The organism is Corallococcus sp. AS-1-6, assembly GCF_020037015.1.
Classification (GTDB): Bacteria; Myxococcota; Myxococcia; order Myxococcales; family Myxococcaceae; genus Corallococcus.
Map to the genome: position 1 here is coordinate 1 of NZ_JAIQDE010000022.1, position 163,646 is coordinate 163,646.

The window sequence follows — 163,646 nt, forward strand, 5'->3', positions numbered from 1 at the left end:
GCTCCTGTCCCCCTTGTCGCTTGGCAGCCGGCCAACTGGCCTCGCTATTCCGCGCAGACCTCCAGTCGGACAGGTTTGTGCGCGGCGCGGCTGGCAGGGCGGGCGGGCAGGGGGGCCGTCGCCCTCCTGGCTCTGCCTGACGTCGACTCGTGCGTGCTGTCCTCACGGGCGCTGGCTCGAACGAGGTTTCCTCCTGGTGGGACGCGGGGTCTGGGTGTGGTGCTGGGCGCTCGTGGCGCTGGCGCTCGCGGGGTGCGACCCGGGGGCGGAGCTGACGCCCTGTGCCGTGGATTGCGAGGGCGCGGCCTGCGCGGCCTGTGTCACGTCCCTGCCCGAGGAGACCGTCCGGCCCGCGCTCGCGTGTGATCAGCTCCCCGCGCCGTCACGGTGCCTGGGGCCTCGCGTGCTGGAGCGCTGCGTGGATGGGGCCGTGCACCGGGAGGACTGCGCGGAGGACACCACCTGCGTCGAATCGCCCGAGGTCGCCTGTGTCGCGGGCTCGGCGTGTGTCGACGGCGTCTCGCGGTGCACGGAGTCCAGGACCTTGCATGTGTGCACGAACGGCCGGTGGGCCGCGCGGGCCTGTGACGTGCCTTGCGAAGCCGCGCCCGGCCGGGGCTTCTGCGGCAGGCCCGGAGCCACGTTGAGCGGCACGGTGCGCTACGCGCGCCGCTTCCCGGACGCGGAGTTCCGCGCGTGGACGACGGACGTGGAGCCGGTGCCTGCTCGCGGGTTCCTCATCGTGTCGTTCCAGGGCACGAAGGTGCTCGACTCGCAGGTAACGGATGACGCCGGCCGCTTCACGCTGAAGGTGTCGGCCTCCCCGGGCGAGGACGACCGCGTCGTCGTGTACGCGGCCGGCCGGGGGCGGGACGGCGCGGTGGCCTACGCGGTGGCGGACCCCGGGCTGCCGGGCGCGCAGTCGGTGAAGACGGTGCCGGGGGACGCGGCCCGCATCTGGAGCTGGTCGCGCACGACGCGCGAGCTGTCGGAGCACCCTTCGTTCACCCTCGCCGAGTCCGAGGGCTCCGGCGCGGCGGCGGTGTTCGACGTGCTGGGCACGGCCTGGCGCCGGATGCGCGAGCGCTACGGCGGGCGCGACGGCCTGCCCGTGGTGGCGTGGCTCGGCTTCGGGACGACCTGGTCCTGCGGGGCGTGCTTCGCGCCGTGGCCGGTGACGGCGGCGGGCCGGAGCTGGGACGCGCAGGTGTGGCTGCCGGGGGACTCGGATGCGGCGTGGTGGTCGGACGCGATGGTGATGCACGAGCTGGGGCACTGGGTGATGGCCAGCCGGGGCACCAGCCCGGAGGAGGGTGGGCCGCACTACGTGGGCGTGCCCACCTTCCCGGGACAGGCGTGGAGCGAGGGCTGGGCCACGTGGTTCAGCACGGACGCGCGCCGCAGTCCCCGCTACTTCGACCGGCAGGGCGGGACGCTGTTCTGGGTGGACCTGTCCGCGCGAGCCTCGTCCGTGAGCCCCTGGGCCCGGCCCCGCGCGGAAGCCGGGCTGCTCCAGCCCGTGGACGAGAACGAGGTGGCCGCCATCCTCTACCGCGCGGCCACCGGGACACCGTCCAGCCAGCCCCTCTACGACGCGCTCGCCGCGCCCGCGATGAACCGTTCGCCCTGGGCGCGCGGCTACACGCGCCACACCTGGACGCGGGATGCGCAGGGCGCGCTCACGGCCGTGGTGGATACGGGCAGGCCCTCACCGTGCCTCGCGGACTTCCTGGACGCGCTGATGTGCCAGGGCTTCCCGAACACGCTGGTGGACGCGGCCACCGACCCCGCGACGGCCTTCCCGTATCCCAGCCACGAGCCCCTGTGCCCATGACGCTCCCGCGAAGCCGGAGGTCGTCGCAGGCCCAAGCCCCAGAAGCGCCCGCGAATCGCAGGTCGCGGTGACCCGTGCCCATGAAACTCCCAGGTTCAATGCAGCGACGCCGGCGGTTCCTCCCGCGCCCCTTGATGCGCAAGCGCGTGGCGGGGGCCGTGCTGGCACTGGCGCTCGTTGGCGCACTTTCGGCGGGCATGGCCTCCGGTGTGGACCGGGTGCGGCGCAAGAAGCCGCCAAGGCCTTCCGAACCCCCTCCTCGGGCACAGAAGAAGCCCATCCACGCGTCCTCACCGACGCTCCTCGCATCCGCGCGGTCGGTGGCGCTCCCCGCGTACGGAATGGATGCGGGGGACGTGAAGCCGCGCGAGCGTCAGGGCGCGCGGCCTGTCGTCCCGGTGAAGACGCACGCCACGGATGCGGTGACACCCGTGCTCACGCGAGGCCCGGTGGACGGCGCCACGGCCACGGACAGCCCCGCGCCACCTCCCACGGTGCTCCCCGCCACGGCGCGCATCCCCGCGCCCCTGCAGGTCTCCTGGCGGGTGGTGGACGTCAGCGCGGACACGGTGCGGCTCATCGCGCGGCTGGACCGGAGCCCGGGCTTCACCGCGCCCGTGGAGGTCTCCCTGCGCGTGCCGCCGCGAACGGTCCTCCGGGAGGGCCCCACGTCGCCCATCATCCTGGACGGCGACACCCGGGAAGTGCCCTGGACCCTGGGACTGCCCGAGGGCTCCCGCCCCGACGACGACCTCGTGCTGCTGGCGAGCGCCGGAGGTGAGTCCTTCGGCGTCCACGCGGAGGCGCGCTACCCCTTCGGACGGACGCTCCCGGAGTCACCGCGCCCCACGCCCACGGGGCCTCCGCTGCCGGACGCCCTCATGCGCTCGCGCGAATAGCCCCGGACTCAATCCAGGTTGAAGTACACCTCGTCCATGGCGCCGTGGAACTGGTCGTTGTTGTTCCCCGCGCTCTTGGCCCCGATGCCGACGGACTGGCCCGTGGGGTTGATGTCGTAGGTGCTGGCGAGCAGCGCGCTGCCCCGGGCCACGTTGTCGATGAGGATGGTCAACGTGGTGCTGGTGCGCTGACACGTCACCTTGTGCCAGACGCCATCCGCGATGCCCACGGACGACTTGACGATGACCGCGTCCGCGCCGCCGGTGGTGCGCACCACGCAGCTCGGCTTGCCCGTCACCGCGTCGTCCAACTGCAGCTTCCACTGGGGCGTGGAGGAGAGCCCCTTCTGCACCAGGTTGGAGCCGTGGTCCGTGCTCAGCTCCGCGAGCGTCACCCGCACGCGCGCCCCGAAGGAGAACAGCGCCGTGCCCGGGTTGAGCGACACGGAGTCCGCCGCGCTGATGAACGCCTTCGCGCACGTCGTCCCGACACAGACGGCGGGGAAGCGCACGCCCTGGCCCTCGTAGCCCGCGGCCTCCACCGTCACGGTGCCGCCGTTGGACGCCTGCACGGTGCCCGTGTGGCCCTTGCCGCTGTCGTCCACCACGGTGGTCACCGGGTCGGACACCGACTCGAACTTGTAACGCAGCTTCTGGCTCACCGCGCCCGCCGTCAGCGGGCCCAGCAGCAATACCGCGGCGAATCCCATCCGCACCTTCATGACGTACCTCCCCAGGGACTGCGTGAGCGTGCCACTCCAGCACGGACTCAACCCCTGGGGCAGCGGGAAGGCTTCCCCGCCGCGCACGTCACGGCACGTCGACGGCCAGCTTCTGCAGCGCGGACTTCGCGTCCGCATGGTCTGGCTGCAACTTCACCGCGGCTTCGTACTCCTTCTTCGCCTCGGGCTTGCGGTTGGTGGCCTCCAGGAGCTGCGCGAGCGCGAAGTGCGGCTCGCCGGCGCTCGCGTCCACCTGCGACGCGCCCCGGAACGCCTTCTCCGCCTCCGGCAGCTTGCCCTGCCGGTACAGCGTGTGCCCCAGGTACAGCAGGCCCAGCGAGTTGCGCGGCTCCACCGCCAGCACGTCGCTCAGCACCTGGAGCGCCTTGGTGTCGTCACCGCCGCGCAGGTACAGGAAGCCCAGCTCCGCGCGGGCCTCCAACTGCGCGGGGTCCTTCGCCACCACCGCCTCCAGCTCCGGCACCGCCAGGTCCGGCCGGCCGCGCCGCGAGTGCAGGATGCCCAGCCGCGCCAGCGCCGCCGTGTCCGCCTCTTCGCCCGCCGCGGGCGTGAGCAGCTTCTCCGCCGCCGCGTAGTCGCCCATCGCGAGCAGCAGGTCCGCCAGGCCCAGCTTCGCCGCGCGGTGCTTCGGGTCCTCCTGGAGCACGGCCTCGTAGAGGGGCCGCGCCTGGGCGCCCACGTGCTTCTTCGCGTACGCCTCCGCCAGCATCAGCCGGTTCTCCACCGTGGGCTGGAGCTTCACGCAGGCCGAGTACTGCGCGATGGCGCCGTCCAGGTCACCCTTGGCCTTGAGCGCGTCGCCGTAGCCCGCGCGCACGCCGGGCTCGTCCGGGAAGGTCTCCACCGCCGTCTTCAGCGTGGCCAGCGCGTCGTCCACCTTGCCCAGCTCCAGATATGCGCGCGCCAGGCCCTGGTAGGCCTCCGTCGTCTTCTTGCCGTCGTCGGCGCTCTTCTCGATGGCCTTCTGGAACGCGGACACCGCCTGCGTCTTCTTGCCCTGCGCCAGGTACAACTGGCCCAACTGCGTGTACGGGCCGCTCGCGCGGCGGGGCTCCAAGAGCAGCGCCTTCTCGAAGGACTTCGTCGCCCGGGCGTTCTCCCCCAACTGGAAGCACGCGAGCCCCAGGTTGAAGTGCGCCTCCGCGTACTTCGGATCCAACGTGATGGCCTTCTGGAACGCCTCCGCCGCCTTGCGCGCGTTGCCCTGGCCGTCCAGCACCACGCCCAGGTTGTTCTGCGCGCGCGCGTGCTTGGGGTCCGCCTTCAGCGCCGCCTGGTACTCCGCGAACGCGCCCGTGACGTCGTTCTCCCGCATCAGCACGACGCCCAGGTTGTAGTGCGCCTCCGCGTCGCTGTCCTTCTGACGGATGGCCTCGCGCAGCGTCTCCTTCGCCTCCGCGGCCAGCCCCTTCTCCGCCAGCGCCTTGCCCAGGTTCACCCGCGCCACCTGGAGCCCGCCGTCCAGCTTCAGCGCCTCGCGGTACGCCTCGATGGCGTCGTCCGTGCGGTTCGCGCGCTGGAGCACCTCGCCCAGGTTGAAGCGCAGCTCCGCGTCCCTGGGCGACAGCTCCGTCGCCACGGAGTACTGGGTGATGGCCTCGTCCGTGTCGTCCTGGATGCGCGCCAGCAGGCCGCGCTCCGAGCGCAGCGTGGCCTCCTCCGGGAAGGCCGCCAGCGCCGCGTCCAGCACCGCCTTGGCCTTGGGCACGTCCCCGGACAGCCGCAGCGCCCGCGCCAGCGCGACCTTCGCGGGGACGCCGTCCGGCGTGAGCCCCACCAGCTTCGTCAGCGGCGCCACCGCGCGGCGCGGCTGGTTCTGCGACAGGAAGGCCGTGCCCAGCTTGTAGAGCGCGTCCGGGTCGTCCGGGAGCTTGTCCGCGCGCGCGGCGGGCTTCTCCGGCGGAGGTGCCTCCGGAGCGGGAGCCTGGGCCGTCAACAACTGGAGGAGAAGGACTCCGGCTTTCGTCATCACAGGTTCTCCACGTACGGGCTGGCGCGCGCGTCGAAGGTCTTCTTGGCCAGGGCGGCCTTCTTCGCCTCCCACGCCTCCTTCGCCGCCTGCGCTTCCTTCGTGTCCCCCCCGAGGTTCGCGCGCTCTTCCTTCACGGCGGCCTCGCACTCGGACACCTGCTCCTCGAAATCCTTCGGCTCCAGGCGCTCACTGCCCTGGACCTTCGCCTTGCGCGCCGCCGTCAGCCGCGCCAGCTCGAAGCGGGCGAACGCGCAGCGCAGCGACAGTTGCTCCACCTCGCGCAGCCCCACGTTGAGGCGCTGGTGCGCGCGCAGGTACTCCACGCGGGCCTCGGACTCCGCGATGGCCAACTGCGCCACCTCGCGGGACGCCGCGTCCTGCGCGCGGTCCTCCTCGTCCTCGGCGGCCTCCTGGCGGGACTTCGCGCGGCGGATGTTGTCGCGCGCGCGGTTGATTTCGTTGTCCGCCTCGTCCACCCGGTCGATGGCCAGCGCCAGGTCGTTCTCCGCCTCCAGGAGCTCGATGCGCGTCTCGTACGGCAGCTTCTTCACCAGCGCGTCCGGCACGCGCATGCCGTAGCTCGGGCCGCAGGCGGCGGTCAGGAGGGACAGGCTGAGGAGCAGGTGGCGCTTCATGGAGCGATGGCCTCGAAACGGCTGAAGAGGGTCCGGCCGGAGTAGACGTCGGTGCCGTTGGTGAACGTGACGTTGAACTCGCCCGACACCCGGTCCCCGGTGTTTTTCGGAAGGGACTTCACGAAGAGGTTGCCGCGCACGAGCGGCGGGAAGGGACGCACCGGCTCATCCAGCACGCTGCGGTCCACGCTGCCCCGCTGCGAGCCGTCCTCCAGCGCCTCCGCCAGGTCGATGTCCAGCGAGCCCGCGTACTCGTTGTCCGGCAGCATGTCCGCCACCCGCGCGCTCACCTTCAACACCACGTCCTGCCCGCTGCCCTGCGTGCTGACGAAGCTCACCGCCAGCGTGCCCTCCGCCAGGGCCGCCTCCGTGCGCTGGTAGCGCAGGTCGATGAGCTCCGACACGCTGCCCTCCACCCGGCCGCCCTCCTCACCACACGCGGTGGCGACGAGCGCGAACAGCACCGGGGCGATGCGGCGGAGGGGCGCGCTCACTTGCATGCCTTCCACCCCGCGTCCACGTCCGGGCCGTTGAGCGTGCCCATGTCCTTGAGCACGGCCAGCTCGCGGCGCGCGCCGTCCGTGTCGCCGAAGCGGCAGCGCAGCGCGGCCAGGTTGAGGCGGGCCTTGTCGTAGGTGGGGTCCGCCTCCAGCGCCTTGGCGTACGCCGCGCGGGCGCCCATGGCATCCCCCAGGTTGAGCATGGCCCAGCCCAGCGCCGCGTGCGCGGACGCGCGCGTGTCCTGCAATTCCGTCACGCGCCCGAACGTCAGTTGCGCCATGCCGTACTGGTGCGCGTCCAGGTAGCCCATGCCCAGGGCCTCCAGCGCCTCCGCGGTGAGCACCTTCTCCGCCTTCTTGCGCAGGTCCTCCAGCGCCGCGGGCTGCGTGGGCGCGGCCGGCTGCGGCACCGGCAGCGCGGCCACGTCCGTGCGGTTGCGGCAACCCACCACCGCCGCGTTGAAGACCTCCAGCGACTCCGCGCGGGACAGGCAGGCCTTGAAGGCTTCGTCCGAGCGGGCCTTGAGCGGCCCCACCTGCTGCTTCACCGCGTCCTGGAACTGCTTCGTCTCCGCGGCGGACAGCCCGCCGGGCACCGGCGTCTGGTCCACCACGTCCGCGATGTGGCCGTACGCCAGGGCAATCTTCCACAGCGACGCCACCGCCCACTCCGGATACCCGAGCGACGCGGCCTGCGTGTACACGCCCTCCATGGCCTGGAGCGCGGCGACCTTCTCCTCCACCTTGTCCGCCGGCAGGTCCTTGTAGCCGCGGTAGAGGATCTCACCCAGGTACCAGAGCCCCTTGGCCGCTTCCTCCGTCTGGCCGTTGGGGCCCTGCACCGCGGCGGTGAGTGTGGAGATGAGCGCGTCCGGCGGAGCGGTGGGCGCGGTGGTGGCCTGCACCTCCGCGAGCACCGCCGCGGCGGCCACGTTGTTCTTGTCCAGCTTGAGCGCGGTCTCCGCCGCCGTCTTCGCGCGCGCGTAGTCCTTCTGCTTCAGGCGCGTCTCGGCGAGCAGCGCCAGCACCTCGCCCTTGCGCGCGCCCGCGGCCTCCGCCGCCGTCTCCAGGTTGCGGGACGCTTCCTTGTACTCACCCAGCGCGATGCGCAGGCGGGCGCCGGCCATCCAGCCGTCCACCGACGCCAGGTCGCCCGTCAGCTTCTGGCCCACCTGCTCGAACCAGCCGGCCGCCTCGTTGAAGGCCGCGGCCTCCGCCGCGTGCCGGCCCAGCGTCAGGAGCACGTCCGACAGGTACTGGCTCTTGGGGTAGGACTGCGCCAGCTTCGCGCCCAGCTCGCGCTCGCGCGGCAGGTCGCGCTTCTCGCGCGCGGCGGTGAACGCGCCGTAGAGCGCCTTCTCGCCGATGTCGCTGTTCTTGTTCTCGTCCGCGACCTTCATCAGGCCTTCGATGACGTCGCCCGTCTCCTGCGCGCTCTGCAGGGCCAGCTCGTCCAGGGCCTCGGCCTTGCTTTGCGTGAGGATCTTCTGCACCTCACCCCGGAAGCCGGACGGCAGCGCGGACGCGAGGAACTTGCGGCCCGTCTCGTCCAGCTTCTTGAAGTCGTTCACCTGCCGCAGGCTGTCCAGGGCCAGGTTGCCCGCCACCGGCGCGTCCTTGTACTGCGGGTGCGCCAGCGCGAACGCGGTGAACAGCTCCGCCGCCTTCGGGTACTCGCCGTCCTCGTAGTAGGCGCGCGCGATGTTGAACTTCACGTCCAGCACATGCGGGCTCTGCGGGAAGCGCGACACGTAGGAGGCGCCCAGCAGCTTCAGCGCCTGCCGCGCGTCCGCCACCTCGAAGGCGTTGCGCTTCTGCGCCTCCTCCGGCTTGAGCGTGGAGAAGTGGGCCAGGAGCGCGCCGTACATGGCGGTGTCCACGGCCTTGCCGTCCTTCGCCTTGTCCTCGTAGCGGGCCAGCTCCTCGAACTGGCGCGCGGCCTCCGGGAACTCCTTGGCGGCGAAGAGCGCGTCCGCGCGGTTCTTCATGATGGGCCGCACGTACTGCTCCGGCCGGAACAGCCCCAGGTACTCGCGGTAGGCGTCCGCGGCCTTCAGGTACAGCTCGCGCGAGTCCGCCTTCTGCGCGGCCAGGTGCACCTGCGTGGACAGGTCGCGCGCCATCTCCTCCGTCTCCGCGAGCTGCTTCTTGCGGTCGGACTCCGACATCTCCGGGTCCGTCTTGCTCTGCACCGCGGCGCGCACCAGGAAGCGGATGTCCTCCGGCTCCGGGCTCACCTTGCCCTTGGCGGCCTTGAGCGAGTCGTACAGCTTCTGGGCCCGCTCCAGGTCCATCTCCGGGTCGGGCTGCACTTCCATCAGCTTGCGCAGCGTGGGGATGGCCCACTCGTACTGCTGCTTGATGAAGTAGCGGTTGCCCAGCTTGTCCAGCGCGAGCGCGTACGTGGCGCGGCTGTCGCTGAGCTTCTCGAAGTAGTTGAGCGCGCCCTTGGGGGGCTTGGCCTCCGTGTAGCTGTAGACCAGGTCCAGCAGGGCCTCGCGCTTGACGTTGAGCGCCTTCTTCACGTCCACGCCGGGCAGGGGCGCGCTGGCGGCCGCCGCCTCGAAGAACGTGACGGCCTCCGCGTGCTTGGCCTGGTTCACGCGAATCCAACCCATCTTGTAGCGGGCCAGGTCGTGCACCGGCGACGGCGGCAGCTCCAGGATGGCCTGGTAGTGCTTCTCCGCTTCGACGAGGTCCGCCTTGTCGAAGAAGTGGTCGCCGAGAATCTGTTCGGCCTCCAGGCGCAGCGGGCTGTTGGGGTACTTGCGCGTCAGGTCCCCCAGCGTCTTGAGCATCTCGTCGAACTGGCCCAGCTCGCGCTGCTCGTGCGCCAGGTAGAACGTCACCTGGTCCCCGTCCTTGAAGTCCGGGTACTCGCGCAGCAGGCGGTAGTACATCTGCACCGCCTTCTGCTTCATCAGGCGCGTCTCCGGGGAGACGATGGCACCCGTGGCGCCCTCCGGCCGGGACTCCGCCTGGAGGTAGTACACGTAGCGGCTCTTCTCCACGTAGAGCTCCGCCAGCCGGAACTGCAGGTCCGGCAGGTACGGGGCGTTGCGGCTCTTGGAGATGAGCTTCTCCGTCTCTCCGATGGCGCGGTCCACCTTGAAGATGTCGCGCTTGAGCTTGGCGATGAGCTCCTCGCGCTCCTTCGCCTTGGACACGATGGGGTTGGTGTTGGGCCCTACGCGGCCAGGGCCGGGGGCCGCGGCCGCGAGCAGCGCGGCGGTGATGAGGCCGGTGAACGGGCCGGTCATGGGGTTTCCTCGATGCAACGGCTCTCGATGCGGACCCGGTAGGACTTGAGCTCGTCGTTCCAGTATTCGTTGTCGAACTTGAAGGCGACCTGCGCGGGCGACAGCAGCTCTTCCTCCTGCGCCGCCACCACCTGCGCGCCCTTCTTCACGCGCTCGTACAGCTTGAGGCCGACCTCGTACTCCATGAGGCGCACCTGCTCCGCGGCGCGCAGCAGCGTGTCCGCCTCCTGGCGCACGGCGTCCTGCAGCCGCGCGTCGTACACGCGCACGGCCTCCGCGTGGGACAAATCGTAGACGCGCGTCAGGTGCCCGAAGAGCCGGTCGCCGAAGCTGCCGGCGTAGCGGCCCAGGCGCTCGCCCTCCAGGTCCAGCAGGGCCACGAACTTCGCGGCGCGCTGGGTGCCGCCGTGCGCGTTGGCGGCGCGGCGCAGGCGCACGTCCTGGCTCAGGTCCTCGCGGTTGCGCACGGACTCCAGCGAGTCCGCGTACCGGCGCGTCAGCTCCTTCGCCGCGCGCTTGGCGGGCAGGTAGTGGCACAGGTCGCGGAAGATGAGCGCGCGCAAGAGGTACTTGTCCGGCATGAACTCATCGCGGAAGGACGGCGCGTCCAGCGTGGTGAGGATGCCCAGCGCCGCGCGCAGGTCGCCCAGCTTGTAGCGGGTCCACGCCTCCTCCAGGTAGAGGCTGGCGCGGCCGGGGTCCAGCTCCGGCAGCTTCACCTTGCTGTACGCGTCCAGCGCGCCGGTGAAGTCCTTCTTCTCGTAGCGCAGGCGGGCCACCGCGAGCGCCGCCTCGTTGCGCGCCTCGCGGGTGAGCTTCTCGTCCTGGGACAGGCCGAGGAAGTCCTTCACCATCTCCTCCGGCGGATCCTTCACCTGCTTGAGCCGGGTGACGAGCAGCGCGAACTTCGCGCGGCTCGCCTCCGCGCTGGTCTCCGGCAGCTTGGAGAAGTGCGTGTTGGCCCAGCGCTCGTTGCCCACGCGCAGGTCCACCAGGCCCTGCTGGTAGTGCGCGTAGGCGCCCGTCTCGTCCGGGAGGAAGCCCAGGTCGAGCGCGCCGAAGACCTGCTCGTCGATCATCACCTCGTCGTGCGGCCGGTCCGTCAGCCCCTTGAGCGCGTCCAGCGCGCGCGGCAGCACGTTGGGGTTGGAGCGCTCGCGCGCGATGCGCGCCAGGTACGTGGCGCCCGCGTGCGTGAGGCCCAGGTCGATGAGGCTCCGCGCGAGGAAGTACTGGCCCCACGCGTAGTTGTCATCCGTGCGGGGCGTGGCCTGGAGCCACGCGTACAGCGGGCCCGCGGCGTCGCGCGGCTTGCCGTCGAAGTAGGCCTTGAGCGCGTTGTCGAAGGTCTCCGGCGGCACCTTCTGCGGCGGGGGCGGAGGCGCCTCCGCGACGGCGGCCCTGGCGGGGGCGGGCGTGCCGGCGGCGGTGCCCGCGTCCGTGGGGCCGGGGGTGCCCGCGTCCGTGGGGGCGCCCGCGGCCTTCGCGGCGGCGGCCGGTGGGGGTGGCATGGGCAGCGTGCCCGCGTCCGGCGCCGCCCGGGCGACCGTCGGGGACACGAGGAGCGCGGCGCTGGCGAGCGCGGCGACGATGAGGGGGCGTGACGTCATTCCGTGGCGCCGAAGTTGAAGGCCGTCCCAATCTGCACGGTGGGCACGTTGATGATGCGCGACGCGCCCGCGAAGACGGTGTTGTTGGTCACGTCCAGCCGGAAGGACACGTTCTGGCTGGAGAACAGGCGCACGCCCAGGCCCAGGTTGACGGCGGGGCGGAAGCCGTCGCTGCGGTCCACCTTCACCACCGTGCCGCCGGCCAGCAGGAAGACCTCGAAGTGCAGGACGTTGGCGTTGAGGAAGGACGTCTTGCCGTACAGCGGGCTCCACATGAGGTCGCTGCCCACCATCCACTGCACCTGGTCCTCGAAGGCGGTGGCGGTGGGGGCCGCGTCGAAGTCGCGCTCCAACTGGCGGCGCAGGCTGGTCTGCACGTTGTAGCTGTACGTGCCGCGGCCCACCTGCCACGCGACGGTGTCGCTGAAGTGGTACGTGTATCCGACGGTGCCGATGAGCCCCTTGTAGAAGGCGTCCGCGGGCAGCACGCCCACGCCGAGCGAGAGCTCGTGGTGCATGCGGAAGAGACGGTCCTGCACCGCGGAGACGGTGCCGGGGTTCTCGAGTTCCTCGGCCTGGGCGCGCGCGAGGCCGGGCACCAGGCACAGGAGGGAGAGCAGGAGGAATCGCACGGGGACTTTTTCCTGTCAGGAGGCGGGGAACGACGTGGGGTGGGGGAGGCGTCCCCGCGTCAGTAGCCGACCGAGTTGAAGAGGAACGGATACGTGATGATGACCTGGCCGCCCTTGGGGGCTGGGAACTGCCAGCCCTTCAGGCTGCTGAGGATGCACGCCTCGACGGAGGCGTTGCGGAGGGTGGAGGACTTCGTCTTGGCGGAGGCGACGCGGCCGTTGAGCCCGATGGCCCACTCCAGCACCACCTTGCCGGCGAGGCCGGGGTCCTTGAGCAGCGCGCGTTCGTAGCAGCCGTGCACCTCATTGAGGTGGCTGTTGATGACCTTGGCCACGGCTTCGCGGTCCACGGTGCCCTGCGTGGAGGAGATGCTGCGCGCGGTGGCGCGCGTGACGGTGCCGCCCACCGCGCCCTTGCCCACGCCGCCCGCGCCCAGCGCGCCAATGCCGCCGCCGCCCTTGCCGCGCAGCAGCTCCGCGCCCAGGGTGGCGCCGCCGCCCTTGCCGCCGCCGCCCAGGCCGAAGGTGCCCAGGCCCGCGTTGGCGATGGGCGCCTTTCCGATGAGGCCCGCGAGCTTGTAGTTGGTCTGCTTGGCGTTCTTGCTGCCCGGGCCGCTGCCCAGCTTGTCCACGGCGGCCAGCAGGTCGTTGGCGGCGGGGCCCGCGGCGGACAGCTTCGCGAGCGCCTTGAGGGCCTTGCTCTCCGGCGCGGCAGCCACGGCCTTGGGGACCTGCACTTCCTTCACGGGCTTGGGCGGCGCCTTCTCCGCGACGACGGGCTTGTCCTTCGCGGGCTCCTTCTTCTTGAGCGTCTCGAGCTTCTTCTTCGCCTCTTCCTTCTTCTTGGGCTCGGGGGCGATGAGGCGCAGCGCGACGGGCGGGAGGTTCTTCTGGGTGAAGTCCGCGGTCGCGGGGCCCTGGGGGCGGGTGGCGATGAACCAGCCCAGGCCGCCGCCGAAGATGGCGAGGAAGAAGAGGGTCAGCCAGGGCAGGCCCTTGAGCGGGTTGACGAAGATGCGCTCGGGGGCGGGGGCCGCGTAGGCGACGAGCGACATCTTGCCCTGGGTGAGGCGGGCGGCGGCGCCGTCGCGCAGGGTGACGAAGCGGCGGCTGCCGTCGGACTCGAGCGCGGCGGTGGTGACGGGGGCGAAGCGGCCGTCCCCGTTCGCCTTCTCCACGTCGGTGCCGGGGGGCACGAAGAGGCGGTAGTTGCCGTTGACGGACTCGGCGAGGGTGAAGTCGTCACCTTCGGGGAGGGAGAAGCCCCACAGCGGCATGGGGGCCAGCTCGTCCACGGCGGCCTTCACGGGCTTCTTCGCGTCCGGGGTGAAGCGGCGCGCGTCGCGGCGCACGGCGCCCCAGTACAGCTCCAGGTAGAGCTGGGCCGCGCCCTTGCCCGGGCCGATCCTCGGCGCGTGCGTGGGGCGGCTGGCCGGGGCCGCGTCGAGGACGAGGGGGCCGGAGGTGGGCGCGGTGACGTCCGTGTCCACGTCCGCGAGCAGGTCGTCCGCGACGAGGAGGCTGGGCATGGCCTCCGAAGGAGGACGGCGCCGGGTGGAGGGGACGGTGCCCGCGGGAACGGCGGGAGCAGGAGCCGGCTTCGAGGCCGAGGGCTGCGCATGCGAGGCCTGTTGCCCGTGAGCCGCCTTCGCGGCCTGCTGCTGGGCATGGGCGGCCTGCTGCGCCAGTGCGGCCTGCTGGGCCTGCGGCTGCGCGTATGCGTTTTGCTGAGCCTGTTGCTGTGCGTATGCGGCCTGCGCCTGCTGCTGCGCGAGCGCGCCCTGCTGGGCCTGCTGCTGCGCGTGTGCGGCCTGCTGCTGGGCATAGGCGGCCTGCTGGGCCTGCTGCTGCGCATATGCGTTCTGCTGGGCCTGCTGCTGCGCGTATGCGGCCTGCTGAGCCTGTTGCTGTGCGAGCGCGGCTTGCTGAGCCTGTTGCTGTGCGAGCGCGGCTTGCTGAGCCTGTTGCTGTGCGAGCGCGGCTTGCTGGGCCTGCTGCTGTGCGAGTGCGGCCTGTTGAGCGTGCTGCTGCGCGAGCGCGGCTTGTTGCTGCGCGTGTGCGGCCTGCTGGGCCTGCGCGGTTCGCTGTGCCTGCTGCTGGGCGTAGGCGGCCTGCTGCGCCTGCTGTTGTGCCAGCGCGGCCTGCTGAGCCTGCTGCTGCGCGTAGGCGGCCTGCTGGGCCTGCTGTTGTGCCAGCGCGGCCTGTTGCGCGAGCGCGGCTTGCTGCGCGTGCGCGGCCTGCGCGCCGTGCTGGGGCGCGAAGCCATTCGCGGGCCCGAACGCGTGCGTCGCTCCGTTGCCACCATTCACGGGCGCGGCGGGCGGAGCCCCCGCACCTCCCAGGAGCGCGGCGACCTCTGGCGGCGGCTGCGGCTTGGTCTCGACGGGACGCTGGTTGAGGATCCGCGTCTTCAGGACGAACGGCCCGCACAGCACCTCGTCCACGGAGCGGATCTCACAGGCGGTGACCTGGTGCCCGTTGACGAAGACGCCGCTGGTGCCTCCGCCCGCGTCCTGGATCGCGGTGCGGCCATTCTGGAAGTACAGCAGCGCATGGCGCGGCGACACGGCCGCGTCGTCCAAGCGCAGATCCGACGACGCATCGGAGCCGAGCGCGTACGTGCCGGGGACGAAGACCTCCGTCCCCACCAGGAGGCCGTCGCGGAGGATGACGACTTGCAGGACGCTGGGCTGGCCGCTCAACGGTGACGCTCCCTTCGAGGGGTGATGGGCGGTACGGCCCTACTGATCGTAGACGGTGGCGAGCGTCTCCGAGCGGAAGCTGTCGCGCTCGCGAAGCATCGACCGCGTCTTCAATTCCTTGCGGTCATACAGATACACGGCGCCGGACTTGTTCGTCTGGCCCTGGATGAGGCGGTCGTCGAAGTCGATGCGCGACGGGCCGCGCTGCGGCGGCGCCGACGTCGCGGCGGCCGAGGCATCCCCCGTCACCGGATCCGTGACGGCCGTGCTCGACTTCGTCTCAATGCGAGGCGGCGCCTTGCTCGAGCCCTTCTTGGCCTTGGGTGCCTTCGCGGCCTTCGTCTTGGAGGCGCGTGCACGCCCCTGGGCCCAGGCATCGTTCGCGGGGGAGAGGGGACCGAAGCCGAGCACGCTGGCGACGGCACAGAAGAGAAGGAAACGTCGCATCATCAACAGGTTAAGCGATGCGAGCCCCGACCTGTCAACGCACACTCCAGCCCCATGGCGCGGGCCGTGGGGATCATGTGTGGGGGGCAGTCCACCTCACCTGGGGCGGACGCTCCACGACGCGTCCTGCTTCGTGCCGGGATGCTGGAAACGTCCCGTGGGACTCCCTCCGCGCGGCGCCTCCCGACCATGCGAGCAGACGTGGTGAGAAGTCATCGTGACACGGTGGGCGGATGGAGGATGCTCGCGCGCGGGAGGACTGCACACGCGTGATACCTGTCACTCGCCATCGGGGATGGATCGCGGCGGCGCTCGGAGCCCTGGTGCTCCTGGGCCTGGGGCTCTTCGCGTTGAAGCCCCAGCGCGCTCCAGCGCCCACACCGCCCACCGCGCCCGCCGGGCCGCGCCCCATCCTCCAGGCGGTGGGGCCGAAGCTGACCAGCAACCAGACCTCGCAGCCGCTCTCCGTCTACGGAGAGAACCTGGTGCCGGGCCTGCGGCTGGTGCTCGGGGCGCCCCTGTCACGGGAGGTGCCGCTCACGGTGGTGGACGCGCGCCATGGCTACGCGAGGCTCCCCCCCGACCTCAAGCTCCCCGAGGGCACCTTCCAGACGGACGTGCAGTTGTCGCTCGCCGCGACCGGCCCAAGGCCCACGGGCACCGCGCGGCTCACCCTGGTCAACGACGCGGCCTTCCCGGACTTGACGGCGACGGCGCTGTCCCCGGACGGGCGCACGCTCTTCGTCGCGTCGCCGCCCACGGACACGGTGTTCGCGCTGGACGTGGCGTCCGGGCGCGTGGAGGCGATGGCGGTGGGAGACGGGCCGTCGGCGCTCGCGACCTGGAAGGACGCCAGCGGCCGTCCCTGGCTGGGCGTGGCCCATCGGTATGGCGCGGAGCTCTGGCTGTACGCGCTGGACGCGCCGGAGCGGAAGGCCCGCGTCGTCCCCGCGCCCCGGGGCGTGTGGGGCCTGGAGGTGGACGGAGCGAAGGGCGTGGCCTTCGTCGCCGAGCACCTGCGCGACACGGTGCACGCGCTCGCGCTGGAGGATGGCCGCGAGCAGTGGCGCGCGGCCGTGGATCCGAACCCGCGCGCGATGGCGCGGTGGAACGGGCTGCTCGCGGTGGGCAGCCTCCAGACGGGGCAGGTGGTGCTGCTGCGCCAGGATGACGGCCGGGAGCTGGCGCCGGTGGTTCCGAAGCCCGGCGTCCCCATCATCGGGGGCGCCACGGAGGACTTCTCCGCGCAGGTGATGGGCGGCAAGGCGCCGCGCGCCCTGGTCGCGAGCGACCGCCTGAAGCGCCTCTTCATGTCGAGCCTGGGGCCGAACGTGGGCCCCAACGCCCAGCGCATGGAGGTGAGCGCGAACAGCGGCGTCGCGGTGCTGGACCTGGACCGGCAGCAGGTGGTGCGGCACCGGGGCTTCGGCGCGGGCGTGACGGAGGGGCTGGCGCTGGATGACCGCGCCGGGCTGCTCTACGCGGCGGACGTGGGCCTGGGCCAGGTGCGGGTGCTGGACGCGAAGGCGCTGGTGAAGAGCGACGCGGCGGCGCGCGAGGCGGTGCTCCAGACGCTGCCGGTGCCCGCGCCGGAGGGCACGCCGTGGATCCGCCCGGCGGAGGACCTGGGGACGAAGGGCAGGGCGGGGCTGGAGCTGCACTCCGGGCCGCGCTCGCTGGCGCTGTCCCCGGACGGGCGCACGCTCTACGTGCTCAACCGCTTCACGGGCACGGTGGCGGTGGTGGACGTGAGCGAGGCGCGCGCGGGCAGGGCGCGCGTGGCGCGGCAGTGGCCGGTGGTGGACGTGCGCTCGCGAGAGCAGCGCCGGCTGGGCCAGGTGCTCTACTTCACCGACGTGGGGCGCACGGGCATGAGCTGCGACGCGTGCCACATCGAAGGGCACACGGGCGGCGTCTTCTTTGAAAAGACGCGCCCCATGCGCATCTACCGGTCCACGACGGCCCTGGGTAGCCGGGACACGCCGCCCTACTTCACGCCCGCGAGCACGCGCAGCATCGCGGAGACGGCGGAGACGGTGGGGGGACGCAACCGCTACCACAACCCGGATCCGCTGCCGTCGGAGGTGGAGGCCCTGGCGCTCTACACCTCGCTCCTGCCCACACCGCCCAACCCCTACCGGGGAGAGGGCGGCGCGCCGCTGGAGACCGTCACGTTGCCGGACGGAAGGACCGGCCACCCGGTGAAGGGGCTGGCGCTCTTCGAAGGGAAGGCCCGGTGTCTGGCCTGCCACCCCGCGCCCCTCTTCACGCTGGACCAGGACCCCGCGACGCGGGGCCAGTACCAGGACGTGGGCACGCCCATCGCGTTGCCGCTGCGCCTGGAGCAGCAGCAACTGGTGACAGGCGCGGCGCCGCCCTCGCTGGTGGGCACCTGGGACGTGTGGCCCCTGCTGACGAGTGCCACGGCGGGCTACGCGGTGCAGGAGGACCGGCTCGTGGTGGGCTCCCGCTTCCCGCTGCGCACGCTGCTGGAGACCCCAGGCCTGAACCACGGCGCCGCGCAGGAACTCAGCGCCGAAGAGCGGGACGACCTGCTCGCGTACCTGCTCACGCTGTGAGTACAGTCGGTGCATGACGCGATGGCTGTCCCTGGCGGTCTTCATCAGCGCGGCAGCGCTGCATTGGGCGTGTGCCGCGGCTCAAGCTCCTGGCACGCCGATGCACTCGCCCTGTCGTGAGCTCCCGACCATCGAGGAGTGCCGAGCCGCCGCAAGGCGCATCACGGACGAATGCCTGCGGGAGTGCGTCAGCCTCCAGTGCGGTGGCGCGAAGATCAACTGTGGCGCGGATGTGAAGAAGGAGTGCGCGCTCCGGAAGGGCACCGGCGTCACCCCGCTGGGGTATGTGTGGAGGCCGCCGGATGCGGGCTGCCAGAACCCGGTCCACGAAGTGAACTGGTGCGAGGAGCCCTCCTCGCGCGAGTGCCGTGCCCAGGCGATGGTGCATGAACTGGCCCATGCCTGCGGCTGGAAGCATCGGCAGGGCCTTGGGGTTCCTGGCGATGATGGAGATCTCCGGTGCGAATGACCCGCTCGATGTTCCTGTCCCTCGGCCTCATGCTCCTGACCGCGTGTCAGGGGGGACTCTTTTCCAGTGCGCGGCCCGGTGCCGACACTCCACCCGCCACATGCCCCAAGCATGAAGCGGCGACCCCTCGGGTGGAGTTCCAGCACGCGGGCTTCGACGGACAGACCTTGTCGGGACGCCTGCTGCTGGGGACCTCGAGTGGAAGCCTGTGCCTGGACCGGCGGCTCATCGAGAGCCACACGCTGACCGTGGAGCGGGTCCTGGACTGTGCCAGCGGGCAGCCCCTGCCGCTCCTCGACGTCGATGTCCGGACGCCACCGCGCAGGGAAGAGGACCTCCTCCTCCTCAAGCCAGGCCAGTGGTACGGGCGGGATGTGTCCGTCCCGCTCTTCCCACAGTCCGCGACCGGGCAACCCGGACCTGCCTGTGTCGACGTGGAGCTGTCCGTCCATGCGCTGGATGCCGCCAACCTCGCGAAGCCGAGGCTGCGCGTGACGCGCGCCCCGGCTCCCGAGTCAGAGGCTCCTCCCGCGGACGGCGCTCCCCGGGAGCCGTCACCCTAACGCGCGGGATTCGAGTGGAAGGGGAGCAGCACCTCGGCGCGGACCCGGGTGGCCAGCGCCTGGGAGAGCAGCGGCCAGCCGAACGCCGCGAACGTGAGCATGGCCATCATGCCGCTGAACATCCACAGCCCCATCATCACCGCGATGCCCAGGTGCATGCCCACCGTCATCGCCACCCAGAGCCCCCGCGTCCGCCGGGGCCAGACGAACAGGGCATAGCCCACCTCCACCACCAGCGTGCCCCACGAGGTGAGCTTCACCGCCCACGGCACCGACGCGAGCCACGCGAAGTCGAACTGGCCATACTGGGGCTGCATCAGCACCTTCCATATCGCCGTGCCTTCTCTCCAGAGCGGCCCCAGCAGCTTCTCGATGCCCGTGGCGAAGTAGATGATGCACAGGTGCACCTGCAACACGCGCAGCGCGAGCGTCGCCATGGCGGAAGGGGCGCCGGAGGCCCGCCCCACGCGCACGTCCCACGAGAAGGCTTCGCCCACCGGCATCACCGCGCAGTAGAACAGGCTGATGTGCGCGAAGGTCTCCACGCCGTAGACCAGGAATGGGCTGCTGTTGAGGATCACCGTATGGGACGTCCACGCCACCACCGCGGACAGCCGCGTGCGCAGGCCCAGCAGCAGCCCGACCAGCGAGACGCAGTAGATGAGCAGGACGCCTCGGACCACGGCCTCGGAGGAGAGCCCCAGCGGTGCCATCGCGGCCACCAGCGCGGCGAACCGGGGCACGAATTCGGTCGCCAGGGACTCGGAGATGCTCCAGGGGACCAGCCCCCGGTCATCCACCAGGAGTTGCAGGCTGTCCGACATGCTCCACGCCTGCACGAGCAGCAGCAGCGCGACGCCGATGCGCAGGATGCCCAGCGGCCCGGGGGATGAGGGCTCGGCGATGAACGCGGCCAGGCGCTGGCCCGCGGTGGGACGCTGGCGCAGGGAGGCACTCATGGCGCCACCGCCTGCGCGGCGAGGGAAGGGGCGGAGGCGAGCCGGTGCTCGAAGACCGCCTTGTAGGTCTCCGTCCACACGAGCGGCGCGCCGTCCCGGTGCGCCTCCATGGTGGGGACCTCGAGCAGCTCCATGCGCACGGTGACCGCGCGAGCCTCCGGGTGCTGTCCGAACATCGTCGCGGCCCAGGCGCGGGCCATCGCGTCCTGGCCATTGTTCAGGTCGAAGCGCAGCAGCATCGCGTAGACGCGCACGTTCAACGCGTCGTTGTCGAACTGGAAGTCGTCCTGCTCGTGCTCGCCGTCTGGATGCTCCACGTCGAACGACACACGCACCGCCGGGCTCACCCCCGGCGCGAAGAAGCTGAAGCGGCTGGCCGCGCCCGTCCAATGCGCGTATCCCCGGACCCAGGCATTCGTGCCGGTCGGGGCCTGGAAGAGCCGGATGTGCAGTGCACCGCAGGTCACCAGCATCAGATGCAGCACGGCAAGGCCGGTGACGAGCCCGTGCCAGGGTGTCAGGGAGGGTGAGGCAGGTCGCATGGGGGCTCCGGAAAAGAGGGACGCCGGAGGCGGGAGTCCTCCGGCGTCACAGGGTGGCTTGGGCGCTGAGCGCTACGCGTTGGGGCGCGATGGGCCGGTCAGCGAGGACGCGTTACAGCAGCGTGCCGGTCGTGGAGCCCAGGAGGTCGCCGAGCACGGTGCCGAGGATGTCGCCGAGCACGGCGCCGGTCGTGGAGCCGGTCGTGGCGCCGGCGAGGTTGCCGGTGACGTTGCCCGTCGTGTTGCCCACCGTGTTGCCCGTCGTGTTGCCCGAGGTGTTGCCCGTCGTGTTGCCACCGGAGGTGCCCGAGGTGGAGCCCGAGGTGGAGCCCGAGGTGTTGCCGCAGTTCGGCCTGCTCCGCCCCGCGATGGACGTGCTCTTCGACACCAGGACCGCCTCCTCCAGCGGAACCGCCGGCCGCGGGTTGTTGGCCATCGCGCCCGTCGCACCCAGCGCCAGCACGAACATCGCCACGGTCCCGCCCAGCTTCACGTGCGTCTTCTTCATGGTCTTGCTCCTTGGGGATTGAACTGCATGGGCAATGTCTTTCCCCTCCCCGAAATCGGAACCATCCCGGTAAGACCAGGATTCTGTTGGGAGCTGATTCCAGGCGGGATGTGGACATTCCAGCCGGATTGGCGGCGAGCATTTCTTGGCGGGGACGAAGGGATGGGCGCGGTGTCGGGGGCCTCACGCGGCGCCGCCCTCGGGTCGCTTGCGTTGGAAGGGGGGGCTGAGGTCTACAATCCAACGGATGCGTTCCTCCCCCCGGGTCGCCTGGCTCCTGCTTCCCATGTTGTGGCTGTCGTGCACCGACGCAGGGCTCTATTCGATTGACGACCGCGCGGGCGGCACGCGGGACCGCGCCAACTTCGAGGGAGACCTCTGCGTCCCCGAGGCCACCGGCGACGCGTTCCCCGTGAAGGTCATCTTCGCGCTGCAGGGCGGCACCGGCGTGGAGCCGGAGGTGGTGGGCTCCGCGGTGGACGGGCTCACCACGCTCACCTCGCGCTATACCGGCCCCCAGATGCGCTTCGGGCTCGTGGCCTTCCACTCGGTGGCCACCGGCCTGCAGGGCAGCTTCACGGACGCCGCCAGCTTCCAGGCCGTGCTGCCCCGCTACGCCAGCTACCAGCAGGACGGCCCCATCAGCATCCGCTCCGCGCTGCGGCTGTCCAAGAGCCTGATGTCCGGCGAGATGCAGGCCACCTGCAGGGGCGAGGTCGCGCGCTCGCGCTACGTGGTCGCGCCCGTCATCCGCAGCTCCGACGTGAGCTGTGACAACCCGGCCTTCAACATCGGCATCGACAGCCGCTGCACCGCGCTGTCCCAGGCCGCCGGCTGCAACGCGTCCCCGGAGGCCCAGGCCCAGTGCAACGCCTCCTGCAGCCAGTGCGAGCTGACCGCCGTGGTGGGCGAGCTCAAGGGCCTGGTGGAGCAACTGGGCGCGGGCGCCGTCAGCGTCCAGCCCATCTACGTCCGCGACGCCACGCCGGACCCCGTCACCCGGTTGCAGGTGGCCGCCATCGCCAACGCGGGCGGCAGCGCGCCCGTGGAGACGGACTTCGTGGGCCTGCCCAACGCGCTCCGGCTGCTGGACTACAGCGCGCTCGACAACGCGCTCAAGCTGAAGCGCTTCCTCGCCTTCAACCGCAACGTGCAGGTGAGAAACGGCCAGATGCTCACCGACAGCGACGGTGACGGCGTGGCGGACGACGACGAGCGCGCCCTGGGCCTGGACCCCGCCGTCCCCGACACCGACCAGGACGGTCTCATGGACGGCGTGGAGCTGCGCATGGGCCTGGACCCGCTCGCCGTGGACATCATCAACGGCTGCAGCGTGGTGCAGGACACGGACGGCGACCGGCTCAACGACTGCGAGGAGCGCGTGCTCGGCAGCGACCCCTGCGTGGGCGACACCGACGGCGACGGCCTGCCGGACCTGGTGGAGGCCCTGTCCCAGACGAACCCGCTCATCGCCGAGGACCTGCTCGACACCGACCGCGACGGCATCTCCAACGTGGCGGAGGTGGAGGCCCACGGCGACCCGCTCAGCGCCGACCTCGACTTCCACCGCGAGCGCGGCTACGGCTACTCCATCGTCCCGCTGCCCCCCACCGCCACCAGCGACCGCGCCTGCTACCGCACCCGCGTGGAGAACGTCTCGCTGGTGCCCACCGTGGAGCGCCCCCACCCGCTGATTCCCGGCGAGGTCATCCCCGCCGGCACCAACGAGGTCTACCTCTACCTCCAGGTGGGCCGGGACAATGATCCGCGCGGCGCCGGCGTGGGTTCGCTCTTCATCCAGGAAATCCAATACGACCCCGACACGGGCCGCACCCCCGCCGGCATGGTCCCGCTCGTCTCCGACGACTTCATTGTGGGCACCTGAGACGGCCCGCTGACGTGGGGTGTTCCCCACAGTCTCAATGGGGTGTCCCCCCCACACCCATCCTGTAGCAGTCGCTTCCGCACGCATAACCCCTTGAAGTTCCTGACCCTGAAACTCCTACAGACGCGGGATCGCCTCTTGCTAGGGCGGGGGTTGTGAAAGGAGTCACCATGACGATTGGTCGCATTGCCCCCATGTTGGCGCTCGGAGCCTTCCTGGTGCTGAGCCCCCGCACCGTGCAGGCCCAGGAGCAGAACCCGGACAACCCGGAGTGCCTCGGAGATGAGTGCGGTCGCCCCAAGGAGGAGGGCGGCGGCTGCGGTTGTGGCTGCGGCTGTTCCGTCTGGGTGGCGTACACGGACGACGGCAAGACGCTGTCGTACACGGACGACGCGGACGGCGACGGCAAGGCGGACGACAAGGACAACTGCCCCTTCACGTCGAACCGCGACCAGACGGACGGTGACGGCGACCTCGCTGGCGACGCCTGCGACAACTGCGCGGCCGTCTCCAACGCCACGCAGTTGGACACCGACGGTGACGGCATCGGTGACGCGTGCGACCCGGACGACGACAACGACGGCAAGCCGGACGGCGAGGACAACTGCCCCTCCATCCCGAACGCCACCCAGGCGGACAACGACGGGGACGGCATTGGCGACGTCTGTGACGACGACGACGACAACGACGGGCGCAAGGACGGCGAGGACAACTGCCCGCTCATCGCCAATGAGAACCAGCAGCTCCCGGCGGACGTGAGCGCGTGCCGCGTGGACGCGGACGGCGACAACGTCTCCGACAACCTGGACAACTGCCCCGGCCTGTCCAACCCGGACCAGAAGGACACCAACGCCAACGGCATCGGCGACGCGTGCGACCCGGACATCGACGGTGACTCGGTGCTCAACACCGCGGACAACTGCCCGGCGGTGGCCAACCGCGACCAGGCGGATGACGACGGCGACGGCCTGGGCGACGCGTGCGACACGCGCTACTGCGTGGTGCTCAACAAGGACAACCCCAACGACTGCCTCGACCCGAAGTCGCCCTTCAGCGTGGGCACCGGCGGCGTCATCAGCGTGGAGAAGACGGGCATGGCCGTGCGCCCGCCCCTGTTCGCCAACCGCAACGGCGCGGCCATCGAGTACACGTGGACGGTGGTGAAGCGTCCCTCCGGCTCCACCGCGGTGGTGGAGAACCCCAAGGGCGCCGTCACCTACAGCCGCCACTGGGAATACCAGTACGTGGACGGCAGCGTGCCCAACTTCCAGCCGGACAAGGAAGGCGAGTACGAACTGCAGGTGTCCACGCGCCTGGCCTTCGCGGACCGCGTGTTCCCCGACCAGCGCGCCTCCGTGTCCAGCCTCTTCGTGAAGGTGGGCAAGGACGACAACTCCGGTGGCGGCTGCACCTCGCTGCCCGCGGGCGGGAGCGTCGCGGCCCTGGGCGCTGGCGTGCTCGGCCTGCTGCTGCGCCGCCGCAAGAAGGCGTAAAGAGAGATGTCCCCCATGCCAGGAGGTCCGCATCGCATGCGCCGTCAGCTCGTCGTTCCGCTTCTTGCGACCGGCCTCCTGGCCCTGGGTGTGCTGTCCTGTTCAGACACGCTCCTGGAGCCGCGCGCCCAGGAGCAGTCCCAGTTGGATGACCGGCTGACGCTCACCGGCCGGGTGTGCACGCGCCCGGCGAACCCCACCGGCTTCCCGGTGAAGGTGGTGCTCGTCGTGGACGAGTCCGGCAGCATGTGCGTGTCGGATCCGCCGGGCTCTCAGGAGGGCAGCGGCTTCTGCGAGCGCGCGGAGGTGCAGGCCATCATCCCGCCGGGCGTGACGGAGCCCGCGCGCGTGCGCGCGCTGAAGAACCTGGTGAACGGCTTCCGGCGCATCAACGACGCGCGCCAGGGCAACATCAGCATCGCCATCGCCCCGTTCGAAACGAACGTGAAGAACACCTGGCCGCCGGCCTCCACGGGGGACCGCTTCGCGCCGCCGGGCAACATCAACGGCTACATCGAGGGCCTGCAGTCGCAGTTGGGCAAGGGCACGGACTACCAGGGCGCGCTCAGCTACGCGTACAGCCTCATCGCCAGCGACATCGAAGCGGTGTCCCAGGCCACGCCGGAGCTCCTTCCGCGCACGCGCTACGTCGTGGTGTTCCTCACGGACGGCACGCCGTACCCGCGCTGCTCCGCCAACGACGACCTGTCCGTCTACGCGGGGCCGGACACGCCGGACCTCACCTGGCGCGACTCCATCTCCAGCTTCTGCAACGCCACCAGCACCACGGACGCCATCACCGGCTTCGAGGTGGGCACGGACCGCAACCAGAACTACCAGCTCTTCAGCTACGTGCGCCGGCTGATGGAGCTCAAGACGCAGTACAACGTGGGCGACGTGCGCATGCACACGGTGCTGCTCTTCAACGAGGAGGCCGTGCGCGCCTGCGGCCCCATCTGCCAGGACATCTACGGCACCTACCCGGGCGTCCCGGAGGCGCAGTACCCGGCGGCGGCGAAGAAGATCGCCTCGTACCTGCTCAAGCGCTTCGCGGAGATGGGCAACGGCGTGTACCAGGAGTTCAGCGACACGGCCGAAATCGGCGAGCTGGGCCTGGGCGCGCTGGACTACTCCTCCTTCGCGTCGCCCAACGTGATGAAGACGCTGCTGGTGGAGCCCCTGAGCTCCGCGCCGGGGGATGACGGCCGCGTGCTGGACAGCGACGGCGACGGCGTCCCGGACTCGCTGGACAACAGCTTCACGCTCAAGACGAACCCCTTCACCATCGACAGTGACGGGGACTGCCTGAGCGACGGCTTCGAGTACCGGCGCCAGGACCAGGGCTTCAAGCCGGGCAACGACCTGGACGCGCGCGGCTGCAACCCGCAGTCCCCGCTGACGCCCGGCTGCATCTGCCGGGACACGGACGGTGACGGGCTGTCGCAGTTCGCCGAGGCCTACCTCAAGACGCGCCAGGGCATCGTGGACAGCGACGGCGACGGCGCGCCGGACGGGCTGGAGGCGAAGTACGGCCTCAACCCGCTCCAGTCGAGCGTGGCCGGCCTGGACACGGACGGCGACGGCGTGCCGGACGACGAGGAGCTGAAGGCCGGCAGCGACCCCACCCGGCGCGACCGGCCCTTCCACGACAAGTACGGCATCCAGTACGAGGTGACGAAGGTCCCGGGCGGCACCGACACGGACGGCGTCTGCTACGACTTCACCGTGTCCAACCTCCAGTTGGTGACGCCGCCGGACCGCTCCGGCGTGAAGCAGGGCTACAACCTGTTCAAGGTGTGGTTCGCGGAGGCGCCGGAGAGCGGCGTGGCCACGGACTACGGCGTCTGGCGCACCGCGTGCGCGTGGGCGCAGTACGCGCCGCCCAGCGTGCGCGTGCCGCTGGGGCCGGACCTGGCCATGGATGACGGTGACTTCCGCCGGCCGGATCAACTGGTGGACCCCTGGAGAGCCCAGGGCAATTGCGTCGGCGTGTCGCCTTCGCAGGGAGGCGCGTCGCCGTGAGCCGCGCGGGACGTTGGTTGGCCCTCACCCTGGTGGGGTTCGCCGTGGTGGTGGCCTGTACGGATTCGTACCTCTACGACCCGCGCCGCGACACGGAGGTGCCCGCGGACCGGGCCGTGGCGCTGGACGGGCGCTTCTGCACGCTGGGCGCCAACGAGGTCATCCGGCCCATCAAGATCATCGTCGCCATGGACGCCAGCCAGTCCATGCGCGTGAGCGACCCGGACGGCACGCGCGCCACGGCGCTGGTGGACCTGATTGAAAACCTGCCGCAGGACGACGAGGTCTCCATCGCGGTGATGCTCTTCGCGGGCAGCACCACGGCGTTCCTCACGCAGGACCCCGGGCCTCCGGCGGAGGACGGCTTCGTGCAGGTGTCCCAGTTGGACGCCACCGCGAAGGCCATCCTCACGGAGAAGCTGCTCACCTTCCGCAACACGGACACGTCGCCGAACCGGGACTCGACGGACTTCGTCAAGCCGCTGTCGGACATCTACTCGCTCATCAACACGGACATCGCGCGGGCGCGGCAGCAGCCCAGCGGGAGCGACGCGCTGGCGCAGGCGCGCTACTCGGTCATCTTCCTGTCGGACGGCAAGCCCACCAACAACCAGGATGACGAGCTCATCCGCGGCGACGCGGTGGTGCGCATCCGCCAGTTGCGCGACCTGGTGGAGGACGTGCGCTTCAACACCGTGCACGTCTTCAACCCCACGCAGCCGGTGCCGTCCGTGTGCGACCTGGTGGCGGAGGACGGCGGCTTCGGGGACGGCGGCTGCCCGCTGCTCATCATCAACCAGAACGCGGACCGCCTGGAGAAGATGGCCACGCTGGGCGGCGGCAACTTCCGCGACTTCCGCAACAACGAGCCCATCAACTTCCTCAACTTCCAGTTCGGCCAGGTGCGCCGCGCCTTCATCGTGAAGGACTTCGTGGCCTCCAACTTCTCCGCGCCCCCGGGCAGCCCGCTGGATGAGGCGGACACGGACGGAGACGGCCTCACCGACGCGCGCGAGTACGAGCTGGGCACGAACCCCAACCTGCGCGACACGGACGGCGACGGCTTCAGCGACGGCGTGGAGGTGTACTTCCGCGACCGCGGCGTGCAGTTCGACCCCACCCAGGAAGTGCAGCCGGACGGCGGCGGCCTGGACAAGGGCTGCCCGCCCGCGCTGCGCGGCGTGGACACGGACTGCGACGGCCTCCTGGACTGCGACGAGCAGTTCATCGGCACCAACGCCACCCTCCAGGACAGCGACGGCGACGGCGTGCCGGACGGCATGGAGTGGCGGGGCGGCACGCAGGGCTCCAGCAACGACATGGACGAGGACCCGGACACGGACGGGCTCACCAACCGCAGCGAGGCGCGCATGCACATGCGCCCCCTGCAGGTGGACACCGCGAACCTGGCCTCGGACGCGTACCGCTACAGCCTGGAGGCGGACGGCCCGGTGGATGACCAGGGCCGCCAGTGCTACCGCTTCCGCGTGGACAACGTGCTGCTGGCGCCCACCATCGCCATGGTCGCCGACGGCGGCGTGGACGGGGGCGTGGACGCCGGCACCGTGCAGCGCGGCGCGGGCTACAACGACATCTACCTCTCCGTGTCCATGCTGCCCGCGGACGACCCCACCGCGCGCACGCTGGTGCGCACCTTCCGCGTGGACTCCGTGCGCTACCCGGTGGGCGGCATCAAGTCGCCTCCGGATGGCGTCATCCGCGTGAACCCCGAGGACTTCGTGGACGGCTGCCCCGGCGTCGTCCCGACCCTCTCGCCCGTCCCCTGATTCTCCCGAGCCCCCCATGCGCCTTCGCACCCGACTGCTCCCGCTCGCGCTCCTGTTCCTGGCCGCCTGTTCCTCCGGCGGGGATGACACGCCGGACGCCGGCACGGGCGTGGTGGAGGACCTCTGCAACAGCCGCGACGAGGCGCTGACGAACGCGGACTGCGAGCTGAAGCCCGGCGTGCCGCTGGAGCGCTTCCTGGCGCTCACGGGCGACGTGAAGGCCGGTGACGAGGACTGGTACAGCGTCCGCATCCCCGCCACCGCCAACGCGCGCACGCTGGTGCACGTCACCGGCACGTACCTGGCGTCCAGCACGCCGGTGAACCTGTCCGTGACGGTGCAGGAGAAGGACAAGAGCACCGCGCTGGTGGCGAAGTCGGACCAGCACGGCTCGGGCGCCCCGAAGCCGGTGGACATCATCCTGCCGTACGCCACGCCGGACACGCAGCTCCTCATCGTGGTGCGCGACGCGCCGACGAACCCCGCGCGCCCCAACTTCGATGCGCGCAACCCCTACCGGCTCACGGTGGAGCTGCTGGAGAACCCGGACGCGAACGAGCCCAACGACGTCACGCCCACGCCCATCGCGCTCGCGGCGCAGGGGGCCGTGCAGGTGGGCACCGCGCAGGGCTACCTGGCCACGGACAACGACGTGGACCGCTTCAGCTTCCCGCTGACGGCGGGGAAGATCGCCTACGTGCGCATCACCGCGCCGGACCAGGGCTTCCCGCCCAACTACCGCCTGTCCTACGAACTCGTGCGCCCCAACGGCACCGACAAGGAGTCGGAGGGCAACGTGCTGCCCAAGGTGCACCCGGGCGTGCTGGCCACCGCGCGCAAGGTGAAGCTGGCGGGCACCTGGGGGCTGGTGGTGAAGGGCTACCGGGGCAACAACGAGCCCGTGCCCTCGGGCGACCTGCGCCAGCCCTACGAGGTGGAGGTGCGCGTGGTGGATGAGGTGGACCCGCGCGACCAGTCCGGGGACAACGACGCCTACGCCCGCGCCTTCACCCGCAGCCTGGTGGGTTCGCCCGGGACGTCCACGACCTTCGAGGGCCGGCTGGGCTACGTGGGCGACCGCGACTGGTTCGCGCTGAGCCTGCCCGCGTACGCGAAGCCCAGCGTGCTGCGCTACCGGCTGGTGGAGGTGCCCACCCCCACGCGCTTCGACCCGCTGCCCCTGCCGCTGGGCCAACTGGCGGACCGGCAGGTGCTGGTGTTCACCACGGTGAGCACGGCGGTCACCGCGGAGCAGCGCGCCACCTGCACCAGCGACGCCACCGTGTGCCCTCGCGACGCGCGCGAGCACCCCGACGCGCCCTCGCTGGTGCAGGCCTACTGCAACAACGCGGAGGCCGTGCTGTGCATCCAGTCGCTGCGCGAGGAGAGCGACCCGGCGCGCTTCCCCGGCCTGAGCAACTTCCAGGGCGCGCTGCCGGTGCCCGCGCACGCCGCGTCGTTGACGTACCACTTCGTGGTGCAGGACGACGGCAACAACTGGGCGGATGACCGCGACTACCGGCTGGAGGTGTCCTGGGAGGCGGAGGACGCGGAGGAGGAGAACGCCTACAGCGGGGGCGTGGAGCAGGCGCGCTCCAAGACGCTCGGCGGCGTGGGCGCGGGCAGCCTGCCCGTGGGCAACGCCACCTTCGAGGCGAAGGGCCAGTTGACGCATGGCCACGGCCGGCTGCGGGGCAACGACCGCGCCACGGGCCTGGGCGTGCGCGGCCCCACGGACTACGACGCGGTGCCCTCCGACACGGACACCTTCCAGTACCAGCTCCCCGCGCTGAGCGCGCCCGAGGACGCGGCGTGGCTGGTGCAGTGGGACGTGGACAACCTGCCGGATGGCGGCACGCCGCACGGGCTGGCGCTGGATGTGACCTTCTGCGACGGCACCGCCACGGACGGCGGCGCCGCCACGTGCACGCCGGTGACGACCACCAGCATGGGCGGCGCGCTGACGCTGGCCTACAGCCCCACGGTGATGCGCGCGTGGCACACCTCCGCGAGCGCGCCGCTCAGCAGCTACCAGGCGCTGTACCAGTTGGAGAAGACGGCCACCACGACGCGCGTCACGGTGGCGCCCTACGCGTGCGCCTGCCTGGAGCGGCGCTTCATCCGGGGCGGCACGCTCAAGGTGGCGGTGAGCGCCACCGAGCGCACGGACTACACGCCCGTGGGCTACACGCTGCGGACCGGCTACGGCGACTACCCGCGCGGCTACACGGCGGCGGATGGTGGCGCGCCCACGTCGTGCCCGGCGCCCACGCAGGACGGCGGCACGTGGGTGGGTGGTTGCCAGTTCACCCGCTAGCGGGCCCGGGCGGGCGGCGGGGCTTCACGCCTCCGCCGCCTCCGGGGGCACCGCCGGGACTACGGCGCGATGCCCTTGCCCTTGAGCGCCAGCTCGCGCGTCTCGCCGTTGGCGGCGTTGGACTTGAGGGTGAGCGTGCCGGTGAACTCCTTCGCGGCGTTGGGCTTGAAGGCCACCTCGATGAAGGCGCGCTCGTAGGTCTCCAGCTTCAGGGGCCCGTTCTCCGGCCAGGTCTCCGGCTTCTTCATGGTGAAGACGCTGGGGCCGGAGATGGAGGCCTCGTTGAGCTCCAGCGTCTGGAGGCCGCGGTTCTCGATGTAGAGCGTGTTGAAGGTCGTGGCTCCCACGTAGGTCCCAGCGGAGAACTCCGTGTCGAAGCTCAGCTCCGTCCGGTCGATGAGCAACTGCGGCGTGTTCGGCAGCTCCTCGGCCTCGTCTCCGCAGCCCGCCAGGGCGATGATGGTGAGGGGCAGCCACAGGTTGCGCAGGCGCATGGACATCCACTCCTCGGTGAGGTTTGAAAGAATGTCTGGTGTTGTAACACGGAATGTCTCGCGACTGGCGGGCGCGGTGATGGGATTGATGCTCGTCGCATGCGGCGGCTCGCGGGAGGACTTCATCGGCGCGCGCGTGCTGGACGTGTGCAAGGCGTCCTGGCCCGTGTGCAGCGAGTACGCGGGCTGCATCCTCGGGCCGGAGAGCTACTCCGAGGGCCGCTTCCCCGGGCGCGGGCAGGTGCTGGTGCGCGTGCCGGAGGCCTCCACCATCAAGGTGAGCTTCTACCTGGAGGAGGTGACGGCGGCCGGGGAGGAGACGGCCATCACCGTGCACGAGGAGGGCTGCCGCGCACGGCAGCGCAAGGCGTCCACGGGCCGCGCGGCGTTGGACCAGATGGAGAAGTTCGGCGTCTTCACCCAGCAGGCGGACGTCACCGGGGTGGGGGACCACCTGGTGGAGTTCGACTCCGACATGCAGGCGCGCTACGTGGTGAAGGTGGACGTGACGCCGCTGCGCCTCCAGTAGCGCGCGGCCGTCAGCCCTTGAGCGTGCGCACCAGGTGGTCCGCCACGCGGAAGCTGTTGGCGGCGATGGTGAGCGTGGAGGGCACGCTGCCGCCGGTGGGCATGAAGCTGCCGTCCACGACGTAGAGGTTGGGCACCTCGTGCGCGCGGCAGTGCTTGTCCAGCACGGAGGCCGCCGGGTCGTCACCGAAGCGGCAGGTGCCGTGCTGGAGGATGGTCGTCTCGCCCTGCGTGCCCACGCGCTCCACGCTGTCCGGGTCCAGGCGCATCAGCACCTCTTCGCCGCGCTCCACCAGGAAGCGCGTGGCGGCGAAGTCCGCGGGGTGCCGGTCCAGGGTGATGGCGGCCACGGGGATGCCGTACTTGTCCTTCACCTCGGGCTCCACCGTGACGGAGGTGCCGGGCGTGGGGAGGAACTCCGCGTAGACCTCGAACTCGAGGATGCGCGAGTCGCGGTACGCGCGCATGCGGTCCTTCAGCTCCTTGCCGAACACGCCCGCCTTGCCGGTGCCCGCCAGGCCCACCGCCGCGTAGATGGGGTTGGGGTGCGCCCACATGAAGCCCAGCGTGCCGCCCTTGCGGAAGCCGTGGCGCCCGTCCGGCATCAGGTAGAAGTCCTGGAGGCTGCGGTTGACGAAGGGCGCCGGGTCCGTGAGCCAGGGCCGCGCGGCCTTCTGCCTGGACACGCGGAAGTGCGCCCGCGCGCCGCCGAAGGAGCTGAAGAGGAGGTTCTTCCCCACCAGCCCGCTGCCGTTGGCGAGCCCGTTGGGGAAGCGGCTGGAGGTGGAGTTGAGCAGGAGGCGCGCGCTCTCCACGGCGGTGGCGGAGGCGATGATGACCTTCGCGGGCTGCTCCCGCGCGACGCCGTCCTTGTCCAGGTACACCACGCTCTTCGCGCGGCCCTGCCGGTCCACTTCGATGGAGCGCGCCATGCTGCCCGGGCGCACCTCCACGTTGCCGGTGGCGATGGCGTTGGGGATGAGGCTCGCGAGCGTGCTGCTCTTGGCGCCCGTCTCGCAGCCGTAGCTGCCGCACAGCGCGCAGTACGCGCACGGAGAGCGGCCCTTGTAGGCCTTGCTGATGATGCCGCGCGCGGTGGGCAGGGCGTGCCAGCCCATGGCCGCGCACACCTTGTCGATTTCGGACGCCACCGGGTGCACGTCCAGGGGCGGCAGCGGGTAGGGGCCGCTGCGGGGCTCGGCGAAGGGGTGGGGGACGGCCTGGCCGGACACGCCCAGCTCCGCTTCCGCCTTGTCGTAGAAGGGGGCCAGCTCCTCGTAGGAGATGGGCCAGTCCGCCACGGTGGTGCCGGGCACGGCGCCCAGCGTGGAGCGCAGGCGGAAGTCCACCGGCTTGAGGCGGTAGAAGAAGCCGCTCATGTGCACGGTGCCGCCGCCCACGCAGTTGGCGGTCCACGCGGCGTTGCTGCGCTCGTAGCGGGCCCTGGCCCCCTGGCGCACCAGGTGCGGCTCCTCCCACGGCAGCGGCATGAAGAAGTTGCGGCGGCTGTTGAGGATCTCGTCGTGGACGAAGTCCCTGGGCTGGTAGTGGCGGCCCTTCTCCAGCACCACGACCTTGAAGCCCGCCCTGCCCAGCTCCAGCGCGAGCGGCGCTCCGCCCGCGCCGCTGCCCACGATGCACACGTCCACGGAAGGCAGGCTCACGGGTGGTGACCTCCGCACTCGCGCAGGCACTTCGGGCCGTCGTAGCCCTCCGGGGGGGCCATGGCGAGCGTGCCCACGGTGTCGAAGCCCATCAGGCGCCAGCCCACGCGGCCCTTGTTGCCGCCGTAGGACGGGTCGCCCAGGAAGCCCTCCAGGCTGAGCGTCATCAACAGCTCGAAGAAGTGGGCCTCGCCGCTGCCGGCGGGGCTGTCCTTGAAGAGGGCGAGCAGCTCGTCCTGCTGCTCGGGCGTGGCCTGGGCGAAGCCCTTCTGGAACATGCGCTGCGCGCGGCGCTCCAGCGCGGACAGGCCCTGGAGGAAGTCGCGGTGCATGGACTCCAGCCCCTGCGTCTCCAGGATGCGGTCGATGTAGAGCGCCACGTCCGCGTCCTGGGCGCCCGGGTCTTCATCGCGGGGGAGCAGCCGCTCCGTGGCCGCGGCGACGACGGCGTACTCGAAGGCGGAGAAGGTGCGCAGCGTCTGGCCGGCGGAGGTGGTGCCGGTGGGCTCCGGGGCCTTCTTCGCTTCCGCCTCCTTCGAACGTTTACACGCAGCGCCGCCCAGCAGCACCACGCCGCCGCCGAAGAAGGTGAGCCGCTGGATGAAGGTGCGCCGGGACAGCTTCGGGGGGAGCGAACGCGCGCGAGCCATGACATGCGAGCCTAGCCCAGGTGCCCTAGGATGGCGCGCTCAACCAGGCCGACTGGACCAAGGAGAAGAACCGTATGAAACGGCACGCGTGGCTACTGGGAGCGGCGCTCGCGCTGGGATGTGGCGGCGGCAAGCCCGCCAACCCGGACGCGGGGTCGAAGCCGCAGGACGACGGCGGAAAGACGGACACGCCCTTCGTGCGGCTGACGGTGGACACCGGCGCGAGCGAGCAGACGGCCATCTCCAACATCGCGATGGCGGTGGGCCCGGAGGACCGCATCGGCATCGCGTACTACGTGAAGGTGAACGACAAGGACTTCGAGCTGCGCTACCGCGAGGTGCGGGACGGCCAGGTGCAGGCGCAGGCGGAGACCATCGCCACCGTGCAGCGCGTGTACGGCGTGTCGCTGGCGTTCAGCCCGTCCGGCCAGCCCGCGGTGAGCTACCTGGGCGGCGGAAGCGATGACTCCATCTTCTGGTTCCAGAGCGACCTGGCGGTGTCCTACCGCAACGCGAACGGCACCTGGACCGAGCACATCGCCGTCACCCAGGGTGACGAGGCCGTGGCGGGCAACCCGGTGAGCGACACGGGCTACCTGGTGGGGCTCAACCCCTCCATCGTCTTCAGCGGCAGCCAGGCCCTGGTCGTGTACCGCGACGGACACAACGGGCAGTTCCCGCAGCAGGACTGGGCGGGCAGCGACGTGGAGCTGGCCAGCGGCGGGCCCACGGCGTGGCAGCACCGGGTGGTTGCGTCGGGCGGCGACCAGAAGAACGCGTACGGCGGGCACCTGCAGATGCTGATGGCGGGTGAGCAGCCCGCGCTGGTGTTCGACCAGGCCTTCGGGGCTGCGGACGCGCCGGGGCAGAACGTGTTCTTCCAGCGCCGCAACCCGGACGGCACCACGTGGACGCCGCCGGTGCAGGTGCAGGCGGTGGGTAACACGATGCTGGGCGCGTCGATGGCGTACGACCCGGCGGTGGGCTTCGGCATCGCGGCGGTGGACCGCTCCAACAGCCGGCTCACGCTCATCACCTGCGCGGGCACCACGGGCACGAAGTGCACGGCGGCGGGGGACTGGACGACGCCGGACCCCGTGTACCAGACGGGTTCCGGCGGCTGGTACCCGTCGCTGGCGTTCGACCCGAAGACGCACGACCCGTCCATCGCGTTCCACATCTGCTCGCTGGAGTCCGGGCGCAACGAGGGCAGTTGCTCGCCGTCCGACGACGCGCTCGTCATCGCCACGCGCGTGGAGGACCAGTGGCGCGAGGTGACGGTGGACACGGCGGGCGGCTGGTCGCCCAAGCTGGCGTTCCTGTCCTCCGGTCAGAGGGTGGTGCTCTACCGCGCGGGCGGCACGCAGGCCCTGACGCTGGCGGTGGAGCGGTGAGCCTCGCGGGACGCGCCGTGGCGGCGCTGGGGCTCGCGGCCGTGCTCAGCGGCGCGGGCGCCGTCGCGTGCCGGGGAGACAACGAGCTGTCCGGCAGCGTGTCGGAATTGTTCCCCGTCACCGACGTGTCGCGGGTGGAGATCCGCCGCAACCCGGAGGCGCTCCAGGTGAGCTACTTCCGCAACAACGGCCTGGACGTGGACCTGGTCGCGCGGCTCACCGTGGACACGGAAGGCGTGGACCTGAAGCCGGGCACGAAGGTGCAGCTCGGCGGTACCACGCCCTCCGGCCGCGACCGCGCGTCGGTGGTGCACGTGGCCGCCGGTGAACCGGCGCGCGTCTTCACCCAGGTGGAGCGCGGCGACCTGGTGCTGGATGAAGGCGGCAACGTGGGCGAGCCCACGCGCGGGGACTTCTCCCTGTCGTTCAAGAAGGGCGACGGCTACGGCGCGGGGCGCAGCATGGAGGGGACGTTCAACTCCCTGGCGCTCGACGCGGGCTTCGGCCCGGACCTGGGCGACGTGGTGGTCGACGAGCCCGCGCCCTGAGTCACCCCGGGGCTTCCGGTGGTTCGCGCCGGAAGCCCCAAGCTGTCTGCTACGGCGTGCAGGTGTCGAGCGTGGCCATGCCCTGGGACAACTGCCCCTGGTGCGTGGCGAACCGCGCGAGCGCCGGAGCGCCACCGTCCATGAAGAGCTGGCGCGCGGCGTCCACCGCGTCCCGCGCGTGCACCGTCACGGTGGAGCCGCCCGCGTCCGTCACCTTCACCGCGCCGTCCGCCTGGCCCTGCGCGCGGATGAGCAGGGCGCCCGCCTCGTCGCGCGCGACCATGCCGTCCTCCAGCGGCTCGAAGTAGCGCACCAGCGGCTCCTGGCCTTCACGCTGGAGCTCCAGGCGCATGACGCCGGACTCCACGTCGCGGGACATCTTCAGCGTGTCGGTGGGGCTGAGCTTCACGATGCGCGTGTTGGAGTCTTCGCCCTCCACGCTGCTCACCGGGTTGCCGCCGGTCCAGAACTCGATGCTGTTGACGACGAGCGCGTCCACCAGCGTGCCAATCTCATAGACGGGCACCACGATGAACACGAGGAACACCAGCCACTGGACGAACTTGTTGCCGGAGATGCCCTTGTTGAACTGCCAGATTTTCTGGGTGAGCTTGAACGAGCCGAAGCAGCCCGTCGCGTTCATCATCAGGACACCCGCGCACAGCACGCCGAGCCAGCGGGACGGACGCATCTTCATGAAGCCCTCCTGGGGGATGGGGACCGCGGAAGCGGCCGCCACCATGCCACGAAGGGTCAGTCCGACTCGCTCTGAACCAGCCCGTACTTGTGCAGCAGCGAATAGAGGTGCTTGCGGTCCAGCTCCGCCTCGCGGGCGGCGCGGGCGATGTTGCCCCGGGCGCGGCCCAGCAGGCGCGTGAGGTACTCGCGCTCGAAGGCACGGACGAGTTCGTCCTTGCACACCTTGAACGGCCCGGTGAACTCCACCGGCAGGAAGTCCCCGGCGGGGGCGGGCACGTCGCGGGTGAACTCGCGCAGGAGGTTGTCCCCGGCGAGGCCCGGGATGTCCACCATGTGCCGGGCGCGCTCCAGGGCGTTGCGCAGTTCGCGCACGTTGCCCGGCCAGGTGTGCCCCAGGAACTGCTCCTGGATCTTCTCCGGCAGCCGGGGCCAGAGGCCCTCGCCCGCGAAGGCCTCCACGAGCAGCGGGATGTCCTCCTTGCGGTCGCGCAGGGGCGGCAGGCTGACGGTGAAGACAGACAGGCGGAAGTAGAGGTCCTCGCGGAAGCGGCCCGCCTGGGTCTCCGCCCACAGGTCCTTCTTGCTGGCCACGACGATGCGCGAGTCGAAGGAGATGGGCGTGGAGGAGCCCAGGCGGCGGAACTCGCGGTCCTCGATGGCGCGCAGCAGCTTGGGCTGCAGGTCCAGGGCGAGGTCGTCGATTTCGTCCAGGAAGAGGGTGCCGCCGTGGGCGCGCTCCAGGCACCCGATGCGCTGGCCCACCGCGCCGGTGAAGGCGCCCTTCTCGTGGCCGAACAGCTCGGACTCGATGAGGGAGTCCGACACGCTGGCGCAGTCGAAGACGACCAGCGGCCCGGCCGCGCGGGGGCTCAACTTGTGGATGGCCTTGGCGCCCGCGCCCTTGCCGGAGCCCGTCTCGCCCACGAGCAGCACGGTGGAGTCCGTGGGGGCGATGCGCTGGAGCAGCGCGAAGATCTGCCGCATGGGCACGCTGCGGCCCACGAGGTCGCCCAGCCGGTCCTCGGCGGTGGGCTCCACCTGCACGGGCGTCATCTGCGGGCTGAAGCGCAGGCGCACGTCGCCCACTTCCAGGAGGGCGCCGGGGCGCAGGTAGGCCTCGCGCACCTGGGCGCCGTCGAGGAAGGTACCGTTGGTGGAGCCCAGGTCCTGCACGAGGAAGCGGTCGCCCTGGCGGCGCACCACCAGGTGGTTGCGGCTGACGGTGGGGTGGTCGATGACGACGTCGTTGTCGGTGGACTTGCCGACGCGCAGGTCCTCCGTGGCGAGCGGGTACACGGTGCCCGCGCGTTCGGTGTCCAGCAGCACCAGGTGGAAGCGCTGCGCGGACAGCCGTTCCCCCTGCGCCCGCGCGGCGACGACGGTGTGCGTGGGGATGGGGACGGGAGGAACGGGAGGCATGAGCGGCCGGGGAGTCTAGACGGCTTCGGGCCCGCGCGGGCTGTCTGTCGGCGCAAGCCGTGCCCGGCAGGTGGGTAGCCGGGCACGGCGCGTCAAAAGCGTGTGCGCCAGTTTGTTTTCTCGCGGTGCGAGAGATGGGGCCGTCTTCATCACCGGCGTGTGGAGTTGCAGGCCCAAGGACAACGGCCGCCCTCCCCATGAAGGGGAGGACGGCCGTGTCGGGACTTCGGCGTGGCGGGTGCGTCAGTCGCCTTCGTAGATGCCGATGAGGCCCGGGGTGACGACGCCCGTCTTCGCGTTCTTGGTGCCCTCGAAGGAGACGAGGACGCGGCGCTTGCCGGCGGAGCGGTCGAACTGGATGTCGGACACGCTGCTGACGGAGGTGACCACGTTGCCGAAGACGTCACCGCTGTACTTCACCGTGCCGCCGCCCTTGAGGCGGGTGATGCCGCCCCACCAGTTGGCGCCCACCCAGAGGCTGCCGTCCCAGGGGTCCGTCGCCACGGCGGACGTGGGCGCCATCGCGGGCGTGCCGCCCTTCGCGGGCGTGTAGTTGACCAGGTCCTGCATCACCTTGGTCTCCACGGTCCCGTTGGCGCTCAGCCGCGCGAGGCCGTAGTAGAAGGAGCCGACCCATACGCCGCCGTTGGACGCCGGAGCCATGCCGGAGACGTTGTCGTCCACGCGCTGCGCGGCGGTGGGGTAGTTCGGCACGGCGTCAGGCCAGATGTCGAAGCGGTTCCAGTCGTAGCCCGAGTCCTCCGTCTCACTCTGGGCCGTCCAGTAATCATCCCCATTGGTGCCGTAGCGGAAGCGCGTGGAGCGGATCTGCCCGCCGAAGAAGACGTCGTGGTTCTCCGTGATGGAGATGCCGTAGTAGCGGTCTGAGAGCAGCTCGCCCGCGGAGCCGGAGATGGCGGGGTGCACGTGCTCGTAGAGGCCCGCGCACTCGAACTCCCACTTGAAGCCCTCCGTGTTCCAGGGACGCGGGTCCCAGCAGTATGCCGGGACGATGCCGTTGAACTTCGCGTCGCCCATGGCGAAGCCGTGGTTGCCGCCGAACCAGACGACCTCCTTCGCCGGGTCGTAGGCAATGCGGTAGATGGTGCAGACCTTCTCGCGCCCGCGCAGCTCGGCCTTCACCTTCTTGGGGCCGGTGTGGATGTCGTAGTGCACGACGTCGATGGAGCCGTCGGCCTTGAGGGTCACCTTGTCCGCGTCGCCGCTCTTGTAGACGCTGGCGTCAGGCTCGCGGTGGGCATTCTCCGCCTGGTCCCACTCGTCCTCGCAGGTGGGCATGCCCGGCTGGGGCGGCTTGCCGGCGTAGCCGACGAACACCGTGCCATCCGGGCCGCCTGCCACGGAGATGACCTTGAGGTACGGCATCCCCGCCGGAGGGCCGCCCACGCCGTCGCGCATGCGCCCGTAGGGGCGCAGGCCGTCGGACATCGTGAAGCGCTGAATCGTGTTGGAGCCCTTCTTGATGAGGAACAGGCCTTCCTCGCCGCCCGCGACCCAGACGTTGCCACCCTGGTCGGCGGTGATGCCGTACACGTAGCGCGGCGCTCCCTGCTCCTGGTTGTAGAACGTCCAGCCCGGGGCCGACGGGCGGGGATAGGTCTGGACCTTCTCTGGAACCCCCGCGTCGGTGCCCGTCCCCGCATCCGTGCCGGTGCCCGCGTCGGTGCCGGTTCCTGCGTCCGTCCCCGTGCCCGCGTCCGTGCCCGCATCCGTCCCGGTGCCCGCGTCGGGGACCTGGGTCCCCGCGTCCGTCCCGGTGCCCGCGTCCACCTCGCCCGTGCCCGCGTCCGGCAGCCGCGGGTCCTCGTCCACGGGCGTCACCGGGACCACCGGGTCATCCACCTTGCGCGTGTCGTTGTCGTCCCCGCCGCAGCCCGTCCACCCCAGCGCTCCCGCCAGGAGGAGCGCTCCCGTCCACCGCCACCCGTGCCTCATATGCCGCCCACCTCACACCAGGCCGGGAGAGGGTCCCCCGGCACGAAGCCATTGTTCGCCGCCATCAAGGCAAGGAGGGTGCCAGCCCTCGGGGGCCGCTCACCGTCGGGCCGTCGTCGGTGGGCGTCGGTTGAGCGACACCGGGTGGGCAACCCTTTACCCATTGTGTGAACGCCGGAGTCCCGGAGCGCCCCGCAACCGTGCTAGGGCCTGGGCAATGGCTGGGAACGACGCACGCGGCCGCACCCCGCTGTCCCTCGTGGGACAGGAGCCGGACCTCGTCTTCTACACACGGCAGGCTACCGAGCACGGCGGGCCCGTGCTCGTGCTGGGCGCCGCCAACGGCCGGGTGCCCTGGTCGCTCGCGGGCCATGGCTTCTCCACCGTCGGCGTGGACCCCTCCGAGGCGATGATCCGCTCCGCCGAGGAGCGCCGCGCCTCCGAGTCCCCGGACGTCTCCGCGCGCACGCGCCTCATCGCAGCGGACCCCCGCGCGCTGCGGCTGCCGGAGCAGTTCCCCCTGGTGCTCGCCCCGCAGCACGCGCTGGGCCTGATGTCCGGCCGCGACGACCTGGAGGCCTTCCTCGCCACCGTGCGCCACCACCTGTCCCCCGGCGGCACCTTCATCTACGACGTGCTCAACGCCCCGCGCGAACCCGTGCTGCCGCGCGATGACGACGAGCCCGGCGCCGCCGTGGAGCCCCGCCGCCCCCTCTTCGCCCTGCACCTGCGCGAGCGGCGTCCCGCCGGCGGCCAGAGCCCCATCCGCCGCCTCAAGCTGAAGCACTTCCTGCCGGAGGAGCTGGAGAACGCGCTCACCGCCAGCGGCCTCACCCTGCGCGAGCGCTACGGCCGCTTCGACGGCAAGCCCTTCGACCTGGAGGACCTGCGCCAGATTGGCGTCGCCGGGGCGTGAGCGGCGCGCTTCAGCGCTCGAAGCGGTAGCCCAGGCCGCGCACGGTGAGGAAGTGCCGGGGCGCCTCCGGGTCGGCCTCGAACTTCAGCCGGAGCTGGCGCATGAAGTTGTCCACCGTGCGCGCGCTGCCCTCGTAGTGGTAGCCCCACGCGCCGGACAGGAGCTCCTCGCGCGTGAAGGTGCGGCCCGGGTGGGCGAGGAAGTGCGCCAGCAGCTTGAACTCCTGCGCCGTCAGCTCCACCGGCTGCCCGTCGCGCGCCACCGTGCGCTGCGACAGGTCCACCTTCACGTCCCCGAACGTCACCGGCGGCGGCGTGGTGCCCGTGGCCCCGAACCGGCGGCGCAGCACCGCCTTGATGCGCGCGAGCAGCTCCTGGAGCCCGAAGGGCTTCACCACGTAGTCGTCCGCGCCCAGGTTGAGGCCCAATATCTTGTCCGACTCCTGGCCCCGCGCGGACAGCACCACCACGGGCGTGTCCCGGCCGCGCTGGCGCAGCTCGCGAATCACCTCGTAGCCGTTCATCTCCGGCAGCATCAGGTCCAGCACCAGCAGGTCCGGCGCCTCGTCCAGCGCCTTGGCCAGGCCCGTGCGGCCGTCCTGGGCCTGGAGCACCTCGTAGCCCTCGAAGCGCAGGTTCATGGACACGCCGGTGAGGATGGACAGGTCGTCCTCCACCACCAGGATGCGCTGGGGCTTGTCGTCGTGAGGGACGGAGGTGCTCATGCGCGGCCCACCGGGAGCTGGATGGTGAAGCAACTGCCCTGGCCGGGCTCGCTCTCCACGGTGATGCGGCCGCCGTGCGCGTCCACGATGCGCTTGCTGATGGCGAGCCCCAGGCCGCTGCCCTCCGTCTTGCGCGTGAGCAGGTTGTCCACCCGGTAGAAGCGCTCGAAGATGCGCTTGCGGTCCTTCCTGGCGATTCCCACCCCGTTGTCCTCCACCGACAGGTTCACGTGTCCGCCGTCTCTCTGTGCCCGGAGGGCGATTTTGCGGTGGGTGGGCCCACTGTACTTGTAGGCATTCTGCAACAGGTTGAGCAGCGCGCCCGCCACCGCGACCCGGTCCACCTCCACGTGGGGCAGCCCTTCCTCCACCTTCACGGTGAACTCCATGCCGTCGCCGTGCCGCTGCGTGCGGAAGGCCGCCACCGCCGCGTCCACCACGTTCGCCACCGGCAGCGACTCGCGCTGGTACACCTTGCGGCCGCTCTCGATGCGCGCCCAGTCCAGCACCCGCTCGATGAGGTCCGACAGGCGCTCGGTCTCCTTCGTGAGCAGGTCCAGCACCTCCTGCTGCTGCGCCGGGTCCTTCAGCCGGCCCAGGGCCAGCGTCTCGATGAACATCCGGATGGACGTGAGCGGCGTGCGCAGCTCATGGCTCACCAGCGACACGAAGTCCGTCTTCATCCGGGACAGGCGCGCCTCGCGGTAGAGCACGCGGGCGGTGTAGCCCACGCCGAAGGTGAGCGTCAGGTAGAACAGGCCCAGCAGCACGCCGTACACGGCGCGGTTGCGCGTGGACGCGCTCGCCACCGGGTCCTCGCCCATGGGCAGCACCACCAGGCGGAAGTCCTGCAACGGCGCGGACAGCACCCGCTCCGCGAGCACCGGCGGCCCCAGCGCGTTCTGCCGCGCCTGGGCCACCTCCGACATCAGCCGGTTGACGAGCCCGCCCTCGCTGGACGTGTCGCGCGGCACGGGCAGGAGCGTGAAGCGCACGGGCTCCGACGTGGCCCGCCCCTGCGCCTTTTCCGACAGGAGCGCGTCCAGCGCCACGCCTGACAGCCGCACGCCCCGCACGGTGGCGCCCTGGCGCTCGGCGGCCACCATCACCGCGCGGCCTCCCGTGGCGAGCGAGAAGACGGTGGGCACGGTGGGCAGCGAGGCGGCCTCCGGCACCAGCGCCGCCAGGGACTCCGCCAACTGCGGGTCCTTCGTGCGGACGAGCCCGTTCTCCACGAGGAAGGAGCCGTCCGGGTCGGACAGCTCCTGGTCATCCGGCAGCAGGAACGCCAGCCGCTCGTTGTCCACGCGCTCCAGGCGTCCGCTGCTGAGCGCGCGGGGCACCTCCGCGGACAGGTCCGCCAGCGTCCCCCGCCACGCGGCCTCCAGGCGTTTCTCCACCGCGGCGCGCTCGTTGATGATGGCCACGACGCCGAAGCCGGACAGGCCGGCTGACGGCAGCACGACCAGCAGGATGAGCAGCGCGAACGTGCGCCGGAAGCTGAGGATGACGGGCGCGGGACGAGACACGACCCCCCGTGTCTACACGCGACGGAGGTCTGGCGCTCGCGGCTTTTGGGGGAGGGGGGAGTCTTCCCGACATTGTCGGGAGGCACACGGCGGGTGGGGAAGGCGTCGACTTCGGAGGGCGGCTGGGCGAGCATGCGGGCTTCGGGACGGCGTGTGAGCAGGGCCGGCACGCTTCCGGACAGGCCGTGGGGCTCGCGCGCAGGGTGGGGCCGGAGGAGCGCGCGGAGGCCTTCGCGGGAGGGGATGGCATTTCCGATGCGACGGCAGGGATGGGCCGCGCTGTGCGCGGTGACGACGCTGGTGCTGTCGGGTTGCAAGGAGCGCGAGGTGGCGGGCACCTGGAGCAACGCCTCCGGGTCCGTGGCGCTCAGCCGGGATGACTCGCTGCTCTACGTGGTGGACGCGGACAACGGCATCCTCGCCGTGGTGGACACGGCCCGCCGGGAGAAGGTGTCCGAGGTGCGGGTGGGCCCGCGCCCGGAGCGCGTGACAGTGGGCCCGGACGACACCGTGTACGTGACGAACCGGGGCGGCCGCAGCGTGTCCGTCATCCGCAAGGGTGACGCGGTGGAGGCCGCGCGCGTCCCGGTGGGCGTGGAGCCCACGGGGATGGCGCTGTCGCCGGATGGCAGCACGCTGTACGTGGTGAACAGCGCCATGCGTGAGTCCGCCGCGAGGGGCAGCCTCACCGCCATCGACACGGGCACGCTCACGGCGCGCTGGGAGCTGCCGCTGGGCGAGGAGCCGCGCGGCATCGCGCTGCTGGAGGACGGCAGAAAGGCGGCGGTGTCGCTGTTCCGCCAGGGCGACGTGATGACGGTGGACCTGTCGGACGCGAACCGGCCCCAGGTGATGCGCGGCGGCACGGACCTGCTCGCGAAGGCCAACCGGATGCTGCCCTCCAGGACGGGCGGGTCCTCCTCGGCGGGTGATGCGCCGCTGCCCGTGGAGACGGGCCCGCGCTCCTTCCGGTCGCGCGGCATGGTGGACCTGTTGAGCGCTCCGGACGGCCGGCGCCTCTTCGCGCCGGTGCTGTGGTCGCGCGAGGACCCCCTGGGCGGACCCGTGGACGGCCGCGGACCCAATCCCGGGGACTCCATGTACGGCGGCGGGACGCCCTGCGGCGCGGCGGCCGGTGGCGGCGTGGTGGCCGCGGGCCTCATCACCTTCGACGCGGAGGACGACGCGCCCCGGCCGGTGGTGGACGACCTGGACGAGTGCAAGCCGCCGCCGGAGGAGAAGCCGGACTACCCCACGTCGCTCATCGCGAGCCCGTCGTTCAAGGAGCCCCTGCAGGGGCCGGCGGCGGCGGTGGTGGACCCCACGGGCGCGTGGCTGTTCCTGGTGAACCAGGACTCGAACAACGTGGCCGTCCTGCCCTCGTGGCGCCGCTCCGGTTCGGACCTGGTGAGTGAGGGGAGCCCGGTGCGGCAGTTGGTGTCCGTGGGCGCGGGCCCCAACGGCATCGCGCTCACGCGGGACGGGCGCAAGGCCTACGTCTACAACGCGTTCGACCACACGGTCAGCACGCTGGGGGCCAGCGGGGACGCGTTGGGGGACATCCGCGAGGAGGGCGAGCGCCTGGTCATCGCGGGCGACACGCTGTCGCCGATGGCGGCGGCGGGCCGGCGGTTGTTCTTCAGCGCGGTGGATGCGCGGATGACCAGCCCGGCCGTGGCGGTGTCCTGCGCGTCGTGCCACCTGGAGGGCCGCGAGGACGGCCACGTGTGGGGCTTCCCGGACGGGCCGCGCCAGACGCCCAGCCTGGCGGGGCGCATGACCACGGCGACGGCGCCCTTCCACTGGAGCGGCGAGTTCTCCGCGCTGGGGGACTTCATGAGCGCCACGGTGAAGGACCGCATGGGCGGCCAGGAGCTGGACGAGGACACGGTGGCGAAGCTGGGGGCGTTCATCGACGCCATCCCCGCGCCGGACAACGCGTTCCGGGGCGAGCCGCTGACGGCGTCCCAGGCGCGCGGGGCCGCCCTCTTCACTCAGGCGAAGTGCGACACGTGCCACACGGGCGCGGCGCTCACGGACAACCGCAACGTGGACGTGGGCACGTTCGTGCTCTCGGGCGTGCTTCAGGACGCGGCGGCGGTCATCAAGACGGGGCTCAACACGCCGTCGTTGCTGGGCGTGGGCCGCACCGCGCCGTACCTGCATGATGGCAGCGCGCCCACGCTCAAGGCCCGCCTGATGAACGGCCGGGAGACGAACCAGCACGGCATGACCGCGCAGTTGTCCGACGCGGACATGGACGACCTGGTGGCGTACCTGGAGACGCTGTAGCAGGGAAAGCGCGAACCGCATCGGCGCGATCATCTCACCTGGAGATGGTCGCGCCGTGCGAAGGGTCTGCTACTGGTCGAGCACGGAGATCCGGTCGACCTTCACGTATGACGTGTCATACCACTTGATCCGCGTCTCGATTTCATGGCGCAGTCGGCCGTCCAGCGAGAATTCCAGTGAGAAGTCTTGATAGGCGAATGGCTGGGTGAAGGCCGAGCGGGCGATGAGCTTGGATGCGATGATGGTATCTGTCGTCCTGTCGTACACTTCAATGTTGGCGATGTTTCCGCCGGTTGTCGTGACGTCGATCATCATTCGAAACACCGCGAGTTTGTTTCCGTCACCCCAATAATTGGCATAGGGGCCGTAGATCAGATAGCCCGCGCTGTCGAAGGCGGTGTTGGCGGACCAGCCATCGCCGTCCAGTCGGCCCATGCCCTTTGATAGGCCGCTACCCTCTGCCTCGTAAATGAAAGGTGGGGTGGGGCCGGAGGGGAAACTGATTCGACGGACCGCTTCGATGGAGCGGGTGCCTCCTGAGATGGGGACTGAAATACCCCGGTGGAGGACTCCGCCGCCAATCTCCATGCCACCATGAACGGCACAGGCACAGAAGCCCGTGTCGGCATTATCGGAGGGTCCCAGGTGTTGCATCTTGAGCGAGTCTCCCAACGAGTCCCGGCCTCGAGCACTCCACGAGAGCGCCGTTCCCACCCAGCCCCAAACTTCGTCTTGGCTGGGCGAGGCAGGAGGCCTCCGCGCGGTCCAGATGTCAGCAGGGAAGATGTATGGCGCGACGGCGGTGGTCATGATCAAAGTATTGTCAGGGCGAACGGCATGGAACAGGTTGGCTTTGGTCGGTTGTGTCGCGGGAAATTTCGATAGAACAATGCCGCCGACGACGGACCAGATCTCCTCACCAAAGTCGGGGTTCCCCGCAGGATTATCGAATTGGTAGGTCCGGTCGAAATAGGGCTGGTCGCCATGAAGAACGTAGCCGAGCCTCAGATAGACGGGACGACGCTCGCCGTCCGCGAAGAGGAGATCCTGGTGACAATGGTCTCCTTCTTGAATTCCATCGCGCGCAGCGTCCGACTCCTTGGTGATGGGGGCTTGGTAGACAATTCGAAGGGAACGCCCGGTCTGTTCGCGCACGAGCGGAGGCAGCTTCCGGGCCCAGGCCGTACGATTTCGATTGCAGGCGGTCCAGTGCGGAACGTCCGGATCCGTGATGGGGGCTGCCTCATTGATGCTGTACCAATTGCAGATCCGGCGGGCGCAAGCACTTCCTGTGCAACTCTCATCTTCATCGCATTGTCCGTTGCCGTTGGGGTCTTCGCCAAGTTCTGGGATTTCATGAGGCAGTTCGTAGTGCTCAGCGCCGCTGTAGCCAGTCATCCAGGTCCCATTTCCATCTTCCGCGACACCCAGGAAGTTGATGGGCCGGTGAGTCAAGGGGGTCTCATGGAAAAAGCCTAGGGCATTGCCAGTGGCGCCATTCAGAAGCCAGAGGCCATTCATCTTGCCGTAGAATCCGGTCTGGTCAATCCATGCCATGTAATGTTTGCCGACGAAGATAATGTCGTTGGCGTTCGGTCCGTCCCGCCGGATCTGGGATAGAACAGGATCGTAGGTTCCGAATCCCAGGCCTCCGAGCGCACGTGTGACCAGCGTCTGAACATGCGCGTTTGTGCTGTCGGTGAGGTTTTCGATGGGAGCCTGACCCGCCGTGAAGTCATCAATGTATACCGTGACCTTGTCGATATTCATAAAAGCCCTATCGAGCCAGCGAACCCGGGTCTCCACCCGCTGGTTTGAGCAGGTCGTGAGATCGAACCAGAGCGCGAAATCCTGATACTGGAATGGGTGGGCGAAATCTCCTCTCAGGATGTCATGGGTCGCCAGGACCTTGTCCGTGTCGTAGCAGTAGATGTCAATGGTGGCGACGGTTAGGTTGTTGTATGTGGTGTCGTCGACCATGAGCCGGAAGACAGCCTTTCCTGCGCCCGAGCCCCAATTCGTTGCATAGGGTCCGTAGGTGAGATGGCCCGTGCTCTGGCTTGCCACGTTGGCGGCCCATCCGGATGCGTCAGCGTAGCCAATACCGTGGTTGAGATCTGTCTCCGCTTCGTAGGTGAAGGTTCTGTCGAAGGTCTCCGCTGTGGCCGGAAGCGGTGTGAGATGAATGAGGATGGCAAGGAGCAGAAAAGGCTTGAGTCTTGTCATGGTGTCGTCGCGAAAGCGCATGTGGATGCGTGGAAGACAGGGGCGAGGAGGGCTCAGAGGAGAAGCCATCCCGTCGTGAAGGGGCCGGGAGAACGCAGGCGCCCGTGATGGTTGCTTGCTGACGACTATTGCTGGAGACGCGAGACGGCGGTGTTCAAGGAACAGGGTGCTTGCATGAGCAATGCCGTCGGTACATCGTGGCCGCCGCTTATGAGTTCCCCCTCACAGGTCGCGGGGTCGTCCCATTCCAGGATTGCGTACGCGTCCTGGGGGCTCGTGGTGCTGACCCTGGTCCACCACTTCGGACTCTGGGCGTGGACGGCGTGGCGCCGGGACATTCCTCCGCTCCTGGTGTTGGATCGCTGGGACTCGCACCACTACAGCACGCTAGTGTTGGAGGGGTACTCATGGCCCCTCTGGGCGTTCCTTCCGCTGTACCCGGGGCTGGTCTGGCTGGTGTGGCAGGGACTGGAGGGCACGCTGCCGCCCCAGGTCGTCGGCGCGGCCCTGTCCACGGTCTGCCTGCTGGGCTTCGTCGCGTGGAACACCCACCAGGCGCGGCAGGGGCCAGTGCGCGAAGGGATGACGGCCCGGACGCCTTGGGGGTGGTTCGTCTTCCTCTACGGTCCCGCCAGCTTCACGCTTCACTCGCACCACACGGAGGGCCTCTTTCTGCTCCTGTCGTTCGGGGCCCTTGCGTGTGCTTCGCGTAGGCAGTTCCTGCCCTCCGTCGTACTGGTTTCACTCTGCATCTTCACCCGGAACCAGGGCTGCTTCGTGGCGATCGCCGCCGCGCTCCTGGCTGCCCTGCGCGAGCCAACGTGGCGCGAGCGCTTCGTGCGGTTTTGCCTCATGGGGTGTCTAGCGCTGGTGGCGTTCGGGGGGTTGCTCGCCTTCGAGTGGAGCCGCTCCGGTGACCCCTTCATGTTCTTGAAGGCCCAGCGGGAGTGGAACCACGTGGATTCTCTCTGGGGCGTCATCCGGGGGCTGTGGTTCGGCAATCCCTGGCACAAAGGATTCAGCGGCTGGCTGGTGCTGCGGAATGTCTTCGGGGCGGCGTGGCTGATATTCGGGGTGATGTTGTGGCGCCGAGACCGGGCCCTGGGGCTTTATGTGCTGCTGTCGCTGCTGGTGATGCTGCCTCAAGGCGACCTGGGAAATGCCTTCCGCTTTGGCGCGGTGCTCTTCCCCGTCATGTTCGTCGCGGGCGATTGGCTGGCCACGCGTCCCAAGGCGTTGCGCTGGACGGTGGCGCTCCTGCTTGTGTGGCTCAACCACAAGGTCACCCATGCCTATGCCATCGCGAAGTGGCCCTACTGAGCAGGGCCGCTCAGCTACTGCTGGGGGGCGGCTGTCGAGGGCGCCGCAGGCTTCTGCGCAGCCGGTGCGGGCACCACGGGCTTCGGTCCGGCAGGGCGCGGGGCGGGGACGGGCGGCGGTGTCCGGGTGTCCGATGGCGCGGAGAGCAGCGCCGGTGACCCCGCGCGCGGCGCGGTGAGGCTGCCCATCGGCTCCAACGGCTCAGCCGGGAGGAGGCTGTCCCCCGCGTCCGCAGGAAGCTCCGTGCCCGCGTCCGCCGTGGCCTCCCCCACGCCGTGATTCGACGTCACCGCGAGCCGGGCCACGTCCATCGCCCGGTCGGGATCATCCCCCAGCCAGGTCACGACCACGACGCACGGCGTGTCGTCATCCCACGTCACCACCTGCGTCATGCCCTGCACGGGGTTGCGGCGCGCGGCGGCCCGGCCCAGCGCCGGAATCTCCTCACCGCCCGCGTTCAACGTGGGCGCGAGCAGCGCGCGAACATCCGCGGTCGCGTACTGCGGCTGGCAGTCATACGCCACCGACACGGACACATCCGCCAGCGCCGCCGAACGCAGCGAGCACACGGGCCCGCACGTGGGACACGCGCGCTCCTCCTTCATCGTGAAGCCGTTCAACGTCAGGTCGCGCAGGTCCGCCGGCAGCAGCTCCTCGCACGAGGGCAGGGTCAGCGTGGAGGGCCGCCCCGGCGGTCCGATGGCTCCCGCGTCCGACGCGCCCGTGCCCGCACCGGGCCTGCTGCACGCGCCCAGGGCGAGCGCCATCAGCAGTGCACCCCGTCCGACCCTCATCCCGTTGGCTCTCCTCACCGACGCCATGCGCGCGGGCGCGGATGGTAGACCGTGCCCGGCCCCCGTCATCAGCATTGTGGCGCGGCTGCCGCTTTCCTGACGCGACCGGATGGCGGGGGAGAGGTCGGGCAGGCCGGCCTCGTTCACGGCCGGAGCGTGGGCTAGGCTGCCTGCCTTCTTCCACCATGCGCCTCCCCGGTCTCCTCAGCCTGTCGCTCCTGGCCCTGGCGCCCGCCCCCTCCGCCCGCGCCCAGACGCCCAGTCCGCCTCCCCGGAGCGCGACCCCTGACGAGTCCTGGAGCGAACCCGGCCAGCCCGCTCCCGAAGCGCCGCGCCCCCAGGCGGCCCCCGCCGGGGAAGAGCCCTCGCGCGTCCAGCCGCCACCCGAAGCGGAAGGGTGGGAGTCCTTCCCCGGCGCCTCCGCCCCCACGCCCGCGCCGCCTCCGCCGCCCCGGGCCCCGCCGCCGCTGCCCGCCGAGCCGCCTCCCGCGAGCCCCGTGAAGCCTCCCCGTCCGCCCCTGGCCCCCAACCGCTACGGGCTCTACGGCGGCCGGTCATTGGGCTCCGGACACGCGGGCGTGGGCATGTCGCTGGGCTTCCCCTTCGTGTCCGCGCGCGGCGTGTACGGCGTGCTGGAGCACCTGGACCTGGGGCTGGGCGTGGACACCGTCTACGGCCTGATGACCGAAGTGCGCGCCAGCGCCCGCCTCACCGTCCTGGACAGCGACAACGTCAGCCTCGCCGTCGTGGTGGACGGCGGCCGCGCGTTCTTCGCGCGGCCTCCCGACACCGAGGACAAGGGCGCGCGCTACCTGAGCGGCCGGCGCGACTGGAACGTGGCCCCGGGGCTGGTGACGTCCTTCCAGGGCGACAGCCCGCGCGCGTGGCGGCCGTTCCTGGACGTCCGCGCCCTGATGGCCTTCGACATGGACCCCATCCAGAGGGATCCGCTGTCCGGCATGCCGCCCGCCTGGAAGCTGGATGCGGCCGTCCTCGTCCGGCTGGGCGCGGAGTTTCCCGTCGGAGAGAAGACGTCCTACGCTGTCTCGCTCGGTGGCGACTTCCGCAGCCGCTCCACGGACGCGGAGTTCATGCCCACGCTGTCCGTGGGCGTGGTGTCCACGCTGTTCTGAAATCCCCCCTCTCGACCCGAGGTCATCTCATGCGCGGCAGTGTCATTGGTGCAGGTTCGTTCGGAACGGCGCTCGCCAACGTGCTCGCGGTGAATTGCGACGAAGTCCGCCTGTGGGGCCGTGAACCCTCCACCGTGGAGGCCATCAACACCCGCCACGAGAACGACACCTACCTGAAGGGCATCCCCCTCTCCGAGCGCGTGCGCGCCACCACGGACCTGGAGGAGGCGCTGGCCGGCTCGGAGATGGTGGTGCTCGCCACGCCCAGCCACGCCACGCGCGAGGTGCTCGCGCGCGCCAAGGCCTTCCTCCCGAAGAGCGTGCCCCTCGTCACGGTGTCCAAGGGCATCGAGAACGGCACGCTGCTCACCATGACGGAGCTGCTGGAGGACTGCCTGCCGGAGGAGTTCCACCCGTACGTCGCGGTGCTCTCCGGCCCCAGCTTCGCCAAGGAGCTGGCCCGGCGCATGCCCACGGTGGTGACCATCGCGTCGCACTGGGACAAGGTGGCCCAGCGCTGTCAGAAGGCGCTCCAGACGGACACCTTCCGCTCGTACACGTCCACGGACGTGGTGGGCGTGCAGTACGGCGGCGCGCTGAAGAACGTCATCGCCATCGCCGCGGGCATGGCGGACGGCCTGGGCATGGGCCACAACGCGCGCGCGGCCATCATCACGCGCGGCCTGGCGGAGATCACGCGCCTGGCGGTGAGGAAGGGCGCCAACCCGCTGACGCTCTCCGGCCTGTCCGGCATGGGCGACCTGGTGCTCACCTGCACGGGCGAGCTCAGCCGCAACCGCCACGTGGGCATGGAGCTGGGCAAGGGCCGCAAGCTGCCGGACATCCTCGCGGAGATGAAGGAGGTCGCCGAGGGCGTCAAGACGGCCAAGAGCGCGCGCGACCTGTCCCTCAAGACGGGCGTGGAGCTGCCCATCTGCGAGCAGGTCTACCTCATCGCCTACGAGGGCAAGAACGCCAAGATGGCGGTGGTGGACCTGATGACGCGCCAGCCGAAGTCGGAGCTGTCCGGCGTCTGAGGACGCCGCGCAGGCCTAGTAGCGGCGCGGCTTGGCTTCCGGGCCCGCGCCGCGCACGCGCCACACGGTGAGCCGCTCGGAGTTGGTGTGGCTCAGGACGAGCCCCTCCGTCTGCATCTCCTCCAGCAGGCGGTGCGTCTTGAGCCGGTCCAGCCCGATGGTGCGGCCCAGCATGTCGCCGGGCATGCCGCTGATGTTGCTGCGCAGCTCGTTGATGATGGCGCGCTTGAACTCGTTCTTCTGCAGGCCGTCCATGTCCTGCGTTCTCCACGCGGACAGGATGCCCCAGCCGATGAGCAGCAGCGTCACCACGGCGATGACCGGGTAGACGATGTGGCTGTTCTTCTCGAGCAGCTCGATGTAGCCGGTGGTGATGGACGAGACGGGCCGGTCGTAGTCCGGCCCGGAGTCCTGTCCGGGCAGACCTTCGATTTGGGCCGTCAACAGCGGGATGAGCAGTTTCAGCGCGGGAGCCAAGGCCCCCCGACTCTACGGGGAGGGCCCCCGCGCCGACAACCCGCCCGCCGTCAGACGACGCCGATGGACTCGGACGCACCCTCGGCGAACAGGGTGGTGTCCGCCTTGGCCAGGAGCGTCGCCAGGCCCTCGCGCTTCACCGCGCTGATGGCCACGCCGCCCTTGGAGCGCAGGAGCGTCTCCACCTCGTCCGCGGAGAGCTGGTCCGCCTTGTTCCACACCATCAGGCGCGGCTTCTCCATCAGCCCCAGCGAGGCGAGGATCTTCTCCACCGCCTCCACCTGCTCGTCGCGCGCCGGGTCGCTCGCGTCCACCACGTGCAACAGGAGGCTTGCGTCGTACAGCTCCTCCAGCGTGGCGCGGAAGGCCGCCACCAGGTCCTTGGGCAGGTCCCGGATGAAGCCCACCGTGTCGGTGATGATGACCTCGCGCTCCTGCGGGAAGCGCAGGCGGCGGCTCGTGGGGTCCAGCGTGGCGAACAGCTTGTCCTCCGCCAGCACCTCCGCGTTGGTGATGGCGTTGAGCAGCGTGGACTTGCCCGCGTTGGTGTAGCCCACGATGGAGATGACCGGCACCTCGCGCCGGTTGCGCTGCGCCCGGCGGACGCTGCGCTCGCGGCTGATGACGTCGATGCGGCGCTCCAGGTGGGTGATGCGCTCGCGCACGCGGCGGCGGTCGATTTCGAGCTTCGTCTCACCCGGACCGCGGCCGCCCACGCCACCGCCCATGAGGCGGCTGAGCGAGTCATCCCCCTGCACCAGCCGGGGCAGCCGGTACTTCAACTGCGCCAGCTCCACCTGCAGCTTGCCCTCGGCCGTCTGCGCGCGCTGCGCGAAGATGTCCAGGATGAGCTGCGTGCGGTCCAGGATCTTCAGGCTCGTCGCGTCCCCGATGTGGCGGCCCTGCGACGGGGTGAGGTCCTTGTCGAAGACGAGCAGGTCCACCATGGACTGCATGGAGCGCAGGTTCAGGTCCTCCAGCTTGCCCCGGCCGATGAGGTAGCGCGGATCCGCCTCGCGCTTCATCTGGAGCACGCTGTCCACCACCTCCACGCCCGCGGTGCGCGCCAGCTCCTTCAGCTCCGCCAGCGAGGACTCGGCCCGGGCGCGGTTGCCGTCCAGGCACACCGCCACCAGGATGGCGCGCTCCTTCCCGGACACCGTGCGCGCGGCCGCGGTGCGGTTGAACTCCTCCTCCAGCGCGTCCAGCGTGGACAGCAGGTCCGGCTGTTCGCCGTGCACGGAGGGCAGGGTGGACACGTGCCAGAAGTCACCCGAGCCGTTCTCCGGCACCAGGTAGGCCCAGTGCAGCACCCCGGGCAGGCCTTCGTGGCCCACGCCCACGGCCGCCACGCAGTCCAGGCGCAGGAGCGCCAGGTCCGTGAGGTCGTCCTTCGTCAGGGGTTCGCTCTTCAGGTGCGTGTGCACCAGCCGCAGGCCACGCAGACGGCTCTGCCCCGCGCGCGCACGGCCGATGTCCGGCAGCTCCAGCTTGTGCGCGTTGCCCACCACGACGTGCTCGATGTCGCCCTTGCGATTGATGAGGACGCCCACCTGACGGTTGAGCTCGTGCGACAGCTCGGTGAGGTGGCGGGCAAGCTCCGCGGACACGATTTCGCGCGGATCCACGCGGCGGCGGAAGGTGTTGCGCAGCCGCTGCTGCTCGCTCGTCTTCAGGCCCAGGGTGTTGCCGTAGATTTCCTTCAAACCGTTTCTCCTGGCGCGGACATCGAAGGGCCCGCGCCGCATTCAAGGCATTGGATGGACCGGGGCAGTCCGCGTTTCATGACAAGCGCCCCTGTTTTCCGCCCGCCGCGAAGCCTGGTGAACAACCGGCCGCGCGCGTCCTTTCCCGTTCCAGCCTACGCTGCCTTCCGTGACTGATTCCGCACGCAACGCCTTGCGCGGGGCCCGCCGCGTGGTGGTGAAGATTGGGACCAACGCGCTGACCAGCGCCACGGGCCGCTTCAACCGTGCCCACTTCGACGCGCTGGGGCAGGACCTGCTGTGGGCCGCCGGGGGCCGGGAGCTGGTGGTGGTGTCCAGCGGCGCCATCGCCCTGGGCATGGAGCGGCTGGGCCTCCCCGCGCGCCCTCGGGACATCCCCGGCAAGCAGGCGTGCGCGGCGGTGGGCCAGAGCCGCCTGATGCAGGCGTACGAAGAGGCCTTCGGCCACGCGGCCCGGACGGTGGCCCAGGTGCTGCTCACCCACGAGGACGTGCAGGAGCGCCGCCGCTACCTCAACGTGAAGCACACGCTGGAGCGCCTGCTGGCGGCGGGCGTGGTGCCGGTCATCAACGAGAACGACACCGTCTCCGTGGACGAGCTGAAGTTCGGCGACAACGACACGCTGGCGAGCCTGGTGGCCGGCGTGGTGGAGGCGGACGCGCTGGTCCTGCTGTCGGACGTGGAGGGGCTCTACACCGCCGACCCGCGCAAGGACGCCGACGCCCGGCTGATGCCCGCCGTGCCGCGCGTCACCGCGGACGTGCTGGCCCTGGCCGGCGACGCCACCAGCGCGGTGGGCACGGGCGGCATGGCGTCCAAGGTGCGCGCCGCCGCCCGCGCCGCGGAGCTGGGCATCCCCTGCGTCATCACCTCCGGCGCGGTCCCCGGCCGCCTGCGCGGCGTGCTTCAAGGGGAGGCCGTGGGCACGCTCTTCGAGCCCGCCGGACGCCGCAGCGCGCGCACCGCGTGGATCGCCCACGCCCTGCGGCCCCGGGGCCGGCTGGTGGTGGACGCGGGCGCGAAGGAGGCCATCGTCACCGGCAAGCGCAGCCTGCTGCCCAGCGGCGTGACGGGCGTGGACGGGGACTTCGGCCGGGGAGACCCGGTGGACCTGACGGACGCGGCCGGGACGGTGTTCGCCCGGGGCCTCTCCACCTACGACGCCAACGAGCTGAGGCGCATCGCCGGGCGGCGGAGCGCGGACATCGAGGCGGTGCTGGGCTACCGCTACCTGGATGAAGCGGTGCACCGCGACGACCTGGCGGTGCTGTAGCCGCGGTTCGCGCAACGTGCGCCTAGATGGAGGAGGAGACGGACTTCACCGTGCCGGTCTCCGGCTCCGTCAGCCGCATCAGCGCGCGGAACTCCGGGGAGTCCACCTTCATCAGGAGCAGCGACACCTCCAGCTCCCCCGGCACCCGGCCCAACTGGAGCTTGCGCTCCTGGCCGTGCAGCAGGGCGAGCTGCGAGTGGCCTTCCCCCTCCGGCAGGGACAGGTCCACCTGGAGCTGGAAGGAGTCGCCCTCGCCCTTGGGCGTGAGCACCAGCCGGTAGTCCGCCACCGTCGCGCCCGGACGGCGGCGCTCGGCGCGCAGGGTGCGGCCCGCCTCGCCCAGCAGCTTGGGCTGGGCGATCAGCCGGCCGTCGCGCCGGACCTCCAGCGCGAAGTAGAGCGGTTCGTTGCGGGCGTGCGCCGGGGTGGAGACGAAGGCCAGCAGCACCAGCGCCAGCCCGGGAAGCCACTTCTTCAGCAGGGAGGTGCGGTCCATGGTCGAGCCCTCGTCAAAGCTTCGGTCCGCCGCGTCGGCCCCACGGCAGCCAGCAGGGCCTCCAGGAGGCCTGCTGTCGCTTCTCACCCAATTCGACAATGTCCAAGGAATAACCCAGACGCGCCCCGAGCGCGAGCCCCACGCCCGGGGTTGTCTGCTGGCTTGCGGACGAAACGAGGGGTACATGGAGATACCTGCTTGCCTGTTCAGTTTGGGGCGGCTATCCCCCCTTGGACGGAGCCAGCCCCCTCCACTGTTCCTTTTCTGTTCGTTTCCATCCCTGCCCCCTTCTCCCACCCCGGAAGTCCCCGGTCTCTTGATCTCCCGGGTCCTGTCCGCCATGGTCACCGATCACCTGAATGGACCGCACGGAACGCATCCTTGATCTCGTGGCACTGCTGCTCGACGCGCGGGAACCCATCTCCTGGGCCGAGCTGCGTGAGCACTTCCCCGCGGACTACGGCGGCTCGGACGACGCCGCCGAGCGCAAGTTCGAGCGCGACAAGGCGGAGCTCGTCGAGCTGGGCTTCCCGCTGAGCTACGTGCAGGGCGACGACGAGCGGCGCGACGGCTACATCGTCGACCGCAACGTCTACTACCTGCCGGAGGCGGACCTCACGAAGGAGGAGCTGGCCGTGCTCTACGCCGCCGGGTCCGCCGCGCTGGCGTCCGGCGCGTTCCCCGGCCGCGACGACCTGGCGCACGCGCTGCGGAAGATTGGCTTCTTCGCCGGCGAATCCCTGCCCACCCCGCGCGTGCGCATGGAGCTGGGCACCGGCCAGCAGGGCCAGGAGAAGGAGGTCTCCGCCCGCCTGGAGCAGCTCTGGGATGCGTGCTCCGCCCACAAGTGGGTGCAGTTGACCTATGGCAGCCCCCGCAAGGACGGCGTCACCGAGCGGCGCGTGGACCCGTACGGCCTGGCGCTCCGGCGCGGCGTGTGGACGCTGGTGGGCTACTGCCACCTGCGCCAGGGCCTGCGCACCTTCCACGTCCACCGCATCCGGGAGCTGAAGGTGAACACCGCCCGGCCGCGCACGCCGGACTTCGAGGTGCCGGCGGACTTCTCGCTGGACGCCCACGTGGCCTACTTCCCCTGGCAGTACCGCTTCCATGAGCCGCTGGAGGTGACGCTCCAGCTCACCGGGCCGCAGGCCTCGCGCGCGGGGTCGCTGTTCCCGGGCGCGGCGCTGGAGCCGGTGTCCGAAGGCGTGGTGCGGGCCCGCTTCCCGGTGACGTTCCTGGACGGGCTGACGCGCTTCGTCCTGTCCCTGGGGCAGGACTGCCGCGTGGAGGGGCCTCCGGAGGCGCGCGAGCGCCTGGAGCGGATGGCCGCGAACATCCTGGCGAAGCACGCGCCGGTGGAAGGTCAGCGGGTGAGCGCATGAGCAACGTCCACGAGCGGCTGCGCCGCCTGCTGTTCCTCGTTCCCTACGTCTCCAAGCACCCCGGCGTCACCGTGGAGGCCCTGGCGAAGGCCCTCAACATCAGCCGCGAGGACCTGCTGGAGGAGCTGGACCTGCTCACCTGCGTGGGCCGGCCGCCCTTCAACCCGGACGACTACATCGACATCTACGTGGACAACGACCGCGTCTACGTGGACCTGGATCAGCGCCTGTTCGCGCCGCCCCGGCTGACCGCGGGCGAGGCCGCGGCCCTGGCCGCCGCGGCGGAGCTGTTGCGCCCGGCCACCGGCGACGCGCTCCAGAGCGCCCTCACCAAGCTGGAGGGCATCATCCCGCCCGCCGCCCGCGAGCGCTTCCGGGACATGTACCGGAAGATCGACGCCTCCGCGGACGCGCCCCCGGCGCTGGGGCCCCTCACCCGGGCCATCCTGGAGCGCCTGGAGGTGACGTTCGGCTATGCCAGCCCCGGCCGCCCCACGGAGCCGCGCCGGGTGCGCCCCTACGAGCTGCTCAGCCACCGCGGCCAGTGGTACCTCCAGGGCTTCTGCCACACCCGCCAGGACGCGCGCCTGTTCCGGCTGGACCGCATGGAGGACCTGGCCGTCACCACCACCGCCTTCCAGCCCCCGCCGGACGCCCGCGCGGACGTGCCCAACCCGGCCCGCGGCGCCAGCGAGGCCTCCGTCCGGGTGCGCTTCACCCCCACGGCGGCACCCTACGTGAAGGAGCGCTTCGGCCAGGACGCCCGCCCGCTCGCCGACGGAGGGGTGGAGGTGCGGGTGGCCGGAGACAGTGAGCGCTGGCTCACGCAGTGGGTGCTATCCTTCGGGGGAGAGGCGGAGGTGCTGGAGCCGGCGAGCGCGCGCGCCGCCGTTGCCCGAGCCGTACATGCCTCGATAGGCTCCTAGGACGACATGGCCTTCCAACTGACGATCTCCGAGGGAAAAGACGCCGGCAAGGAGTTCGTCTTCGACCAGGACTCCGTGCTCATCGGGCGCACCTCCGAGTGCGACGTGGTGCTGTACGACCCCGGCATCTCCCGCCGCCACTGCCGCATCTTCCAGGACGGGGATGGCTACGCGGTGGAGGACCAGAAGAGCGCCAACGGCACGCTCGTCAACGGCGCGGCGGTGCAGAAGCAGGCGCTGACGGACGGCGACACGCTCACGCTGGGCCCGGTGACGTTCCTCTTCGCGATCGCCGCGGAGGACGCGCCCACCGGCGAGGACGAGAAGCCCGCGGAGGACGGCGCCAACAGCACGCGCATCGTCTCCATCGACTCCGTGCGCAAGTCGCGCAACAAGAAGGGCGCCGCGCTCGTGCCGGAAGGCGCGGACGAGGAGGACCTGCAGGGCATCCGCGCGGAGTCCACGCGCATGAACATGCGCGCCATCCGCCGGCCCACCTCTTCCGCCCAGCGCGCGGTGCCCCAGGCTCCGCCCCCGGAGGAGGACGCTCCGGCGGCCATCGAAAAGCCCGCGTCCGCGCCGCCGCCCGCGCGCCGCACCGGCTCGCAGTCCTCCCGCGCGGTGGCCCGCACGCCCCGCGCCGGTGGCGCCAGCGGCGGCGGTGGCCTGTCCGCGGCCGAGCGCGCCCGCATCCGCCGTGAGACGCCGGGCCTGATGGCCAACCTGCGCCTGTTCTGGGCGGAGGCGAACTCCAAGGTCCGCGCGGGCGTGATGGCCGGCGGCGGCGTGGTGGTGCTGGGCCTCTTCGCCCTCATGTACTGGCTGGTGCTGGGCGGCGAGGACACGGTGCAGAAGGGCGAGGAGCCCGTGCGCCTGACCAACCAGCCCATCACGGACTCGTTCGGCCTGGGCGACGGCGTCACCTGGAACCGGCCGGACATGAAGGTCTTCGAGTGGGAGTTCGTCGCCGCGACGCGCGCGGTGGTCATCCTCCACTACCAGGCCCAGGGCATCTCCAAGGACGAGGTGGTGGTGAGCGTCAACGGCGTGGACGTGGGCAAGGTGCCCCCGGACACGATGGCCAGCCAGGAGCGCTCGCTGGAGCTGATGATCCCGCCCCAGCAGCTCCGCAAGGGCGAGCCCAACCGCATCATCTTCGACAACACCCGCAACCCGCCGGGCGAGGACACCTGGCGCGTGTGGAACGTCTGGGTGGAGCGCGCGCTGCTCCCCGAGGACCTCACCACGCAGCAGCTCCTGCAGAACGCCAACGACCTCTTCAAGAAGGGCCGCAAGAACTTCGACACGCCGGACATCGGGGCGCGCAACCGCTACGAGGCCTGGAAGTCCTTCCGCGAGGCGTGGCTGATGCTGGAGGCCCACCCGGACCCGAAGCCGGACCTCTACTTCGAGGCCCAGGAGGCCATGCGGCGCGCCCAGATGGAGCTGGACCGCACCTGCTCCAAGCTGCTGCTGGAGGTGGAGGGCTACTACAACCAGGGCCACTACAAGCAGGCCGCCTCCACGCTGGACCACATGCGCGAGTACTTCCCCGAGTACGACCAGCCGTGCGCCACGCGCGCGGAGAACAAGCGCATCGAGTTCGGCCTGTAGCCGGGCTCCGTCGTCCAGTGGACGGTGCAACCCCGCCAGGGAGGCGGGCGGGGCCCGTCCGGGTTGCCGGTCCCTCCCCCCGTTCCCACCCTGAGTGGGGTGATGCGTGAGCTGGCGGGGGAGGACGGGCGGACGGAAGGGTTGGTGCCGGAGCACGGCCCGGTGTGGAGCGCCGGGGTGTCACGGCGCCTGCTCGCCCGCTACTACCTGCCGCAGCGCCACACCACCCTCCAGGGCAACGCGTGCCGCCTGCTGCGTGACGGCGTGGAGGCCTACCCGGAGATGCTGGAGGCCATCCGCCGCGCCCACCGCTCCATCCGCCTGGAGACGTACATGTTCGTCACCGACGCGGTGGGCGAGCTGTTCGGCCAGGCGCTGGCGGAGGCCGCCGAGCGCGGCGTGCACGTGAAGGTGCTCTACGACGCGGTGGGGTCCTGGACCAGCCGCAGGAGCTTCTTCGAAGGCCTGCGCGCGCGGGGCGTGGACGTGCGGGCCTTCAAGCCCTTCAGCCTCCAGCGCGGGCTGCGCCACCTGCTGCGCCGGGACCACCGGAAGATCCTCGTGGTGGACGGCACGGTGGCCTTCACGGGCGGGGTGAACATCGCGGCGCACTGGGCCCCGGAGGGGCAGGGCGTGGCCTGGCGCGACGACGTGCTGCGGATTGAGGGCCCCGCGGTGCACGAGCTGGAGCGGCGCTTCCTCGCCACGTGGCGGATGATGTTCCGCGACCGCCTGAGCCGGCTGCGCCGGCGCATGCGCGGCGGGGCGCAGACGCTGAAGGCCCTGCCCCGGCGGGGCGACGTGGGGCTGGCGGTGTTGTCCAGCCGCCGCAGCATCCACCGCGCGTACCTGCACGCCATCCAGCGCGCGCGGCGCAGCGTGCTCATCGCCGCGGGCTACTTCGTGCCGGACCGGCGCATGGTGGCCGCGCTCAAGGACGCGGCGAAGCGGGGCGTGGAGGTGAGCCTGCTGCTCAACGGGGGCAAGAGCGACCACCCGTTCCTCGAGCACGCGACGCGCGCCTTCTACGAGCCGCTGATGGACGCCGGCATCCGCATCTTCGAGTGGCGCCGGGGCGTGCTGCACGCGAAGACGGCCGTGGTGGACGGGGTGTGGGGCACCATCGGGTCGTTCAACCTGGAGCGGCTGTCCCTGGCCTTCAACCACGAGGTGAACGCCGTCTTCGCGGACCCCCGGCTGGGGCGCGACCTGGAGGACTCGTTCCGCCTGGATTGCGGCAACTGCCGTGAAGTGGACCTGGCCGCCTTCCGCCGCCGCCCCCTCTGGCAGAAGGCCGTGGAGCGGGTGCTGTACCTCTTCCGCAAGGTGCTCTGAGCGGGCCCGTAAGCCCGGGGGCCAAGACAACCGTCCACCGCCTTCAACGCGGTGCAGGAACCCTTTGCATGCCGGGGGGGACACGCCTAGAAGTTGCGTCATTCCGGCACGGAAGGACGGCAACGCACATGACGGACAGTTTCGGCACCAAGGCCCAGCTCAAGGTGGGCTCGGCGACCTACGACTATTTCAGCCTGGCCACGCTGGCGAAGGCGCACCCGGCGGTCAACCGCCTCCCGTTCTCGCTGAAGGTCCTGCTGGAGAACCTGCTGCGCAACGAGGACGGCCGCGTCGTCAAGCGCGAGCACATCGAGAAGATGCTCGCCTGGGACCCCAAGGCCACCCCGGAGACCGAGATCTCCTTCCACCCCGCGCGCGTGCTGCTCCAGGACTTCACCGGCGTGCCCGCCGTCGTGGACATGGCCGCCATGCGCGAGGCGCTCGCCGCCATGGGCGGTGACCCGGCGAAGATCAACCCGCGCAACCCGGCGGACCTGGTCATCGACCACTCGGTGCAGATTGATTCGTTCGCCACCACCGCGGCCTTCAAGGAGAACGCGGAGCTGGAGTTCGAGCGCAACCGCGAGCGCTACGCCTTCCTGCGCTGGGGCCAGAGCGCGTTCAAGGGCTTTGGCGTGGTGCCGCCGGACATCGGCATCTGCCACCAGGTGAACCTGGAGTTCCTGGCGCAGGTGACGTTCCGCCAGGGCAGCACCGTGTACCCGGACACGCTGGTGGGCACGGACAGCCACACCACGATGATCAACGGCCTGGGCGTGGTGGGCTGGGGCGTGGGCGGCATCGAGGCGGAGGCCGCGCTGCTGGGCCAGCCCATCACGATGCTGATTCCGCAGGTGGTGGGCTTCAAGCTCACCGGCAAGCTGCCCGCGGGCGCCACGGCCACGGACCTGGTGCTCACCGTCACGCAGATGCTCCGCAAGAAGGGCGTGGTGGGCAAGTTCGTGGAGTTCTACGGCGAGGGCCTGAAGGGGCTGTCGCTGCCGGACCGCGCCACCATCGCCAACATGGCCCCGGAGTACGGCGCCACCATCGGCTTCTTCCCGGTGGACGAGGAGAGCTGCAACTACCTGCGCTTCACCGGCCGCCCGGATGACGTCGTGGCGCTGACGGAGGCGTACGCCAAGACGCAGGGCCTGTGGCTGGAGGCCGGCGCGCAGGACCCCCTCTTCAGCGACACGCTGGAGCTGGACCTGGCCGCCGTGGTGCCCAGCCTGGCGGGCCCCAAGCGCCCGCAGGACCGCGTGCCCCTGAAGGACATGAAGGCCGGGTACGAGAAGTCCCTGGTGGAGATGCTCGCCGCGGGCAAGAGCAAGGGCGAGGACGACGAGGGCCCCAAGGGCGGCGCCAAGGCCCCCGCGGCCCCGGTGCCCCCGGAGCGTCTGGCCCAGGCCGTCACCGTGAAGGCGGGCCGCCAGAGCTACCAGGTGGGCCACGGCGCGGTGGTCATCGCGTCCATCACGTCCTGCACCAACACGTCCAACCCGGCGGTGCTGGTGGCCGCGGGCATCCTGGCGAAGAAGGCCGTGGAGAAGGGCCTCAAGCCGCAGCCCTGGGTGAAGACGTCCCTGGCCCCGGGCAGCCGCGTGGTGACGGAGTACCTGCGCGACGCGGGCCTCCTGCCCTACCTGGAGGCCGTGGGCTTCCACGTCGTGGGCTACGGCTGCACCACCTGCATCGGCAACTCCGGCCCGCTGCCGGAGCCCGTGTCCAACGCGGTGGTGGAGGGCGACCTGGTGGTGGCGGCGGTGCTGTCCGGCAACCGCAACTTCGAGGGCCGCATCAACCCGCACGTGCGCATGAACTACCTGGCGAGCCCCCCGCTCGTGGTGGCGTACGCGCTGGCCGGTGAGGTGGGCCGCGACCTGGACACCGAGCCGCTGGGCACGGACCCCAACGGCCGCCCGGTGTTCCTCAAGGACATCTGGCCGTCCAACGAGGAGATCAAGGAGACCATCCGCACGGCCGTGAAGCCGGAGCAGTTCCGCAGCCAGTACGCGAACGCCATGGAGGGCGACACGCTCTGGCAACAGCTCCAGGTGAGCAAGGGCTCCACGTTCAAGTGGGATGAGAAGTCCACCTACGTGCGCAAGCCGCCCTTCTTCGAGAACCTCCCGAAGGAGCCCAAGGCCGTCCAGGACATCAAGGGCGCGCGCGTGCTGGCGCTCCTGGGTGACTCCGTCACGACGGACCACATCTCCCCGGCGGGCAACATCGCCAAGACGAGCCCCGCGGCGAAGTACCTCATGGCGGAGGGCGTGGAGCCCAAGGACTTCAACTCCTACGGCGCGCGCCGCGGCAACCACGAGGTGATGGTGCGCGGCACCTTCGCCAACATCCGCCTGAAGAACCTGCTGGTCCCGGGCGTGGAGGGCGGCGTCACGGTGCACATCCCCACGCGGGAGCGGATGAGCATCTACGACGCGTCCATGAAGTACCAGGCGGACGGCACGCCCCTGGTGGTGCTGGCGGGCGCCGAGTACGGCACGGGCTCCAGCCGCGACTGGGCGGCCAAGGGCACGCAGCTCCTGGGCGTGAAGGCCGTCATCGCCAAGAGCTTCGAGCGCATCCACCGCTCCAACCTCGTGGGCATGGGCGTGCTGCCCCTGCAGTTCGAGGCGGGCCAGGACGCGCAGTCGCTGGGCCTCACCGGCCACGAGACGTTCGAGATCACCGGCATCGCGGAGGGGCTGGCGCCGCAGAAGAAGCTCACCGTGAAGGCCACCGGTGAGAAGGGCCCCATCGAGTTCACGGCGCTGTGCCGCATCGACACGCCGAACGAGCTCGACTACTACCGCAACGGCGGCATCCTCCAGTACGTGCTCCGCCAGCTCGCCAAGGCGTAAGCGGCGCGTCACGCTGGTTTCGCGGCCCGGCCGCCCTCGCTGAGGGGCTGCCGGGCCGTCGTCTTTTCCGGGGGGCTACTCCGCGCGCAGGCGCGTCCAGGCGGCCACGTAGCGCGACAGGCGCTCGGCGTCCCTGGGCGTGACGGCCTTCAGCCGGCGCACGTCCATGTTGTCCTCCAGGTCCGCCAGCTTCACGCGGCGGGCCAGGGGGTGGGGGCGCAGCCGCTCGATGAAGGCCTCGTAGCTTTCGCCCTCGCGCTTCGTCAGGCAGTCCAGCGCGGACAGCACGTCCTCCGGGTAGCCCAGGCCGCGCAGGCGCTCCAGCGTGTACGGCGTGTCCTCCACCACGTCGTGGAGGATGGCCACGGTGCGCTCCGCGTCGGACGACAGACGCAGCATCACCCGCATGGGGTGGAGGATGTAGGGCTGTCCTGCCTTGTCGCGCTGACCCTGGTGCGCGGCCACCGCCAGGGCGATGGCGTCTTCGAGCGTGGGCATGGGCCCGAGCTTCGCACGCCCGGCGGACGGCTCAACGGTTGAGGTTGCCGGAGCCCGTGCCGCCCGCCGTCTGCGCCGTGTAGGCGTGGCCGCCGCCGTTGTACTGGAGGATGCCCTCCACGGCGAGCGCGTTGGGGTCCAGTTGGTTGCTGTTGCCCCGGCGCGGAATCATCGTCTCGCTGATGCAGATGGCGCCCACCACCACCTGTTGATCATTGTCGCGGTTCCACTCCGGAGCGAGCGGCTTGAACTCGTCCTCGTTGTCCCGGATGTAGAGGTACACGTCGTCCTTGCCGTCGCCGTCCAGGTCCGCGAACAGCGCGGGGTTGACCGTCTTGATGGCCGCGCGGCCGGCGTCGGTGCGCGGGTCGGCGGGGGCGGTGTTGGTGGACGAGGCGATGGGGTCGTAGGCGCCCGGGTTGCTCAGGAAGGTGTCCCACTGGGCGTAGTTGCGGCCGAAGTAGCCGCGCGCCAGTTGCAGGCCGCTCTCCGCGCAGCCCTGCCGCTGGCCCGTGCGGCTGGACGTCACGGCGCGCGAGCGCTCGCTGCTGGCGTAGGCCATCACGCCCGCCACCAGGCCCAGGAGCACGGTGACGAGCAGCACGACGAGCAGCAGCGTGGAGCCTCGGGGGGAGCGGGACGAAGCGCGTGGGGACATGGCGGAGGGCCTCACGGAGGACGGACTCACAGGCTGGCGGCGGCCAGGTTGGGCAGCTCCGCCCGGCGCGAGAAGAGGCTGCGGAAGTAGCCGTCCGCGGGGGCCGCGGCCGGGGTGTGGTTCTCCACCGGGATGGGCAGGTCCTCGGAGAGCACGGACTGGCTCTGCGTGTCGCGCCGGGGCGTGCGGCCGGTGGCCACCACGCTGATGCGCACGGAGCGCAGGCCCGGCGTGTACTCGGGCTGGAGGCCGTTCTGGAAGTCGTAGCGGGTGGGGTCGCCGGTGTTGCTGGCGTCGATGCCGAACGTCACCTGGAAGTCCTCCACGTGGTCCTGCACCACCACCGGGTCGGCCATGTCCACGAAGGGGCGCCCCGACACGTCGCTGCCGGGCCTGCCCTCCGCGCGCATCAGCGCCTTGCGGCCGGTGCTCGCGTTCGTCCCGATGAAGAAGTGCAGCAGCCGCACGGGGTACACCAGGTCGCCCTTCTGGAAGCCGCCCTTGTGGGGCGCGTTGGAGAAGCCCGGCACGCCGGTCTCCAGGTAGTTCACCGTGGCCGTGGGCGGGGTGCTCGTCACCGACGTCTGGGTGAGCAGCGCGGCGCTCTTCATGTTGCTGGCCACCAGCATGGGGTTGGCGGGCGCGGCGCCGGCGAACGTGCCCTGGCAGTTGACCTCCAGGGCGCCGGTGCCCGGCTTCACCACCGTCATCGCCGCGCCCGGCGCGCAGTCGCGGCCCAGGTAGTTGCGGTCCGGCACCACCAGCCACAGGTCGTCGCTGCCGTCCGTGCCCGGCGCGTTGCCCGTCGTGGTGGCGGCGAGCACGCCCATGCCCGCGCCGTCACCGCCGAAGACGGGGTTGATGCGCTGGGGCGTTCCGCTGGACACCACCCAGAGGCCCTCGGACATGCCCGCGCCGGCCTGGCGCACCGCGGACAGCAGCGTCTCTCCCGCGAGCCGCGCGTTGTCATGGCTGTCCGCCACGTGCTCCGTGTTGTGCACCACGCGCCCGCCCGCCAGCAGCAGCGCGGTGGCCGCCGCCAGGATGATGGTGGCGAGCACCGCGGCCACCATCGTCTCCAGCAGCGTCATGCCGCGCGCGTTCGTCCGGAGCCGGGTCCTCATAGGACGAAGACCTCGCTGTGCACGATGGCGCGCTCCAGGCTGTCGCCCTTGCGGTACGCGCGCGTCCAGAACGTGAAGGGCAGGGCCCCGGCGGGCACCATCGCCTGGGCCGCGGGCGGCAGGTCCTGGGGCAGCCCCTGCGTCACCAGGACCTCGCGGCAGTAGACGTCGCGGGGCAGCACCGAGTCCGGGGTGGCGGCGGTGCAGGGCGTGCCGGCGGGCACGTCCAGCGCGGGCTCCACCTGGCCCGTGGGGCGCACGCGGAAGTACGCGCCGGTGCCGATGTCACCCGCCTGCGGCGCGCTGGGGTCCAGCACCCAGGGCGCCGTGGCCAGGGCCACGTCCGGCGGGAAGAGCGCGGGCCGGGGGACGGCCTGGTGGGCCAGGTCCATCTTGGACGCGAGCCACAGCCGCTGCACGCGCGCCTCCAGCAGCATGCGCCGGCCCTGGAGCACCTGGCCGTCCTTCACGTCGCGGGTGGCGGCCACCATGCCCATCACGGCGCCCACGGCGGCCAGCGCCAGCACGCACATGGCGATGAGCACCTCCAGCAGGCCGCTGCCGCGCCGGGGGGCGGAGGAGGGAAGGGCTCTCATTCGAGGAACCTCTGGCTCCAGTTGAGGAGCTGGTAGAGCACGCCGTTGTTGCCGTCCACGGAGTCCTTCGCGTTGGGACTGGAGGCGCCCGTGTTGTTCGCGTTGTCGATGCGGGTGACGCGCAGGGCGCTCACCTCCGCGCCCACCACGTAGTCCGTGGACGCGCCGCCGTTGTCGCGGTGGTAGACGGCCACGCCGCCGTAGTTGGCCAGCGTGGCGCCGCTCATGGGCTGGATGCCCGCCTGCGTGGCCGCCGTGTTGCCCAAATCGATGCTGTAGGTGTGGCCGCCGACGGACGCGCTCAGCAGCATGGGGTCGTTCACGGACTCCTCCGCGGTGCTGAAGTACGCGGTGCGCCCGGCGATGGTGATGTTGCCGTAGACGTGCTCGGGCGCGGGGAAGATGAGCGGGAAGGGCGGGGGCTCCTGGAGCACGCCGTAGGTGTTCGCCTCCGTGTGGGCCAGGTTCGCGTCGATGGGCGACCCGTCCAGCCGCTTGCCGTCCATGCCCAGCGGCAGCCGCAGGCCCGCGTCCAGCAGCAGCGCGTGGAAGCGCCCCCCCACCGTGTCCGGCACCCAGTCCATGCCGGCGGTGCCCACCAGGGCCACCACCTTGCCCTTGTACGCGCCGAAGGCGGAGGTGTTCGCCGCGTCGAGCGGGATGCGCGCCAGGCCCACGTTGGTGCTGATGGGCTGGCTGGCGGGGGGCAGCCCGCCGATGTTCATCGCCGCGTACTTGCAGGGCGAGGCCTCCGAGCACGCGGGGCCCATGCGCGCCACGTTGAGGTTCATGCCGGTGGACGCGTCCAGCTCCCAGAGCCGGCCCTCCATGTCGCCCACGTAGAGGCGCGCGGCGCCGCTCGAGTCCTGCGACACGGTGGGCGCGGCGGGCGCGCTGTTGTCCACGCTGCTGGTGTAGGCCTGCTGCCACTGCCACAGCTTCTGGCCGGTGGCCACGTCGATGGCGAACACCTGCACGCCCTTGGCGGGAGTGCCGGGGGAGCCCGGCACCGGCAGCGCGCCGGAGCTGCTGGAGGCGACGAAGACGGCGTACACGGGCTCCATGCCCAGCCGGCCCACGCCCACGGACAGCCCTCGCGAGCCGCCCAGGCCGCTGTAGTCATACAGGCCGCTGGGCAGCCGGCCGGGGTCCGAGCGCGGCGGCAGGAGGAAGAGGCTGGAGTCCTCGTCCCAGGTGTACGTCCAGTCCAGGCCGCCCTGGCCCCTGTCCGCCAGCGCCACCGCGGAGTTGGGCGCGCTGGAGGTGGCGTAGTGGCTGCCCACCAGGTGCCACAGCAGCACGGGCTTGAGCGGGTGGGTGACGTCCATCGCGAACAGGTCGCGCCCCGTCTGGCCCACGTTGGCGACGAGCACGGTGTGCCACTCGCGGCGGCCGCTGCCCACGAAGTCCGCGAACACGTCGAAGACGGCGGGCGCGCTGTTCACCCGCGCGGTGTTGTTGCGCAGGCCCGCGAGCTGCGTGGCCGGCAGGAAGCTCCAGAGCTCCGTGCCCGGCGGGGGCGGGGTGCCGCTGCGGAAGCGCTGGGCGAAGTCCGTCTTGAAGCGCGCGCTGGCGTCCGGGTTGGGGAAGCTCAGGTTCTGCGCGGGGCCGTCATAGCGCGCGCCGCCGGACACGTAGAAGGCGTGCACCTGGCCATCCAGGCCCGCCGCGTAGGCCACCGTGGGCCGGGCGGCGTTGCGGTCCGGGATGTGGGGGCTGGCCGTCACCACCACGGGCGATGAGTGGATGAAGCCGCCCAGGTGCGCCTTGTTGTCCGCGTCCTCGTTGTTGCACTGGGTGTTGGCGGGTTCGAGGATGGGCGTCTCACCGGCGCCGTCGCGGCCGGACACCGTGGCGTAGCAGTAGCCGCGCACCCGCTGGAGCATCATCGCCACCGCGTTGAAGTCCACGGACAACTGCGTCTTGTTGATGAACTCGTTGGTGACGCCGAAGTCCGCCCCGGCCACCTGCGGCGAGTACTGCGTCGCCTGCTGCAGGTCGCAGACGCCGTCCGGCCCCTTCACGAAGTCGTAGCGGAAGCCGCCGTCACGCGTCGTGGCGCGCCCGAGCTTCAGCTCGTCCACGCAGCCGGGGTTGGGGGTGGAGCCGTAGTTGCGGTTGATGCGCGTGCCGGAGACCTCCTCCGGCTTCCAGCCCACCTGCATCACCCCGTGCGGCGCGGAGCGGCCGGCGCCCAGCGACGGGTTCACCGTCACCTCGCCGCCGAAGTAGGTGAAGAGGTTGCGGTCGCCGGGCAGGGGCATGCGCGCGTCCGCGTTCCACAGGGTGCCGTCCGACAGGGAGTTCTCCCCCGTGGACAGCGCGTCCCCGCCAATGAGCGAGTGCGCGCGCAGCGTGCCCGGGTAGTAGGGGAACACCCAGTGCGAGCCCTGCGCGGGCGTGTACGTGTCCGCGCCGGGCGGGTAGCCCGTCACGGCGTTGTAGGACGTCTTGAACAGGAGGGCGCGCGAGCCGTTGGTGTCGCTGCCGTTGGTGTCGTCCAGCGCGACGGGCGCGGACACGGTGCGCTCGCTCTGCAGCGGTTCGCTTCCCAGGTTGAGCAGCGTGTTGAGCACGATGCGCGTGCCCGCGACGCTGCCCTTGAAGTCATGGCCCGCCAGATAGACGATGGTCGCCTTCTGCGGATCATTGTCCTTCTGGTTGAAGGAGAAGAAGTCGTGGCCGCGGTGGTTGTCCACCGCCACGTCCGTGGGGTTGTCGTACTGGTTGCCCGCGGCGTAGTTCACCCAGCTCACCGCCAGCCGCCGCACGCCGTTCTTGAACGTCGTGCGGTAGTTCTCCGTCTCGCCCGCCACGTTGTTGAAGCGGAAGTCCCCCAACTGGGAGAAGGGGTCGCCCGGGTTGGGGTAGATGATGCAGGCGGGCCGGGGCGAGGACTCGTTGACGTAGTCGGGGTCCGTGCAGTTGCGGCCGTCCCACTTGTCGCCGCCGCCCAGCTTGTTCTTCTCGAAGGAGACGTCGCCCTGGAAGCGCGTGGACGGCACCAGCCCTCCGCCCACCTTGTCGGTGTGCTCGTAGGACCAGATGCTGGTGCACTCGGCGAACAGGCCGTTGCCGCGCTGGTTGGTGAAGTAGGCGATGTTGTTGAGGACGTTCTCCGCCTGGTTGCCGGCGCCGTCGCCGTTGGAGCGGTACTCGGGGCGGGTGCTGTCGCCAATCTGCCAGTGCGGGGCCCAGAACACGCGGTAGCGCGGGCGATCCGTGGCGGGGTCCACGGCGTTGAGCAGGCCGTGGGGGAACGCCGTGGTGGAGATGAGGTCCGCGTTGGCGTGGAGCGAGTCGTAGATGAGGCCGGGCTTGCCGCCGTTGAGCGCGCAGCCGCTGACGGTGCCCTGGGGGCAGCCCCCCGCGCCCGGGAAGTCCAGGCCCGCGTTGCGCAGGTAGTCGTCCAGCATGCCGCCCTTCACGAACGACGTGTCCACGGCGTTGTCGTCGTCCAGGTCCAGCAGGGCGATCTTCGGAGGCACCCGGTTGAGGCGCCGGCCGATGGGCGCGTTGAACTCGATGGTGGCCTGGTGCATGCGCACGTAGAAGCAGCCGCTGTTGTTCTTGAACGTGTCGCAGTTGCACGTGGTGCGGAACTTGTTCGGCGCGTCCGGCCCGGTGGAGGAGTTCAGGAAGTCGAGCGCGTTCTTCGCGTCCTTCGCGTCGATGATGAACGCGCCGCCCATGTACTGGACGTCCCGGAAGCCGCTGGCGCTGTTGAGCGTCCTGGCCGTGAAGTTCGGCCGCGCCTGGGTGGTGCTGGTGGTGAAGTTGTCGATGTTCCCTTGAGGGAACAGGCCGCTCGGGGGCAGCGCCTGCAGCGGCGGCACCGGCACGACGGGCGCCGCGTCCGCGCGGGAGATGTGGAAGTCGCAGCCGTCATTCCAGCTCGGGTCGTTCCACTGGCCGTTGTGCGGCAGGGGCGGCAGGTGCTTGTTGGTGGGCACGCAGCGGTTGGGGGACCGCTTCGTGTCGTCGATGGCCAGGTACACCGTCACCGGGTGGTTGGCGTTGAAGCCGCCCGCCTCGTTGGACTGCAACAGGCGCCACACCAGGCCGTAGGCCGACAGGCTTCCACAGCCCTGCTGGAAGGTGGCCTGCTCCGGGATGATGAGCGCGCCCTGGCTGAAGGTGACGATGTCCGTCGCGGACGCCGGCAGCGCCGTCACGAGCGCCAGGCCCAGCAGGATTCGCCGCGCCGCGGAGACTCTGGGGGAGATGGGGGCCAAGGGTTCACCGGGGGTTGGGGACCGACCGACCCCCCTCGGGGTCAGGGGTCACCCCGGCTTGTGCACACCGTGTGCCCTGGCGTGGGGCGCTTCCGTGCGGGAGGCGCCTTGGAAAGAAACCGTGTGGCTGTGGGTGGGCGACGTCAGTTGCTACGCAAAGCTTGCGAGGTCCGCAGGACGTGCATAGCGGCGGAGGCCCGGCCGCCTAATCCGCGAGCCTGCCGCCCCGGCCGGCCTTCTTCTCGGAGGTGCGCTTCTTTTCCTCCAGGCGGCGGCGCTTGGAGCCCAGGGTGGGGCGGGTGGCCTTGCGGACCTTGGGGACGAAGGTGAGGGCCTGCAGGCCGGCGCGCAGGCGGCGCACGGCGGCGTCCTTGTTCTGGGACTGGCTGCGGCGCTCGGTGGCGGTGACGGACAGCTCCGTGGGCGGGTGGGTGAGGCGCACGCCGCTGGCGGTGGTGTTGCGGTGCTGGCCGCCCGGTCCGGAGGCGATGAAGAACTCCACGTCGCAGACCTTCAGCAGGGCCTCGTCGTCCAGGGCGAGCGCCTCCCGGGCGGCCTGGCGTCGTGCTGGGGGAGCGATGGGGGCGGTCGGCGTCATGGCGGTCCTCAAGTTAGCGCCGCCGAGACGCCGCCGGTACCCCGCGCCTGACACCGGGCGGCGCGGGGGGCCCTCACGGCCTGCCTCAGATGAGGTTCAGGTTGAACGTGAAGCCCGTCTTGGCGGTGCGCCCCGTCTCGTCGGTGGCCACGAACTTCACCGCGTACGGCAGGACGGTGAGCGAGCGGTCCGTGGCCACGCGCACCTGCGCGCTCGTCTCGCCCGGGGCCAGGGTGATGGGGTCGGCGGTGAGCCGCGTGCTGGGGGACTCCAGCGTGATGGTGAGCGCGCCGGTGAAGCCCTCCGCGCGCGTCACCGTCACCGTCGTCTGGCCGGACTGGCCGGGCGTCAGGTTCACCTGGCGGGGCTCCACGGCGACGGAGAAGGCCTCGTTGGGCTCGGGCGGCTCCAGGATCATCAGGGAGATGTTGCCCCGGGCGGTGACGTTGTTGGCCGGGTCCTCCGCGACGAGCTGCAGCGGGTTCACGCCGTAGGTCGTGACGCCGCGGGACACCGTGACGTTGGTGGTGGTGCTGAAGGTGGTCTCGCCCTGCGGCAGGGAGAACTCCGGGCCGAAGGTGACGCCCTCGGGCACGATGACCGCGCGCACGCGCACCTCGCCCAGGTTGTCCGCGATGCGCTGGATGGCGATGTCATACGGCACGGTGTCGCCGGGCGCGGCGGTGATGGTGTCCTCGCCTCCCCAGTCCAGGCGGTAGTAGGGCGTGTCGCCGCCACAGCCCAGGGCCAGCGCGCAGGCGAGGACGGCGAGACGGGGGAGGGAACGCGGCATGGGAGGGCTCCAGGGGTGGCGAAGCAGGGGTGAGCATGAGGCCGGGGCGCGCGGGCCCGCAAGCGGCCCCGGGGAAGACGGGCGTCAGCGGAACAACGAACAGGCGGCCAGATAAGTCCCGACGTGGGCCTCCAGCGACGGCGCCAGCGGCCGCGCGTAGCCGCCGCCCAGCGTGAGCACCACGGGGAGCCCGCGCTCCTTCGCCGCGCGCATCACGCGCAGGTCGCGCTCGCGCAGCCCCGCGTGGGTGAGCGACAGCCGGCCCAGGGTGTCCTCCTCCAGCGGATCCACGCCGGCCTGGAAGAAGAGCAGGTCGGCGTGGGCGGACTCCAGGACGTGGGGCAGGTGGGCGTCGAGCACGGCCAGGTACTCCGCGTCCCCCACGCCGTCCTCCAGCCCCAGGTCCAGGTGCGAGGGGTGCTTGCGGAAGGGGAAGTTGTGCTCGCCGTGCATGGAGAAGGTGAAGACGGACGGGTCGCCCGCGAAGACGGCCGCGGTGCCGTTGCCCTGGTGCACGTCCAGGTCCACCACCACCGCGCGGCGGAGGGCCCCTTCGGCCTGGAGCACGCGGATGGCCACGGCGATGTCGTTGAAGACACAGAAGCCCTCCCCGTGGTCCGGGAAGGCGTGGTGCGTGCCGCCGGCCAGGTTCGCGGCGAAGCCGTCCTCCAGCGCGGCGCGGGCGGCGGCCACGGTGCCGCCCACGGACGCGCGCGCGTTGTCCACGAGCCGCGAGGACCAGGGGAAGCCCAGCCGGCGCAGCTCCGCGTCGGTGAGGGCGCCGCCGAAGAAGGCGTCCAGGTAGCGCGGGGTGTGGACGCGCTCCAGCTCGTGGCGCTCCGCGCGGGGAGCCTCGTGGAAGGCGGTGGAAGGGAGGATGCCGCGCTCGAGCAGCAGCTCGCGCAGCACCCGGTACTTCTCCATGGGGAAGCGGTGCCCGTCGGGCAGGGGGACGAGATACCGGTCGATGTGGAAGACGCGCACGGAGGCGGGGCGTAACGCCCGTTCCGGAGGGGTGCAACCGGGGGCGTAGAACTTCCGGCGGGCCTGTCCGTTACAGGAGCAGGCGGCGCGGATGTGCCCGCCTCGCAAGCCGTCTTCCGGAGCCCACCCATGAACCTGAAGCCCCTCTCGCGGGCCGTCCTGACGGCCGCGCTCGCCACCGGTCTGTCCGCCACCTCCGCCTGGGCCGTCACGCCCGTCAGCGCGCCGTCCTCCACCGCGAAGCCCGCGGAGCAGAAGCCGCCCGCGAAGGAGGCGCCCGTCAAGCCCACGAACCCCCAGGACCCGCAGGTCCAGGCGCAGGGCGCCCGGCCTGAAATCGAGGTGGCGTTCGTGCTGGACACGACGGGGTCGATGGGCGGCCTGCTGGAGGGCGCCAAGCAGAAGATCTTCTCCATCGCGTCGCGCATCGCGAAGGGCAAGCCCACGCCGCACCTGAAGGTCGCGCTGGTGGCCTACCGCGACCAGGGGGACGCGTACGTGACGAAGCGCTTCGACCTGAGCGACGACATGGACTCCATGTTCGCGGAGCTGCGCAAGCTGGACGCGAACGGGGGCGGGGACACCCCGGAGCACGTGGGCCGCGGCCTGGGCGAGGCCGTGTCGCTGCTCAAGTGGAGCCAGGACCGCGAGGTGATGAAGGTCATCTTCCTGGTGGGCGACGCGCCCCCCGCCCAGCGCGAGGCCGCCTGGGACTTCAAGATGTGGTCCAAGCGCGCGAAGGAGCGCCACATCGTGGTGAACACGGTGCGCTGCGGCGCGGACGCGAGCACCGAGGAGTCCTGGCGCTACGTGGCGAAGCTGACGGACGGCACCTTCGACTCCATCGACGCGTCGGGCGGCATGGTGGCGGTGGCCACGCCCTATGACGCGGAGCTGTCGCGGGTGAACGCGGAGCTGGCGTCCAAGACGCTCTACGGCGGCCGCGCGGAGGCCCGGGCCATGAACGTCGCCCGCGCGGAGGCGACCAAGGGCATGGCCGCGGAGGCCGTCGCGGACCGCATCAGCTACATGAAGGAGAGCCGGGGCGCGGGCAAGAGCGCCGCCAGCGCCGGGGCGGTGAGCAGCGCGCCCGCGGCCATCGCGGGCGGCGTGGACCTGCTGGAGCAGCCGGCCGCGCTCGAAACCCTCAAGGACGACGAGCTGCCCCAGGAGCTCAAGGGCCTCAAGAAGGAGGCGCGGACCGCGAAGGTGAAGCAGTTGGCCGCCGAGCGCAAGGTGCTGGAGGAGAAGGTCGCGAAGCTCGCCGCCGAGCGCGACCAGTGGCTCGCGAAGAACGCCCCCGCCAAGGAGGACGCCTTCGACGCCAACGTGATGAAGAGCGTGAAGAAGCAGGCCGCGAGCTTCGGCGTCACGTACTGAGCGCGGCTACTCGCGCGTTACCGCCCGCAGGACGACCTCCCGGCGCTGGTCCAGCAGCCGCATGGCCCAGGGCCGCGTCACGCGGTACACGCCGAAGTGGAGCACCGCGAACCCGAGGATGAAGGCCACGGACTGCCAGCCCGGTCCGTCCTTCCCCGCGGCCCGCAGCGCATGGCCAAACGGCATGCAGCCCACGCTGGCCGCGAGGATTCCCAGCATGGACGCGGTGAGGGGGATGCGGTCGCGGCGCTTGAGGCTCGCGTGGAACTTCACCGGGAAGTACAGCGACAGGAAGTTGCCCGCGGCCAGCAGCATGGGCACCACCGCCGCCACCGCGGCCATGGCGCACAGGAAGTCCACGAGCGAGCCCGCGCCGAAGTACACCCGGTAGAAGGCGCCCACCAGCACCGCCATCCCCAGCGCCGCCACGCCCTGCACCCGGTTCTTCGCGCGCAGCACGTCCGCCAGGTCCAGGGGCGCCGCCAGGAACACCGCGAAGCCGTGCCCGTCGTACGCGAAGGTGTTCTGGGAGAACGTGGACGCGATGACCACCGCGCCGTAGATGCTCAGGCCGCCCATCACCCACGCGTCCGCGCTGCCGCCCAGCAGGTACACGAAGAGGTCCCGGCCGGAGAGCAGCTTCAGCAGGATGGCCAGGATGAAGGGCACCGCCGCCAGCAGCCGCGCGCGCGGGTTGCGCCACAGGTCCAGCACCTCGCGGCGCAGCAGCGTGTCGAAGCGCGAGCCCGTGGTGGCGAACGGGTCGCTGTCCTTCCCGTCCCCCCGGTCACCGCCGGAGCGGCCCCCCGCCTGACGGTGGAAGCGCATCAGGAGCGCGTACGCCACGCCCATGCCCATGGCGGTGAAGAACAGGAGCCCGAAGGCCTCCAGCATGGCGATCCCCACGCGCCCGTGCGCCAGTTGTCCCAGCCCGTCGCCGAAGAAGCCCGGGGGCACCTGGCTGAGCGCCACCGCCGCGTTGATGATGAGGCTCATGTCCAGCGCGCCCACGCCCGCCTCGCCCACGCTGGTGAGCCACGACGTGTCGATGGGCGGGATGAACGACGCGGCGACGAGGAACGCCACCATGCCGCCGCCCATGATGCGCGCGCTGTGCTTCTCCCGCAGCACGTTGATGACCGTGTACAGGCCCACCCGGCTCCACGCCGCGCAGAAGAGCGCGAACAGCACGTAGAGCACCGCCGCCAGCCACGGCGAGGCCAGCCGGTGCCGCGACGCATAGCCCACCGCCGCGCCGGTGAGGGGCGCGTAGAACACCAGCGCGCGCGGCTCGAAGAGGCTGGCCACCGTGGAGCCCATCAGCAGGCGGAACGGCGAGATGGGGAACGCCGCGTAGCGCGACAGCTCCGAGTGGTCATCCACGCCCGCGGACAGGAGCGGCCACGTCACCCAGGTGGCGGCGGTGACGAAGCACAGCAGGTTGAGGATGAAGTACGGCCACACGTTGCTGTGCACGATGAGCGGCAGCCGCATCAGCTTGAAGAAGCTCAGCCCCAGCAGCACGCCCGGCGCGCTGGAGCCCACGAACGCGGCCACCGCGAGCAGGCGGCTTCGGCCCGGCCCCTGGTTGAGGCCCAGGTGCAGGCGCAGGCCCCAGAGCAGCAAGAGGTGCTGGAGGAAGCCGGGGACCTTCGGGCGCGGGCGGCTCACGCGGACTCCCGGCGCAGCGGCACCACGTCCGCCGCGGGCTCGCCGTAGAAGGACAGCTTCGCGTTGCGCGCGGCGGGCACGGCGATCAGCTTCTCGAACACCGCCTCCAGCGTGGGCACGCCGTGGCGCTGGCGGAGCGCCTCCACCGGGCCCTGGTCCAACATGCGCCCGCCCCGGATGACGCCCGCGTGCGTGGCCAGCCGCTCGGCGATCTCCAGCACGTGCGTGGTGAGCAGCAGCGTGACGCCCCGGCGCGACAGCTCGCGCAAGAGCTCGCGGATGACGCCCGCGGCGAGCACGTCGATGCCCTCGAAGGGCTCGTCCAGCAGCACCAGCTCCGGCGCGTGGATGAGCGCCGCGGCGATGGCGAGCCTGCGCCGCATGCCCTTGGAGTACTCCGCCACCAGCGCGCCCGCCTTGTACGTGAGCTCCGTCAGCTCCAGCAGCTCCACCGCGCGCGCCGCGGCCTCCGCGCCGTCCAGCCCGTACATGCGCGCGCAGAAGGTGAGGTATTGGCGGCCGGTGAGGCGCTCGAAGAGGCTCAGCTCCTCCGGCACCACGCCCACGCGCTGCTTCACCTCCAGGGGCCTGGCCACGGCGTCCACGCCGAGCATGCGGATGGTGCCCTGGTCCGGCCCGTACACGCCGGTGAGCAACGCGATGGAGGTGGACTTGCCGGCGCCGTTGGGGCCGAGGAACGCGTAGAAGGCGCCCCGTGGAATCCGAAGCTCCAGGCCGTCCAGCGCGGTGAAGCCGCCGAAGCGCTTGACGAGGCCGCGGGCGTCGATGGCCAGCTCTTGGCCGGCGGGTTCAACAGGAGGGGGCGTCATGAAGGACGCCATCACACCATGCCCCGTGGGGCTGCCCACAATCCTCGGGTTGACGGATGGTGCGGCCCGCCGGGCGCTCCCCGACTCAGTGCACCATGGCCACCTCCGGCGGCCCGACGATCTGCTGCACGGTGGTGCGCACCTTGTCCAGGTCCACCGGCTTGGAGATGTAGCCGGCGGCGCCCACCAGCTCCGCCTCCCACTCGAAGCCGTAGCCGGAGATGATGATGATGGGCAGGTTGCGCGCCCGGGGCATCTTCTTGAGCGCGTCCAGCAGGCCCCAGCCGCTCATGACGGGCATGCGCAGGTCCAGCAGCACGGCGCCCGGGATGTCGTCCTCCAGCAGGTCCAGCGCCTCGCGGCCGTTCTTGGCCTCGATGGTGGCATAGCCCATCTCCTGGAGGGCATCGCAGATGAGCGTGCGGTGACTCGCGTCGTCGTCGACGACCAGGATGAAGTTCGACATGGGCTTGAGCCTCTGGAGTGGCGGCGTCTGCTTGGGGACCGCGATTCTATGGGGACGAAGATGGGAATGCCCCCCTCATTGCGGAAGGGCCTTCGTTTCTTTTCAACACTCCCCGTAGAGCGACAGCGTGTTTCCGCCCAGCACCCCCGCGAGCGCGGCCTCGTCCAGCCCCAGCCCCGCCAGCGCCCTCAGCTCCCGGTCCCACGCATAGGGGATGTTGGGGAAGTCCGTCCCGTAGAGGATGCGCTCGGGCCGGACCTCCAGCGCCTTGCGGGGGAGGGGCACGGGGAAGTAGCCGCCCACCGCCATGGTGGTGTCCAGCCAGAGCGTGTCGTGGCGCTCCAGCAGGCGCGCGTACGCGTCGAACTCGTCCGCTCCCAGGTGCGGCACGCACAGCTTGAGCGTGGGATGATCCTTCAGCACCCGCTCCACCCGCTCCGCGGCGCAGAGCTGGTACGGATCCACCGGGTACTGGGCGCTGGAGGGCTCCCGCCCCGAGTGCATCACCAGCGGCCTGCCCGCCCGGGCGCACGCTTCGTAGAGCTCGTGCAGTGGGGGCGCGTCCGGGGCGAAGGCCTGCACGTGGCAGTGCAGCTTCACGCCCTTCAGTCCCAGGGCGAACGCCTCCTCCAGGATGCCGACCGCGCCGGGCTCGCCCGGGTACACGGTGCCGAGGCCGATGACGCGGGGCTCGGCCCTGGCCACCTCCGCCATGAAGGCGTTGAGCGCGCGCGCCATGCCCGGCTTGTGGGCGTAGTGCAGGGCGACCACGCGCTCGACGCCCCGGGACAGCAGGAAGGACAGCACCTGGGGCGTGTGCAGCTTGTAACGGATGGGCCAGCCGTAGCGGTCGAACCAGCGCCACACCGCCTCGAAGACGCGGTCGGGGAACAGGTGCACGTGCGCGTCCACGACGGGCGGCAGGCCGGGGTCCACGCGGGGCCCTTCCTCGTCCGCCAGCGCGGGCATGGGCATCTGGATGCCCTGCTCCCGCCAGGTGGCGGCCGGCGAGGACGCCAGGCACGGCACCGGCGCGTCGGCGTCCTCGGGCTCCCGGGGGGCCGTCACCCTCCCGTGCCCGGTCCGGATGGCTTCTTCGCTTCGTCCTCGTCCAGGTCCAGGCGCCGCAGGTAGCTGTTGTGCGCGTAACCCTGGCGCTCCAGCCGCTGCGCCTCGATGGCGTCCGCGACCTTCGAGCACACCTGGCCGAGCATGCGCAGGGACTCGGCGATCAACCGCTCCGCGTGATCCTGCGCGTTGGCGGAGGGAATGATGGGACGGTCGCGACGGAACGGCAGGGGCAACTTCATCCGCTGGAATCTAAGGGATGCCCCCGCCGGGTGCCACGCGTCACTCCCGCCCCGTCCCCCGGCCGCCCCTCCCGGGAGGCCCGGTTCACGGAGTGTTGACAGCGCGACGCGGCATGGACCCTTCACCGCTGTTAACCGCGTTGACAGTGCTCCACTTTACATTTTGCGCCGGTCCGGCCGCCGGGGCCCCCCTGGTCACGCCCTTGAGCGGCGGCAACCCATTGGAACCACGAGGGGTTTACGAATTTTCAAACGGGGGGATGACAGCGCGGGGATTCATCTCTACATTGCGACCGTCGGATTTCACTCAAGAGGGTGCTGCGCATGGCTTACGACGGCGAGCTTGTGAAGATGCAGAACGGTCGCTGGGCGCGGTTCCAGCGTTGCCAGGTGTACCGGCCGGGCGTGACGGACGCCGGCGAGACCATGCTCCTGATCGCGGTGGAGCTGGAGGAGCGCTACCAGCAGTTGCTCGACGAGGCGGCGGATTCCCTCGCGGAGTACCGCTCCCAGGGCGTGCCCGTGCAGGTGCGGCTGGCGCCGGACGCGCAGGGGCTCACCCTGCACCCGGAGGCCCAGGCCTCCGTCTCCGTGAACTAGTCCCCCCTTCCGGGATTCCAGGCCGCTGCGTCACGGGCTTCGCGCTTCACCGCGCGAGGCCCGTCGCATTTACAGCGCTGACAGGGGCGGGCGGCCGTCCACTTTTCAACGCGCCGCGCGCCACCCGCACGGCGGGCGAATGGCGCGCTCAGTCGTGGATCTGGAAGAAGCGGGCGACGTTGTCCCGGGTGACCCGCCGGACGATGCGCTCGGACAGCTTCGCCTTGCCCAGCAGGTTCGCCGTGCGCGCGAGCCCCAGGATGTCCCCCGCGCCGTCGCCCGCGTCCGAGTCCAGCACCAGGCGCTCGCTGCCCAGCCGCCGCACCAGGGCCACCGCCCGGTCCGCCTGGAGGGCCTCCGGGTGCAGGGTGAGGCCGGCCCAGTGGCCCACCTCCAGGATGGTCCGCACGGTGCGCGCGTTGGCGTGGTCCACCAGCGCGCGCGAGGGCGCGAGGCCCGACTGGCGCAGCAGCGTGAGGATGCGCCGCGTGTGGCGCTCCTTGTCCTTGAGCGGCGTGTGCACCACCACGCGCAGCTTGAGCTGGCGGGCCAGGGCGAGCTGCTCCAGGAAGGCCTCCTCCTCCTCCTCGCCGCCCACGTGCAGCCCCGTCTCGCCCAGGGCCACCACCCGGCCGCCCTCGAAGTAGTCCGGCAGGTGGCTCAGGACCTCCGACAGCCCCCGGCGCGGGATGCAGCGCGGGTGCACGCCCAGGGCGGCCCAGGCGCGGATGCCCAGCCGCTCCAGGCGCGGGAGCTGCTTCTCCACCAGTTGGTCGAAGTGCTGGCGCAGCGCCTTGGCCGTGGGCTCCGGGAAGTGGTGCGCCACCACCAGGGCCCGCTCCACGCCGAAGAAGCGCATGGACTCCAGGTCCTGGTCCGTCAGGGCCTCCGGGTGGAGGTGCGCATCGAAGAGCGGGATCGGCTCGGCCACGGGCAGTCGTTCTCCTTCGTCTTTCAGTCCTGGCCCGTCGCGGCGCCCTCGTTGCGCGGGTCACTGGAGGAATAGCGCAGGTGGGTGCGCGGGTCGCTGTAGACGGCCTCCGCGTCGCCCCAGGCGTCCACCCGGCGAATCTTGTGGCCCTTCGCCTCCAGCGTGGACAGCGTCGCGGGCTCCAGGCCCCACCGGTCCACCCACAGCTCGTCCGGGAGGTACTGGTGGTGCAGGCGGCCCGCGCCCACCGCGCGCGTCACGTCCATGCCGTGGTCCACCACGTTGCTGATGGCCTGGATGACGGTGGTGGGGATGGTGGAGCCGCCGGGGCTGCCCACCGCCAGCATCACCCGCCGGGGGTCCTCCTTCGTGAACACCAGCGTGGGGGACATGGAGGACAGGGGCACCTTGCCGGGCTGGATGGCGTTGGGCTCGCCCGTGACGAGCCCGTACGCGTTGGGCACGCCCGGCTGCGCGGCGAAGTCGTCCATCTCGTCGTTGAGGAGCACGCCGGTGCCCTTCGCCACCAGGCACGAGCCGAAGCTGTAGTTCACCGTGGTCGTCATCGCCACCGCGTTGCCGTCCTTGTCGATGACGGAGATGTGCGTGGTGTTCTTCTTCTCCGGCTCCGGCGTGAGCGGCCCCGCGTCCTTGCGCAGCGTGGAGGCGGGCCCGCCCGTCACCGGCGCCAGCAGCGACGCGCTGGGCGTGGCCTTCTTCGGGTCGATGCCGCCCGCCAGGTCCGCGATGTGCCCGGGCGACGTCAGCCGCTCCAGCGGCACCTGCACGAAGGCCGGGTCCCCCAGGTACTTCGCGCGGTCCACGTACGCGCGCCGCACGGCCTCCACGTAGAGGTGCAGCGACTCCGGGTCGCGGTACGGCACGCCCTGCGGCCGGAGCTGCTGGAGCATGCCCAGCACCTGCACCACCGCCAGCCCGCCCGCGCTGGGCGGCGGCATGGTGAGGATGCGGTGCCCGCGGTAGATGGTCTCCAGCGGGGTGGCCGCGCGCGTGCGGTAGTCCGTCAGGTCCTCCTGCGTGAGCAGCCCGCCCGCGTCCCGCACCGTCTTCACCAGCGCCTGGGCCACCGGGCCCGCGTAGAAGGCCTTCGCGCCGCCCTTCGCCACCCGCTCCAGCGTGCGCGCCAGGTCCGGCTGCTTGATGAGGTGCCCCAGCGGCGGCACGTCCGGCGTGCCCTGCGCGTTGGGCACAAGGAAGATGCGGGCCGCCTCCGGGTCCCGGCGCAGGCACTCCGCGCGGCCGGTGGCCATCTGCTGGTACTTGGGCGTCACCCAGAAGCCCTGCTTCGCCAGCCGGATGGCCGGGGCCAGCACCACCGCGGGCTTGAGCTTGCCGTGCCTGGACAGCAGCTCCAGGTAGCCCGCCACCGCGCCCGGCACCGCCACGCTCAGGGCGCCGTCCGTGGACAGGCCCGGCACCAGCGCGCCGTCCTTCAGGTACATGTCGCGCGAGGCGCCCTTCGGAGCCACCTCCCGGAAGTCCAGCGCCTGCGTGCCGCCCGACTTCGCGTCATGCACCAGCGCGAACCCGCCGCCGCCCACGCCGGAGTGGTAGGGGCCCACCACCGCCGCCACGAACGCCGCCGCCACCGCCGCGTCCACCGCGTTGCCGCCCTTGTCCAGCATCTGGAGCGCGGCCTCGCTCGCGGGCGGATACGCCGTGGCCACCGCACCTCCCCGGTAGGGACGTGCCGCACCCGCCTGCGCCGCCACCAGCAACACCGCGAGTCCCAGCGCGCGGAACGACTCCCGTCCCACAGCTCCCATGTGTGCTTTCCCCACCTGGATGCCTTTCCTTGTGATTTCCGGCCGTTCCCTAATGCACCATGCGCCGCGCCCGGACCAGGGTTTCAGCCAGACAACATTTTTTTCCTTGGATTGTGAGCGGAAGCGGGGCAGGCTTCACTCATGTGCAGCGACGGGCGGTGCTCATGAGTCCTCCGAACCCCGTGGAAAACCCGGCGTCGGCCCCGACTCCGGCCTGCGCCCCGGTGCGGCTGACGACGTTCCTGAAGCCGCGCTTCGGCATCACGGTCCAATGCAACACGTTGTGTGTGGCAGTCAGCGCACGGCCCTCGCCGGACACCCCGCGATCATCTTTGACGCCCGGGCGCGGTTGACGAGTTGATCGGCGGTCCCTAATTCTCCGCCGCATATGACAGCTCTGGCGGCGGTTGTGCTGTGCGCGGGCAAGGGCACGCGGATGAAGTCGGAGAAGGCCAAGGTCCTTCACCCCATCCTCGGCCGTCCCCTCTGCGCCTATCCCTTGAAGCGGGCCCTGGAACTGGGCGCCACGCACGTGGTGCCGGTGGTGGGCCACCAGGCTTCGGAGGTGGAGAAGTCCATCCGCGCCCACTTCCCGGACGCGCCCCTGCGCTTCGCGCTCCAGAAGGAGCAGCGGGGCACCGCGGACGCGGTGAAGGCGGCGCAAGACGCGCTGAAGGGCCATGACGGCCGCGTGCTCATCCTCTACGGAGACGTGCCGCTCCTGCGCAAGGAGACGCTCCAGGCGCTGCTCGCCGCGCACGACGCCGCGGGCGGGGCGCTGGCGCTGGTGTCCACCACGCTGGAAGACCCCACCGGCTACGGCCGCGTCATCCGCGAGGCCGGCAAGGTGGCGCGCATCGTGGAGCACAAGGACTGCACCCCGGAGCAGCGCGCGGTGAAGGAGTGCAACGCGGGCATCTACTCCGTGGACGCGGCCTTCCTCTGGAAGGCGCTGGCGGAAATCAAGCCCGTCAACGCGCAGGGCGAGTACTACCTCACCGACCTGGTGGAGATGGCCGCGAAGCTGGGCCCCGTGGGCGCGGTGGACGCGGACGCCACGGAGACCGCGGGCGTGAACGACAAGGTGGAGCTGGCGGCGCGCGCCCGCGTCCTCCAGCAGCGCATCAACGAAGCCCACATGCGCGCGGGGGTGTCCATCCAGGACCCGGCCACCGCGTACATCGAAGAGGGCATCACCATCGGCACCGACACGGAAATCGGCCCCAGCGTGTCGCTGATGGCCGGCACCGTCATCGGCAAGGGCGTCATCATTGGCCAGGGCAGCGTGCTCACGGCCTCCCACGTCGCGGATGGCACCCACATCAAGCCCTACTCCGTGCTGGAGGAGGCGCGTGTGGGCGAGCGTTGCATCATCGGGCCGTTCTCCCGGCTGCGCCCCGCCACGGAGTTGGCAGAGGAAGTGCATCTGGGGAACTTCGTGGAGACGAAGAAGGCCCGCATCGGCAAGGGCAGCAAGGCCAACCACCTGACCTACCTGGGCGACGCGAACATCGGCGCGGGCTGCAACATCGGCGCGGGGACCATCACCTGTAACTATGACGGGGTGAACAAGCACCTGACCGAGCTGGGCGATGGCGTCTTCATCGGCTCGGACAGCCAGTTGGTGGCGCCGGTGAAGGTGGGGGACGGCGGGTATGTCGGCGCGGGCACCACGGTGACGAAAAATGTGCCTCCTGGGAGCCTCGCTGTGTCCCGTGCGCCGCAGGTGGTGAAGGAGGGGTGGGTGGCGGCCAAGAAGGCACGGCAGGTGAAGGTGAAGGCTGGTTAGCAAGAGTGCTCGCCTGCTGCTCGGTCGGCGGGGCGGGGTTGGGCGTGTTGGGCGTGAACGGGTTGCCCGTGGTTTGCTCCGGCGGCCGCGGGACGAGAAAGAGGCAGGAAGAACATGTGCGGGATTGTTGGCTACGTCGGTGACAAGGAATCTGCTCCCATCCTGGTGTCGGGCCTGAAGAAGCTCGAGTACCGGGGCTATGACTCCGCGGGCGTCGCGGTGGTCGGCGGCAACCAGCTCAACGTGGTGCGCGCCACGGGCAAGCTGCGCAACCTGGAGAACCGCGTGGTGCAGGACCTGCCCAGGGGCACCACCGGCATCGGCCACACGCGCTGGGCCACGCACGGCCGTCCCTCCGACGAGAACGCCCACCCGCACACGTACAAGAACGTCGCGGTGGTGCACAACGGCATCATCGAGAACCACCTGGCGCTCAAGGCGGAGCTGCGCGCGCGCGGCCACGTCTTCTCCTCGGAGACGGACTCCGAAGTCTTCGCGCACCTCATCTCCGCGGAGGTGGAGCGCGGCGTGGACCTGCCGGACGCCGTCCGCGCGGCCATCAAGCAGGTGAAGGGCACCTACGGCCTGGTGGTGGTGTGCGCCAACGACCCGGGCCGCATCGTGTGCACGAAGGACGCGTCGCCCATGGTGCTGGGCCTGGGCGAGGGCCAGAACTTCGTGGCCAGCGACGTGCCCGCGCTGCTCGAGCACACCCGTGACTTCGTCTACATGGAGGAGGGCGACCTGGCGGTCGTCACCGCGGCGAAGGTCGACATCTTCAACCGCGACGGGAAGCTGGTGAACCGCCCCACGCGCCGCATCGACTGGACGCCGATGATGGCGGAGAAGGGCGGCTACAAGCACTTCATGCACAAGGAGATCCACGAGCAGCCCCGCGCCATCGCGGACACGCTGCGCGGCCGGATGCTCCTGACGGAAGGCGACGTCCACTTCGAGACCTGGAACCTCACGCCGGAGCAGGTCCAGTCCTTCACCAAGGTCACCATCCTGGCCTGCGGCACGTCCTGGCACTCGGGCGTGGCCGGCAAGCACATGATCGAGTCCCTGGCGCGGCTGCCGGTGGAGGTGGAGCTGGCCAGCGAGTTCCGCTACCGCGACCCCATCGTGGAGAAGAGCCACCTGGTCATCGCCATCAGCCAGTCCGGCGAGACGGCGGACACGCTCGCGGCCTTCAAGGAGGCCAAGCGGCTGGGCGCGCACACCATGGCCATCTGCAACGTCATCGGCAGCGCGATGACGCGCGAGGCGAACCTGCACGTCCTCACCAACGCGGGCCCGGAGATTGGCGTCGCGTCCACCAAGGCGTTCACCACGCAGCTCGTCACGCTGTACCTGCTGGCGGTGAAGCTGGGCCGCATGCGCGGCACGCTGTCCGTGGCGGGCGCGCAGGAGCACCTGACGCACCTGACCCAGGTGCCGAAGATGATTGAGGACGTCCTCAAGTGCGAGCCGCAGGTGAAGCGCGTGGCGCGCGAGTTCATGAACGCGCAGGACTTCCTCTTCCTCGGCCGCGGCCCCATGCACCCGGTGGCGCTGGAGGGCGCGCTCAAGCTGAAGGAGATTTCCTACATCCACGCGGAGGGCTACGCGGGCGGTGAGATGAAGCACGGCCCCATCGCGCTCATCGACGAGAAGATGCCCGTCGTGGTCATCGCGCCGAAGCAGCCGCACATCGCCTACGAGAAGATCATCGGCAACATCGAGGAGGTCCGCGCGCGCGGCGGCAAGGTCATCGCCATCCTCGACGAGGACGACAACCAGGCGGACACCCTGGCCGACCACGTCATCCGCATCCCCGCCGCCTGCGCGCTGCTCGCGCCGGTGGTGGCCACCATCCCGCTGCAGCTCCTCGCGTACCACGTGGCGGAGATGCGCGGGAACGACGTGGACCAGCCGCGCAACCTGGCCAAGAGCGTGACCGTCGAGTAGCGCTGCACGGCCTCCAGGCTCCAGGCCTGGACGCGAAAGAGCCCGGACTCCCTTCACGGGGGCCCGGGCTTCTTCGTTTGCCGGCGCTACTGCTCGTCCGCCAGCTCCAGGAGCACCTCCAGGTCCGCGGCGGCGTCCAGCGACTCCAACAGCTCCAGGTTCTCCACCACCTCGCGGTCCTCGTCGGTGAGCGGAGGCTGGGGGCGGCGGGCTTCGGTCGGCACGGGAGTGGCCTCCGGGTGCGCGGCCTTCGCGGGCGCGGGGACCTCTTCCGTCCGCGGGGGCGGCGGGGGCTGCTGGGCGGACGCGGGCGCGGCGGCCGCGAGCGCGAACAGCAGCAGCCAGCAGGGCGCGGGGCTCACGGGTTGCGCCGCCTTTCGCGCAGCCGCTCGCGTGCCTCCTGTCGCTGCTCCTGGGACATCCGCCGCCAGCGGCGCATGTTCTCCAGCATCTGCTCGCGGCGCTCCGGGTGCTCCTTGAGGTAGGCGCGCATCCGCTCGCGCAGCTCCGCGCGGCGCTCCGGGGTGAGGCCGCGCAGCTCGCGCACCTGCTCACGCACCGCCTGCCGCTCCTGGGGCGACAGCTTCTGGAAGTCGCGCAGGTTGCTCCTCAGCCGCGCGCGCTCCTCCGGGGGCAGTTGCCGCCAGCGCTGGAGGTTCGCGCGCACGCGGGCCTGCTCGTCCGGGGACATGGCCTTGAACTCGCGCAGCTTCGCGCGCAGGGCCTCCTTCTGCTCCGGCGGGAGCTTCTCGAAGCGCTCCGCGGCGGTGGGCGCGGGGGCGTTGGCCGCCCGGGCGGACGTGCCGATGAGCAGCGCCACCGCCAGCACGCCAGCGGTCATCCTTCCCAGCATCACGGCACCCCCAGTTCGTGGAGGCTCTCGACGACCTCCAGGTCTTCGGAGCTGTCCAGCCCCAGCACTTCGTAGTCCTCGACCAGCTCCAGGTTCGCCGCCACCTCCAGCGCGCCCGGGTCCCACTCCTCCAGCGCGGGCGCCTCCACGCGCGTGCGCCCGGCGACGAGCAGCGTCAGCACCACCGCGGCGCCCAGGCCCGCGGAGGGCACGAGCACGCCGGGCCTCAACAGGTGCGCGAACCGCTCGCGCCAGGTGGGCGGCAGCGCGTCCACGCGCGCCAGCAACTCGCGCCGGGCGGAGGGGGAGGGCGTGAAGGCGGGCAGCTCCGCCATCCGCGCCACCGTGAGGCGCAGGAGCCGCTCCGTGCCCTGGCACTCGGCGCAGGTGGCCAGGTGGGCCTCCACGCGCGCGCGGTGCGGGGGCGGCAGCTCCCCGTCCACCCAGGCCGTCAGGTCTTCCTCGAACGCACAGCTCATGCCCGACTCCTCGCGGGCACGGTGCCCGCCTGCAACGCTTCAATCCTGCGCGCCACCGCCAGGGTGGCCCGGTGGATGAGGCTCTTCACGGCGGCCTCGCTCGCCTCCAGCGCCTCGGCGATGTCCCGGTACGCCATGCCCTCGAAGCGGCACATGGTGAACGCGGCCCGCTCGCGGTCGCTCAGGTCCTTCAGGGCCTGGCCCACCGCCGCCTCCAGCTCCCGGCCGCTCAACGCCTGGTCGGGCCGGTCTCCGTCGGGCCCTGGCATCCGCATCGCTCCCGCGTCGTCCTCCGCCGGGGCCTCCGCCGTGAGGCGCGCCACGCGGTACTCCCCGCGCCGCATCTCATTGAGGCAGTGGTTCGTCGCCACCCGGAAGAGGAACGTCTTGAACTTCGCCGTGGGCTTGTAGGAGCGCGCGTGGCGGTAGAGCTTCACGAAGATGTCCTGCGTGAGCTCCTCCGCCCGCGCCGCGTCCCCCACGAAGCGGAACGCGAAGCGCGCCACGCTCGCGTGGTGCCGGTCGAAGAGCCAGGCGAACGCCTGCTTGTTGCCCGCCGCCACCTTCAGCATCGCCTGCGTGTCCGGGTCCCAATCCATCCGTGAGGCCAGAAACCCCGTTGCCCGCTGGAAGTTGCGGGCGGGCCCCACTTTGAACCCCACGCCGCGCCCCGGTTACAGTTTCGCCACCGTGTCCGATGCTTTCCGCCCACGTTCGCGCACACCGGCTCCCCACCCGGCGGGAGAGGCGGAGTCCCCGTCGGACCTGGCGGCCTGGGAGCCCGCGTCGGAGCCCCTGGCGCAGGGCGGCACGCCCACCCCGCCCACGGACTCGCCGCTGCCCATGTACCTGCTGGCGCAGCAGGCCCGGCGGGCGCAGGGGGACGAACAGAAGCGCCTGGCCTGGAACCTCAACCAGCTCCTGGAGGAGCTGGGGGCGCGGGGCGGGGGCCGGCCGGAGGCGGACGCCTTCCACCGGCTGCTGGAGGGGGGCAACCTGGACGGGCTGGTGGACTCGGACGGGCGCTCCTGCCGGGCCACGGCGGTGGAGTCCCTGCTGGCCCTGGGCTTCCCCTACGCGCTGGAGGTGCGCCCGGAGGACCTGGAGCACCTCAAGAACGCCCCCGTCCCCGGCGCGCGGCTGACGCCCCCCAAAGGCGGGCCCTTCCCGGCCCTGGCGGTGGGGCTGGGGGCGCTGGCGTTGCAGGTGGTGCTGGGGCTCACGGGCATCGTCGTGCCCGGCGGGCTGCTCATCCTGCAGGGGCTCCTGACCCTGCTGTCCCTGGCCGTGCTGACGGTTGCCTCCGTGGGCTCTCCCCTGTATCGCGGAGCCCTGGCGCTGCTGACGGTGGTGTCCGGGCTCGGGTTGGGGATGGTGCTGGTGCCAGAGGTTCCGGCGGGTTGGGTGGCCGGACTGGGCGGGCTGGTGGCCGCCTTCCTGGCTGCCCTGCGCAAGAGCTGACCGCCAGGACCCGAAACGGATGTCAGGGGGGTGGACTAGGGTCTACCCATCGCGTACTAAAAGCGCGTTCAGGTGGACCGGGGTGGTCCACTCTTCCAAGGAGCGACGAGAAATGGCCGTGAATCAGGAGAAGGAAAAGGCGATCGAGCTGGCGCTGGCGGCGGTGGAGCGTCAGTTCGGCAAGGGTTCCATCATGCGGCTCGGCAACGACGAGCCCATGATGAAGGACGTCCAGGCCATTTCGACGGGGTCCACTTCGCTCGACATCGCCCTGGGCGTGGGCGGTGTCCCGCGCGGGCGCATCATCGAAATCTTCGGGCCGGAGTCCTCCGGCAAGACGACGCTGTGTCTCCACATCGTCGCGGAGGCGCAGAAGAAGGGCGGCGTGTGCGGCTACATCGACGCGGAGCACGCGATGGACGTGGGCTACGCGCGCAAGCTGGGCGTGCGCACGGACGACCTGCTCCTGTCCCAGCCGGACACCGGTGAGCAGGGCCTCGAAATCGCGGAGATGCTCGTGCGCTCCGGCGCCATCGACGTGCTGGTGGTGGACTCGGTGGCCGCGCTCGTGCCGAAGGCGGAACTGGAAGGCGAGATGGGCGACGCGCACATGGGCGTGCAGGCCCGCCTCATGAGCCAGGCGCTGCGCAAGCTCACGGGCACCATCTCCAAGAGCCAGACGTGCGTCATCTTCATCAACCAGATCCGCATGAAGATTGGCGTGATGTTCGGCAACCCGGAGACGACCACGGGCGGCAACGCGCTGAAGTTCTACGCGTCGCAGCGCATGGACATCCGCCGCGTGGGCGCCATCAAGAACGGCGAGAACGTGGTGGGCAGCCGCACCCGCGTGAAGGTCGTGAAGAACAAGGTGGCGCCGCCGTTCAAGGAAGTCGAATTCGACATCATGTACGGCGCGGGCATCTCGAAGGAGGGCGACCTCATCGACCTGGCCTCCAACGAGAACATCATCGAGAAGAGCGGGAGCTGGTTCTCCTTCAAGGGAGAGCGCATCGGCCAGGGCCGGGAGAACGCGAAGGAGTACCTGCGCGAGCACCCGGAGACCTACAAGGAGATCGAGGGCCTGGTGCTGGAGAAGTACGGCATCGGCAAGGCGGCCGGTGCGGCGGCCCCCGCGGCGGAAGCAAGCGAGCCGGCGGAGGGCGAGAAGCGCCCGCGCGTGAAGGCCGTGAAGTAGTCCGCGAAGCGTTTCGCGAGCGCAGCCCGCCGCGCACCTCCGGGGGGAGCGGCGCGGCGGGTGAAGCAGAAGGGGGCCGGTCTCCAGCGATGGGGCCGGCCCCTTTTTCTTCACCGTGAGAGGGATTGGGGGGCGTGACGCGCACGGTCATCACCGGGCTGTCGCCGGGATGTTTCGTGTGGAGGGAGGAGGGCCTCTAGACTTCGCGGGCCGGGAGCCCCTTCACCCCTGCTTCCCGCGGGAGTCCATCGCCTTGTTCAACCCCTTCAAACGCCGCACGTTCCTGCAAGCCGTGGTCGCCGTCGCGGCGACGACGACCTTTGGATGCTCCGACGACGACTCGACGCAGCCGTCGGAGGGTTCGCCCTACTTCCCGCAGTCGCTGGCGTCGGGGGATCCGCGTCCGGACAGCGTGGTGTTGTGGGTGCGCGTGGAGGACAAGGACCGCGCCGGGTCGGACCTGCCGTTGCGGCTGGAGGTCTCCCCGACGGAGGACTTCAAGACGCTGGTGCTGGACAAGACGGACCTGACGGCGCGGGCGGAGCATGACCACGCGCTGAAGGTGAAGGTCACCGGGCTGTCCGCGCGCACGACGTACTACTACCGCTTCTCCTACGAGAAGGACGGCCAGAAGCACACCACGCGCACCGGGCGCACGCGCACCGCGCCCGCGGCGGGGGATGACGTGCCGGTGAAGTTCGTCTTCGCGAGCTGCCAGGACTTCATTGGCCGCTACTACAACGCCTGGCAGCGGCTGTTGCAGTTGGACGCGGACCTGGACTTCGTGGTGTTCCTGGGGGACTACGTCTACGAGACGACGGGCGACACGTCCTTCCAGTCCGGCGACGGCGGCCGGGCCGTGCGCTTCAGCGCGCCGGACGAGGCGCTGCCGCAGGGCTCGGGCCTCACCGCGTTCCTGGCGGCGAACTCGCTGTCCAACTACCGCGACCTGTACAAGACGACCCGCTCGGACCGGCAGTTGCAGGGCGTGCACGAGCGCTACCCGTTCATCATCGTCTGGGACGACCACGAGTTCTCCGACGACTGCTGGCAGGACGTGGCCACGTACGAGGACGGCAAGCGGGACGAGACGCAGCGGGACCGCAAGCTCAACGCGGAGCAGGCCTTCCTGGAGTACATCCCGCTGGACACGGCGCAGTCGGCCGCGGGCGCCATCGACGTGGGCAGCGAGCCGCGCTTCCCCAACTCGCGCATCTACCGTGACTTCGAGTACGGCAAGCACCTGAAGCTGCTGGTGACGGACTACCGCAGCTACCGGCCGGACCACCTCATCCCGGAGGACGCCTATCCGGGCGGCGTGGTGCTGGACCAGACGCTGCTGGGCGCGGCGCTCCAGGGCCAGCCGGACGCGGTGAAGGCCACGTTCCAGACGGACACGTTCGCGTACGTGAACATCGACGACGCGGCGTACGCGAACCAGAAGCAGGTGCTGCTGGGCGTGTACCTGAGCCAGGCGAAGGCGGCGGGCCTGACGGACGCGGAGGCCGCGCAGAAGGCCGGCAAGTGGGTGGCGGGGCCGGTGGCGCTCTACTACGTGAACCAGGTGCTGGCGGCGGTGAACAAGTCGCTGGTGATTCCGCCCGCGGACAAGCCCCGGGGCCTGGCGTACGCGCACATGGGCAAGGCGGCGCTCTTCAACATCCAGGGCTCGCGCTACGTGGTGGTGAAGGACACGTTCGACCTGTTCGCGGCGGTGAAGTACCAGCTCTCCCAGGGCAAGAGCGAGGACGTGTTCGGCCCGGACCAGGAGAAGTGGTTCCAGGAGACGCTCACCGCGGCGACGAACACCTGGAAGATGGTGGTGAGCTCCACGTCGCTGTCGGCGCTCATCTGGGACTTCCGGCAGCAGGCGGACATCACGGACCCGACGCTGCGCCAGCGCTTCTACTTCAGCGTGGACCAGTGGGACGGCTTCCCCACGAAGAAGAAGGTGATGCTCAACACGCTGAAGGCCGCGGGCGTGACGAACACGCTGTTCATCTCCGGGGACATCCACGCGTCGTTCGCGTCGGTGGAGGAGGGCGTGCCCACGCTGACGGCGCCGGCCATCACCTCCGGCTCCATCAAGAGCCTGGCCAGCCTGGCGCTGATTGGCGCGGGCTACGCCACGGGGGCGCCGGTGTACCAGCACGCCGTCGTGGAGATGGAGAAGACGCTGATGGCGTCCAACCCGGGCCTGCGCTTCGCGGACGCGGACTCGCACGGCTTCGTGCTGGTGGAGGTGAATGGGGACGAGACGCTCGCCACCTTCCACCTCATCCCCGCCGGAGAGGTGGCCAAGGACTACTCCAAGCGCGCGGACAGCGACCTGGAGGCGAAGTTCACCGCGAAGACCTTCCGCGTGAAGAACAGCGACATCCAGCCGGCCTGAGCCGGAGGGACGTGATGTGAAGGAGCGGGCCGCGTGGGGACACTCCCCGCGCGGCCCTTTTCATTGGGGGACGTGAGAGCGGCGCGTCTCTGGGAGGCGCGCGCGGGCCGGGGTATAGACGGGCGCCATGCACGTCTATGCCGCCGCGTTGGCCCAGGAGCTGGGCATCAAGCCGGAGCAGGTGGACCGGACCCTCGCACTGCACGAAGAGGGAGGCACGGTCCCCTTCATCGCGCGCTACCGCAAGGAGGCCACGGGGGGCCTGGACGAGGTTCAAATCCAGTCCATCCTGGACAAGGCCACGGAGCGCGCGGAGCTGGATGGGCGGCGCGACACCATCCTGCGCGGCATCGAGGAGCAGGGGAAGCTGACGCCGGAGCTGAAGAAGGCGCTCCTGGCGGCGCGCACGCGCGCGGAGCTGGAAGACCTGTACCTGCCGTACAAGCCCAAGCGCCGCACGCGCGCGGCCATCGCCCGGGAGAAGGGGCTGGAGCCGCTGGCGGACCTGGTGTGGAAGCAGGAGGGCCAGCGCGGGGAGAACCTGGATGCGCGCGTGAAGCCCTACGTGAACGCGGACAAGGGCGTGGCGGACGTGGCGCAGGCGCTGGCGGGCGCGCGGGACATCTGCGCGGAGCGGGTGGCGGAGGACGCGAAGCTGCGCCGCGAGGCCCGCGACCTGTGCACGCGGCGGGGCACGCTGCGCTCGGACGTGGTGCCCGCGAAGAAGGGCGAGACGACCAAGTTCGAGAACTACTACGGCCACGAGGAGCCGCTGTCCCAGGCCCCGTCCCACCGCGTGCTGGCGCTGTTGCGCGGGGAGGAGGAGGGCGTGCTGAAGGTGAAGCTGGGCCTGCCGGACGACGAGGTGAAGGGGCTCTTCACCGGGCGCGTGGTGACGCGGCCGCAGTCGCTGTTCGCGGGCGAGCTGCGCGCGGCGGTGGAGGACGGGTGGGACCGGCTGATGGGGCCGTCGCTGGAGTCGGAGCTGCGGGCGGAGCTGAAGGAGCGCGCGGACAAGGGCGCCATCGGGGTGTTCGGGGAGAACCTGCGGCACCTGTTGCTGGCGGCGCCCGCGGGGGCCCGGGCGGTGCTGGCGTTGGACCCGGGGCTGCGCACGGGCATCAAGCTGGTGATGCTGGACGCGACGGGGACGGTGGTGGAGACGACGACGCTCTACTCGGAGCGGAGCGCGGACGAGCGGGCGCGCGCGGCGAAGCTGCTGGAGGCGGTGGTGCGCAAGCACAAGCCGGAGCTCATCGCCGTGGGCAACGGCACGGGCAGCCGCGAGGCGGAGGTCTTCACGCGGGACACGCTGAAGGCGATGGGCGTGCAGGTCCCGGTGGTGTCGGTGAGCGAGCAGGGGGCGTCCATCTACTCCGCGTCGGAGGTGGCGCGGGAGGAGTTCCCGGAGCTGGACGTGTCGCTGCGCGGGGCGGTGTCGATTGGCCGGCGCTTGCAGGATCCGCTGGCGGAGCTGGTGAAGATCGACCCGAAGAGCATCGGGGTGGGGCAGTACCAGCACGACGTGGACCAGGGGCTCTTGAAGAAGAAGCTGGGCGAGGTGGTGGACTCGTGCGTGAACGCGGTGGGCGTGGACGTGAACACGGCGTCACCGCAGTTGTTGGAGCACGTGTCGGGCGTGGGGCCGTCCCTGGCGAAGAAGCTGGTGGCGCACCGGGCGGCGAAGGGGCGCTTCACGACGCGGCGGGAGCTGCTCAAGGTGAGCGGCCTGGGGCCGAAGACGTTCGAGCAGGCGGCGGGCTTCCTGCGGGTGCGAGGGCCGGAGCCGCTGGATTCGAGCGCGGTGCACCCGGAGCGCTACACGGTCGTGGAGCGGATGGCGAAGGACCTGGGCGTGGACGTGGCGTCGCTGGTGGGGAACGCGGCGCTGGTGCGCCAGATTGAAGCGAAGCGCTACCTGGGGCCGGAGCTGGGCGAGCTGACGCTGAAGGACATCCTGGCGGAGCTGGAGAAGCCGAGCCGGGACCCGCGAGGAGACTTCACGGCGCACGCGACGCGGGACGATTTGCGCGCGCTGGAGGACGTGAAGGAGGGGATGGTGTTGCAGGGCGTGGTGACGAACGTGACGGCGTTCGGAGCGTTCGTGGACGTGGGCGTGCATCAGGACGGCCTGGTGCACGTGTCGCAGTTGGCGGCGCGCTTCATCAAGGACCCCTCGGAGGTGGCCAAGGTGGGCGACCGGCTGACGGTGAAGGTCCTGTCCGTGGACCTGGCGCGCAAGCGGTTGGCTTTGTCCGTGCGGGCGGTGCTGGAGGGTGGGGCGCCGCAGGCGAAGCCCGCGAGCGCACCGGCGCAGCAGCAGCGGCCCGCGCAGAAGCCCGCGACGCAGGCTCCGCCGCAGAAGAAGCCGGAGCCGTTCAACAATCCGTTCTCGAAGTTGAAGCGCTGAGCGCGGACGTCATTCCGCCGGCAGGTCCCAATACGTCTCCAATGCTTGGGACCAGGACTGCTTGGAGATAGGTGAAGTGGACGCGTCCCTCATGTGGATGAGGAACATCCGGATGGCGCTCCTTTGAAGAGGGCTCAATCGGTCAAACCTGCGAAGGAAGAAGGAGCGCAGGTCTGGCTGTGCTTCATCCGAAATGGTCAGTGAGGACAGGAGGAAGTCGCGTACATCCAGATCCACGAGCGCCGCGTTGAGATAGGCCGGAAGGTAGTAGGTCATTGCCTCCGGGCTGAACAGCGAGAGGTGCGCCGCATGGTCGCGCACCTTCTCCCGTGGGACGTCCTTCCAGTGGCGCCCCCCGAAGTCCCGAACGAGTTCGGGTGTCTCCCATGCTCCGCATCGCCGCCGCGAAAGCACCGGTTCATCAAGGTCCTACGCGCTTGGATGCAGTTCTCAAAACGGTTCCATTGAACCGTCAAGTCCACGCAGGACATCGTGGCGTTACAGCTCATGCTCTGGGTCTTGCACGCCGAGCCAACCGCTTTGCTCAAGTCGCGCCAGACGTCCTTGGTGCAGTCGCCCAGCTTGAGCCCGTCATGTTGCGGCGCTCCCTTCAATCCAACGGGAACAGCCGCGCTTCCTTCGCCAGCACCTCATTGCGCGCCAGCAGCCCCGCGAACCGCTTCGTCCCGTTGCGCGCGTCGAACCGCGCCGCGATGTCGCGCGCCTGCGACTCCAGCCAGTCCTTCAGCGCTCGCGTCCCGTAGCCTCCGTCCACCGCGTGCAGCGGGAACGCTCGCGGCAAGCGCAGACTCACTTCGTCGCGACCGTCCGCCACCACCTGGCCCACCAGGAACGACGCCGCCGCGTAGAAGCTGAACCGGTCCCGGTAGCTGGAGTGTTCCAGCGCCCAGCCCAGGTGCTTCTCCAGCAGCGTGAGCCCTCGCGACAGGTTGCCCGTCAGCGCCAGGAACTCCAGGTGCTCTCCCACCGTGGAGAGGAACTCGCGGTTCTTCGCCACCATCGCGTAGCCGCGCACGTGGCAGTCCCGCGCTTCCTTCAGCCGCTCCAGCTTGAAGAACGGATACAGCAGCGTGCCCAGCGTCAGGTGCGGAATCTCCGCGCAGGACTGGCGCCCGTCCAGGATGGGCTTCGCCTTCTGGATGGCCTGCTCCCACTCGCCCTTGTCCACGTGGTGGTCCAGCTCGTCGTCCAGTTCGCAGACGCGGCAGTCCGTCAGGTGGTCCCGGGGCGTGACGAGCCACGCCTCCCACAGGCGCTCCGCGTCCTCCGTGTCGCCCATGTCCCGCGCCATCTGGTAGCGCAGCTTCAGCGCCGCCCGCTTGCCCGCGTCCAGCTTCGCGAAGCTCTGCTCCACGTCATCCAGCGCGTCTGAAATCTGCTTGCGGCTGATGTGCGGGAACTCGTCCAGCCGGCCCACCACCCACTTCTGCTTCCAGAGCATGTCCTCCGGGTCGAACCGCTGCGGGTCCTTCTTCTGCTGCCCCCGGCACCACGCGAACGCCACCAGCGCCTTGTCCGGATACCCCCCGAACGTCGCCGCGTCGATGAGCGCGTCCCGCAGCTCGTACCCGAGCGGCACGTCGCCGTGCACGTCCGTCAGCCGCACCGCCTCCTCCAGCGCGCGCACCTTCGCGTCGCCCTCCGGCAGCGCGTCCGCCTGCCCTCGCAGGGCCTCCACCTGCTGGCGCCAGTCCGCCATCAGTGCATCCCCCGCGAGCCCGGGCCCGACGAGCCGCCCCCTCCGCCACTGTCATCCAGCCTCGCGGAGATGAGCCCCAGCAATCCATGGTTCAAGAGCGCCATCTCCTGCGCGTTCAGCGGGTGCTGTCCCAACAGCAGCGCCTGCACGTAGAGCATCTCCACCGACAGCTTCAGCAGCTCCCGCCCCTCCACCGCCGCCAGCCGGCGCACCACCGGGTTGTGCAGGTTGAGGCAGAGCAGCGCGCGGTCCTGCCCGCCCGTGCCCGCCATCACCCCGTCCAGCACGCCCGCGTACAGGTCGTCCGACTCCTCGCGCGCCCGCGCCGCGTCCCGCTTGAACGCCCCTTCCGCGTCCGAGCTGTAGAGCGTGGGCACCTCCGCCGGGAAGAACTTCTTCACCTCCACCCCGCAGCGGAACGGCGCCAGCACCCGCTCGGCCAGACGCAGCAGCGGATAGACGGCCTCGCGCTCGTCCAGCGTCAGCTCCTCGAAGCTCTGCGGCAGGTCCGCCGACGAGAACGCCGCCACCTGCGCCTCCGGCACCACGTGCGGCAGCTTCTCCAGCAGCGCCGTGTCGTGCGTGTACGCCGCGTTCAACACGCACAGCCCCTGCGCCGCCGCCACCCGCGCCACCTGACGGAACCCGTCCAGCGTCGGCGTGTAGCGCACCACCGGCCAGGACCGCCGGTAGTCCGCCAACGTCATCACCCCGAGCGACGTCTCGAACGGCAACCAGTCGATGACCAGCCGGTAGAAGTCATCGTCGTCCAGCGCCAGCCCCTTCACCGACAATCCATGCAGCGCGATCAACCGCTGCAGCGCCCGGGGGTCCTCGTGCGCCAGGTCCATCAGGTACTGGCGCAGGGACTGCCCCAGGGCCTCGCGCGCCTTCGCCAGCACCGTGTCCTCGTAGAAGGACTCGCGGCTCGCGGTGGGCCTCAGGCCGTTCGCGTTCACCACGCACTTCACGAAGAACGCCCACTCCGGCAGCAGGTTCTCCGCGCTCTCCGATAGCAGCATCTGCTTCAGGTACACGCGGTGCTTCTGCTTCGCGTTGAAGTGCGGCGACGCCGGCAGCACGTACGCCACGCCGTCCACGTCCCCCGCCTCCGAGCGCAGTGGAATCACATCCAGGAAGTCCGTGCCGAACACCTCGCGCCCGTACGCGAGCAGCGCCCGCCGCTTGTCCGCCGCCGTCTCGTGGAAGCGGCGCCAGGGCGGGCCATCCGGGTTCAGCGGCTCCGTCCGCCCGTCCACCGTGAGCCGCACGGGGAAGGGCAAGAGGCCGCCGTAGTGGCTCGCCAACTGGCGCACCCGCTCCGGCGTGAACCACTCCGTCATGTCCGCGCGGGCCACCAGGTAGACGTGCGTGCCGGGGGCGTCCAGCGGGTGCTCGGAGACGCGCACGTCGTACGTGCCGTCGTGCCGGCCCCGCCACTCCAGCGTCCGCCCGTCCCCCTTCGCCGAGCGCGTCACCACCAGCAGCTCGTCGCACACCATGAAGCACGACAGGAGGCCGATGCCGAACTGCCCGATGAAGTCGTTGCGCCGGGCCTCCAACTGCTCGCGCTTGGAGGACTCGCCGATGGTGGCCAGGAAGCGGTGGATCTCCTCCTCCGTCAGCCCCACGCCGTCATCCGTGAAGAGCAGGGTGGGCGGCCCGCCGTCCTGCTTCTCCCGCAGCTCCAGCCCCACCGTGCCCGTGACCCCGGGCTCCATCCGCTGGCGGGCGCGGATGGCGTCCGTGGCGTTCTGGAGCAGCTCCCGCACGTAGACCCCGGGCGAGCTGTACAGGTGGTGGGACAGGAGGTCGATGACCCCACGGAGGCTGACTTGGAATCGATGGTCCACGCGGCCGGCGAGCGTAGCGCGCTGCATCCTCCCCGGGGCCACAAACCCCCGCCGTGGGTGGATGAAGGCATGTGTCCTTCCCAAGGCAACCGGACGCGCCAGCCCCCTTCCGCCTCCCTGGCGGGGTGGTATGTCGCGCCCCGGCCGTGCGGCGCCCCCGGGCGGCGCGGCGACATGTCGTCTCTTTCCTTCCTCCTGGAGTGGACAACGATGGGCAACAAGCTGAAGGCAGTGGTGGTGGGCGCGGTGCTGGGCGTCGCGGGCGCGGCCTTCGCGCAGGGCACGCCGGCGGCTCCCAAGGCCGACGCGAAGGCGCCGGGCAAGGCGGCGGCGGGCAAGGCGCCGGCCACGGCGGGCAAGACGGAGGTGACGTGGTGGGGCCACGCCGCCTTCGTGGTGAAGACGCCGGGCGGCGCGACCTTCGCCATCGACCCGTGGCTCACCAACCCCAAGGCGCCGCAGGGCGCCACCTGGCCGGAGGCGGTGGACGCCATCCTCGTGACCCACGGCCACTTCGACCATGTGGGTGAGACGAAGGCCCTGGCCCAGAAGACGGGCGCCAAGGTGTACGGCTCCTTCGAGCTGGTGAACCTGCTGGGCCTGCCGGAGGCGCAGGCCGTGGGCGCCAACGCGGGCGGGACGTTCACCGTGAAGGACGCCACCATCCACCTGGTGGAGGCGGTCCACTCCAGCAGCTACCAGGCGGACCCCAAGGCCGCGTCGCAGTACGCGGGCGCGCCCCTGGGCTTCGTCATCGAAATCGCCAACGGCCCCACGCTGTACCACGCGGGTGACACCGGGGCCTTCCAGTCCATGGCCCTCATCGCGGAGCAGTTCAAGCCCGGCGTGGCCCTGCTCCCCATTGGCGGCCACTTCACCATGGACCCCGCGCAGGCCGCCGTCGCCGCGAAGCTGCTGAAGGTGAAGACCGTGGTGCCCATGCACTACGGCACCTTCCCCGCCCTGGCCGGCACCCCGGACGCGCTCACCACCGAGCTGAAGAAGACCCGGGCCGCCACCAAGGTGCTCGCCCTGGAGCCGGGCAAGGCCACCGCGCTGTAGGTCTTCCCGCCGCGAGGGCCTCTCGCGCCGCGCCCGTCCGCCCTGGGTGGACGGGCGCGCTGTTTTTTCCGCCAGCCATCAGCATCCGTTGCCGGACGCCCGCGTGCGCCCGGGGTCGAGTGGCATCCCGGAGGCGGCTGGGTTATTCCCCGCCTCAGCGCGCCCGAGGGGGAAGCTCCGGCCGCGCGCTTTCGAGGGGTGTACCGGTGGCGGTGCTGGTTTTTGGAAGGGGGACCTGGCTGGCCGCGCTCCTGACGGACGTGGTCGCCGCGCATGCGCGCTCCCCCGCGCCCGTCCCGGCCCCGCCGCTTCCGGAAGCCGCCTCCGGCCGGGCCCGGGGCCGCGCCTTCCTGCGCCGCACGCTGCGCGCCACGGGGCTCGTCTATGGCACGCCCGTGCCGCTGCCCTCGCCGGTGGACGGCGGTGAGCCCTTCGACGTCCCGCCCCGCGCCGTGGAGGACGAGCTGTTCCAGGCCGTGGTGCGCACGCTGGCGCGCATGGCGCTGGACCTGGCGCGGGTGATGGACGCGCCGGAGGGTCCCCGGGTGGAGCAGTTGCTGGTGCTCTTCGCGGTGCTGGCGGGCGAGCTGGACCTGGCCATGGCGCTGGACGCGAGGCTCGCGGCGGGGCTGCCGGTGCCCCGGCGGATGGTGGGCCGGGTGGAGGACGCGCTCGACAAGCGGGCGCCGTCGCTGGCCGGGGACCCGGTGTACGGGCTGGTGCTGCACAATGGCGCGCAGTACGCGGACGCGCAGTTGTTCTGCCGGCAGGCCATTGATGTGTTCGCGAGCGGGCGGCTGTCCCGCGCGGTGGCGGAGCGGCGGCGGGACTTCGCGGCGAGGCAGAAGGCGCTGCTCGTGGACGTGCTCACGGCGCTCGCGTGCGTGGACCGCGAGCCCAGCGCCCCCGCGCGCCGCGCCATCCTCCGGCAGGTGGAGGGGCTGCGGCTGCCGCACGCGCTGGAGGGCGAGGTGAAGGCCGCGGTGCGCCAGTCCTTCGAGCGCAAGCGAGACGTGCGGGACGTGGTGCGCCGCGTGCGCAGCGTGGACATGCGGCACCTGCTGTTGGAGCAGGCGCTGCTGGCGGCGCTGGTGGACGGCCGGCGCACGCGGCGGGAGCGGGCCTTCATCGACACGCTGGCGGGCGCGCTGCACGTGCCCCACGCGGAGCTGCGCCGGCTGGAGTTGGAGATGGCGGAGTTCTACGCGCGGCACCGCTCGCTGGTGGATGTCTTCACCGTGTCGGACGCGGCGGGCGCCATGGGCGAGGAGCTCATGGGCGGCATGCAGGAGACGCTGGAGAAGAACTTCCACCGGCTCATGCAGGAGGCGCGCGAGACGGGCGACCTGGCCGTGCTGCTCACCAAGGCGGCGCGGCGACAGAAGCTCACCGCCGACGAGCGTCAGCGCATGCGCGCGCAGCTCATCGACGTGGCGAAGGCCATCCCCGCGCTGGCCATCTTCGCCGCGCCGGGCGGCATCCTGCTCCTGGCGGCGCTGGCGAAGGTGCTGCCCTTCAGCCTGCTGCCCAGCGCCTTCCAGGACGGCCCCGCGGCGGAGCCCGACGACGAGGACACCCTGGAGCGCGAGGCCGTCTGAGGCGTGGCCCGCGGCTACTCCGTCGCGAGGGTGACGCGCAGGTGCTGGGACAGGGGCGTGCCGTAGCGTGACGGGGGCACCCGGCGCACGGCCTTGTCGGTGTCCACGGTCCACTCGGGGGCGCCCTGGTGCGGGCCCACGGCGGGCTCCTCGTCCAGCTCCGTGCCCACGTCCCACAGGTACACCTTGGACGTGATGTCTCCCGTCACGGGGGCGTTGGCCTTGTCGAAGAGCGGGACGCCCTGCTCGTCGGGGCCGAAGAACCAGTCGTTGGACTGGCCGAACATGGTCGCGAAGGACAACCGGTCGCCGGGGCGGGCGTTGACGGTGAACGCGTAGGCGTGGCCCGGCGGGAGGGGCCCGGGGGAGGCCGCGTCCACGGGCGTGTCGAAGGTGCCGGACCTGCTCACGCCCGTGGGCGGCGTGGACGCGAGGGCGCTGGCCAGCCGCGAGGCATCGCCGCCTTCCGCGAGCGCCTCCAGCCCCTGGCCCCGGTCCAGCGCGCCTTCCGTGAACAGCGGCGAGGCGGCGTTGTGCACGGCGAAGACGCCCGGTGACAGGGGCGTGGCCACGCCGTTCAGCGGCTGGAGCCAGGTGTCCAGGGCGGTGGCGTCGCCGCCCTCCGCGAGCGCCTCCAGGCCCTGGCCCCGGTCCGGCTGCCCTTCGGTGAAGAGGGGCTCATTGCCGGCGCCCACCACCCAGACCCCGGGGGAGATGCGCACGGGCTTGAAGCCCTCGGAGGTGCTCAGGGTGGTGCGGTCGTCGGAGACGTTCTCGATGCGCACGGTGAAGCGGTGCGTGGCTTCGTCGTGGGCCACCTGCACGCGGATCATCGTCAGGACGCCCGGCATGGAGAACTGCTGGCCGTTGCTGAGCACGGTCCTGACGCCCACGCGCCGCACGGTGGGGTCGGGGTCCTGGAGGCCCGGGCCGTCCGGGGAGGTGGCCTGCTTCGGACCGGTGTGCGCGCCCACGCCGGGCTCCTCGTTCACCTCCGTGCCCGCGTCCCAGAGGACCACCTGGGCGGAGATGTTGCCGACCAGTGGCTTCCCGTCGGAGGCGTAGAGCGGGATGCCCGCGGGCTCGGTGCCGAAGAACCAGTCGTTGGACGCGCCGAGCATGGCGGCGAAGGACAGGCGGTGGGTGCGGCCCGCGGTGAAGCTGAACTCGTAGGTATCGCCCGGGGCCAGCGGGCCCGGTGAGTTGCCGCTCACCTTCGTGTCGAAGCGGCCGGACTTGAGGTTCTGGAAGGGCGCCACGTTCTCGATGCGCACGCGGAAGCGCCGGGAGGACGGGTCGTCGCCGGAGCCGCAGGCGGACAGCGTGAGCAGACCGAGCGCGGCGGCGCTTCCACGGAAGGAGCGGATGGACATGGCAGGAGTCTCCAACGGGCCTCGTGGAAATGCGAAGCCCGGTGGTGTGACCCCGTACGCGGTCAGCGCCCCGACGCCGCCGGAACGTGACGCGTGTCAGACTCGTGAGTAGGCTTCACGCCTCATGACAGCAGTGAGGGGGATGTCACGAAGCTCTTGATCGATACGAACGTCTTGATTCCATTGGAGCCCACCTCTCCCGAACAGGTTGAGGCAATGATGGAACCCGCGACCCGGCTGGTGAGAGCCATTGAAGAGGCTGGCTATCAGCTCTTCATCCATCCAGCCATCAAGGTGGATGTCGAGCGGGACCGCGATGAAGCACGCCGCCGCCTTCGCGAATTGCTGCTCGGCAAGTACCTCCCACTCCCCGCGCCGCCTCCCGTTCCCGCGAGCTGGGACGAGGTCCTGGGGAGCCCCGAGCTCCACTCGAATGATTGGGTAGATCACCAGTTGCTGGCCGCCGTGCGGTCCAACGCCGTGGGCGTCCTGGTGACGGAGGATCTGCGCATTCACCGGAAGGCGAAGCGCGTCGGATTGAAGGAACGCGTTGTCACGGTCAGCGAAGCCCTCGCCATGGTGCAGGGCTTGCGAGCCAGATTCGCTCGGCCTCCGCCCGCGGTGGAGTTCACGTTCGCGCATGATGTTGACGTGGAGGACCCATTCTTCGACAGCCTCCGAGGGGACTACCCGCCGTTCGACGGTTGGTTCCGCAGATGCCAGATGGAGCACCGCCGATGCTGGGTGGTGCGGGGCCAGGGGCGTCATCTGGCCGCGCTGTGCCTCATCAAGGATGAGGAGGGTGTGCTGGACCTCAAGGGCCGCACGCTGAAGCTCTGCACGTTCAAGGTCGCGCCCGCGCATCAGGGACGCCGCTTGGGGGAACTTCTGCTCAAGAGCGTCTTCGAGCACGTCTCGAAGAACGGGCACGACTTCGTCTACGTGACAGCCTACGAGCGCCAGGGCGCGCTCATTGCTGTGTTCGAGGACTTCGGCTTCCAGGTGGAGGGGCGTACGGAATCAGGCGAGCTCGTCCTCGTGAAACGAATGCGTGCAGGGGATGCGCCCGAAGTGCTTTCACCGCTCGACTTCCATGTGCGCCACGGGCCGCCCGCGATGAAGTTCGACGTGCCATCCTTCATTGTCCCCATCGAGCCCCGGTTCCATCACCTGCTCTTTCCAGACGCGGATTCGCAGTTGTCGCTGGAGCCCGGCATCCATCCCTTCGGGAATGGCTTGCGGAAGGCGTACCTGTGCCGGGCGTTGATCCGGCAGATAGAACCCGGTGCGTCCCTGCTGTTCTACCTGAGCCACTCCCAGAAGGCCGTGACGGTCGTGGGCATCGCGGAGCAGACGCTGGTATCCGCGAATGCCGAGGAGATCGCCGCCACGGTGGGAAAACGCACGGTGTTCTCACTTCGCGACATGCAGACGCTGTGCTCGAATGGCGAAGTGCTCGCCATCCTGTTCCGACAAGCGGCCATCCTGAAGGAGCCCATTCCTCTCGGAGACCTCTGTCGTCATGGAGTGCTCAACGGCCCTCCGCAGTCCATCACCACGGTCCAGCAGGGAGGTCGTGAGTGGCTTCGCCAACGCCTCGGTCTGTAGTCCTGCTGCCCATCCAGCCCCGGTATGCGACGCCCATCCTGGAAGGCCTCAAGCGGGTCGAGTTCCGCAAACGCGCCTTCCGCCGGGAGGTCTCACACGTCGTCGTCTACTCCTCCAGCCCGGTGAAGCAGGTCGTCGGCTTCTTCGACATCCTGGGGATCGACGAGGCCCCTCCCGAGCAGCTCTGGCGCCGCTACTCGAGGGTGGGGGGCATCCTGAAGGAGGATTACGACCGCTACTTCTCGCGATGCGAGGGCGGCGTCGCCATCCAGGTGGGAAGGGTCCACGTCTTCGCGAAGCCCTTCCCCCTGGGGGATATCTCGCCGGAGCTGCGTGCACCCCAGAGCTACGCCTACCTGAGCTCTCACGCCTTCACGAAGATTCGTGGCCGGCGGACGCTCGCCACCTGAAGTGCGGTCAGCGCCCCGACGCCTGCGCGTCCACGGCGGCCAGCTCCTCCTTGCTGAGCTTCACCTCCGCGCCCGCGAGGTTCTCCTCCAGGTGCTTCACGGAGGACGTTCCCGGGATGGGCAGCATCACCGGCGAGCGCGCCAGCAGCCAGGAGAGGGCGATCTGCGCGGGCGTCGCGTCGTGCTTCTTCGCCACGGAGTCGAGCGTGCTCCCCGGCTTCGCCAGACCGCCCGTCGCCAGCGGGAACCACGGGATGAAGCCCAGGTTCTCCTTCTCGCAGTAGTCCAGCACCTTCTCGTGCACGCGGTCGGTCAGGTTGTACCGGTTCTGCACCGACACGATGTCCACCACCTTGCGCGCCCGCTGAATCTCCTCCACCGACACCTCCGACAGGCCGATGTGGCGGATCTTCCCTTCCTTCTGCAGCGCCTTCAGCTCGCCCAGCGACTCCTCCACCGGGACCTTCGGGTCGATGCGGTGCAACTGGTACAGGTCGATGCGCTCCAGCTTCAGCCGGCGCAGCGACATCTCCAGCTCCTGGCGCAGGTACTTCGGCGCGCCCACCGGATGCCACTCGTTGGGGCCCGTGCGCACCAGGCCCGCCTTCGTCGCCACCACCACGCCCTTGGCGTAGGGGTGCAGGGCCTCCGCGATGATCTCCTCGCTGACGTAGGGGCCGTACGAGTCCGCCGTGTCGATGAAGTCCACGCCCAGCTCCAGCGCGCGGCGCAACACGCGCACCGCCTCCGCCCGGTCCTTGGGCGGGCCCCAGATGCCAGGGCCCGTCAACTGCATCGCGCCGTAGCCCAGCCGGTGGACCGGCAGGTCCCCGCCCAGCTTGAAGGTGCCGCTCTTCTCCGCGGGTCGCGTCGAGGTTCCGCTCATGGGTGCTTCCTCCGTGCAGATGAACGCCCAAATGGATGCAGGTGCAGCCAATGTGTTTCAGGCCGTCCGGTACCGCCCGGCCAGCGCGTGGGTCGCCCCCCGCAGCAGCGCGGCCTCCGCCTTCTCCAGGGCCGTGAGGGCCTCCGCGGCCTCCAACCCCGGGACGCAGACCGTCTCACCGCGCTCCAGCGCGACGAGCGACGCCGTGACGACGTCCTCCGGCGACATGGTGCCGGGGTAGCCGCCGTTGAACTCCGTGAAGGTCATGCCCGGACAGACGACCTGCGCCACCACGGGCGTGCCGCGCAGCTCGCCCGCGAGCGTGCGGGTGAAGTGGACGAGGAACGCCTTCGCGCCCGCGTAGGTGGCCCGGTGGGGCAGGGGGCCCGGCGGCATCGCGCCGGAGAAGGCGAGCAGGGAGGCGACGTTGATGACCGCGCCCCGGCCCCGCGCCAGCATGCCGGGCAGCGCCGCGCGCGTGGCCAGCATCGGCGCCATCATGTGCAGGTTCGCCAGCCCCTCCAGCGCCGCGGGCTCCACCTGCGCGAAGGGGCCGTAGCCGCCCACGCCCGCGTTGTTGATGAGCAGCGTGAGGTCCTCGCCCGCCGCGCGGGCCGCCACCCGCTGGAGGTCCGCGTGCACCGAGAGGTCCGCCCGCAGCACCTCCGCCCGGATGCCATGCGCCGCCGTCAGCTCCGCCGCCAGCGCCTTCAGCCGCTCCTCCCGCCGGGCGACGAGGACCAGGTCATACCCGAGCGCCGCCAGCCTCCGCGCGTACACCGCGCCGATTCCCGCGGACGTGCCCGTCACCAACGCTGTCCCTCGACTGCCTGCCATGCCTGCTCCCGGAAGAGGTGGAAGGGGTGCGCGCCCGTCTCCCATGCAGTGAATGCTGGAGATGGGGACCGCCGCCGCGAAGCGCACGCCGCGGGCGCCGCACCCTCGGCCGCTGGGTAACGAGGGGCGGGCGGCCGTGCAAGCGCGATGCGCCTCCACCGGGAATCAAGGCCCCGGGGCCAGCCCTACGCGCGCTCAGCCCAGCGCCTTGACCGTCGGCTCCGGCGTGTCGCGGAACTGCTGGTGATACAGCTCCGCGTAGAGCCCGCCCTTCGCGAGCAGCTCCTCGTGGGTGCCCTGCTCCACCACGGTGCCGCGCTCCAGCACCAGGATGAGGTTCGCGTGGCGGATGGTGTTGAGCCGGTGCGCGATGACGATGCTCGTGCGGCCGGACAGCAACTGCCCCAGCGCCAGTTGGATGAGCGCCTCCGTGCGCGTGTCGATGTTCGCCGTCGCCTCGTCCAGGATGAGCACCCGCGGATTGGCGATGACCGCGCGAGCGAACGCGAGCAACTGCCGCTGCCCCTGGCTGAGCGTCGCGCCGCCCTCGCCCAGCACGGTGTCGTAGCCCTGCGGCAGCCGGGTGATGAAGTCGTGCGCGTGCACCGCCTTCGCCGCCGCCTCCACGTCCTCGCGGGTGGCGTCCGGCTTCCCGTAGGCGATGTTGTCCGCCACCTTCCCGCTGAAGAGGAAGGGCTCCTGCAGCACCATGGCCATCCCCCGGCGCAGGCTGGTGCGCGTCACCTGGCGCACGTCATGCCCGTCCACGCGCACCGTGCCCCCCGTGACGTCGTAGAAGCGCGGCACCAGGCTGGCCACCGTCGTCTTGCCCGCGCCCGTGCGCCCCACCAGCGCCAGCGTCTGGCCGGGCTCCAGGCGGAAGGACACGTCGCGCAGCACCGGCCGGGCCGCGTCGTACCCGAAGGACACGCCCTCGAAGACGACCTGCCCCTGCAGCGGCCCCAGCTCCACCACCCCGGGCGCGTCCGGCGGCTCCGGCGTCTCGTCGAGGATGGCGAAGATGCGCTCCGCTCCCGCCAGCGCGGACTGCATCAGCGCGGCCACCGTCGCGGCCAACTGCACCGGCCGGAAGAACTGCTGCACGTAGATGAGGAACGCCGCCACGCCGCCCACCGTGAGCTGCCCGCTCAGCGTCAGCACGCCGCCGTAGCCAATCACCAGCGCCATGGACAGCGTGGAGAGCAGGTCGATGGCCGGCGAGAACGCGGACGTGATGCCCACCGCCGCCACGTTCGCGTCCCGGTTGGCCGCGTTGCGGTCGCGGAAGCGCTCGATGTTCTTCTCCGTGCGGTTGAAGGCCTGCGCCTGCCGCACGCCCCCAATCTCCTCCTGGAGGTTCGCCGTCACGTCGCCCACCGTCTGCCGCGTCTTGCGGTAGGCGTTGCGCGCCCGCGACGCGAAGAACCACGTGGTGAGCACGATGGCGGGGATGAGGGAGAAGCACGCCAGCGCCAGGCGCACGTTCATCGCGAACATCGCGATGATGACCCCCACCAGCCCCAGCACGGAGCCCAGCAACTGCGTCAGCCCCTGCGTGAAGAGCTGGTTGAGCGTGTCCACGTCGCTCAGCAGGCGGCTCATCAGGTCGCCCAGGGGGCGGCGGTCGAACCACGACAGCGGCAGCCGCTGGAGCCGCTCGAAGAGGCGCTGGCGCAGGTCCGCCAGCACGCGCTGCCCGGTGTGGCCCACCCGCCGCGTCTGCGCCTGCTGCGACAGCGCGCCCACCCCGTAGATGACGAACAGCACCGCCAGCGTCCGCGTCAGCCCCCAGCCGTCCCCCGCGCCGATGTCCCGGTCGATGGCCCGGCTCACCAGGTACGGCCCCAGGGCCTGGCACGCCGCGCCCACCAGGATGAAGACCAGCGCGGAGCCGAGCGCGCGCGTGTGCGGACGCAGCTCGCCCAGCAGCCTGCGCAGCACCTTGCCGCGCTGGTTCGCGCGGTCCGCCTCCAGCTCCACCATGGACTCAAGGCTTCCCGGCCGCCTCATGCCGCTCCCTCCTGGCGCGGGGGCAGGAGCTGCGACCCGAGGATGTCGTTGTACAGCTCGCTGGTGGCCTTGAGCTCCTCGTGGCGCCCCTTCGCGGCGATGCGCCCCTCGTCCAGCACCAGGATGAGGTCCGCGTCCCGCACGGTGCTGATGCGCTGGGCGATGACGATGGCCGTCCTGCGCTTGTCCCGCATCAGCATGTCCAGCGCGCCCTGGATGGCGGTCTCCGTGCGCGCGTCCACCGCGGACGTGCTGTCGTCCAGGATGAGCAGGCGCGGATCCGTGAGCAGCGCCCGCGCGATGGCCAGCCGCTGCCGCTGCCCGCCGGAGAGCCCCACGCCGCGCTCGCCCACCACCGTGTCGTAGCCCTGGGGCAGCTCGCGGATGAACTCCGCCGCCTGGGCCGCCTCCGCCGCGGCCTCCACCTGGGCCTGCGTCGCCTCCGGGCGCCCGTAGGCGATGTTCTCCCGCACCGTGCCGGAGAACAGCAGCGCGTCCTGGAGCACCACGCCAATCTGCGAGCGCAGGCTCGCGAGCGTCACGTCCCGCACGTCCTGCCCGTCCAGCAGCACCGCGCCCCCGGTGACGTCGTAGAAGCGCGGCAGCAGGTTGATGAGCGTGCTCTTGCCGGAGCCGGTGGTGCCCAGCACCGCCACGAGCTGCCCGGGCTCCAGCGTCACGCTCACGCCCCGCAGGATTTCACGCTCGCCGCCCGCGTAGCGGAAGCGCACGTCGCGCAGCTCGATGCGCCCTTGCAGGGGCGGCAGCGGCACCGCGCCCGGGCGGTCGGACACCTCCACCGCCGTGTCCAGCAGCTCGAAGACGCGCTGCGCGGACGCGCTCGCCCGGGACATGCTGGCCGCGATGAAGCCCAGCGTCATCAGGGGCATCAGCAGGAAGGCCAGGTAGCTGTTGAAGGCGATGAGCTCCCCCAGCGTCAGCCGCTCGTGGAAGATGCGCCAGCCGCCCACGCCCACCACCACCAGCGTGCCCAGGTTGGCGAAGAAGCTGATGAAGGGGAAGTTGCTGGCCAGCGCGTCCACCACCCGCAGGTTCTTCTCCTTCAGCTCCGCGTTCGTCTTCCCGTAGCGCTCCAGCTCCCGCGACTCGGCGGAGAAGGCGCGCACCACGCGCAGCCCGCGCAGGTCCTCCTGGAGCGTGGTGTTGAGCGAGCCCAGCAGCGCCTGGAGCTGGCCGTACATGGGCCGCATCCGCCGGATGAACGCGCGCATCACCAGCAGGATGGGCGCCACCGTCGCGAGCGCCGCCAGCGCCAGCAGCGGATCCAGGTACACCAGCAGCCCCGCGCAGCCCACCAGCATCGCCGCCGCCGCCGCGAACTGCACGATGCCGCCGCCCACGAAGGTGCGCACCGCCTCCACGTCGCTCGTCAGCCGCGTGAGCAACTGCCCCGTCTGCGCCTGGTCGTAGTAGCTGAAGGACAGCCGCTGGATGCGCGCGAAGAGCGCGTCCCGCAGGTCGAACGCCACGCCCTGTGACGCGCGCTCCGCCAGGTAGCCCTGCAGGAAGTTGAACAGGCCGCGCCCCAGCGCGATGGCGACCAGGCCCCCCACCGCCAGCCACACGGGCCGCGCCTCTCCGCGCGCGAGCCCCTGGTCGATGGCGATGCGGATCATCTGCGGCGCGCCCAGGTTCGCCACGGAGACGAGCAGCAGCGACACGAGCGCCCCCACCGCCTCCAGGCGGTAGCGGCGCAGATAGCCCAGCGCCCGCAGGATGGGGGGGCGGCCGGATGCGGGTGTCGCGGATGTGCTCACGTGGAACCTGGACCCCTGCCTCCCCGCCCGGGAAGGCGCGCGCATGATGGGCGGCCCCCCGCGCCGCATCAAGCACTTCGCGCAACCCGGGTAAAGACGGTTGCGCGCCGCGCCACGGCCCGTTACGTGGGCCGCCTTTCCTTCCCCGGTTCGTCACGAGGTGTGTGTCATGGAATACCGGCAGCTTGGCGGTTCTGGTTTCAAGGTCCCCGTCCTCAGCCTGGGCACGGGCACGTTCGGCGGCTCGGGTGAGTTCTTCAAGGGCTTCGGCTCCAGCGACGTGAAGGAGGCCACGCGGCTGGTGGACATCGCGCTGGAGGCGGGCGTGAACATGTTCGACTCCGCGGACGGCTACTCCGCCGGGCTCGCGGAGGAGATTCTCGGCAAGGCGCTGGAGGGCCGGCGCGACAAGGCCATCATCTCCACCAAGGCCACCTTCCGCGCGGGCCCGGGCCCCAACGACGTGGGCTCCTCGCGCTTCCACCTCACGCGCGCCGTGGAGGCATCGCTGCGCCGGCTGAAGACGGACTACATCGACCTGTTCCAGCTCCACGCCTTCGACGCGGTGACGCCCGTGGAGGAGGTCCTCAACACGCTGGACGGCTTCGTGCGCGCGGGGAAGATCCGCTACCTCGGCTGCTCCAACTTCTCCGGCTGGCACCTGATGAAGTCGCTGGCCGTGTCGGAGCGCTACAACTTGGCGCGCTACGTGGCCCACCAGGCCTACTACTCGCTCGTGGGCCGCGACTACGAGTGGGAGCTGATGCCGCTCGCGCAGGACCAGAAGGTGGGCGCGGTGGTGTGGAGCCCGCTGGGCTGGGGCCGGCTCACCGGCAAGCTGCGCCGGGGCGCGCCGAAGCCGGAGCTGAGCCGCCTCAACAACCCCGCCACCGCGGCCGGCGGCCCGCAGGTGCCGGAGGAGTACCTCTTCAAGGTCGTGGACGCGCTCGACGCCGTGGCGCAGGAGACGGGCAAGACGGTGCCGCAGGTGGCGCTCAACTGGGTGCTCCAGCGGCCCACCGTGTCCAACGTCATCATCGGCGCGCGCACGGAGGAGCAGCTCCGCCAGAACCTGGGCGCCGTCGGCTGGAACCTCACGCCCGCGCAGGTGGCCACGCTGGACGCCGCCAGCGCCACCCCCTGGCCGTACCCGTACTTCCACCAGCGCCAGTTCCACGAGCGCAACCCGTTCCCGGTGACGTGAGCGCGGTGTGAAGCAGGAGGCGGCCAGGGCCTGGGTCCGGCCGCCTCCGTCCTGGGGGCAGATTCGCTGCCTCCCGGGGCGATGCACCTCACGCAAGAGAACACTTCGCTTCGCGTGGAGGCGCGCTCGCCCATGTCCCTCAAGGAATACAAGCCCGGCAGTCCCTTCCCCGGTGTCATCGGCCGCACCTGGGAGCAGTCGTCCCCCGCGTGGCCCTCGCCCCTGCGCTCGAAGCCCGGCGCGCCCAACGTCCTGTTCATCATCCTGGATGACACGGGCTTCGGGCACCTGGGCTGCTACGGCTCGCCCATCCGCACGCCGAACCTGGACCGGCTGGCCAGGGGCGGGCTGCTCTACAACAACATGCACACCACCGCGCTGTGCTCGCCCACGCGCTCGTGCGTCCTCACCGGCCGCAACCACCACTCCAACGGGATGGGCACCATCACCGAGACGTCGCTGGGCTACCCCGGCTACAACGGCACCATCCCCTTCGAGAACGGCTTCCTCTCCGAGATGCTGATGGAGGCCGGCTACAACACGTATGCCATTGGCAAGTGGCACCTGACGCCCGCGGAGCAGACGAGCGCCGCCGGGCCGTACTCGCGCTGGCCGCTGGGCCGCGGCTTCGAGCGCTTCTACGGCTTCCTGGGCGGGGACACGCACCAGTACTACCCGGACCTCGTCCACGACAACCACGCCATCCGCCCGCCCGGCACGCCCGAGCAGGGCTACCACCTCACCCCGGACCTGGTGGACCGCGCCATCGACTGCATCGCGGACACCAAGCAGGTCGCGCCCGACAAGCCCTTCTTCCTCTACTTCGCCACGGGCGCCATGCACGCGCCCCACCACGTCCCGCGCGAGTGGGCGGACGCGTACGCGGGCCAGTTCGACGACGGCTGGGACGCCTACCGCCAGCGGGTGTTCCAGCGGCAGTTGGAGCTGGGCGTGGTGCCGCCGGGCACGCAGTTGTCGCGGCATGATCCGGACGTGCAGGAGTGGGACTCGCTGCCGCCGGAGGAGAAGCGGCTCTACGCGCGGATGATGGAGGTGTTCGCGGGCTTCCTGGAGCACACGGACCACCACATCGGGCGGCTCTTGCGGTTCCTGGAGGACACCGGCGAACTGGACAACACGCTCATCATGGTGCTGTCGGACAACGGGGCCAGCGCGGAGGGCGGGCCGCACGGCTCCGTGAACGAGCTGAAGTTCTTCAACAACGCGCCGGAGTCGCTGGAGCAGAACCTGGCGGCCATGGAGGACCTGGGCGGCCCGAAGCACTTCAACCACTACCCGTGGGGCTGGGCCTGGGCGGGGGACACGCCGTTCCGCCGCTGGAAGCGGGAGACGTACCGAGGCGGCACCACCGACCCGTTCCTCGTCCACTGGCCCCGGGGCATCGAGGCGAAGGGCGAGGTGCGCACGCAGTACGCGCACGCCATCGACATGGTGCCCACGGTGCTGGACTGCCTGGGCCTGGAGCCGCTGGCGGAGATCCGCGGCGTCACCCAGTCACCCATCGAGGGCGTCAGCTTCCGGCACACGTTCAACGACGGGAACGCGCCCAGCCGCCACCGCACGCAGTACTTCGAGATGTTCAGCTCGCGCGCCATCTACCACGACGGCTGGCGCGCGGTGTGCCCGTTCCCCGGCCCGTCCTTCACGGAGGCCCAGGAGGGCTTCGGCGAGTCCATGCTCGACGAGGGCCGGCTGCGCGAGCTGGATGAGCGCGGCTGGGAGCTGTACCACGTGGCGGAGGACTGCTCCGAGACGCGGAACGTGGCGCAGGAGCACCGGGGCAAGCTCATCGAGATGATCGCCCTCTGGTACGCGGAGGCCGGGCGCTACCAGGTGCTGCCGCTCGCGTCGCCCACCCGCGCCGTGTTCGCGCTGGAGCGCCCGCAGCTCACGAAGGACCGCACGCGCTACGTGTACCGGCCGCACACGTCCCCCGCGCCGGAGAACGCGGCGGTGCACGTGCTCAACCGGCCCCACACCATCACCGCGGACGCGGAGGTGACGCGGGACACGCAGGGCGTGCTGCTCAGCCACGGCGGCCTCACCGGCGGCTACACGTTCTTCATCCAGGACCACAAGCTGCACTACGCCTACAACTACCTGGGCGAGCAGGAGTTCCACATCGAGTCGGCGGTGGACGTGCCGGAGGGGCGCTCGGAGCTGAGGTTCGAGTTCGAGCCCACCGGCGAGCCGGACCTCAAGGTGGGGCGGGGCACTCCCGGACGCGGACGGCTCTACATCAACGGGGACCTGGTGGCGCAGAGCACCATCGACGCGACCATGCCGGTGGCCATCAGCCTGGGGGAGGGGCTCACCTGCGGTCGGGACGAGAGCTCCGCCGTCAGCCAGCGCTACCAGGCGCCCTTCGAGTTCACCGGCACGCTCCACGAGGTGACGGTGGACGTCGCCGGCAGGCACGTGCGGGACACGCAGGCCGAACAGAAGGCGGCCCTGGCGAAGCAGTGAAACGAAGAAGGCCCGGACGGGAGCGCGAGGGCTCCCGTCCGGGCCTGGAGCTTCAGGGGATTACTTGGTCACGCCGACGGCGGTCCAGGCCTCGGCGACCTTCTTCGCCTCGACGGAGTCCTTGCCGTACAGGTCCGTGGCGGCCTTGATGGTGGCGGCGCGGGCCTCGGAGAAGTTCGTCTGCGGCGTCATGTACGTGGTGAGCGCGCGGCCGAAGACCTTGAGGCTCTTGTCCATGCCGATGCCGTCCTTCACCTCGATGCCGGACGTCTTGTTCTTGCCGCCCTCGGTGAGGAGGAAGAAGGCGTTGTTCGCGATGCCGCTGGAGCCGTGGACCTCCGTCATCTTCGGGTAGTTCTTGTAGTTGTCGATGGAGTAGCCGTCCGCCGTCGGGTCGTTCATGTAGCGGAGGGCGTCCGTGTTGTCGCCGTTCTTGGGCGTCCACGCGTCCTCGCCCACGGCCCAGTCGAACTTCACCGCGCCGTTCTTCTGGCTGGCGTACCACTCCACGCCCGTACCGATGATGTCGCTGAAGGACTCGTTGAGGCCACCGGACTCGCCCTCGTACTCCAGGCCGGCGGTGCGCTCCGTGAGGCCGTGCGCGATTTCGTGGCCGGCGATGTCCAGCGTGGTGAGCGGGCCGGAGTCCACGCCGTCGCCGTCGCCGTACTGCATCTTCTCGCCGTCCCAGAACGCGTTCACCAGGTTGTTGTCGGTGTGCACGTAGTTGATGAGCTTCTCGCCCTTGCCGTCGATGGAGTCTCGGCCCAGGACGTCCTTCATGAAGTCGTACGTCATGGCCGCGCCGTAGTGCGCGTCCACGCCCGCCTGGGCGCGCGTCGGGTCGCCCTTCTCACCCCAGACGTCGTTCTTGTCGGTGATGGCCGTGGTGCCGGACGCGTTCGGGCGGTTCTTCGCGTCGTAGGTCACGATGCCCTTGCCGCGCGTCTTGTCCTCCAGCGAGTACGTGCCGTCCTTGTTCTTCGTCGTCTGCAGGTCCACCTTGCCGCTGTACATCGTCTGGTCGTCCGCCACGCGGGCCGCGCCGCCGCCCGTCGTCGGGGCCGGCGTCGCCGGGGTGGAGGGGGCCTGGGTGGACGTGCCCGGCTTCGTGGGGGTGGCCTTGGCGCCCTCGCGGCTCCAGTGGCTGATGGTGTTGTACTGCTTGATGGACGCGCCGGTGTTCGCGTCGATGAAGTAGTTCATCGAGCGCGGCTCCTTGCCGTTGGCCGCGGACGTGTCGGTGAGCGTCACGTGGTAGGCGGCGTGGTACTGCCCGTCCCTGCCCTTGACGATGACCTTCTCCGACGTGGGGGCGCGCGTCGTGTCGCCGTTGAAGTCCTTCTGCGCCACGGCGAGCGCGTCCTTCGCCGTCAGCTTCGTGGGCGCCTTGCCGATGCCCGCGGGGATGTCGGACACGTTGCCCGTCAGGCTGTCGAACTGACCCTTCGCGTCCAGGTGGCCGATGATCTGCTCACCGGCGACCTTCACGCCCTCGTGCATGCGGTCCATGCGCACGTGCGTCATGCCCAACTGGTCGCGCTCCACGGTGCGCGGCGCGAACGACGTGCCGCCCGTGACGCCGGACAACTGGGGGTTCTTCTGGTTCACGTACGCCACCGTCTGCTGGATGGCCTGCTGCGCCTGGGGGCTGGTGAGGTCCACCGGGCCCGGCGTCAGCTTCTGGCCCACGCCGTTCAGCGCCACCGTGGCCTTCGCCTTGGAGGGCGCGCCCGCGCTGAAGCTGGACTGCGAGCTCATCCCCACCGGGCCCTGGGGCTTCACGGTGTTCACGGGCTTCGTGTCGGTGCGGTTCTGGGTGGCGACAACGGGCTTCGAAAGGTCGGTGCGCAGGGCCATGGGGGGCGTGCTTTCGGGGGCAGGTGCAGCGGACAAATTGATTCTCGTGTCAGCCGTCCCGATGTTGCGTGTGGGTGCTTGCTTACACGGTCATGAGTGGGCTCAAGCTCATGAATTCACAGGTGAAGTTTTCGTCCTACATACGCTCCAGAATCACATTCCGACCGGTAGGTAGGCGTGTGCGCCAGGGTGTATTTCGGTTCATTTTCGACCGGGCCGCGCACGGCCGTCCACCCACACGCCGTGTCTGGACGCCGTGCATGCGGGCGGGCGAGGGAGGAATCCGGTGCTCGCGCACCCCATCTTCTTCCTCCAGGGACGTTCACCCAGGGGGGAGGGAGCGGGGATGCGCGGGGACGGAGGCGAGACGGTGGCGGAGGGCTGGGTGGCGCCCCGGGGGCGTGCGGCCCGGGGACACCTGCCCCGCCACGTCGCGGGCCTCTTCCGCTTCCAGCCGGGACGGCCCGCGCTGGCCTCGGGGCTGCGCACGGGGTTGGCGCTGGGGGTTCCGCTGCTGGTCTCCGCGCTGCTGTCGCTGCCGGAGGCGGCGTGGGCGGGCATGGCCGGGCTCTTCGTCGCGCTGGTGGACAAGGGCGGGCCGTACCGCACGCGCGCGCGGGCCATGGGGGCGATGACGGTGCTGGGCGCGGTGGTGGGGCTGGTCATCGTGCTGCCCAGCCCCTTCTGGGTGGACGTGGCGCTGACGCTCTTCTGGGTGACGGCGTGCGGCTTCGCGCGCAGCTTCGGGGACACGCCGGGCATCGTGGGCATGCTGCTGGCGAACCTGTTCGTGGTGTCGCTGGCGCTGCCGCAGCGGGGGCTGGAGGCGGCGCTGATGCAGGCGGCGTACTTCGTCGCGGGCGGGCTGTGGTCCATGTTCCTGGCGCTGGTGCTGTGGCCGCTCAGGCCGTACCGCCCGGCGCGGCTGGCCATCGCGGCCTGTTACGAGCAACTGGCGGACGCCGCGGACGCGGTCGCGGGCTGGCCCATGGCGGGGCCCTCGCGGGTGGGGACGTGGGAGGCGGTGCAGCGGGCCGCGCGCATGCGGCGGTCGCTGGAGACGGCGCGCACGACGCTGGGGGCCACGCGCCAGGGCCGGCAGGAGGAGAGCGGCCGGGGCGAGCACCTGCTGGTGCTGCTGGAGGACGCGGACGCGCTGTCGCTCCTGCTCACGGCGATGTCGGAGGCGCTGGACGAGGCGCCGCGCCAGGGCGCGTGCCGCACCGCCCGCATCGAGGCGCAGCACGCGCTGGGCGCGTTGGCGGTGGACCTGCGGGGCGTGGAGGGTTCGCTGGTGCGGGGCACGGTGCCGGTGCCGTCATCGTGGGACGCGGAGCGGGTGACGCGGGTGCTCCAGGCGGACGGGGGGCCGCCGGAGCCGGCGCGCTCGCAGTACGCGCACGTGGCGGGGCTCCTGGGGCGGCTGCGGGAGTACAGCGCGGTGGCGCTGGATGTGGCGTCGCGGCTGGAGACCGGCGGGCCGCTGCCGGAGCGGGACATGAAGCCGCTGGGGCTGGCGCCGGGGCGCGGGCGCTCGGGGTGGAAGGTGCTGCGCGACCACCTGACGCCGGAGTCGGTGGTCTTCCGGCACGCGCTGCGGCTGGGGCTCACCGCGACGGTGGCCACGGCGCTGGCGGAGGGGCTGGGGCTCAATCACGGGTACTGGGTGACCATCACGGTGATTGTCGTGTTGCAGCCGTACTCGGGGCTCACGACGGAGAAGGGGCTGCAGCGCGTGGCGGGCACGTTCGTGGGCAGCGTGCTGGCCATGGGGCTGGTGCACGTGCTGCCGGCGAAGGGGATGATGCTCGTGGCCATCGTGCTGCTGGTCTGCGTGTCGGTGAGCGTGCGGCCGCTGAACTTCACGGTGTACCAGGTGCTGCTGGCGCCGGCGCTGGTGCTGCTCGCGGAGCTTCAGACGGGGGACTGGCGGCTCGCGGGGGTGCGCATCCTCAACACGCTGATGGGGGGCGCGCTGGCGCTGGTGGGCATCCGGCTGCTCTGGCCGAGCCCCGAGCACTCGCGCTTCACCGAGGAGGTGGCCTGCGTGCTGAAGGCGGACCAGCACTACCTGCGCGAGGTGTCGCGGACGCCGGTGCCCACGGAGGCGGCGCTGCGGGAGGCCCGGCGCAAGGTGGGGGTGGCGCTGCTGTCCGCGGAGGCGTCGTTCCAGCGCCTGCTGAGTGAGTGGAAGGGACCGGCGAAGGAGCTGGAGCCGGGGATGGCGTTGATTACCTACGCGCGCCGCTTCACCGCGGCCGTGACGGCGCTGGCGGCGAGCCGCGCATGGCATCAGGAGTCGGACCTGGGGCCGGTGGTGCGCTACGCGTCGGACGCGCTCGAGGAGCTGTCCGCGGCGCTGGTCGCGCGCCGCGTGCCGTCAGCGCTCGAGCGCGAGGCGCCGGGCCTGGAGGGCACGGACGCGCTGGCGCGCACGCAGTTGTCGCGGCTGGTGCGCCAGTTGGGGGTGCTCCACCATGCGGTGGAGCGGATGCCGCCCGCGCTGCGCGCCTCGGAGGAGGGGGCTACGCCCGCTCCAGCTTGACCATCAGCCGGCGCAGGTCCTCGTTCACGCGCACGAAGTGGGAGTTGCCCTTCTCGTCCTCCAGTTGCTTCCTGAGCGCGGGCAGGGACGCCTCGCGCAGCTTCTTCGCCGCGCCGGGCGCGTCCGCCAGCCAGTCCACCGCCTGGATGAGCGTGGCGCGCGCCTCGGTGTCGCGCTCGTTGAGCCGGGCCGCCAGCGTGGGGCCCTGGTCCACCGCCCCGGAGCGCCCCAGCTCCAGCGCCGCGCGCTGCAACAGCGCCGCGTCCGCCTTGGGCAGCCGCTGCGACCAGCAGCCCGCGTCGCCACTGCACGCCTGCGCCGCCTCCAGCACCGCCCCATACCCCTGCAACTGCTCCGCGCGCTTCTTGCCCAGCGCCGCGGCATCCTGGCACCCGTCCTCGCCCGTCTCCTGGCAGTCCGCCGCCGTGCGCGCGGGCTCCGCCGCCGCCAGCTTCGCGAGCACCGGCTGCTCCCGCGCATCCCCCAGCAGCGCGATGCCCTTCACGGCGATCTCCCGCGCGTACCAGTCCCCGGTGCCCGCGGCCTTCTCCAGCGAGGGGAGCGCGTCCCGGCTGCCCAGCAGCGTCAGCGCCCGCACGTACGCGTCGCGCACCGTCGGATCCGGCTCGCCCACCAGCCCCGCCAGCGGCTTCACCGCCTCCTGCGCGCGCATCCTCCCGAGCGCGTCCGCCGCCTGCATCCGCACCAGCGCCTGGATTTGCGGATCCGAGTGCGTGAACGACAACTGCTTCAACAGCGTGGGCACCGCGCGCTTCTCCCGCAGGTCGCCCAGCACCTGCGCGGCCTTCATCGGGTAGCTGGCCGGGTTCACCCCCTGCGCCTTCGCCCACGTCAGCAGCTCCGCGTCCTTGCCCTCCAGCACCGGCAGGAGCGCGTCCGCCGCGGGCGCGCCCAACTGGAACAGTGCGAAGCTGCTCTCCACGTAGAAGGACACGCCCCGGCGCTCCTTCGTCAGCGTGCGCATCAGCGCCGGCACCGCGCGGGGGTCTCCAATCTGCCCCAGCGCCTCGATGGCCTTCTTGTTGAGGAACGGCTCCGCGGCCTCGTCCGTCGCCAACTGGATGAGCGGCTCCACCGCCGGCTTCGCCCTCAGCGCGCCCAGCACCTGGATGGCCTCGATGCGCGTGTAGTTGTCCTTGCTGCGCAGCAAGGGCACCAGCGACGGCACCGCGCGCTCATCCCCAATCCGGCCCAGCGCCCCCACCACCGCCTTGTTCACCTGCTGCGCCGGCACGTCCGCCGCGCCAGGGTCCAGCGCCGCCGTCAGCGGCTCCAGCGACGTCGGGTGGTGCAGGTCCCCCAGCACCCGCGCCACCGCCGCCTTCACCTCCGGCCGGCGCTCCGAGGACAGCCTCGCGTGCAGGAAGGGCAGGAACTGTTCATTGGCGTTGCCGGACGTGCGCAGCGACTCAATCACTCGCACCTTGTCGTCGGGGCGCTTCGCTCCCTCCAGACTGGACTGCCAGTACTCCGGCGTCTTGGGGTCCTCCTTCTTGCAACCCCCCAGGGCAAGGCAGGACACGGCCAGGGACAGGGCGACGAATGAGCGGGACATGGGGCTCCTTTACGTCCGAACGTCTGGGCTTCCGTCGGGTGTAGACCTGTCCACACGAAGGACGCAAACCTCCCCCACCTCCTGGGGTACGCTGGTCAACGACATGGCCCCTGCCGAAGACAGTCGTAACGCGTCGCGTCCGACCATCGTGCGCCGGACGTACCTGCTCGACCGAGAATTCCAGCTCAAATACATCCTGCTGCTCACCGGCATGGGCGCCGGCAGCATGCTGCTGTTCGGCGTGCTGTCGCAGCAGGTGCACCGGATGTCCGCCGAAGGGGGCCTGTCCGGCGAGGAGACGCTCTGGTGGCTCACCGGCGTGGCCACCGTGGGCCTGGGCATCGCGCTCGGGCTGTTCGGGCTGCTCTTCACGCACCGTGTGGCGGGCCCCGTCCACGTGATGAGCCTCTACGTCGCGGCGCTCGCGGCGGGCCGCTATCCGCGCCTGCGTCCGCTGCGGCGCAAGGACGAGCTGCGCGCCTTCTTCGCGCGCTTCAGCGAGGCGGTGGACCGCATCCGCCAGCGCGAGGCGGACGAGGCGCTGGCGCTGGAGAAGGCGCTGGACGTGCTCAAGGACGTGGCCACCACCCCCGAGGCGCGCGAGGCCCTGTCCACGCTGGAGGCGCTGCGCGCGCGCAAGCGCCAGGCGGTGGACACCTCCGCGCCGCCCGCCACCTTCAAGTCCGTGGCCTGACGCCATTCCTTCTTCCACACGGGATTTCCCTCACATGAGCAGCCGACCCCGCATCGTCTTCATGGGCACGCCCGAGTTCGCCGTGGCCTCGCTGGAGGCCTGCTTCGACGTGGGCGACGTCGTGGCCGTCGTCACCCAGCCGGACAAGCCCAAGGGCCGGGGCAACGCCGTCACCGCGCCGCCCGTGAAGGAGCGCGCCCTGGAGAAGGGCATCCCCGTGCTCCAGCCGCAGAAGCTGCGCACGCCGCCGTTCTCCGAGGAGCTGCGCCAGTACGCCCCCGACGTCTGCGTGGTGACGGCGTACGGAAAGATCCTCCCCAAGGACCTGCTGGCGCTGCCCGCGAAGGGCTGCGTGAACGTGCACGCGTCGCTGCTGCCGCGCTTCCGGGGCGCCGCGCCCATCCAGTGGGCGATTGAACACGGCGACAGCGAGACGGGCGTGTCGCTGATGGTGATGGATGAAGGCCTGGACACCGGCCCCGTGCTGGCGATGAAGCGGCTGCCCATCGCGCCGGATGAGACGAGCGCCACGCTGCACGCGAAGCTGTCCGCGCTGGGCGGCGACATCCTGCGCGAGTCCCTGCCGCGCTACCTGAACGGCGAGCTGACGCCCCGGCCGCAGCCCTCCGAGGGCATGGTGCTGGCGCCCATCATCGACAAGGAGAACGGCAAGCTGGACTTCACGAAGCGCGCGGTGGAGCTGGACCGCCGCCTGCGCGCCTTCACGCCGTGGCCCGGCGCGTACACGCTCCTGGGGGGCAAGGTCTTCAAGGTGCACCGGATGCGGGCCGCGGAAGGGAAGGGCGCGCCCGGCACGGTGCTGTCCGCGGGGCCGGAGGGCATCGAGGTCGCCTGTGGCGAGGGCTCGGTCGTCTTCCTGGACGTCCAGCCGGAGGGCAAGCGGGTGATGCGCGCGGCGGACTTCCTCTCCGGCCACAGATTGCAGCCGGGCAGTCAGCCGTTCACGTCTTGAGCGCGCCGCCGGGCGCCATGTGGAATCCTCGCGTCATGGAGTCGTACGGATGGGCATGAAGCTGCTGGTGTTGCACGGGCCGAACCTCAACCTCCTGGGCGAGCGCGAGGACGTCGCGGGGGGGCGCCTGACGGACCTGGACGCGGCCCTGCGCGCGAAGGCGAAGGCGCTGGGACTGACGCTGACCATCGTCCAGTCCAACCACGAGGGCGTCCTCATCGACACGATCCACGCCGAGCGCAAGAACGTGGAGGGCATCCTCATCAACCCGGCGGGGTACTTCACGTCCTACGCGCTGAAGGAGGCGCTGGAGGCGGTGGGGCTGCCCGCCATTGAGGTCCTGCTCAAGCCGCCCGCCCGCGAGTCCGTGGTGGCGGAGGCGTGCGCCATGCAGGTGCTGGGGCTGCACGGCTTCGACCCGTACATCCAGGCCCTGGAGACCTTCGCGAGCGGCATCTTCCACCCCGCCATCCCCGGGCCGGTGAAGACGCTGGGCCGCCGCAAGAAGGGCGCCGACGCGGACGACGACTCCCGCCCGAAGCCCAAGCTGGTGGGCCGCGTGCACCCGCTCAAGAAGGACGACGCGCCGGAGCCCACGCCGCTGGCCGCGCCCGCGCGCTCGCTGCGGCGCACGGCGGAGGCCGGGGGCCCGCTGAAGACGCTGGGCCGCAAGTCCGTGCCCACGGTGGTGAAGGCGGACGGCAAGCCGGGCAAGACGCTGGGGCGCGCGGCGAAGGGCGGCGCCACGCCCGCGTCGGACCTGCTCACCCGGGCGCTCGTGCGCCAGAAGATCGCGGACCGGCTGGCCGGACGGCTCAGTGAAGCGGAGCTGGCCACCTGGGCCCGCGCGAAGTATCAGCAGGTCCAGCGTGGTGAACCGGCGGAGAGCGGCCACCGCGAGCTCCTGGAGGACAGCCTCCAGAGCCTGACCCTGTCCCATCTGCCCGCGACGCGGATGTCGGACGAGCAACTGGTGGACCTGATGACCCGGCTGGAAGAAGGATGAACGCCCGTATCCTCGCCATCAACATCCTCGCGCGCGTGCGCGCCACGGATGCCTACCTCAACGTGGTGCTGGACACGGTCCTGTCGGAGACGCCGCCCAAGGACCCCCGCGACGCGGCGCTCGTCACCGAGCTGACCTACGGCGCCACCCGCCGGCAGCTCGCGCTGGACTACGCCATCACCCGCTTCGCGGACCGCAAGCTGGACGCGCTGGAGGACAAGGTCCTGGCCGCCCTGCGCGTGGGCGCCTACCAGCTCTTCCACACCCGCGTGCCCGCGCGCGCCGCCGTGGCGGAGACGGTCCAGGCCCTCAAGGACGTGGGGCTCGCGCGCGCGGCGGGCTTCGTCAACGCCATCCTGCGCAAGCTGTCCGAGCTGCCCTCGCCGCCCTTGCCCTCCCAGAAGGACCCGGTGGAGTACCTGTCCGTGCGCGAGAGCCACCCGCGCTGGCTGGTGGAGCGGTGGATCCGCCAGTTCGGCCGCGAGCGCGCGGAAGCGATGCTCGTCGCCAACAACACGCCGCCCGCCGTCGTCATCCGCGCCAACAGCGCCAGGGTGACGCGCGACGCGCTGCTCGCGCAGTTGAAGGACGTGGGCGTGGACGCGCGCGCCACGGAGGCCTCGCCCGTGGGCATCATCCTGCCCTCCGTGGGCCGCGTGGAGGACGTGTACGGCTACTCCGAGGGGCTGTGGCAGGTGCAGGACGAGGCCGCGCAGTTGGTGGGCGTCTACGGCGCCATCCCGGAGACGGCGCGCGTGCTGGACGCGTGCGCGGCGCCGGGCGGCAAGGCCTGTCACCAGGCGGAAGGCCACGACGTCGTCGCGGTGGACCTGCACGCCAACAAGCTGCGGAAGATTGAGGCCGAGGCCCGGCGCCTGGGGCTGTCCGGCCGCCTGAAGGCCTACGCGCACGACGCCTCCGAGCCGTTCCCGGAGAGCTGGGGCGAGTTCCACGCGGTGGTGGTGGACGCGCCGTGCTCCGGGCTGGGCACGCTGCGCCGGCACCCGGAGCTGAGATACCGCCGCAAGGAGGAGGACGTGGCCCGGCTGGCCACGCTCCAGCGGCGCATCCTGGAGAACTGCCAGGAGGCGGTGCCGCCCGGCGGCCTGCTCGTCTACGCCGTCTGCACGCCGGAGCCGCAGGAGGGGCAGGACCAGGTGGACATGTTCCTGCGCAGCCACCCGGAGTGGACGGCCGAGCCGCCCGTGCTGCCCGGCCTCAAGCTGCCGCTCGCGCAGGCCTGGCTGCGCACGCTGCCCGGGCCGGAGGGCTACGACGGCTTCTTCGCGGCCCGGCTGCGAAAGCTCTACTGAAGCGCCGCCGGGGCTTCAGTCGTCCTGCGGAATCTGGGCGGCCTGCTTGAAGGCCTCCAGCACCGCGGCGGACGCGCGGTCCAGGTACTTGCCCTTGCGGATGAGCAGGCCGATGGGGCGCGACACCGGCCCCTCCGCGAAGGGCTTCGCCACCAGCGAGCCGCCCTTGATCTCCGCGTGGGCCGTGGCGATGGGGAGGATGGCCACGCCCAGGCCCATCTCCACCGCGCGCTTGATGGTCTCCACGTTGTCCATCTCCATCACCGGCGTGATGTCGATGTTCTTCTCGCGGAACAGGCGGTCCAACGCCTTGCGCGTGGGAGCTTCCCGGTCGAAGGCGATGAAGGGCACGCCCGACAGCGCGGTGAGGCTCACCTTCGCCTTGCTGGCGAACGCGTGGTTGGTCGCGCAGACCACCGCCAGCTTGTCGTCGCGGAAGGGCAGGATGTCCACGCCCGCGCGCGGCTGCGGATAGGCCACGATGCCAATCTCCGCCGCGCCCAGAATCACATCGTCGTAGACCTGATCATTGCGCCGGTAGTTCAGGCGCATGTTGACCTTGGGGTGCGTCTTCAGGAGCTGCTTCTGCACCACGTTCAGCTCGTGCAGACCCACCGAGTAGATGGTGGACACGGTGGTCGCGCCCTGGACCTCCGTGGCCTGCTCGCGGATCTCCTGCTCCACCTCCGCGAAGCGCGCCAATATCTCCTTGCAGCCCCGGAACAGGCGCTCGCCCGCCGGCGTGGGCGTCACCTGCCGCGCGCTGCGCGAGAGCAGCTTCTGCTCGTAGCGGTTCTCCAGCGCGCGAATCTGCTGGCTCACCGCCGACTGGGTCACGTGATTGAGCTGCGCCGCGCGCGAAAACGAGCCCGTCTCGACCACGTCACAGAACATCTTCAACGATTCGAGCTGCATGGGGCGTCTCCTACCCTCAAACCTAATGGCCGGGCCAGTAGTAATTAGTTGACCTACCCCGCATGCGAAAATGGCCTACAGGGAAAAGTGCCCGGCTGCTTGCGCGCCGCGGCGGAATCCTTGGGCTCTCAACCGCTGGAGTCATGGCCGTCCTCGGGTGGACGCGGGCGGGTGAGGGCGAAGAGCGCGGCGCCCAGGGCGACGAGTGCTCCGCCAGAGAGCGTCTGCACGCGGCCCAGGTCGCGGTCCGTCTCATGGAGGAGCTGGCACTCCTGCGGGGACAGGTGGGCGCAGTCCGCGGGGGCGAAGAGGGCCCTCGCGCCCAGCCCGAGCAGCCCCACGCCGCCCAGCATGAGGCCGGCGATGCCCCCGAGCGCCGCGGCGCGCAGGACGGAGGCACCCCGGTGCGAGGGCAGGGAGGTCATGGACCGGGAGGCGTAGCACCGTCCCGGGCCGGAGGGGACAGGGGAGGGTGTCCCGGGCGTATGCTTCCGGACCATGCGAATCCTGTATGGGGTCGTCGGCGAAGGGATGGGCCACGCCACGCGCTCGCGCGTGCTGCTGGAGGCGCTGACGAAGGAGCACGAGGTCCACATCGTGGTGTCCGGGCGGGCGCAGCACTACCTGGCCCAGCGCTTCCAGAACGTGCACGGCATCTGGGGGCTCACCATCGCCTACGAAGGCAACTCGGTGAAGAAGTGGCAGACGGTGCTGCAGAACCTGCAGGGCGCCGTGAAGGGCTGGCCGCAGAACGTGCGCCAGTACTTCGACCTGGTGGAGGGCTTCAAGCCGGACGTGGTGGTGAGCGACTTCGAGACGTTCAGCTACCTGTTCGCGAAGAACCACCGGCTGCCCGTCATCAGCGTGGACAACATGCAGGTCATCAACCGCTGTCAGCACGACCCGGCGCTGCTCGCGGGCCATGAAGAGAGCTTCGAGGCCACGCGCGCCATCGTGAAGGCGAAGCTGCCCGGGGCCTTCCACTACCTCATCACGTCGTTCTTCTACCCGCCCGTGCGCAAGCGCCGCACCACGCTGGCGCCGTCCATCCTCCGCCCCGAAATCCTGGCGGCGAAGCCGGAGGCCGGTGAGCACCTGCTCGTGTACCAGACGGCGACGACGAACACGCACCTGCCCGAAATCCTCAAGCAGTCCGGCGTGCCGTGCCGCGTGTATGGCCTGCGCCGCGACCTCAAGGAGGACGTGGTGGAGGGCAACCTCACCTACCGGCCCTTCAGCGAGGCGGGCTTCATCGACGATTTGCGCACCGCGCGCGCGGTGGTGGCGGGCGGCGGCTACACGCTGATGAGCGAGGCCGTCTACCTGCACAAGCCCGTGCTCAGCATCCCCGTGGGAGGCCAGTTCGAGCAGGTGCTCAATGCCCTCTATCTGGAGAAGCTGGGGTACGGGATGTATGTGAAGGACTTGAGCCTGGACGCGCTGCGGACGTTCCTCGCCCGCGTGCCCGCCTGCGCGGAGGCCCTCAAGGGCTACGAGCAGGACGGGAACGTGAAGATGCTCACCGCTCTGAACGACCAGTTGGCGCAGGCCTACGAGCACCGCGGCCACTGGCGCATGGAGCTGGCGGAGATGGACGGCAAGGCGTAGCCGCCGCCTCCTCGTCAGTGCAGGGACACCTCGTTCTCGTTGTTGCGCTCCGCCGCGCGGCGGCTCATCTCCGTGAGCCAGGAGCGGGTGAGGGGTGTCTCGCTCTGGTGGCCCTTGTGGCGCTCCGGGGTGCTGTCCTGGGGCAGCAGCCGGTTGACGGCGTCCAGCACGCGCGCGGTGAGGTTGGGCGCCAGGGCCCGGCCCACCGCGCCCAGCTTCGCGGGCATGCCCACCAGCGCCTCCGAGTCACCCCGGCGGCACGCCTCGATGATTTTGCGCGCCACGCGCTCGGCGCTCATGGACACGCCCATCATCGAGTTGCTCACGTGGAACCACGCGTACTCCTTCTCGTGGTCCCCCTTGAAGTCCGCGTTGCGCGGGCTGCCGGTGCGGATGAGGGACGGGCACGCCGTCGTCACGCGGATGCCGTCCTGGGCCAGCTCCGTGCGCAGCCCGTCCGACAGGCCCACCAGCGCGAACTTGCTCGTGGAGTACGGCACCAGGTGCGGGATGCTCAGCCTTCCGCCCATGGAGGACACGTTGACGATGCGGCCCTCGCCTTTCGCCTTCATGTCCGGCACCACCGCGAGCGTCGTGTACAGCGGCCCCCACAGGTGTGTGTCCACCGCCTGCTCGAAGTCCTCCAGCGTCATGGACTCCAGCGGGCCCACCATGATGACGCCCGCGTTGTTGATGAGCACGTCCACCGCGCCCCAGTGCTCGTGGACGGCGCCCACCATGGCGTCCACCTGCACCTGGTCGCGCACGTCGCAGCGCAGGGTGAGCACCGCGCCGCCCAGCCGCTCCAGGTCCGCGTGGGCGCGCTGGAGCGAGTCCACGTCACGTCCGCAGATGGCCACGCGCGCGCCCTCCTTCAGCAGCATGCGCGCCATCACCAGCCCCAGCCCCCGGGAGCCGCCGGTGATGAGCACCGTCCTGCCCTTGAAGCTGTAGCGGGGCCGCAGCGCGCGCTGCAGCCCCACGACGGCCCCCACCCCGGCGGCCAGCGCGCCCAGGGAGAAGCCCTTTCGCTCGGTGTGTCGTCGGTCGGCCATGGTGCGACTCTCCTGGAGGGGGAAGGGTGGGCGGACAGGACGCTCAGGGGTTGGAGGCCGCGGCCTGGTCCTCCTGCTCGCGGGACACCTCGCCGTGGAGCGCGGGCGGCTCCTCACCGGGCAGGTCCTTGAGCAGCGCGCGCACGCGGCGCAGGGCGTCCTTGCCGCCGATGCGGTTCTTCAGCCGCCCATCCGTGCCGAAGAGGAGGAAGGCGGGGTGCTTGTCCACGCCGTAGGCGCGGGCCATGGAGCCGTCGTCCATGGCGATGGGGTAGCGCAGGCCGTGCTCGCGCGCGAAGCCCTCCACCTTGTTGGTGTCCCGCAGCTCCGTCTCGTCGTGGGTGACGTCCACGCCAATGACCTTCAGGCCCTTGGGCCCGTAGTCCACCACCCACTGGTTCACGGCCTCGAACTGCTTCGCGCAGTCCTCGCAGTCCATGGTCCAGAAGTGGAGCAGGACGGGCAGTCCATCGAGCTCCGAGACGTGGACGGGGGCGTTCACCCACCCGCCATCCGGGTCCAGGAGCGTGAGGGGGATTTTCGTCGAGGCCATACGGGCTCCCTATGGGAAGTGGAAAGCGCTTCAACGGGACGTGACTCAAGCTATGCATGCGCCACCGGTTGCTCCCGGCTGCGCGCCCGTCCGCTCGCCTGTCCGGCAAGGGCTGTTGGCCCGCTCCGCCCACCGGTGGGCAGGCGGGCATGGAGACCGTGATGCGCATCCCCGACTTCGACCTGGAGCGGTACTTCGCGCGCTGGGAGTTCGCCGCGCCCTACCTCCTGTGCGCCTCCGACGTGGAGGGCTGGCGCATGGCGGACCTGCTGGCGCTCGCGTCGCCGGAGGACCGCGCCCGCTGGGACGGGCTGACGCTCGGCTACACGGAGACGCCCGGCCTGCCCGCGCTGCGGGACGCCATCGCGGGGATGTACCCGGGCCTGACGCCGGAGGACGTCCTCACCTTCGCGGGCGCGCAGGAGGGCCTCTTCGTCGCGATGAACGTCCTGATGGGGCCCGGCACGCACGCCGTCGTCACCTGGCCGGGCTACCAGTCGCTGTACGAGGTGGCGCGCGCCTCCGGCGCGGACGTGACGCTGCTGCCCCTGCGCGAGGAGGACGGCTGGGCGCTGGACCTGGACGCGCTCACCGCGGCGCTGCGCCCGGACACGCGCATGGTGGTGGTGAACTTCCCGCACAACCCCACCGGCTCGCTGCCGGACCGCGCGACGTTCCAGAAGCTGTGCGCGCTGTGCGAGGCGCGCGGCATCCACCTCTTCTCCGACGAGGTGTACCGCCTGCTGGAGTACGACGCGAACGACACCCTGCCCCCCGCCGCGTCGTGCTTCGCGAAGGGCGTGAGCCTGGGCGTGATGTCCAAGGCGTTCGGACTCGCGGGCCTGCGCGTGGGCTGGCTGGCCACGCGGGACCAGGCGCTGCTCGCGCGCTGCCGCGCCTTCAAGGACTACACCTCGCTCTGCAACAGCGCCCCCAGCGAGCTGCTGTCCCTCATCGCGCTGCGCGCCCGCGACCGGGTGCTGGAGCGCAGCCGCGGCCTGCTCACCGCGAACCTCGCGCGGCTGGATGACTTCTTCGCCCGCCACGCGGACACCTTCCACTGGGTGCGCCCGCGCGCCGGCAGCGTGGCCTTCCCCCGTCTGCGACAAAACATTCCGGTCGCGCGTTTCACTGAGTCACTGGTTACCCGCGAGGGTGTGTTGCTGTTGCCCGGCCACGTGTATGGCTTTCCGGGCAATCACTTCCGGTTGGGGTTGGGGCGCGCCAACCTGCTGGAAGCACTGGAGCGGCTGGAACGCTTCGTGCGGGAGGGCGGACTGGACGCGCTGGCGTGACGTCCCCCGCCGGCGCGGTGCGTCAGGTTTTCCACTGACGACTGGACTTTCGGGTTATCGCCTTCCCCTGAAACAACCCCTAGAGTGGTTGTCCCCTCGCCCGGCCTGCGGCCGTGCGCAAAGCCCTCTCATCCCCCCGAGAGGCCAGGAGACACACCCCGATGAAGATGCTGATTGGCGCGGCCGTGACCGCCGCGACGCTGTTGGTGGGTACCGAAGCCGCCGCGACGAACTACACGCTGTGGATCCACGGCCGCAACGGCGGCACGACGAAGCCGGGCAACTACAACGACTTCAGCTACTGGGGGCCGTCCACCACCGCGGCGGGCGTGAACAAGAAGGCCGTCAACTGGAACGGCACGCAGCGCATCGGCGCGGAGAACTACCGCATCCGCAACGCGCTGGACTGCTTCTGCACGGGCAACAACTCCTGCTACATCGCCGTGCACAGCGCCGGTGACCTGCAGATCGGCTACGCGCTGTCGCTGTACGGCACCAGCACGCGGCCGGTGACGGACGCCACGCCCAACGCCAACGGTGAATGCGGCAAGGTGAGCAACGGCACGCGGGCGGGCTGGAACATCAAGTGGGTGGCCGTGGCGTCCGGCGCGGGCGGCGGTAGCGAGCTGGCGGACCACGGCGACTGGGCGGTGAGCGAGCCCCTGGTGAGCGACCTGGTCACCACCACGGCGCGCTCCATGTACAACCACAACGCCACGGCCAACGTGGAGTTCCTCATGTTCGCCGGCTCCAAGGGGACGCTGTACTCCGGCATCCTCCCGGGCCAGGACGACGAGGCGGTGTCCTACCACTCCACGGGCGGCGTCTCCGGCAGCAGCGGCGGGTCCTACTGCAACCCGGGTGACTGGTTCTGCGGCGGCACGCTCAACCTGCTGAAGAACGCGTGCAGCGACGGCCGGGCGAAGTGGAGCTTCCACTCCGTGTACTTCCGCGACGACGGCGAGTCGTTCAACCACTACGCCAACGGCAACTGGGGCGGCATCGTCTCCAAGGTGCGCGAGTACATGGTCCAGTACGCGTACTAGACTGACGGCTTCCCCCGCCCCCTCCGGCGAAGCCCGCTCATGACACGCGAAGACGGCCCCGTCCCCTCCGCCTCCCGGCTGCGCCACGGCCGGTGGTTGCTTGCCCTCGTGCCCCTGGTGCTCGTGGGAGGCGCGTTCTTCTGGTGGCAGGGAAGCGAAGGGGCCGAAGCGCCGGAGGGCGCACCGGAGCCCACCTCCGCTCCGGTACCCGACCTCCGTGAGGAGGCGCGGGCACCGGCGGGGCGCTCCAGCGCGGCCATGGCGGCGGCCGAGCCCGCCGCGCCGTCACTGCTCAGCCCGGAGGCCCGCGAACGCGAGGCCCGCCGCGAGCTGTGGCAGAAGCGGCTGGAGCGCGCGAAGCGCTCGTTGGAATCCTATGTGGCGGCCACGCGCTACCCGCCCGAGTCGCGGCCCAGCCGCGAGCATCCGGATCAACTGGAGCTGGCGGAGCCGGAGCGCACCCGGCCGCTGAGCCCCAAGGCGGCGGAGGACGGCACCTCCGACGTGCAGCTACGGCTCAAGCAGGACAAGGTGTTCGTCGTCGGTGACGAAGCGGTGCTCTTCTCCGTGGCGTGCGAGGACTCGCGCCGGGCGCCGCGCCCGTGCGAGGTGGTGTCCGCGCTGGCGCACGAGGCGGACCACCTGGCGGACGCGGGCGGCGTGCCGGGCGTGCCGGTGACGTTCGTGGACTCGGGCCAGGGCGGCGACGCGGTGGCGGGTGACGGGGTGCTCACCGGGCGCCTGCAGCCGTCGAAGCAGGGCTTCGCGATGTTCTCCGGCACGCTGCGCGTGGTCCTCCGCGTGCGCTCGGGGTCGCTGGAGGACTCGGCGTTCTTCGACGTGCTCTACACGCCCGCGCCGCCGGCCACGTTCACCGGCAGGGTGCGCGAGGTGCTGGAGGGCGGGTCGTTGGATCTCTACCTGCCCGTCCAGGTCCGCAAGGCGGGGCGGTACGTGGTGTCCGGCCGGCTGGACGACGAGGGCGGCGTGCCGTTCGCCGTGGTGTCGTTCAACGAGGAGCTGCAGGAGGGGGCGCAGGAGGTGAAGCTCAACGTCTTCGGCAAGGTCGTCCGGGACGACAAGCCCACGTTCCCGCTGACCCTGCGCGACGTGGAGGGCTTCCTGCTCAAGGAGATGGGAGACCCGGACCGCGAGCTGATGGTCACGCTGCGAGGGCCCGTGCACACCACGCGCGTGTACTCGCTCGAGCAGTTCTCGGACGCGGAGTGGAGGAGCCCGGAGCGGGACCTCTACACCCGCGAGCTGGAGAAGGACGTCATGGAGGCGCAGAAGCAGCTCGACGCCGCGCTCAAGGACACGCCCGAGCCCTGAGCGTCAGGGCCCGGCCGCGAGGGGCTCAGGATTCGAGCGGAGGCGGCGGGGGCGTGTGGGCCGCGTCGACCTCCACGAGGTCCGCGTCCTGCACGTCCTCGACGCCGGGCTCCACTTCGGAGACGGGCGCCTCGCGCCGCGCGGGCGGGAGCGCCGTGCCCGTCGAGAGGGCCTCCGCGTAGGCCGCGGCGTAGGCGGCCTCGGCCTGGACGGCCTCCATCGTGAAGTCGTCCGCGTCCGCGAGGAAGTCATTAGACGACGGGGGGCTCGGCGGCGCATCCGGCGGCAGCGCCTCCGGCCCGCCGTCCTCCAGCGTGGCCAGGAACCCGTCCGCGTCCTCCATCGCGCCGGACGCCTCCAGGCCCTCCGCGTCGCCCGCCGCGTCCGGCGCCGGCGCGTCCACGCCCAGGTCGTCGCCCAGCGCGGCCAGCTCCTCGTCGCTCAGGCTGGACAGGTCACCGGACTCCAGCAGGAAGAGCAGGTCCTCCGCCTCCTGCGCGGAGACGGTGCTCGGCATGGTGTCCAGGTTCTGCAGCTCCCACGCGGCCGCGTCGGGCGACAGGATGTCGGAGGGGTCCAGGGACGGATCCGCCGCGGGGGCCTCCGCGCGGCGCTCCGCCTGCTGGAAGTGGCGCGCCTGCAGGAGCGGCGTGGACGCCTGGGGCAGGCCCAGCCGCTGCGCGTACGCGGGGGCGGCGGCCTCGAAGGTGCTCTCCCCCGCGAAGGTGCGCAGGTGGGGGTTCTCCAGCAGCGCGGCGCGGGTCTCCGGGGCTTCCTCCGAGGAGGCTCCGTCCGACGTCAGCCCCAGGTCCGCGAGCAGCGCGCCGGCCAGGTCGCCCTCGGCGTCCGCCTTGAAGTCGCTCTCGTCGGAGAAGCCCCGCCGCACCGGCTCCACCGGCGTCATGGGCTCCTGCTTCACCGGGGCGGTGACCTCCAGCTCGTTGGAGATGGACCAGGCCCGGGACGTCGAGATGCCAGAACCCACGCGGCGGATGGATGTCATGGTTCTCCTCGGGGGGTGGCCCGCAGGTCGGACAGCTCCTGCATTGTCCGCCGGGGGCGGCGGGAGTTGCTAGGGGGACGCGAGCCATCCCCATTGGCCCCGAGGCCCGGTATCCTACCGGCGCCCATGAGTCCCACCCTGGCCGCACACGTGGACGCCCATCCCGCGTCCTCCCACGAAGTCCGCCCTGGCCTCCAGGGTGTCCCGCCCGTTGAAAAGTCGCGGCGGGACGGGGTGCAGGCGACCGCAACGTCGGTCCTCGGACAGGGGCGTGCGGGGGCGCGGAGGGAACGCGCACCCGGACGTGCTCCAGAGGCGAGAACCCCATGGGGGAACCCCGGCCAGGAAGCGACCGGGCCGTTGGCCTCCCGTTTGCTGTCCGGGAGCCCAGCCAGGAGGCGGTGGTGATGAGATTCGAGTGCGCGGGGCAGACCCACATCGGCCGGCGTCCGCACAATGAAGATGCGTACTGCGTGCTGCCCGAACGCGGGTTGTTCGTGGTGGCGGACGGGCTGGGGGGGCAGGAGGGCGGCGAGGTCGCCAGCCAGTGCGTGGTGGACACCTTCGCGGGGTTCAGCGACCGGTTGGATCGCGACCGCGACGGCACCTGGCCGGACGCGGTGGACCCCGCGCGAAGCCGCGAGGAGAACTACCTGGCCGCCTGCACCGCGCTCGCCCAGCGCACGTTGCGCGTGCGCCGCGTGGGCAAGCTGAAGGAGATGGCCTCCACGGTGGTGGCGCTCGCGGTGGGAGAGCGCAGCGCGGCGGTGGCCCACGTGGGCGACAGCCGCCTGTACCGCCTGCGCGAGGGCCACCTGGAGTCGCTCACTCGCGACCACTCGCTCATCGAGGAGCTGCGCGCCGCGGGGCGCGAGCCGCCCGGCAACCCGGCCAACCTGCGCCACCTCATCACCCGCGCCCTGGGCACGGAGAACGCGGAGCCCACCGTGCGCCGGCTGGAGGCGCAGCCCGGGGATGTCTTCCTCCTGTGCTCGGACGGGCTGTATGAGCCCCTGGGCCCGGAGCTGATGAAGGAGCAACTGCGCGCGCCCTCCGCCCAGGCCGCGTGCGACGCGCTCGTCACCGCCGCCTACGAGGCTGGTGGCCGCGACAACATCACCGCCGTCGTGCTGCGCGTGGCGGCCTGAGCGTCTACCCGCCGCGTCACATGCTGGGAGTGCGTGGGCCCTGGACCCCACAGGTCGGTCCCGACCGCCGACCCGACGCGATGGGTCCGCCTGGACGGAGGGGGAGTCACCCTGCACAGGGACTTCATTCCTTCGCATCTTCCAGGTTAATCTGGGGGCTCCCCCTCGCGTCTCCCTCCCCCCTCCGAGCACCCGTTGCGTATGACGCTCAGCCTTGCCGCGCGCCTGACCGCGGCCCTCACCGCCGTTGTCATCACCCTCACGCTGCTGACCGTGACGCTGCTGGGGCTCTCGCTGCGCTCGCGCGTGGAGTCGGAGATGGCCTCCGCCCTGGCGCGGGACGCGACCCGCTGGCAGGCGTTGAAGGACCAGGAGCTGCGGGTGCTGGCGGAGCTGGGGCGCGTGGCGGCGGCCAACCCCGTGTTCACGGCGGCCTTCGCGGAGGACCCCTCGGAGGCGAACGCCCTGATGACCGAGCACCGCATGGTGCTGGGCGTGGACCTGATGGCGCTGGTGGGCGTGGACGGGACGGTGCTCGCCTCGTCCGGTGAGCGGACGCTGCCGGGCATCGACAAGGTGGTGCGCCAGCAGGGGCAGGTGCTGCTGCCGGCCACGGGCGTGCCCCTGTTCGCGGTGTCGCAGCCGCTGCGGTCCAACGGCGTGCCGGTGGGCTTCCTGGTGGTGGGCGCGGAGCTGGGCGCGGAGGACCTGCGGCGGCTGGAGGACGGGAGCGAGGACCTGGAGGCGCTGCTGCACGCGGGGCCCCGGCTGGTGGCCAGGTCGGTGCACGCGGTCCAGGCGAAGGCGCTGCTGGCCGCGGCGGGCGCGGGCGGGGCGAACGGCGCCGAGGTGGACGTGGGCGGCGTGTCGCTGCACGTGTCGCGGGTGGACGTGGGCGAGGGCCTGGAGCTGGTGCTGGCGCGCGGCGCGCAGGCGGAGTGGGCGCGGATGCGCTCCACGCTGATGGCGGTGCTGGGGCTGGGGCTGCTCGTGGCGCTGGTGGCGGGCGGGGGCGTGTTCCTGCTGGTGCGGCGGATGATGGCGCCGCTGGGCGCGCTGACGGCGGCGGCGGCGCGGGTGGTGGCGGAAGGGGACTTCAGCGGCACGTTGGACATCCACTCCCAGGATGAGATTGGCCAACTGGCGTCGTCCTTCGGGGACATGATGGCGCGGCTGCGCGCGGTGCTGATGGCGCTGAAGAACTCCGCGCAGGAGCTGGAGGCGACGGCGCTGGAGCTGGCGAACTCCGCGTCGGACCAGAACCTGGCGGTGACGCGGCAGGCGGCGGCGCTGCACCAGACGCAGATCGCCGCGCGGCAGCTCCAGGAGAGCTCGCGGGCGGCGGCGCAGCGGGCCACGGGCGTGCTGCGCGAGGCGGAGAAGGCGGGCGCGGTGGGGCAGGCGGGCGAGTCCGCGGTGGCGGGCAGCGTGGGCGGGCTCACGCACATCCGTTCGCAGGTGGAGCGCATCTCCAACACGGTGTCGGAGCTGCGGCAGAGCACGCGGCAGGTGGGCGACATCACCGGCACGGTGAAGGACCTGGCGGACCAGTCCAACGTGCTGGCGCTGAACGCGGCCATCGAGGCGGCGCGCAGCGGCGAGGCGGGGCGGGCGTTCGCGGTGGTGGCCCGGCAGATGCGGTCGCTGGCGGACCAGTCCGCGACGGCCACGGCGCGCGTGCAGTCCATCCTGGCGGACATCGGCCGCGCCATCTCCGAGGCGGTGCAGACGAGCGAGGGCGGCACGCGCGAGGTGGAGGGCGGCCTGGAGCAGGCGCGCGCGGCGGGAGAGAGCCTGCGCGCGCTGGCCGAGGTCATCCAGAACAACAGCGTGTCCGTGAAGAGCATCGCGGACATGGTGAGCCAGCAGGACGCGGGCATCGCGGAGCTGTTCGCCGCGCTGAGCGACCTGACGCGGCTGGCGGACGAGACGGTGGAGCGCGTGGCCACCAGCGCCGTGGCCGCCGCGCGCCTCACCACCGCGTCCCACGAGGTCAGCAACATCGTGGGCCAGTACCGCCTGTGACGCGGTGAGGAGCGCTACGCCGCCTCGCCGCCGTCGATGGCGTAGGCCGCGCCGGTGATGGGCGCCGCCGCCTCCGACGCGAGGAAGAGGCACATCGCGGCCACCTCCTCCGGCTGGATGATGCGGCCCATGGCGCTCATCGCGGCCAGGGCCTCGCGGGCCTGCTCCTCGCTGCGGCCCGTCGTCTTCGTGATGGCGGCCGTCGCGCCCGCGAACATGTCCGTCTCCACCCAGCCCGGGTTCACGATGTTCACGGTGACGTTCTTGCGCGCGTACTCCACGGACAGCGCGCGCGTCAGGCCCAGCAGCGCGTGCTTGGACGCGCAGTAGGCGGACGTGTACTTCGCCCCGCGCGTCGCGGTGATGGAGCCGATGTTGATGACCCGGCCGCCGCCCGCGGACGCCATGGCGGGCATCAGCTCGCGGCACAGCAGGAAGGGCGCCGTCACGTTCACGGCCATCACCTTCGCCAGGTCCGCCGTGGACGTCTTCGTCAGCGGCGCGGACACGGTGATGCCCGCGTTGTTCACCAGCACCCGGGGCGTCCCCGCCGCCAGCACGGTCTTGCACGCCGCGAGCAGCGCGGGCTCGTCCGCCACGTCCACCGTGAGCGCGCGGATGCGCTCGCCGCCTTCCTTGCGCAGCGCCTCCAGCGACTCCGCCGAGCGCGCCAGCGCCCAGACGTCATAGCCCTCGCGCGCGAACGCCAGGGACACCGCGCGGCCAATGCCCCGGCTGGCGCCCGTCACCACCACGGACTTCGTCGTCTCGTTTGCCATGGCCGGACAGCATAGGGCCAACGCGCGCGGAGCCGGGCGCACGGTGCAGGGCGAAATGCATCATCCGCGCTGCCGGAGACGCTTGCGCCGCGGTCGCCGGGGCAAGGCCTGCTGGCCGCTTCCCGCCGGACGTTCGCGTCCACGCCAGGTCCCCGGCGTTTGACGGCTCCCGCGGGGCGACGTCAAAGTCGCCGCCATGCCCCGCGCCGACATCACCGACCTGTTCCGAATCGACGACCTGCTGTCCGCCGAGGAGAAGGCCGCTCGCGACGCGGTGGCCCGCTTCGTGGACGCGGAGGTGCTGCCCATCATCGGCAAGCACTTCCGCGACGGCACCTTCCCCGCGCACCTCATCCCGGGCCTGGCGGAGCTGGGCGTGCTGGGCGCGAACCTCCAGGGCTACGGCTGCGCGGGGATGAACTCCGTCAGCTACGGCCTGGTGTTGCAGGAGCTGGAGCGCGGCGACTCCGGCCTGCGCAGCTTCGCGTCCGTGCAGGGCTCGCTGTGCATGTTCCCCATCCACGCCTACGGCAGCGAGGAGCAGAAGGCGCGCTTCCTGCCGGGCATGGCGAAGGGGCAGCTCATCGGCTGCTTCGGCCTCACCGAGCCCGACTTCGGCTCCAACCCCGGCGGCATGCGCGCCCGCGCCCGGAAGGACGGCGACACCTGGGTGCTCAACGGCACCAAGGCGTGGATTACCAACGGCGGCATCGCGGACGTCGCGGTGGTGTGGGCGAAGACGGATGACGGGGGCCCGGAGTCCGTGCGCGGCTTCCTGGTGGAGAAGGGGATGCCCGGCTTCAGCGCGCGGGAGATCCCCGGCAAGTTCTCCCTGCGCGCGTCCCACACCAGCGAGCTGTCCTTCCAGGACGTGCGCGTGCCGGACCACAACGTGCTGCCCGGCGTGGTGGGCCTGCGCGGCCCGCTGTCGTGCCTCAACAACGCCCGCGCGGGCATCGCGTTCGCGGTGACGGGCGCGGCCATCGCGTGCTTCGAGGGCGCGCGCGAGTACGCGCTGGCCCGCACGCAGTTCGACGGCAAGTCCATCGCCGGCTACCAGCTCACGCAGGAGAAGCTGGCGGACATGCTCCAGGAGATCGTCAAGGCGCAGCTCTTGAGCCTGCGGCTCGCGCGCCTCAAGGACGAGGGCAGGAGCAACCCCGTGATGGTGAGCCTGGCCAAGCGCAACAACGTGAAGAGCGCGCTCGACATCGCCCGCGTGGCCCGGAGCATCTACGGCGCCAACGGCATCACGGACGACTACCCGCCCGTGCGCCACATGCTGAATCTGGAGAGCGTCTTCACCTACGAGGGCACCCACGAGGTGCACACGCTGGTGCTGGGCAAGGCCATCACCGGCATCGACGCGTTCGGCTGAGGGCGAGCGCGCAACGGCCGGTGGAAGCCGCGCCTCCCCTCGCCCCCGGAAGGGGAGGAGGGGAGGGCACGGGAAGGAACGTCAGGACTGGGTGCCGCCTTCGCCGCTCGGCTCGGACGAAGGCTCGGCGGCGGGGGCCTCGGCGGACGCGTCGCCCTCCTCGGAACCCTCCGCGGCGGCCTCGGGCTCGTCGGCGACCTCCGGCGCGGTGCCGGAGGCCTCGGCGGCCTGCTGCGCCTTGAGCTCCTCGTCGTTCATGAAGCCGACGGGGTTCTCCTTGCGGTTGAGGAAGCGCACGGCCTTGGCGGACAGCGCGTACATCTGCTCGGCCGCGGCGGCGGGCACCAGCGAGTGTTCAATCTGCGCGGGCTCCGGACGCTCCACCACGCCCAGCTCGCCGTCCTCCAACTGCTTGGCCTGCGCGGGGCTCAGCTCCATGCGGCGCAGCTTCCCCTTGCGCGTCATGAAGTAGAACGCCGTCTCGCCCGGCTCCTGGGGCACCTGGGCGCCGAGCACCAGCTCGCGCAGGGCGCGGTCCAGCTCCACCTGCTTCTTGGACTCGGCGCGCTGGTAGGCCTTGGAGCCCGGCATGGGCGGCAGCTTGGGGATGGGCTTCTCCGCGGACGCGCCCGGACGCGCGCTGGCGCCGAACCCGCCCTGGGGGCCGCCCCGGAAGCCTCCGCCCTGGCGCGGCGGACCGCCCGCACCCTGGCGCGGGGGACCTCCGGCGCCGCGCGGCGGACCGCCACCGCCCTCGCGGCGCGGCGGACCTCCGCGGTCCTCGCGGCGCGGCGGGCCTCCGGCTGTCCGATTCTCATCACGACCGCGAGGGGCCGGGGCGCGTGGAGCGCTCCCCCGGCTGTCCTCCTGGCGCCGTGGCGCCGAGGGCGTGGAGTCGGACTTCTTGGCCTGCTCCTCGGAGACGAGGCCCGCTTTCAACAACTTGTCTCGCAGGTTCTGCATGGGTTGGGCGTTCTATCCCTTGCACGGCCGCACGCAAGCCACCGCTTGCCGCTCCTGTCCCCCCCACGTAACTTGCCGCCCCCGCCGTCCTGGTCGTGGAGGTTCCGTGAGAAGTCTGACGAAGTCCGCCGCCCTCGCCCTGGTCCTGGCAGCCACCGGCTGCTCCGACCCCGTCGACAAGGCGGCCAAGGCCCGCATCTTCTCTCCGGAGGACCCGCCGAAGGTGGTGGCCTCGGCGAAGGAGAAGCTGCCGCCGGAGGACGTCGCGGACAACCCCCAGGTGTCCCGCCGCATCCTGGGCATGGACGCCGCGGAGGTGACCGAGCGGCTGGGCCCGCACTCCTTCCAGTCCACCCTCGGCTACGAGTGGGCCGGCCCGAACGGGAACACCCCCGTGAAGCTCACGGAGACGCGCTCCTTCCGCGCGGGCCCCGGGGGCGTCAACGGCGACTTCCACGGCATCCTGGAGAACTCCCGGGACCAGGGCCTGGAGGTGATGCGCGTGAAGGGGCAGGTCTTCGCCCGCAACCGCTACGGCCCGTACCGCCAGCGCCTGCGCGACCGGGGCATGGCCGAGCGCACCCGCACGGAGCTGACGGGCGCCATCCGCGACTTCGACAGCCTCTTCCAGGGCCGCATCAAGCTCACCCCCGCGGGCACCGTCACCCACGAGGGGCGCACCGCGTGGAAGTACAACGTGTCCCTGGGCGCCCCCCAGGAGGGCGGCACGCCCCAGAAGCTGCCCGCGGCCTTCACGCCCAAGAACGCGGACGAGACGACGAAGCGCCGCGCCAACTTCTTCGCGCACCGGCTGCCGCGCTCGCTGGAGGGCGAGGTGCTGGTGGACGCGGCCACGTCCGTCGTCCTCAAGGCCCGGCTGGACGGGCGCATCGGCGTGCCCCAGGAGAAGACCCCGGAGGCCGCGGAGCTGCGCATGACGCTGGAGTCCGCCCTGACGGAGATTGGCAAGGACCCCCAGTTGCAGCCGCCGCAGGACTTCCTGCCGGACGCGGACAAGCCCCAGGGCATCGCGGACGCGCTGGACCACTTCGGCATCCCGCGCAACAAGGCCGGCGACTCGACCGCCACCCCGGGCGCCACGCCCGGCGCCCCCGACCCGGAAGACGAGGGCGAGGGCAACTGACGCACCCCGCCGCGCCTCGCCGGACCTCCAGGCCCCCGGAGGCTGTGACGGCCGTGTCCTGCACGGGCCTCCACCTCCGCGCGCCCCTTCCTGTAAGTGCCTGACGCGGCTGGGGAACCCCCCTGGCCCTGGCCTTGCTCTCACGGGAGGCCATGTTCCGCACCGCCCTCCCCCTGGCGTGTGCCGGGCTCGCACTCCTGGCGACCCCGGCCCACGCCGAACCCGCCCGCAACCTGGGCATCACCGTCGCCCCGCTGGGGGCCTACGTGCTCCAGGGCGACGCGGAGGCGGAGTCCACCATGGGCTACAGCGCGGGCCTGGGCTGGGCGTACCGCAAGCCGGGGGCGGTGCTGGAGGTGGGCGGCCACCTGGCGTCCAGCCGGCACCTGACGGAGGTGACGCCCATCTCCGTGCGCGTGGTGCCCCTGGGAGACACCCGGGTGCGGCCCTTCCTGGGCGTGGGGGCCAGCATGCTGGTACCCCACTCACGGCCCCAGCCGGTGGCCCCGGACGCGCTGGGCAGCCGCGTGCTCCAGGTGGGCCTCGAGCTGTGCGGCGGCGTGGGGGTGGAGCTGGGGGACCACCTCTTCCTCTCCGCCGAGGCGCGCTACCAGAACTTCTCCGCCAGGGGCTCCCCCTTCTCCGGGGAGCGGCAGGCCCTGCGCTCCACGTACCTGGGGCTGGGGATGCACCTGTAGCTGTAGCGGGTGGGGCGGGTCGCTACAGACTGGCAGCGCCCTGTTGGAAGAAATTTTGACGGCCCTCTTGCGTCCTCTACAATCCTCGTCGGTTGCGGCCCAGACGCATCTGACATGCTCGGGTGTTCAGGCGTGCACAACGAAGGGAGCGGAGATGGAGCGCAAGGTCGGAAGTAGCACGTTGACCGCGAAAGAGGTCAAGGCGGCGCTGGAGAAGTCCACCACGCTGACGGCCACGGAGGAGAAGGCCCTGCGCATGCGCCATGGCGCGGGCGCTCCCAGCAAGAGCGCGCCGCTGCCCCGCGCCGCCGGTGCGAACGCGGAGCTGGCGGACGAGCTGCTCGTCATCGAGATGCAGTTGATGAAGGCCATGCGCGCGCGCACCGGCCAGACGCGCACCGCGGCCAACGCCTCCAAGGCGCCGGCCCGCGAGGTCGCCCCGGCCAACGCGGCGAAGGACAAGATCGTCCGCGCGCTGCGCGCCAAGAAGAAGTAGGGGGCCGGACTCCCTACTGGTTGAGGATGGCCACGAGGCGCGCTCCCGCCTCGGGCAGCGCCAGCGGCGTGCCCGAGACCTCCGTGGCCAGTCCCTCCGCGTCGGCGGCGCCGCCCCGCGCGAAGAGCCCCTTGAGCCAGGTGAAGGCGGCGGGGTTGCGCCAGAAGTCCTCGTTGAACCGCTCCAGGAGAGAAGCGGTGAGCCGGGTCTCCAGGGCCCAGGCCCGCAGGTAGCGGGTGACGTAGAGCTGCGAATCCACGTCATGCAGGAAGAAGCCCGGGTGCGGCTGCGCGAAGAGGGCGCGGCGCTGGCCGTCGGCGTACTCGTCCGCGCGGTCCGCGGAGGCGCCCTTCGTGGTGAGGGACAGCTCGTAGGACAGCTTCGCGCAGTGGCGCCGCAGCACGGCCAGGGCCTGGAAGGCGGCCAGGCGCACGACGTCCTTCGTCGTGCCGGACGGCAGGCCCAGGTAGCGCTTGAGCCAGGGCGGGGACAGGAGCAGCCGCTCGAAGGTGGCGGCGAAGGCCTCCGTGACGGAGGCGTCGCCCAGGCGGCGCAGCTCCATGGGGGCGTCCGCGTCCACGTGGGCCAGGTGCCACGCGTGGCCCAGCTCGTGGAGCAGGTCGCCCAGCGCGTCCATGCCGCTCCGGGGCTGGAGGACCAGGTGGACCTCGTGGGGCACGCGCACGGCGGCGACGAAGGGGCGTGACGCCTTGCCGGGGCGGGCCTCGTCGTCCAGGCGGATGCGGCCGCCGGCCTCCGGGTGCAGGCCCCAGTCGGACAGCCAGCGCATCACGGCGGGGACGGTGTCCTCGCGGCGGAAGTGCGCGTCCATCCACGGGGCGCGAAGGGCGTGCTGCACGTCGTGGCGCCGCGCCTCGCCGCCGGGCAGCGGGCGCAGGGTGGGCTCCAGCTTGCGCAGCACGTAGGCCAGCACGTCGCGGTAGGCGTCCTCGGTGCGCTTGAGGGTCTCCTCGGCTCCTTCCGCCAGCTTGCCCGCGTCGATGCCGGTGACGTCCTGGCGCAGCGAGGGGTAGTCCGGGAAGCCCAGCACCTCCGCGGCCTGGAGGGCGGCGTCGCGCCGGTCTCCGTAGGGGCCGCGGTGGTCCCAGAGGAAGTTGCCGGCGCCGCGCTCCAGCAGGGCGCGGCGGGAGCGGCTGGACTCGCGCGGAAGCTGCGACAGGGCCTGGGCCAGGGACAGCGTCGTGTCGTCCGCGGGGATGTGGGAGCGGGCCTCCAGCGCGACGACGGCGTCCGCCGCGGGCAGGGCGAGCGACTCCTCCACCTGGGTGGCGATGAGCTCGCGCACCAGAGTGATGCGGCGGATGGCGACGGGGTCGGGGTCGCCCTTGCCCTTCGCGCGGGCGAGCGCCTCGTTGGCGGCGGCGAAGGTCTCTGGCGAGGACAGCTCCGGGAAGGAGGCGTAGAGGCGCGCGACGGGGAGGTCCGGGGAGAGTCCGGCGCCGTAGCGGTACTGGAGGGTGGCCAGCTCGGCGAGGAAGTCATCCAGCCGCGACCGGACGGAGAGCAGGGGGCGGTCCATGGCGGCGCGGAAGGTAACAGGAAGCCCGCGTCAGGGCAGGGAGCACGCGCATAGAGTGTCGCGCCATGTCCTCCGCCCCCGCCGCCTGTCCGCATGCCCCCCTGGAGTCCCGCCTGGACGGGAAGGGCGCGCGATGAAGCGCCGGACGTTCCGGGCGGAGGGGGCGCACGTGGGGCGCGCCCTGGCGGAGGCGGTGGCGGAGGAGCTGGGGCTGCCGGTGGCGGACGTGCGGCGGCTGGTGGACGTGGGCGCCGTGTACGTGGCGGGGCGGCGCGCGCGGGACGGGGCCGTGAAGCTCCAGGCCGCGCAGGTGGTGACGGTGGTGCTGGAGGAGGCGGGGCAGAGCCCGCTGGAGGCCGTGAGGCCCGCGGGCTCCTTGCGCGTGCTGTTCGAGGACGCGGACGTCATCGCGGTGGACAAGCCCCCGGGGCTGAACGCGCAGCCCACGGAGGGCCGCGTGGGCGGAAGCCTGGTGGATCTGGTGGGAGAACACCTGGGCCGGCAGGCGGGGCTGGTGCACCGGCTGGACCGGGAGACGTCCGGGGTGACGGTGTTCGGCAAGACGCCCGCCGCCACCTCCGCGCTGGCCGAGGCGTTCCGGGAGGGCACCGCGCGCAAGCGCTACCTCGCGGCGACGGGGCCGGGGCTGCCTGCGGGCGGCACGGTGGACCTGCCCCTGTCGAAGGACCCGTCGCGGCCGGGGCGCTGGCGGGCGACCCGCGCGGCCAATGGCGTGCCCGCGTGGACGGACTACCGGACGCTGTTCGCGGGTGAGGCGTTCAGCCTGGTGGAGCTGCTGCCCCGGACGGGCCGCACGCACCAGCTCCGGGCGCACCTGACGGCGCTGGGGAGGCCCATCCTGGGGGACTCGCGCTATGGCGGCGCGGCGAGCGCGGGCGGGCTGATGGCGCCGCGGTGCCTGCTGCACGCGCACGCGCTGGAGCTGGGGCATCCGCGCACGGGCCGGCCGCTGCGGCTGGAGGCGCCGGTGCCGGAGGACCTGCGGGCGTTCTTCGAGTCGGCGGGCGTGCGCGTTCCGGAGGGGCCCATCGTGGCCATGGACGCGTCCTGAGAATCTGGAAAACCCGGGCCCTGTGCTGGCGGACAGGGTGCCCGTGTCCCGCGCATCGTGTGTAGACTGGGGGCTTCATGGGTGGCGGGAGACACGGCAAGGGCCCACGGACGCCGGAGCCCTCCCTGCGCGGACCGGAGCTGGGCTCGCGAGGAGAGGACGTGCGAGGCGCGGTGGCCCGGATCTGCCGGGACGCGGCCCGGTTGCTCCAGGAGGGGCAGGCGGCGCGGGCGTATTCCGGTCTGGTGTCCGCCAGCCGCTCCCTGCCGATGACGCCCCGGCTGGCGGCGGTGCTGGTCCGGTGCGCGCTGAAGGCGGGCACGGAGCGCGCGGTCATCACCCTGCTGGACGCGGCGATGGTGACGGAGCGGGGCGAGGTGCGCCGCGAGGTCCGCCGCCAGTTGTCGCGGGTGTTGCGGCGCACGGGGCAGGAAGCGCGCGCCGCGGCGGTGCTCAACGGGTTGTTGATGGACGCGCCGGACGACGCCCGGGCCCGCTTCGTGCTCGACGTGCTGCGCGAGCGGGTGGCGAAGGCGAAGCCGGTGCCGCGGCCCCCGGCGGAGGACGACGAGTCCCGGACGAAGACCGTGGAGGTGTCCGCGCTGGCGCTGTCGGATCCGGAGCTGGGCAACACGGTGGTGGAGATGCCGGTGGTGGCGGTGCCGGCCCCGCAGGCGTGGACGCCCCGGGCCGCCACGGTGCAGGTCCCGCTGGGCGAGTGGGCGGAGCCGGCACGGGCGGCGTCGCGAGGGCCGGAGTTCCCCTGGGATGACGAGGGGCCGGGCAAGGCCCGGGTGGTGACGCCGCCGCAGGTCGCGAAGACCGTCGCACGGAGTGAGACGGACTCCGGCATCGGGCCCGTCGAGTCACCCCAGCTCGCTGATCAGCAGGAGGCTGGCGAGAAGGGACCGGATGCGGTGCGCCCTGAAGTCGCGGCGCAAGCACCGGGCGATCCGGCCCCCGAGGGCTCGGGTGCATCGTCGTCCGTGGACGAAGCGCCTCGGGTTGAGAGCGCTGTTGGCGAGGCGAACGCTTCGTCATCCGGGAACACCGCGGATGCGCCTGCGCCCGTCGTTACGCCGTCGAACACCTCGCCGTCCGCGACGGTGCCTGAACACGTCATCACGGCGTTGAGCGCACTGATGCTGTCGGGCCCGGCAAAGGCGCCGGAGCGCGTCGATGCGGCAGCGTCGTCAACGGAGCAGCACGGCGCTGGAACGTCGCCAGCGAGCGCAACGCAGACGCCACTGCTTCCGGACACGGCAGCCGCGTCCGAAGTGAAGGCCGTTGCGACCGAGTCAGCGGTGTCGGATGCGGTGCAGGCATCCGACGAGAAGGTCGATGCATCGACGCCTGTTGCCGCGCCGTTGTTCGAGTCGACGCAGGTGTTCGGCAGGAAGCTCGAGGACGCGCCGCCAGCCGATGCCGCACAGCCCGTATCGCTGAATCCAACCGAGGAGGCACCGGCCTCGACGATGGCGGCGTCCGCGAAGACCGCCGGTCCTGACGCGTCGGCTTCGGAGCGGATGGAGCCACGTCCGCCGGATGCGGTGCTGGTGCCGGGAGCGCCTTCCCAGGCCTTCGACGCGGACGAGTCGACGTCGGAGGTCCTCCCTCCACCTCCGTCCGAACCGGCCGCTGAAGCGGAAGCCAAGGCGCCGAGCGAGGACGCATCGACCGCGAAGAAATCATCCCCCCGCCAGCCGGATGCGGTGCTGGTGCCGGGTGCGCCAGCGATGGCGTTCGACGACGAAGAGGCGACCTCGGAGATCATCCCGCCCGAGCGGGTCGAAGCGGAGAAGGGCGCTTCCGCGTCAACGCAGTCCCGGGACGGGAAGCCCTCCGCTCCGCGACGGGCCTCCGTGCTCGTCCCCTCCACTTCGAAGCCCGGGTTCGACGAAGAGGAATCAACTTCAGAGGTCGTCTTCCCGCAGGAGGGGGCCGCCACCGCCGTGCCCCCGGCACGCACCGCGGACGAGGGCTCGGAGCGGGCTCAGTCCCAGCGCCAGGAGGCGCAGCTCATCGCGCGCAGTGCCTGGCGCGAGCTGGCCCAACTCTACCTCAAGCGCGCGGACCGGGCGAAGGACGCCCCCGAGCGCGCCGAAGCGCTGACGCGGCTCGCGGAGGTGATGGAGAACGAGCTCCAGGACTCCGCGGGCGCCGCACGCATGTACCGGGAGATCGTCGAGCTGACCGGTGAGCGCACCGCGCTGCGTGAGCAGGTCCGGCTGTTGTCGCAGCGGGAGGACGCGTCGCTCGTGCGCCGTGCGCTCGATGACGCGATCTCCCGGGCGAGGACCTCGCGGGCCCGCGCCGTGGCCCTGCTGACGCGAGGCGAGCGGCAGTTGAACATGGGCAACCCCGCGAGGGCGCGCGAGGACTTCGAGGCGGCGGATGCGCTCGTGCCCGGGATGCTGCCGGTGCTCGCGGGGCTGGTGCGCAGCGTCTCCGACGACGAGCGCTTCGCCCAGGTCGAGCGCCTGCGCGCCGCCTGCGCCGCCGCGCCTCGCCGCGCGCCAGATCGCCTGGAGGCGCTGCGGGTGCTCGCGCAGACCGCGGAGGAGTCCCTGGGCGACCTGCGCATCGCGCAGTGGGCCTGGGCGGAGGTGCTCGCGGAGAGCCCGGAGCAGGAACAACCCCGGGAGCACCTGCTGGCGCTCGCGCGCCGTCTGGGGGACCTGCCCGCGCTGAGTGCGTTGCTGCACGCGCAGCTCGCCCGCGAGCCTCGGGGGCCGGCCGCGCGCAAGGCGCACCTGGAGCGGGTCGCCACGCTGGAGGCGATGGGCGACGCGGGAGCGGCCCTGGCGGAGCTGCGCCAGGCCGTGCGCTTCGAGCCGGGGCACAAGGAAGCCTGGCTGCTGCTCGCGGACCGCTGCACCGAGCGTGAGCAGTTCGGCGAGGCCGCCTGGGCGCTGGAGAACGCGGCCACCGCGACGGAGGACGACGAGGAGCGCCAGCACACGTGGGAGCGGCTCGCGCTCTTCTGCCGCGAGGTGCTGCACAACACGGAGAAGGCCCGTCTCTACGCGCGCCGCGCCGAGAGTCTGCGCAAGTCCCGCGAGCAGCGCGCCCGTCCGCCATCGCCGGAGCCCGCGCGTCCGGCGCCATCGCAGGCCGTCGGGGTGCCGCCTCCGTCAGTGCTCGTCGCGCCGCCGGTCGCCACGGGACGGGTGCCCGCGGCGAAGCGCAAGGACCTGTCCGACGAGGTGACGTCCAACACGGATGTCCCCTCGTTGCTCCAGGCGGAGGAGGCCTCGGCCGCCAATGCACCGGAGAAGCGCTCGCCCGGAGCGGACCCGAAGGCCGGGGCTCCAGGAGCCAGCACGACTTCGCGCAAGGGGCGCGGCAACGCGGCAGGAGATGAACCCGACGCGTCTCCTGGCAACAAGAAGCGAGGGCGCGCGGGAGCGCGGAGTGACACGGCTGAGCGCGTGTCGCGGAAGGAACCCGAGCGAGGCTCGGGAGCGTCTCCTGGCAAGGCCCCCTCGGGACGGCACGCGTCGGTGGGAGACACCGCCCAGGGAACGGAAGCGCAGCGCCGCCCCGCATCCGGGAAGGCTCCAGTGGGAAGCCCGGTGTCCCTCGCGGATACAGTGCCGGGAGCGGAGGTCGAGCTTCCTGGCAAGGCCGCTCCGGGGCGTCACGCACCGGAGGACACCGCAAAGTCCTCCACGGAAGCCCCTCGGCAACCCAAGGCGCCCTCGGGACGTCATGCGCCGGTAGGTGGTGCCGCACCGTCACCTGCGGAAGCCACGCGCCAGCCCAAGGCACCCTCCGGAAGCCATGCGCCTGTCGGTACCGCCGCGCCGGGCCCAGACGCCGCACGCCAGCCGAAGACCCCGTCCGGTCGTCACGCTCCCGTTGGCGTGTCGGCCGCAAGCACGGACCCCACCCGCCAGCCGAAGGCCCCATCCGGCCGTCACGGCTCAATCGCGAGCACGCCGCCGGAAGCAGAGCCCCCGCGTCGCGCCGCGAAGGCGCCAGCGGAGAGCCCTGTCCCCGTCGCGGAGTCCGCCCCCGCTCCCAGCGGCATGGCACGGGCCGCGAAGCCGTCTCGCGGCGGCTCGGCGCAGGAACCCGGCCCCACGCCGGACGACGCCACTTCCGCGCCCGACCGCAAGCCGCGCGCAGCCGCCACGCCTCCTCGCGAAAGGACCACGGCCTTCGGCGCCGCGCTCCCCCCAGACGCGGAGCCCGAAGCCCCAGCGTCGCGCAAGGCCGCGCCCACCCCCGAGGACAACGCCTCCCGCTCCTCCAAGCACCCGGGCACGCAGGTCCGTGAAGCCCCGTCCCGCGTGGAGCGTGCCCCTCGCGCCGGCCACGCGCCTCGACTCCCGCTGTCCGCCAGCGGCGTGGAACCTCCCGCCGCCCCCCGTGCCCCGCTGTCCGCCAGTGGCGTGGAACCTCCGGCCCCCGCGCCGCGCGCCATGGCCGGAGCCTCGCGCCCCGTCGCCCCTCCCGCGAAGGGCCGCGGCGCTCCCGAAGCCCCGCCCGACATCCCGCTCCTCAGCCAGATTCCGTCCGAGGACGAAGACGAGGACGCCCAGGAGCTCGGCGCCGGGCCCGTGGAGGCCACGAGCGTCATCGCGTGGGAAGCGCCTCCCGGCCGCATGGACCCCGTGCGCCGCATCCACCGCGCCGGCCGCCCCGAAGGCACCGTCTCCGGCCCGGCCCCCACCACGCGCCCCCAGGCCCAGGGCCGCCCCACCGTCGGCTCCACCGAGACCCGCGAGACGCCCGCCGCCGTCCCGGACCCCGCGCCCCCCGCGGACGCGACCTCCGCGGAGCCGCTCGTCTTCAAGCTCGTGCGCGAGCGCCCGCTCGACCCGAAGCCCTACCGCGGCCTCGTGGACCACTTCGACCAGCGCGGTGACGTCACCCGCGCCGCGCTCATGCGCGAGCTCGCGGACGCCCTGGAGGGCCGCGACGTCCCCGCGCCCCGCGTGCAGCGCGCGCCCCTCACCCACCAGGAGCGCGCCGGCCTGCGCCACCCGGGCCTGCGCACCCCGTCCGGCGAGCTGCTCGCGTGCGTGGGCATCGCGCTGTGCCGGCTGTTCCCGTCGCCCGCGCGCATCGCCAACACCACGGAGCCCCTGCGCGCCTCCTCCGGCCCAGGCGCTGGCGCCGTGCTCGACGCGCTCAACGGCGCCGCGCGCCTTTTGGGCGTGCCCCTGCCGGAGCTCGTCGCGGGCGACGACGACAGCGCCAACATCACCCCGCTGCACACCACCGCCCCGCGCCTCGTCGTGGGCCGGCTCCTCGTGCAGCAGCCCCCGACCAACGCCGAGCTGCGCTTCCACGCCGGCCGCGCCCTGTTCTCGCTGTCACCGGACCTGCTCGCCCTGCGCGCCCTGCGCAAGGACCACCTGCTGCGCGCGCTCGCGCTCCTGTCCTCCGTCCTCAAGAACCCCAAGGACGCCGGTGACGACGCCCGCGTGGTGCGCGAGTCCCTGTCCCCCAGGGCCCTGGAGCGCGCCGCCCTCCTGATGGAGCCCGGCACCCGGGACTTCGACGCGAGCCTCCTCGTCGCCGCCGCGCGCGACTCCGCCAACCGCGCGGGGCTCGTCGCCTGCGGAGGCCCCGGGCCCGCGCTCACCGTGCTGCGCGCGCGCCGCCCCCACGACTCAGAGCTGGAGGAGCTGGTCCGCTTCGCCGCCTCCGAGCGCTACCTCGCCCTGCGAGACGCCTCCGAAGCCGGCCGGGGCCGCTGACGCTTCAGTTCACCAGCAGCCGCAGCGTGAGCGACAGCACGCGCCCGTTCAGCCCGCCCAGGTCGTGCTGGTACGCCAGGTCCACGCCGCCGCCCCCGGGCGACAGGAAGCCCGCGCCCACCGTCACGCGCGAAATCTTCTGGAAGCCGTCGTACGTGTAGCCCGCGCGCAGCGGAATCGTCTGGTCGAGGATGTACTCCGCGCCGGTGTTGTACGTGAGCACCGCCGAGTCGCGCGTCTCGAAGTCCCCGCGCATGTCGAACGCCACCACCACCGCCTGCCCCACGTAGGCCGCGTGCGCGGAGAAGTAGCGCGTCAGCTCCACGTTCTCCGTGTCGATGAGGTTGTGCCCCGACACGCCCAGCGAAAGCTGCTCGCTCAGCCGCAACAGGATGCCCGCGTCCATCGTGATGGAGTTGGCGAAGCGCGACTGGCCGTTCAGCCGCAGGTAGTGCCCCGACAGGCCGATGAGCAGCGACTCGCCCAGCGGCAGCGCCGCGCCCAGCGTGCTCAGGTTCGCGGACGTGCGCCCCCCGCCGCGCCCCAGCGACAGCCAGTGGTAGTCCACGCCCAGCGCCAGCCGGCCGCTGCTGGAGTCCGCCAGGGTGACGCCCAGGAAGCCCTCCTTGTTGCGCGGGTCGTACGCCCCCGTGCCCTCGATGCGGTAGGCCGGGAACAGCGCCATCGCCGCCGGATTGCCCAGGAGTGCGTCCGCACCCATGCCCGTGGCCCGGAAGGCGCTGCCCATGCCCAGGGACCGTGCGCTCGCGACGTTGCGCAGCTCGTCGGCCCGCTCGGTGGTGGCGGCCCGGGCGATGAAGGGGACCGCGGACAGCGTCAAGGAGAGGGCGGCGAGGATGGCACGGAGCGGCATGGGGCCAGGGAATCTATCCGGCTTGCTGGGGTTCTGGGCCACCAATAGATTCCCCGCCCCATGTCCTCCACCGACACGAAGGCAGCGAAGCTCATCCGCAAGTGCGTCATCCCCGCCGCCGGCCTGGGCACCCGTTTCCTCCCGGCCACCAAGGCCGTGCCGAAGGAGATGCTTCCCATCGTCGACACGCCCACCCTCCAGTACATCGTGGAGGAGGCGGTGAAGGCCGGCATGGAGGACGTCGTCGTCATCAACGGCCGCGGCAAGGGCGCCATCGAGGACCACTTCGACATCGCGTTCGAGCTGGAGACCACGATGCGCGCGCGCGGCAAGACGGCGGAAGCGGACCGCATGCGCGCCATCGCGAACCTGGTGCGCATCATCAGCGTGCGCCAGAAGGAGCCGCTCGGCCTGGGTCACGCGGTGCTGTGCGCCAAGAGCGTCATCGGCGACGAGCCCTTCGGCGTCCTCCTGGGCGACGACATGATCGACTCGGAGGATCCGGGCATCGGCCAGTTGGCGCGCATCTACCAGCAGCACCAGAAGGCCGTCATCGCGCTGATGGAGGTCCCCGACAGCGAGACGCACCTGTACGGCATCGCCGCCGGCAGGGACCTGGGCAACGGCGTCATCCAGATCGACCACGTGGTGGAGAAGCCCAAGAAGGGCACCGCCCCGTCGAACCTGGCGGTGATTGGCCGCTACGTGCTGCCCCCGTCCATCTTCCCCATCCTGGAGAAGCAGACCACGGGCGTGGGCGGCGAAATCCAGCTCACGGACGGCCTGGCCACGCTCCAGAAGAGCGAAGGTCTGCTGGGCTACAAGTTCCAGGGCCAGCGCTACGACGCCGGTGACAAGGTGGGTTACCTCAAGGCGAACATCGCCTATGCGCTCAAGCGCCCCGACCTGCGCGGAGGACTCCTGGAGTACCTGCGCGAGGTCGTCAAGACGGAGAAGCCGTGAAGCGTCTCATCGCCGCATCCGCAGTCCTCGTGTCCCTCGCCGCCGGCGCCTACGTGCTGCCCGGCGGCTCCATCCTGCGGCGCATGGCCAACGCGCGGGAGGAGAAGCACCTGTCGGCCTTCCGCGTGGAAGGCTCTGTCATCTTCTCCGCCACGGGCGTGGCGGAGGCCGGGGCCGCCCTCAACGTCCCCACCGACCGCCCGGAGCTCCAGGGGGACGGCGTGCTGTCCGTGAAGATTCCGGGCCGCTGCCGCTTCGACGCGAGCTCGCCGGACAGCAGCCTCAAGTCCTCCACCGTGCAGGCCTCCGGCAGGAAGCGCGTGGAGGGCAAGGAGCTGCCCGCCATCTCCGTGCTGGTGGCCCAGGTGTGCGCCAGCCTCGCGCAGGACGCGGGCAGCGTGCAGGACACCAAGCTGGCCCAGGAGGCCTACCTCCAGGGGCTGGGCGTCAACACGAAGGTGACGTCGCTCGCGCGCTTCGGCGGTGAGGTGGCCTACGTCCTGGGAGACCCCGCGGAGGGCAAGCCCCAGTTCTGGGTCTACAAGGACGCCTTCCGGCCCGCGCGCCTGCGCTACGCGGACGCGTCCGGGGCGGCCTGGGATGTGCGCTTCCTGGACTACGCCTCGCCCGCCACCGGCGACTGGATGCCCCGCACGGTGGAGGTGTGGAAGGCGGGCCAGCGCGTGGTGCGCTTCACCGCCCTCAAGGCGGACAACCGCTCGGCGGTGCCGGACTCGCTCTTCAAGTAGCGGCTTCGCTTCGATTCGCTTGCGATGGGCGGGGCTCACGGTGAAAGTCCTGCCCGTTCCAGGACCGGGATTTCCCCGGTTCCTGGCCCGGAGGCGATTCGCATGAAGCTCTATGGCAACCCGATGAGCACGTGTACCCGCAAGGTCCTCACCGTCCTGGCGGAGAAGGGCCACCAGGCCGAGTTCGTCAACATCGACCTGATGAAGCACGAGCAGAAGACGCCCGAGCACATCGCCCGTCATCCCTTTGGCGTGGTGCCGGCGCTGGAGCTGGACGACGGCTTCATCATGTACGAGTCGCGCGCCATCGCCCGCTTCCTGGACCGCACCCTGCCGGGCCCGTCGCTGACGCCCGCGGACCCCAAGGCCTACGCGCTGATGGAGCAGTTCATCGGCGTGGAGCAGTCCTACTTCTCCAACCAGGCCATGAAGATCGTCATGGAGCGCTTCCGGGGCACCAACAACGAGGAGAACATCGCCAAGGGCCGTGAGGGCATGAAGCGTCCGCTGGAGGTCCTGGACGCGGCGCTGGCGAACCGGCCGTTCCTGGCGGGCAATGACTTCACGCTCGCGGAGGTCTGCTTCGCGCCGTACATGGAGTACCTCTTCGCCATGGGCGAGAAGGACACCGTGGCCCCGTACAAGAACGTGATGGCGTGGTGGGACCGCGTGTCCAACCGCCCGTCCGTGAAGAAGGCCCACGGCCGCTAGGCCGCCCGCACGGCCCTCTTCCGCGCAGGCCACCCGGGCCTCTTCCGCACCCTGTCCTCCAGGGCCGGAAGGGGCCCTTCGTGTTTCCCGGGGCAGGAGGCATGTCAGACGCCCGGGGCACAGTGGATCCCGGGTGCAGGACGGGCGGGCCGGGGGAACTGGCGGCAAGAGGTCGGTCATGGAGCAGGAGCACTTCGCGCTGGGTGGTTTTCCCCGGACACAGGGAGAGGCCCCCTCTCGCGGTTCCATTCCGTTGCGGACGCGGCGTACGGAAGTGGGAAGGGAAGTGTCGCAGCGGGAGCACGCCGCTACAGTGCGCCCCGCCGTGAGCGCCACCCCCGCCCAACTCGCCTCTGTCGCCGTGGGCCGTCCCGTGCGCGGGGAGTTCACCTACCTGGTGCCGGAGGCGCTCGCGGGCAACCTCGCCCCGGGGCAGCGCGTGCTCGTGCCCTTCGGCCGGGGCATGGCGCTGGGCTTCTACCTGGGGCCCGCGAACGCGCCCGTGGAAGGGGGCGTGCGGCTCAAGCCCATCCAGCGCGTGCTGGAGGACTCGCCGTCCCTGCCCAAGGACCTCATCGCGCTCCTGCGCTTCACCGCCGAGCACTACCGCTATCCGCTGGGCGAGGTCATCCGCGGCGCGCTGCCGCCGGGCCTCTCCACCGCGGTGGATGAGAAGGAAGCGAAGCCGGACATCCAGTTCTTCGTGGAGGCGCTCGTCACGGAGCTGCCGCCGGCGCTGGCCCGCGCCCCGGCGCAGGCCGCGGTGCTCCAGTACCTCCTGGCGGTGGGCGGACGCGCGCCGCTGGACGAGGTGACGCACGCCATCCCCGGCGCCCGCGAGACGCTGAAGAAGCTGGCCACGCGCAAGTTCGTGAAGTGGGTGGAGGTGACGCTCCAGCCCGGCGTGCGCGAGGGCCTGGTGCAGAACCGCCCGGACCGCCTCACCCCGGAGCAGGCCCTGGCGGTGAAGGAGCTCCAGGGCGCCGTGGACGCGGGCGGCTTCCAGCCGTACCTCCTGCACGGCGTCACCGGCAGCGGCAAGACGGAGGTGTACCTGCGCGCGGTGGAGCACACGCTCGCGCGCGGCCTGGGCAGCCTGGTGCTGGTGCCCGAAATCGCGCTCACGCCCCAACTGGTGGGGCGCTTCCGCAGCCGCTTCGGCGGCGACGTGGCGGTGCTGCACTCGGGGCTGAAGGACCGCGAGCGGCTGTTCCACTGGCAGGCGCTGCGTAAGGGCACGGTGAAGATCGCCGTCGGCGTGCGCTCGGCGGTGTTCGCGCCGGTGGAGCACCTGGGGCTCATCGTCGTGGACGAGGAGCACGACCCGTCCTTCAAGCAGGACGAGAAGCTGCGCTACCAGGCGCGCGACCTGGCGGTGGTGCGCGGCAAGCAGGCCGGCGCGGTGGTGGTGCTGGGCTCCGCGACGCCTTCGCTGGAGACGCTCCAGAACACGCGCTCCGGCCGCTACAAGCTGATGGAGCTGAAGAACCGCGTGGACGACCGGCCCATGCCCACCATCAACCTGGTGGACCTGCGCGTGGAGCGTCCGCGCGAGGGCCAGGTGACGGAAGAGGCGCCCATCCTGAGCCCGCAGATGCTCCAGGCCATGGAGGAGACCGTGGCCAAGGGGCAGCAGGTCATCCTGTTCCTCAACCGCCGCGGCCACAGCACCATCCTCCTGTGCGAGGTGTGCGGCCTGTCCCTCAAGTGCCACGACTGTGACGTGTGCATGACGCACCACCGCTCGCAGAACCGGGTGGTGTGCCACTACTGCGGCGTGGCGTTCCCCGTTCCGAACGCCTGCCGCGAGTGCACCGGCCCGCTGCTCAAGCTCGGCATCGGCACGGAGCGCGTGGAGGCGGAGGTCCTGGAGCGGATGCCGCACGCACGCGTGGCGCGGCTGGACCGCGACTCCGCGACGAGCGCGGAGAAGCTCACGGAGCTGCTGGCGTCCTTCGCGCGGCGTGAAATCGACGTGCTGGTGGGCACCCAGATGGTGGCCAAGGGGCACGACTTCCCGGGCGTGACGCTGGTGTGCGTGGTGATGGCGGACACCTCCCTGGCGATTCCTGATTTCCGAGCCGCTGAGCGGACCTTCCACCTGCTGACCCAGGTGGCGGGGAGAGCGGGGCGCGGGAAGGACCCGGGGCGGGTGCTGGTGCAGACCTACAACCCGGACGCGGAGCCGGTGAAGCGGGTGCTGGCGCACGACTTCGACGGGTTCTCCAAGCAGGAGCTGGAGTGGCGCAAGGCGCTGGCCTATCCGCCCTTCGCGCGCATGGCGGCCGTCCGGCTGGAGGGCGAGCACCCCGAGCAGACCGCGGGGGTGGCGCGCTTCCTGGGGAACCTGGTGGGACGCCACATGCCGCCGGCGTCGGCGGGGGTGCGCCTTTTGGGGCCGGCCCTGGCGCCCATTGCCCGAATCCGGGGCAAGACGCGCTGGCAGTTGCTCCTGAAGGCGCCGACGCATGCGGCGCTCGCCCCATTGCTCGCCCGGTTGGAGGCGGCGTTGGCGGATGTGCCGAATGGGGTGAAGGTCGTCATCGACGTGGATCCCGGGGCCATGCTGTAGACTCCCGGGCTCCCCCATGGGCGCCTCGGTCCTCCTCGTACACGACGACATCGCCACCATCGCCGCCGTCCGGCGACTGCTGTCCCGCGAAGGGCACGAGGTCATCCTCGCGACCTCCGCCGCGGACGCGCTCATCGCCTTTGGCCATCACCTGCCGGAGCTCATCGTGCTCGCGCCGGGCGTGGAGAGCGGCCGCGGGCGCGTGGTGTTGGAGGAGCTGGTGCTGCACCCGGATGGCCACAAGGCGCGGGTGCTGCTGTTGAGCGAGGCCATCGAGGGCTTCAGCGCGCCGGTGGCGCCGCTGCCCCTGGACGGGCCGAGCTTCGTGACGCTGGTGGACACGTTGATCCGCGCGCCGGCGGAGGCGGATGGCTGGCGCGTGGTGGAGAACCGGACGCTGGGCGAGCCGGTGAAGGGCAGCGCTCCGGAGCCGGACGAGGCCTGGCACGCGACGGCGCCGCGCTCGGTGGGCGGAGACCCCGCGCTGGCGAACGCGCTGTTCGGGGACCTGGCGCCGCTGAACCAGACGGACTGGGAAGTGGCGGCGATGACGCGCGAGGAGCGCAGCGCGCACGCCGTGCACCAGCAGCGCGAGCGCAGCATGAACGCCGCGCTGGAGCAGGCGCACCTGGAGGTGGAGTCGGAGGCCATCGCCTCCATCGACTCCGCGCTGTCGGTGGGCACGAAGTCGCAGTGGGCCGGGGCGGCGGAGGGTGACTCCGGCGAGGCGTGGGGCGAGGAGGATCCCGACGCGAGCGTCGGCAACGAGTGGGACGCGGAGCCGCCGAACGCGGAAGGCGCGTTCGAGGGCCGCCCACCGGAGGCGCGCACCACGTTGCGCTTCCCGTTCCCGAACGAGGGGGGCACGGAGGAGGCGCCCGCCGAGGGGCGGCTCGCGTTCCGTGAAGAGCCGCTCACCCCGCCGGGGCTGAAGCCGGTGAAGCCCGCGCCGAAGCTGGGGGACGAGGGCTTCTTCGACGTCGACTCGGACGAGGACGGCGGGGCGGCGAAGGCGCCGGAGCCGGAGGGCGCCGCGCCGCTGGCGTGGAAGGAGCTGGAGCCGGATCCGGAGCTGGAGGCGCGTGCGGCGCCGGGCGGCGTGGACGACTCCGACGAGACGGACTTCGGTTCGGTCGCGGAGGACGTGGCGGCGGAGGAGCGGGCCGCGGCGGCGGGTGCGTCGGAGGCGGAGGACGCGCCCTCGGAGCCGACCGAGGAGGAGCTGGCGGCGGCGGGCCTGTCGAACTGGGACGTGCTGGAGGCGGAGCTGAAGGCCTCCGCCGAGGCGCGCGAGCGGGAGGAGGAGTCCTCCTCGGCCGACGCGAAGCCGGTGGGTTCGGACTGGTTCGACTCCGAGACCGTCGAGGAGGCCAAGGAGGAGGGTTCCAAGCCCCTCCAGTGGACGGAGCCCGCGAGCCCGACGAACGCGGCCCCCGCGAATCCAACCAAGGCGGCGTCGCGTCCGGAGGAGGCCACGGGCTCGCGCGAAGGCGGAACGGCGGACAGCGCCGCGCCTCGCGTGAACACCGAGAGGCCGCTGCGTGTCGCGGCCCGTGTCCCGCTGCGCGCGTCGGGCAAGAGCACCGCGGGCGTCGTGGCGAGCGTGGGTGTCTCGTCCGCGAACCCGGGCGATGCGACCGGCGCGGGAGGCAGCGCCGCGAGTGCGGCGACCGGCGGCACCTCGACGCGTCCGGGCAACGAATCCGGAGTGGGGGCCGGTGGCCGCGCGGCGGGCCTGGGCGACCCGTCTGGAGCTGGGGCGGAGCGGGGCGGTCGCACCGCCGCGGGGCTGAGCGACAAGCCTGGAACGGGTGAACCGGTCAGGGCCGGTGACTTCTTCGAGCATCCAGGCGGCAAGGGCGGAGCAGGGGATGCGACGCCCGCGGGTCCCTCCGCGAATTCGCGCGACGCGCTGGTGGAGCGCGCGAACGCCCGGCGGGATGACCCGGCACTGTCGGCGCCAGTACAGGTGCCCGGAGGTCCGCGGCGGGCGAACGCGACGCGCACCCAGGAGCAGGAGGCCACCGCTCCAGCGCGCACGGATGGGGCCGAGCCGTCGTCGGATCTCGTCGCGGAGCTGGAATCGCTGCGCGAGGAACTCGCGCTGGCCCACGCCGCCATCGAGGAGGCGGAGGCCCGTGCCGCCGACGCGGAGGCCCTGGCCGAGTCGGAGCAGTCGCTCCGCGTCGAGCTGGAAGAGCGCATCGAGAGCGAAGCGCGAGCCCGCGAAGACGCGCGGCTCGAAGCGGACGCGGAGGTAGAGGCCCGGAGCGCCGTGGAGGTGCGGGCCGAAGCGGAGGTCCACGCCCGCGCCCGCGCCGAGTCCCTGTTGAAGCAGGCCTCGGAGGCCAAGGAGGCCTCGGAAGTCCAGGCCGTGTCGGCGACGGAGGCCCTCGCGGAGGTCGAGGCGAAGCTCGCCTCCGAGGCCGGAAGCCGTGTGGAGGCGGAAGCCCGCGCGGAGGCGGAGGCGCGCGACCGCCGCGAAGCCGAGGCCCTCGCGGAGATGGCCCGGCTCGAGATGGTCGAGCTCGAGAAGCGCCTCGCCACGGAGGTCCAGGCGCGCGAGGAGGCCGAGCTCCGGGCCCGTCAGGAAGCGCAGACGCGCGAGGAAGCCGAAGCCCGCGCCGAGCTGGAGCAGGCCGCGCGCACGGACGTGGAAGCGCGGCTCGAAGCCGAGATCGAAGCAAGGATCGCGGCCGAAGCCCGCGCGGACGCGCGTCAGCGAGCGCAAGCCGAATCCGAGCAGGCGGAGGGCCGCGACAGCGAGGACGCCGGGCTCCGTGCGGAGCTGGAGGCACGGCGCGCCGAGGCGGAAGCCCGGGCCGAGGCCGAGGCGAAGGCCCGCACCGCCGCTGAAGCGAAGGTGAAGCACTCCGCGCAGGCGCTGTCCCTGGTGGAGGTGCGAGCGCACCAGTTGGCCCAGTCGCTGGCCGAGTCCGAAGCCAAGTCGAAGCAGACCGCGCAGGCGCTGGCCCAGGCGGAGACGCGGGTGCAGCAGGCCACGCAGGCGCTGGCGCAAGCCGAGGCGAAGGCGAAGCAGTCGGCGCAGGCCCTGGCGCAGGTGGAAGCCAGGGCGCAGCAACTGGCGCAGGTGCTGCTCCAGGGCGAAGCCAAGGCAAAACAGTCCGCCCAGGCCGCGAGCCAGGCCGAGGAGGTCCGGGCCGCCGCGGAAGCCGCCGCGGAACGAAACGCCGAAGCCCTGGCGCAGGCGGAAGCCCGGGCCACGAAGGCCGAGGAAGCCCTGGCTGAGGCCCAGGCCCGAGCGGACGACGCCGAAGCGGCGAGGCAGCAGAACGAGACGCGCTTCGCGGAGACCCTGAGCCAGGTCAACGCGCGGATGGAGCAGCTCAAGCAGGCCCGTCAGCGAGCCGAAGCCAAGGCCGCGCAGCCCGCCGAAGCCCTGGTCCAGGCGGAAGCACGGGTGGAGCAACTGACGCAGGCCCTGAAGCAGGCCCAGGCCCGCGAAGAGCAGCTCAGCGCCGAAGCGAAGAAGACCGCCGAACAGCTCAAGCAGGCCCTGGCCGAAGCCAAGGCCCGCGCGGAGCAGCTCCAGCAGCTCCAGGCCAACTCGGGGACCCGAGAGGGCCAGTTCACGCAGGTCCAGGCCGAAGCCCAGGCCCGCATCGAACAGCTCACCCAGGCGCTCACCGAAACAGAGGCCCGAGCGGAGCAGCTTGAGCAAGCACGCACCGAAGCCCAGGCGCGCATCGAGCAGCTCACGCAGGCACGGGCCGAAGCAGAGGCCCGCGAGGAACAGCTCCTTCAGGCGCGCACCGAAGCCGAAGCCCGCGCGGACCAGCTTGCGCAGGAGCGCACCGAAGCCGAGTCACGCATCGAGCAGCTCACGCAGGCACGAGCCGAAGCCGAGTCGCGCATCGAGCAGCTCACGCAGGCACGCACCGAAGCCGAAGCCCGCGCGGACCAGCTTGAGCAGGAGCGCACTGAAGCCGAGTCGCGCATCGAACTGCTCACGCAGGAACGCATCGAAGCGGATGTCCGCGTCGAGCAGCTCACGCAGGCACGAGCCGAAGCCGAGTCACGCATCGAGCAGCTCAAGCAGGCACGCACCGAAGCCGAAGCCCGTGCGGATCAGCTTGCGCAGGAGCGCACCGAGGCCGAATCGCGAATCGAGCAGCTCACGCGGGCACGCACGGAGGCCGAGGCCCGCGAGGAGCAGACCACCCACGCGAGCACCGAGGCCCAGGCTCTCATCGAGCAGCTCACACGGGCACGCACCGAAGCCGAGGCCCGCGCGGAGCAGTCCGCCCACGCGAGCACCGAGGCCCAGGCGCGCATCGAGCAGCTCACGCAGGCGCTGACCCAGGCCCAGGCCCGGGCGGATCAACTCGCGCAGTCCCTCGCCCAGGCGGAGTCCCGCGCCGAACAGTCCACGCACGACGCGGACGAACTCGCCCGGACGCGCCTGGCCCAGGCCGAACAGGCTCGCGCCGAAGCGGAAGCCGCCGCCGAACAGCAGCTCCAGGCCCGCACCGCCGCGGAGGCCCGCGCCCTCCAGGCCGAGCAGAAGGCCGCCGAAGCCACCGCCAAGGCCACGTCCGAAGGCCGGCTGCGCACCGTGCTGGAGGTCCGCCTCGATTCCGAAGCCCGCGCCCGCCAGGACCTCGAAGCCCGCCTCGAAACCGAGTCCCAGGCCCGCACCGCCGCGGAGTCCCGCCTCGCCGCCGAGACCCAGGCCCGCACCGAAGCCGAAGCCCGCGCCCGCTCCGAATCCACGGACCTCGCGCAGGCCCGGGACACCCTGCAAGCGCAGCTCGACCAGCTCCGCGAGGAGCTCACCCGCGAGCGCGAAACCCGCGCGAGGCTCGAAGCCGAAGCCGTCGAACAGCGCCTCCAGGCCGAACGCGAGCGCGAAGAACTCGAAGCCCGAGCGCAGCGGGACGCGGAGGAGGCCGCGGCCCAGGCCCGCGCCACCATCATCCCGCTCGAATCCCCCGGCCGTCCGGAGATGGCGGTGTCCCGCAGCGGCAGCCTCACGCAGGAGGGCCTCGCGCGCCTCATCCTGCGGCTCTGCGACGCGCGCATGGAGGTGCGCCTGGAGCTCAAGGTGATGAACGCCTTGCGCGTCCTCTGGCTGCGCGACGGGGCCCTGGTCGGCGCCGCGTCCTCCGCGCAGGGCGAGTCCCTCGTCGACCGCGCCCGCGCGGACGGCCTCATCGACGCGCGCCAGGAGGCCGAGCTGCGCCTCGTGCGCAGCGCCACCACCGGCACGCTGCTGGAAGCCCTGCGCGGGCGCGGCTACGTGCGCGAAGCCGAGTCCGTCCCGCTGGTCCAGCGCTACACCGAACAGGTCTTCCTGGACGCGCTCTCGGAGCCCTCCACGCTCTACCGCCTGGTGCCGGAGCCCGCGCCCCACGAAGTGGCGCTCGCCGCCGCCACGCGCCCGCCGCTGCACCTGCTCGCGGAAGGGCTGCGCAACACGCTCACCGCCGAATCGCTCCTGGACGCCGCGGGCTCCCTGCGCGCCCAGGTCTCCCGAGGCGACGCGCACATGCCCCCCGCGGACTTCGGCCTCTCCGCCCGCGAGCTCCAGCTCCTGCAAGCCGTGGACGGCGAGCGCACCCTGGAGTCGCTGCTCCTGGGCGCGGGCCTGCCGCAGGACGGCGCGCTCAAGACGCTCGCGGTGGCGCGGACGCTGGGCCTCATCGCGCTGCATCCGCCGTCGGAGGACGCCCAGGGCGGCCTGCCGCCGGAGCTGGACGTGCACCGCCTGGAGGCCAAGTTCGAGGAGATCCAGGACGCGGACTACTTCACTGTGTTGGGGCTCGCACGCTCGGCCGGCAGTGAAGAGGTCAAGCGGGCATACGCCCTGCTCGCCGCCGAGTTCCACCCGCTGCGCTTCGCCGGCCATCCGGACCCCGCGCTCCAGCACCGCGCCCAGCAGATCCGCGCGGTGTTGACGGAGGCCGCCCGGGCGTTGGGAGACGACCGACTGCGGGGCGAGTACGCCCGTAATCTGCTCGACTGATGCCCGGTGGAACGGTTGCCCGTCGCGGTCCGGAGGGGTTAAGAGTCCCCTCCATGGTTCGCGAGATTCTCATCTGGCCCGACCCCATCCTGAAGCAGAAGGCCAAGCCGGTGGCGAAGGTGGACGACAAGGTCCGCGCGCTCATCAAGGACATGTTCGAGACCATGTACGCCGCCGAGGGCGTCGGGCTCGCCGCCCCGCAGGTGGGCGTCCTCCAGCGCATCATCGTCCTGGACACCCGGCCGCAGCAGCCGGAGTCCAAGCCCCTGGCGATGATCAACCCGGAGTTCGTCTCGCTCGAAGGGGAGACGACCTACACGGAGGGCTGCCTGTCCATCCCCGGTGAAGCCGAGGACGTGGACCGCGCCGCCGTCGCCACCGTGCGCTACCTGGACGAGGAAGGCCAGGAGCAGACGCTGCGCTGTGACGGCCTGCTGGCCATCGCCGTGCAGCACGAGACGGACCACCTGGATGGCACCGTCTTCGTGGACCACGTCTCCACGCTCAAGCGCGAGTTCATCCGCAAGCGCATGAAGAAGCTCAAGGCCTCGCGCGAGCAGGGCGCCCCGGCGTCCGCCTAATCCTTCGCGGTGGCGCGCACGCCCTTCTTCGGGCACCGGTCCGCCACCACGCAGGAGCCGCAAACGGGCGAGCGCGCGAAGCACGTGCGCCGCCCGTGCCACACCAGCAACTGATGCCCCAGCGTCCACCGCTCGCGAGGCAGCAGCGCCTGCAGGTCCTTCTCCACCTTGTCCGGGTCTTCCTGCGAGGTGAAGCCCAGCCGGTACGCCAGCCGCTTCACGTGCGTGTCCACGGGGAAGGCCGCGTCGCCGCCCAGGTGGATGCACACCACGCCCGCCGTCTTCAGCCCCACGCCTGGCAGCTCCGCCAGCGTGTCGCGCACCAGCGGCACCTGTCCGCCATGCTCCGAGACGAGCGCGCGCGCCGTGGCGACGATGTTCTTCGCCTTCGCGCGGTACAGCCCGCAGGTGCGGATGAAGGGCTCCACGTCCGAGGGTTCGACGCGCGCGTAGGCCTGGGCATCCGGGAAGCGGGCGAACAGGGCGGGGGTCACCAGGTTGACGCGCTTGTCGGTGCACTGCGCGGACAAGATGACGGCGACCAGCAGCTCCAGCGGCGTGCGGTAGTCCAGCTCGATGCGGGCGTCCGGCATGGCTGCTTCCAGACCGTCCAGGACCGACACCGCACGCTGCCGCTTCTCACCCACTGTCTCTCGCCGGGCCACGCGGGCGTTGTATGTCACGGGGCGGCCCCGCCCAAGCACCATGGCGGGGCGCCCCTTTTCACGTACCGAGGAGAACCATGAAGCCCATCGACTTCCGCTCCGACACCGTGACGAAGCCCACGCCCGCCATGCGCAGGCTCATGGCCGACGCGGAGGTGGGTGACGACGTCTACGGCGAGGACCCCACGGTGCGCCGGCTGGAGGAGCGCGTGGCCGAGCGGCTCGGCCTGGAGGCCGCCGTCTTCGTCCCCTCCGGCACGCAGGCGAACCAGATCGCCATCGGCGCGTACTGCCGTCCCGGCGACGAGGTGCTCACGGAGGAGGGCAGCCACATCCTCCAGTACGAAGGTGGCGCGGTGCCGGCGCTGTGGGGCGCGCAGCCGGGGCCGCTGCCGGGCGAGCGCGGCCTGCTGAAGCCGGAGACCGTGGCGGCGGCGGTGCGCGAGGACAACATCCACAACCCGCGCACGCGCCTGCTGTCGCTGGAGAACACGCACAACCGCGGCGGCGGCACGGTGTGGCCGGTGGAGCGCTTCAAGGCGGTGGTGGAGGCGGGGCGCAAGGCCGGGCTCGCGGTGCACCTGGACGGCGCGCGGCTGTTCAACGCGGAGGTGGCGGCGGGCAGGCCCGCGTCCGCGTGGGCGTCGCTGACGGACTCGACGTCAGTGTGCTTCTCGAAGGGGCTGGGCGCGCCGGTGGGCTCGGCGCTCGCGGGCAGGAAGGACGTCATCCGCGAGGCGCGGCGGCTGCGCAAGCGGCTGGGCGGCGGCATGCGGCAGGCGGGCATCCTCGCGGCGGCGGCGCTGTACGCGCTGGAGCACCACGTGGAGCGCCTGGCCGAGGACCACGCCAACGCGCGCCGGCTGGCGGAGGGCCTGGCCCAGGTGCCGGGCGTGAAGGTGGACCTGTCCCGGGTGGAGACGAACATGGTGTTCGCGGACCTGCTGCGTCCTGCGGCGGAGGCCTCCGCGCTGCTCCTGAAGCAGGGCGTGCTCGCCAACCCCACCGGCCCGCACTCCATCCGCCTCGTGTGCCACCTGGACGTGTCCGCCGCGGACATCGACGACGCCCTGGCGCGCATCCGTCAGGCCTTCGCGAGCTGACACGGACGGCACCCCGCCCGGGTCCGCCGCGGCCTTTGAGAACCTGTCCGACTGGAGGTCTGCGCGGAATAAGCAGTCCTACGAGCCGCATAGAGGTGGGGTGACATCGCAAGAAGA

At 71.2% G+C, this 163,646-nt stretch carries 125 protein-coding genes and 1 pseudogene; 61 read left to right on the top strand and 65 right to left on the bottom strand.

The window, feature by feature from the left end; genetic code table 11:
• Positions 1–196: 196 nt before the first annotated feature.
• Together K8612_RS26475 and K8612_RS26480 are read left to right on the top strand one after the other, a co-directional pair.
• Positions 197–1,834, top strand: coding sequence for a hypothetical protein (locus K8612_RS26475; protein ID WP_223741312.1), 1,638 nt, complete (start codon positions 197–199; stop codon positions 1,832–1,834).
• Positions 1,835–1,932: 98 nt separating this feature from the next.
• Positions 1,933–2,733 carry a hypothetical protein gene (locus K8612_RS26480; RefSeq protein ID WP_223764347.1) on the top strand — a complete coding sequence of 267 codons (801 nt, stop codon included), beginning with the start codon at positions 1,933–1,935 and terminating at the stop codon, positions 2,731–2,733.
• 8 nt (positions 2,734–2,741) lie between these two features.
• On the opposite strand, the gene K8612_RS26485 is transcribed toward K8612_RS26480, so the two are convergent.
• The 9 genes from K8612_RS26485 to K8612_RS26525 form a co-directional block, all read right to left on the bottom strand.
• Entirely contained in the window at positions 2,742–3,455 is a 714-nt protein-coding gene (locus tag K8612_RS26485) for a laminin G domain-containing protein (protein WP_223764348.1), read from the bottom strand.
• A gap of 88 nt (positions 3,456–3,543) precedes the next feature.
• Entirely contained in the window at positions 3,544–5,445 is a 1,902-nt protein-coding gene (locus tag K8612_RS26490) for a tetratricopeptide repeat protein (RefSeq protein WP_223764349.1), read from the bottom strand.
• Positions 5,445–6,083, bottom strand: coding sequence for a hypothetical protein (locus K8612_RS26495; protein WP_223741297.1), 639 nt, complete (start codon positions 6,081–6,083; stop codon positions 5,445–5,447). The genes K8612_RS26490 and K8612_RS26495 overlap by 1 nt, the downstream gene beginning before the upstream one ends.
• A complete protein-coding gene (locus tag K8612_RS26500; RefSeq protein ID WP_223741296.1) occupies positions 6,080–6,583 on the bottom strand; it encodes a hypothetical protein in 504 nt (167 codons plus the stop codon). The genes K8612_RS26495 and K8612_RS26500 overlap by 4 nt, the downstream gene beginning before the upstream one ends.
• The gene (gene bamD / locus K8612_RS26505; RefSeq protein WP_223764350.1) at positions 6,574–9,843 is read right to left on the bottom strand and encodes an outer membrane protein assembly factor BamD; all 3,270 of its coding nucleotides are present in this window, start codon (positions 9,841–9,843) and stop codon (positions 6,574–6,576) included. Before bamD ends, K8612_RS26500 begins: the two co-directional genes overlap by 10 nt.
• A complete protein-coding gene (locus tag K8612_RS26510; protein ID WP_223741294.1) occupies positions 9,840–11,453 on the bottom strand; it encodes a hypothetical protein in 1,614 nt (537 codons plus the stop codon). The genes bamD and K8612_RS26510 overlap by 4 nt, the downstream gene beginning before the upstream one ends.
• Positions 11,450–12,085, bottom strand: coding sequence for an outer membrane beta-barrel domain-containing protein (locus tag K8612_RS26515; protein WP_223741293.1), 636 nt, complete (start codon positions 12,083–12,085; stop codon positions 11,450–11,452). The genes K8612_RS26510 and K8612_RS26515 overlap by 4 nt, the downstream gene beginning before the upstream one ends.
• Positions 12,086–12,144: 59 nt before the next feature.
• Complete coding sequence (locus K8612_RS26520) at positions 12,145–14,787, bottom strand: AgmX/PglI C-terminal domain-containing protein (protein WP_223764351.1); 2,643 nt, start codon at positions 14,785–14,787, stop codon at positions 12,145–12,147.
• Between the two features lie 39 nt (positions 14,788–14,826).
• Positions 14,827–15,237 (bottom strand): hypothetical protein, encoded by a 411-nt coding sequence (locus tag K8612_RS26525; protein WP_223741291.1) that lies wholly within the window; start codon positions 15,235–15,237, stop codon positions 14,827–14,829.
• Between the two features lie 230 nt (positions 15,238–15,467).
• Between K8612_RS26525 and K8612_RS26530 the strand changes: the two genes are divergently transcribed.
• The gene (locus tag K8612_RS26530; protein WP_223764352.1) at positions 15,468–17,813 is read left to right on the top strand and encodes an MtsA protein; all 2,346 of its coding nucleotides are present in this window, start codon (positions 15,468–15,470) and stop codon (positions 17,811–17,813) included.
• Positions 17,814–18,413: 600 nt separating this feature from the next.
• The gene (locus tag K8612_RS26535) at positions 18,414–18,845 is read left to right on the top strand and encodes a hypothetical protein (RefSeq protein WP_223764353.1); all 432 of its coding nucleotides are present in this window, start codon (positions 18,414–18,416) and stop codon (positions 18,843–18,845) included.
• Here K8612_RS26535 and K8612_RS26540 read toward each other — a convergent pair.
• From K8612_RS26540 to K8612_RS26550, 3 genes are all read right to left on the bottom strand, one after another.
• Positions 18,842–19,804: an HTTM domain-containing protein gene (locus K8612_RS26540; protein ID WP_223741288.1), complete on the bottom strand. Its 963-nt coding sequence runs from the start codon at positions 19,802–19,804 to the stop codon at positions 18,842–18,844. The two genes, K8612_RS26535 and K8612_RS26540, sit on opposite strands and share 4 nt — an antisense overlap.
• On the bottom strand, positions 19,801–20,346 hold the full coding sequence (locus K8612_RS26545; RefSeq protein WP_223764354.1) for a hypothetical protein: 546 nt from the start codon (positions 20,344–20,346) through the stop codon (positions 19,801–19,803). Before K8612_RS26545 ends, K8612_RS26540 begins: the two co-directional genes overlap by 4 nt.
• Positions 20,347–20,458: 112 nt before the next feature.
• Entirely contained in the window at positions 20,459–20,854 is a 396-nt protein-coding gene (locus tag K8612_RS26550) for a hypothetical protein (RefSeq protein WP_223741286.1), read from the bottom strand.
• A gap of 247 nt (positions 20,855–21,101) precedes the next feature.
• Here K8612_RS26550 and K8612_RS26555 point away from each other — a divergent pair, with 247 nt between their 5' ends.
• The 5 genes from K8612_RS26555 to K8612_RS26575 all read left to right on the top strand — a co-directional run bounded on the left by K8612_RS26555 (position 21,102) and on the right by K8612_RS26575 (position 30,358).
• A complete protein-coding gene (locus K8612_RS26555) occupies positions 21,102–22,739 on the top strand; it encodes a calcium-binding protein (RefSeq protein ID WP_223741285.1) in 1,638 nt (545 codons plus the stop codon).
• Positions 22,740–22,909: 170 nt separating this feature from the next.
• Positions 22,910–24,232, top strand: a complete 1,323-nt coding sequence (locus K8612_RS26560) for a thrombospondin type 3 repeat-containing protein (RefSeq protein WP_223764355.1) — start codon at positions 22,910–22,912, stop codon at positions 24,230–24,232.
• Between the two features lie 36 nt (positions 24,233–24,268).
• Positions 24,269–26,254 carry a vWA domain-containing protein gene (locus K8612_RS26565; protein WP_223741283.1) on the top strand — a complete coding sequence of 662 codons (1,986 nt, stop codon included), beginning with the start codon at positions 24,269–24,271 and terminating at the stop codon, positions 26,252–26,254.
• Positions 26,251–28,041 (top strand): vWA domain-containing protein, encoded by a 1,791-nt coding sequence (locus K8612_RS26570; RefSeq protein ID WP_223741282.1) that lies wholly within the window; start codon positions 26,251–26,253, stop codon positions 28,039–28,041. The genes K8612_RS26565 and K8612_RS26570 overlap by 4 nt, the downstream gene beginning before the upstream one ends.
• 16 nt (positions 28,042–28,057) lie before the next feature.
• Positions 28,058–30,358, top strand: a complete 2,301-nt coding sequence (locus K8612_RS26575; RefSeq protein ID WP_223741281.1) for a hypothetical protein — start codon at positions 28,058–28,060, stop codon at positions 30,356–30,358.
• A gap of 59 nt (positions 30,359–30,417) precedes the next feature.
• Here K8612_RS26575 and K8612_RS26580 read toward each other — a convergent pair whose 3' ends face one another.
• On the bottom strand, positions 30,418–30,852 hold the full coding sequence (locus K8612_RS26580; RefSeq protein WP_223741280.1) for a hypothetical protein: 435 nt from the start codon (positions 30,850–30,852) through the stop codon (positions 30,418–30,420).
• Positions 30,853–30,940: 88 nt separating this feature from the next.
• On the opposite strand from K8612_RS26580, the gene K8612_RS26585 reads away from it, so the two are divergent.
• Positions 30,941–31,381, top strand: coding sequence for a hypothetical protein (locus tag K8612_RS26585; protein WP_223741279.1), 441 nt, complete (start codon positions 30,941–30,943; stop codon positions 31,379–31,381).
• A gap of 10 nt (positions 31,382–31,391) precedes the next feature.
• Here K8612_RS26585 and K8612_RS26590 read toward each other — a convergent pair whose 3' ends face one another.
• A complete protein-coding gene (locus K8612_RS26590; RefSeq protein WP_223764356.1) occupies positions 31,392–33,044 on the bottom strand; it encodes a GMC family oxidoreductase in 1,653 nt (550 codons plus the stop codon).
• Positions 33,041–33,694, bottom strand: a complete 654-nt coding sequence (locus tag K8612_RS26595) for a gluconate 2-dehydrogenase subunit 3 family protein (protein ID WP_223741277.1) — start codon at positions 33,692–33,694, stop codon at positions 33,041–33,043. The genes K8612_RS26590 and K8612_RS26595 overlap by 4 nt, the downstream gene beginning before the upstream one ends.
• Positions 33,695–33,768: 74 nt before the next feature.
• On the opposite strand from K8612_RS26595, the gene K8612_RS26600 reads away from it, so the two are divergent.
• Positions 33,769–35,088, top strand: coding sequence for a hypothetical protein (locus K8612_RS26600; protein ID WP_223764357.1), 1,320 nt, complete (start codon positions 33,769–33,771; stop codon positions 35,086–35,088).
• Positions 35,085–35,636 (top strand): hypothetical protein, encoded by a 552-nt coding sequence (locus tag K8612_RS26605; RefSeq protein ID WP_223764358.1) that lies wholly within the window; start codon positions 35,085–35,087, stop codon positions 35,634–35,636. The genes K8612_RS26600 and K8612_RS26605 overlap by 4 nt, the downstream gene beginning before the upstream one ends.
• Positions 35,637–35,685: 49 nt before the next feature.
• On the opposite strand, the gene K8612_RS26610 is transcribed toward K8612_RS26605, so the two are convergent.
• The 3 genes from K8612_RS26610 to K8612_RS26620 form a co-directional block, all read right to left on the bottom strand.
• Positions 35,686–36,333 carry a DUF3332 domain-containing protein gene (locus tag K8612_RS26610; RefSeq protein WP_223764359.1) on the bottom strand — a complete coding sequence of 216 codons (648 nt, stop codon included), beginning with the start codon at positions 36,331–36,333 and terminating at the stop codon, positions 35,686–35,688.
• 56 nt (positions 36,334–36,389) lie between these two features.
• Positions 36,390–37,754 (bottom strand): sigma 54-interacting transcriptional regulator, encoded by a 1,365-nt coding sequence (locus K8612_RS26615; RefSeq protein ID WP_223741273.1) that lies wholly within the window; start codon positions 37,752–37,754, stop codon positions 36,390–36,392.
• A gap of 243 nt (positions 37,755–37,997) precedes the next feature.
• Positions 37,998–39,710 (bottom strand): hypothetical protein, encoded by a 1,713-nt coding sequence (locus tag K8612_RS26620; RefSeq protein WP_223741272.1) that lies wholly within the window; start codon positions 39,708–39,710, stop codon positions 37,998–38,000.
• A gap of 217 nt (positions 39,711–39,927) precedes the next feature.
• Between K8612_RS26620 and K8612_RS26625 the strand changes: the two genes are divergently transcribed.
• Positions 39,928–40,626 carry a bifunctional 2-polyprenyl-6-hydroxyphenol methylase/3-demethylubiquinol 3-O-methyltransferase UbiG gene (locus tag K8612_RS26625; protein ID WP_223741271.1) on the top strand — a complete coding sequence of 233 codons (699 nt, stop codon included), beginning with the start codon at positions 39,928–39,930 and terminating at the stop codon, positions 40,624–40,626.
• Between the two features lie 10 nt (positions 40,627–40,636).
• Here K8612_RS26625 and K8612_RS26630 read toward each other — a convergent pair whose 3' ends face one another.
• Positions 40,637–41,350, bottom strand: a complete 714-nt coding sequence (locus K8612_RS26630; RefSeq protein ID WP_223741270.1) for a response regulator transcription factor — start codon at positions 41,348–41,350, stop codon at positions 40,637–40,639.
• Complete coding sequence (locus K8612_RS26635; protein WP_223741269.1) at positions 41,347–42,879, bottom strand: ATP-binding protein; 1,533 nt, start codon at positions 42,877–42,879, stop codon at positions 41,347–41,349. The genes K8612_RS26630 and K8612_RS26635 overlap by 4 nt, the downstream gene beginning before the upstream one ends.
• Before the next feature lie 255 nt (positions 42,880–43,134).
• On the opposite strand from K8612_RS26635, the gene K8612_RS26640 reads away from it, so the two are divergent.
• A complete protein-coding gene (locus tag K8612_RS26640) occupies positions 43,135–45,171 on the top strand; it encodes a c-type cytochrome (protein WP_223764360.1) in 2,037 nt (678 codons plus the stop codon).
• 69 nt (positions 45,172–45,240) lie between these two features.
• Here the strand turns inward: K8612_RS26640 and K8612_RS26645 are convergent, their stop codons facing one another.
• On the bottom strand, positions 45,241–47,418 hold the full coding sequence (locus K8612_RS26645) for a hypothetical protein (RefSeq protein WP_223764361.1): 2,178 nt from the start codon (positions 47,416–47,418) through the stop codon (positions 45,241–45,243).
• Between the two features lie 258 nt (positions 47,419–47,676).
• Between K8612_RS26645 and K8612_RS26650 the strand changes: the two genes are divergently transcribed.
• Positions 47,677–48,717 carry a hypothetical protein gene (locus K8612_RS26650; protein ID WP_223764362.1) on the top strand — a complete coding sequence of 347 codons (1,041 nt, stop codon included), beginning with the start codon at positions 47,677–47,679 and terminating at the stop codon, positions 48,715–48,717.
• 14 nt (positions 48,718–48,731) lie between these two features.
• On the opposite strand, the gene K8612_RS26655 is transcribed toward K8612_RS26650, so the two are convergent.
• Positions 48,732–49,511 (bottom strand): hypothetical protein, encoded by a 780-nt coding sequence (locus K8612_RS26655; protein ID WP_223764363.1) that lies wholly within the window; start codon positions 49,509–49,511, stop codon positions 48,732–48,734.
• 185 nt (positions 49,512–49,696) lie between these two features.
• On the opposite strand from K8612_RS26655, the gene K8612_RS26660 reads away from it, so the two are divergent.
• Together K8612_RS26660 and K8612_RS26665 are read left to right on the top strand one after the other, a co-directional pair.
• Entirely contained in the window at positions 49,697–50,644 is a 948-nt protein-coding gene (locus K8612_RS26660; RefSeq protein ID WP_223741267.1) for a hypothetical protein, read from the top strand.
• 29 nt (positions 50,645–50,673) lie between these two features.
• A complete protein-coding gene (locus tag K8612_RS26665) occupies positions 50,674–51,681 on the top strand; it encodes an NAD(P)H-dependent glycerol-3-phosphate dehydrogenase (protein ID WP_206799246.1) in 1,008 nt (335 codons plus the stop codon).
• 15 nt (positions 51,682–51,696) lie between these two features.
• On the opposite strand, the gene K8612_RS26670 is transcribed toward K8612_RS26665, so the two are convergent.
• Together K8612_RS26670 and hflX are read right to left on the bottom strand one after the other, a co-directional pair.
• Positions 51,697–52,158 carry a hypothetical protein gene (locus K8612_RS26670; RefSeq protein WP_223741266.1) on the bottom strand — a complete coding sequence of 154 codons (462 nt, stop codon included), beginning with the start codon at positions 52,156–52,158 and terminating at the stop codon, positions 51,697–51,699.
• Between the two features lie 50 nt (positions 52,159–52,208).
• Positions 52,209–53,864, bottom strand: a complete 1,656-nt coding sequence (gene hflX, locus K8612_RS26675) for a GTPase HflX (RefSeq protein WP_223764364.1) — start codon at positions 53,862–53,864, stop codon at positions 52,209–52,211.
• 169 nt (positions 53,865–54,033) lie between these two features.
• Here hflX and proB point away from each other — a divergent pair, with 169 nt between their 5' ends.
• Positions 54,034–55,158 carry a glutamate 5-kinase gene (gene proB, locus K8612_RS26680; RefSeq protein ID WP_223764365.1) on the top strand — a complete coding sequence of 375 codons (1,125 nt, stop codon included), beginning with the start codon at positions 54,034–54,036 and terminating at the stop codon, positions 55,156–55,158.
• A gap of 22 nt (positions 55,159–55,180) precedes the next feature.
• Here proB and K8612_RS26685 read toward each other — a convergent pair whose 3' ends face one another.
• Positions 55,181–55,654 (bottom strand): hypothetical protein, encoded by a 474-nt coding sequence (locus K8612_RS26685; RefSeq protein WP_206799241.1) that lies wholly within the window; start codon positions 55,652–55,654, stop codon positions 55,181–55,183.
• 359 nt (positions 55,655–56,013) lie between these two features.
• On the opposite strand from K8612_RS26685, the gene K8612_RS26690 reads away from it, so the two are divergent.
• The 5 genes from K8612_RS26690 (at position 56,014) to acnA (ending at position 63,778) form a co-directional block, all read left to right on the top strand.
• Positions 56,014–57,039, top strand: a complete 1,026-nt coding sequence (locus tag K8612_RS26690) for a YafY family protein (protein WP_223741263.1) — start codon at positions 56,014–56,016, stop codon at positions 57,037–57,039.
• Entirely contained in the window at positions 57,036–57,965 is a 930-nt protein-coding gene (locus tag K8612_RS26695) for a YafY family protein (protein WP_223741262.1), read from the top strand. The genes K8612_RS26690 and K8612_RS26695 overlap by 4 nt, the downstream gene beginning before the upstream one ends.
• Positions 57,966–57,971: 6 nt before the next feature.
• A complete protein-coding gene (locus K8612_RS26700) occupies positions 57,972–59,579 on the top strand; it encodes an FHA domain-containing protein (RefSeq protein ID WP_223741261.1) in 1,608 nt (535 codons plus the stop codon).
• 102 nt (positions 59,580–59,681) lie between these two features.
• A complete protein-coding gene (locus tag K8612_RS26705; protein WP_223764366.1) occupies positions 59,682–60,914 on the top strand; it encodes a phosphatidylserine/phosphatidylglycerophosphate/cardiolipin synthase family protein in 1,233 nt (410 codons plus the stop codon).
• Positions 60,915–61,042: 128 nt separating this feature from the next.
• Positions 61,043–63,778 (top strand): aconitate hydratase AcnA, encoded by a 2,736-nt coding sequence (gene acnA, locus K8612_RS26710; RefSeq protein ID WP_223741259.1) that lies wholly within the window; start codon positions 61,043–61,045, stop codon positions 63,776–63,778.
• Between the two features lie 75 nt (positions 63,779–63,853).
• On the opposite strand, the gene K8612_RS26715 is transcribed toward acnA, so the two are convergent.
• From K8612_RS26715 to K8612_RS26750, 8 genes are all read right to left on the bottom strand, one after another.
• Positions 63,854–64,276 (bottom strand): GTP pyrophosphokinase, encoded by a 423-nt coding sequence (locus K8612_RS26715; RefSeq protein WP_223741258.1) that lies wholly within the window; start codon positions 64,274–64,276, stop codon positions 63,854–63,856.
• Positions 64,277–64,307: 31 nt separating this feature from the next.
• The gene (locus K8612_RS26720; protein WP_223764367.1) at positions 64,308–64,934 is read right to left on the bottom strand and encodes a hypothetical protein; all 627 of its coding nucleotides are present in this window, start codon (positions 64,932–64,934) and stop codon (positions 64,308–64,310) included.
• A gap of 26 nt (positions 64,935–64,960) precedes the next feature.
• Positions 64,961–66,058 (bottom strand): PilW family protein, encoded by a 1,098-nt coding sequence (locus K8612_RS26725; protein WP_223764368.1) that lies wholly within the window; start codon positions 66,056–66,058, stop codon positions 64,961–64,963.
• Positions 66,055–66,654: a type II secretion system protein gene (locus tag K8612_RS26730; protein ID WP_223741255.1), complete on the bottom strand. Its 600-nt coding sequence runs from the start codon at positions 66,652–66,654 to the stop codon at positions 66,055–66,057. Before K8612_RS26730 ends, K8612_RS26725 begins: the two co-directional genes overlap by 4 nt.
• Positions 66,651–70,889, bottom strand: a complete 4,239-nt coding sequence (locus tag K8612_RS26735; RefSeq protein ID WP_223764369.1) for a hypothetical protein — start codon at positions 70,887–70,889, stop codon at positions 66,651–66,653. Before K8612_RS26735 ends, K8612_RS26730 begins: the two co-directional genes overlap by 4 nt.
• A gap of 205 nt (positions 70,890–71,094) precedes the next feature.
• Positions 71,095–71,487 carry a peptide chain release factor-like protein gene (locus K8612_RS26740; protein ID WP_223741253.1) on the bottom strand — a complete coding sequence of 131 codons (393 nt, stop codon included), beginning with the start codon at positions 71,485–71,487 and terminating at the stop codon, positions 71,095–71,097.
• 85 nt (positions 71,488–71,572) lie between these two features.
• Positions 71,573–72,280 carry a hypothetical protein gene (locus tag K8612_RS26745; RefSeq protein WP_223741252.1) on the bottom strand — a complete coding sequence of 236 codons (708 nt, stop codon included), beginning with the start codon at positions 72,278–72,280 and terminating at the stop codon, positions 71,573–71,575.
• Between the two features lie 84 nt (positions 72,281–72,364).
• The gene (locus K8612_RS26750) at positions 72,365–73,264 is read right to left on the bottom strand and encodes a histone deacetylase (protein WP_223764370.1); all 900 of its coding nucleotides are present in this window, start codon (positions 73,262–73,264) and stop codon (positions 72,365–72,367) included.
• Between the two features lie 129 nt (positions 73,265–73,393).
• Between K8612_RS26750 and K8612_RS26755 the strand changes: the two genes are divergently transcribed.
• The gene (locus tag K8612_RS26755) at positions 73,394–74,644 is read left to right on the top strand and encodes a VWA domain-containing protein (protein ID WP_223764371.1); all 1,251 of its coding nucleotides are present in this window, start codon (positions 73,394–73,396) and stop codon (positions 74,642–74,644) included.
• 6 nt (positions 74,645–74,650) lie between these two features.
• Here K8612_RS26755 and K8612_RS26760 read toward each other — a convergent pair whose 3' ends face one another.
• From K8612_RS26760 to K8612_RS26780, 5 genes are all read right to left on the bottom strand, one after another.
• On the bottom strand, positions 74,651–76,315 hold the full coding sequence (locus K8612_RS26760; RefSeq protein WP_223741249.1) for a hypothetical protein: 1,665 nt from the start codon (positions 76,313–76,315) through the stop codon (positions 74,651–74,653).
• Positions 76,312–77,145 carry an ABC transporter ATP-binding protein gene (locus K8612_RS26765; protein ID WP_223764372.1) on the bottom strand — a complete coding sequence of 278 codons (834 nt, stop codon included), beginning with the start codon at positions 77,143–77,145 and terminating at the stop codon, positions 76,312–76,314. The genes K8612_RS26760 and K8612_RS26765 overlap by 4 nt, the downstream gene beginning before the upstream one ends.
• An 85-nt stretch (positions 77,146–77,230) precedes the next feature.
• Positions 77,231–77,611 (bottom strand): response regulator, encoded by a 381-nt coding sequence (locus tag K8612_RS26770; protein WP_014394116.1) that lies wholly within the window; start codon positions 77,609–77,611, stop codon positions 77,231–77,233.
• 102 nt (positions 77,612–77,713) lie between these two features.
• Complete coding sequence (locus tag K8612_RS26775) at positions 77,714–78,679, bottom strand: amidohydrolase family protein (RefSeq protein WP_223764373.1); 966 nt, start codon at positions 78,677–78,679, stop codon at positions 77,714–77,716.
• Positions 78,676–78,921: a hypothetical protein gene (locus K8612_RS26780; protein WP_223741246.1), complete on the bottom strand. Its 246-nt coding sequence runs from the start codon at positions 78,919–78,921 to the stop codon at positions 78,676–78,678. Before K8612_RS26780 ends, K8612_RS26775 begins: the two co-directional genes overlap by 4 nt.
• Positions 78,922–79,245: 324 nt before the next feature.
• Between K8612_RS26780 and K8612_RS26785 the strand changes: the two genes are divergently transcribed.
• Complete coding sequence (locus K8612_RS26785; RefSeq protein WP_120561800.1) at positions 79,246–79,521, top strand: hypothetical protein; 276 nt, start codon at positions 79,246–79,248, stop codon at positions 79,519–79,521.
• Positions 79,522–79,669: 148 nt separating this feature from the next.
• Here the strand turns inward: K8612_RS26785 and K8612_RS26790 are convergent, their stop codons facing one another.
• Together K8612_RS26790 and ggt are read right to left on the bottom strand one after the other, a co-directional pair.
• Positions 79,670–80,452, bottom strand: a complete 783-nt coding sequence (locus K8612_RS26790) for a TatD family hydrolase (protein ID WP_223764374.1) — start codon at positions 80,450–80,452, stop codon at positions 79,670–79,672.
• Positions 80,453–80,475: 23 nt separating this feature from the next.
• Entirely contained in the window at positions 80,476–82,239 is a 1,764-nt protein-coding gene (gene ggt / locus K8612_RS26795; protein WP_223764375.1) for a gamma-glutamyltransferase, read from the bottom strand.
• A 388-nt stretch (positions 82,240–82,627) separates the two neighbouring features.
• On the opposite strand from ggt, the gene glmU reads away from it, so the two are divergent.
• Entirely contained in the window at positions 82,628–84,028 is a 1,401-nt protein-coding gene (gene glmU / locus K8612_RS26800) for a bifunctional UDP-N-acetylglucosamine diphosphorylase/glucosamine-1-phosphate N-acetyltransferase GlmU (RefSeq protein WP_223764376.1), read from the top strand.
• A 114-nt stretch (positions 84,029–84,142) separates the two neighbouring features.
• Positions 84,143–85,978, top strand: coding sequence for a glutamine--fructose-6-phosphate transaminase (isomerizing) (gene glmS, locus K8612_RS26805; protein WP_223741242.1), 1,836 nt, complete (start codon positions 84,143–84,145; stop codon positions 85,976–85,978).
• 86 nt (positions 85,979–86,064) lie between these two features.
• On the opposite strand, the gene K8612_RS26810 is transcribed toward glmS, so the two are convergent.
• The 4 genes from K8612_RS26810 to K8612_RS26825 are packed head-to-tail and all read right to left on the bottom strand — an operon-like array spanning position 86,065 to position 87,909.
• Positions 86,065–86,340, bottom strand: a complete 276-nt coding sequence (locus K8612_RS26810; protein ID WP_223741241.1) for a hypothetical protein — start codon at positions 86,338–86,340, stop codon at positions 86,065–86,067.
• Complete coding sequence (locus K8612_RS26815) at positions 86,337–86,819, bottom strand: DUF3106 domain-containing protein (protein ID WP_223764377.1); 483 nt, start codon at positions 86,817–86,819, stop codon at positions 86,337–86,339. The genes K8612_RS26810 and K8612_RS26815 overlap by 4 nt, the downstream gene beginning before the upstream one ends.
• An 11-nt stretch (positions 86,820–86,830) precedes the next feature.
• Positions 86,831–87,310, bottom strand: a complete 480-nt coding sequence (locus K8612_RS26820; protein ID WP_223741239.1) for an anti-sigma factor — start codon at positions 87,308–87,310, stop codon at positions 86,831–86,833.
• Positions 87,307–87,909: an RNA polymerase sigma factor gene (locus K8612_RS26825; protein ID WP_223764378.1), complete on the bottom strand. Its 603-nt coding sequence runs from the start codon at positions 87,907–87,909 to the stop codon at positions 87,307–87,309. Before K8612_RS26825 ends, K8612_RS26820 begins: the two co-directional genes overlap by 4 nt.
• Positions 87,910–88,000: 91 nt before the next feature.
• Here K8612_RS26825 and K8612_RS26830 point away from each other — a divergent pair, with 91 nt between their 5' ends.
• The 4 genes from K8612_RS26830 (at position 88,001) to K8612_RS26845 (ending at position 94,771) form a co-directional block, all read left to right on the top strand.
• Positions 88,001–88,771, top strand: a complete 771-nt coding sequence (locus tag K8612_RS26830; RefSeq protein WP_223764379.1) for a hypothetical protein — start codon at positions 88,001–88,003, stop codon at positions 88,769–88,771.
• 112 nt (positions 88,772–88,883) lie between these two features.
• Entirely contained in the window at positions 88,884–89,969 is a 1,086-nt protein-coding gene (gene recA / locus K8612_RS26835) for a recombinase RecA (RefSeq protein ID WP_223741236.1), read from the top strand.
• A gap of 253 nt (positions 89,970–90,222) precedes the next feature.
• Positions 90,223–92,361, top strand: coding sequence for an alkaline phosphatase (locus K8612_RS26840; protein WP_373692140.1), 2,139 nt, complete (start codon positions 90,223–90,225; stop codon positions 92,359–92,361).
• A gap of 127 nt (positions 92,362–92,488) precedes the next feature.
• Positions 92,489–94,771 carry a Tex family protein gene (locus K8612_RS26845; protein ID WP_223764381.1) on the top strand — a complete coding sequence of 761 codons (2,283 nt, stop codon included), beginning with the start codon at positions 92,489–92,491 and terminating at the stop codon, positions 94,769–94,771.
• A 9-nt stretch (positions 94,772–94,780) separates the two neighbouring features.
• Here the strand turns inward: K8612_RS26845 and K8612_RS26850 are convergent, their stop codons facing one another.
• The 4 genes and pseudogenes from K8612_RS26850 to K8612_RS26865 all read right to left on the bottom strand — a co-directional run bounded on the left by K8612_RS26850 (position 94,781) and on the right by K8612_RS26865 (position 98,344).
• Entirely contained in the window at positions 94,781–95,185 is a 405-nt protein-coding gene (locus K8612_RS26850) for a DUF6714 family protein (protein ID WP_373692141.1), read from the bottom strand.
• A pseudogene (locus K8612_RS39640) lies at positions 95,167–95,385 on the bottom strand (hypothetical protein); the annotation flags it as partial. The gene K8612_RS26850 and the pseudogene K8612_RS39640, both read right to left, overlap by 19 nt.
• Positions 95,382–96,494: a hypothetical protein gene (locus K8612_RS26860; RefSeq protein WP_223764411.1), complete on the bottom strand. Its 1,113-nt coding sequence runs from the start codon at positions 96,492–96,494 to the stop codon at positions 95,382–95,384. The pseudogene K8612_RS39640 and the gene K8612_RS26860, both read right to left, overlap by 4 nt.
• Positions 96,491–98,344 (bottom strand): HSP90 family protein, encoded by a 1,854-nt coding sequence (locus K8612_RS26865; protein WP_223764412.1) that lies wholly within the window; start codon positions 98,342–98,344, stop codon positions 96,491–96,493. Before K8612_RS26865 ends, K8612_RS26860 begins: the two co-directional genes overlap by 4 nt.
• Positions 98,345–98,554: 210 nt before the next feature.
• On the opposite strand from K8612_RS26865, the gene K8612_RS26870 reads away from it, so the two are divergent.
• Positions 98,555–99,406 carry a metal-dependent hydrolase gene (locus tag K8612_RS26870; protein WP_223764383.1) on the top strand — a complete coding sequence of 284 codons (852 nt, stop codon included), beginning with the start codon at positions 98,555–98,557 and terminating at the stop codon, positions 99,404–99,406.
• Between the two features lie 206 nt (positions 99,407–99,612).
• Entirely contained in the window at positions 99,613–101,004 is a 1,392-nt protein-coding gene (locus tag K8612_RS26875; RefSeq protein WP_223764384.1) for a TerB family tellurite resistance protein, read from the top strand.
• Positions 101,005–101,018: 14 nt separating this feature from the next.
• Here K8612_RS26875 and K8612_RS26880 read toward each other — a convergent pair whose 3' ends face one another.
• A complete protein-coding gene (locus K8612_RS26880; protein ID WP_223764385.1) occupies positions 101,019–102,377 on the bottom strand; it encodes a spondin domain-containing protein in 1,359 nt (452 codons plus the stop codon).
• A gap of 156 nt (positions 102,378–102,533) precedes the next feature.
• Here K8612_RS26880 and K8612_RS26885 point away from each other — a divergent pair, with 156 nt between their 5' ends.
• Both K8612_RS26885 and K8612_RS26890 read left to right on the top strand, forming a co-directional pair.
• Positions 102,534–103,985, top strand: coding sequence for a GNAT family N-acetyltransferase (locus K8612_RS26885; RefSeq protein ID WP_223741228.1), 1,452 nt, complete (start codon positions 102,534–102,536; stop codon positions 103,983–103,985).
• Entirely contained in the window at positions 103,958–104,395 is a 438-nt protein-coding gene (locus K8612_RS26890) for a hypothetical protein (RefSeq protein ID WP_223741227.1), read from the top strand. Before K8612_RS26885 ends, K8612_RS26890 begins: the two co-directional genes overlap by 28 nt.
• 7 nt (positions 104,396–104,402) lie before the next feature.
• On the opposite strand, the gene K8612_RS26895 is transcribed toward K8612_RS26890, so the two are convergent.
• The 4 genes from K8612_RS26895 to K8612_RS26910 form a co-directional block, all read right to left on the bottom strand.
• Positions 104,403–105,281, bottom strand: coding sequence for an aldo/keto reductase (locus K8612_RS26895; protein WP_223741226.1), 879 nt, complete (start codon positions 105,279–105,281; stop codon positions 104,403–104,405).
• Between the two features lie 57 nt (positions 105,282–105,338).
• Positions 105,339–106,118, bottom strand: coding sequence for an SDR family oxidoreductase (locus K8612_RS26900; RefSeq protein ID WP_223764386.1), 780 nt, complete (start codon positions 106,116–106,118; stop codon positions 105,339–105,341).
• A 195-nt stretch (positions 106,119–106,313) separates the two neighbouring features.
• Positions 106,314–108,128 (bottom strand): ABC transporter ATP-binding protein, encoded by a 1,815-nt coding sequence (locus tag K8612_RS26905; RefSeq protein WP_223764387.1) that lies wholly within the window; start codon positions 108,126–108,128, stop codon positions 106,314–106,316.
• Positions 108,125–109,906 carry an ABC transporter ATP-binding protein gene (locus tag K8612_RS26910; protein ID WP_223741223.1) on the bottom strand — a complete coding sequence of 594 codons (1,782 nt, stop codon included), beginning with the start codon at positions 109,904–109,906 and terminating at the stop codon, positions 108,125–108,127. The genes K8612_RS26905 and K8612_RS26910 overlap by 4 nt, the downstream gene beginning before the upstream one ends.
• 169 nt (positions 109,907–110,075) lie before the next feature.
• Here K8612_RS26910 and K8612_RS26915 point away from each other — a divergent pair, with 169 nt between their 5' ends.
• A complete protein-coding gene (locus tag K8612_RS26915) occupies positions 110,076–111,110 on the top strand; it encodes an aldo/keto reductase (RefSeq protein WP_223764388.1) in 1,035 nt (344 codons plus the stop codon).
• A gap of 132 nt (positions 111,111–111,242) precedes the next feature.
• Positions 111,243–113,597 (top strand): arylsulfatase, encoded by a 2,355-nt coding sequence (locus K8612_RS26920; RefSeq protein ID WP_223764389.1) that lies wholly within the window; start codon positions 111,243–111,245, stop codon positions 113,595–113,597.
• A 60-nt stretch (positions 113,598–113,657) separates the two neighbouring features.
• On the opposite strand, the gene K8612_RS26925 is transcribed toward K8612_RS26920, so the two are convergent.
• Positions 113,658–115,457: a M4 family metallopeptidase gene (locus tag K8612_RS26925; RefSeq protein ID WP_223764390.1), complete on the bottom strand. Its 1,800-nt coding sequence runs from the start codon at positions 115,455–115,457 to the stop codon at positions 113,658–113,660.
• A gap of 346 nt (positions 115,458–115,803) precedes the next feature.
• Here K8612_RS26925 and K8612_RS26930 point away from each other — a divergent pair, with 346 nt between their 5' ends.
• Positions 115,804–118,002: an FUSC family protein gene (locus K8612_RS26930; protein WP_223764391.1), complete on the top strand. Its 2,199-nt coding sequence runs from the start codon at positions 115,804–115,806 to the stop codon at positions 118,000–118,002.
• Here the strand turns inward: K8612_RS26930 and K8612_RS26935 are convergent.
• On the bottom strand, positions 117,983–119,578 hold the full coding sequence (locus tag K8612_RS26935) for a HEAT repeat domain-containing protein (RefSeq protein WP_223764392.1): 1,596 nt from the start codon (positions 119,576–119,578) through the stop codon (positions 117,983–117,985). The genes K8612_RS26930 and K8612_RS26935 overlap by 20 nt on opposite strands.
• Positions 119,579–119,681: 103 nt before the next feature.
• On the opposite strand from K8612_RS26935, the gene K8612_RS26940 reads away from it, so the two are divergent.
• The 4 genes from K8612_RS26940 to rsmB are packed head-to-tail and all read left to right on the top strand — an operon-like array spanning position 119,682 to position 123,564.
• Positions 119,682–120,272: a signal protein gene (locus tag K8612_RS26940; RefSeq protein ID WP_223741217.1), complete on the top strand. Its 591-nt coding sequence runs from the start codon at positions 119,682–119,684 to the stop codon at positions 120,270–120,272.
• A 34-nt stretch (positions 120,273–120,306) separates the two neighbouring features.
• Positions 120,307–121,245 (top strand): methionyl-tRNA formyltransferase, encoded by a 939-nt coding sequence (gene fmt / locus K8612_RS26945; RefSeq protein WP_223741216.1) that lies wholly within the window; start codon positions 120,307–120,309, stop codon positions 121,243–121,245.
• A gap of 49 nt (positions 121,246–121,294) precedes the next feature.
• Entirely contained in the window at positions 121,295–122,251 is a 957-nt protein-coding gene (locus tag K8612_RS26950) for a type II 3-dehydroquinate dehydratase (RefSeq protein WP_223741215.1), read from the top strand.
• On the top strand, positions 122,248–123,564 hold the full coding sequence (gene rsmB / locus K8612_RS26955; protein WP_223764393.1) for a 16S rRNA (cytosine(967)-C(5))-methyltransferase RsmB: 1,317 nt from the start codon (positions 122,248–122,250) through the stop codon (positions 123,562–123,564). Before K8612_RS26950 ends, rsmB begins: the two co-directional genes overlap by 4 nt.
• Before the next feature lie 15 nt (positions 123,565–123,579).
• On the opposite strand, the gene K8612_RS26960 is transcribed toward rsmB, so the two are convergent.
• The gene (locus K8612_RS26960) at positions 123,580–124,479 is read right to left on the bottom strand and encodes a LysR family transcriptional regulator (protein WP_223741213.1); all 900 of its coding nucleotides are present in this window, start codon (positions 124,477–124,479) and stop codon (positions 123,580–123,582) included.
• Between the two features lie 128 nt (positions 124,480–124,607).
• Complete coding sequence (locus tag K8612_RS26965) at positions 124,608–124,904, bottom strand: hypothetical protein (RefSeq protein WP_223764394.1); 297 nt, start codon at positions 124,902–124,904, stop codon at positions 124,608–124,610.
• 73 nt (positions 124,905–124,977) lie between these two features.
• Between K8612_RS26965 and K8612_RS26970 the strand changes: the two genes are divergently transcribed.
• Positions 124,978–126,087, top strand: a complete 1,110-nt coding sequence (locus K8612_RS26970; protein ID WP_223764395.1) for an MJ1255/VC2487 family glycosyltransferase — start codon at positions 124,978–124,980, stop codon at positions 126,085–126,087.
• A gap of 14 nt (positions 126,088–126,101) precedes the next feature.
• Here K8612_RS26970 and K8612_RS26975 read toward each other — a convergent pair whose 3' ends face one another.
• Together K8612_RS26975 and K8612_RS26980 are read right to left on the bottom strand one after the other, a co-directional pair.
• Positions 126,102–127,142: an SDR family oxidoreductase gene (locus K8612_RS26975; RefSeq protein WP_223764396.1), complete on the bottom strand. Its 1,041-nt coding sequence runs from the start codon at positions 127,140–127,142 to the stop codon at positions 126,102–126,104.
• 43 nt (positions 127,143–127,185) lie between these two features.
• Entirely contained in the window at positions 127,186–127,695 is a 510-nt protein-coding gene (locus tag K8612_RS26980; RefSeq protein ID WP_223741209.1) for a peroxiredoxin, read from the bottom strand.
• 161 nt (positions 127,696–127,856) lie between these two features.
• Between K8612_RS26980 and K8612_RS26985 the strand changes: the two genes are divergently transcribed.
• The 3 genes from K8612_RS26985 (at position 127,857) to K8612_RS26995 (ending at position 131,368) form a co-directional block, all read left to right on the top strand.
• A complete protein-coding gene (locus tag K8612_RS26985) occupies positions 127,857–128,990 on the top strand; it encodes an aminotransferase class I/II-fold pyridoxal phosphate-dependent enzyme (RefSeq protein WP_223764397.1) in 1,134 nt (377 codons plus the stop codon).
• A gap of 161 nt (positions 128,991–129,151) precedes the next feature.
• Positions 129,152–130,036, top strand: coding sequence for a hypothetical protein (locus K8612_RS26990; RefSeq protein ID WP_223764398.1), 885 nt, complete (start codon positions 129,152–129,154; stop codon positions 130,034–130,036).
• Positions 130,037–130,075: 39 nt separating this feature from the next.
• Positions 130,076–131,368 carry a hypothetical protein gene (locus K8612_RS26995; RefSeq protein ID WP_223741206.1) on the top strand — a complete coding sequence of 431 codons (1,293 nt, stop codon included), beginning with the start codon at positions 130,076–130,078 and terminating at the stop codon, positions 131,366–131,368.
• Between the two features lie 25 nt (positions 131,369–131,393).
• On the opposite strand, the gene K8612_RS27000 is transcribed toward K8612_RS26995, so the two are convergent.
• A complete protein-coding gene (locus tag K8612_RS27000; RefSeq protein ID WP_223764399.1) occupies positions 131,394–132,371 on the bottom strand; it encodes a hypothetical protein in 978 nt (325 codons plus the stop codon).
• A gap of 407 nt (positions 132,372–132,778) precedes the next feature.
• On the opposite strand from K8612_RS27000, the gene K8612_RS27005 reads away from it, so the two are divergent.
• On the top strand, positions 132,779–133,519 hold the full coding sequence (locus K8612_RS27005; protein ID WP_223741204.1) for a PP2C family serine/threonine-protein phosphatase: 741 nt from the start codon (positions 132,779–132,781) through the stop codon (positions 133,517–133,519).
• A gap of 201 nt (positions 133,520–133,720) precedes the next feature.
• Complete coding sequence (locus K8612_RS27010; protein WP_223741203.1) at positions 133,721–135,544, top strand: methyl-accepting chemotaxis protein; 1,824 nt, start codon at positions 133,721–133,723, stop codon at positions 135,542–135,544.
• Positions 135,545–135,558: 14 nt separating this feature from the next.
• Here the strand turns inward: K8612_RS27010 and K8612_RS27015 are convergent, their stop codons facing one another.
• Positions 135,559–136,323, bottom strand: coding sequence for an SDR family NAD(P)-dependent oxidoreductase (locus tag K8612_RS27015; RefSeq protein ID WP_223741202.1), 765 nt, complete (start codon positions 136,321–136,323; stop codon positions 135,559–135,561).
• Positions 136,324–136,519: 196 nt separating this feature from the next.
• Between K8612_RS27015 and K8612_RS27020 the strand changes: the two genes are divergently transcribed.
• Complete coding sequence (locus K8612_RS27020) at positions 136,520–137,701, top strand: acyl-CoA dehydrogenase family protein (protein ID WP_223764400.1); 1,182 nt, start codon at positions 136,520–136,522, stop codon at positions 137,699–137,701.
• 81 nt (positions 137,702–137,782) lie between these two features.
• On the opposite strand, the gene K8612_RS27025 is transcribed toward K8612_RS27020, so the two are convergent.
• Positions 137,783–138,664, bottom strand: a complete 882-nt coding sequence (locus K8612_RS27025; RefSeq protein ID WP_223764401.1) for a DUF2058 family protein — start codon at positions 138,662–138,664, stop codon at positions 137,783–137,785.
• 106 nt (positions 138,665–138,770) lie between these two features.
• Here K8612_RS27025 and K8612_RS27030 point away from each other — a divergent pair, with 106 nt between their 5' ends.
• From K8612_RS27030 to K8612_RS27040, 3 genes are all read left to right on the top strand, one after another.
• A complete protein-coding gene (locus K8612_RS27030; RefSeq protein ID WP_223741199.1) occupies positions 138,771–139,808 on the top strand; it encodes a hypothetical protein in 1,038 nt (345 codons plus the stop codon).
• A 152-nt stretch (positions 139,809–139,960) separates the two neighbouring features.
• A complete protein-coding gene (locus tag K8612_RS27035; protein ID WP_223764402.1) occupies positions 139,961–140,506 on the top strand; it encodes a hypothetical protein in 546 nt (181 codons plus the stop codon).
• Between the two features lie 154 nt (positions 140,507–140,660).
• Positions 140,661–141,002: a hypothetical protein gene (locus K8612_RS27040; RefSeq protein WP_014394173.1), complete on the top strand. Its 342-nt coding sequence runs from the start codon at positions 140,661–140,663 to the stop codon at positions 141,000–141,002.
• 13 nt (positions 141,003–141,015) lie between these two features.
• On the opposite strand, the gene K8612_RS27045 is transcribed toward K8612_RS27040, so the two are convergent.
• Positions 141,016–142,542, bottom strand: coding sequence for a peptidase M3 (locus K8612_RS27045; protein ID WP_223764403.1), 1,527 nt, complete (start codon positions 142,540–142,542; stop codon positions 141,016–141,018).
• A 133-nt stretch (positions 142,543–142,675) separates the two neighbouring features.
• On the opposite strand from K8612_RS27045, the gene K8612_RS27050 reads away from it, so the two are divergent.
• Both K8612_RS27050 and K8612_RS27055 read left to right on the top strand, forming a co-directional pair.
• The gene (locus K8612_RS27050; RefSeq protein ID WP_223741196.1) at positions 142,676–143,614 is read left to right on the top strand and encodes an RluA family pseudouridine synthase; all 939 of its coding nucleotides are present in this window, start codon (positions 142,676–142,678) and stop codon (positions 143,612–143,614) included.
• Positions 143,615–143,691: 77 nt separating this feature from the next.
• Positions 143,692–149,325, top strand: a complete 5,634-nt coding sequence (locus K8612_RS27055) for a hypothetical protein (protein WP_223764404.1) — start codon at positions 143,692–143,694, stop codon at positions 149,323–149,325.
• A gap of 4 nt (positions 149,326–149,329) precedes the next feature.
• Here the strand turns inward: K8612_RS27055 and K8612_RS27060 are convergent, their stop codons facing one another.
• The gene (locus K8612_RS27060; RefSeq protein WP_223741195.1) at positions 149,330–150,199 is read right to left on the bottom strand and encodes a hypothetical protein; all 870 of its coding nucleotides are present in this window, start codon (positions 150,197–150,199) and stop codon (positions 149,330–149,332) included.
• 60 nt (positions 150,200–150,259) lie between these two features.
• Here K8612_RS27060 and galU point away from each other — a divergent pair, with 60 nt between their 5' ends.
• From galU to def, 6 genes are all read left to right on the top strand, one after another.
• Positions 150,260–151,162 (top strand): UTP--glucose-1-phosphate uridylyltransferase GalU, encoded by a 903-nt coding sequence (gene galU, locus K8612_RS27065; protein WP_223741194.1) that lies wholly within the window; start codon positions 150,260–150,262, stop codon positions 151,160–151,162.
• Positions 151,159–151,911 carry a hypothetical protein gene (locus K8612_RS27070; protein ID WP_223764405.1) on the top strand — a complete coding sequence of 251 codons (753 nt, stop codon included), beginning with the start codon at positions 151,159–151,161 and terminating at the stop codon, positions 151,909–151,911. Before galU ends, K8612_RS27070 begins: the two co-directional genes overlap by 4 nt.
• 102 nt (positions 151,912–152,013) lie before the next feature.
• Positions 152,014–152,622, top strand: coding sequence for a glutathione S-transferase family protein (locus K8612_RS27075; RefSeq protein WP_223764406.1), 609 nt, complete (start codon positions 152,014–152,016; stop codon positions 152,620–152,622).
• A 178-nt stretch (positions 152,623–152,800) separates the two neighbouring features.
• A complete protein-coding gene (priA, locus tag K8612_RS27080) occupies positions 152,801–155,194 on the top strand; it encodes a primosomal protein N' (protein ID WP_223764407.1) in 2,394 nt (797 codons plus the stop codon).
• 16 nt (positions 155,195–155,210) lie between these two features.
• The gene (locus K8612_RS27085) at positions 155,211–161,180 is read left to right on the top strand and encodes a response regulator receiver protein (RefSeq protein WP_223764408.1); all 5,970 of its coding nucleotides are present in this window, start codon (positions 155,211–155,213) and stop codon (positions 161,178–161,180) included.
• Between the two features lie 53 nt (positions 161,181–161,233).
• Positions 161,234–161,761 carry a peptide deformylase gene (gene def, locus K8612_RS27090; protein ID WP_223741189.1) on the top strand — a complete coding sequence of 176 codons (528 nt, stop codon included), beginning with the start codon at positions 161,234–161,236 and terminating at the stop codon, positions 161,759–161,761.
• Here def and nth read toward each other — a convergent pair.
• A complete protein-coding gene (gene nth / locus K8612_RS27095) occupies positions 161,758–162,468 on the bottom strand; it encodes an endonuclease III (protein ID WP_223764409.1) in 711 nt (236 codons plus the stop codon). The two genes, def and nth, sit on opposite strands and share 4 nt — an antisense overlap.
• A gap of 35 nt (positions 162,469–162,503) precedes the next feature.
• Between nth and ltaE the strand changes: the two genes are divergently transcribed.
• Complete coding sequence (ltaE, locus tag K8612_RS27100) at positions 162,504–163,529, top strand: low-specificity L-threonine aldolase (RefSeq protein WP_223764410.1); 1,026 nt, start codon at positions 162,504–162,506, stop codon at positions 163,527–163,529.
• Positions 163,530–163,646 lie beyond the last annotated feature (117 nt).

Coding starts and splice junctions, on each gene's coding strand:
- K8612_RS27020 (WP_223764400.1), top strand. CDS start 136,520: ATGCCCCGCGCCGACATCACCGACCTGTTCCGAATCGACGACCTGCTG.
- K8612_RS26555 (WP_223741285.1), top strand. CDS start 21,102: ATGCGTTCCTCCCCCCGGGTCGCCTGGCTCCTGCTTCCCATGTTGTGG.
- K8612_RS27010 (WP_223741203.1), top strand. CDS start 133,721: ATGACGCTCAGCCTTGCCGCGCGCCTGACCGCGGCCCTCACCGCCGTT.
- K8612_RS26870 (WP_223764383.1), top strand. CDS start 98,555: ATGGGCAACAAGCTGAAGGCAGTGGTGGTGGGCGCGGTGCTGGGCGTC.
- K8612_RS27040 (WP_014394173.1), top strand. CDS start 140,661: ATGGAGCGCAAGGTCGGAAGTAGCACGTTGACCGCGAAAGAGGTCAAG.
- K8612_RS26585 (WP_223741279.1), top strand. CDS start 30,941: ATGCTCGTCGCATGCGGCGGCTCGCGGGAGGACTTCATCGGCGCGCGC.
- K8612_RS26730 (WP_223741255.1), bottom strand. CDS start 66,654: ATGAGAGCCCTTCCCTCCTCCGCCCCCCGGCGCGGCAGCGGCCTGCTG.
- glmS (WP_223741242.1), top strand. CDS start 84,143: ATGTGCGGGATTGTTGGCTACGTCGGTGACAAGGAATCTGCTCCCATC.
- recA (WP_223741236.1), top strand. CDS start 88,884: ATGGCCGTGAATCAGGAGAAGGAAAAGGCGATCGAGCTGGCGCTGGCG.
- K8612_RS26560 (WP_223764355.1), top strand. CDS start 22,910: ATGACGATTGGTCGCATTGCCCCCATGTTGGCGCTCGGAGCCTTCCTG.
- K8612_RS26580 (WP_223741280.1), bottom strand. CDS start 30,852: ATGCGCCTGCGCAACCTGTGGCTGCCCCTCACCATCATCGCCCTGGCG.
- K8612_RS26655 (WP_223764363.1), bottom strand. CDS start 49,511: ATGAGGGTCGGACGGGGTGCACTGCTGATGGCGCTCGCCCTGGGCGCG.
- K8612_RS27075 (WP_223764406.1), top strand. CDS start 152,014: ATGAAGCTCTATGGCAACCCGATGAGCACGTGTACCCGCAAGGTCCTC.
- K8612_RS27035 (WP_223764402.1), top strand. CDS start 139,961: ATGTTCCGCACCGCCCTCCCCCTGGCGTGTGCCGGGCTCGCACTCCTG.
- K8612_RS26905 (WP_223764387.1), bottom strand. CDS start 108,128: ATGAGGCGGCCGGGAAGCCTTGAGTCCATGGTGGAGCTGGAGGCGGAC.
- K8612_RS26820 (WP_223741239.1), bottom strand. CDS start 87,310: ATGAGCTGTGCGTTCGAGGAAGACCTGACGGCCTGGGTGGACGGGGAG.
- K8612_RS26845 (WP_223764381.1), top strand. CDS start 92,489: ATGCACGTCTATGCCGCCGCGTTGGCCCAGGAGCTGGGCATCAAGCCG.
- K8612_RS27000 (WP_223764399.1), bottom strand. CDS start 132,371: ATGACATCCATCCGCCGCGTGGGTTCTGGCATCTCGACGTCCCGGGCC.
- K8612_RS26740 (WP_223741253.1), bottom strand. CDS start 71,487: ATGACGCCGACCGCCCCCATCGCTCCCCCAGCACGACGCCAGGCCGCC.
- K8612_RS26985 (WP_223764397.1), top strand. CDS start 127,857: ATGCGCATCCCCGACTTCGACCTGGAGCGGTACTTCGCGCGCTGGGAG.
- K8612_RS26700 (WP_223741261.1), top strand. CDS start 57,972: ATGGCCTTCCAACTGACGATCTCCGAGGGAAAAGACGCCGGCAAGGAG.
- K8612_RS26720 (WP_223764367.1), bottom strand. CDS start 64,934: ATGTCCCCACGCGCTTCGTCCCGCTCCCCCCGAGGCTCCACGCTGCTG.
- K8612_RS26640 (WP_223764360.1), top strand. CDS start 43,135: ATGCGACGGCAGGGATGGGCCGCGCTGTGCGCGGTGACGACGCTGGTG.
- K8612_RS26980 (WP_223741209.1), bottom strand. CDS start 127,695: ATGGCCTCGACGAAAATCCCCCTCACGCTCCTGGACCCGGATGGCGGG.
- K8612_RS26900 (WP_223764386.1), bottom strand. CDS start 106,118: ATGGCAGGCAGTCGAGGGACAGCGTTGGTGACGGGCACGTCCGCGGGA.
- ggt (WP_223764375.1), bottom strand. CDS start 82,239: ATGGGAGCTGTGGGACGGGAGTCGTTCCGCGCGCTGGGACTCGCGGTG.
- K8612_RS27050 (WP_223741196.1), top strand. CDS start 142,676: ATGAAGCGCCGGACGTTCCGGGCGGAGGGGGCGCACGTGGGGCGCGCC.
- glmU (WP_223764376.1), top strand. CDS start 82,628: ATGACAGCTCTGGCGGCGGTTGTGCTGTGCGCGGGCAAGGGCACGCGG.
- K8612_RS26965 (WP_223764394.1), bottom strand. CDS start 124,904: ATGACCTCCCTGCCCTCGCACCGGGGTGCCTCCGTCCTGCGCGCCGCG.
- K8612_RS26510 (WP_223741294.1), bottom strand. CDS start 11,453: ATGACGTCACGCCCCCTCATCGTCGCCGCGCTCGCCAGCGCCGCGCTC.
- K8612_RS26495 (WP_223741297.1), bottom strand. CDS start 6,083: ATGAAGCGCCACCTGCTCCTCAGCCTGTCCCTCCTGACCGCCGCCTGC.
- K8612_RS26525 (WP_223741291.1), bottom strand. CDS start 15,237: ATGATGCGACGTTTCCTTCTCTTCTGTGCCGTCGCCAGCGTGCTCGGC.
- K8612_RS26545 (WP_223764354.1), bottom strand. CDS start 20,346: ATGCGACCTGCCTCACCCTCCCTGACACCCTGGCACGGGCTCGTCACC.
- K8612_RS26995 (WP_223741206.1), top strand. CDS start 130,076: ATGACACGCGAAGACGGCCCCGTCCCCTCCGCCTCCCGGCTGCGCCAC.
- K8612_RS27060 (WP_223741195.1), bottom strand. CDS start 150,199: ATGCCGCTCCGTGCCATCCTCGCCGCCCTCTCCTTGACGCTGTCCGCG.
- K8612_RS26620 (WP_223741272.1), bottom strand. CDS start 39,710: ATGAGGCACGGGTGGCGGTGGACGGGAGCGCTCCTCCTGGCGGGAGCG.
- K8612_RS26935 (WP_223764392.1), bottom strand. CDS start 119,578: ATGTCCCGCTCATTCGTCGCCCTGTCCCTGGCCGTGTCCTGCCTTGCC.
- K8612_RS27045 (WP_223764403.1), bottom strand. CDS start 142,542: ATGGACCGCCCCCTGCTCTCCGTCCGGTCGCGGCTGGATGACTTCCTC.
- K8612_RS26895 (WP_223741226.1), bottom strand. CDS start 105,281: ATGAGCGGAACCTCGACGCGACCCGCGGAGAAGAGCGGCACCTTCAAG.
- K8612_RS26600 (WP_223764357.1), top strand. CDS start 33,769: ATGAAACGGCACGCGTGGCTACTGGGAGCGGCGCTCGCGCTGGGATGT.
- K8612_RS26665 (WP_206799246.1), top strand. CDS start 50,674: ATGCGCGGCAGTGTCATTGGTGCAGGTTCGTTCGGAACGGCGCTCGCC.
- K8612_RS26550 (WP_223741286.1), bottom strand. CDS start 20,854: ATGAAGAAGACGCACGTGAAGCTGGGCGGGACCGTGGCGATGTTCGTG.
- fmt (WP_223741216.1), top strand. CDS start 120,307: ATGAGCAGCCGACCCCGCATCGTCTTCATGGGCACGCCCGAGTTCGCC.
- K8612_RS26780 (WP_223741246.1), bottom strand. CDS start 78,921: ATGAAGTTGCCCCTGCCGTTCCGTCGCGACCGTCCCATCATTCCCTCC.
- K8612_RS27025 (WP_223764401.1), bottom strand. CDS start 138,664: ATGCAGAACCTGCGAGACAAGTTGTTGAAAGCGGGCCTCGTCTCCGAG.
- K8612_RS26690 (WP_223741263.1), top strand. CDS start 56,014: ATGGACCGCACGGAACGCATCCTTGATCTCGTGGCACTGCTGCTCGAC.
- K8612_RS26950 (WP_223741215.1), top strand. CDS start 121,295: ATGGGCATGAAGCTGCTGGTGTTGCACGGGCCGAACCTCAACCTCCTG.
- K8612_RS26765 (WP_223764372.1), bottom strand. CDS start 77,145: ATGACGCCCCCTCCTGTTGAACCCGCCGGCCAAGAGCTGGCCATCGAC.
- K8612_RS26575 (WP_223741281.1), top strand. CDS start 28,058: ATGCGCCTTCGCACCCGACTGCTCCCGCTCGCGCTCCTGTTCCTGGCC.
- K8612_RS27055 (WP_223764404.1), top strand. CDS start 143,692: ATGGGTGGCGGGAGACACGGCAAGGGCCCACGGACGCCGGAGCCCTCC.
- K8612_RS26745 (WP_223741252.1), bottom strand. CDS start 72,280: ATGCCGCGTTCCCTCCCCCGTCTCGCCGTCCTCGCCTGCGCGCTGGCC.
- K8612_RS26785 (WP_120561800.1), top strand. CDS start 79,246: ATGGCTTACGACGGCGAGCTTGTGAAGATGCAGAACGGTCGCTGGGCG.
- K8612_RS26755 (WP_223764371.1), top strand. CDS start 73,394: ATGAACCTGAAGCCCCTCTCGCGGGCCGTCCTGACGGCCGCGCTCGCC.
- K8612_RS26930 (WP_223764391.1), top strand. CDS start 115,804: ATGCGCGGGGACGGAGGCGAGACGGTGGCGGAGGGCTGGGTGGCGCCC.
- K8612_RS26610 (WP_223764359.1), bottom strand. CDS start 36,333: ATGAAGATGCGTCCGTCCCGCTGGCTCGGCGTGCTGTGCGCGGGTGTC.
- K8612_RS26825 (WP_223764378.1), bottom strand. CDS start 87,909: ATGGATTGGGACCCGGACACGCAGGCGATGCTGAAGGTGGCGGCGGGC.
- K8612_RS26940 (WP_223741217.1), top strand. CDS start 119,682: ATGGCCCCTGCCGAAGACAGTCGTAACGCGTCGCGTCCGACCATCGTG.
- rsmB (WP_223764393.1), top strand. CDS start 122,248: ATGAACGCCCGTATCCTCGCCATCAACATCCTCGCGCGCGTGCGCGCC.
- K8612_RS26990 (WP_223764398.1), top strand. CDS start 129,152: ATGAAGATGCTGATTGGCGCGGCCGTGACCGCCGCGACGCTGTTGGTG.
- nth (WP_223764409.1), bottom strand. CDS start 162,468: ATGGTGCTTGGGCGGGGCCGCCCCGTGACATACAACGCCCGCGTGGCC.
- K8612_RS26595 (WP_223741277.1), bottom strand. CDS start 33,694: ATGGCTCGCGCGCGTTCGCTCCCCCCGAAGCTGTCCCGGCGCACCTTC.
- K8612_RS26485 (WP_223764348.1), bottom strand. CDS start 3,455: ATGAAGGTGCGGATGGGATTCGCCGCGGTATTGCTGCTGGGCCCGCTG.
- K8612_RS27085 (WP_223764408.1), top strand. CDS start 155,211: ATGGGCGCCTCGGTCCTCCTCGTACACGACGACATCGCCACCATCGCC.
- K8612_RS26970 (WP_223764395.1), top strand. CDS start 124,978: ATGCGAATCCTGTATGGGGTCGTCGGCGAAGGGATGGGCCACGCCACG.
- K8612_RS26915 (WP_223764388.1), top strand. CDS start 110,076: ATGGAATACCGGCAGCTTGGCGGTTCTGGTTTCAAGGTCCCCGTCCTC.
- def (WP_223741189.1), top strand. CDS start 161,234: ATGGTTCGCGAGATTCTCATCTGGCCCGACCCCATCCTGAAGCAGAAG.
- ltaE (WP_223764410.1), top strand. CDS start 162,504: ATGAAGCCCATCGACTTCCGCTCCGACACCGTGACGAAGCCCACGCCC.
- acnA (WP_223741259.1), top strand. CDS start 61,043: ATGACGGACAGTTTCGGCACCAAGGCCCAGCTCAAGGTGGGCTCGGCG.
- K8612_RS26695 (WP_223741262.1), top strand. CDS start 57,036: ATGAGCAACGTCCACGAGCGGCTGCGCCGCCTGCTGTTCCTCGTTCCC.
- K8612_RS26705 (WP_223764366.1), top strand. CDS start 59,682: ATGCGTGAGCTGGCGGGGGAGGACGGGCGGACGGAAGGGTTGGTGCCG.
- K8612_RS26645 (WP_223764361.1), bottom strand. CDS start 47,418: ATGCGCTTTCGCGACGACACCATGACAAGACTCAAGCCTTTTCTGCTC.
- galU (WP_223741194.1), top strand. CDS start 150,260: ATGTCCTCCACCGACACGAAGGCAGCGAAGCTCATCCGCAAGTGCGTC.
- K8612_RS26630 (WP_223741270.1), bottom strand. CDS start 41,350: ATGAGCACCTCCGTCCCTCACGACGACAAGCCCCAGCGCATCCTGGTG.
- K8612_RS26685 (WP_206799241.1), bottom strand. CDS start 55,654: ATGGACCGCACCTCCCTGCTGAAGAAGTGGCTTCCCGGGCTGGCGCTG.
- K8612_RS26960 (WP_223741213.1), bottom strand. CDS start 124,479: ATGCAGCTCGAATCGTTGAAGATGTTCTGTGACGTGGTCGAGACGGGC.
- K8612_RS26715 (WP_223741258.1), bottom strand. CDS start 64,276: ATGCCCACGCTCGAAGACGCCATCGCCCTGGCGGTGGCCGCGCACCAG.
- K8612_RS26490 (WP_223764349.1), bottom strand. CDS start 5,445: ATGACGAAAGCCGGAGTCCTTCTCCTCCAGTTGTTGACGGCCCAGGCT.
- K8612_RS27005 (WP_223741204.1), top strand. CDS start 132,779: ATGAGATTCGAGTGCGCGGGGCAGACCCACATCGGCCGGCGTCCGCAC.
- K8612_RS26565 (WP_223741283.1), top strand. CDS start 24,269: ATGCGCCGTCAGCTCGTCGTTCCGCTTCTTGCGACCGGCCTCCTGGCC.
- K8612_RS26615 (WP_223741273.1), bottom strand. CDS start 37,754: ATGCCTCCCGTTCCTCCCGTCCCCATCCCCACGCACACCGTCGTCGCC.
- K8612_RS26500 (WP_223741296.1), bottom strand. CDS start 6,583: ATGCAAGTGAGCGCGCCCCTCCGCCGCATCGCCCCGGTGCTGTTCGCG.
- K8612_RS26480 (WP_223764347.1), top strand. CDS start 1,933: ATGCAGCGACGCCGGCGGTTCCTCCCGCGCCCCTTGATGCGCAAGCGC.
- K8612_RS26815 (WP_223764377.1), bottom strand. CDS start 86,819: ATGACCGCTGGCGTGCTGGCGGTGGCGCTGCTCATCGGCACGTCCGCC.
- bamD (WP_223764350.1), bottom strand. CDS start 9,843: ATGACCGGCCCGTTCACCGGCCTCATCACCGCCGCGCTGCTCGCGGCC.
- K8612_RS26725 (WP_223764368.1), bottom strand. CDS start 66,058: ATGAGGACCCGGCTCCGGACGAACGCGCGCGGCATGACGCTGCTGGAG.
- K8612_RS26530 (WP_223764352.1), top strand. CDS start 15,468: ATGGAGGATGCTCGCGCGCGGGAGGACTGCACACGCGTGATACCTGTC.
- K8612_RS26540 (WP_223741288.1), bottom strand. CDS start 19,804: ATGAGTGCCTCCCTGCGCCAGCGTCCCACCGCGGGCCAGCGCCTGGCC.
- K8612_RS26880 (WP_223764385.1), bottom strand. CDS start 102,377: ATGTCCATCCGCTCCTTCCGTGGAAGCGCCGCCGCGCTCGGTCTGCTC.
- K8612_RS26925 (WP_223764390.1), bottom strand. CDS start 115,457: ATGGCCCTGCGCACCGACCTTTCGAAGCCCGTTGTCGCCACCCAGAAC.
- K8612_RS26920 (WP_223764389.1), top strand. CDS start 111,243: ATGTCCCTCAAGGAATACAAGCCCGGCAGTCCCTTCCCCGGTGTCATC.
- K8612_RS26660 (WP_223741267.1), top strand. CDS start 49,697: ATGCGCCTCCCCGGTCTCCTCAGCCTGTCGCTCCTGGCCCTGGCGCCC.
- K8612_RS27015 (WP_223741202.1), bottom strand. CDS start 136,323: ATGGCAAACGAGACGACGAAGTCCGTGGTGGTGACGGGCGCCAGCCGG.
- priA (WP_223764407.1), top strand. CDS start 152,801: ATGGAGCAGGAGCACTTCGCGCTGGGTGGTTTTCCCCGGACACAGGGA.
- K8612_RS26975 (WP_223764396.1), bottom strand. CDS start 127,142: ATGGCCGACCGACGACACACCGAGCGAAAGGGCTTCTCCCTGGGCGCG.
- K8612_RS26625 (WP_223741271.1), top strand. CDS start 39,928: ATGGCTGGGAACGACGCACGCGGCCGCACCCCGCTGTCCCTCGTGGGA.
- K8612_RS26770 (WP_014394116.1), bottom strand. CDS start 77,611: ATGTCGAACTTCATCCTGGTCGTCGACGACGACGCGAGTCACCGCACG.